Source organism: Mesorhizobium norvegicum, assembly GCF_004919685.1.
Lineage (GTDB): Bacteria > Pseudomonadota > Alphaproteobacteria > Rhizobiales > Rhizobiaceae > Mesorhizobium > Mesorhizobium norvegicum.
This window is the reverse complement of record NZ_SMYZ01000047.1, coordinates 1-217,262: the sequence shown is the minus strand read 5'-3', so window position 1 is coordinate 217,262 and position 217,262 is coordinate 1. Positions and strand designations below refer to the sequence as shown.

Here is a 217,262-nt window from a genome sequence, read left to right as displayed (position 1 = left end):
CTACTGCCCTACTGCCCTACCCTCTTTCTCAGCAGTCTGCCGCAAATCCCCAATCACCGCCCGCCGATCCTGCCGCCGCCAGGCAAGATAGATGGAAACCGTGCGCTCGAACCATGGCAGGTCGCGAAACACGATGCGCGACGGTGCGGCGGCGCGCAGACTGGCCTGTACCGTCGCCAGGCCGAGTCCGGCGCTGACCAAGCCGAGCGAGGTCAGCGGATCCGCCGTCTCATAGGCGATGTCGGGCAGAAAGCCGGCCTTGGCGCAAGCGGCGAGGAACTGGCCACGGTTGGTGTCGTCAGGCTGGCGCACGACGGTGATCCAGGTGCGGCCGTCGAGGTGATGCGGCCCGATCTCTGATATTTGGACGAGCGGATCATCTTCGGGGATCGCCAACACCAGCGGTTCGTGCCGCAGCGCCATGGCGGCGACATCCGGGTCATCGTCGGCTGGCGGCGAGTAGACAAAGCCCAGATCGAGCGACCGCTGCCGCAGTCCCTCCAGTTGCGCCGCCGAACGCAGGCTTCTCAATTGCAGGTGGAAATCCGGCCGGTCGCGGCGGAACTGGCGCAGCATTCCGGCGACAAGCCCGGCATGCACGGCGCCTTCGACATAGCCGATGGCGAGACGACCGACGGCGCCGCTGGCCAGGTTGCGGCCAAACTCCTCCAAACGTCGCGCATTGGACAGCAGCGCGCGGGCCTCGGCGAGGAAGGCGCGACCCTCGGCGTTGAGATGGACCCGTTGCTTCGCCCGTTCGAACAGACTGACGCCAAGCTGCTCCTCGAGCTGCATGATCTGCCGGCTGAGCGGCGACTGCGAAATATGCAGCATTTCGGCGGCGCGCCCGACATTGCCGGTTTCGGCGACGGTGACGAAATAACGGAGCTGGCGCAGGTCGAACATTTTTCTCCAAGGCTCCAGTCCTGTCAGGTCTCAACTTTAGCCTAATCAGTCTTGGACTATCTGACCAGTCGAAGCGACAATCGGCCATCCCAACCAAAGGAGACCGCCATGCAGTTCTTTGCCCTTCTCACCCGCAACACCGCTGAGTTCACCGATGCCGATTTCGCCCCGCTTCTGCCCGGCGAAGCCGAACAGCGGCGCACGCTCTATGCCGAAGGCACGGTGCGTCAGGTCTGGAACCGCGGCGACATCCCGGGCAGCGGCATGATGTTCGAGGCAGCCGATGATGCAGAGGTCCGTGGCCATCTCGCCACCTTGCCGCTGGTCAAGGCCGGCATGATGGACATTGCCGCAATCGTGCCGCTCAAGCCCTACCCGGGCTTCGGCCCGAAGCGCTGAGAGGCGCAATCCGGGGGTGGCGAAGGCGTCACCACCGGATTGACGTGGGTGATCGACAGACTGTGATCGGCTGTCAAGAAACCGTCACACGAAACCGGGTTCGCTCATGCTAGAAATCAAGGTCAGGCGGCCGCCATGCGGCGCCATGTTCGAAACCTGCATCTGGCACCACGCCCATGGACATCGCTCTCGCCCCGGAAGGCACCGATCTGTCGCCTTACCTGCCCGACGAGCACGGGTTGTTTTTCATCTACCACTTTACCACCGAAGGCGTGCTAACCAGGGACGCCGCCGCCGCACACTGGACGTGGCGCAGCTATCAGCTTTCCGACATGCGCGCCCGCCATGAGATTGGCGCCGATCAGGCTTTGCCGGCATCGGTGCGCGAAGCCTTCCTGTCCGCCAGCCATGGCTGCCATATCGACCTCGAGGACGACTGGCTCTATGGCGACCTGCCGGATCTGCGCCACGACTATTCGGCGGAAGCGGGCGGACTTGGCCATTTCCGCTTCGCCCTCAACGACACCATGCTGGTTGGTGCCCGCAAGCAACCGCTGCAGTCGGTCGATAACATCCGCAAGGCGATCGAGAACGGATCGCGCAAGTTCCGCTCGCCGGCCGAACTGATCGAGGCTGTCGTGGGCCAGTCTTTCGACGGCATGGTGGCCGAACTCGCGGCACTCGGCGACAGTCTCGACGGCATCGAGGATCGCATCGTCTGCGACGCATGGCACAATGAGCGGCAATCCCTCGTCGACGCTCGCCGGCACCTGGTGGTGATCCACCGGCAGATGGCGACGCTGACCAATCTGTTTCGCCATCTCGATCATTCGCACCGCAACGACCTGCCTGACACAATCAACGACATGGCGGCGCGGCTGTCGCACCGTGCGCAGACGCTGCACTATGACGGCGAACAGTTGCAGGCCCGCGCCCGGCTGCTGCAGGACGAGCTGATGGCCAAGCTAACGACGCAGTCGAACCAGTTGCTCTATGTGCTGTCGGTGATGACGGCGGTGCTGTTGCCGATGACCATCATCTCCGGCCTGTTCGGCATGAATGTCGGCGGGCTGCCCCTGGTCAACACGCCGATGGGGTTCTGGGTGGTGTCGGCCGTGTCGATGGTTATCGCGGCGGGTACCTATCTGTTCGTCCGGCGCCTAGGGCGGATGTAAGCGCTCAAACCGCGCGAAGATCCTCGATGATGGTGCCGGCGGCGGCGACTTCCGCTTCGTGGTCGGGCTCGCGCCAGATCTCGGCAAGGCCAGCCGCATACCATTCGCGCATTGCCGGCAGGGCAAGCAACTGCGCCGGATAGGCTGCAGCCGCACCCTCGAAAGAAAGCCCATAGGACTGTGCGCGAAACGCCACCGGGGCAAAGAAAGCGTCGACGGCGGTGAAATGAGCGCCGGCCAGAAACGGCCCGCCGAAACGGGCAAGGCCATCGTTCCAGAGGTCGCCGAGGCGAAAGAGGTCCTGCTTTAGCGCATCGGACATCGGAAACGGCTTTACGCGCAGGCCGCAACTCATCGGACAGGCGCCGCGCAGTGCGGTGAAGCTCGAATGCATCTCGGCGGCGGCCGAGCGCGCCCAGGCGCGCGCCTTGGCCTCGACAGGCCACACGCCATGATGGCGCTCGGCGAGATATTCGGCGATGGCCAGCGAATCCCAGACCGCCCAGCCATCGTCGATCAGGCACGGCACCCGGCCGCTCGGCGAGAACGGCCGGTAGAGTTCCCAACTCGACCCGGTCGGAAACGGGGTCAGCCGCTCCTCGAACGGAATGTCCAATGTCCGCATAAGCACCCAGGGCCGCAACGACCATGAGGAATAGTTCTTGTTGGCGATATGCAGCAGGTACATCGACACCCCTTACCGTGCGGGCTGCGCCGCGGCCCGGCGCGCTGTCGTCAACATCGACCAGGAATAGACCGCCAGTGCCGCCCAGATCAGCGCAAAGGCGATGGCCTGGGTCGTGCCGAAAGGCTCGTCGAAGATCAGAACGGCGATCAGGAACACCATGGTCGGCGCGATATACTGCATGATGCCGATGGTGGAGAGGCGCAGCAGCTTGGCGCCGAAGGCGAACAGCAAGAGCGGTATCGACGTGACCGGACCGCAGCCGATCAGCAGCGCCGTATCGGCACCGCTGCTGGATACGATGTGGTCCTGTCCGGTCGCGATCAAGTAAGCGATGTAGCCAAGGGCCGGCACCGACAGCAAAAGCACTTCGAGCAGAAACCCCTGGCTCGGGCCGATCGGCAGCGTCTTGCGGAAGAAGCCGTAGGCGGCGAAGGAAAACGCCAGCGCCAGTGACACCCAGGGCAGCTTGCCGCCCTCTATGGTCAGCACGGCGACGGCGACGGCCGCCAGCGCCACTGCCGCGATCTGCAGCCGGTCGAGCCGCTCGCCAAGCAGCAGCGCGCCGACGACGACGCTGACCAGCGGATTGATGTAGTAGCCGAGCGCGGTCTCGACGGTGCGGTCGACGGCAATCGCCCAGACATAGATGCCCCAGTTGACCGAGATCAGCGCCGCCGTCAGCGCGGCCATCGCGATGGTGCGCGGCGAACGCAGTGCCGCCTTGAAATCCGCCGTTCGGCCGGCCCAGACCAGAACGGCGGCGGCGATCGGCACCGACCAGACGATGCGATGGGCAATGACTTCGGCGAGCGGCAGATGAGCGACCGCCTTCATGTAGAAAGGCAGCAGACCCCATAGCAGATAGGCGCCCAGTGCCAGCAGGAAGCCGCGATGGGCCTTGGAATCTGCGTCCAGGATAATTACTTCAGTGGCCATGGGCCAACGCTATGGCCCAGTCACCTTGGCAAGACCATCGCAAAGTTCTGATGGATCAATGGACTTTCGCTGATGGTTCAACCCTATTCGGCCGCCACCAGCCCGGCCATCTCGCGGTTCTTCATCAGCTTGTAGACGATGGAATCCATCAGCGCCTGGAACGAAGCGTCGATGATGTTCTCCGAAACGCCGACCGTCCACCAGCGCGCGCCGGTGCCGTCATGCGATTCGATCAGAACGCGGGTGATCGCCTCGGTGCCGCCATTGAGGATACGCACCTTGAAGTCGGCCAGCTCCATGTCGGCGATCTCGCCCTGGAACTTGCCGAGGTCCTTGCGCAGCGCGATGTCGAGTGCGTTGACCGGGCCATGCCCCTCGGCCACCGACATCTTCTCCTCGCCATCGACCACCACCTTGACGATCGCTTCGGAGACCGTCTTCAGCTGGCCGTTGGCGTCGAAGCGGCGCTCGACCATGCAGCGGAACGAGGTGACGTTGAAGAATTCCGGCAGGCCATGCAGCATCTTGCGCGCCAGGAGTTCGAAGCTGGCATCGGCGCCTTCATAGGCGTAGCCCTCGGCCTCGCGCTCCTTGACCACTGATATCAGCGCGTCGAGCCGGTGATCGTCCTTCGGCACCTCGATGCCGCGCCGCTTCAGCTCGGCGAGGAAATTGGCCTTGCCGCCCTGGTCCGAAACCATGACGCGGCGGCGGTTACCGACCGTTTCCGGAGGCACATGCTCATAGGTCGCCGGCTCCTTGGCAAGTGCGGAGGCATGGATGCCGGCCTTGGTGGCGAAGGCGGAAGCGCCGACATAGGGCGCCTGCGCTTCCGGGGCTCGGTTCAAGAGTTCGTCGAAGGCGCGCGACAGGCGCGAAATGCCGGTCAGTGCCTCAGTTGAAATCCCCGTCTCGAAACGATCGGCGAAGGCCGGCTTCAGCGCCAGAGTCGGCACGATCGAGATCAGGTTGGCGTTGCCGCAGCGCTCGCCGATGCCGTTGAGCGTGCCCTGGATCTGGCGCACGCCGGCCTCGACAGCGGCGAGGGAGTTCGCCACGGCCTGGCCGGTGTCGTCATGGGCATGGATGCCGAGATGATCGCCTGAAATACCGGACGAAATAACCTTCTCGACGATGGCGCGGACTTCCGACGGCTGCGTGCCGCCATTGGTGTCGCACAGCACCACCCAGCGCGCGCCGGCATCGTAAGCGGTCCTGGCGCAGGCCAGCGCATAGTCGGGATTGGCCTTGAAGCCGTCGAAGAAATGCTCGACGTCGACCAATGCCTCCTTGCCGGCGGCGATCGCTGCCTCGACGGAGGCCTTGATGGCGTCGAGGTTCTCCTCATTGGTGCAGCCGAGCGCGACACGGACATGGTAGTCCCAGCTCTTGGCGACGAAGCAGATGGCATCCGACTTCGATTGCACAAGTGACGCAAGGCCGGGATCGTTGGACGCCGACACCCCTGCCCGCTTGGTCATGCCGAAGGCGACGAATTGGGCGTGCTCCGTGCGCTTCTCCTGGAAGAAGGCTGTGTCGGTCGGATTGGCGCCGGGGTAGCCGCCCTCGACATAGTCGAGACCAAAAGCGTCGAGCAGTCTGGCGATGGCGATCTTGTCCTCGACGGAAAAGTCGATGCCCGGCGTCTGCTGGCCATCGCGCAATGTGGTGTCGAAGAGATAGAGGCGCTCGCGGGTCATGGTCATTTGCCTGCAAACTTGTCCGTCGCTCGGATCAGCCGGTCAAGGATACCCGGCTCCGAATAAGCATGACCGGCGCCCTCGATCAGGTGGAAATCCGCCTTTGGCCAGGCCTTGTGCAGCGCCCAGGCATAGCGCGCCGGGCACGGCATGTCGTAGCGGCCGTGGACGATGGTGCCGGGAATGTCACTCAGCTTGTGCGCGTCGCGCAGCAGCTGCCCTTCCTCAAGCCAGCCGGCATGGACGAAATAATGGTTCTCGATGCGGGCGAAGGCGACGGCATAGTCGTCCTGCCCAAACGGTCCACTGGTCTCCGGCTCCGGCAACAGCGTGATTGTTTCGCCTTCCCACAGACTCCAGGCGCGAGCGGCCTCGATCTGCGCCTTGAGATCTGTGCCGACCAGCCGCTTGCGGTAGGCGGCCATCATGTCACCGCGCTCGGCCTCCGGGATCGGCGCCAGGAACCGCTCCCATTTGTCCGGAAACATCTCCGAGACGCCGAACTGATAGTACCATTCGAGTTCCGCACGCGTCAGCGTGTAGATGCCGCGTACCACCAGCTCACTGACGCGTTCGGGGTGCGTTTCGGCATAGGCCAGCGCAAGCGTGGAGCCCCAGGAGCCGCCAAACACCAGCCATTGGTCGAAGCCGGCCATTTCGCGCAGCCGTTCGATATCGGCGACCAGGTGCCATGTCGTATTGGCTTCGAGCGAGGCGTTGGGCGTCGACTTTCCGCAGCCGCGCTGGTCGAACAGGGTGACATCGTAGAGCTTCGGGTCGAACAGCCGCCGGTGTTTTGGCGAAATGGTGCCGCCCGGCCCGCCATGCAGGAACACCGCCGGCTTGGCGCCCTTGGTGCCGGAACGCTCCCAGTAGACCTGATGGCCGTCGCCGACATCGAGCATGCCGGAATCGAACGCTTCGATCTCGGGATAAAGCGTACGCAATTGACTGCTCATAGTTGCAAACCTTTGGTCGGCCAGTCCGCTGTTTCATGGTCGGGGTGCTGGAAGGAGATGATCGCTTCCTGCCGGGCATAGTAGTCGGGATCCTGGTGGACGGGCTGATCGAAGATCGTCTCCACCCAGGGCAGCCGCGCGGCGTAGTTGACCTGGATCTGCGGAGCGAGATCGGAGCGGTCGTCGAAGGCACCGATAGCGATCTCAAGCCCTCCGGGCTGCCGGTAGGTCAGCGGCGTCCCGCAGCGGGCGCAGAAACCACGATCGATGTTGACCGACGACTGGAAATAACTCGGCTCTTCATGGGTCCATTCGACGCCGTCCCTGGGTACCGTGACCAGCGCACCGAAGAACGAGCCGAACTGCTTCTGGCACATGCGGCAATGGCAGATCGAGGGGCGGCCGAGCGCTCCATGAATGCGGAAGCGCACGGCGCCGCACTGGCAGCCGCCGGTTCTTACTGTCTCGGTCATGATCTTTCCTTCGGTGGCCATTGTTCGGTGTCGTGGTCCGGGTGCTGGTAGGAGACGAGATCGGCCAGATAGGAGGCCGACGACATGTCGGCCATGGTGTCCTCGCCCGGCAGTTGCGGGATCGAGTCGACATAGGGCAGCTTTGCCTCGATCCCCCACTGGATCAGCGGCACAATCTCCGCCGGATTGTCGAACGCACCAATGGCGAGGCCAACGCCGTCCGGTGCGGTGAAGGTCAGTGGCGTGCCGCAATTGGCGCAGAAGCCACGATCGACATGGTTGGAGGAACGGAAGTATTTCGGCTCGCCACGCGTCCAGTCGAGCCTGGCGCCGCGCACCGACACCAGCGGCGCGTAGAACGAGCCGAATGCCTTCTGGCACATGCGGCAATGGCAGATCGAGGCGTCACCAAGCGTGCCCTCGACGCGAAAGCGCACCGCGCCGCACTGGCAGCCGCCGGTGTAGATCGGCCGGTTGTCGAGGCTCATCACCGCTCACTCCGGGGCATGGCAGACGGCCTCGACATTGTTGCCGTCGGGATCGAAGACGAAGGCGGCATAGTAGTCCGGGTGATAGTGCGGGCGCAGGCCCGGCCCGCCATTGTCCTTGCCGCCGGCGGCGAGCGCCGCGGCGTAGAAGGCTTCGACCTCGGCGCGGCTGCGCGCGGTGAAGGCGACGTGCTGGTGGTCTTTCGGCTTGTCCTTGGCCGAACTCAGCCAGAACACCGGCCGGTCACGGCCATAACCACCGACCTTGGCGCCGCCGGTGTATTCCAGCGGCACCATGTAGAGCAGCGCGGCACCAAGCGGCGCCATCGCCTTGTCGTAGAAAGCCTTCGAAGCGTCGAAATCGGCAACGGTGATGCCGAGATGGTCGATCATGAAATTGCCTCCCTTGCTGGTTCGCCCGCCGGCATTTCGGCACCGGCCAGGCCAGCCTCGATGACGATGTGCTGGCAGACATTGTCGATATCGCGAATGACGTCGTCGTTCCAGAAGCGCAGGATGGTCCAGCCGCAACTCTTCAAATATGCGCTGCGTGTCTCGTCATGTTGTAGATTTTCGCTATCCGCATGCTGGCTGCCGTCTACCTCGACGATGAGACGATAGGCCGAGCAAGCAAAGTCGACGATGTAAGGTCCGATCGGCACCTGCCGTCGAAAGCTCATCCCCATAAGCCGGTGAGCGCGCAACTCATTCCAAAGTTTCAACTCCGCATCGGTCATGACGCGACGCATGGATTTTGCATTCCGGCGGTGTCGTTGCGGAACGAGATCGTGTCCCATCAAACGCGCCTTGGCCGATGATTAGCGAAATCGGCGACGGGGGCCGATCTCCCCCCTTGCGGGGGAGATTGGCTGTCACCAGCGCGCCCGCCAAACTTGCAAAGGTGTTTCGCGCCACCCTCACCGCTTGACCTCCCAGGTCGTCACACGCTCCCCTGTGACCGGATCCTTGCCGTCCTTCAACTGTACACCTTGTGCCAGCAGTTCGTCGCGGATGCGGTCGGCCTCGATCCAGTTCTTCGCGGCGATGAATGCGAGACGCTTGGCGATAGCCTCGGCGACACCACCTTCATCAACCTTCGCCGACGCGACATCGAAGCCGAGGAACAGCAGCGACGCTTTCAGCGCAGCCGCCGCATCGTTGCCGTCCGCTGCCTCGCCGGCCAACTGCGTCAGGACCTGGAAGGCGGCATAGGTGGCGAGATCGTCCGACAAGGCATCGATGATCTCCACGGGCACCTGCCCTGCCGCCGCCGGCGCGAGGTCGGCCGCCCGCTTCCATTTGCGCAGCATGTTCTCGGCCTCTTCCAGCTTGCGCACGGAAAAGTCGATCGGCTCGCGATAATGCGTCATCAGCATCGCCGGCCGCAGCACCTCGCCCGGCCATTTGCGGCCGCCAAAGGTCTCGGTCTCCAGGAGCTCGTTGATCGAATAGAAATTGCCGAGGCTCTTCGACATTTTCTGGCCTTCGACCTGCAGGAAGCCGTTGTGCATCCAGATGTTGGCCATCACGTCGGTGCCGTGGGCGCAGCGTGACTGGGCGATCTCGTTTTCGTGGTGCGGGAAGATCAGGTCGAGGCCGCCGCCATGGATGTCGAAGACCTTGCCGAGATAGGCGGCCGACATTGCCGAGCATTCGATGTGCCAGCCCGGCCGCCCCCTACCCCAGGGGCTGTTCCAGCCGGGCTCTTCCGGTGAAGACAGCTTCCAGAGGACAAAGTCGCCAGGATTTTTCTTGTGCGCGTCGACGGCAACGCGAGCACCGGCCTGCTGCTCGTCGAGATTGCGTTTCGACAACTGGCCGTAGTCAGGCATCGACGCCGTATCGAACAGGACTTCGCCCGCGGCAACATAGGCATGGCCACGTTCAATCAGGCTTTGAATCAAGGTGATCATGTCGACCTTGCCGTCGGCGCGGGGCTCGACGAATTCGGTGGCGCGGGGTTCGACCGTCGGCTCCAGGCAGCCGAGAACCGCCACGTCCCTGTGGAACTGACCGGCGGTCTTTTCGGTGACCCGCCGGATCGCCTCGTTGAGCGAGAGCGTGCCTGAAGCGATCTCGCCGCCGAAATCGCGCAGGGCGCGCGCGTTGATCTTGTCGTCGACGTCGGTGATGTTGCGCACATAGGTGACGTGCGTCTGCCCATACAGATGGCGCAGCAAGCGGAACAGCACGTCGAAGACGATCACCGGCCTGGCGTTGCCGATATGGGCGAAGTCGTAAACCGTCGGGCCGCAGACATACATGCGCACATTGTCCCGATCGATCGGGACGAAATCCTCTTTCGTCCGCGTTAGCGTGTTGTAGAGGCGCAAGCCCTGCGATGCGTCAGACATTCGTGCCTTCCCGGTTCGTTATGTTTGACTGGAGTCGAGCGCGCCGGGGCGCAAACCGGATTCCAGCCTGCTGGCCGGGGCGTTTGTCCAATCTGGGGAAAGATGAGGCGAAAACGTCCGGACCAGCGCGAGGCTAGCCAATAATGCAAATGCCACAAATGGCGAAAGACGTTTTCATGGGCGGCTTTATCGCCTTGGCTTGTGTTGCCGTCAAGTCGCTAGTTTCGGCAAAAACGTCGCTGGATCACAGGGAATGATCCACTGAAACATTTTATTAAACATGTCGGCACAGTCATGAAACATTCGCCGGCTAGATCAGCAGGCGTCACGATTTGGTCAGAATCGGCCAGCAAACGCAGACACGAAAATGTTACCTGGGAAGAGAGACATGCCTCGCAGCAAGCAGGAATCCAACCGCGCCAAGCAACCGGCGCTGGCCAACCACTACCGTGCAATCGGCCCGGCCGCGATCGTCGCCGCCCTTCTCCACACCGCTAAGAAGAAGAAGCCGGCACAGAAGATCGTATCGCCCCGCGCCGCCTGAAGCGGTGTGCGGCCGGCGCCAAAGGCGCCTGGCATGAGGGCGCTGACATGCGCCTTGAAGAACAGCTGAGCTAGAACAGCGTCATCTGACTGTCGTCCGCGCCGGGCTTCTGGCGCCTGACCTTCTCGGGCTCCGGTCCGATCTCGCCCCGCTCCTGAATCTCCGGTCCCGTGTTGGCGACCTTGTTAACGAGGTTGGAGACGGGAATTGCCTCGAAGAAATCGAGCTGTGCCGGCCGCAACAGGTCGGCGACATCGCGCGGCTCGAGCGTGCGGCAATCCAGCCAACGAGCAAAATCCCTGGGATCGATCACCACCGGCATGCGGTCGTGGATATGCGCGATGTCGGCATTGGCATTGATGGTCAGGATGGCGCCGGTGTCCATTTCCGAACCGCCCGGCTCGGCATAGGTCTCGATCAGGCCGGCGAAAGCGACCAACCCGCCATGCCTTGGGCGTATCCAGTAGGGCTGCCCCTTCTTGCCACCGGTTTGCCGCCATTCATAAAAGCCGGAGGCCGGCACCAAAGCGCGGCGATGACGCATGGCGGCCTTGAACGATGCCTTTTCGGCGGCGCCCTCAGAGCGCGCGTTGAACAGCAGCGGAAACTCGCGCGTGTCCTTCACCCAGGTCGGGATCAGCCCCCAGCGCACCAGCATCGGCTGCCGGTCGGGCAGATTCGAGCCCGGCGCCCGCGGGGCGCCGGCGACCGCCATCAGGATCGGCTGCGTCGGCGCGATGTTGTAGCGCGCCGGGAAATCCTCCAGTTCAGCCAAGCTTAGCAAGGCGGCGGTCTGGTCCGGCGTCGCGGTTAAGGCAAAACGTCCGCACATGGTCGATTGGCGCCCTTCGAATGGTTCAGCTTGAAAGTGGCGATGCAACCGGCGTTGCGCAACCGCTAAAGCTTGCCCATGCTGGGCGGTCCACAACAGACCTGCCTACAGCCTGATCGGGAATCCATGAACGAAGCGCGCAAGACACTGCCGGCAGTCTCGGTCGCCGTCGTGCGCGCAGACACCGTGCTTCTGGTCAAGCGAGCCCGGCAACCTTCGCAAGGGCTCTATGCCTTCCCGGGTGGCAAGGTCGAACCCGGCGAGACGCTGGAGGCGGCGGCAGAGCGCGAACTTCTGGAAGAAACCGGTTTACGCGCCACAAATTATCGCCCGCTTCGGGAAATCCACATCGACGGCAGGGACGACAGCCACCCGGTCGATTATCTCCTCACGGTCTTCGGCGCCGCCTATGCCGGCGGCGAGGCAGTGGCCAGCGACGACGCCGAGACGGCCGCGTTCTATACGCTCAGTGAGATGGCGGCACTGCCGCTCGCAGGTTCGGTGTTCGCGGTGGCCGAAGACTTGTTGAATCCCGGCGGAGACGCCGGGCCGCAGTCCTGAAAATCGCCTTGCAGGCGACAAATTGTTTCGCCACAAAGACTTATGCTATTTCGCCAAGAGCGCTTATGAACCGTCCGTCCCTGCTCCTCGTCCTATGTCTTGCCGTCAGCACGGCCGTTTCGATACGGCCTGCGCTCAGCGCCGAGTCGCCGTTCGAGCCGGGGCTGATGCGATTGGCGGAGGTTCTGGGGTCGCTGCATTTCCTGCGCAATCTCTGCGGCGAGAAGGGGGACCAGTGGCGTGCCGAGATGACAAAACTGCTCGATTCGGAAAATCCGGACGCCGAGCGGCGCGCCCGCTTCATCGCCAGCTTCAATCGCGGCTACCGCTCGTTCGGCGGCACCTATACGCGGTGCACGCCCTCGGCGACCGAAGCCATCAGCCGCTACATGAAGGAAGGCGAGACGCTGTCGCGCGACATCGCCTCGCGTTACGGCAACTAGGCACTCGCTCATCAACAACTATCTGGGCCATTGCTGGCGACGACTGATGCATTCGGCTTGTGCCAGGCGATATCTTGGTGCAATCCTCATGTTGCACTTCTGCAACAGTATTAACGAAACCTTACCGCGCGAAAGCGGAATTAACTCAAACTGAAGGTTTTCGCCCCGCAGGCCGCCCCAATCGGCTAAGTTTGACTCGAGCTGAACGCAGCTTCGCACAAGGCAATTGGGCTTTGTAAAAGACGATCAAAAAAATGTCGTATTTACAAATACTTAATTGACCACGCGTGTGAAATGAACAGATCAGGCCTGATCCACATCGACGGATCGCTGCTTGAAAGGGTGGACATTCGCTTATGGAACATGGTGTCAACGACATCGACGCGCTGGTCAGGGAAGAAAAACGCCTGACCGCCGTGGAAAGCCACAGCGAGGCCTGGGCGGAAGGTCTCTCCGCCGGCATAGAGCCCGAGATCATTGCCGAAGCAGCGCTCGAAACCGCCTTCGGCGAGATGTTGCGTGCCAATGGCGAGACCTCGGCCCTTGCCCTGCTCGACCGTATGCGTGAAAAGGTGATTGCTGGCGCCTTCGAGCCTGAACGGCTGCGGCACTGAACCGACGTCCGGTTCTTTGACGGCAAAATGCCGCTCGGGCGTCATGCCCGGAAGCAGGGAGAGACGGGCAGTGAGTTTTTCGATGTCAGGCAAGCCGCGTGGCTTGGTCCTCTGCATCTCCTTCGCCGCTTGCTGTGCCGCGATTCCCCTGGTTGTGTGTCTCGCGAGCAGTCCCGCCTATGCGCTGAGCGAGATCAAGCGCGAAGAGCTCCCGCCAACAGTCACGCCGCCGGCGGACGACGACATGTCGCCCCCGGGGAGCACCGTGCCAATGCCCAACCCGGTCGGAACGCCGCCTCCGGCCAGCCAGCCGGCTACTCCTAAAGCCGAGCCGGACAGTCCGGCGGATGGCGGCGTGACCAGACCGCGCGTCGATCCGGACACGCCGGTACCCGAGGTTGTCTACGATCTCGGCAAGCTGCCGGAACCGGTACGGCGCATGCACGATCTGATCGTCGAGGCCTGCAAGGGCGGCGACATCGAAAAGCTGCGTCCCTTGATCGGCAAGGGCGACAGCGCCACGCAGATATCGCTGACCGACATAGACGGCGACGCCATCGCCTTCCTCAAGGGGCTCTCTGGCGACCCGGACGGCCAGGAGATCCTGGCCATCCTGGAGGAGGTGCTCGATGCCGGCTACGTCCACCTCGATGCCGGTACGCCACAAGAGCTCTATGTGTGGCCGTATTTCTTCGCCCTGCCGCTGGACAAGCTGGACGCCAAGCAGCGGGTCGAACTGTTCAAGATCGTCACCGCCGGCGATTTCGACGACATGAAGCAGTTCGGCGCCTATATTTTCTATCGTGTCGGCATCACGCCTGCCGGACAGTGGACATTCTTCGTCGCCGGGGATTGAACTCCGCCAGCTATCGACGCGGTCCCTCGTCGATTCCGGCATCCGGCCATATGCGAGCGCCCTCCTCTCGAAGAAGCGAAATGGCATCGGCTGCCACGCCGGCGTCCATCTGCAGGACGTCGGCTGCGTTGCGTAGTTCGTCCTTGTCCTGAAGCTTGTTCACCACCCATGCGACCTTGCGCTGAATGTCTGGCCCGTAAGCGGTTTGCCCCTTGCCGAGCGCCTCGATCGGGATTTCGCCATAGGCGCCAATCAACATTCCAAGATCGATAGCATCACGATATGCGGTTGCGCGGTCCAGGCATCGATCGGCATTGGCCAGCAACTTCTCGGCGAACATATCTGCGGAAACAAGGGTAGATACATTCAGATCGTTATCGAAATGGCCCTGCAGTTTGATGCGGCCCTCGCGGATAATCTCGAATCTGATCGTTTGCCCCTTCAATCGGACAACCGTCCTCAATCCATATTGGTCAATCTGGAAATCCCGAACGGCCTCAACAGGGTAGGGAAAGAACGCCTTGACGCCATGTTCAGCCGCACAGGTCCGCAGCTCGCGATAGCCGTCGGCGTCAGCACACAGGAAGTCTACATCCAGCGACCGCCGGTATTCGCCGAATTTCATGACAATCGCCGTTCCGCCACCGAACCAACACTGGTTTGCGGTCAGGAAACGGTGATCCATTAACCCGAGGGCTTCGGCAATGATCCGATGTTCAGGCTTCTTGAATTTCGTCATGATATCCGCTCGCCGTGTGTCCTGTTGATGTTCCAGCTGCGAGGTAAGGATCAGGAGAGCAAAAGGAACTTCAGACAGTGGTCAAAAGGATGCCATGACCGAACTTGTCTGCCAGAGTCTGGATAAGCAGCTTTTCACGCGTCGTAAGGCGCTTTTGATCAACAAAACGCCAATTCCGCTCGTATAGCGCAAATGCCTCCTCGGCGGGGATCGGGCGTGCAGCATCGCGGTTCCAAGCAAGCACCTGGAGTTCCGGAAACTCAGCGGGGACAACCATGGGCGCGATATCTGCGTTCATAATCCCCCTAACTTAGTGGATCGTGCTTAAAAAATCCAACGCTGGCGAAAACAGCTAACCCACCAATGCCTCGGAAAACTCCACCGCTTTGCCCTGGCTTGGCGTGACGATCTCGCCTTCCCACATGACGCGGCGGCCGCGAATGACGGTGCCGACCGGCCAGCCGGTCACTTCTCTCCCGTCATAAGGTGTCCAGCCGGCCTTCGAGCCGGCCTGCGCATTGGTGATGGTCTGGCGCCGCTTCATATCGACGATGGTGAAGTCGGCGTCGTAACCGGCGGCGATGCGGCCCTTTCTCGCCATGCCGAAGATGCGTTGCGGGCCGTGGCTGGACAGGTCGACAAAGCGCTGCAAGGTCAGCCGGCCGGCATTGACGTGGTCGAGCATGATCGGCACCAGCGTCTGCACGCCGGTCATCCCCGACGGCGAGGCCGGATAGGGCTTGGCCTTCTCGGCCAGCGTGTGCGGCGCGTGGTCGGAGCCGAGCACATCGACGATGCCTTGCGCAATGCCGTGCCAGACGCCGTCGCGATGGCGCGCTGCGCGCACCGGCGGGTTCATCTGGATCAGCGTGCCAAGCCGCGCATAGTCGTCGGCGCTCAGCGTCAAATGATGCGGCGTCGCCTCGCAGGTCGCGACATCCTTGTGCTGTTCGAGGAACAAAATCTCCTCGGCCGTCGAGATGTGAAGGACATGGATGCGGGCGCGAACGTTGCGCGCGATGCGCACCAGCCGTTCGGTGCAGCGCAAGGCGGCGATCTCGTCGCGCCATACCGGGTGCGATGAAGGATCGCCCTCGATGCGTTCACCAAGACGCTCGCGCAGCCGGAATTCGTCTTCCGAATGAAAGGCGGCGCGGCGGCGCGTGTTCCGGAGGATCGATGCCACGCCCTCGTCATCCTCGACCAGCAGATCGCCGGTGGACGAGCCCATGAAAACCTTGATCCCGGCCGCGCCCGGCAACCGCTCAAGCTCGCCGACATCCCCGGCGTTTTCGCGGGTGCCCCCGACCCAGAAGGCAAAATCGCAATGCATGCGATCAGTGCCGCGCCGAACCTTGTCGGCAAGCGCTGCCTCGCCGGTGGTCAAAGGATTGGTGTTGGGCATCTCGAACACGGCGGTGACGCCGCCAAGCACGGCCGCGCGCGAACCCGTTTCCAGGTCTTCCTTGTGCTCCAGTCCCGGCTCGCGAAAGTGCACCTGGCTATCGATGACACCCGGCAGGATATGCAGGCCGCGGCAGTCGATCGTCTCGCCGGCCGAGGCCTGGCGGAGATCGCCGATGGCAGCGATGCGCCCGTCCTTCACACCGATGTCGCGAGCCCCTTCGCCGTCATGGTTGACCACTGTGCCGCCTGTCAGGATGAGGTCGTAGATCATGGCCATGCTCTCTTGCGGGGGGAGTGCCAGCGGCTTACGTAAAGGCCGACCGTTTTGCAAGATCAGGTTGCTTTTCCGCCCATGCCCTTTGCCCAGCTCAAAGACCGCGCCCTCATTTCCGTGTCAGGCCCGGATGCCGAGCATTTTCTGCAGAACATCCTGACCACCGATCTCGACATCTTAGCTCCCGGCGAAGCCAAACCCGGTGCGCTGCTGACGCCGCAAGGCAAGATCCTGTTCGATTTCCTGATCTCGCGCGACGGTGAGAATGCATTCCGGCTCGAATGCCGGGCCGAGATATCGGACGATTTCGTACGCCGGCTGACGCTCTACAAACTGCGCGCCAAGGTCGAGATTGCCAAGGCAGATCAGGCGTTTGTCACCGTCGCGTGGGGACATGAATCAACACCCTCACAATCTGATTCAACCGCGGCCGCCGACACGCGCTTTCCGAAGGGCGCCGTCACGCGTTGCTATGGCGAAACAGATGAGCGCAGCGATGTTGCCGCGTGGCAAGCCTTCCGCATTGCCGGCGGCATTGCCGAAAGCGGCAGCGACTACCAACTCGGAGACGCCTTCCCCCATGACGTGCTGCTGGACGAAACCGGCGGCGTCGGCTTCAAGAAGGGCTGCTATGTCGGCCAGGAGGTCGTCTCGCGCATGCAGCATCGCGGCACGGCCAGGCGGCGCGTGCTGATTGCATCGGCCGACTGGCCCCTGCCCGCGCCGGGCACCGAGCTAACCGTTGCAGGTCGGCCGATTGGCACGCTCGGCTCGACCGTCGGCACGACCGGTCTGGCCATTGCCCGCATCGACCGGGTCAAGGCGGCGCTCGACGCCGGCCAGCCGATCATGGCCGGGGACGCCACCGTTTCACTCGCCATCCCGGTCTGGGCAAAATTCGCCTTCCCGCAGGAAGCCGTCAGCGCGGAGGAAGCCTGATGGCTGCCGACCGCGTCGGCGCGCCGGCACGCGCCTGGCAGCGCATGCTGTCGGGCCGCCGGCTCGACCTGCTCGACCCTTCGCCGCTCGATATCGAGATTTCAGACATTGCGCATGGGCTCGCCCGTGTTGCCCGCTGGAACGGCCAGACCAGCGGCGAACATGCCTTTTCGGTCGCCCAGCACTCGCTGCTGGTCGAGGCGCTGTTCTGCGACCTTGTGCCTGAGGCTTCGGCCGACGCCAGGCTGGCAGCCCTGCTGCACGACGCCCCCGAATATGTCATCGGCGACATGATCTCGCCGTTCAAATCGGTGATGGGCGGCAGCTACAAGGACTGTGAGTTGCGACTGCAGCGCGCCATCCATTCGCGCTTCTCGCTGCCGCCGGAACCAACTGCTGCGCTGCGCAAGGAGATCAAACGCGCCGACCAGATCGCCGCTTACTTCGAGGCAACGCTGCTCGCCGGCTTTTCGACCGCCGAGGCGACCGAGTTCTTCGGCCGTCCGCGCGGCTTCAATGCCGACCGCTTCGATTTCACGCCACGCTCGGTGACCTGGGCACAGAATGCGTTCCTGAAGCGGTTTTCCGCGATCGAGAAGTCACGGCATCAGGTTCCGGCACCCGCGGTCAGCTAGAAAACGCTAAATTAACCGGAACGGGCAACAGTGCGGTGTTCGATCACGATCCGCAGGCGCCTCATGCCCGTCGCTGATGCCAAGGATGGTTCGGCCGTCCCGGAACGGGAGGCCGAAGGCATGGATCGCTCGCGCCATATGGAAGACGAACTGCGCGAACAGAATGAACGTTTTTCGGCCGCTGTCGAGAACATGTCGCATGGCCTGTGCATGTTCGACGCCGACGAGCGGATGATCATCTGCAACGGCAACTACATCAACATCTTCTGTCTCGACGCCAAGGTGGTACGGCCGGGCATCCATTTCATCGACATCCTGCGGCACAGCGTCGATATCGGCATCGCTTCGCAAACTGCCGACGAACTCTACGCCATCCGCAAGCCCTATATCGACCAGGCGAAACCCTCGACCTACGAGGAGACGCTGTCGGACGGCCGCATCATCAACATCTCGCATCGCCCGCTGGCTCTGGGTGGCTGGGTTTCGATCTACGAAGACATCACTGTACAGCGACGCGCCGAACAGGATCTCAAGGAGCAGCACCGACGCTTCGACGCGGCGCTCGCCAACATGTCGCAAGGCCTGCTGATGTACGACGCCGACGGCAAGATGATCGTGCGCAACCGGCGTTTTCTGGAGCTCTACAATGTCACCGCGACGGACTTCCCGCTTGGAACCACGCACCGTGACGCGCTCGAACGATTGCTGGAACTCGGCATCTATACGAAGATCGACGTCGACAGCGAAGTCGCCAAAACCGAAGCCTGCCTGGCGGCAGCAAAAACGCATTCGGCCTATCGGCATCTTACCGACGGCAGGACGGTTCTGGTCACACGCCGGCCGATGAGCGGCGGCGGCTGGGTGGTGACCTTCGACGACGTCACCGAACGCCGCCGCACTGAAGAGCGCATGACGCATCTTGCCCATCACGACACGCTGACCGGATTGCCCAACCGCCAGATGTTTCGCGAACGCCTCGACCATGCGCTGGAGGACGCGTCGGCACCGCTGGCAATTTTCTCGCTCGATCTCGACCGCTTCAAGGCCATCAACGACACCTGGGGGCATCCGGCCGGCGACTGGCTGCTGAAGAGCGTGGCCGACAGGCTGCAGCGTTGCCTGCGCAGTGAAACAGACATCGTCGCCCGTTTCGGTGGCGACGAATTCGTCATCATCGAGTTCAATCTCAAAAGCATCGCCGATGCCGAGAAACTGGCAAAGCGGGTCGTCGAGGCAATCGCAAAACCGTTCCGCGACAAGAGCCGCGACATGCATGTCGGCATCAGCCTGGGCATCGCCGTCTTCCCCGACGATGGCAGCGACGCCGATACACTGCTGAAAAACGCCGATACGGCGCTCTACCGGGCGAAGAGCGAAGGGCACAACCTGTATCGCTTCTTCGAGCCCGGGATGGACGCCATGGTGCTGGCACGACGCGCACTTGAGACCGACCTCGAGGCAGCGCTGCCGCGCCAGGAATTCGATCTCGACTTCCAACCTATCATGAACATCGCCTCCAGCGAGATCGTCGGTGCGGAAGCCTTGATGCGCTGGCATTCGCCGGAGCGCGGCACGATGGCGCCGGACAAGTTCATTCCGGTCGCCGAAGAAACCGGACTGATCGTGCCGCTTGGCGAGTGGGCGCTGAGGAAGGCTTGCACCGCGGCGGCGAGCTGGCCTGCCGGCTTGCGGATCGCGGTCAATGTCTCGGCCGTGCAGCTCAAAAGTGGCGGCTTTGCCCGCAGCGTCATCTCGGCGCTGGCCTTTTCCGGTGTGCCGGCCGGCCGGCTGGAACTGGAAATCACCGAAACCGTGCTGATGGACGAGAGCGAGACCGTGCTGAAGACGCTGCGTCAGTTGCGCGAACTCGGCATCCGCATCGCGCTGGATGATTTCGGCACCGGCTATTCCTCGCTCGGTTATCTCAGGCGTTTTCCCGTCGACAAGATCAAGATCGACCGTTCGTTCATCCACGACCTGGGCAATCGCGACACCGCGGCGATCGTTCGCACCGTCATCGGGCTGGGTGCCGAGCTTGGCATCACTGTCACCGCCGAGGGCGTCGAGACCGAGGCACAGCTCGACATCCTGCGCGGCAACGGCTGTACCGAGGCGCAGGGCTATCTGATCGGCGTGCCGTCAAGGGCTGCAGATATTCAGCGCCTGCTGAAAACGACTGCCGCCTTCGGATCCGGTTAAGCCAGCGAATACCCCGGCTATTTCGGGCACAGCCAGCTTGGCAGTGACAGACGCGCGGCCATGAAACCGGCGAGGGCCTCGACCTTCGCCGGGCGCGAGCGGGCCGACGGCGTGACGAAATACAGCGCGCCCCTAGGCAAAGTCCAGTCGGTCAGGATCGCTTCCATGCGCCCATCGGCAAGATATTCGCTGGCAATGAATTCCGGCAGCTCGGCAATCGCCAATCCCGCCAACACGGTCGGAACCAGGGCGTCTGAGTTGGTCACTCGCAATGGCCCTGACGGCGTGACAACTTCTTCATCACCCGCGACATTGCTGAAATGCCAGACGTCCTGCCGCGGACGATAGGCGTAGCCAAGGCAGTGACGCGCGTCGAGGTCGCGCGGCGTGCCTGGACGGCCATGCCTGGCGAGATAGGACGGTGCAGCAACGATGAACGGGGCGATGCTGCACAGGCGCCGGGCAACCAGCGAGGAATCCGGCAACACAGCAATCCGCAGTGCTGCGTCGAACCCCTCACCGATCAGATCGACAACCGCATCACTCAGATGCATATCGATCGACACGTCGGGATAGAGCTTGAAGAAATCAGGGAGCAACGGCGCCACCCATCGCAGCCCGAACGACATTGGCACGGCGAGACGGACAAGGCCGCGCGGGCTGGCCGACAATTCGCGGGCGGCGTTCTCGGCATCTTCCGCGTCACGGTAGAGACGAGACGCACGTTCGGCGAGCCGATGACCGAATTCGGTAAGAGCCAGTCGCCGCGACGTGCGGTTGAATAGCCGCGCACCAAGCCGCTCCTCCAGTCGGCTGACGCCACGCGAGACTGTCGCCACTGACAGGCCGAGCACGCGTGCGGCGGCGGCAAAGGACCGCTCCTCCGCGACTTTGGCGAACATGGCCAACCCTTCGAAATCCGGAACTTTCGACATCACCAATTCTGCAATGATTGTTTGCAAGCATTGCTATTTCGAAATGAACCGCCTGTCCATATGTCTTTGTCACCCACAACAGGAGTGACGAAAATGACACGGAAACTCGAAGGAAAGATCGCCCTGGTTACGGGCGGCAGCAGCGGCATCGGCCTTGGCATCGCCAAGCGCTTCGCTGCCGAAGACGCGCATGTCTACATCACCGGACGGCGTCAGGCCGAGATCGACAAGGCCGTCGCGGCGATCGGAAAGGACGCCACCGGAATCCAGGCGGATTCGACCAGTTCTGCCGATCTCGACCGGCTCTATGCCCAAGTGAAAGCGCAACGCGGCCGTATCGATGTGCTCTCGGTCAATGCCGGCGGCGGCTCGATGCTGCCACTCGGGCAGATCAGCGAACAGCATTATGATGAAACATTCGACCGCAACGTCAAAGCCGTGCTGTTCACGGTGCAGAAGGCGCTCGCGCTGCTGACCGATGGGGCTTCGGTGATCCTGACCGGTTCGACAGCCGGCTCGACCGGCGCGGCGGCGTTCAGCGTTTACGGCGCGTCCAAAGCGGCGCTGCGCAACTTTGCCCGCAGCTGGATTCTCGACCTGAAGGAGCGCCAAATCCGCGTCAACATCCTCAGTCCCGGTCCGACCCGTACAACGGGCCTCGCCGAGCTTGCCGGACCTGAAGCCCAAAACCAGAAAGGCTTGCTTGACTTCCTTGCTACTCAGGTGCCGATGGGCCGGCTCGGAGATCCCGATGAGATCGGCAAGGCGGCGGTATTCCTGGCCTCGGACGATTCCAGCTTTGTTACCGGTGCCGAACTGTTCGTCGACGGCGGGATTGCCCAAGTCTAGCCGCTCATGCTGGTCGCGTCCTCAAGTGGGCGCGACCGGTTTGCCGACTGCGCAGCATCAACGCAGCGTCTCGATATATTTGCCGTGGAAGCTGACATAGCCCGGCTCGACCACCTTCAAATGCCGCTCGATCAGCGCGTGAAACTGCGGCAGTTGATGAAACGGCACGCCGGGATAGGCGTGATGCTCGGCATGGAACGGCATGTTCCACGCCAGCTTGCGGACCAGCCAGTTGGTCAGCGTGGTCCTGGTGTTCTCCAGCATGTTGGCGACGAACGGACAACGGCCGTGCTCGGCTAAGAGATAGAGGCGCAGAAACGGCTGTCCCAACAGCGCGGGCAGGATCCAGACATAGAGAAGCACGGTGAGCCGAAAATAAACGGCCAGCAGAATGACCACGGCATAAAAGGCAATCATGGCGCGCGCCTCGATGCGCACCTTGTCATAGCCTTTTGGCGGAACGTAGCTTTCCCGGCCTCGGTCCATCGCATTGCTGAAGAGTGTCTTGAGGTGCCCCCACCACAACGGGATACCAGAGACATGGACGAGATATTGCTGCCATGTCTCCGGTTTGGGGAAGGCCAGCTCCGGGTCGTTCTGCGGGTCCTGCGTATATCGATGGTGGGCGAAGTGGAAGTAGCGAAACCAGTCCGCCGGCAGTGCGATCGCCAGGCTGCACACCCGTGCCACGGCATCGTTCAGCCATTGCGTCTCAAAAGCCGTGCGGTGGACCGTTTCGTGCAGCAGCGTGAACAGGAACACGATGAGGATACCTTGCGGCAGCATCAGCAGCGGCCAGAACGGCACCTTGGCGGCGATCAGCGATCCGATGATCACGATCGCACCCCAATGAGCGGCAAGCTGAACGAGGCCCGCGACGTCCGACTTGGCGGTCAGGCGGTTGCGCTCTTCCTGCGTCAACGATGAAATTACGTCGCGATGATCCACGGGCTTCGATCCAGGTTGGGATTTGATGAACCCACTGTAGCCAATGAAAAACCTTTCCAAAAACGACGATTTCTGCAATTTTGATAAGCTAAGCTTATCTATTTGATGATCATGGTCACACTTCCATCTCTCAAAGGACTGCAGGCCTTCGAAGCCGCGGCGCGTGCAGGCAGCTTTGCCGCGGCGGCGGAAGAGCTTTCGGTGTCGGCCGCTGCCGTCAGCCAGCTCATCCGCGCCGTCGAGGAGCAGATGGGCCGCAAGCTGTTCCACCGCGTCAACCGACGCGTCGTCCTCACCGAGGCCGGCGTCGAGATGCTGCCGAGGCTGACCATGGCCTTCCAGGAAATCGGCAGCGTCTCGCGCGACCTTGGCGGCGATGCCTTCCGCCCGCGCCTGGTGGTATCGGTACCGCCATCCATGGCCATGGGTTGGCTTTCGCAGCGTCTCGCCGGTTTTGTCGCAAGCCATGGCGCCGTCGACATATCGCTCAGAGGCGACGACGACCCGGTACCGTTCGACCGTGAGTTGATCGACATCAGGCTCACTTATGGCCCGCATTATCGCGAGCACCCGACGCAGGATATCGTCCAGGACGCAGTCTATCCCGTGTGTGCGCCCGGGCTGGCGGACACGATCAAACCCGAAGGCCTCGCCAGCCTGCCGCTCATCCATACCGGCTGGGGGCCGACTGGTGCGTCCTTTCCGTCCTGGCACAACTGGTTCGAGGCGGCCGGCATCGAGCCCGGCCGGGCAGCGCAGCGCGGCCTCTCGGCCAACTCATCGCGCGCAGCACTCGACCTTGCCATTTCGGGATTGGGCGTGGCGCTGGCGCAAGGGATCTACTGTGCCGCGGCGCTGGAAGACGGCCGGCTTGTCAGGCCCCTCCCCCGGGCGCTGGAGCTGCGCCAGCCCTATTGCCTGACGATCCCGGAGCGCAGCGCGAGGCGCGATGTCGTGGCGGCGTTCCGCCAGTGGCTCATCGACGAGTGCCGGCGCGCAGTAAACTCGCCGGCACTGCGTTGACCTGACAGGTGGCGGTGGTCAGAGGTGACCGCTCAATGCCTCCGCCATGTCCTTGTTTGTCGCCACGGGAACGATCTCGAATTCCACCAGATCCGCCCATTCGATGACCCAGCGCTGCAGCAGCGTGACGTCATCGGCCTCCACCAGCAGGAAGCAGCGGCTCATGTCCGCCGCGATCCAGCTGTGGTGCACGAGAAGCTCGTCCGGCTTCAGGCGGCCCCGGTCGCGAAAGCGGCGGTAGATCTCCTTGCGATCGCAGCCGGTAAAATCCTCGATCACGATGAACAGCATCTTTCCTCCCGATCAAATTACCGCCCCGGCCGGTCCAGCCGCTCCAGGAACCACTGCGTCAGCCGCACCCAGACCTCGTCCTTCTCGCCGGAATCCTCCCAGCCATGGTCGAGATTGGGATTGTCATTCACCTCGATGACGAAGACGCCATCCTTGGTCTCCTTGAGGTCGACGCCATAGAGCCCGTCACCGATGCAGCGCGCCGCCTTCACTGCCGTCTCGACGACATGCGCCGGCGTTTCCTTCAGTGTGAAGGTTTTGATGCCGCCCTGGTCGGGCTTGCCGTTGGCCTTGTGGTTGACGATCTGCCAGTGCTTCTTGGCCATCAGATAGTGCACGGCAAACAAAGGCTGGCCGCCGAGCACGCCGACGCGCCAGTCATACTCGGTCGGAATGAATTTCTGCGCGATCAGAAGGTCGGAATCCTCCAGCCATTCGGTGGCGAGCGTCTTCAGTTCCTCGAAATTGGCGCATTTCTTGACGCCGCGCGAGAACGACGAATCCGGGATCTTCAGCACCAGCGGAAAGCCCAGTGTCTGCGCCGCCAGTTCGAGATCCGAGGTGCCGGCGATCATCACCGTCGGCGGCACCGGGACCTTGTTGTAGGCCATCAGCTCGTTGAGATAGACCTTGTTGGTGCAGCGGATCATCGACAGCGGATCGTCGATGACCGGCATGCCTTCCTGCTGGGCACGGCGGGCGAAACGATAGGTGTGGTTGGAGATCGAGGTCGTCTCGCGGATGAACAGCGCGTCGTAATTGGCGAGCTTGGCCAGGTCCCGCTTGGTGATCGGCTCGATTTCGACGCCCATCTTCTCGGCGATCTTGGCCCAATAGCGCAGCGACGAGATCTCCGAGGGCGGCAATTCCTCATGCGGGTCGACCAGCGTGGCGAAGGTGTAGCGCGCCGGCGTGCGGCCCTTGGTGTCGCGCCACTCGCGGTTGGTGTAGGTCTCCAGGCACTGGATGAAGCTTTTTTCCTCGTCCTCGGTCATGCGCGCCAACGGATGGAAACCGATCTTGCGGATCGAGGCCCATTCGGCGCTGTCCTTGATGTGGACTTCGAGCGCCGGTGCGCGGAACCAGTCGAACAACAGCTTGGCGAAACGGTCCCAGATTTTCGACGGCCCGATGCCGAAGAAGATGCAGACCTTTTGCGGAAAGGCGCCGCCAAGATCCTTGCGGCATTTGTTGAGCGCCAGTTCCAGCTCCGGCAGCGCGTGCTCATAGAGCTTGCGCTCCGACAGGTCGATCATCGTCTCGACGGTCGGGATCACCTTGTGGCCGCGCGAGCTTGCCAGCAGCGAGGCATAGTAGCCGCGGCTCTGGTAGGCGTAATTGTTCGACAGGTTGATGACCTTCGGCCGCTGGCCGCGAAACAGCGACGGATGCGCGAGATAGTCGCGATTGGTGATGATCTTGTGTGGTGTCGCCACCTGGTCGAGATCGCTCTGCCTGCCTGTAAGAATAACCCAGGTCATTGTTATCAGCGCTTTCCCAGAGTGATGGCGGCACGCAGTCCGTCGCGGCCAAACTGCGCCATGTTCATGAAGAAGCCGTAAGGCACGGGAATGTTGGCGGCATCAAGGATGGTCTCCTGCCTTTCGTCCTCGACCCAGGGGTCATGGATCAGGATATGATCGCCGTCATCGCCGATCGCCAGCACCCAGTGCGGCACCTTCTTGCCGAACATCAGGAAGCCGCTGATCAGCACCAGCACCAGTTTTCCCTCAGCGATCGCAGCCCTGATATCATCGATGGTGAACGGACGGTAATTCACCGGGATGCCGTAAAGTTCCGCGCGCCGGCGAAAGTCGACCTGGGCGAGTTCCATCACCCGGCGCTTGTCCTCGCTGCGCACCGATTGGAGGAACAGCGCGCCGTAGAAGGAAACGTATATCTCCGCCGCAAGCCCGCTCTCGTGCCCCGAGACAGCGAGGCCGAACGGCTCGCAACCACCGGGACCCGACATCATGAAAACGGTCGTCGCTTCACGCCACAGGCGGATTTCCATGACCGGATCCGGCACGAAGCCGCGATCGAAATTGGCCATCGCCATCATCAGGCAGCACGGGCCGCAGGTGAATTCGCAGGTCTGCTGGTAGAACGGCACCTTGGTGGCGATCGGAATGTCGCCGCGCAAGGTCTTTTCGTAGCGAAGTGCTGTCCCGCCATCCTCATAGTAGCCGGGTTCACGGCCGATCTTGCGATAGCCGGCCTGTTCGTAGATGCGGATCGCGCGGCTGTTGTCCTCTCGCACCTCAAGACGCAGCATCATGCGGTCGTGCTCGAAGGCGGCGTCTTCGGCGGATCCGAGCAGCGTGCGGCCAACACCCAGTCCACCGAAAAACGGACCGGTCGCAATCGAGTAGAGGCGCGCCACGCCGCTGCCCTTGCGAAACAGCACGATCGCATAGCCGGCCACGCGGCCATCGACTTCGGCGACCAGCGTCTCCGCGGTTTCACGCTCGATGAACAGGCGGAAGGAGCGGCGGGAAATACGGTCGCTCGAGAATACAGCTTTCTCGATGGCGGCGAGATCATCGACGTCAGACGCGCGGGCCGTTCGGATCTCGGCAGGCATGCGGCTTGAGAAAACCTCGATTGGTGGTGGGAAATGCCCTACTGAAAAACGTTCAGGACATCAGTTGAAATACTAATGGCCACAAAGCGCTATCGCACCTTGAATAGGGCCGAATTGTGACAGATTCGGCAGCAGCCCGGCGATGCAAACGCTTTGAACAGGATCGCTATTACAGACTGGCGTCACCACCAAAAACAGCACCTTTCAACTGGCCAGGCCTGCCAGAAGCTGGCCATAGGCGCTCTTTGCCACGACAGCCAGTTGCTCGCGCGGCAGCGAGCCTACGACGGCACAGCCATAGCCCTTGTCCAGCCAGTAGACGGCCCGGGGACCGTCCTGCGCCGATGCATAGGTTCCCTTGGCATTCTCCGCCGATTCCACTGTGACGAACAGCGATATGCGCTCGCCCTTGTCGTCCTCGTACAGCAGCATCGCGGCCTTGCTCTCGCCGGCCGGAAGCAACCGGCCGCCGACCAGCTGGAAACCGTTCGCGGTCAGGTCCGGCGCCACCAGCTTCAGCCCTACCCGGTTGGACAGCCAGGTCTGCAGATGATCCTTGTCGCTGGCCAGCACTTCGACCGCATGCCGCTTTTCGGCGGCATAGATGACATGGGCCGCGATTGCCTGCTCGGCCAGCCGATCTTCCGCAGGGTCCTCCTGCCCGATGCCGTCGACGCCGGCAAGGTAGCCACCAAGCCCGCCGGCGACCAGAAGCACGGCAGCAGCAGCGGCAAGCCACCAGCGTGAGCGTGGCACGGCTGCCTTGACCGGCGCCTCGCCGAGCACAACCTTGCGCAGCCGCGCCGGGACGGCTTCATCCAGCACGCCGGCGAAGGCCGCCCGCAAGGCCGTCCGGTCGGCGGTGAAGCGGGCGCTCTTGGCTTTCATCTCGGGATTGGCGTCGAGCCAGGCATCGTAAGCGGCGCGCTCGTCGCTGGGCAGCTCGCCATCGAGCGCCATGTGGATGTCACGTTCGGAAAAGTCTCGGCGGATCATTTCTCGACGATCCTTATCGCGCGGCGACGCGCCGTGTCGTCCAGCAACCCGCGCAATTCCTCACGCCCGCGCGCGATGCGCGACATCAGCGTGCCGGCAGGCACGCCCAGAATGTTGGCTGCTTCGGCATAGGAAAAACCTTCGATGGCAACCATGACAAGGGCTGCGCGACGGTCGGGGCTGATCGCCTGCAATGCGTCGATGATCTCGCGCGAGGCAATGCTCTCCACCTGCTCGGCCGGCTGGGCAACGGCCTCGCCCGCCTCCAGCGGCAGCATCGCCGCCTCGCCTCGACGGTTCACCTTGCGCATCTGATCGATGAACAAATGATGCATGATCGTAAACAGCCACCTCCGGGGGCTTTCTCCTGTCTGCCAATTGTCGAGCCGCACAAGCGCCCGCTCGAGGCAATCCTGGACGAGATCGTCGGCAGCGTCGCGATCGCGCAAAAGCGAGCGTGCGTAGCGGCGCAGGCGCGGTATTTCGCCAAGGATTGCTGCCTTCTTTTCGTCCATGACCGCTGGTTTCGAGGTCGCCCTTGTTGATCCTGATTGAACGCGCCTTCCGGGCGCGGCGCAAGCGGCCAGCGCGAAGCGGTCTCCCGCCCCGGTCACCCAAGCAATGAGATAACGATGGAGGGTGCCGATTTATTCCCGGCTATCGATCGTCGAAACTCCGGCTTACGTCATACCCGGCTCTTTGCCGAAAACCGCAACGATCACCGGTGCATCAACGAACATCAGTCTTCCCACGCCTCGTCCATGAACGCCTTCATGTTGAAATTGGGATCGGACGGCCCCAGCGCAGCTGCCTGGGCCTGGAAAACGGCAATCCTCTCGCGTAGTGGTTTGCGGGCGCGGTTGCGCTCAAGCTCGTGCAGGAGCGCGATCCGCACCGCTTCCGTTTTGCTCGAGGCATTGGTCTCGCGCTGCAGTTGCGTCGCGAGCGCGTCCACCTTGTCATCACGGATATAAAGCGGCATTTTGAATATCTCCTGTGGAACATTCAAATATTCCATTTTGAGTATTCTGACACTCCAAACCCTCATGTCCCCTTCGCCGCCCGCGTCAAAAGCCGCTGGTAGAACAGACCGATACCGATCAGCACGGCGCCGAGGCCGATGAAGGACAGCGCCCGTAGCACGCCTTCAAGCTCCGACATGTCGAAGATGAAGACTTTCAGTACGGCGATCGCGATCAGCGCGGCGGAGGCAATGCGCAGCACCTGAGATTTCAGCCAGACGCCGGCGGTGAGCAACGCCACGCCGATGACCAGCCAGAGCGCCGAGTAAGTGTAGGTTTCCAACTGGCCAAGCCCGCTCCACAGGCCGATGAATTCGCCCTTGAACAGGCGCCTCACCGACAGCGTGGCATAGGCGAAGGCAAGCACGGCGGCCACCACGGCCAGCATCTGCGCATACCATTTCGGCCGCTTGTCCCTGACATAGAGCGCTAGCCCGCCAACGGCGACCGCCGGCAGGAGATAGGCGAGGAACAACAGGTTGAACACCGGGATCCGGCCGGTCGATTCGTCTGACAAAAGCGGGTTCAGCACCACGAAATGCCGGACAACGATGAAGGCAACCGAGGCCACGCCGGCGGCCATCGAACCATAGCGCAGCACCGAGCTTGGCGAGCGCATGTCGATGGCGACCAGGATGGCGCCAGCGCCGATGGCGATGAGCGTGTAGATCGCCTGTTCAGCGAGCGTCATGGCACCCGTGTCGATGACGCCGCCATGCATGGCATGGCGCACCAGCATGGCGAGCGTGAGCAGCGCAAACAGCGCCGCAGCCGCTTCCATGGCGAGGCGCGGCCGGCCATTGCCAGCTATTGGTAGCGCGGGGGTGGTGCGGGCGAGCTGCCAGGCGGCAAAGCCGAAGGCCAGCGCCGGCACCCCGTAGCCCGGCAACAGCCAGTTGAACACCGGTGTCGTGGAGAGGAACTCCGCACCGACGATGGTCGGGTCGAAGGCAACGCGACCAAGCACCGCGATCACCGCGCCAACCGAAATCCAGCCGAGCACCGGATAGGAGCGCCAGCGCGTGACCAGCGCCGGCACGATGGCCGCCGCACCGAGCAGGATGGTGGTCCAGCCGGAATCGAAAGCCATATGCAGCATCAAGAGCCCGGCAATCGCCGCGCCACCCAGGGCAAACGACACCGCGATACCGCCCTTGAGCGGCGGCTCTTCGGCCCGCGCGATCCACTCGCCGCCGGCGGCGAAAACGACGACCAGCAGTGCCGCGACGGCGGCATAGACAAGGTCACGGTCAAGATTGCCGAAGGTGAACCAGAGTGCCAGCAGGATGACCAGCGGGACGATGACACCCCACGCTGCCCATGAGGCCGCGCGGATTTGCGTCCCGGCGGCGAACCTGCGGGCGGCCCAGAAGCCGGCGCCGATGAAGACCAAGCCAAGTGCGATGCCGATGCGCAATGTCAGCGCATTGGACGTGGCCACGGGCAGTCCATCGACGCCCAGGGCACCGCCCGAAAAATCGGAAGCGATCGAGGTTGGCGGGATGATGCCGAGATAGATCAGCACCGCGACCAGTCCGGCCGCATAGAGAAGCGCCAGCGCCAGCGGACGATAGAGCGCGACGGCCACCATTGCGGCGATCACCACCGCGCCCGGCAAGGCATAGCCGGCGGCGGCAAAGACCGGGTCGACCGACAGGCCCAGCGCCGAAAATGCGACGAACAGGCCAGGCACGATGGACGGCCAGTCGAAAGCCCTGGCTGGCCCGTTTTCATCGCCACGGCGAGCGAGCCAGACAAGGGCGAGTACGGCCAGCGTGACGGCATCGATGAACAGGATGGCGGAGAGGTTCGCCCCCGGTGCATCGGTCATGTAAAGGATGGTCCAGACACCGGTGCCGAAAAAGGCCGCCGCCATCAGCGACTTCCAGTCGCGCATGCGAGCGATGACGCCGGTGGCGGCGAGCACGATCGCGAGATAGCCGAACAGCGCCCAGGGATTGGGCGCCTGCGAGGCGATCAGCACCGGCGTCACCATGGCGCCGACGAGGCCGATGCCAGCCAGCGCCTGACCATGGACAAGGGCTGCCGCGATCGTCGCCACGCCGATGGCGCCGAGCAGCGTAAAGGCGAGTGCCGGGCCAATGAAGCCGTAAATGCCATGCGCGGCAAAGACGGTGCCGAACAGGATGAAGGCACCGGCGGCAGTCAGGATCGCTGGAATATAGGCACCGGCAACGCCTTGTACCGGCACTTTGAAGCCGGTGCGGCGGATGAACTCGCCGCCGGCGACCAGCACAAGGCCGAGCACCGCGGCCATGGTCAGCCGCACGCCGGGACCGAAAATTCCGGCCTCGATGGTGTAGCGGATCAGGAACAGGCCGCCCAGCGCCAGTGCGATGCCGCCGACCCAGACCGCCCAGCGGGTGCCGAGCGCGGTTTCGACATCGGACTGGCGGGCGGCTTTCGCCGCGGCAGTCGCCTCCGCAGGTTCCGCTGCCTTCGGTGCCGCCTCGCTTGGCGCCCATGGCCCGGACACAACCTCACCGATTGGGGCTTCCGCTTCCATAGCTGGCGCCGGTGCGGCGACCGGCTCGCTTATCGCTGGCGAGGGAATGTCGGCCGCTGCCGCAACGGCTGGAATCAGATCGGCGGGTGCACCGTCTGGCGCGGCCTGCTCGGACGGCTTGGCCGCAGGCGGCACGGCGCCGGAAAGGATCAGGCTGCGCAGCGCGCCAAGCTCGCGCTCGACAAGGCCGATGCGGCTCTGCTGGCGCGAAATGATGACGAACAAGGCGATGATGGCGACTAGGCCGATCAGGCTCTCAAACATGGCGGTTCCCCCAAACCAGGCCGGTTTTCACTGACGTTCAGTCTCACTGACATTCAAATGCGGCGGTCAAACGACCAGAAAACTTACGGTCAGAAAACTCAACGCGCCGCCAGATTGGCGGCCGGAAAGATCGAGCATGTTTCGGTGCCGAAAGCCAGCAGCTTGCCGCCGGCATCCTTCAACGTCGCCTCCGACACGGCCAATGTGCGGCCTTTGTGGACGACCTTGCCCTCGCAGACCACCTCGCCGGTTTTCGACGTGATGGGCCGCGTCAAATTCACCTTGAATTCCGCCGTCGTATAGGCTTCACCCCTAACGAGCAGCGTCTGCACGGCGCAGGCCAGTGCCGAATCGAGCAGCGTCGCCGCCCAGCCGCCATGCACGCTACCCAGCGGGTTGAGGTGGCGCTCGTTGGGCACGCCACGGAACACCGCACGGCCTTCCGACACTTCGGTCAGTGCGAAGCTGAGCTGGAAGGAGATCGGCGGCGCCGGATACTTGCCGTCGACGATGCGCTGCAGCAGTTCCAGGCCGGTGTATTTCAGGATGTCGGCGTGCGGAATGGTGCCGAGGCCGAGCGGCGAGACCCGGCCGGGATAAAGTTCGACCTCGCTCATGTGATGATTTCTCTGGCCGCGTCCTCGCCGGCAATGGCCTTGCCGCGCGCGTGGTGCTTGCGCAAGGCGGCGAGGAAGCCGGCGCGGGCGTCCGGCGGCTCGATGCCGCGCGGCTCATAGACATGGCGGGTGAAGAAGAAACCGGTCAGCCGGAAGGCGTCGTCGACCGCCGCCGGATCGGCGCGCAGGCCGGAGCCGCGCTGCAGAAAGGCCGGCAGAGCCAGCATCTTGTCGCGCCATGGCGCACCCGCTTCGCGGGATACCGCGCGACCCGACTTCGGCGAGACATAGGCCAGGTCCTGCCGCGTGCCGGTTGCGGCGCATTGACTGAGATCGAGGCCGAAGCCGAGTTCCTCCAGCACCAGAAGCTCGAAGCGCGCCACCAGTTCGCCGGCGGCGTCGGCATCGTCGAGATGGACGATCATCACGGCAAGCGTTTCGTAAAGACCTTCATGGGCGTCGCGCTCGGGCAACAGGCGCAGATGCGCGGCCATGGTCTGCAACCCATAGACGGCGACGGCGCTGTCCATCAGCCGGGCCGCGTTCATCTCGATCGCCTCGGCCTGGAACGTGCCGAGATGTTCGTCAAGGCGCGCCCGCCACAACAGGTCGACACGATTGCCCGGCTGGAGCACAGGCTGCTGCTTGCGCGAACGGCCGCCACGAACAAGGCCGAGATGACGGCCATGCGCGCGCGTCATCACCTCGAGAATGGCGCTGGTTTCGCCATGCTTGCGGGTGCCGAGAATGATTCCCTCGTCGCGCCATTCCATACAAGGAGCTTTCACCGGTTGGATGGCGAAATCAAGGTATGGGTTTGGTGACCGGCAGGCCGACACCTCACAAGCATACAAAAAGCCGCCCGCAGCGATGTGCTGCGGGCGGTCTGGTAAGGTCAGTCGATCCGTTAGAACGAGCGCTGGAAGCGGAGAATGCCGCCGATGTTGCTCTTCTTGCTGGCCTTGGTCCAGTTGTTGAAGTCGGCGTCGCCGAACTTTCCAGCATTGAGGTAATCGACTTCAGCCGTGACCGTAAAGCCGGGCACAACAGTATAGGCAACGTTAGCGGCGATGCCGAGGTTCTTCCAGTCGTCATAGGAAACCTGGGCGTTGAACGCAGTCTTATCGTTGAACTTGTAGGTGCCACCGCCCCAGACTGCCCAGTTGCCGCCCCACTGCTTGTAGAAGCCGCGACCGCTGGCATCGATGGCGTTGCCCGCATTGTCGTTGAGGTTGTCGTCCGTGCCGTAGCCGCCCATGATGAACAACGTCAGTTCCTTGCTGACATTGACGTCCAAACGGACCTTGCCGGCCACTTCCTCGTAATTGCTGTCATAGGCGACGACGCCGGTGACCGCACCCCAGTCGCCCTTGTACTTCAAGCCGCCGACGACATGCGGAACATAGCTGTCGATGGTGCCGACCTTGCCGGCGCCTTCTTCGAGAGAGACCAACCCCGTGAGGCCGTTGCCTGCGTCGAAGTAGTACTGAACGACGTTGCTCTCCTGCCCGCCATACGGAACCAGCGTATCCTGGATGACGTTGCCGGCATAGCCGATGAACGTATCGAATCCCGTATCGTCCTTGCCGACCCGCAGGCCGCCGAGCTGAATCCAAGCGAAACGCAGCGAGAGAGACTTGTTACGGCCTTGCCAGTCGTCCGCATTGGAGGCGGCTTGATTAAGATAGTCGCCGCTGCTGTTGCCGTAGTTGAAGCGGGTCTCGGTGTAGGTCTTGAGGGTACCGAGCTCGGTCTCCTGACCGGTCCAGGTCTTCAGCGTGAAGCGGGTGTTCTTGTAGTAGGTCGAGTGCGTGTCGCCGGCGCTCTGGTGGTCCGGAACGTGGTTGACGCCGTCGAGCGAGCCGGCATCGCCGACGCCGATGTCATAACGGACATAGCCGCCGATGCGCAGGCAGGTCTCGGTGCCCGGGATGTAGAAGTAGCCGGCGCCGTAGACGTCGCAGATCTTGACGTATTCGGCCGGTTCCGGTTCGGCGACGACGACAGCGTCGGCGGCGCGTGCGCCGCTGACCGCGATCAGTGCCGCGGCTGAGCCGAGAAGGAGGCTCTTGATGTTCATTTTCTGACCTCTCCAGTCAAAGTTTTAAATGGCTTCGGATTTGTGGCTGGCGGCAATGTTTTCCCGCCTCACCCCCACAACGAAAAAGGCTCGCACCGCGTCCCTTTTTCGAGGGCGAACATACCCATCGATCTTCCGCCTTCAATGACGATTTCCGAAATAACGCCGATTCCGTGAACAGATTAATGCTGTGTTGCACAAATAACACTTATCTGGATAGCGAGTGGCACAATCGGCACAACGTCATATATTCAATATATATCGAGATTATTTCCTGGCTAATTATGTTTCGGCGCGTCATTCTTCTATTATACCGCCAAGAATACGAAATATGTGCCCCATTTTCCGTGAAAACTGCCTGATTGTTTTCCGTCCGCCGATCATCAGATGACTCCAATCCGGCAAATCGTGCTCTGGCGTTATGACGAAACGCCGGGCGACACCGGCCAGGCCGCTTGGCTTCTTGCCGAAGCGATCGAAACGCACCGAGGCGCGCTGTCGCGTTCCGATTGTGACAACCGCCAACCGTTGAAGACGAATCCTCAGCAGCGCGCCGCTGGTGGCGAAGAACCGGCTTGGGTCGCTCAAGCCCGCTGCGCGTGATCGGCAAGCACTTCATCGATCACATGTCGGGATTTTTCAGCCTCGACAGGGTTGACGTCGATCTGTCCGGCGACAGTGATCAGCGCCTTCCACAGCGTCCAGCCACGACCGCGCGCCCACATCGCCTCATTGGCCGGAAGGCCGGCACGAAACGCCTCCCGGCTTTTGCCTTCAAACAATGTCCACGCAATCGCCAGATCGCAGGCGGGATCGCCGACGCCCGAGGTTCCGAAGTCGATCACCGCGCTCAACCGGCCTTGCCTGACCAGCAAATTTCCCCAACTGACGTCACCGTGGAACCAGACCGGCGCACCGTGCCATGGCGCGGCAAGTGCTGCCTCCCACACCGCGCTGGCTGCGTCCGTATCGATCTTGCCGTCGAGGGCAGCAATCGCTTGCCGGGCTTCACCGTCATAGACGCTGAGTGATCCGCCGCGAAAGAAGTTGTGTTGTCCCGGCGCAGGTCCGCCGGTGGCATCGATCCGTTGCAACGCGATCAGGAACATGGCTAGGTCGGCCGCGAATTGCGACAGGCCGGCAATACGCTCCCGCTTTGCCGTTTCGCCTTCGATCCAGCGGTAGACGGACCAATGCAAGGGATAATTTTCGGCGGGCACCCCCATCGCCAATGGCGTGGGGATCGGCAGCGGCAACAAGGGTGCCAGCCTCGGCAGCCAGCGATGTTCCTTTTCCACTTGCAGGGAATAGGCCGCGGCGCTCGGCAGCCGCACGGTCATCTCGTCGCCCAGATGAAAGGTCCTGTTGTCCCAGCCGCCTGATGCAACCGGCCTGATCGCAAGATCCTTCCAGTGGGGAAATTGCGTGGCGATCAATCGGCCGACAAGTGCCGTGTCGATGTTCGGCTTGCTGTCCATGGACCCGGATCTGTTTGAGCATGATCTTCCGAAAACCGGTCCGCAGCTTTCACTGCGCGGACCTCGGTTCGTGATCATGCCCTAGCGCGGAAACTCGAGCCCCATCTCGCGGTAGCGCTCGGGGTCGTCGCCCCAGTTCTCACGCACCTTGACGAACAGGAACAGGTGCACCTTCTGTTCGAGGATGCCTGCTATCTCCATGCGCGCCGCTTGGCCGATGGCGCGGATGGTCTCGCCCTTGTGGCCGAGCACGATCTTCTTCTGGCTGTCGCGTTCGACATAGATGGTCTGGTCGATGCGCACCGAGCCATCCGGCTTCTCTTCCCATTTCTCGGTCTCGATATGCGAGGAATAGGGCAGTTCCTGATGCAGCCTGAGATAAAGTTTTTCGCGGGTGATCTCAGCGGCGAGCTGGCGCATCGGCAGGTCGGATATCTGGTCTTCCGGATAGTACCAGGGGCCGACCGGCAGAGCCTCGGCCAGATAATCGAGCACGTCCTTGCAGCCGGAACCGGTCAGCGCCGAAACCATGAAGGTGCGCTTGAACGGCACCCTTTCATTCGCTGCCGCCGACAAAGCCAGCAGCGCTTCGTGCTTGACCCGGTCGACCTTGTTGAGGATCAGCACCATCGGCTGGCGCACATCCTTCAGCCGTTCGAGGATGGCGTCGGCATCGCCCCTGATGCCGCGCTCGGCGTCGATCAAAAGCAGCACGATATCGGCGTCCTTGGCGCCGCCCCAGGCGGTGGTCACCATCGCCGTGTCGAGCCGCCGCTTGGGCTTGAAGATGCCGGGCGTGTCGACGAAAACGATCTGCGCATTGTCATGCGTGGCGATGCCGCGCACGATGGCGCGCGTCGTCTGCACCTTGTGCGTGACGATCGACACCTTGGCGCCGACCAGCTGGTTGACCAGCGTCGACTTGCCGGCATTGGGCGCGCCGATCAGCGCGACGAAGCCGGAATGCGTGGGGCCGGCTTCCTTTGCCGGCTCTTCGGTGGCGGTCATGCCGCGCTCCCTTCATCAGAGCGCCGCGCGTCCTCCTGGACGCGCAAAGGACGCTCTAGAATGTTGAATCTACGCATCGTGCTTTCCAAGAATCGGTTCCGATTCTTGGGCCGATGCGGTGGCCCAGACGCCTTCGCGCAAAAGAAATGCCGAAGCCGCCGCTTCTTCCGCGGCCCTGCGGGAACCGCCAGTGCCGCTTATCGGCGCAAAGCCGCGGACCTGCAAGGACACCGTGAAGACAGGCTGGTGGTCCGGACCTTCGCGCTTCTCGATCACATATTCGGGGCGCGCATCGCTGGTCTTGGCAATCCATTCCTGCAAATCGGATTTCGGATTGAGCGGTTTTGCCACGACACTGCGCGAGCGCGGCTCCCAGTAACGCAGGACAAACCGCCGCGCGGCGTCGATGCCACCGTCAACATAAACCGCCGCGATCAGAGCTTCGACCGCATCCGCCAGATAGTTTCCTCCGGAGCCACGCGACCGCATCTTCAAGGCAGCGTCGGCCCGGACCAGATCCTCCAGCTGCATTTCAATGCCGATCTCGGAGCATGTCCGCGCATCGACCAATGCATTGAAGCGTGGCGCGATTTCACCCTCCGGCGCGTCGGGAAATTTCTCGAAAAGCATATCAGCGACGACAAGCCCAAGCACGCGATCGCCAAGGAATTCGAGACGCTGATTGTTGCTTGCCGCCTTGACCGCACTGGAATGCGTCAAGGCGGTCTCAAGCAAGCGAAGATCTCTGAAGACATGGCCGGTCTTGGCCTTGACCAAACCGGCCAGTGTTTCGCCAGTCGGGCGCTTCAAAGCCATCAATTGACGAAGTGGAACAGGCGCGAAGCGCGCATCAGCGACGGCCATTTCCAGATTTCGAGCGGGCTCGCCTTGCCGGCGATCGAGAAGAAAACGAGATTGGCGCGGCCAACCAGATTTTCCTCGGGAACGTAGCCGACGGTGAAACGGCTGTCGGCGGAATTGTCCCTGTTGTCGCCCATCATGAAATAGTGGCCGGGCGGCACGTCGAATTCGCGCGTGTTGTCGCCGATCGAGTTCGAATTCAGGTCGAGCGTGTCGTAGCTGACGCCGTTGGGCAAGGTCTCGCGATAGACATCGATAGGCCGCGATTCCTCGGTGATGTCGGGATTGTCGATCTGGCCGGTTTTCACGCGCGGCACGCCGACGCCATTGATGAACAGCTGACCGTCCTTGACCTGGATCTTGTCGCCCGGCAGGCCGACAACGCGCTTGATGTAGTCGACAGACGGATCAGGCGGGAACTTGAACACCGCCACGTCGCCGCGCTTGGGCTCGGAGCCCCAGATGCGGCCCGAAAAGATGTCCGGGCCGAAAGGCAGCGAGTAGCGCGAATAGCCGTAGGACCATTTGGTCACGAACAGATAGTCGCCTTCCAGAAGCGTCGGCCGCATTGATCCCGACGGGATCGAAAAAGGCTGGAACAGCAGCGTACGGATGACCAGGGCGAGCAAAAGCGCCTGGACGATGACGCTGACGGTCTCGCCAAGCCCGCCGGATTTCTTCTCGGATTTTTCAGCCACGCTCATGTCGTCCTCGATTGTGCGTTGGATGGTATAGAGTCTCGGCGCGCGCTGGGCAACGTCATGCTGGTCGTCAGATGCAATCAATGTGGCGCTTCTTCGACGGGCAACGCCTCGATGATCACAAAGGCTTGAGCGAGCGGGAAATCATCCGTGATGGTGAGGTGGATTACCCCCCGATGGCCCTTTGGCAGGATTTTGTCCAGACGAGCCTGCGCCCCTCCAGTCAGCGCCATGGTCGGCGCGCCGCTGGGCAGGTTGACGACACCCATGTCGCGCCAGAACACGCCCTGCGCCAGACCGGTGCCCAGCGCCTTGGCGCAGGCCTCCTTGGCGGCGAAACGCTTGGCATAGGACGCCGCACGCGCCCGGCGCCCTTCGGAGCGGGCCTGCTCGAGGTCGGTGTAGATTCTCTGGATGAAACGCTGGCCGTGACGCTCCAGCGACTTTTCGATGCGTCTGATATCGATCAGGTCGCTGCCGATGCCGATGATCATCGAGCGGTGGAACCGATGCTTGCGCTGGGATGGGACGCTTGCGCATGCCGGTTTGCGCGCTCGGCCAGGCGCTTGCGCCGCTGCTCGCGGAAAGCGTTCATGCCCCAGCGCGTGATGCCATAGAACAAGAGCCCGAACACCAGCCCGAGCGGCACCGCGCCGATCAGCATCGGCTCAAGCACGGGCTTCCACAATTGCGCGAAGGAAAGCTTGTGCAGCATCTCGCCCAGATGCGCCGGCGGGCCGTGTGCCGGCAACCGGTCATGCAAGATGAGCTTGCCTGTTTCCCAGGAAGCGCCCCACAGCAACGGGAAGGTCAGCGGATTGCCGAAAAAAACCGCGCCCAGGGCCGCCGCCACCAGATTGCCGGCAATCACCCAGCACAGGACGGCGGCAATGATGAAATGGAAACCGACGGGAAAGAAAGAGGCGAAGACGCCGGCCGCAACGCCGGCCGCCACCGCATGCGGTGTGGCCTTCAGCCGCAGGATGCGCTTGGAAAAATACTGAAGCGAGCGCGAAAACGAGCGGCGCGGCCAAAGGTAGGTACGCACACGCTCGAAAAGGCCATCAGGCTTGCGGCGTCGAAAAAGCACTCTGTTCCCGTTCCACAGCTCCCGCGCCGGCAGCTTCAGCCGGGCGTGACAGCCACATCTTGCGCTTGACGATCACCCTATGGCAATCGCAACCTTATATAACGACGCGCTGGCAGAAGAACAACCAAACACCGAATGTGCGGCGCGCGCTTGTTGCCGCCCTTCGGGGTGGCAGGTCTTGCTTCGAACATTGGACAATCGCGGCGAATTTAAGGAACAGGCAGTCGCATCGCCGAAAGTGCTGCGTTGCCGGCGGCTACGGCAGGTATTCGCTGACCTCGACCAGATTGCCGTCCGGGTCGCGGAAATAGACCGACATCATCGGACCTCGGGCCCCGACACGCTCGACCGGTCCGAGTTCCACCGCCACACCATTGGCCGTGAGACGGGCACAGACTTGATCCAGCGGCCGGTCGGTGATCAGGCAGAAGTCGCCTGAGCCTGATGTCGGCGCCTTCGCCTTCGGTTCGAAGGTGCGGCCGACCTCATGCACATTGATCTTCTGGGTGCCGAAAGCCAGCGCCGTCGGACGGCCCGGCGTATCCATGCGCTCAAAGCCCAGCACGCGCTGATAAAAGGCACAGGTCACTTCCAGCGAAGCGACCGTCAGCACGAAATGATCGATGCCGGCGATCATTTCCAATTTGTCTTCATGCATGTCGTTGCCCCAAAACCGCTGCACACTTTTGGGCGACATGCCCCGTCAGATGTTGCGGCTGCCGGGCTTGATCGCCGGGATGGCGGCCAGCTCCGGCGGCAGCCGATCGGCCGGATAGGCCGGAACCTCGTATTCGGCGAGCGCGATCAGCGGCACGCCGACATCAGTCTTGCCCGCCGAACGGTCGATGATGCAGGCCGCGGCAACCACTTCGGCGCCAAGCTCGCGCAGGCACTCGATGGTCTCGCGGATCGACAGACCGGTGGTGACGATGTCCTCGACGATGACGACACGCGCCCCCCTGGCGATCTCGAAGCGGCGCAGGCGGAACTCGCCCCCTTCCCGCTCGACCCAGATCGCCGGCACGCCGAGATGGCGCGAGGTCTCGTAAGCCGGGATCAGCCCGCCGATCGCCGGGCCGACGACATAGTCGATTTTGCCAGGCACTGCCGCGCTGATCTTCTCGGCCAGCGCCTTGCACAGCCGCTCGGTCTTGTCGGCATGCATGAACACGCGTGCTTTCTGCAGGAAGACCGGACTGCGCAGGCCCGAGGTCAAAATGAAATGCCCTTCCAGAACAGCACCCGCCTCGCGGAAAATGCCAAGCACTTCATCGGTGTTCATGTCTGCCTCTTTTTGATTGATCATGATCTTGTCCGAAAACCGGTTCCCACTTTTCGGGATCATGGTCTAGCCGTTCACGCGCCTTGCATCGCTGACGCTCGAATTGTCCTTGAGCTGCGACAGCAGCCGGTTGAGGTGCTTCAGATCCCAGACTTCGAGATCGATCAGCATTTCGGTGAAGTCGGGCGCGGTACGCACCATTGACAGCGTATGGATGTTGGCGTCGTTCGACGCGACCACCTGGGCGATATCGGCGAGCGAACCCGGTGCGTTGATGGCGGTGACCGAGACGCGCGCCGGAAAGCGCTCCTTGGTGCGCTCATCAATGTCCCAGCGCACGTCGATCCAGCGCTCGGGCTGGTCGTCGAAAGCCTGCAGCGCCGGCGACTGGATCGGATAGATGGTGATGCCGGTGCCCGGCTGGACGATGCCGACGATGCGGTCGCCGGGCACCGCTCCTTCCGGCGCGAAACGCACCGGCAGGTCGCCGCGCACGCCGCGGATCGGCACGGCGCCGTCGCGCGGCTGGTCCTTGTCCTTGCGCGCGGCACGGCCCGGAATCTGGAACAGCATGCCGGCGGCATTGCGGATCTTCGACCAGCCCTCCTCGCGCGGCTTGGGTGCGGCCGTGGTGACGCGCTCGTCCTTGTAGTCGGGGAATACCGCTTTCATGACGTCGGCGGAGGCAAGCTCGCCACGCCCGACCGAGGCCAGCACGTCCTCGATGTCCTTGCGCGCCAGCCGATGCAGCACCTGCTTGAGGCTCTCCTTGGTGAAGGTCTTGCCGGCGCGCTCGAAGGCGCGTTCCAGGATGCGGATGCCAAGACCCGAATACTGCTTGCGGATGGCGTTCTTGGTGGCGCGGCGGATGGCCGAGCGTGCCTTGCCGGTGACGACGACCGATTCCCACGCCGCCGGCGGCACCTGCGCCTTGGAGCGGATGATCTCGACCTCGTCGCCGTTCTTCAGTTCCGTCATCAGCGGCATGATGCGGCCGTTGACCTTGGCACCGACGCAGGTGTCGCCGACATCGGTGTGCACCGCATAGGCAAAGTCGATCGGTGTCGCGCCGCGCGGCAGCGCAATCAGCATGCCTTTCGGGGTGAAGCAGAACACCTGGTCCTGGAACAGCTCCAGCTTGGTGTTCTCGAGGAAATCCTCGGGATTGTCGCCCTCGGCAAGCTGCTCGATGGTGCGCCGCAGCCAGGCATAGGCGTTGGTCTCCTTCGAGATGGCGTGGGCGGCACCGTTCGTCTTGCCGCCGGTGTCCTTGTAGATCGAATGCGCGGCAACGCCGTATTCGGCGATCTTGTTCATCTGGTGGGTGCGGATCTGCAGCTCGACGCGCTGGCGCGACGGCCCGACGATGGTGGTGTGGATCGACCGGTAGTCGTTCTGCTTCGGCGTCGAGATGTAATCCTTGAAACGGCCAGGCACCATCGACCATGTGGTGTGGATGGCGCCAAGCGCCCGGTAGCAATCCTCGACCGTGTCGACGACGACGCGGAAGCCGAAAATGTCGGACAGCTGCTCGAACGATAGCGCCTTGGCCTCCATCTTGCGGAACACCGACCACGGCTTCTTCTGGCGGCTCTTCACACCTGCCTTGATCGCATGCTTTTCGAACAGCGTGGACAGCGCCTTCTCGATATCGGACAGCACATCCTTGTTGCGCTCGAAGATTTCGGCGAGCCGGGCGGTGACGGCGCGATAGGCTTCCGGATTGATGTAGCGGAAGGCGAGCTCCTCCAGCTCCTCGCGCATGCCTTGCATGCCCATGCGCCCGGCCAGCGGCGCATAGATGTCCATCGTCTCCTCGGCGATGCGCAGGCGCTTGGCCTCCGGCATATGGTCGAGGGTGCGCATGTTGTGCAGACGGTCGGCGAGCTTGACCAGAAGGACGCGGACGTCTTCCGAAATCGCCAGCAGAAGCTTGCGCAGGTTTTCCGCCTGCTCGGCCTTCTTCGACACCAGGTCGAGCTTCTTCAGCTTGGTCAGTCCCTCGACCAGCTTGCCCATTTCGGGTCCGAACAGCTCATCGATCTCGGCCCGCGTCGCGGTGGTATCCTCGATGGTGTCGTGCAGCAGGGCGACCGCGATGGTCGCCTCGTCCATGTGCATTTCGGTGAGGATGGCGGCGACTTCGAGCGGGTGCGAGAAATAGGGGTCGCCGGAAGCGCGTTTCTGGTGGCCATGCTTCTGCATGGCATAGACATAGGCCTTGTTGAGCAGCGCCTCGTTGACGTCAGGCTTGTAGCGCTGGACGCGCTCGACAAGCTCATACTGACGCATCATGGGCGGAATCTCGCGGTGCTGAAATGATTGATGCGCCGCACTAGCGTACGGCGCACCTCATAGATAGCCACGAAACTGGCTGGACGTAAGTGCCGGAAACGTATTCCAGGCAGGTCCAGAGCGCTCGCTTAGTAGTCGTCGCTCTTTTCCGGCGGCACCAAGCCCTCGATGCCGGCCAGGAGGTCTTCCTCGGTCATCCGGTCGAAGGTGATGTTCTCTTCGGTGTCATCGGCGTCGGTGGCTGCAACGGCGGCGCCGGTCTGATCGGCAATCGCCTCGCCATCGGCCTCGGGCTCGTCGACCTCGACATGCTTCTGCAGCGAATGGATCAGATCTTCCTTGAGGTCGTCGGGCGAAAGCGTCTCGTCGGCGATCTCGCGCAGCGCCACGACCGGGTTCTTGTCGTTGTCACGCGGCACAGTGATCGGCGCGCCCTGGCTGATCTGCCGGGCGCGGTGGCCGGCCAAGAGCACCAGCTCGAAGCGGTTGTCGACCTTGTCGATGCAATCTTCAACGGTTACGCGGGCCATGGATGCCCCTTTCATGCGATGGATTTGATGGAAAACAGGCGCGGTCCATAACCCGAACGCCGCCAAAATACAAGCATCATGGCAATGGCCGGGCTGCAGGGCGCCCAATCCTTCGTTCGAACACCCGATTCGGCAAAACCTGTCTGTACTTATGCGTTCGGTGTCCCGATCACAATTGCTTGCAGTGCGCCAACACGCCCTTGGATTGCCGCGAAACTGGCGCTATCTCCGATGGCGTAGAGGTCAGCCGGTTTATTATGAGCCTGACCGAACGTCGCTACCGCATTTCGTTTAGACGGCCGTTTATTTCGAGAAGGAATATTTTCCATGTTCGACCCTCGTGAAAAAATCGCCCTATTCATCGACGGCGCCAATCTTTATGCGACGTCGCGCGCGCTCGGCTTCGACATCGACTACCGCAAGCTTCTGTCGAGCTTCCAGAAGCGCGGCTATCTGCTGCGCGCCTACTATTACACGGCACTGGTCGAGGATCAGGAATACTCCTCGATCCGTCCGTTGATCGACTGGCTCGACTATAACGGCTTCAAGGTGGTCACCAAGCCGGCCAAGGAATTCACGGACTCGACCGGCCGCCGCAAGATCAAGGGCAATATGGACATCGAGCTCACGGTCGATGCGCTCGAACTCGCCGATGTCGTCGACCACTACGTCATCTTTTCCGGCGACGGCGATTTCCGCACGCTGGTCGAGGCGCTGCAGCGGCGTGGCCGCAAGGTGTCGATCGTCTCGACCATGGCTTCGCAGCCGCCGATGATCTCCGACGATCTGCGCCGCCAGGCCGACCATTTCATCGACCTGACAACGCTGAAGAACGAGGTCGGCCGCGATCCGTCCGAGCGGCCGGTGCGGCGGCCCGAGCCGGCCGAAGTCGACGAGGATGATTACTGAGGCCGGTCGCCTTGACCGCCCTTTCCGCCTCCGAACCCGGCCGCGATTGCCCGCTCTGCCCGCGGCTGCACGATTTCATCGCCGACTGGCGGCAGCGCGAGCCATCCTGGTTCAATGCGCCGGTGCCGACTTTCCTGCCGCCGGAAGGTGAAGCCGCGGTTCAGTTGCTGATCGTCGGGCTGGCGCCCGGGCTGCGCGGCGCCAACCGCACCGGACGCCCCTTCACCGGCGACTATGCCGGCGACCTGCTCTACTCGACGCTGATTTCGCACGGCTTTGCACGCGGCGAGTTCAAGGCGCGGCCAGATGACGGGCTGGAGCTGATCGGCACGGCGATCACCAATGCGGTGCGCTGCGTGCCGCCGGAGAACAAACCGGTGGGCGCCGAGATTTCGACGTGCCGGACATTCCTGGTGCCGACGATCGCCCGGTTCCCCAATTTGCGCGCCGTGCTGGCGCTGGGATCGATCGCGCACCAGTCGACGGTGCGGGCTCTTGGCGAGCGCGTCGCCGCTTATCCGTTCAAGCATGGCGGGCAGCTGCCGGCCGGCGGCCTCACGCTGTTTTCGAGCTATCATTGCTCGCGCTACAACACCAACACCGGCGTGCTGACCGAAGCGATGTTCGTCAGCGTTTTCAGCCAGATAGCGGCGTTCCTGCGGACATAGCGCCGCCCTTCAGAACCCTTCAAGCACGATCTTGCCCTTGGCCTTGCCGGTCTCGATCAGCGCATGGGCGCGCTTCAGATTGGCGGCATTGATAGGACCGAAGGTCTCGCCCAACGTCGTGCGGATGGTGCCTGCGTCGACAAGCCGGGACAGTTCGTTCAGATGCTCACCCTGCGCGGCCATGTCCTGCGTCTCAAACAGTGAGCGGGTGAACATCAGTTCCCAATGGACCGAAACGCTCTTGCGCTTGAACGGATTGATGTCGAGCGTCTGGGGATCGTCGATCAACCCAAAACGGCCCTGCGGCGCGATCAATTCGGCAATCTCGGCCAGGTGGCTGTCGGTGTTGGTTGTCGAGAACACAAAGGCCGGTGCGCCAATGCCGAGTGCCGCGACTTCACTGCTGAGCGGCTTTGAATGATCGACGACATGATGGGCGCCAAGCCCAAGCACCCAGTCGCGCGTTTCGGGTCTCGATGCGGTGGCGATCACCGTCAGATCGGTCAGTTGGCGCGCAAGCTGCACCGCGATCGAGCCGACGCCGCCGGCGCCGCCGATGATCAGGATGGCGTTTGCGGCGCCCGCAACAGGCTTCTTGACATCGAGGCGGTCGAACAGCGCCTCAAAGGCGGTGATCGCCGTCAGCGGCAGCGCCGCCGCCTGCGCATAGTCGAGCGAGCCGGGCTTGTGGCCGACAAGGCGCTCATCGACAAGGTGGAACTCGGCATTGGTGCCTTGCGGCGCCAGCGCACCGGAATAGAAAACGTCGTCTCCGGGCTTGAACAGGCTGGCGTCTGGACCCACGGCCGCCACCCGTCCGGCGGCATCCCAGCCGAGCACCCGCCAGGTTCCGGCTTCGGGTTTGGCGCTACGCCTGATCTTGGTGTCGACCGGATTGACCGAGATCGCCTTCACCTCGACCAGCAGTTGACGGCCTTTCGGCTCTGGCTTGGGCAGGTCGATATCGACAAGGGAGGCCTCATCGGTGATGGGGGCTGGGATTTGATAGCCGACGGCGCGCATTTTGGTCTCCGCGATTGCTGTTGAGCGTTGTCTGGGGCAGAGATGCGGATTATGTGCGCCAAGCGCAAGAATGCACATATAAAGCACATAGTGTCGAAAAGGATACCGTCATGCCGCGCATTCGCCATGAGCGATTCGATTGCAGCCCCGGCTGCACCGTGGAGGGAGCGCTCCGCTATATCGACGGGAAGTGGAAAGGCGTCGTGCTCTACCACCTGTTCGAGGGTACGATGCGCTTCAACGAAATACGCCGGCGCATTCCCAACTGCACGCAGCGCATGCTGACCAACCAGCTGCGCGAACTGGAGACGGATGGGCTGATTGCCCGCAAGGTCTATGCGCAGGTGCCGCCGAAGGTGGAATACAGCCTGACACCGCGCGGCAGAAGCCTGGAGCCGGTGATCACCGCCCTGAAAATCTGGGGCGATGCCAATGTGACACTCGTGCCGGAGGTTTCCCAGGCTGCGGCATGAAACGACGGCGAACGATATCTCTCAGTGGTTCAGGGAATCACTGAGTTCACGGAGCGACCGGCGATGCAGCGGACAGCGCAGCCAAAACCGCCGGTCCACCCTGCAGCACATTCAGGTCGACATCGCCGTTGATGCCGTCGACGCGCCCCCTGTTGTGGTACTGCCAGTAGACCCAGTCGCCGCGGTCCGGCTCCAGAAGCAATGAGCGAAGCCAGAGCGGACGGGCAGCAATGCGCCCGGCATAGGCTTCCGCTGCCTCATCGGTCAGATAGACAATCGCAGGCTTGCCGAACGCTGCCTCGACAGGGGCAAGGAACGCGGCCAGTTCGGCGCTCAATTGTTCGGGCGTTGGCCGCTGCGGGCAGTTGCCGCCGAATTCGATGTCGACGACCGGCGGCAGCAGCGGCTGATCGTGCGGCACCACCGAGATGAAATTCTTCGCCTGGTCGGCGCCAGGCCGGCAAAAGGTGAAAAAATGATAGGCGCCGACGGCGAGACCGGCGGCGCGGGCCTCTTCCAGATTCCTCGCGAAGGCATCGTCGACATGATCGCCGCCTTCAGTCGCCTTGATGACGGCGAAGGCGACATCGTCGGCGGCAACCCGCCGCCAGTCGATCTGGCCTTGGTGATGGGAGACGTCGATGCCCCTGACCGGATATTTATCGCGGTCCGGCGAGAATGCCTTGAAATAGAGATAGCCGCCTGCCGCGACGAAACATACCAAGACCAGGCTGGCCAAACCAAAGAGGACAATCCGGTTCTTCAAACGAATGGCCCCAGCCTACCCACGCTCTTTTAACAGCCGGCCCTTCTCGCGCGACCAGTCGCGCTGCTTCTCGGATTCGCGCTTGTCGTGCAGTTTCTTGCCGCGGCCGACGGCGAGCAGCAGCTTGGCGCGGCCCTGGTCGTTGAAATAAATCTTCAGTGGCACCAGCGTCATGCCCTCGCGGTCGACGCTTTGCGACAGTTTCGCCATCTCGCGCTTGTTGAGCAGCAGTTTGCGGCGACGCCGCGGCTCGTGGTTGAAGCGGTTGGCCTGCAAATATTCCGGCAGATAGGAATTGATCAGCCAGATCTCGCCGCCTTCGACCGAGGCATAGCTGTCCTGTATGTTGGCCTGGCCCTGGCGCAGCGACTTGACCTCGGTGCCGGTCAGCACCAGACCGGTCTCGATCGTATCGAGAATCTCGTAGGAAAACCGCGCCTTGCGGTTTTCCGAAACGGTCTTGTTGTTGGGATCGGCTTTTCTAACTTGATTCATGACGTCCAGAGTCCGTTTCGAAACTCGCTCCTGCGAGTCAGATGACGGTGTCACCGAGAACCGGAGCGGAGCGTACATATAGTACGTGAGCACCGGAAGCGCAGGTGGCGCCTTCAGATGGCCGCAGGAGTAGAGTTTCCAAACGGGCTCGCTAATTAATCAAGCCGGCGTGCTTCATGGCCGCATCAATCTTTGCCGCGGTCACATCCTCGACCGTGACAAGCGGCGAGCGCAGCACATTCTCGACCTTGCCCAGCTTCGACAATGCGTATTTGGCGCCGGAAACGCCAGGTTCCAAGAAGATCGCCTTGTGCAGCGGCAGCAGGCGATCCTGCAGATCCAGCGCCTTGGCGCTGTCACCGGACAGTGTTGCTTCCTGGAATTCGGCGCACAGCCGCGGCGCGACGTTCGAGGTCACCGAGATGCAGCCGACGCCGCCATGCGCGTTGAAGCCAAGCGCCGAAGCATCCTCGCCCGAAAGCTGGATGAAATCCTTGCCGCACGTGGCGCGCTGCTCGGAAACCCGTTCGACCTTGCCGGTGGCATCCTTGACGCCGACGATGTTCTTGAAGTCGTGCGCGAGCCGGCCCATCGTCTCCGGCATCATGTCGATCACCGAGCGCGGCGGGATGTTGTAGATGATGATCGGCAGCTTGGTCGCCCTGGCAACGGCAGCGAAGTGCTCGTACAGGCCGCGTTGTGTCGGCCTGTTGTAGTAGGGCGTGACGACCAGGGCAGCATCGGCGCCGGCCTTCTCGGCATATTGCACGAGCCCGACGGCTTCCTCGGTGTTGTTGGAACCGGCGCCGGCAACGACCGGAACGCGTCCCTTGGCAACCTCGATGCACACCTTGACGACCTGGCGGTGCTCGTCATGCGACAGCGTCGGCGACTCGCCGGTGGTGCCCACGGGAACCAGTCCTGTCGTGCCCTCCGCGAGTTGCCATTCGACGAACGCGCGAAAGGCTTTCTCGTCGAAACGCCCGCTCTTTTCGAACGGTGTCACGAGCGCAGTAAGCGAGCCTCTCAGCATATCGTCCAACTCCTTGGGACTTCCTTGTTCATGCATGTCGTTGTCCCAAAACCGGTACCCACTTTTAGGGCGACATGCATCTTTGTTCATGCATGTCGTTGCCCCAAAACCGGTATCCACTTTTGGGCGACATGCATCGGTGTTTTGTCGTGCGCGCCTTCTAACCGAAAGCGAAGCGGCGCACCATAGTCTCGACATGGTTGCGCGGCAAGCATTGCCATGGTGCCAGCAAGCGCAATTCGAACGGCCTCGCTAACTCTTTGTTTACGGGCTCTTCACGACCTAAGTTTAGGCTTCGAGGCATCTTCGCCTGCTGATAGAATGCCGGGACAAGGAAAGACTTAAAGATCATGCCGGGCGGTCGGCCTCACCTCTTCGCGCTGCTTGGCGCCACGCTCGCGCTGATGCCGGGCATGGCGACGGGCGGCAGCGTCGACGTGCAGGTTACTTCGGCCATCCCGATGCCGGGCTCGGCGATGCCTAACCTGCAGGACAAGGCGCAACAGGACGCCTCGCCCGGCGTCGCTCTCTTGAAGAGCGGGCTGGATGCGCTGGCGGCTGGCGATAGTCCCGGCGCTCGTGGCGTGCGCGATGCCCTTCCCGCTCACTCCCTCGACCAGCACATCCTCGCCTGGGCGATCGCGCTTTATGGCGGCGACAAGGTTCCGAGCGGCGATATCGCCGCCGCGGCTAAGATGCTGCCCAACTGGCCGGGCACCGTCGCCCTGCGCAAGAACAGCGAGCGCGCGCTCTATCGCGAGAACCCTGCCCCCGACATCGTCATTGCGGCGTTCGACGGCAGCCAGCCGCAGACATTCGAAGGCGTGATGGTTCTCGCTCGCGCCTATGTGGTGTCAGGCAATACCAAGGCGGCGCGCTCGGTGCTGTCGCCATTCTGGCGCACCGCTATCCTGGAGGCCAAGGACGAGACGGCGCTGATCAAGGAATTCGGCAGCCTGATCCCGGCTGTCGACCATCGTTTTCGCATGGAGCGCATGTTCTATGCCGACCGCGCCAATTCCGCGCTGCGCGTCGCCGGCCTCGCCGGCGCCCAGCAGCTCGCCGATGCCTGGGCGGCGGCCGACAAAGGCGACAAGAATGCCGCCAAACTGCTGAAGGCGGTGCCGGCGGCACAATTTTCGGCCGGCTATTTCTTCGCGCAGGCCGAATATCTGCGCAAGCAAGAGGACTTTGCCGGTGCCGCAGCCATTGTGATGCAGGCACCCGCCGATCGCGAAGCTCTCGTCGATCCGGATGCCTGGTGGGTCGAGCGCCGGGTGTTGTCGCGCGAACTGGTCGACCAGGGCGACATGAAGACGGCCTACCGGATCGTCGCCACAAACGCCGCCGAAAGTGCCACCAATGCGGCGGACGCTGAATTCCATGCCGGTTGGTATGCGCTGCGCGGCCTGAACGACCCCAAGCTTGCCGCAACGCATTTCGCGCGAATCGCCGACCTTGCCCAAGGGCCGATGACGCTGTCACGTGGCTATTACTGGCTCGGCCGTGCGGCGGAAGTCGGCGGTCCGGGCAATGCCAAGGACTATTTTGCGCGCGCCGCAGCCTACGGCACGACATTCTACGGCCAGCTCGCCGCCGAGCGCGTCGGCCGGCAGGCGCTCAACATCGTCTATCCCTCGCCAAGTGCAGCCGACCGGCAGAATTTTGCCGGCCGCGAAGCCGTCAGCGCCATCAAGCGGCTGCAGGAAGCGGGCTACGACCGCTATGCCGAGACGCTCTATCGCGACCTTGCCGGGCAATTGACCAGCCCGGGGGAACTCGCGCTGCTCGCTGTCCTTGCGGAAAAGCAGGGCAACCATTTCATGGCGCTGAAAGTCGGCAAGATCGCCGGCGCGCGCGGCATCGATGTCGGCGCACTGTCGCATCCGCTCGGTGTCATTCCTGATTCGGCTGACATTTCCGGCTCAGGCAAGGCGCTGGCCTATGCGATCGCCCGCCAGGAGAGCGAATTCAACATCGGCGCCGTGTCCAGCGCCGGCGCGCGCGGGCTGCTGCAGCTGATGCCGGGAACCGCCAAGCAGCTGGCGAAGAAGGCTGGATTGCAGTTTTCGCAGACACGGCTGACCACCGACGCCGGTTACAACGCGACGCTCGGTTCAGCCTTCCTCGGCGAGCAGCTCGATCGCTTCAACGGCTCCTATGTGCTGACCTTCGCCGGCTACAATGCCGGCCCCAACCGGGCCAGTCAGTGGGTGGCCAGATATGGCGATCCGCGTGGCAAGGACATCGATGCCGTCGTCGACTGGATCGAGCGGATTCCCTACACGGAAACAAGAAGTTACGTGCAGCGCGTGATGGAGAATTACGAGGTCTACAAGATGCGTATTTCCGGCAAATACGACATTGTTGGAGATCTGGTGAACGGGCGGAGTTGAGGCTTTCTTCCCTTCTCCCCCTGTGGGAGAAGGTGGCCTCGCGTAGCGAGGTCGGATGAGGGGTGTTCCAGGGAACACCAACGCCTCACTCCGCTGGAACACCCCTCATCCGTCTCGGCGCTGCGCGCCGATCCACCTTCCCCCACAAGGGGGGAAGGAAGAGCGCCTTCCATTTGACCATCCCTACCCTCGCCTGTAGCAGTCTTAGACGATCCGGCAACGGCAAGGAATCGCGCCCAGATGTCGAGTGACCAACTTTTCTCCGACTTCTTCTACAGCGCACCGGATGGGCTGAAACTTCATGCGCGCATCTACGGCGAAGCCAATACCGGCCCCTGGCCGGTCGTCTGCCTGCCAGGCTTGACCCGCAATGCCCGGGACTTTCATGAGCTCGCACTCCATCTTTCGGCGCGATCTGCAACTCCGCGAAAAGTCATTGCCTTCGACTATCGCGGGCGCGGGCAATCCGCCTACGATCCCGATATCAGTCACTACAATGTCGGCGTGGAAGCTGGCGACGTCCTTGCCGGGCTGGCGGCGCTGAACATCGAGGAAGCAGCCTTCATCGGCACGTCGCGCGGCGGGCTGATCATCCATGTGCTCGGCATGATGCGACCGGCTGTCCTGAAAGCCATTGTTTTCAACGACATCGGCCCGGTGATCGAGGTGGCTGGGCTTGCCCATATCCAGTCTTATCTCGAGCGCAACCCGACACCGAAAACCCCGGCACAGGCGACTGCCGCCCAGCGCAGCGTGCATGTCAAGGACTTCTCCGCGCTTGCCGGACCGGATTGGGACCGGATGGTATGGGCTCTCTACCGTGAAACGGACGCTGGCTTGGTGCCCGACTTCGACCCGAAATTGATCGGCACAGTTGCCAGTCTCGACCTGACGCAGCCGCTGCCTGATCTATGGCCGCAATTCGAGGCGTTGGCGGCCATTCCCTTGCTCGCCATTCGCGGCGCCAATTCGAGGCTCTTGTCGGAGGAAACGCTGGAGCAGATGCGAAAGCGCCATCCTGGCATCGAAACGATCACCGTCGCGGATCAGGGCCACGCGCCATTCCTCGAGACCGGCCGCCTGCCCAGCGACATTGCCGCTTTTCTTGATCGGGCCGAACGGCAGGATAGCTCACAGTAAACCCCAAGACCAAACAAGGTCCTGGGATAATTACAATAGTATAGGCTGGGCTCGCCAGCCTACTTGGCTTTTGAATTTTTCCGAGGCGCTTTCGGCGATTCCTTTGCCGCAGCCGTTTCGTCCCTCTGTTTCCGCTCTGCCTTCGGCGACGAAGGCGTCGTCACGGGTGAAGAAAACATGGAGTTTTCCGCGCATTTGCCGGTCGGCTGAGTCGATCGAGGCGTTTCTAGCACGATGACACAGCCGTCGAGATCATTCGTGGCCAGATGCGCGTAACGCATGGTCATCGACAGTGTCTGGTGGCCGAGCCACATCTGCACGCGCCTGATGTCGATGCCGCCCTGGACAAGACGTGAGGCGCAGGTGTGGCGCAGTATGTGCGGCACCACCTGGTCGTCGGCGCCAAGGCCGACTTCGGCCTTTGCGTCGTTCCAGATGGCACGGAACTGTGCCTGGCTGAGCTTGGTGAACGGGCCCTTTGGCCGGCGGCCTTCGGCGGGTGGCAGCTTGATGACTTCCTTGACCCGCTCGGTCATCGGAATGGTGCGGCTGCGGCCGGATTTGGTGATCCAGAAACTGACGCGATGCTCCTGGATGTCATTCCAGATCAGCCCAAGCGCCTCGCCGAGACGGCATCCGCTGTCGACCAGGAAGACGGAAAGCCTGTAGGCTTCCTCGCTGCGGCTCTTGATGGCAGCGAACAGCCTGGCCTCTTCGTCCCTCTCGAGGAAACGAATCCGTCCCGCCCGCTCCTTCTGGCGGCGGAACTCAGGCAGGCTGTGGATATCCCCCATCTTGTGAGCCTTGCGTAGCAGTTTGCTAAGGGCAGCCATCTTTCGATTGATGGTTGCGTTGCTGTTGCCGCGCTGGCGCAAGGTGCCGATAAGGTTGTCCAGGGTACTCTGGTCAAAGGCGCTGAATCGCTCCCCAAGGAGAAGCTCATCTATCTCGCCGATGAAAGAGCTGACATTGTATTTATGCCGCCCATCATCCCACAATATGTCCCGGTATGCTAAAAAAAGCTCTCCGACCCTGTACGACTTTACTTCTCTGATCTTGTTGTAACTGTATCGTATCGTCGAATTTTGAGAAGAAAACATCGAAAAATGATCAGAGGGCTCACCCTCTTGAATCGCTTCGTTCGTCATCATTTGCCACACCCCCGAGTGGGATAGATCAGCCCTATCCGCTTGGGAGCGTCCTTTCAAGAGATTTGAATCACGCGATTGTGATTTCATCCGCCCATCAGCGGATCCCACGAAATCACCTGCGGATCCTATTCAGCTACCGTTACCCCCATCCTTCTGTTTGCGTTGACCCAGTCACGAAACAAAAACAGCCCGGGCGTTTGCGCGCCCGGGCTGGATTTCACCTGTAAGGAACCAGCCCTTAGAACGTGCGCTGGAAGCGGAGGATACCACCGACGCCGTCATCGCTGGCGTGCCAGTCGCTGTCGCCCTTGTTGAAGTAATCAACTTCGCCCGTGATCGTGAGGCCGGGAACGATGTCGTAGGCAACGTTCGCGGCCAGGCCGAAGGTCTTGCCTTCGTCATACGAAGCCTGGACGTTGAACGAGGTCTTCTCGTTGAACTTGTAGGTGCCACCGCCCCAGATCGCCCAGTTGCCGTCCCACAGCTTGTAGAAGTCGTGGTCCGCCTGAACACCAAGGATAGTGTTGTCGTTCGAGCCGTAACCGCCGATGATGAACAGCGACAGTTCGTTGGTGGCGTTCACGTCCAAACGGACCTTGCCGGACCACTCTTCGTAGTTGCTGTCATAAGCAACGACGCCGGTGATCGCGCCCCAGCCCTGCGTGTACTTCACGCCGCCGGTGACATGCGGAACATAGCTGTCGATCGTGTTGTCGCCGTAGCCTTCTTCGAGCGAGACGACGGCCGAGAAGCCGTTGCCAGCATCGAAGTAGTACTGGACGACGTTGGTGTCGAACGAGCCGTAGGGAACGAGCGTATCGTCGATGACGTTGCCGGCGTAGCCGATGAACGTATCGAAGGCCGATTCGTCTTTACCGACGCGGAGACCACCGAGCTGGATCCAGGCGAAGTTCAGCGAAACCGCCTTGTTGCCAGCCTGCCAGCCATCCGGGTTGTAGCCGGCCGGGTAGACGCCATCCTGATCAGCGTAGTCGCCGCTGCTGTTGGCGAAGTTGAAGCGGGTCTCGGTGTAGGTCTTCAAGGTGCCAAGTTCGGTTTCCTGGCCGGTCCAGGTCCTCAGCGTGAAGCGCGCCTGCTTGTAGTAGGTGTCATTGGTGTCACCGGCATCCAAATGATCCGGAACGTTCTGCACGCCTTCGCGGTCACCCACGCCGATCGTATAGCGGACATAGCCGCCGATGCGCAGGCAGGTTTCGGTGCCGGGGATGTAGAAGTAGCCAGCGCCGTAGACGTCGCAAATCTTGACGTATTCAGCGGGCTCCGGCTCGGCGACGACGACGGCGTCGGCGGCGCGCGCACCGGAAACTGCGATCAGGGCCGCAGCGGAGCCGAGGAGAAGGCTCTTAATGTTCATTTTCTGACCTCCAGTCAAAAGTTAAAAAACGGGTCTGGGTATTCTTTGCTGAAGGACAGCGTTCCCTGCCCCATCCCCACTACCGAAAAAGATGCGCACCGCGCCGCTCCTTCGAAATCGACATTACCCATGAGGCGGCGGCGTTCAACCACGATCGTACCGGCGAAAGGGCTGTTCGGCTGCTATCCCCTGGCGTTGTTGCACAAATGACACGATTTGGCCTCACTCAGAAAGCTCTCGTTAACTATCCGCCCCCCTGCAACCCCTTGTTTGCGGGCGAATCCGGCGGTTGCCCGACGGAATCATGGCAAGGCCCCGACTCGCCAGCCAGGAAACCGCCGCAGAACCGCCGCATCCATGGAGAGCTGCGGTTCGATGCGTTCTTATTTTTCCATATAATGGCTTCTTTTTCCGAGATAATGACTGGGGCTTGTTGATTGTGCCGGCGCTTTTCTTTATCCAGCGGCGCAACGGAGAGGTGGCCGAGTGGTCGAAGGCGCTCCCCTGCTAAGGGAGTAGAGGTCAAAAGCTTCTCGTGGGTTCGAATCCCATCCTCTCCGCCACTTTGCCTGCACCGTTGGTGGCATCTCAGAAATTACCCCATTAGAACAGACAGATAGCTGGGTACTTCGCTGCCGGCGCGGCGCGATTTGGCGTTAAAACGGGTTGAGAAAACCGCTGTTTCGTTCGATTCTGACTGGAGGTCAGAAAATGAACATTAAGAGCCTTCTCCTCGGCTCCGCTGCGGCCCTGATCGCAGTTTCCGGTGCGCGCGCCGCCGACGCCGTCGTCGTCGCCGAGCCGGAACCCGCTGAATACGTCAAGATTTGCGACGTCTACGGCGCTGGCTACTTCTACATCCCCGGCACCGAAACCTGCCTGCGCGTCGGCGGCTATGTCCGTTATGACATCGGCCTCGGCGACGTCGGCTCGTTCGATGGCGCAAAGAGCTTCGATCACGAGGATGGTGATGACAAGAGCACCTGGTACAAGAACGCCCGCTTCACGCTGAAGACCTGGACCGGCCAGGAAACCGAGCTCGGCACCTTGAAGACCTACACCGAGACCCGCTTCAACTTCGGCAACCGTAACGGCTACCCCTCGGTAGACGATCCGGCTACGGAAGCGGATGAATTTAACAATAACTCTGCCGGCAATAAGAACGTCTCGCTGAACTTCGCCTGGATCCAGCTCGGTGGTCTGCGCGTCGGTAAAGACGAATCGGCCTTCGATACGTTCATCGGCTACGCCGGCAACGTCATCCAGGATACGCTGGTTCCCTACGGCGATTTCGACACCAACGTCGTCCAGTACTACTTCGACGCCGGCAACGGCTTCTCGGCCGTTCTCTCTCTCGAAGAAGGCTCGGGCCTCGTTGGCACCATCGACAGCTACGTTCCGCACGTCGTCGGCGGCGTGAAGTACACGCAGGGTTGGGGCGCGATCACCGGCGTCGTTGCTTATGACAGCAACTACGAAGAAGTCGCCGGAAAGGTCCGCTTGGACGTGAATGTGTCTGACGCTGTGCAGCTGTGGGTCATGGGCGGTTACGGCACCGACGATAACCTCAGCGACGGCACTTGGGCCATTCCGGCTGGCGGTCGCGGCTTCTACAAGCAGTGGGGCGGCAACTGGGCAGTGTGGGGCGGTGGCACCTACAAGTTCAACGAGAAGACCTCGTTCAACGCCCAGATTTCGTATGACGACTGGAAGAACCTCGGCGTCGCAGCGAACATCGCCTACGATGTCGTTCCAGGCTTCACGGTCACGGCTGAAGTCGACTATCTCAATGCGGGCAAGTTCGACGACGCCGACTTCTCCAACTGGACCAATGCAGACAAGAAGAGCAGCGTCGGCGGCCTCCTCCGCTTCCAGCGCACGTTCTAATAATTTCGACTTGTCGAAATCGAAAAAATCGAAACCCCGGCGGGCAACCGCCGGGGTTTCGACTGATTACAAACCCCTCGATTTTTTGACGGCAGCCAGAATCGAGAGTTTTTGATTCCGGTTTGTTCATGCTCTGAATCTGTGACGTTCCGCGAATCTGAGGCGCTTTCAGGCGCTCCAGAGGCTTGTCAGCCGTCTGAAACCCGGAGGGCAACCGCCGGGTTTTTTGTGCGACCATTGCATGCGGGCCTACAGTTCGCTGTCATAACTTTGGTTCGGCCTCAACAGCAAAGGGCGCGCTTCAGCACCCGCAAAGCTCATTAGCAAGTTTCCGAACTGGATTATTTGTCGGCCAGGTCGCCCAACGCATCGATCAGGGGCTGAATTTCATTTTCGTAATTCTTCCAGCGCTTGACGGATGATTTGTAAATCGGCTGGCGAACCTGCCAGCGGCTTGGCGTGTTGACTGAACCATCCCTGTCGAAAAAGCGCAGACAGGCATCGTCCCAGGGCAGCCCAAGATAATCTATGAGGCGACGGGACTGTGCTTCCTGATCCTCGACCAACGTTTCGTACTGATTTTCAAAGATCAGGCCAGGGAAAACCTCGTTCCAATGCCGCATGAGGCGGTCATATTCGCGATAGTACAGGCCGAGTGTCTTCAGGTCGGTGTTGTAACCGTGTCCCTCGCTGAAGTTCTGGACAAAGCAGGAAACGCAATTGTCGATGGCGTCACGGCGGCAATGAATGAACCGCGCGTTGGGAAACAGAAGGGCGATAAGACCGATCAGTTCAAAATTATGAGGCATCTTATCCACGATCCGAAGCGCGGCAGGTGCCCGCTCCCTCAGATAGGTCAGGTGCTCTTCGGCCAACGTCTCGGACAGGCCTTTTGTGATCGACGCCATCGCCTGATCTAAACTCCCGGCCGATGACTTTGTGAGTTCGATCGCATTCGCGACCCGCCTTAATTTCTTAAGCTCGCCCGCTCCATGAACATCGGGATGGCTGGCGCAGATCTGTTCCGTAAGCGTCGTGCCCGAGCGCGGCATGCCAACCACGAACACAGGCACTTCGGAAGGATCTCCATAGCCGACCTTGGCCGCCATAAAGTCCGGCGTGAAGGTTTCAATCAGGGAGTCGATCCAGCGACGATACAGATCGATATCGAAGGTATAGCCGGAGGCCCGTTTCGCCCTGTTGAAATGGTCGAATGCCTCGCCATAGCGCTTGAGGTCGTTCAGCACCTTGCCGGCAGCGTGATGGAGCTTGTGAGTACCGTCCGGACCAAGCCTGGGATTGCCGAGTTCACGCAGGATGGATCGGAGTTCCTCCGGCTCTTCGGTGAACTTTTTCGTCTGTACAAGGTCGTTGTAGGCAGCTGGCACGTCGACGTGACGTTCGATAGCTTCCTTCAGGTAGGTGGCAGCTTCATCCATGCGCCCCAGGCCGCTGAGAGCCATGGCCAGTCCGGCCCGCACCTTGGGGTGATCACGGTTGATTTTCAGCGCCTTCTGGTAGAGCGGCAAAGCCATGCCGGGTTTGTCGAACTCGGTGTAGGCGCGCCCCAATGCGCAAAGTGCTTCGACAAGGCCGGGCTGCAGTTCCAAGGCGTGTTGCATATGCTTGATTGCCGGCGAATATTCGCTGACCTTCACATAGGCCTCGCCCAGGCTGAGGTGGTAGTATGGATTTTTGGGGTCCGCGCCGACGGCCCGCGTGAGATATCGCAAGGCCATCTCATCATCGTAACGCAGGTACAAGGTCCCCAGTATATACAAGGCAAGCGGATGGTTTGGCGTGCGCGCCAGAACCCGAAGGCATAGGTCCTGAGCCTCGTTGAGCCGCTTGGCCTGCTGAAATTGATACGCCTGCTGCAGCAATGCATCGTCTGCCTGTGTGCGCGAAAGCGAACTTGCTTTCTGCAGGTTTGGCTGCGGGAATTTGGATTTCGGCCCGGTTTGGACTTTCAGGTGCTTGGACCAGGCTGGCGGCAGACGATTGTTCATTGTGCCTCGCTAGCAAAAAGAGACGAGAGAATCCAGCGTCACGGATCTACCGTCGGCAACTTGCACCAGCCCACCCGGCGCGCTAGCAAGTAGGCCCTTTTCAAGCGAGCCAACACCATGCGCCAGCGCCCTCCCCTCACGCCGCTCGTCGACGCGCTTCCGTCGACCGTGCCCTTTGTCGGACCCGAAGCGCAGGAGCGCGAGCGTGGCCGCGCTTTTCGCGCCCGCATCGGTGCCAATGAGAGCAGCTTTGGGCCTTCGCCGCGCGTCATCGCCCGCATGGCCGAGATCGCCCGCGACATGTGGAAGTATTGCGATCCCGACAATTATGATCTGAAGGTGGCGGTCGCCGCGCATCACGGCGTGAAGGCCGAGAACGTCGTTGTCGGCGAAGGCATAGATGGCCTGCTCAGCCTGGTGGCACGCATGTATGTGGCGCCTGGCGATGCCGTGGTCACCTCGCTCGGCGCTTATCCAACCTTCAACTTCCATATTGCCGGTGTCGGCGGGCGGCTGGTGACGGTCCCTTACGAGAACGACAGGGAAAGCCTTGACGGCCTGCTGGCGGCGGTGCGCACGGACAAGGCGCCGCTGGTCTATCTGTCCAACCCCGACAATCCGATGGGCAGCTGGTGGGAGGCGGGTGAGCTCATCCGCTTCATCGAGGCGTTGCCGGAAACCACCATGCTGGTGCTCGACGAGGCCTATGGCGAACTCGGACCGGCCTCGGCGCTGCCGCCGATCGATATCTCGCGGCCAAACGTCATCCGCATGCGCACCTTTTCGAAGGCTTATGGGCTGGCCGGCATACGTTGTGGCTATGCGGTGGCCGAAGCTCAGGTGATCCGCGACTTCGAGAAGATCCGCAACCATTACGGCGTCAGCCGCATGGCGCAGATCGCCGGCGTCGAGGCGCTCGCCGATCAGGACTATCTCAGGAGCGTGGTGGCGCGGGTCGCCGCCGGCCGCCGACGCATCGCCGGGATAGCAGAGGTGAACGGGCTGAAGCCACTGGCGTCAGCAACCAACTTCGTCACCATCGACTGTGGCCGCGACGGCGCCTTCGCGCTGAAGGTGCTGCAAGGCCTGCTGTCACGCGACGTGTTCATCCGCAAGCCGATGGTGCCGGTGCTCGACCGCTGCATCCGCGTCAGCGTTGGCCTCGATCACGAACTCGATATTTTTGCCGAGGAGTTGCCTGGCGCGCTGGCAGCGGCGCGGGGAAACTAGGATTCCGTTTGTAAACCAGCAGCAAAAGCTGCTTACAAATCCATCTCCCAGGTCTGGCCGATCAAATCCTTGCCGAAACTGTGGTGATGCTCCTCCGAGACCAGCCTGAAGCCGGCGCGCTCGTAGATCGCGCGCGCCGCGACGAGAATGTCGTTGGTCCACAGCACCAGCCTGATGTAGCCGCAAGCGCGAGCCTGGTTCACGCATTCCGCGACCAGGCGTTTGCCGATGCCAAGGCCGCGCGCCGACGCCTCGACATGCAGCATCCTCAGCTTGGCCACTTCGTCGTCCTGATGAACCAGGAACACCGCGCCGACCGGCTGATCCCCGCGTTCGGCGATCCAGCAGAAATCACGGCCGGGCACGAAATTGCGGATGAAATCGGCGCCGATCTCGGCGAGCATGGCCTCGAACTCGATGGTCCAGCCATACTCCTCGGCATAGAGCTGAGCCTGCCGCTGCACGACCCAGCCGACGTCGCCGACGCGATGTGGCCGCAGCGTCACCTGGCTGTTCTCACGGGCGGGATCGCCCAGCAATTCCCCCGCCTTGCGCAGGGCGCTGCCCAGTTCCTGCAATCTGTGGTCAGGCAAATTCTCAATGAGCCGTGCCGTATCGCGATCCGCCGCCGCCTGGAGCCCTGAAAGGGTTGCCTCGCCTCTTGCCGTGAGCGACAGAATCCGCCGGCGCTTGTCGGCCGGATCGGTCCGGGTCTCGGTCAGGCCCTCGCCGGCGAACTTGCGCAGAATTCGTGTCAGATAAGCGGCATCGACGCGCAATTGCCTGGCGATGTCGGAGGCAGTCGGGCCCATCTCCAGATGAAAAGCCCTGGCAAGAAAACCCCGCTCGCCTGCAGTTTCAGAAGCCGCCGGACGATCAAGGTGGCCGAGTTCGAAAAGCACGCGCGCCTCGGTCAAAGTGAATGCGCTTTGTGTCAGCGTCTCGTCGAGAAGGCCAACGGTGCGCGTGTAGAAGCGATTGAAGCGCCTGATATCGGCCACCAATGCTCTTCGTTCATCCAACATCTGGTCCAGCCCCCGATACGACAGCTCCATTTTCCAATATTAGTGGACTTAGTCAAGTAAATTTCGGAAAGCCAGGGAGGCCAGCTGTCGCATCGTGCGCGCAATTCTCAGGTTGCATTCCCTGAGCCGTGCACCAGATTCAACGAGACAGGCTTGGAGAGATTCATGGCTGGTCATCGCAGGAAAGTGCAGGCGCGCGTCTACGGCAATGTGCAAGGCGTCGGCTTCAGAATCTGGGTTCGGGGCGAGGCCACAGGCCTTGGTCTTGCGGGCTGGGTTTGCAATGAAGCGGATGGATCCGTAACGGCCCAAATTGCAGGCCTCGATGAAGCGGTCTCGACAATGATCGAGCGCCTGTGGAAAGGGCCGGCCGGGGCTTCGGTTTCGAGGGTCGACGTCGAGGAGTTGGCAGCCGGAAACGCTTTCGTTGGGTTCAGGATCGTTGCATGAAAGCGGATTTGGTTCGGACGCCCTTGAATTAATTGAACGTTCGTTTTATTATTGCTCCGCAGAGGAGCTGACATGGCGCGCACCACTGGATCCGATGGCGAAAAGACAGAAGCGACCATCCGTGAGGCGGCGATCAACCTCATCGCGCGCCTTGGTTACGAAGCGATGTCGATGCGCCAGCTTGCCGCCGAGGTCGGCGTGCAGGCAGCCGCGCTCTACCGCTACTTTCCAACCAAGGAAGAGCTTCTGTTCACGCTGATGCGCGAGCACATGGAAGGTTTGACCGAAGCGTGGGAAGCAGCCCGCCCCGTCAGTGCGGATCCCGCGCAGCGGCTCTCGGCCTATGTCGAAAACCATATCGCTTTTCATATCGAGCGCCGGCACGCCACACATGTGTCGAACATGGAATTGCGCAGCCTTTCCCCCGAACGGCTGACGCAGATCCTGCGCATGCGCACGGCTTACGAAAAGGAGCTGCGCGCCATCCTGCGCGACGGCGCCGAGACGGGAGCCTTCAGCATCGACGACACCGGGCTGACGGCCATGGCGCTGATCCAGATGATGACCGGCGTCATCGTCTGGTTCCGGCCGGGCGAGCGGCTGTCGATCGCTGAAGTGACGGCGACATATCTTTCGATGACAATGCGGCTCGTCGGCGCGAAGATCGACGCCTACAGCGCCGCGCGTCCCTTCGGACGCGCAAAGGACGCTGTAGCATTTTGATTTCGCGCATGATCCTTTCCGAAAATCGAAGTCGATTTTCGGGGTCATGCGGCAGGAGGAAAAGCATGTACACGAACACGCTCAGCTTCGGGCATGACGAGGAGATCGAGGCCCTGCGCGACATGGTGCGGCGCTTCGCCCAGGATCGCATCGCGCCGATCGCCGCCGACATCGATCGCTCGAACGAATTCCCGGCGCATCTGTGGGGCGAACTCGGCGCACTCGGCTTGCTTGGCATCACCGCCGACCCCGATTTCGGCGGCAGCGGCATGGGTTATCTTGCGCATGTGATCGCCGTCGAAGAGATTTCGCGCGCTTCTGCCTCGGTCGGCCTCTCCTACGGCGCCCATTCCAACCTCTGCGTCAACCAGATCAACCGCTGGGCAACGACGGCGCAGAAGGAAAAATTCCTGCCGCCACTGTGCTCGGGCGAGCGTGTCGGCGCGCTGGCGATGTCGGAATCCGGCGCCGGCTCGGACGTCGTCTCGCTCAAGCTGCGCGCCGAAAAGCGCAACGACCGCTATGTGCTCAACGGCACCAAGATGTGGATCACCAACGGGCCGGATGCCGAGACGCTGGTCGTCTATGCCAAGACCGACCCGGAGCGGAAATCGCGCGGCATCACCGCTTTCATCGTCGAGAAGGCGATGGCCGGATTTTCCGTGGCGCAAAAGCTGGACAAGCTCGGCATGCGCGGCTCCAGCACCGGCGAACTGGTGTTTAGGGATGTCGAGGTGCCGTTCGACAACGTGCTGCATGAGGAAGGGCGCGGCGTCGAAGTGCTCATGTCTGGCCTCGACTATGAGCGCACGGTGCTTGCCGGCGGCCCGATCGGCCTGATGGCGGCGTGCCTAGACGTGGCGATCCCCTATGTGCACGAGCGTAAGCAGTTCGGCCAGGCGATCGGCGAGTTCCAGCTGGTGCAGGGCAAACTGGCCGACATGTACACGACGATGAACGCCGCGCGCGCTTACGTCTATGCTGTCGCCGCCGCTTGCGACCGCGGCCAGACGACGCGCAAGGATGCCGCCGGCTGTGTGCTGTTTGCCGCCGAGAAAGCGACGCTGATGGCGCTGGATGCCATCCAGCTGCTTGGCGGCAATGGCTATATCAACGACTATCCGACCGGCCGCCTGTTGCGCGACGCCAAACTTTACGAGATCGGCGCCGGCACCAGCGAAATCCGCCGCTGGCTGATCGGCCGCGAGATCATGGCGGAGGGGGTATGATGGCCCCCTCCGCCGCGTCATCCGAACGCCTTCGGCAAGTCCTCGGTTGGCTTGGCAACGATCTGGTGTGCATCGCGCCACAGAACCTCGCGCTCGTGCGCCGACGTGATCGACCGCACGGGCAAGCCGCCCTCCTCGATCAACCAGGCGCAATAGCGCGCGCGGCTGATCGCTTCCTTGGCGTCCGGATGGAACCAGCAGATGCCCCAGATCGGATTCCGACGCTTGAAATGCCGGCCAACCCGGCCAGGAATGGGCAAATACTGGTTGAACCAGTCGAACTGGTCTCCCAGTTCGCTTCGAATCCAATCCGGGCAGCCGTACTGGTGCAAATACCAGGACGCCCGGAAGAAGCCGGTCTCCACCCGGCTGTTCGGATGGACCAGCGGCGTAACGAACCGCACATACATGACGACACCCACGGCGCGCGCAGGCGCCGTGTTCCTCTTGCTCAAATTCGGGGTGTGAAAAGCCGCCCTTCGGCGGCGTTAGCCGAGAGCCGAAGGGAGACATCTTGTGAAATGCATATCCATGCCTTTCATCTTCGCCTCCTGAGGGTGTCATCCAAACAAGAACGCAGAATGCCGGGTTTGACACGCAACGTTCGGGGGCGGGCTGATACACTGGTTCCCTCGCGGCATCAAGAGGTGTGAGGAAACGACAACAAGATGGCAACGCTGCAAACCCAAATCTCGCCCTCCTCCGAAAGCTTTCGTGCCAATGCCGAGCGCATGCGGGCGCTGGTCGCCGACATTGCGGAGAAAGCCGCCACCGTCGAGCGCGGCGGTTCGGAGGAAGCGCGTGAGCGCCACGTTTCCCGTGGCAAGCTGTTGCCGCGCGAGCGCCTTGCGCAATTGCTGGATGTCGGTTCACCCTTCCTCGAGATCGGCCAGTTCGCGGCATGGTCGATGTATGGCGAGGAGATTTCGTCGGCCGGCATGATCGCCGGCATCGGCCGCGTCGAAGGCACCGAGGTGATGGTCGTCGTCAACGACGCCACGGTGAAGGGCGGCACCTACTATCCGCTGACCGTGAAGAAGCATTTGCGGGCGCAGGAGATCGCGCTGCAGAACAATCTGCCCTGCATCTATCTGGTCGACAGCGGCGGCGCCAATCTGCCCAACCAGGACGAGGTGTTTCCCGATCGCGAGCATTTCGGCCGCATTTTTTACAACCAAGCCAACATGTCGGCGGCCGGCATCCCGCAGATCGCCTGCGTCATGGGTTCGTGCACGGCGGGCGGCGCCTATGTGCCGGCGATGTCGGACGAAACGATCATGGTGCGCAACCAGGCGACCATCTTCCTCGGTGGCCCGCCGCTGGTGAAAGCGGCCACGGGCGAGGATGTCAGCGCCGAGGATCTCGGAGGCGCCGATGTGCACACACGGCTTTCCGGTGTTGCCGACCACTACGCGCTGGACGACGATCATGCGCTCGCCATCTGCCGCCGCATTGTCAAAAACCTGAATCGGAACAAGACTGTAAGCCTGAACTTACAGAGATCGATTCCGCCGCTTCATCCGGCGGATGAACTCTACGGCATCGTGCCGACCGATCTGCGGCAGCCCTATGACGTGCGCGAGGTGATCGCGCGCATCGTCGACGGTTCCGAATTCGATGAGTTCAAGCAGAACTACGGCACCACGCTGATCACTGGCTTTGCCCATCTGCATGGCATGCCGGTCGGCATCATCGCCAACAATGGCGTGCTGTTTTCCGAAAGCGCGCTGAAGGGCGCGCACTTCATCGAGCTATGCTGCCAGCGCAAGATCCCGCTGGTCTTCCTGCAGAACATCACCGGCTTCATGGTCGGCAGAAAATACGAAGCGGGCGGCATCGCCAAGGACGGCGCCAAGCTGGTGATGGCCGTTGCCACTGCCAGGGTGCCGAAGGTGACGATCATCATCGGCGGCTCGTTCGGCGCCGGCAATTACGGTATGTGCGGCCGCGCCTACTCGCCGCGCTTCCTGTGGATGTGGCCGAATGCCCGCATCTCGGTGATGGGTGGCGAACAAGCGGCAACCGTGCTCGCCATGGTCAAGCGCGAAGGCATCGAGCGCAAGGGCGGGGAATGGAGCGCCGAGGAAGAGGCAAAATTCAAGAAGCCGATCCTGATGAAATACGAGCATGAGGGGCACCCGCTCTACTCATCCGCACGCCTTTGGGATGACGGCATCATCGACCCGGCGAAGACGCGCGACGTGCTGGCGCTCAGCCTGTCCGCGTCGCTCAACGCCGAAATCGAGGACACGCGCTTCGGCGTGTTCAGGATGTGAGATGAGCGAACGCCCGCGAATTCAGGTTCATACCGGCGACATCACCAAGCTAACGGTCGATGCCATCGTCAACGCCGCCAACACCTCGCTTCTCGGTGGTGGCGGCGTCGATGGCGCCATTCACCGCGCGGCCGGCCGCGAGCTCGAGTTCGAATGCCGCATGCTGAACGGATGCAAGGTTGGCGACGCCAAGATCACCAAGGGTTATAAACTGCCGGCTCGGCACATCATCCACACGGTCGGCCCGGTCTGGCAGGGCGGCGGCAAGGGCGAAGCCGAACTGCTGGCGTCCTGCTATATCAGATCGCTTGAACTCGCAGCCGCCAACGACTGCCGCACGGTGGCATTCCCGGCGATTTCGACCGGTGTTTACCGCTACCCGAAAGATGAGGCGACCGAGATCGCTGTCGGCACCGTCAGCACATTCATCGAAGACAAAACGCTGCCGGAAGTCGCCATCTTCTGCTGCTTCGACGAGCATATGGCAGAACTATACCAGCGGGCCGTTGCTGCGCTCCGGAAAGATTGAACTGTATGGACCAACCGATTCATCAGCACAGGCAAAATCGAATCCCCGACAACGAACTGGCGGCGAGGAATATTCGCTACTGCTTGTCCCGCGCAATGCAATGGGGACAGGGTGGAAATGGAACTGAAATATTGCCGGGGGACGTCTGTCTCGATACTTGCAAGCTTACTAATATTCGCAACGACTGGTGCCAGTCAGGCGGAATCGCTCGCAGGAAGCAAGGGAGACGTGCGTTTTCCGCCGACCCTGGGCTCGGGCGAATGCAACGTTGCCTACAAGGCCTACGTCGCGGCGAGCGGTCATTCGGCCTACGCCACGACCTTTTATTCTCGCGTTGTCGACCTCTACATCATCTGCGGGACGAAGCTCAACGCGCCGTCCCAGAAGGCAGCGGAAGAAATGGCGCTGCGCAACTGCCAGGCCGGCTTGACGCGATGGAAACTCAAGACCGCGAGCGGCGGCTGCGCGATCTCGGCATCGAAGTAGGCAAATGCACTCCGCGCGTAGAGCACTCCCTTGGTAAGGGAGTGCTCTACATCAAGTGCCGAACTGCAAGGCAGTATCCGGCGAAGGGAAAGCCTACTCATATAGGTTTGCGGGAGAGCGCGAAGGAACGCCTGCGTCGCTTTCAGCAAGCCCTGGCTATGGAGGCTCCATGTTCGCCAAGATCCTGATCGCCAATCGCGGCGAGATCGCCTGTCGTGTCATCCGCACGGCGCGGAAGCTGGGCGTGCGCACTGTCGCCGTCTATTCGGATGCGGACGCGAAATCCCTGCATGTGGAGATGGCCGACGAGGCGGTGCATATCGGCGCCTCGCCCGTCGGCGAAAGCTATCTGCGCGGCGACAAGATCATCGCCGCGGCCCTGGCAACGGGTGCGCAAGCCATTCATCCCGGTTACGGCTTCCTGTCGGAAAACCCCGATTTCGTCGACCAGGTAGTGGCGGCGGGGCTCATCTTCATCGGCCCGTCGGCGGCCTCGATCCGTGCCATGGGGCTGAAGGATGCCGCCAAAAGGCTGATGGAAAAGGCCGGCGTGCCGGTCGTGCCGGGCTACCATGGCGAGGCACAGGAGATCGTGCTGCTTGCGTCCAAGGCACGCGAGATCGGCTACCCGGTGCTGATCAAGGCGCGCGCCGGCGGCGGCGGTAAGGGCATGCGCCGGGTCGAACACCCCGATGAGTTTTCCGAGGCGCTGTCCAGCGCACGGCGCGAGGCGAAAGCCGCTTTCGGCGACGATCGTGTGCTGGTCGAGAAATATGTCGACAAGCCACGGCACATCGAGGTGCAGGTGTTCGGCGACAATTTCGGCAATGCGGTGCATCTCTACGAGCGCGACTGCTCGGCGCAACGCCGCCACCAGAAGGTTATCGAGGAAGCGCCCGCCCCCGGCATGACGCCGGCTCTGCGCAAGGCGATGACGGATGCGGCGGTAAAAGCCGCCAAGGCGATCAATTATTCGGGCGCCGGCACCATCGAGTTCATCGTCGATGCCTCGCAAGGCCTGAAGGCCGACCGCTTCTGGTTCATGGAAATGAACACCCGCCTGCAGGTCGAGCACCCGGTCACCGAGATGGTCACCGGCACCGATCTGGTCGAGTGGCAGTTGCGGGTCGCATCGGGTGAAAAGCTGCCGAAAACGCAAAGCGAGATTGCGCTCGCCGGCCATGCCTTCGAGGCGCGCATCTATGCCGAGGATGCGGCGAAAGGGTTCCTGCCGGCGACGGGCACGCTGCATCATCTGAATTTTCCGGAAAGAGCCCCCGAAGGCGCCACGATGCGCATCGAGACCGGTGTGCGGGCGGGTGACGCCATCTCGCCCTATTACGACCCGATGATTGCCAAGCTGGTCGTCCACGCAAAGGACAGGCAGGCGGCACTCGAAGCGCTCAGCGCGGCGCTGTCGCGAACCGAGATCGCCGGCTCGACCGTCAACACAGCCTTTCTTGCGGCTCTGGCCGCCGATCCGGACTTTGCCGCCGGCGATGTCGACACCAGCCTGATCGCCAGGCACCAGCCGGCGCTGATCGAGGTTGCGCCGCCAAGCGGGGAAACCATTGCTGCCGCCGCCGTTGCGACCTCCGGCGCCGGAGCAGCGCCGCCATCCGACGATCCGTGGTCGTCACTTGCCGGCTATGCGCATTTCCACAGCGTGGCGCGGCGCACACGGCTGAAGTTCGGCGAAGACGATATCGTGGCGAAGGTTTCGGTGCGGCCGGACGGGCGGCTCCAGGTGACGCTGGACAAGCCCTATGACGACACCAATTCGCATGATTTTCGCGCCACGCCACGCCTCGCCTGCTGGCCAGGCCACATCACCGTGTTCGAAGGCGCCGTTGGCTATACTTTCGCCGTGCCGGACCCGTTGGCACGAACCGATGATGCGGCGGCAGGCGCCGGCAGCCTGCGTGCGCCGATGCCGGGACTGGTCAAGCTGGTGCGCGTGGCAAAAGGCGATGCGGTGATCAAGGGCCAACCGCTGCTGATCCTCGAGGCGATGAAGATGGAGCACACCATCGCCGCGCCGCATGACGGCGTGATCGCCGAGATCGCCACCGAGGGCGCGCAGGTCACCGACGGGACGGTGCTGGTGCGGTTCGTCGAGGGGCATGACGCCTCGACCGCAGCAGTGAGCTGACGGTTTGGAAGGCAAACCACAGGGCAAACAAGAAAATGGCCGGGACGAACCCGGCCATTTCTCTATGCTATCCAGTCGCCAGGGCGACGATTACTGCGCGATCGGCGCGTATTTGCCGTCATGCCACTGGTTGATGTCGTAGCTGGCATTCTTGAGGTCGCCCTTTTCGTCGAAGGTGACGTCACCGACAACAGTGCTGATCGGCGTACCGTTCTTCAACGCTTCGGCAACCTTGGCCGGATCGTCGCTGCCGGCGCGCTTGACGCCTTCGGCGAAGGCCTGGATCACCGCATAAGAGAACAGCGTGAAGCCTTCCGGCACGAAACCGCCGGCCTTGATCTTCTCGACGGCTGCCTTGGCTTCCGGCTTTGCCTGGGGATCCGACGGGAAGACGAACATGGTGCCCTCGCCGGCCGGGCCGGCAACCTGCCAGAATTCAGGCGAGGCGATGGAGTCCGGCATGATCAGCTGGAACTTCAGGTTCTGTTCCGCCGACTGACGCAGGATCAGGCCAGCTTCAGGATGGTAGCCGCCGAAATAGACGACGTCGGCCTTCAAGTCCTTGAGCTTGGTGACGAGAGCCGAATAGTCCTTCTCGCCAGCGTTGATGCCGTCATAATAGACCTCCTTGAGGCCGCCGGCATTCATCGTTGCCCTGACGGCGTCAGCCACGCCCTGTCCGTAGGCGCTCTTGTCATGCAGGACGACTACATTCTTGCCCGCAAACTTCTTAGCGATCCATGGGCCGATGAAGGCGCCCTGCGCATCGTCACGCGTATAAAGGCGCATGATCGTCGGCCAACCGGCCTTGGCCGCCGCGTCGGTCAGCACCGGGTTGGAAGAAGCCGGGCTCATCATCAGAGCGCCAGCTTCGGCATAGACGGCTGAGGCCGGAATGCTCGAACCCGAGCAGGCATGGCCGTCGATGAACTTGACGCCATCGGCGACGATGCGGTTGGCGACCGACACGGCCTGCTTGGGATCGCACTGGTCGTCTTGGATACTCAGCTTGATCGTCGACCCGTTGACGCCGCCCGCGGCGTTGATCGCGTCGGCAGCGGCCTGTGCGCCCTGCTTGAACTGATCACCGATGGTGGCGAGCTGTCCGGTCATCGGGCCGACCACCGCAAAGGTGATGTCGTCGGCGAATGCGACCGGCGTGCTCATCATCAGGCCGAATATGGCCGCATTCAAAATACTCAATTTTTTCATGATGGTAGAACTCCTCCACTCACGCGCGGCCGCCCCGGCCGCGCTTCTTCCAGAGAGGCCGGACAATTTCATCCTTCACTGGGCCTGTCTAGGCGCATTGGCGCCGCTCGATTGGGCCTGCAAGACGTCATCCACGCAAAAAGCCACGCCAGCCTTGTTCCGGCTGGTCGTGGCTTTTTTGTCCGTCGAGCAATCTCCAGGCGCCCCCGCGCCTAAAAATCCCGCTCACCTTCCCTGTGTCGCGCACGACTGGGCCCTGCGGCCTGCCGCGTTCTCTTTCTTAACATCGTGACCGTCTTGCGCGGCCTTCAATTCCGCCGGGTCTGGCTGTCTATGCAGTCTTGATCCCGGAGCTTCCCTGTCTTCGATAGGCCTGTCTGCGATTGGCAGATCTCAGTGCATGGTCATCCATTCGCGGGCTTCGCGAAGCGCCTTGGCAATCTCGACCTTCGACATGGCCGCAGACAGTTCCGAGCGCAGTTCCGCGGCGCGGGCCGAGCCCTTGATCGCGGCGATGTTGAACCATTTGTGGGCGGCAACGACATCGGTCTCGCAATCGCGGCCGGTCGCATACATCATGCCCAGTTCGAAAAGAATGTCGGCCTGGGCAGTTGCCCCCATGGCGCCGAAACCTGCTTCAAGCATTTCAAAACGTGCCATTTCAATCCCCTGTTTCCGGCCCCTGTCAGGCTCCCGAGAGCTGCGTTCTTTCGTGCTTGCTGGCTGCTCTTCCGATGCTTTCGAGAATGCCGTGCAGGCTTGAATCCGTCGTTAAATGGCGTGCTTAATTTGAGGAAAACAAAGCTAAAACAAGAGGTAAACGCTGAAATTCGTTAAGGATACAAAGCCAGCAATTCAGCCTGCTTGCGTCAAATTTGACGAAAATTTTCCGATGCCAAGTCAAGACTTCGCTAACCACGGGAGACAAAGGCGATGCGCCGATCGTTTCATCTCCTCGTCGAGGAGGCGCATTCGAGCCCCTTCAAAATCGCAAAGTCTTCCGTTGCGGCACCGCTTTTGTTTTGCGGGGAGCTGGATTAGCTTACGTTTGCGTAAGCGGCAGACCGGCGAGGCGGAGCATCCGGCCGGACATCCAAAGGGAGGAAGACATGTTTCGAAAAGTGAGCCTGGCCCTTGCGGCCACGTTGATCATGGCGGGTGCGGCATGGGCCGATCCGATCGAAGGCAATTGGAAGACGCAGGCCGGCGACACCGCAGCCATCGCTGGCGGCGGCACGTTTTCCATCACGCTCAAGTCCGGCAAATATGCCGGCAAGACCATCGGCTCGCTCAAGGCGGCAGGCGACAACAAATATGCCGGCAACATCACCGATCCTGCAAACGACAAGACCTATTCGGGCAAGGCGACCCTTTCGGGCAGTTCGCTAAAGATGAGCGGCTGCATGCTCGGCGGGCTGATCTGCAAGAGCCAGACCTGGCACAGGCTCTGATAGACCGCATCCTTACGACATGACAACGGGGTCCTCGACGGGCCCCGTTTTCGTTTCATCGACCGGTGATGCTCGATGCCCGCCAGCGGCCATCCGAACCGACGCCGGCGCCGTCGAAACCCCGTCAATCATTTTGAACCGCAGATGAACGCCGGCATCAGAGCCGGTTCAGTTGCATCAGGGCATTCTCCTGCGTGTTGAAGGAGACCCGACCCAATGCTTGCTCGCCGCTTCACCATCGTCTGCCTGCTGATGAGCCTGTTTGGAATGTTCTTCGCCATCCTCGTCGCTGAAGCGGGCCGCCCGGCCCGCGCCTGGGACGAAGCCAGTTCCAGAACCTGCCGCCTCGCCTGCCCCACCCACCTTCGCAACTGAACAAAGAAACCAAGACCTCGAAAAGAAAAGCTGAAACACCATGAACCGCATCGCCGCCAACGCTCTCAAGACCCTTCGGCTTCTGCCGCGGGCGGCGCTTATCCTGATGGTTCTGGCCGCTCCGGTTCTGGCCGTGCCGATGATGCGCGCCGATGCCGGCTCGACGATCGACGCACCGGCTCTGAGGAAGTCCGGCGTCGGCTTCGTGCTCCTGGTCAGCCTGCAGCGCGGATAAGTGCAGTCGTTATCACGCGAAATGCATCGGAAAGAAAAACGACGCTTTGGCGGCCTTCGGCAGCGACACCCCTCCCAAGTGCCGATCCAAGTCTCTATATTGAGCCATGGAAAAGCGAATCTACCCACAAGCCATCGAATCTGTCGTCATGCCGGAGCCTTTTGGCCGGCAAAGCTTTGATAGCGCCGAAAAGGCCGTCGCGGCACTGCAGGTGCTTTACGACCGCAACACCAAGTTCTTGCGCGACTCCTTTGCAGAACTGGCGGCAGCGGGTGGCGACAACGGCAAGCGCTACCGGGCCTTTTATCCGGAGATCGGCGTCACCACCAACTCGTTCACCCAGATCGACTCGCGCCAAGCCTATGGCCATATGCCGACGCCGGGGCATTTTGCCACCACCATCACCCAGCCGGGTCTGTTCGAAAGGTACCTCATCGAACAGCTGCGCCTGATCATGCGCAATCATGGGGTTGCGGTCACGGTATCGGAATCGACCACGCCGATCCCGCTGCATTTCGCCTTTCTCGAGGGCACCCATGTCGACGGCGCGGCGGCCGAACGCATCAAGCGGCCGATCCGCGACCTGTTCGACGTGCCGGATCTCGACGGCACCGACGACCAGATCGCCAACGGCACTTTCGAAGTGGCCTTCGGCGAGCCGAGGCCGTTGGCGCCCTTCACGGCGCAGCGCATCGACTATTCGCTGCATCGCCTGTCGCACTATACGGCGACCACGCCGCAGCATTTCCAGAACTTCGTGCTGTTCACCAATTACCAGTTCTACATCGACGAGTTCGTCGCCCGCGCCCGCGATCTGATGGCCAATGGCGGCGGCGGATACACCGAGTTCGTCGAGCCCGGCAATGTCACCACCAGGGTCGGGCAAAGCGCGCCCAGCGAAGGGGGTGCACCACCGCGCCTGCCGCAGATGCCGGCCTATCATCTGAAGAAGCCGAACCATGGCGGCATCACCATGGTCAATATCGGCGTCGGGCCCTCCAACGCCAAGACGATCACCGACCACATCGCGGTGCTGAGGCCGCATGCCTGGGTGATGCTTGGTCACTGCGCCGGCCTGCGCAACACCCAGGCGCTGGGCGACTATGTGCTGGCGCATGCCTATGTGCGCGAGGACCACGTGCTGGACGACGATCTTCCGGTCTGGGTGCCGATCCCGCCGCTGGCCGAGATTCAGGTGGCGTTGCAGGAAGCGGTCGCCGAAGTCACCGGCCTGTCCGGCTATGACTTGAAGCGCATCATGCGCACCGGCACCGTCGCCACCATCGACAACCGCAACTGGGAACTGCGCGACCAGCGCGGCCCGGTGCAGCGTCTGTCGCAGTCGCGGGCAATCGCGCTTGACATGGAATCGGCGACGATCGCCGCCAACGGCTTCCGCTTCCGCGTGCCCTACGGCACGCTGCTGTGCGTTTCGGACAAACCACTGCATGGCGAGTTGAAGCTGCCCGGCATGGCGACCGAATTCTACAAGCGCCAGGTGGCGCAGCACCTGACCATCGGCATCAGGGCTATGGAGAAGCTTGCGGAAATGCCGATGGAGCGGCTGCATTCGCGCAAGCTCAGGAGTTTTTCGGAGACGGCGTTCCAGTAGGCCGGTTCCACGCATCGCATGGGCATTTCGTCATCTTGATTGGGCCGTATTTCTGCCGATAAGCAGGCGGCATGGAGAGAGCGAGCTTCGGGACATTGTTGATGTCGGTTGCATTCCTGGCAATGCTCGCCTGTTCGGTCGCGCTGGTGGCCGGGTTTTTCGGGACGCTGCATCCGGCCTTCGATTCCTTCTCGCATTTCCGCGTCCACCTTGCCGTGCTGATGGCGCTTTGCGCGCTGCCGCTGCTGGCCACGACATTTCGCCTGCAAGCGGCCGTGGCGCTGCTTTTTGCCGTGGCGGCCTTTGCCACGACCTTGAACACTTTACCCAGTCCATGGCCGGTTCAGGCTGCCTATGAAGCCAAGAACGAAGATCGTGCGACCTACAAGCTGCTGCAGATGAATCTGCGCTACGACAATCCGACGCCGAAGAAGGTGCTGTCGCTGATCGGCCGGACCAATCCCGACGTGATCACCCTCGACGAGGTATCGGCGATGTGGGCGACCGAGCTTGGCTATATCAGCAGCGCATACCCATACCGGATCCTCTGCCCTTATCCCAACGGCATATTCGGCGTCGCGCTGCTCTCGCGGCGGCCGTTTGCCGCCGGCACCGAACCGCGTTGCGAGCGGCGCGGAGCCATGGCGACAGCGACCGTCGACTTCGGCGGTATTGAAGTCGATGTCGCCGCGATCCATCTCAGCTGGCCGTGGCCACGCGAGCAGTACTGGCAGATCGGTGAGCTGACGGAGTCGCTCTCCGCGCTCGGCGAGACGGCCATCATGGCGGGAGACTGCAACGCCGTGCCGTGGAGTGCCGCCGAGCGGCGCGTGGCCTCGCTCGGCGGGCTGACCGTCATGCCGTCCGCCGGCCCGACCTGGATCCACATCAAGCTGCCGGATTTCCTGCGGCGCTTCGCCGGCCTGCCGATCGACCAGGTTTTCAGCAAGGGCGGCGTGACCATCCATTCCGCGACACGGCTGGAGGACACCGGCTCGGACCACCTGCCGGTCATGGTGGAATTCTCGCTCAGGCTGAACCGGCAAAAGCCGGCGGACGAGCATGAGACCGCGACCGTGTCGCTGACACCGGCCGGAAAAACGCCAGGCTGAAGATCAAGGTTTGATCAGCGCGGCGACGAGATGCTCGACATGGCCACCGTCGCGATGCTCGCGGGCGTCGAAAGCGATCTGCTTCGCCTCATATGCGGCATAGGTGGCCCTGATACGCCGCTGCGCCTCGCGGCGTGTCTTGTAGCAGGACCGGTCGTCGGCAACCCTGAGGCCGGAGATCGATCTTTCGGTGGCGCGCATCATTTCCCTGGCGATGCGGCCATGGGTTTCTTCGTGGGCGCGGACCCCGGCGAAGAACCGCGTCCAGCGCTGCCGAAGCGCCGGCGTGGTGGTCGAGGCGACATGCGGAAACGTATAGAAGAGATTGAGCGTGCCGTTAGCGCGCCGCAGGCGGCAGACGCCATTGTCCTGACCGGCGTCAAGGTCCCAATCCACGGTGTAGCCGGTTTGCGCGATGGCGTGCGTCATGAAGCCGTGCTTCGGTCCCTTGCGGTTCATCGCCTCCATCAGCGCGAGACCCGTGGTCCCGGTGATGTCATAGGTCCGCGTCTTGACCACCACTCTGGTGCCGGCCGAGGCCGCCGGAGCGGAACAGAACAGCGCGCCGATCGCCAAAAGACATGCCAGAACCGCCAAACGCATTGGCCATCTCCGTATCGTCAGGGGATGGAACCATAAGCGCGCGGCAGTTTCAACAGTCCTAATATTCCTCGGTCCCCGGTAGACCGGGCCTTCGCCGGCATTTTGCTTGCGGCGGCCGAGACGGCCCGGTCGGCGCGTGGCTCACATGCCCTGGTAGACCGGGCCTTCGCCGCCTTGTGGCGGCACCCAGTTGATGTTCTGGTTCGGGTCCTTGATGTCGCATGTCTTGCAGTGGACGCAGTTCTGCGCGTTGATGACGAAGCGCACGTCCTTGGCCGCGGGATCGGCGGCGGCATTGCCGTCCTTGTCGACCCACTCGTAGACACCGGCGGGACAATAGCGCGTCGAGGGTCCGGCAAAGACATCGTGCTCGGAACGCTTCTGCAGCTCCATGTCGCCGACAAGCAGATGGACCGGCTCGTTTTCCTCGTGGTTGGTGTTGGACAGGAACACCGAGGACAGCCGGTCGAAGGTCAGCACACCATCAGGCTTCGGATAGGCGATCTTCTTGTGCTGGGCGGCAGGCTCGAGCGTGGCATAGTCGGCCTTGCCATGCTTCAGCGTGCCGAAGGGCGAGATCCCGAACAGCGTGTTCAGCCACATATCGAGGCCGCCGAGGCCGATGCCGACAATGGTGCCGAAGCGCGACCACAGCGGCTTGACGTTGCGCACCCTCTTCAAATCCTTGCCGATGTCGGTCGCGCGCCAGGCCGCCTCATAGGAGGAAAGCTCGTCATTGGCGCGACCGGCACCGATCGCCTCGGCGACATGCTCGGCCGCCAGCATGCCGGACAGCACGGCGTTGTGCGAACCCTTGATGCGCGGCACGTTGACGAAGCCCGCCGCGCAACCCATCAGCGCGCCACCGGGGAACGACAGTTTCGGCACCGACTGCCAGCCGCCCTCGGTGATGGCGCGCGCGCCGTAGCCCAGACGCTTGGCGCCCTCGAAGGTGCCGCGGATTGCCGGATGGGTCTTGAAGCGCTGGAATTCCTCGAACGGCGACAGATACGGGTTCTTGTAGTTGAGGTGGAGGACGAAGCCGACCGCCACCTGATTGTCCTCGAGATGGTAGAGGAAGGAGCCGCCGCCGGTCTTCATGTCGAGCGGCCAGCCGAAAGAGTGCTGGACCAGGCCGGGCCGATGGTTCTCCGGCTTGACCTGCCAGAGCTCCTTGAGGCCGATGCCGTATTTGCCGGGCTCACGGCCATCGGAAAGCTTGTATTTGGCGATCAATTGCTTAGCGAGCGAGCCGCGCGCGCCCTCGCCGATCAGCACATATTTGCCCATCAGCGCCATGCCGGGTGCGAAACCCGGGCCGTGCGTGCCGTCCTTCTCGACGCCCATGTCGCCGGTGACGACGCCGGTGACGGCGCCTTCCTCATTGTACAGCAAGCCGGCGGCGGCAAAGCCCGGATAGATCTCGACGCCGAGCGCCTCGGCCTTGCTAGCCAGCCAGCGGCAGACATTGCCGAGCGAAACGATGTAATTGCCGTGATTGTTCATCAGCGGCGGCATCAGAATGTTGGGCAGACGGAACGAGCCGGCAGGGCCAAGGACGAGGAAATGGTCTGCCGTGACCGGCGTCTTGAACGGATGGCCCTCTTCGTCGCGCCAGCCAGGCAGCAGCCGGTCTATGCCGATCGGATCGACGACGGCGCCGGAGAGGATATGGGCGCCGACCTCGCCGCCCTTTTCCAGGACGACGACCGAGAGCTCGGGATTGACCTGCTTGAGGCGGATGGCGGCGGCGAGGCCTGCCGGACCGGCGCCGACGATAACCACGTCGAATTCCATGCTTTCGCGTTCGATGTCGCTCATCAACCCCTCCGCACTGGCTTATCCCATTCGGGTATCTTGCTGGCTCCTGCGCTGCATAGCGCATCAATTGGCGACAGGAAACCGGCGCATACGTGACAATGCCGTTTTGGCCAAAAAGTCGCGCATTGCGAGGCCAGGCGCGTGCTTTCGTCCGGCATTGCCCCGGGCGCTTGCGTTTTTAATTGTTCGACGGCTTGCTTATCGGCCATACTTCACGCCATGCGCATTCCTGGGCCAGCCGGCTTTTCATCGACGCGCTTTCTTTTCCCGCCCGGCCGAGCCTGCCGGGCGCTCCTTTTGGCCCTTCTGATGGCACCGGGTCACGCTGCCGCGGACGAGGTGAAAGTCTGGGCGACGGGCGCCTACTCCTTCTCCGACGAGCTTGGCGGCTTCCACATCACCGGCGCCTCGGGCATCGGAACGAAGGATGATCCGCTGGTCATCACCGAAGAGCTGAATTCGTCAACGCCGGTGACGCTGACCATCCGCACGACAAAGCCGATCCAGGCTTTCGGTCCGGCCGGCGAATTCGCCAACGGCATCATGTATATGCGCATCAACGTGCTCAACAACAGCGGCCAAGCCTGGATCGAATTCCAGTTCGAGCTGCAGGAGATCCTGAACCAGCCGAGCGTGTTCGGCGACGGGCTTTCGTTCGACCAGCGCAACAAGACGCCTGACAACATCTGGTCGAGCAATTTCGCCGATTTCGATCGCGATTTCGAACCCTATGACCGGCTGCTGTTCAGGAATGGCAAGGTCGACCCGCTGAAAACCGCCAGTTTCGAATTCCTGATGACCGACTATACGCCCAGATGGACCTTCTATCTGGTGCAGGATCCGCGCATACCGACGGGGTAGAGCAAGCAGCCAGCCTTGCAAATTGCCGTCATGCGAACGAATGTGCCGACATGACTGCCGCTTCCCCAAACAACAGACCTGATATCGCCGACCTGCTCGCCTTTTATGCCAGCGTGGGCGTCGACGAGGCGCTTGAAGACCAGCCGGTGAACCGGTTCGCCGAGGTTGCGCCAAAGCCTTTGGAGCGCGCGCCTGCTGCGGCGCCTTCTGGCGATACCGCGGCACCGCAGCGTTCGGCCAATATGTCTCGCCCCGAAGCAGGTGACAGACCAAATGCGCCGCCGATTGCGCGCGCAACGTCGGCCACCGTTCCCGACGAGGCGCAAGCGGCGCTGGCTCGCCAATTGGCGACGACAGCAACGACCCTCGACGAGCTTCGCCAGTACATGGCGGCGTTCGACGGCTGCAATCTCAAGACCACCGCCAAGAGCCTGGTGTTCGCCGACGGCAACCCGGAAGCCGCCGTCATGCTGGTCGGCGAGGCACCCGGCCGCGACGAGGACATCGAGGGCCTGCCCTTCGTCGGCCGCTCGGGCCGGCTGCTCGACCGCATGCTGGCCGCGATCGGGCTCGACCGCACATCTGTCTATATCGCCAACGTCATTCCGTGGAGGCCGCCGGGCAATCGCACGCCGACGCCGCACGAGACCGAGATCTGCCGGCCGTTCATCGAGCGGCAGATCGAGCTGGTCAATCCGAAGGTGCTGATCAATCTCGGCGGCCCGTCGGCCAAGACCTTGCTCAATACGAGCGAAGGCATCCTGCGGCTGCGCGGCAACTGGCGCGTCCACACGACGGCGTCCGGCATCGCCATTCCGGCCATGCCGACGCTGCACCCGGCCTACTTGCTTCGGACGCCTGCGCACAAGAGGCTGGCGTGGCGGGATTTTCTCGAGGTGAAGGCGAAGCTGCGGGCGCTTGGGTGATTGGCCAATCTCCCCCCTCGTGNNCGGCAGGACAGAGGGGGCGCGAAGGATCGCCAGCCTTTGGAACCTTCGCCGCCGGCATTGCTCTGACTGGACGGTTGCCAGATGAGAAGTCAGCGGGACAGCGCCCCCCTCTGCCTTGCCAGGCATCTCCCCCACAACAAGGGGGGAGATTGGCTGTCATTTCCGCTTTCGCCAATCTCCGACGTGGATGCCGTACCGATAACCTCGCAGGTAATTGAAATACGTCTCCTGTCGGCCTAACCATTCCCGCATGACCACGTCCCAAACCTCCGCCGGCAGCCTCATTCGCGAATGGCGCACGCGCCGCCGCATGTCACAGCTCGACCTCGCGATGGAGGCCGAGATATCGCAGCGACATCTGAGCTTCGTCGAAAGCGGCCGCGCCGCACCCTCGCGGGACATGGTGCTGCATCTGGCCGAGCAGCTTTCGATCCCGCTCAGGCAGCGCAACCAGTTGCTGCTCGCCGCAGGCTTTGCCCCCAGCTTCGGCGAGAGGCCGCTCACTGACGCGAAACTGGCGCCGGCGATGGCCGCGGTCGAAATCGTGCTCAAGGGGCACGAGCCTTTCCCGGCACTCGCTGTCGACCGCCACTGGAACCTGGTTTCGGCCAACGCCGCCATCGCTCCCTTCCTTGCCGATGTCAGTGAGGCTTCGCTACTGACGCCGCCGGTCAACGTGCTTCGCCTCAGCCTGCATCCCGGCGGCATCGCACCGCGCATCGTCAATCTCCAGGAATGGCGGACGCATCTGCTTGAGCGCCTGAAACACCAGAATGACGCCAGCGGCGACCCGGTGCTGGTCGAGCTGGAGCGTGAGCTGAGGACTTATCCGTCCGGTTTGAAAGGCAGCCGGCCGACACCGGTCGAGCCGAATGCCATCGTACACCCGCTCAGGCTGGCGCATGGCGATCAGGTGCTGTCGTTCATCAGCACCATCACCGTCTTCGGCACGCCGCTCGACGTGACGCTGTCGGAACTGGCGATCGAATCGTTTTTCCCGGCCGACGAGCAGACGAGGACGGTGCTGGTGCGACTGGCGAAAGAGCGGGCCGAACTGTCGTAATCACCCTTCAGGCAAAGATGCCTTGCGGGTGCGTGTGCGCTCCAGGCCAAGCTGACGCTCGCGCCAGATGATGAAAATCCCGGCGGCAACGACGATCAGGCCACCGACAAGCATGTTGAGCGTGGCGACATCGCCGAAGACGAGATAGCCGACGACGACGCCGAGGATCATCGAGGTGTATTCGAAGGGCGCCACGACCGAGGCCTCGGCATGGCGATAGGCCGCTGTCATCAGGATCTGGCCGAGGCCGCCGCAGAAGCCGGCGGCAACCAGAAGAGCCGCCTGGAGCGGCGTCAGCACCTGCCAGCCGAACGGCAGCGACAGCAGCGACATGACGCTCGCCGTCACCGAAAACCACAGCACGATGGTCGCGGTGCGCTCGCTTTGCACGAGATTGCGCACCAAAAGCATGGCGACGGCCGAGATCGCCGCCGCGACAAGAGCGGCAACAACGCCGAGCACCTCCTGGTCGTCGAGCGCCTCGTCGGAACTCAGCAGCGTCAACTCCGGCCAGGAGATGATCAGCACGCCGACCAGGCCGACCGCGACCGCGCTCCAGCGATAGACGCGGATAGCCTCGCCAAGGAAGATCGAGCTGAACACCACCACCAGCAGCGGTTGCGCGTAGTTCAGCGTGATCGCTTCCGGCAGCGGCAGTCGGGTCAGCGCGAAAAAGCCAAGCCCCATGGCGCAGACACCGACAAGGCCGCGCGCGATGTGATTGAACGGACGCTTGGTGGTGAACGCAGTGCCTAGCTTTCCCCTGAAAGCCAGAAACGCGATGATCGGGAAGATGGCGAAGAAGGAGCGGAAGAAGACGATCTCGCCCGCCGGAACGGTGCCTGCCGCCTTGATGCAGGTCTGCATGCCGACGAAGACCGCCACCGACACGATCTTGAGCATGATGCCGGTGAGCGTGTTGTGCCCGCCGGCATGGCCACCGGCGGTAACAGCGTTGGGGGCCGGCCTGGCCGTCACGCCGGCGACGCTTCCCGGATCGTTGCCCAAATGCGCGCCGGCGTCGCCGGCATGTCGATGTGTTTGACACCATAGGCACGCCAGAGTGCGTCGGTCACCGCATTGAGCGCCGCAGGTGTCGAGCCGATGGTGCCGGCCTCGCCTGCCCCCTTGATGCCGAGCGCATTGGTGGTCGACGGCACGTTGCGGGTCTCGAAATGGAAGAACGGGAAATTGTCGGCGCGCGGCATGGCGTAGTCCATGAAGCTCGCCGTCAGCAGCTGTCCGTCCTCGCCATAGATCGTCTCCTCGGTCAGCGCCTGGCCGATGCCTTGCACGACGCCGCCATGTACCTGGCCGGCGAGCAGGATCGGATTCACGGTGACGCCGAAATCGTCGACGATGGTGTAGCGGACGATCTCGGTCGCGCCGGTGTCGGGATCGATCTCGACCTCGCAGATATGGGTGCCGTTGGGATAGGTGCACTCGTCCTGCACGAACTCGCCGAAGCCCTTGAGATCATCTGATGTCTTGGCGGCCTTGGCGATGGTGGAAAAATCGATCGTGCGATCGGTGCCGACGATGCGGGCAACACCATCAGACAGCTCGATGTCGCCGACTGAGGCCTCCAGCTCGTCGGCGGCGATGCGCCTGATCTTGTTGGCCAGATCCTCGCCCGCGCGGGAAGCTGATACACCCCCCAGCGGAATGGAGCGCGAGCCGCCGGTGCCACCACCGGCCTTCAGCTCGTCGGTGTCGCCCTGGCGGACATGGATCTTGTCGATGTCGAGATTGAGCTTTTCCGACAGGAACTGCGCATAGGCGGTGGCATGCCCCTGCCCGTTGGTCTGGGTGCCGATCTTCAGCGTCACCGTGCCGTCGCCGTTGAGTTCGACAAAGGCCGGTTCGGAACCCGGAAAGGCGCAGGCCTCGATATAGGTCGCCATGCCGAGGCCGCGGATCTTTCCGCCGGCTTTCGACTGCGCCAGCCGCGCCGGGAACGCTTTCCATTCGGACCGTTCAATGGCGCGCTCCATATGGCCTTCGAATTCACCATTGTCGTAGAGGCGGCCGGTCTGCGTTCGGTAGGGAAACTGCTCCGGCCGGATGAAATTGCGGCGGCGAATCTCCTCGACAGGCAGGCCGAGATCATGGGCGCAGGCGTCGACAAGCTTTTCCAGCAGGAACGCTGCTTCCGGCCGGCCGGCACCGCGATAGGCATCGACCGGGCAGGTGTTGGTGTAGAGGCCGGTGACTGAGACGTCGAGCGCCTGGATATCATAGACGCCGGTCGACATGGTGACGCCGATATAGGGAATGAACGGACCATATTGCGAGATATAGGCGCCGATGTTGGCCAGCAGGTCCACCTTCATGCCGAGGAAGCGGCCATCCTTGTCCAACGCCATCTCGGCCGTCACGGCATTGTCGCGCCCCTGCGCGTCGGTCAGGAAGTGCTCGGTGCGGTCGCCGGCCCACTTGACCGGACGGCCAAGCCGCTTTGCCGCCTCCAGCACCAGCGGGTATTCGCGGTAGACGAAGCTCTTGGGCCCGAAACCGCCGCCGACATCGGGCGTGATGACGCGCAGCTGAGCCTTCTTGATCTTGAACAGGGCGGCCAAGATGTACTGCATGGAATGCACGCCCTGCGACCCCGTGGTCAGCACGTAGCGGTTCTCCTCACCGTTCCACTCGCCGATCGCCGAGCGCGGCTCCATGTAGTTGCAGACCAGCCGGTTGTTGACGAATTCGATGCGGGTGACATGGGCGGCCTTGGCGAAAGCCGCCTTGGTCTTCGCCTTGTCACCCATGTGGTAGGCGAAGGCGCGGTTGGAACCAAGCTCCGGCCAGACCAGCGGGGTGCCTTCGGCAAGTGCCGTTGCCGTCCCGGAGGCCGCATCTTCGCTGTCATAGTCGACGTCGATCAGTTCAGCGGCATCCTGCGCCAAGGCACGGCTGTCGGCGACAACGAAGGCAACGGCATCGCCGACATAATTGACCCGGTCGCGGCACAGGATCGGGATGTCGCGCGTCGGAGCCTTGGTGCCATCCGGCTGTTCCTGCATGACACCGGACTTGAGATCGCCGAGATGAGCAAGGTCCTTGCCGGTCAGCACCAGATGCACACCAGGTGCCGCCTTCGCCGCCTCGATCGAACCGATGGTGAAGCTGGCCTTGGCGACCGGCGAGCGCAGGACATAGCCATGCAGGACGCCAACCGGCTGGATGTCGTCGGTATAGCGGCCCTGCCCCTGGATGAAGGCGGCATCCTCGCACCGCAGCACCGAGGCGCCCATGCCGAATTTCGGTGTGACGACGGTCATGGATGCCTCGTGATGATGACGGGAGAAGGAACGCCTGAAATAGGCATTGCCTCAGTTTTGTCGAGGGGCCGTTTCGTGTAAAGAGCGCGGACTTCAAATTTCTTGGACCAGCGGACACAATCCGCCGCCAAGGCTATGGACAGGAAAACCCACGGAATGCGCACGGACACCGGCCAGGTCTTCAAGCTCGAAGACTATCGCCCCAACGACTACCTCATTCCGCAAAACAACCTCACCTTCCGCCTTTCGCCAGACGCAACGCACGTCACCGCCTTGCTCACGGTCGAGCGCTGTGACGGCGTATCCGCGTCGGCTCCGTTGGTGCTCGACGGCGACGGGCTGACGCTCAAGCGCATCGAGATCGACGGCAAGAAAGTAAAACCGGCGGATATGCTGGCGAGCCCGGACCAGTTGACCATCCTCAAGCCGCCGGCCGCGCGCCGCTTCCAACTGCTCATAGAGACCGAGCTGGCGCCGGCAGGCAACGAAGCGCTGATGGGCCTCTACCGCTCGAGCCATGTCTACTGCACGCAATGCGAGGCCGAGGGCTTTCGCCGCATCACCTATTTCCTCGATCGACCCGACATCCTGTCTGTCTACACGGTGCGCATGGAGGCAATGCGCGACGAGGCGCCGCTGCTCCTGTCCAACGGCAACCCGGTCGACAGAGGCGACCTCGGCGACGGCTGGCACTATGCGGTGTGGCACGATCCTTTCCCCAAGCCGTCCTATCTGTTCGCATTGGTGGCCGGCAATCTCGGCCAGCTCGCCGACAGTTTCGTCACCCTGTCCGGCCGCACGGTCGAGCTCGGCATCTATGTCGAGCCCGGCAAGGAGAAGCTTGCCGGCTACGCGATGGACGCCCTGAAGCGGTCGATGAAATGGGACGAGGAAGCGTTCGGACGGGAATACGATCTCGACGTCTTCAACATCGTCGCCGTGTCCGACTTCAACATGGGCGCGATGGAGAACAAGGGCCTCAACATCTTCAACGACAAATATGTTCTGGCCGATCAGGAGACCGCGACGGATGCCGATTTCGCCAATATCGAGGCGATCATCGCGCACGAGTATTTCCACAATTGGACAGGCAACAGAATCACTTGCCGCGACTGGTTCCAGCTCTGCCTGAAGGAAGGCCTGACCGTTTTCCGCGACCACGAATTCTCCGCCGACCAGCGCTCGCGAGCGGTCAAGCGCATCGCCGAAGTGCGCACCTTGCGCGCCCACCAGTTTCCCGAGGACCAGGGCCCGCTGGCGCATCCGGTGCGGCCGCGCCGCTACCGCGAGATCAACAATTTCTATACGGCGACGGTCTACGAGAAGGGCTCCGAAGTGGTGCGGATGATCCGCACAATTCTCGGGGTCGACGTCTTTCGCGCCGGCATGGACCTCTATTTCGAGCGGCACGACGGTGACGCGGCAACGATCGAGGATTTCATCAAGGTGTTCGAGGATGCGTCCGGCTGCGACCTGTCGCAATTCGCGCTCTGGTATCATCAGGCGGGAACGCCCAACCTGACGATCAGTTCGACGCACAATCCGGCTGCGCGCGAGTTCACGCTCGAAATCGAGCAGTCGGTGCCGCCGACACCCTCCGAAAGCCGAAAGCGGCTGATGCACATCCCGCTCGCGTTCGGCCTGATCGGCGCCGGCGGCAAGCCCGTGGAGTATAGCGGCGTCGAGGGCGCCAGCGTCGAGGACGGCGTCATCCATGTCCGCAAGCGCCGCCACATGGTGCGGTTTTCAGGCGTGACTGAGCGCCCGGCCGTGTCGCTCAACCGCGGCTTTTCGGCCCCAGTGACACTGTCCGTCGAGCAGAAAGCCGACGACCAGTTCTTCCTCGCCCGCCATGACAGCGACGCCTTCTCGCGCTGGCAGGCCTTCAACACATTGCTGACTGACGCACTGATCGCGGCCTTCCGCGAGACCCTCGGCGGCAAGCAGCCGGTCTTCGCGCCGCGGCTGACCGAACTCGCCGGCAGCATTGCCGACGATGAGGCGCTGGAGCCGGCCTATCGGGCGCTGGCGCTGGCACTGCCAGGCGAAGCCGACATTGCCCGCGACATCGGCAGGAATATCGACCCCGATGCCATCTATGCGGCTCGCGAGGCGCTGGCGCTGGCGATCGGCACCGCGAACCGTGATGTTTTTTCGAGCCTCTACCTCAGCCTTGCCGACAAGGCAGCGTTTAGCCCTGACGCGGCGAGCGCCGGACAACGCGCCTTGCGCAACACCCTGCTGGATTATCTATCGCTGCAGCCGGGCGGAGCAGCACTCGCCGCCGGGCATTTCCAGTCGGCGACCAACATGACCGACCGCGCGGCAGCACTTGCCGTGCTCGCGCATCGTCACCACGGTTCGCCCGAGGCGACCAAGGCGCTGGCGGCTTTCGAGACAACTTACGGGTCCGATCCGCTGGTCATGGACAAATGGTTCCAGATCCAGGCCAGCGTTCCGGGGCCGCAAACCGTCGACACAGTGAAGGCCCTGACCAGCCACCCGGCCTTCTCGATGGGCAACCCGAACCGGGTGCGCTCGCTGATCGGCACGTTCTCCAGTGCCAACCAGACCGGCTTCCATCGTGCTGACGGCGAAGGCTACTGGTTCTTTGCTGAGACTGTGCTCGAGGTCGAAAAACGCAACCCGCAGGTGGCTGCAAGGCTGGCGACGGCGCTCAGATCCTGGCGTTCGCTCGAACCTTTGCGGCAGGCCAAGGCCAGGGAAGCGCTGCTTTCGATCGCCGGCGCCGAAAGCCTGTCAGCGGATCTGCGGGATATTGTCGAGCGCACGCTGGCGTAAGCGCGCGCTCCACAAGGGGCATTAGGCCGTTTCGGCGTTATTTTAGTCGATTTTTAATCTTTTTTCGCCGGACCACTGGACAAGGCGAATCACCTTTGATTCTTTACTGACGATTCGGATGTGCGGCGTTTGCCGGATCACCAAGCAGCATAGGCAAATTCGGGGAGTGCCATTTATGGCGAAGGCGGACGCGTGGGGCGCGCCCGGAGGGACGGCTTTTGCGCATCGCGAGGCGCGAAGCGACGGCCTTGCAGGGAATACGCGGCTCATCGCCGAACCGGCCTACCGGCGGCTTTTGGCCGCCGAGCCGCTGCTGCGCCGATCGATACCCGTCCTCATCATCACCTTCCTGATCGTCATCGCGGCGCTGCGCGTGCTGTCGCTGATGAACGAGCGCGACGATGTCGAGCGCAATGCAAAGGCGATCCTGACGCTGGCGGCTGGCCATCTGGCCAGTTCGCTCGCCACCAGCTCGGATACGGTACCTGGCGCCATCCAGGATCTGCTGGAGACCACCAGCCGTCAGGGCGCGATGGGCCGCAGCCATGTGCTTGTCATCACCGACAGTGCTTTCAAGATCGTCGCGGTGACACCGCGCTCGGTGCCATGGCAGGGCCATTCGCTCGACGGCCTCGTCGAGGGCGGCCAGCCGTTGTTCATGTTCGGCGATCGCGCCGGCGTCATGGACGTCAACATCGACGGACGGGACTGGTATGCGGCGGTCAGCCTGGCGAATGGCCGAAAGGGTGCTTCGGCGGCCCTGGTGCCGCAGGACGCGGTTTTCGATACCTGGCGCAAGACTGTTTCGCTGAACGTCACCCTGTTCGTGCTGACGGCCGGCGTGCTGATCGTCATCCTCTACGCCTATTTCGGCCAGGCGGCGCGTGCGCAGGCTGCTGACCGCATCTACCTTGAGGCGCATCAGCGCATCGACATGGCACTGGTTCGCGGCCGCTGCGGCCTGTGGGACTGGGACATGGTGCGCGGCAAGATGTACTGGTCACGCTCGATGTACGACATGCTCGGCTACAAGCCCTGCGACACGATGCTGTCCTTCGGCGAGGTCGATCAGATCATCCACCCCGAGGACGGCGACCTGTTCGAGCTCGCCAACAGGATTGTCGCACGCGAGATCGACCATATCGACCAGGTGTTCCGGATGCGGCATTCCGACGGCCAATGGGTATGGATGCGCGCTCGGGCACAAGTCATCGATCCGGAAGCCCCGGAGATCCAGCTGATCGGCATCGCCGTCGACGTCACCGAACAGCGTCATCTGGCGCTGCGTTCCGAGGCGGCCGACCTTCGCCTCAGAACGGCGATCGAGAACATCAACGAATCCTTCGTGCTGTGGGATTCGGCGCAGCGCCTGATCATGTGCAATTCCAAATACCAGCAGGACAACGGGCTTTCGGACCGCGACGTGATGCCGGGCACCGCGCGTGCGGCACTGGAAGAACGCATGCTGGCCTTTGCTTCCGAACGGCGGCTTGCCAACACCAGCGGACTGCAAGGCGGCGCCACTTTCGAGCGCCAGCTGGCGGATGGCCGCTGGCTGCAGGTCAACGAACTGAAGACCCGGGACGGCGGCATCGTCTCGGTCGGTTCCGACATCACCCAGATCAAGCTGCATCAGGAGAAGCTGGTCGACAGCGAGCGCCGGCTGATGGCGACGATCCATGATCTCAGCCTCGCCCGGCGGGCGGAAGAGGAGCGTTCACGCGAACTGGTCGACCTCAACCGCAAATACATGAAGGAGACCGAACGGGCCGAGGCGGCGAACCGGGCCAAATCCGAATTCCTGGCCAACATGTCGCATGAGTTGCGCACGCCGCTGAACGCCATCATCGGCTTCTCCGAACTGATGGAACAGGGGTTGTTCGGCCCGCTTGGATCGGAGCGCTACGAGGAATATGCCACCGACATCAACAGCAGCGGCAAATATCTGCTGGGCGTCATCAACGACATTCTCGACATGTCCAAGATCGAGGCCGGCCAGTTCTCGCTGGACCGGGAAGAGATCGACCTCGGTCCGCTGATCAGCGAAACCGTTCGCGTCGTCTCGCTGCAGGCGGCGCAAAAGGCCATCACCGTGGAAACACGCATCGCCGACGCGCTGACGCTGGTCGCCGATCGCCGTGCGATCAAGCAGATCGTCATCAACCTTTTGTCCAATGCGGTGAAATTCACCGGCCAGGGCGGCCACATATCGGTCAGGGCCCGCAACACATCCGGCGCACTGGTGCTGACCATCGAGGACAATGGCTGCGGCATCCCCAAGGATGCGCTCGGCAAGCTCGGGCGGCCCTTCGAACAGGTGCAGAACCAGTTCTCCAAGAGCCACGCCGGGTCCGGCCTTGGCCTCGCCATCTCGCGCTCGCTGGCTGAACTCCAGGGCGGCGCGCTAAAGATCCGTTCGACCGAAGGTGTCGGCACGATCGTGTCGGTGCGCATTCCGGTGAAGAAGGCCGCGCCGGTCGTCAGGGTCGCGGCCTGAGCAGCAGGCTCCGACTGAGACTGCCGGAGCCTGCTCCAAACTGCCTCACTGCATATCGCTGTTGTCGCCGTCGTCACTCCATTGACGGTGGCGGCCGAAGCGGCCGCCCTTCGGCAGTTCGCTCTTTTCGATCTTGCCGTCATTGTTCCTGTCGAGCATTGCGAAGACCTTCTTCTCACGACTGGTGAGATCGTCTGTGGTCAGCGTGCTGTCGCCCTTGGTGTCGTAGCGGGCGATAATGCGTTTGGCCATCTGCTCGAAACGCGCCTTCTCAAGCGCGTCGGCAAGCTGGGCGACGGTCAGCTTGCCGCCATTGTCGGCGACGAGCTTCTTCAGCCGCGCGTTCATGGCGTCGGAAAACTGGTCGAAGGTGATGGTGCCGCCGGAATCGCTCATCGCCTTGTTGAGACGCATCAGCGTGCCCTCGCGCATTTTTGCGCTGGCATTGTTTTCGGCATAGGCAGTGGTGCCGACGGCGCCGGCCAAGGCTACGAAGGCAAGGGCAAGTTTCGTTGACTTTCTCATGGTCTTCTCCTGTTGCATCGTCACCCCCGATGCGGTCCGAGATAGCCGCTCGTCGCGGTCATCCCGTACGAAGCAAAAGGTCGAAGTCTTTCCTGACCTTTTGCGACGTCTCTTTGAGGTGTGCTTCCAGCACACCGAAATCCGGCAGGTCGGTCACCGCCAGAAGCAGATCCGAAAGCCCCGGCGGAACATCGTCACGCTCAAAGGCTCCGGTGAGGCACAGCCGCGTCATCTGGGTCAGCGCCAGATAGAGCGCGTAGGCGTCGCCAAGGTCCTGCCTGATCCCCGCATCGGCAAAACCCGGTGCGAGGCGCGACAGGATCTCGGCCGTGCCAGTGGCACGTGCAATTGGCACGGCCGGGGCACGTGCAATTGGCACGGCCGGGGCATGCGATTCAGTCTCGACCTGCCCGGTGATGACAGCCACCTGGGCGATGAATTCGAGATCGATGAGGCCGCCGGGGATCAGCTTGATGTCCCACAGTTCGCGCGGCGGCTTTTCATTTTCGATCATGGCGCGCATGTTCGAGGCTTCGGACATCACCTTGGCGGCGTCGCGTGGCTGTCCAAGCACCGCCGCCACTTCCGCTTCAACCTCGCCGCACAGGCTGGCGTCGCCGGCAATGGCGCGTGCGCGCGCCAGCGCCATGTGCTCCCAAGTCCAGGCCTCCTGGCGCTGGTATTTCTTGAAGGCATCGATATGGGTGGCCACCGGACCCTTGTTGCCGGATGGCCGCAGGCGCAGGTCGAGTTCGTAGAGCACCCCCTCCGCCGTAGGCGCGGACACGGCCGCGATCAGACGCTGCGTCATGCGGGTGTAGTAATGCGAAGGCGCCAGCGGCTTGTCGCCGTCGGACTCTTCGGCATCCGGCGCGTGGTCGTAGAGCAGGATCAGGTCGACATCCGATCCGGCGGTCAGTTCGCGGCTGCCGAGCTTGCCCATGCCAAGCAGCGAAACCACGCCGCCGGCAATCGTGCCGTGGCGCGCCGCGAATTCTGCCGTCACCGCCTGCAACGCCGCCTCGATGGTGAGATCCGCCAGATCGGAAAAGGCACGGCCGGCCCGCGCCGGATCGATCGAGCCGGCGAGCAACCGGACGCCGATCAGGAATTTTTGCTCGGAGGCAAAAATGCGCAGCCGGTCGAGCACGTCCTCATATAGCCGGTCGCCCTCGACAAAGGCGGAAAGCCGCGCTGACAGATAAGCGCGGTCCGGCAGTTCAGTCAGCAAGGCCGGGTCGAGCAGACCATCGAAGACATGCGGCCGGCGCGTGATGATCGCCGCCAGCCGGGGCGCGGCGCCCATGATCGTCGCCAGAAGCTTCAGCAGGGCCGGATTGGACTGCAGCAGGGAAAACAGCTGGATGCCGGCCGGCAGGCCGCCAAGAAACTCGTCGAAGCGCAGCAGGGCTTCGTCGGCCCGGCGCGTCTGGCCGAAGGAGCGCAGCAGCGCCGGCGTCAGCTCCGTCAGCCGCTCGCGCGCCTCCGCCGACTGGGTGACCCGATAGCGGCCGAAATGCCAGCCTCGGATGACCCGGCAGATGTCGCTTGGCCGCTGAAAGCCGAGGCCGTGCAAGGTCTGCAACGTGTCGGGGTCGTCGACATCGCCGGTGAAGACCAGATTGCCGATACCGGTCGACAGTTCCGGTGCGGTTTCGAAAAGTGCCGCGTAGTGGCGTTCGACCTGCTGCAGCGAGGCGCGGAACGCCAGGGCAAAGGCAGAAGCATCGGCGAAGCCCAGCATGCGGGCGATGCGCTCCAGCCCCTCATCGTCTTCCGGCAGCGTGTGCGTCTGCTCGTCGGCAACCATCTGCACGGCATGTTCGACGCGGCGCAGGAACCAGTACTGTCGAGCCAGCGCGTCACGCGCATCAGCGGTGATCCAGCTGCGTGCGGCGAGCTGGCCGAGCATCGGCACGGTCTCGCGGCCGCGCAGTTCCGGGAAGCGGCCGCCGGCGATGAGCTGCTGGGTCTGGACGAAGAACTCGATCTCGCGAATGCCGCCGCGCCCGAGTTTGACGTTGTGACCCTTGACCGCGATCTCGCCATGGCCCTTGTGAGCGTGGATCTGGCGCTTGATCGAATGGACGTCGGCAATCGCCGCGTAGTCCATGTATTTGCGCCAGATATAGGGCTGCAACTCCTTGAGGAAGGCCGCACCCGCGGCCAGATCGCCGGCCACCGGACGTGCCTTGATCATGGCGGCGCGCTCCCAGTTCTGGCCGCGCGCCTCGTAGTAGCGCAGTGCGGCCTCAACCGGGATGGCCAGCGGGGTCGAGCCGGGATCGGGGCGCAACCTCAGATCGGTGCGGAAGACATAACCATGCTCGGTGCGGTCCTGCAGGATGCGCACCAGGCGGCGCGTCAGCCGCGAAAACAGTTCGGTGGCGTCGAGCGGGTCGACGACTGCAGGCGCTTCCGGATCGAAGAAAACCACAAGATCGATGTCGGACGAGAAATTCAGCTCATGCGCGCCGAGCTTGCCCATGCCGAGCAGGATCCAGCCCGATTGCTTCGACGGATTGTCGAGATCCGGCAGTTTGAGCTTGCCCTGGCCATGCGCGTCGCGCAGCAGGAAGTCGACGGCGGCGCGGGTGCAGGCATCGGCAAGGTCGCTCAGCCGCCGCACCGTCAGCGCTGTTTCGGCTTCTCCGGCAAGATCGGCCAGCGCGATCAGGAAATGCGCCTCGGCTTTCCACTGGCGCAGGTCCATCATCAGGCCGGATTCCGAGACCGCCTCGGCCAGATACGCCTGGTCGATGGCGGCGCCGATCGCTTGCAGCCGAGCCTCGACGGGCTGGTCGAAGAGGCCGTCGAGGATCCGCGGCCGGCGGCGTGCCGTATCGCGCAGGAACGGCGACAGATCGAAGACGGCGGCGAGGAAATCCTGGCCCTCCCCTTTGCCGGCCAGGAACTTGGCCAGCCGCGTCAGCCCTTCTTCCCGTGCCGCTGAAGCGATCTCGGCCAGTTCTTGCCGCGCACGGTCCTCGTCCAACGGAGCAAGGCTGGCTGCCGGCTTCAGCAGCCAATCCGTCGCCGCCCGCTTTGCAGCCGTGCTCATCAGTGATCCTCCCGTGCCTGGAAACTCATGACCACGGATAGTCCGGGATTGCCAGGCAAGAGATCAAGCCGGCCATTGTGGAACGTCATGACTGCCTTGGCGAGGCTGAGGCCAAGGCCGGACCCCGGCTGCGAACGGCTTTTCTCCAGCCGCACGAAACGTTCCGTGGCGCGGGCGCGGTCGCCATCATCTGGAATGCCGTGGCCATTGTCGGTAACCGACAGCCGAACGTCCGCACCGGTCCGCTCAAGGGCCACGCGCACGGCCGGCTGGGCGGTGGCGTCGGTCGAATATTTGATGGCGTTGTCGACGATGTTCGACAGCGCCTGGCCGATCAGTTCGCGGTTGCCGTTGACGAAGGTCGCCTCCCGGACATCCGCCTCCAGCGAGACGCCCGCCTCCTCCGCCACCGGCTCATAGAGCTCGACGACATCGCGCACGGCTTCCGCAAGATCGACGCGGTTGGTGTTCTCCGACGAGTAGCCAGCCTCCAGCCGGGAGATCATCAATATGGCGTTGAAGGTTCTTATCAGTTGGTCGGACTCGGCGATGGTGCCTTCCAGCGCCTGCCGGTAGTCTGATGTCTTGTGCTTGCCCGAAAGCGTCGCTTCGGCCCGGTTGCGCAACCGGGTCAGCGGCGTCTTCAGATCATGCGCGATGTTGTCGGAAACCTGCTTCAGGCCTTCGTTGAGCGTCGCAATCCTGGCCAGCATGGAATTGAGGTTTTCGGAGAGCCGGTCGAACTCGTCACCGGCGCCGGTGACCGGTAGCCGGCCCGACAGGTCGCCGCCCATGATGCGGCGGCTGGCTTCCGACACGCTGTCGATGCGCTTTAGCGCGGCGCGGCCGACAAAGAACCAGATCAGCAATCCGCCAAGCCCCATCATGCCGAGCGCCAGCATCAGCGCGCGGCGGATGACGGCGCGGAACCGCTCCGGCTCGCCGAGGTCGCGGCCGACCAGCATGATCATCTGGTTCGGCAGCCGCAGCACCAGCGCAATGGCGTTGTGACCCTTTTCGCCCTGCGCCTGCGCGTCGCTCTGCTCGGGTTGGGTGGTGGTACCCTGCTCGGCGGGCAGATTGCGCAGACGCTCGAGCTCTCCCTCGCCAAAGCGCTGATAGGAGAACGGGCTGTTGGTCCAGCCTTCGTTTTCGAGAACGCCCGGCTCCAGGCTCTGCACGTTGCCGGTCAGGATCTGGCCGTTGGCGTCGGCGATCAGATAGAGGTTGGCGCCGGGCTGGCGGGAACGCTGTTCCACCACGCGCACCAGGATCGGCAGGCCACCGCGCTGATAGGCGCGGGCAAGGCCGAGCACCTCGTCGTTGATGGTCTCCTGCGTCTGCGCCGTCAGCATGCGCGCCGACAGCGAGGTCATGTAGAAGACGAGCGCCACCGCGCAGAGCGCGAAGAGCAGGAGGTATAGCGCCGAAAGCCGCGCTGCCGTCGTCTTCATGATGGCTGGCACGGAAAGAGCCATGCTGCTGCCTAGATCAGCATGGCGTTTGGTCGAATCGTCATGCCGATCTAGCTCTTTGTTGGAGCATGATCTTTTCCGAAAACCGGTTCCCACTTTTCGGGATCATGCTCTAGCCGCCCTTCAGCATATAGCCGGCACCGCGAACCGTATGCAGGATGGGCTTGTCGAAGCCCTTCTCGATCTTGCCGCGCAGCCGCGAGACATGGACGTCGATGACATTGGTCTGCGGATCGAAATGATAGTCCCAGACATTTTCGAGCAGCATGGTGCGCGTCACCACCTGGCCGGCATGCCGCATCAGATACTCCAGCAGGCGGAATTCACGCGGCTGCAGCGTGATCTCACGCGCCGCGCGACGGACCGAATGCGACAGCCTGTCGAGTTCGAGATCGCCGACGCGGTAGACGGTTTCCGCTTCCTTGGCGCTGGCGCGGCGGTTTAGCACCTCGACGCGAGCCAGAAGCTCGGAAAAGGCATAAGGCTTGGTCAGATAGTCGTCGCCGCCGGCGCGCAGGCCGGTGACCCGGTCATCGACCTCGCCGAGCGCCGACAGGATCAGCACCGGCGTCGTGTTGCCCCTGGATCTCAGACCGGCAATGACCGACAGGCCGTCGCGGCGCGGCATCATCCGGTCGATGACCATCACGTCGTAGTCGCCGGCATCGGCGAGCGCGAAGCCGGTTTCGCCGTCACCGGCGACATGCGCGGTGTGACCGACCTCGGTAAAGGCTTTCTGCAAGTAATCCGCAGCCTCGCGATCGTCTTCTATGACGAGAATCTTCATAGGACTGTTATACGCGATTTCGCCGGAAGGTTGAGTGGCAGACATCTGCATTGTGGCCTTTGCCAAAGCGCATCGCGATCAAGATGATCCCAAGCCGTGCGCGATAAAAGTCCTCGCTCCCGATGTTGTTGCATCAGCGCTTTTGAATTGTGCGGCAGCGGGCGATGGGAAGCCCGCTGCCGCCGGGGGAAGGCGCGATGACTGACTAACGCGCGCTCCTCCATGCTTTCCCGTGCGGCGGCTCGGGGGTGTTTGAAACTGCCGCACTGGAAAAGTCGAACAGCTTCCGAAACCAAACTCCGGTTCCGGAGCCAGCGTCAGCCCTTGGCGACGGGCAGCGCGACGAAACGATTGGCGTCGTCGCGGGTGATCTGCATCAGCACTGCCTTGCGGCCGGATTTGACTGCTTCGGTCATCGCCTTGGTGACGTCATCGGTGCCGTTCACTTCGGTCGAATTGACAGCGGTGATGACATCGCCCGGCTGGATGCCGCGATCGGCGGCATCGCTGTCGGGATCGACATCGGTCACCACCAGTCCCTTGCCGTTTTCGGACTTGGTGACGGTGAGGCCGAGATCGGCCAGCGTGTCCGGCTTGGCCGGAGCGGCGGGCTGCTGGTCGACAGACGCCTGCTTGTTGCTCGAGGGCAGCGTGCCGAGATCGACCTTGACCGTCTGGCTCTTGCCGTCGCGCCACACCGTGACATCGACCGACTTGCCAGGCGAATAGGCGCCGATCAGCCGGGCCAGTTCCTTCGGCGAAGCAACGTCCTTGCCGTCGACCTGGGTGATCACGTCACCGGCGGCAATGCCGGCCTTCTTGCCGGGACCATCGTCCTGGGCGCTGGAAACCAGCGCGCCGTTGTTGGACTTCAGACCGAGCGATTCGGCGATGTCGGAAGTGACCGGCTGGATTTCGACACCGAGCCAGCCACGCTGCACGGAACCGCTCTTCATCAGGTCCTGAACGACCTGCTTGGCGGTCGAAGCGGGAATGTCGAAGGCGATGCCGACGCTGCCGCCGGACGGCGAGAAGATCGCGGTGTTGATGCCGACGACCTGGCCGTTGAGGTTGAAGGTCGGGCCACCCGAATTGCCGCGGTTGACCGAAGCATCGATCTGGATGAAGTCGTCATAAGGGCCGGCGCCGATGTCGCGGCCACGGGCCGAGACGATGCCGGCGGTGACGGTGCCACCGAGGCCGAACGGATTGCCGACGGCCACCACCCAGTCGCCGACGCGAACCTTGGAATCGTCGGCGAAGTCGACATAGGTGAACTTGCCTACGCCATCAACCTTGAGCACGGCGAGATCGGTGCGCGGGTCGGTGCCGATCAGCTTGGCGTCGAGTTCCTTGCCGTCATTCATCACCACGGTGAAGGCCGAGCCTTCCGAAACGACGTGGTTGTTGGTGACGAGATAGCCGTCATCGGAAATGAAGAAGCCGGACCCCTGCGCAACCGGCCGCGGCTGGTCGTTGTTGTGGTCGCGATGGCTGAAGCGGCGATTGCCGCCACCCTGGCCGTTCTGGTCGCCGAAGCCACGGAATTCCTTGAAGAAGCGGCGCAGCTGCGGATTGTCGGGCATGTTGTTCATGCCGTCCGGATCGTCGGACTGGTCCGAGCCGTCATCGGCCGCGGGCTCGATCTTGGCCTTGACCTTGACGCTGACGACGGCGGGAGAAACGCGCTCGACGACATCGGCGAATCCCGGCACCTGCGGCGCCTCGATGCGCACGGCGTCAGCCAGAACAGGGCTGGTTCCACTGGTCAGCGCGCCGACGCCGATCGCACCGGCAACGGCGATGGACGCCACTGCAGCCATGAGACGCTTGCGGGTGACGGAATATGAATGGGGGGCAATATTCATGGATTTCTTATCCTCTTTCAAACGGACGCTGCTTGATCGGCATCCTCGGGAACGAGAATTAGAGAGGCGCACATTACAGCGCCATTTCCGACACATGAAACTTTGGTAATGTTTGGCAGCGCCCGCGACGTCAGTCGCGGCGCAATATGGTGTCCAGTGCCGCCTGTTCTTCGGCGGACAACGATTTTGTTGCCAGCGTGCGGCGCGATCGCGCGGTCAGCACGATGAAAACGCCTCCCACCAGCAATAGCAGGACAGGCGTGCCCCACAGCAACGCATTGCGCAGGTCGAAACGCGGCTTCAGCAGTACGAACTCGCCGTAACGCGAAACCACGTAATCCATCACCTGCTGGTCGGTATCGCCGGCGACGAGGCGCTGGCGCACAAGGATGCGCAGGTCACGGGCAAGGTCGGCGTCGGATTCGTCGATCGACTGGTTCTGGCAGACCATGCAGCGCAAGCCTTCCGACAGCGCCCGCGCCCTCGTCTCGAGCGTCGGATCGGCCAGCACCTCGTCAGGCTTCACCGCCAGGGCCGTGCCGGCAAAAAACAGCGCCAGCAGCAGGACAATTGAGGTCAGCGAAAGCCGTGCATTCATGGCAGGCCCGCGGACGTCACCGCGCTCGCCTGCTTGCGCCGCCGCGACGGCGCGCCGACGCGCAGCCGCCGGTCCATCAGCGACATCGCCGCGCCCGCCATCATCATCAGGCCGCCGCCCCAGATCAACGTCACCAGCGGCTTCCACCACAGACGCACGACGACGGAACCGTCCTTGCCCTCATCGCCGAGCGAGATGTAGAGCTGCGAGAAGCCGATCGTCCTGATGCCGGATTCCGTCGTCGTCATCTGCCGCACCGGATAAAACCGCTTGGCGGAGCTGATCTCGCCGACAGGACTGCCGCTGACGCCGATCAATTCGAAGCGGCCGCGGTCCTCGGCGTAGTTCGGTCCCTGGGCCGGATAGAGCCCGACGAAGCGCAGCGTATGGCCGGACAGTTCGACGGTCTCGCCGGCATGCATCGACAGGATCTTTTCGGTGCCGAAGCAAAGCGTCCCGACGATGCCGAGCGTGGTCAAGCCAAGGCCAAGGTGGGCGAAGGCGGTGCCGAAGACCGAGCGCGGCAGGCCGAGCAGGCGCCTGACCATGATCCCGGCTGCGACATTGCCAAAGCCGGATTTGACGGCGAGGTCAGTGAGCGCGCCAAGGATCAGCCAGACGGCGAGGCCGACGCCCAGGGCCGCAAACACCGAGGCGCCGTCGATGAACAAAGCGGTGACCAGCGTTGCCAGCAGGGCGGCGGCAAACGCCACCATCAGGCGCTGCGCGACGGCGAAGACATCGCCGCGCTTCCAGGCCAGCAACGGCCCGAATGGAACCACCAGCAGCAGGGGCACCATCAGCGGCCCGAAGGTGAGGTTGAAGAATGGCGCTCCGACCGAGATCTTGTCGGCTGAAAAGGCTTCGACGGCCAGCGGATAGAGCGTGCCGACGAGCACGGTCGCGGTCGCCGTGGTCAGGAACAGATTGTTGAGCACGAGCGCGCCTTCGCGCGAAATCGGATGGAACAGGCCGCCGGCCGTCAGCCTGGAGGCGCGCAGCGCAAACAGCGCCAGCGAGCCGCCGATGAACAGCGTCAGGATGCACAGGATGAAGACGCCGCGCGTCGGATCGGTGGCGAAGGCATGCACCGAGGTCAACACGCCTGAGCGCACCAGGAAGGTGCCGAGCAGCGACAGCGAAAAGGTCAGGATGGCGAGCAGCAGCGTCCAGATCTTCAGCGCCGAGCGCTTTTCCATGACGATGGCCGAATGGAGCAGCGCGGTGCCCGCCAGCCACGGCATGAAGGAGGCGTTCTCGACCGGATCCCAGAACCAGAAGCCGCCCCAGCCGAGCTCGTAGTAAGCCCAGTACGATCCCATGGCGATGCCGCCGGTCAGGAACATCCAGGCGACCAGCGTCCATGGCCGCACCCAGCGGGCCCAGGACGCGTCGATGCGGCCTTCGATGAGGGCCGCGACCGAGAACGAAAAGCAGATCGAGAAGCCGACATAGCCGAGATAGAGGAACGGCGGGTGGATGGCGAGGCCAAGATCCTGCAGGATCGGATTGAGATCGCGGCCTTCGATGGGCGCCGGGTTGAGCCGGATGAACGGATTGGACGTCGCCAGGATGAACAGGAAGAAGGCGGCGCCGATCGCACCTTGCACGGCAAGCACATTGGCGCGCAGCGTCGCCGGCAGGTTGGAGCCGAAAGCGGCGACAAGCGCGCCGAAGAACGTCAGGATCAGCACCCAGAGCAGCATCGAGCCTTCGTGATTGCCCCAGGTTCCGGTGATCTTGTAGATCAGCGGCTGCAGCGAATGCGAGTTTTCCCACACGCTCGCCACCGAGAAGTCGGAGCTTGCATAGGCGCTCGCAAGTGCTGCGAAGGACAGCGCCGTCAAGGCAAAGCCAGTCACCGCGACCGGACCGCCGACGGCCATCAGGCGCTGGTTGTTCAGGCGTGCGCCAAACAGCGGCACGAGCGTCTGCACCAGCGACAGCGCAAACGCCAGAACCAGGGCGAAATGTCCGGTTTCAACCATAGACTGTTGCTCTCCTGCCAGAGCTATTCACTCTTGCTCTCCTGCCAGACGCCCTTGGCCTTCAAGCCGTCGGCCACTTCCTTGGGCATGTAGCGCTCATCATGCTTGGCCAACACGCTGTCGGCAACAAAGACGCCGTCCGGGCCGAAGGTGCCTTCGGTGATGACGCCCTGCTCTTCGCGGAAAAGGTCGGGCAGGATGCCGGTGTAGGTGACCTTGACCGATTTGTGCGTGTCGGTGACCGAAAAGCCAACCGTCGCCCCTTGCCCGCGCTGGATCGTGCCCTTTTCAACCAGCCCGCCCAGCCTGATGCGCTGGCCGGGCTGGACGCTTGCCGTGGTCAGGTCGGCCGGCATGTAGAAATAGGACGCCTTCTGGCCAAGCGCATAGAAGGTCAGCCCGGTGGCCGCGCCCAGGAAAGCCAGCCCGCCGGCGATCACCGACAATCGTTTCTGTTTGCGCGTCATGTCTGCCTCTACTCCGTCGCCGTCAGGCCAAGCGAGGCGGCAAAGGCGGTGAATTTTTTCGCCTCGTCACTGTCGGCTCCAAAGACGGCAATGGCGCGACCGAGCGCCTCACGCGCCTGAGCGGCCTTGCCCAGCACGACGTAAGAACGAACAAGCCGCATCCATCCTTCCACGTCACGCGGATTTTGTCGCAGTTTGTCGTCGAGGCCGGCGACCATGGTGTTGATCATGGCTTCCCGATCCTGCGGCGACATTGAGGATGCGGCGTCGATATCGCCGGCATCGGGTCCGTTGGTGGCGCTGCCGGAAGCGATTTCGGGGCTGCCGGACTTGGCCAGCGCCTGCTCGACCGCACCGCGCCATGGCGACTCCGGCGGCAGCTTGCCCAGCATCGTCTGCCAGGCCGTGACCGCTTCCTTGGTTCGGCCCTCCTGCGCCAGCGCCATGGCCAGGTAGAAACTGGCCTTCGCATTGGCCGGATCGAGCTTCAAGGCCGCCTCGAAGGCATCCTGTGCATCGGCCGAGACAATGCCGCCTGCGGCGCTGGCGATCGCCTCGCCGAGACCGGCCTGGCGAACAGCGCTGTCGCCATCAAGGCGAATGGCGTTGCGATAGGCTGCCGCCGCGTCGGAAAAGCGCTGCATGCGCAGATAGACCGGTGCGAGCACATCCCAGCCCCTGCCATCGGCAGGATTGGCGGCCAGATGGGCTTCGGCCCGCGCCACCAGTTCGTCGACCGAACTGTCGGCCGGATTCTTGGCCAACCGCTCGCTGAGCGGTTGCGACGGCAGGTCAGGAGAGCCGAGCTGGCTATAGAGACCCCAGCTGACCAGCGGGACCGCCAGCACGGCTACGGTTGCCACTAGCCTTGCCGCGACCGAGGCTCGGCTGACAGATGTACCGCCCGCCGTTCCCGCATTGTCGAGGCGAAGGATGCGGCGAGCAATCTCGGCGCGGGCCTCGGCGGCTTCCGCCGGCTGGATCAAGCCACGCGCGGCGTCGCGGTCAAGCTCGGACAACTGGTCGCGATAGACTTCGAGATCGTGATCGCCGCTTGACGACGCGCCCTTCGAGCTGGCGGCCAGCGGCAGCAGCACCGCCAGGCTTGCACCCAGCGTGAGAATTGCGGCTATGACCCAGAACAGCATGGTTCTTCCAATAACGGCAGAGCTCTGCCGTGCCAACACAGGTTTCCTGCGACGCTTTGACGGCAGGCGCGCCGGATGTCCTTGATCAACATCAACCGGCCGGATACCAACCAGCTCTGGTTGACTGTCAGGTCAGCGGCGTCCAACTGCCGTCGGCGTTGCGGCAAGCGGTTCCACGCGCCGTGACCCCGGCGCCGCCGGTGAACACCGTCTGCGTGTACTGGCGGCAGTCCTGCGAACCGACGCGATAGGGCTGTGCCGGAACCACCTCGCCGTAGCGCGAAGCCTGGGCGCCCTTCCACGTCACCTTCTGGCCGCTGGTCGTGTATTCGAGCGCCTTGTATTCAGCCTCGAGCGCACTGCGCTTCTCGGTCTCGCTGAGGCCGGCGCCGATCGACCCACTGATGAGGCCGCCGCCCATCGCCGAAATGATCGTCGTGGTCACCTTGCCGCTGGAAGGAGGCGTCGAGGCCGGTGTCACTGCTACGGTGGGGCCCTTGCCGCTCAAGGTGGTGCAGCCGGAAACGGCCAGCAATGCGGAAACAAGCGCGACGCGAATCTTCATGCCAACAACCGGTTTTCTTGAGTTGGAGCCTGTTATGGATGCGCCGGGGGCCGCGTCATCGGAGAAGCCAGCGTGGCCATAGTATTGATATTTGTCGGAAATTTGGCCGCTACCGGCCGCTTCGGGACCAATCGACATGCCGCCAATAACATCTCCCGTCCCTCGATGTCGATTGGCCCTGGCTAACATCACTGAAGGCTCCGCAATCGCACCACCGCCTTCAATCCGCCCATGCCAGACCGTTCGAGCGCCAGGACGCCTCCATACTCGTTGACGAGGTCGGCGACAATGGCCAGCCCCAGACCTGTTCCGGGCTTTGTCTCGTCCAGACGCCGTCCGCGTTTCAGCGCCTCGCGCGCCTTGTCCTCGGGAATGCCTGGGCCGTCATCCTCGATGCTGATCTCGAACAGGCCGGCCGGATCGTCCTTGCCGGTCAAAGGCACGACCGAGACCAACACCGAACTCCTTGCCCATTTCATCGCGTTTTCGAGGAGATTGCCCAGCAATTCCTCAAGGTCCTCGCGCTCGCCGGCGAAGACGATCTCGGTCGCCGGCAGCGACAGCGACAGGTTTGTCTGCGGGTTGAGCTTCTGCAGAACCCGCACCATGCGCTGCACCAGCGGCGTCACCGGCGTGCGGTAGACGACGCTGTCGCGTTGCGCGGCGACGCGAGCGCGCTGGAGATAGTGCTCGACCTGCTTCTGCATGGAAGCGGCCTGTTCGGCGATCAGCTGTCCCTTGGCGCCGCCAAGCGCCCGGCCCTCGTTGAGCAGCACCGCCAGCGGCGTCTTCAACGAATGGGCGAGATTGCCGACCTGGGTTCGTGAGCGCTCGACGATGCGCCTGTTGTTTTCGATCAACGCATTGGTTTCGTTGGCAAGCGGTTCGATCTCGGCAGGGAACCGGCCGTCGAGCCTTTGCGCGGTGCCCTCGCGCACCATGGCAAGTGCGTTCCTGACCCGGCGTAGCGGCTGCAGGCCGAGCAGGATGGCGATCGCGTTGATGGCGATCATGCCGACGCCGAACAGGCTGAGATAGGTCAGCAGGCGGCGCTGGAAGGTGGCAATTTCCTGTTCAAGTTCGCTCTGATTGCCCATGACGCGGAAACGCGCGGCGCGGTTCTTGGCGTCGAGAACGAATTCGCTCTCGAACACTTCGAGTTGTTCGCCATCGATGCCTTCGGCTGCATAGCTGCGCTGGAAGCTGGCGTTGAACGGCACATCGGCGACACCAGGCGATGGGATCGTCGTGGTCATCGACGACGAGTGAAGATCGCCATGCACGCCTTCCGAGGCGGGCTCAACCGACCAGTACCAGCCCGAATTCGGCTCCGAGAACCGGAGGTCGCCGAGGTCGGGCGCGCCGGTGAGCGCACCGCTGTCGGAAATACCGATGGAGCCGATCAGATTGAACAGATGCGCCGAAAGCAGGCTGTCGAAGCCGCGCTCGCTGGCCTGACGGTAGAGCGTGGTGATGAGAGTGAAAATGATAACGAGCGTCACGATCGCCCAGACCGTGGAAAAGGCGATGACGCGGAACGTCAGCGAACGCGGCCACAAACGCAGCGAAAGCGGCGTCCTTGCGGTTGGTTTGAGCGGTTCCGAGTTACGCCTCCGGCTCACGCATGCGGTAGCCCATGCCGCGCACGGTTTCGATCATGTCGATGCCCATCTTCTTGCGCAGCCGCCCGACAAAGACCTCGATGGTGTTGGAATCACGGTCGAAATCCTGGTCATAGAGATGCTCGACCAGTTCGGTCCGCGAGACGACCTCGCCCATATGGTGCATCAGATAGGCAAGCAGGCGGAATTCGTGCGACGTCAGTTTCAGCGGCACGCCGTCGACATCGGCCTTGGAGGCCTTGGTGTCGAGGCGCAGCGGCCCGCAGGTCAGTTCGGACGACGCATGGCCGGCAGCGCGCCGGATCAGGGCCCGTAGCCTCGCCAGCACCTCCTCGATGTGGAACGGCTTGGTGACATAGTCGTCGGCGCCGGCATCGATGCCGGAAACCTTGTCGCTCCAGCGGTCGCGCGCCGTCAGGATCAGCACCGGCATCTTGCGGCCGCCGCGCCGCCAGCGCTCGACCACGCTGATGCCGTCCATCTGCGGCAGGCCGATGTCGAGCACCACGGCATCGTAGGGCTCGGTGTCGCCGAGGAAATGGCCTTCCTCGCCGTCGAAGGCGCGGTCGACGACATAGCCGGCATCGACCAGCGCATCCGATATCTGCCGATTGAGATCCTTGTCATCTTCGACGACGAGTACGCGCATGCGGAGTTCGATACCTGTTGAAGGACTAGGGTCAGATATAGGCCGATTCCGGCGGCCTGGGAAACCGAGGTCTGTAAGACGGAAGATTGGGTCAGTTCAGCGGAACGACGATTTCGGAACGGCGCGGACGTTGTCCGTCCTTGCCCGGAACGAGCACGACGATGACGCAGACAGGCTGGCCGCCGCGTGTCGATTGCGAGGCCTTGGCCAGCGTTCCGCCATTCTGTTCGGCCACCTGCTGGCCGATCGCGTAGCAGTCGGACGCCGCCAGCAGGATCGGGCTGGCCTGGTCGGGCGCGATGACCGGCACCGCCATCGCCTGCGACACAAACAGCCCGGCAGCACAGAGCGCCAGTGTCGCGGTTCGGAAGTGGGAGCGGAGCGTTTTCATGGTCGGCGTTGTAACGCATCGGTGCTGAACGTGAAATGAACGGTGAACGCCGCTGAAAACATCCTCGCCACACCCCTGCAATGCGAGACCACCGATCGGGGATTTCGCCGCCCAACCAGGCAAAATCCAGGAAACGACAGTCTAGCCCCCGTTTCGACCATATTGAAACCACATCAGGCATTTTCCTGCGTTATCGCGCGAAAGCGCAGCAGCCCATGATGGACGAGCAGATCCTCGTCATGGCGGGCCTCGGCGAATTCCAGCACGAGGCGTGTCTGTCGGCGCGAACCGATGACCAGCACCGCGTCGGCGAGGCGCGCCTTTATGCTGTCCATGATGGCATGCGTTTCGGCGTTGCCATGGGCCTTCGACCAGACATGCAGCGTGACCAGCTGATCGGCGTCGTTCTGGACGCCGGTGTCCCAGTCGAAGGCACTGGTCTGGCCACAGGTCACGTGGGGAAAGGCGGCATTGTCGGCTGGCTGTTCGAGCAATCCGGCGCCGCCAAGCAGCGCCGACAGCGATGCGTCGCTTCTCAGTCTCTGGAACAATGCCTGCTGCAAATCGCCGGACGCGGTCATTTGTCGTTTCCCCTCGTCTGTCAGGCCTCGAGCAGGCCTTTTGCGCTACCGGCAATTCGCGCGCAACCTAGCCGCACCGTCAATCCTGCGCCAGATCACACGGGTCATCTCGTCCGGATCATGAACGCCAGTGATGTCGAAAATACCACCCTGCTATGAACAGATTGCCAAGCCCGCCACCCTTGTAGCCGATCTGATCACCCCGGATCCGGATATTGCTGGAGCGCTCGCCGGCAAAGAGCCAGCAGGGCCATGTCGGAATTCCTCGGACCAAGGATCGAAATTCCGAACGGCAGTCCCTCCACCTCCGCGATCGGCATCGAAATCTGCGGCAGACCACTCAGCCCAGCCGAACAAAGCATCGAAATCGACCGGCTGCGATAGGCCTCCAGAGCCTCTCCCGCCATGCCCAGCGGTAAGGCAACTGAAGGGGCGGTCGGGAAAACCAGTGCGGTTCCTGAGCCAACCAGTGACGACAAGTGTTCCCGTACGACCGCTTTCTCGGCAAGAGCGGTTTCGTAGTCGGAGATCGGCACCCCCTCGGCCCAGTCGAAGCGCTGCCGCACCCCCTCGCCGAGGACCGGGCGATGCTCGGTGATCCAGGCGCCGTGGTCGGCCCAGGCTTCGTAGGCCTGGATAGCGCGAAAGATTGGCCGCCAGGCATCGAAGCCATCCGGCGCGACCCGGACCTCACCGGCAATGTCGATGATCCGGAACAGCCGCTCGAGCACGTCTTCGAAGACGCGGCGCTCCGCGTAGCCCAGCACGTAACTGGCGATGTCCGTTGCCACGACGAGGCGGGTGATAGGCGGCGGAATGGTGTCCTCCGGCAGCAGCAGCCGGGCCACGGCCTCGTAGACATCGACGTCGCGCGCGAACCAGCCGACAGTATCGAAGCTGCGCGCCAGGGGCTGCAGCCCAACTGTGTCGATGCGGCCATGCGTCGGCCGCAGGCCGATCAGCCCGCAATAGGAGGCGGGCAGCCTGATCGACCCTCCGGTATCGGTGCCGAGCGCTATATCGGCGAGGCCGGCCGCCACCGCGGCGACCGAACCCGACGACGACCCGCCCGGAATGCGGCCCGGTGCGCGCGGGTTCACCGGCGTGCCGTAATGCGGGTTCTCGCCATTCATCGAATAGGCGAACTCGTCGGTGTGGGTCTTGCCGATAAATCGGGCGCCGGCATCCAGCAATGTCTGGACCACTGGCGCCGTGTCGGGCTTGCCGCCGCTCCAGTCGCGCCGCAGCGGATGGCCGCCGCCGGTGGGATAGCCCGCGACGTCGTAGAGATCCTTCACCGCCAGGGTCAGGCCGGCGAGCGGTCCACTTTCCGCCGAAACAATCGGGATTGGCGGGTAATCCACGAAGGCCCCGACAGGATCATTCCGCAACAGCATCGATACATCCTACTAAAATTTTTGCTTCAGGCCCGCGGACGACGGCACATCAACGAAACTCCAGAATTGTGGGATTCTTGATCAACCATCACCGCCGATATCCATATTTGGAAACCGATAGGCTCGCAAACTGAAATTTTAGTGTTTGTATATGAAAAAATAATACACAATAAAAACAGCACATTAAATGTATCTCAGCGTATCAAACTCTGAAAATTGGCAAAAATCGGCTTGATCGCATCGGGAGTTGGTGCTTAGCCTAGGGTCGTCGATCCCACGGCAAAGGGCACGGAAATGGCTGCAAACGAAGATGACGATGACGTTGTGATCGATGCTTCGGCACGCCGGAGTCGCGCCGAATTCGTGTTCGAAGCGCTGCTGAAGACGATCGTGCGGGTCGACCGCCGGCCGGGCGATCTGCTGCTCAAGGACGACATCGCCAGGGAGCTCGGTGTGTCGCGACAGCCGGTGACCGATGCGATCAACCGCCTGGCTGGGCTGGGGCTCGTCACGGTGATCCCGCAGGTCAATTCCTACGTTTCGCGCATCTCACCGGCCGACGTGATCGAAAGTTCGTTCCTGCGTAGCGCCGTCGAGGCGCAAGTCGTGCATGAACTCGCATCCCATCCGAAAACCGCGATGGTGGCAGCGCTGCGCAACCAATTGCTGGAACAGATCCAGCTTGTGGCCGCCGGCGACGTCGACGGTTTCCACGACGCGGATGACGCCTTCCACCGCATGCTGGCGGAACTCGCCGGCTTGCCGGGCCTCTGGGACCAGATCGCGGCGGCACGGCTGCACCTGGTACGCGTGCGCCGGCTCGGCCTGCCCCGCCCCGGTCGTCTCGCCATCTCCTATGCCGAGCACTCGATGGTGGTCGACGAGATCGAGGCCGGACGGCCGCGCAAGGCAGCAAACACCATCGCCCATCACATTCGCTACAACGAAGGCGAACTGCGACGGCTTCAGAAGGACCTGCCGCAATATTTTCTTTGAAAAACTGCAGCGGAATCAACCGCTCAGGGGAACTATACGGAGAACACTCGTGACCAGACCGTCTCGCCTTCGTCCACTCGCACTTGCTTTGTTGCTGTCGGCCGCGCCCATGGCGGTCGTCGCCGCCGACATGCCACCGGAAGCCGCCGAATTGATGGTGCCGCTGCCCTTGTCGCCGACCGGCCAGCCCGTGGTCGGCTTCCCGGATGGCGCACCGGCCAGCCCCGCTGCCTCATTGACCTTTACCACGGACGAGTTGGCGAAGCTCAAGGCCGGCAATTTCACCGCCGGCATCGCCATGCAAGCGATGGACTCGCCCTGGAACACTTTGCAGGTCGAGGCGCTGAAGAAGACGCTCGATGAATACGGCATCAAGGTCGTCGCGGTCACCGACGCCAAGCAGGCGCCGACCGCCCAGGCCGACCAGCTCGAAGGCATGATCGCCCAGAAGGTCAATCTGATCTTCTCGGTGCCGATCGACCCCAAGGGCCAGGCCGATACCTACAAGCGGGTCTCCGAAAGCGGCGTAAAGATCGTGTTCATGGACAATGTCGCCTACGGCATGGCCCCGGGCAAGGACTACGTCACCGTGGTCGCATCCGACAACGAGCAGAACGCGGTGTTTGCCACCGACGAGATGATCAAGGCGATCGGCGGCAAGGGCGAAGTCGGCCTTATGACCTACATCCAGGAATCCTACTATTCGATCGCGGCACGCGTTGCCGGTTTCGAGAAGTCGGTCGCCGCCCATCCCGGCGTCACCGTGGCGGCACGCGAGAAATTCACCCAGCCGCGCGAGGCCTATGACAAGGCGGTCGCCATGCTGACCGCGCATCCAGATATCAAGGGCATCTTCGCGGTGTGGGGCGACCCGGCCATGCAGACGCTGGCCGGCGCCGAGTCGCTCGGCCGCACCGATCTCGTCGTCACCACAAACGATCTCGGCCCGGACAGCGCGCTCTACATCGCCCGCGACCAGATCATCGCCATCGGTGCGCAACTGCCTTACGATCTCGGCATAGCCGAAGCCCAGGCAGGTGCTGCCGCCCTGCTCGGCAAGCAGGTGCCGCCTTACATCTCGCTGCCCTCGCTGCGGGTGAAGAAGGCCAATCTTCTGTCGGCCCTCAAGCAGGTGACCAAACAGGATGTGCCGGAAGATGTCGTCAAGGCCTGTGCCGGCGCCTGCTACTGATCTCGATCCCGGGCGGCGGGCCGACCTGCCGCCCATATCGCCTCTTTCAGGAACCGCCATGTCCGCTGCCGACAATCCCCTGCCCACGCTGGTTTCCATGCGTGGCATCGTCAAGCGGTTCGGCGCCAACATCGTGCTGCGCAACGTCGATTTCGAGGTCCGGGCCGGCGAAGTCCACGCGTTGCTCGGCGAGAACGGCGCCGGCAAGTCCACATTGATGAAAGTGCTGCTTGGCATTCACGCGCCCGACGAAGGCACGATCCTGGTGCGCGGCGAACCGTTGGCCTCCATTTCGACGCGCGCGCGCCTCGAAGCCGGCGTGGCGATGATCTTCCAGGAATTGAGCCTGGTGCCGGCGATGAGCGTCGCCGACAATCTGTTTCTTGGCCGCGAGCCGCTGCTGTTTGGCGGCCGCATCGACCGCCGTCGCATCCGGCGCGAGGCAGTGGAACTGATCGCCGGGCAAGGCTTTGCGCTCGATCCGGACGCGCTTATCGAAGACCTGCCGTTCGCGGCGCGCCAGCAGGTCGAAATCCTCAAGGCGTTGTCGCGCGGTGCTTCGGTGATCGTCATGGACGAACCGACATCCTCGCTCACCGTACGCGAGGAAGAGGTGTTGCATACCACCATCGCCCAGTTGCGCGGGGCCGGCATCGGTATCGTTTATATCAGCCATCGCATGTCGGAGATCTTTCGCGTCGCCGACCGGCTGAGCATCATCAAGGACGGTCAGATCCAGGGACCGTTTGCCACCGAGCAGATCACCATACCCGAAGTGTCGCGGCTGATGGCGCGGTCGGCCGCCGTCGTGGTGATGAAGCCGAAGGCACGGCGCGAACCGGGCGAAATCGTTCTCGAGGTCGTTGACCTCGGTACGGCGCGAAAACTGCGCGATGTCGGCCTAGCCTTGCGCGCCGGCGAGATTGTCGGCATCGCCGGCCTTGTCGGCAGCGGCCGCTCGACGCTCGCCAAGGCGCTGTTCGGGCTGATCCCGGATGCGCGCGGCGACGTACGGCTCAGCGGCCGCGAGATCGGCGCGTTGGCGACGCCGCCGCGCATCCGCGCCGGCATGGCGCTGGTGCCGGAGGACCGAAGGGCCGAAGGGCTGGTTGCCCAACACAGCCTGACCGCCAATGTGGCTCTGCCCAATCTGGCCGACCTGACATCGCGCTGGCCGGGCGTCCTGTCGTGGCGGCGCGAGACCGAGATGTTCCTCAAATTTCGCGATGCGCTGCACATCGCCTGCCGCGAGCCCGGTCAACCGGCTTCGGAGCTATCGGGCGGCAACCAGCAGAAGGTGGTGTTCGCAAAGTGGTTTGCCAGTAATCCAAAACTGCTGATCCTCGACGAGCCGACGGCAGGCGTCGACGTCAACGCCAAGGCGGAAATGCGGGCGCTGGTGCTGCGGGCCGCCGAAAAGGGCATGGCGGTGCTGCTGATCACCTCTGAACTCGATGAACTGGCCGGTCTCGCCGACCGGCTGATCTATATGGTCGACGGCCGGCTGGTGCCGGGCGAGGCCACACCGCGCGGCGAGGAAGAAATCCGCACCGTGCTGCAACAGCTCGCCATTACACACGAGGCCGCATGACCAACTCCACCCTCACCCGGGGCCTCACCCCGAGCCCGATCCCGGCCATGGCGGCCGCCAGACGGGCATTCGGCTGGCAGAAGGCGAAACGCCTGGCTCGCGACCACATTACCTTCATCGTCTTCGGACTGATCACGCTGTTTTTCATCCTGCACGCGCCCAACTTCGCCTCACTGGCGACAGCGAACGCCATCGGCCGCATCACCGCAGTGGTGTCGATCATGGCGGTGGGCATGACCATGGTGATCATGTGTCGCGAGATCGACCTGTCGGTCGGCGCGCTGGCCAGCCTTTCGGCCATGGTCGGCGCCATGCTGATGCAGACCGGCATCACGCCGTGGCTGTCGATCCCGGTCATGACGGCCTTCGGGGCGCTGGTCGGACTGATCAACGGCCTGATCGTCACCCGATTGCGCATCCCCTCCTTCCTGGTGACGCTGGGCATGCTCAGCATCCTGTCCGGTACGGCACTCACGCTTACCGATTCGCTGCCGGTGCCGATCGGCGACCGAACGCTTGGCAAGATCATGGCCAACGGCACGCTGATCGGCCTGCCGGCAGCGGTGTGGTGGACGGTGGTGTTCGCGCTGGCCGGCATCTATGTGCTGCATCTGTCGGTGATCGGCCGGCAGATGGCGGCGACCGGCGGCAACGAAGCAGCGGCACGGTTTTCCGGCATCGACGTCGACCGCGCCAAGGTGGTGGCCTTTGCCATCTGTGGCGCCTGCGCCTCCTTCGCCGGCTACATGCTGGCGGCACGCGCTTCGGCCGGCAACCCTAGTGTCGGCGTCGGACTCGAGCTCAACGTCATTGCCGCGGTGATCATCGGCGGCACCAGCCTGTTCGGCGGCCGCGGCTCGGTGGTCGGCTCGGTGATCGGCGCCATCTTCATCGGCATCCTTGCCTTCGGCCTGGTGGTGATCGGCCTTTCGACGACCATCCAGGAGATCGTCAAGGGCGTCATCATCATCCTTGCCGTCTCGCTGAACCGGAGATGACAGCCATGACCGCGCAAACCGGGCTGCCGATCGACGGCAAAATGTATATTGGCGGCCGCTGGACATCAGGTCGGGCGACGCGCACCACTGCCGTCTACAGCCCGGCGACGGAGGAGCTGGTCGGCACCGTGCCGGAAGGTGTCGCCGGCGACGCCGAAGATGCGCTGAGAGCGGCCCGTCTTGCCCAGCCAGCCTGGGCGGCACTGCCGCCGATCGAACGCGCCCGAATGCTGCGCCGTCTCTGCGCCTTGCTGGAGCGCGATCGCGAAAACATTGCCCGGCTGATCACGCTGGAACAGGGCAAGCCGATCGCCCAGGCGCGTGGCGAAGTCGGCGGCGCCATCGGCTTCATCGAATTTGCCGCCGACAATGCCAGGCGTATCGAAGGCGACATCATCCCGTCCGATGCGGCCGGCGAGGAGATCTGGATCCGGCGCGTGCCCTACGGCGTTGTGGTGGGTCTGACCGCCTGGAACTATCCGGTGGCGCTGGCCGGCAGGAAGCTCGGCCCGGCGCTGGCGACCGGCAACACCATCGTGCTCAAGTCGCACGAACTAACGCCGCTTTCCCTGCTTGAGATCGGCCGACTCTGCGAGGAGGCCGGCATTCCCGCCGGTGTCGTCAACATCGTCAGCGGCAACGGGCGTGAAATTGGCAAGGCGCTGGTGCGCAGTCCGCACTCGGACCTCGTCACCATGACCGGCAGCGTGCGCGCCGGGCGCGAGATCTATGCCGCTGCCGCCGAAAGCCTCAAGGTCATTCGCCTGGAACTGGGTGGCAAGGCGCCATTCATTGTCATGGACGATGCCGACATCGATGCGGCCGTGGATGCCGCGATCATCGCGCGCTTCACCAATTGCGGCCAGATCTGCACCTGCAACGAGCGCATGTATCTGCACGAGACCATCGCCGACCGGTTCCTCGACAGTTTCGTCGCGCAGGCAGCGGCACTGCGGATCGGCAACCCGCTGGACGCGGTCGATCTGGGCCCCAAGATCAGCCGGCCCGAACTCGAAAAGGTCGAAGCCATGGTGGCCGAGGCCGTGCGAGGCGGCGCGGAGCTGCTGACCGGCGGCCGTCGCCCGAAGGGAGATGGCTTTGCCAGAGGGCATTGGTTCGAGCCCACGGTGCTGATGGCGCCCTCGAATGCGGCGGCCATCATGCAGCAGGAGATTTTTGGGCCGGTCGTGCCGGTCATGCGCGTCGCCGATTTCGACGAAGCGCTGCGGCTGGCCAACGAGTCCGAATTCGGCCTCTCCGCCTATCTGTTCACCGGTAGCCTCAGCCGTGTCATGCGCTTCAATCGCGAAAGCGCCTTAGGCGAACTCTACATCAACCGCACCTGCGGCGAGATGGTCCAGGGCTTTCATTCCGGCTGGAAAAACTCAGGCCTCGGCGGCGAGGACGGCAAATATGGTTTCGATGCCTATTTGCGCAAGAAGACCGCCTATGTCGCGGCTTGAGGCCGTTGAATATCCGCGTTGTGCTGGCCTTGCCAGTCAGCGGCTATGATGCGGGCAAGCGGAGCGTGAACGTGGGCAGCCAGCTCGCTATCTTGTGGCTTCCGTAACGAGCATTTCGCACGGCCCCGGCCATCCTGAAATGGATCCGGAAACACAGGCGAAGCAGGATTCGCAAAGGCAGCCGTCCGGCTCAGCCAGCCCACAAGAAACTATCGCAATCTCTGCAACTAGTATCGGGCTCGGCCGCCCGACATATCGAAAACAGCGCCGGTGTTGAACGCACTGGCATCTGAGCAAAGCCACACCACGAGCGCCGCTACCTCGTTCGGATCGCCGAGCCGCTTCAACGGACTTGCCGATATCATCGAGTCGACGGTCTCATTGCCGAGATCCCGGATAAGGCGAGTATCGATCGGACCCGGAGCGATGCAGTTGACGCGAATATCGGTATCGCTGACCTCACGCGACAGCGCTTTGGTAAAAGCGATGACACCGGCGCTGGCTGCGGAATAGGCCGCAAGGCTCGGCAGTCCCTCTTTCCCAGCAAGGGATCCCATGTTGACAATACGACCCTTGCCGGCTCGTCGCATAAGCGGGAGCACCCGATGAGTTACTTCGAACGTGCCAAGGAGGTTGACCTGCAAGATTCGCTGCCATTCTGCCGGTTCGAATTCCTCGAACGGCTTATAGCTACCCAGCCACCCCGCGTTGTTCACGAGAATGTCGATCCCGCCGTCGCCCATGATGGTTAGCGCTTGCATGACGCTATCACGTTTCGTCACGTCCACTGAAAGAGAGCGTGTGCCTTCAAGCTCGACAGGCTCAATATCCCAGATCCAAACGTCCGCTCCGCTCAACGCGAGCTTACCAGCTATCGCGCGACCGATACCACGGGCGCCACCTGTGACGATGGCTGTTCGGCCCACAAAGTCATACGTCACCGACATCATCACCTCCATGAAACGCCAGTGCTTTGTATATTTAGCGCCGCATCATGAATGAAGTCGAGGAGAACAGATGGAGCCTAGCGTCAGAAGACGGCACTCCGAGTCGCGCGATCGTCAGGCGGTCAAGAAAGGCTAATGAGCCAAATTCACAGTTACCGATTTCGTCTGGATGAAGCTGTCCCATCATTTACTCCAGGGAAACTCCCAGCCTTGGCCGCTATGCCTGTAGCCACCATGTGACTGACCGAATGGCAGGCCGGGTCCTTGATTGACTTGAACCAGTCTGCCTGGCGATCTGGACAGTTTCGGGCGCGTCCCGGGTGCGTTTTTAATGCCCGCCGCGCTGCCTGACCACCAGGCTGCGCACCGCAAGCACCAGCACCGTGATGATGATCAGGATCACCGACAGGGCCGCGATCGCCGGATCGATGTTGTCGCGCAGGCCCATCCACATCAGCCTGGGCAGCGTGATGGCGTTGACCGAGGTGATGAACAGCGTGACGCCGATTTCTTCCCAGGACAGCACGAAGGAGAGCAGTGCTGCGGTAACGATGCCAAACTTGATGTTGGGCATGATGATGCGGGTGGCGCGCTCCCATACAGTTGCGCCAAGACCGCGCGCGGCAAGATCGATGCGCCGGTCGAGCTGGCTGAGCGAGACCAGCATCAGCACGGTGGCGAACGGCACCGTCATCACCGAATGCGCCATGGCGACGCCAAGCCAGGTGTCATAGCCGAAGAATGAGCTGAAGCCGGAGATCGAGGTGAGCAGGAAGTAGAGCGTGATCGCAGAGACCACGGGCGGCACCACCATGGGCAGCAGCACGAAACCGACCAGGGCCGCGGTGAAACGCGGCTGGAACATCCACACGCCGAGGCTGAAGCACAGCGCCAGCACGGTGGAAAAGGCGCTGCTGACGATGCCGATGCGGATCGAGAGCAGGATCGAGCCGATCCAGCGCGGATCCTCGATCAGCGCCCGGTAATGGCGCAGCGACAGTTCTCCCGATGGCATGGCCAGCATGCGGCTCGGCGTCAGCGACACCGGGATGACGGCGAGCAACGGCATCAGCAGGAACAGCGCCACGAAAGCGGCGATCACCAGCGAGACGGGACCGGGGCGGTAGGTCGGCATCAGATCAACTGCTTCGGTCTGACATAACGGAACAAAAGCGCCATCAGCGCGCCGACGAACAGCACCAGGACGACGCTGATCGCTGCCCCCAGGCCCCAGTCCGGGCTCTGGAAGATCCTGAGATAGATCAGCTCGGCAATCATGACGCTGCGGCCGCCGCCGAGGATCGCCGGCGTGACGAAGAAGCCGAGCGAGAAGACGAAGACGATCATCGCCGCGCCGATGATGCCGGAGCGCGTCATCGGCACGAACACCGTCCAGAAGGTGCGCATGCGGCTGGAGCCGAGCCCGCGCGCCGCCAAGAGCACGCGGTCGTCGAGGCTGCGCATGGCCGATGCCAGCGGAAAAACAGCGAAAGGAATGAGGAAATGCGTCATGCCGACAATGACGCCGAATTCGTTGCGCACCAGCGCCAGCGGTTCGGAAATGAAGCCGATCGCCTGCAGCCAGGTGTTGATCAGGCCGCGGTTGGACAACAGCGCCACCCAGCCGAAGGCACGGGTCAGCACGGAAATCCAGAAGGGAACGAGAATGCAGAACTCGGCGATCAGGCGCTGTGCCGGGGTGCCGCGCACCCAGACGACGGTGATGGCGTAGGCAGCGGCCACCGAAACCACGGTGACGATTGCCGCGATGCGCAGCGTGCGGATGAACACCGATTGCACCAGATCGTCGGTGAGCAGCGCCTCATACTGGCCGAGCCCGGGCGTCGGCAGCGTGAAGCTCCATTTGACGACGCCGAGGAACGGCCAGGCATAGGCCAGGACGAGAAACAGGAGCAGCGGCGCCATCAACAGCGCCGCGCCCATCCTGTCGGAGAGATAGGATCTCATGTCGACCCGATTATCCCGGCCCTGGTCAGGCCGAGATGATCTTGGTGTATTCGTCGAGCGCCGGCCCGTAGTTCTTGGCGTACCAATCCATATCGAGCGCGATCTGCTTCTTCATGTTCTCGGGATCGACCGGGTTGATGCGCTTCTTGTCGGCGGGGATCAGCGCGTCGGCGGCCGGATTGGCCGGCCCCTGGCCGAGCTTGTCGAACATGACCAGCTCCTTCTGCGGATCCTGCGTGCTGGCGATGAACTTCATCGCCGCTTCCTTGCCGCCGGGATTGTTCTTGAGCACGGCGAGCGCGCCGGGCGAGATCAGGCCCTGGTCCCAGATGAACTTGATCTTGCCGCCCGAGTCCTGCTCGATCAGCGAGGCACGCGTCGACCAGACGATCGCCATCGAGGCCTCGCCGTTGAGCAGCACGCTCTGGCTTTCGGCGCCGCCGCCCCAATAGGCAACGACGTTTTCCTTGAAGGCTGCGATCTTGTCATGCGCGCGCTTGAGATCGAGCGGATAGAGCGACGCCGGCGCGATGCCGTCGGCGAGCAGTGCTGCTTCCCAGCTCGATACGCCCCATTTGTAGAGCGAGCGCTTGCCGGGGAATTTCTTCACGTCGAAGAAATCGGCCATGCCGGTCGGTGCGTCCTTGCCGTACTTCTCGGAATCATAGGCGATGACATAGGAGAAGAAATAGGTCGAGGCGGCGTATTCCCAGCCAAAGCCCTCGCGCATCTTCTTCTTGTCGACGATCGCATAGTCGATCGGCTCGAGAGCCCCTTGAGCGCCGAGCGTGATGGCCGAGAACGGGTCGACGTCGACGAGGTCCCAGGTCGGCGCGCCGCTCTTGAACTGCGCGGCGATGGCGCCTTCGGTCGGGCCTGAGCCGTCCATCTTGACGGTGATGCCGGTGTCCTTGGTGAAGGCCTGGCCGTAGGCGGCGTCATAGGCGGTGATGGCGTCACCGCCCCAGTTGACCAGCACCAGTTCCTTGGCCTGCGCAAAGGCACCGGTCGAGCGCAGCAGCATCGGCGTGCCGGCCAGCACGAGTGCCGCCAGCTGCGTGAACTGCCGGCGCGAGATCTCGCCGCGGCCTGCCCTGGCGGACAGGCTCTCGATGGCTTGTTTCTTGGTGTCGTTTGTCATGTCAGTTCCCCTTTTTTGTCGTTGATAATACCGGAAAACGGTGGTGCTGATATCTCGCCACACCGCTCGTCATTGTCCTCCATGCGGAAGGAGGAAACCCTTTTCCGCCGGCCAGGTGAGCCAGACGGAGTTGCCCTTGCTGAGCGCGGCGGCCGCCACCTCGTTGGGCACCGAGACCGTGACCTTGGCGCCTTGCCGCGTCGTCAGGTCGAGCCGCGTCGCAGCACCTAGATAGGTGGAGTTGGTGGCTGTCGCGGCAATGCCGTTCTCGCCGTCTGCCGCCTCACCCGATATCGACATGTATTCGGGCCGGATCGCCAGGATTGCATCGCCGCGCACCAGTTCGGCCTTGCACCCCATGCTGATCGTGCGGTCTTCGCAGAGGCCGGTCGAGCCATTGCCGGACGGGCGCACACCCTTCAGCGGCAGCATGTTGATCTCGCCGAGGAACTCGGCGACGAAGCGGTTGTCCGGCCGGTCGTAGACTTCGTCGGGCGCTCCAACCTGCAGCAGTTTGCCGTGGTTGAAGATGGCGACGCGCGACGACAGCGCCAGCGCCTCGCTCTGGTCGTGGGTGACGAAGACGAAGGTGGTGCCGGTCTCCTGGTGCAGCCGCTTCATCTCGGCCTGCATCTGGCCGCGCAGGCCCTTGTCGAGCGCGGAAAACGGCTCATCGAGCAACAGCACGCCTGGCTCGAACACCAGCGCCCGCGCCAGCGCCACGCGCTGCTGCTGACCGCCTGACAGCTGCGCCGGCAGTTTTTTCTCGTGGCCCTTGAGGCCGACGCGTTCGATCATCTCGCCGACCCGGCGCTTGATGTCGGCCGCCGATTTCTTGCGCACCTTGAGCGGAAAGGCGATGTTGGCTTCGACGCTCATATGCGGGAACAGCGCGTAGCCCTGGAACACCATGCCGGCGGCGCGTTGCTCGGCCGGCCGGTCGGTGATGTCGACGCCGTCGCTGAACAGCTTGCCCTCGGTCGGTTGCACGAAGCCGGCAAGGATCATCAGAAAGGTGGTCTTACCCGAGCCAGACGGCCCGAGCAGGGTCAGGAACTCGCCACGGCCGATATCGAGCGACAGATTGTCCAGCGCTCGGAACGAGCCGAAGCTCTTGCCGATCCCGATTGCCTTGATCTCTGCGGCACGGCCGGGTTGCTGCATACTGCCCTTTCCCTAACGCTTGTCGAAATCGTAGGCAGGGTGCCGGCTCACCGCAACCGAATAGTTTTCGCGTGATCGGCAAATTTCATTCATCTATGCCGAGATGGCGCCACCCTGCCCTCAATACGGCAGAATGCGGTTCTCCGAGAGCTTCGACCTCAGCCATCCCGCGAACGCTTCCAGCACCGGATGCGAAGCCTTGGCGTGTTCGGAGACCAGGAAATAGGAGCGCGGCGACTTGATCGCGATGTCGAACGGCCTGACCAGCCTGCCTTCGCTCAGCGCCCGGCGGCTGGTCAATTCGTCGCCCATAGCGATGCCCTGGCCAGCAATCGCCGCCGAAAAGACCAGATTCATGTCGGAAAAGAAGATGCCGCCCTCTGTGTCGGGGTTTTCCACCTTGGACAGGGCCAGCCAGCGCGCCCAATCCTCGGTGTCGTCGAGATGCAGCAGATTGGCGCGCAGCACGTCCGACGGTCTCGAAAAGCCACCGACCTTGTTCAGCAGGGTCGGGCTGCAGAGCGGCGTGAACGAGATTTCGCAGAGCGGTTCGACCGCCCGGTTCGGCCAATTGCCGACACCAAAGGCAATGAAGGCATCGGCCTCGGCATTGCTGACATCGTCCAGCCGCCGCGGCGTCAGGATGCGCAGCGCCACGTCCGGATACATCTGCCGGAACTCGCCGATATGGGTGCACAGGAACAACGAGGCGAAACCGGGCGTGCAACTGACCGCGAACGAGCCGCCGACGCCGGTGCCGGCATCGCGCGTCACCGCGTCGCCCAGCACGGTCAGCGCCTTGCGCACGTCGCTGGCATAGCGCTGGCCACGCGGGGTCAGCGCCACGCCCTTGCCGATGCGTTCGAGCAGATCGAAGCCGAGGTCGCGCTCCAGCAGGCGAAGCTGGTGGCTGACCGCGCTGCGGGTCAGGTGCAACTCGTCGGCGGCGCGCCAGACGCTGCCGTGGCGGGCGAAGCTGTCGAGCGCGCGCAGCGCTTGTGTCGATGGTATGCGCAAGGGGCCTCAGGTGAACCGAATTTGCATGAGCCGGGAAAACATATCACTTTTTGGCGAGCTGCTTCACTGCTTTCTTCTCCGGCCATGGAGAAAGCGGTCACCACTTCGGCGCAAGCAACCGCGCTTGCGCATCTCGACGGCATCCAGCCGTCGCTGTCGGCGTGGACGCGCACCATTTTCGACTTCGGCGAGACCGCGTGGCGCGAGTACCAATCCGCTGCCTGGTATGTGGAGCTGCTGAAACGCGAAGGCTTTTCCGTCGAGGAAGGGTCCGGCGGCATGCCGACAGCCTTCTGTGCCCACTGGACGAACGGCGCCGGGCCGACCATCGGCCTGTATGCCGAATATGATGCCGTGCCCGGCAATTGCCAGGACGCGGCGACCGTCAAGCGCCCTCGCCCGGGCCTTGGCGACCAGGCCGGCGGCCATACCGATCCGCATTCCGGGCTCGGCATCTCAAGTCTTGGCGGGCTCCTGGCGACCAAGGCGGCGATGCAGCGCCACGGCATCTCAGGCACGCTGCGCTTCACCGGCGAGCCGGCCGAGAAAGTGCGCGGATCGAAGCCGATCCATGCCGCCAAGGGCTATTATGACGGCCTTGCCGGCATGATCTCCTTCCATCCCTTCTACATGCTGCCGCTCTGCAACACGGCGCGCTGGGACACGCATTGCGGCGCGGCCTATGCGATGATCTACCGCTTTGTGTGCGACGAACCCGAAAATTGGGTTCGCGCAAGCGATGGCGCACCGATCCCGCAGGCGCATTCGGCGGTCAGGGCGCCCGGCGCCAATGACGCGCTTGTCATGATGTACATGGCCTCCAAGGCGCTGCGCGATTCCATGCTGCCGCATCAGGGCGGCTGGTCGATCAGCGAAGCGATCCTCACAGCCGGCCAGGCGACCGCCGACAACCTGCCGGCGGGGCTGGCGGAAATCCAATACATGATCCGCGTTCCGACGCTTGCGATGGCCGAGCAGGTCGCCGCCATGCTCGACCGCAATGCGCAGGCAGCGGCGGCGATGAGCGGTTGCCGGTATGAGCGGCATTGGGTGTCGAAGTCGCGGCCCGGTCTTGCCAACCACGCCATGGCCGAGATCGCCTATGGAGCGTTGTCGAGCGTCGGGCCACCGCGCTGGGACGAGGCGGCGAAGGCAATCGCCCGCGAAATCCAGGTCAATGCAGGCGGGGTAGCGACCGACGAGCCGTTCATTGCCGAGATGGAGCAACTGATCGCGCCGCGGGACGCCGAAACGCTGCTGCGCCGCGACCTGCCGCCGTCGCAGCTCAATTCGACCTCGGACGACTACACCGACATGTCGTGGCATACGCCGACGGCGCGTTTCTACGTCGCCCGTCCGGCGCTACGCTCGGCAAATGGCCACGTCTATCCGGCCTGGGTGATGAATGCGCTGGGCGGCATTTCGGCGACGATCGACCCGATGGTTATCTGTGCGGCGAAGACGGTCGCACTGGCGGCCCTTCGCCTGCTGGAGGACAAAGGCGCCCGCGATACGGCGATGGACGAGTTCGTCACCCGCACCGGCGGCGGCGTCGGCGGCTCGACCTGGATCGCGCCGCTCTGCGACTACGAGCCGCCGATTGGTTTTCGCTGGCCGGAATATGTCACCACCCCGCGCGGACGCGACTGGTGGATCCCGAGCAATCAAACACCCCAAGCCACCTCACGAGGAGCACCCCATGACCGTTCATGACCGCATTGTCGCCGAGCCGTTTTCGCTGCAGCGCCGCAACCCGGCCGGCGGCACCAAGCCGCTGACGGTCTGGGGCTTCGCCAACGAGACCGACGTCCTGACCGATGTCTTGCTCGGCTCGCCCAATTTCCTGCGTCATCTGTCGACCAGTTCGCTGTCGCGAAAGCATCTGCGCGAGGCGCCCTGCAACGTCCAGATCGCGCAGGCGCAGCACAAGGACCTGGTCGCCGCCTACGAGCATTTCGGCGTCAACATCCATTGGCACGAGCCGACGCCGGAGCTGCCGATGCAGGTCTATTCCCGCGATTCCAGCGTCATGACGCCCTACGGCGCCGTCATCACCGCGATGGCCAACTGGTGGCGGCGCGGCGAGAACTACGCCGCCATCCGCACCTACGAAAAACTCGGCATCCCGATCTACGACATGGTCACGGCAGGTACGTTCGAGGGCGGCGACTTCAACGTCATCGAGGACGGCGTCGTGCTGATCGGCTGCGGCGGCGCCCGCACCCAGGAGGAAGGTGCGCGCCAGGTGCAGGCCTGGTTCGACAAGGAAGGCTGGGAAACCCGCATCGCCTTCATCGACGAGTACTATGTCCATATCGACCTGATGGTGGTGCCGATCGCCGAAAAACTCACCGCAGTCTGCCTCGCCTGCACCGAACCCGGCATTGTCGACTGGCTGAAGGGCAAGGGCCACGAGATCATCGACGTGCCGTTCCAGGACACGATGTCGCTCGGCTGCAACTTCATGTCGCTGGGCAAGGACCGGGTGATCGCGCCGACCTCCAGCCAGACGCTGATCGGCGAGCTCAAGGCCCGCGGTTTCGAGGTCGCTGCCGTCGACATGAGCGAGATTTCGAAGACCGGCGGCGGCATCCACTGCATGGCGCAGGCATTGAAGCGCGAACCGGCCTGAGGAGTGGGGTAGCGCTACGCTGCTTCGTTCACATTCGCATCAGCATGATCGGCATCCTGACCGCCAAGGGCGCAAGGTCGGGCGTGAAAACCGGCTGAAATCGCAGGCTGGCGGAAACATGTGCCCAAACCAATGCAATCACAATATCGGCTGCAGACGCTCGCTTGGGCGCCGCAACGCTGGCCAATGCGAAACTTGCACGATAGCTAATATAAGCGCACAGTAAGAATGTTTTTGGGAGGGGGACGGCTCATCAGCAAATCGGGAGGAAACCATGAACACCATGAGCCTCACCACGCTTGAACGCGGCAAAACGACAATCGACGCCGCAGCCCTGGAAGCATTTTCGGCACAATTGCGCGGCACAGTCCTGAGCGAAGGCGATGCCGCTTACGACGAAGCACGGACTGTCTGGAATGCCACGGTCGACCGACGGCCCGGGCTGATCGTGTGCTGCGTCGGCGCTTCCGACGTCATCAGTGCCGTGAATTTCGCCAGGGAGAACAGGCTTCTCGTCTCCGTGCGCGGCGGCGGCCACAACATTGCCGGAAGCGCGGTCTGCGATGGTGGCCTGGTGATTGATCTGTCGTTGATGAAGTCGGTGCGGGTCGACGTCGCTGCGCGGCGAGCATGGGTCGGGCCAGGCGCGACGCTTGCCGATGTCGACAAGGAAACGCAGGCCTTCGGGCTGGTGGTGCCGACCGGCATCAACTCGACCACTGGCATATCCGGCCTGACACTGGGTGGCGGCTTCGGCTGGATCACCCGCAAATTCGGCCTGACCATCGACAATCTTGCCTCCGCCGATGTGGTCACCGCCGACGGCAAACTGCTCCGGGCCAGCCGGACCGAAAATCCTGACTTGTTCTGGGCGCTGCGCGGCGGCGGCGGTAATTTCGGCGTCGTCACGGCATTCGAATTCCAGCTCCATGAGCTTGGATCGCAAGTGCTGGCGGGGCTTGTGGTCCATCCCTTCGCCGATGCCGAAAAGGTGCTGCAGGAGTATCGCAAGGCGCTCGAAACCGCTCCTGACGAGTTGACCTGCTGGGTGGTCATGCGGCAGGCGCCGCCGCTGCCCTTCCTGCCGGCCGAGTGGCATGGCAAGGAGGTGCTGGTTCTGGCCATGTGCTATTGCGGCGACATCGACGCAGGCGAAAAGGCGACCCATAAGCTTCGAGCCATCGGCACGCCGATTGCCGATGTCGTCGGCCCGACCCCGTTCACCGGCTGGCAGCAGGCATTCGACCCGCTGCTTACGCCCGGCGCCCGCAACTACTGGAAGAGCCATGACTTCACCGAGTTTTCCGACAAGGCGGCTGCGGTCGTCACGGGGGCAATAGCCAAGCTGCCGGGACCCGAATGCGAGATATTTGTCGGCCATGTCGGCGGCGCGGCAGGTCGCGTCAAGGCGGACGCAACGGCGTTTCCACAGCGCAGTTCGCACTTCGTCATGAACGTTCACGCCCGCTGGCGCGAACCGGCGATGGACAAGGCCTGCACCGACTGGGCTCGTGCTGTCTACGAGGCGGCCAAGCCTTATGCCGCCGGCACCGTCTATGTGAACTTCATGCCGGAGGACGAGGTCGACCGGGTCGAAGCGGCCTATGGTGGCAACCATCGGCGGCTTCTGGAAATCAAGCAGCGCTACGACCCGCTGAACCTGTTCCGCATGAACCAGAATTTGCGCCCGAAAGAAGGCCTGCGCGCCGCTTGAGGCGCCCGTGCTGCAGTGACAAAAAGCTCACGTCTCCGCTGGAGGCGCGGGCTTTTGCGTTCACGTGCTGTTGGTCATCGGGCATGATTGGCAGGTCGGCAGTGTGTTGTCACTCGCGCGGTTCCGACAGGCTTCGCCGACGCCATCGCGTCAGGACCTAAATTCACGCCCCGCGCCATCAGCAACAAACCCGCCGCTGTGTCTTCGCCGCCCTTGTGAGCGCTGAAAAAATGGAGGAATAGTCTCCCGGAACGCATCGCCCTGAAATTGCCGGTTTGCGGTTCTCAGGTCGCGCAATTGCCTAGCCGGATTTCCGAATGGCCAGTCCTGAACCGCGCAAGAGAAGAGGTCCGATCGCCGCCCGGCTGCTGGCGCTCGACGCATGGATCGATTCATCGCTCTACGAGATCGGTTTCAAAGCGCGCCAGTTCTGGGAAGGCGCGACGATCTTCTCGCGGCGCTTCCGCGTCAACGGCTGGCGCCGTGGCATCATCGAACTGTTGAGCGAAGGCTTTACGCTCGGCGCCGGCGGCATTGTGGTTATGCTGGCGCTGGCCGTTCCGGCTTTCCAGGACACGGCCGGCGACTGGCGCGCCCAGGGCGATTTCGCCGTCACCTTCCTCGACCGCTACGGCAACGAGATCGGCCAGCGCGGCATCATCCAGCGCGATTCGGTGCCGGTCGACGAGATGCCCGATCACGTCATCAAGGCGGTGCTCGCCACCGAGGATCGCCGCTTCTTCGATCACTACGGCATCGATGTGCTCGGCCTTTCGCGCGCCATCTTCGAGAATGTGCGGGCCAATTCCGTCGTCCAGGGCGGCTCGAGCATCACCCAGCAGCTGGCCAAGAACCTGTTCCTCACCAATGAGCGCACGCTGGAGCGCAAGATCAAGGAAGCCTTCCTGTCGCTGTGGCTCGAGGCCAATCTGTCGAAGAAGGAAATCCTGCAGCTCTATCTCGACCGCGCCTATATGGGCGGCGGCACGTTCGGCATCGAGGCGGCCGCCGACTTCTATTTCGGCAAGAGCGTCAAGGACCTGAATCTCGCCGAGGCGGCGATGCTGGCCGGGCTGTTCAAAGCGCCGACCAAATATGCGCCCCACATCAACCTGCCGGCGGCGCGCGCGCGCGCCAATGTGGTGCTGTCGAACCTTGTCGACGCCGGTTTCATGACCGAGGGGCAGGTCCTGCAGGCAAGGCTGCATCCGGCCGATGTCGTTGATCGCGGCGAACAGAAAAGTCCGGATTATTACCTCGACTGGGCGTTCGACGAGGTCAAGAAGATCGCCAAACCGGGCCAGCACTCGCTCGTTGCCCACACCACGTTCGACGCCAACATCCAGAAGGCGGCGGAAGAATCGGTGGAGTTCCACCTGCGCCAGTTCGGCAAGGAGTATAACGTCACCGAGGGCGCGGTCGTCGTCATCGAGACCAACGGCGCCGTGCGCGCCATCGTGGGGGGCCGCGACTATGGCGCCAGCCAGTTCAACCGCGCCACCAAGGCGCTGCGCCAGACCGGCTCGTCATTCAAACCCTATGTCTATGCAACTGCGATGGAACACGGCTTCACCCCTAACTCCATCATCTCCGGCGGCCCGATCAGCTGGGGCAGCTGGTCGCCGCACAACTACAGCGGCGGATCGGCGGGCAACGTCACGCTGATCATGGCCATGGCCAAATCGATCAACACCGTGCCGGTGCGGCTGGCCAAGGACTATCTCGGTATTCCGCCGATCAAGGCGATGGCCGAGGCGATGGGCGTGGAATCGCCGCTCGAAGCGCACAAGACCATGGTGCTCGGCACCTCGGGAATGACGGTGATGGACCAGGCGACGGGCTACAGCGTGTTTGCCGACAACGGCTTCGTCGGCTCCCGGCACGGCATCAGCCAGCTGGTGACCCGCACCGGCGAGGTGGTTTATGATTTCGCCAAGGATGCGCCGCCGCCACACCGGGTGCTGTCGGAGCAGGCGCTCAAATCGATGAACACCATGCTGGCCGCGGTGCCGGTGATGGGCACGGCGCGGCGGGCCCAACTTCCCAACATCGTCGTCGCCGGCAAGACCGGCACGACCCAATCCTACCGTGACGCCTGGTTTGTCGGCTTCACCGGGAACTACACGGCGGCGGTGTGGATGGGCAATGACGACTTCACGCCGACCAAGAACATGACCGGCGGCTCGCTGCCGGCGATGGTATGGCAGCGACTGATGGTCTACGCGCACCAGAACATCGACCTCAAGCCGATCCCGGGCATCGACAAACCCTTCGTCGACGAGGAGATCGCGGCCAAGGCCGAGGAAGCGCAGAAGAAGACCGACGCGCAGGCGGCCGCCGATGCAGCCGCCGAACGGCCGCCCGTGCTGTCCAGCCGGACCACCCAGACGCTGCGGGACATGACCAGGCTGTTTCAGTCGGCCCCCGCCCTCAGTACGCCTCAACCGCCGGAGACGCTGTCGGCGCTTTGATTTTCTAACTGGGTGGGTCTTTCCGACTGGTCTGGGCGGGCAAATCCATCGGCCCGCTTGCCACAAGGCCCCACGCCGCGATATCCCCGAGCGGCAACTCTTCGTATCCTCGGCACCTCATGCTTAAAAATGCCTTCCTGACGCTGCTTTCGCTTGCCATAGCCATCGTCGGCGGTGGCGGCAGCGTCTGGTATGCGCTGAAAGTCCAGGATGGTGTCGGTGCCATCCGGATCGGCCAATGGACGGCCTTTCCCGATATCGGCACGCCCTCCGCCGATCCCTATTCCAAGGCCCGCGTGGCGCGCGAGGGCGTGCTTGCGCTCGGCCGCGCCGAAGGGCTGTCCTTTGTCGCCGAGCGCGATACGGGCGGCGCCGAGCTCAAGCGCGAATGCACCTACACCATCGAGGGTGGATTTCCGACGGCGCGATTCTGGACGCTCTATGCCGCCGACCAGTCGCTCGGCGTGGTCGAAACCGGCAAACCCCGGCTGGCGGGGCTGCAATCCTATGGAGTGGTGCGCCAGCCCGACAATTCGGTCATCATTTCCGCCGGCCATCACCCGATGCCGGGCAACTGGCTGCTGACAGACGGCTTCGGCAGGATGTATTTCGTGCTGACCTTCTACGACACGCCGATCGCCAGCAGCACCGGCCTTTCGGACGTTTCGCTGCCGCATATCGTCAAGGTCGGCTGCGATGCGTAATTTTTACGCGGCGATGCGCAGACTTCTGCATGCCATCCTGCTCGGCTTGCTCGGCGCCGGCATCGTGCACATCGCCGTGCTGCTTCTGGTGCCTGAGTTTTCCGAACGCGATGCCTGGTCGCGGCTGTCCATGGCGTCGGATCTCTACAGGATGACGCGGCTCGATGCCGAAGCCGGTGGCGCGCCCGTGGTGAAATCCGTGGATCCGCTGTTCTACGCAACGGCATGCCGGTTCGACCTGGGCGAAGGCATGGTCCGCATCAAGGCGCCTGGACACGTGCCGTTTTGGTCGGTGTCGGTCTATGACCGCAGCGGCCACAACGTCTATTCCTTCAACGACCACACCGCGACCGGCGGCGTGCTGGATGCCGTCGTGCTGACGCCGGCGCAGATGATCGACGTGCGCAAGGACCTTCCCGAGGACCTTCAGGGAGCGATCTTTGTCGAAGCGCCGATCGAGGAAGGCATCTTCGTCATCCGCGCCTTCGTGCCCGATGACAGCTGGAAGCCGATCGTATCGCGCTTCTTCGAGCAGAGTTCCTGCGAGCTGCAGGACTTCTAGTGGTGCGGGACCGGCTTCGTCCCTGGCGATCCCGGCTTGTCGGGATCGACCGGCCGCACTTCGCCGACATGAGGCCGCTCGTAGCGGATGCCGGGAAAGATGATCACCGCCGCCGGAATTTCGGCGGTTTGCTTTGTCCGATTGCTTGGTGCCGTACGCGGCACGAAAGACAGTACCATGCCCATGGTTCGCGCATTCCTCTCGGTTTCCCCGGAGCACAACGCAACGCCTCCAAATATCATTAAGGCCGGCAGAGGGTTAACGGAGCGCTAACGGATCGTCGCTAACTTGATCTTTGTTCTTGGCACTCGCGAAACCGACACGGTCCCGGTCGAGCGTGGCCAAGCTTGTGTCGAGTACGGGCGTATCCTTCGTGTCATCTTCGGACTTCAGGCAAATCGCGGTACGAAAAGACTCGGGAAAGGCCGAAAGGCTGTTCCGCGCCGCGGTGTCGGCGTTCTGCTCGCTCACCCGCCCTTCACGCCGTGAGATCGGCCAACTCGAAGACCTGACGCTGCCGCTGTTCGACAATGTGTCCGTCGAATCTCGCCGTTACGTGGCGGCCGCCCTTTCCGAATGCGAATATGCCCCCGCCGCGTTGGTGCGCCGTCTCTGCGAGGAACCGGTCGACATTGCCGCGCCGCTGCTCATCCGCTCACGCGCCGTCAGCGACATCGATCTCATCGCGCTGATCGGGCGACATGGCCTGCCACATGCCCGCGCCATTGCGCGCCGCAAGGGCCTGAACCCGACCATCGCCGATCTGATCAGGGCGCTGGAAAGGCCAACTCTGGTGCGCATGCGGGAGCCGGACGCGAAAGCCATCGCAGCAGAAGAGATCGTGCCGGTGAGCACGGAAACTGCCTCCGACGAGTCCGCCCGAGAACAGGCGCTCGGCATCGCAGCCGAGAATGCACGGCGCAGGCTGCGCTCGATGATGCGCACGGGCGACGAGGCGGGAGCGACGAACGCCGATCCTTTCACGGGCGCCGACACCTATGTGAAATTGCGCGAGACAGCGCTGACGGGAAACGCCGCGTTCTTCCAGACCGCGCTCGCCGATGCGCTCGATATCGATTTCTCGACCGCGCGCTCGCTCACCGCCAACCAGAACTACGCGTCGCTGCTTGCGGCACTGCGCTCGCTAGACCTCGGCGAAGACAAGGCCTTCCTGATCACCGTTGCCGTCTACCCAGCGCAATTCCCACATCCGCAGGCTATCCGCACCTTCCTCGACCGCTACCGCCTGCTGCATCGCGAGGCGGCCCAGGACAAGGTGCGGCACTGGAAAGCCGAAACCCTCTCGAGGGTGGTTCGCGACGCCGCACCGGCAAACAGCGATACCCGCATGGCATCGAACAGCGACCACGCGGCTGAGACCTCCGGCCTCAGGGCGTCTTCACGGAAATAAGTTCCTCGACGGGCACAGTGCCGGCCTCGATCTCGACCACCCAGATGTCGGGATCGAATTTTTTCTCCCTTTCCAGCCTGGCATCGAGTACGGCGGCATCGTCACCGGCGCCGAGCAGACTGAAAAACCGGTCGTCGGGCTTGGCCGAATCGTAGCTTGTCTGCGGCGCCGGGCCGAACAGGGCAACCTCGCCCAGCCTGCCCCGCGCCAGCACGAAAACAGCGCCGGCTTCGGTTGCGCCGCGCTTGACCACCGCGGCAAATCCGCCGGCGCCGAAAACCCGGCGCAACAGGGCCGAGACCCACAGATCCGATGTGACGCGCATGAGAGAACTCCGCTAATGCGTGTCGCCCCGGTTTTTGGGACAACGACATGCACGCAAACAAGGTAGGCGGGTTCTCTAGAGTAGTTTGCCGTTTCAAGGAAACGGCAAACTACTCTAGCTCTTTGTTTGACGCGATTCCGGGCGGAAAACCGTTTCACACTTTTCCTGGAATTGCTTTGTCGATATTTCCGCCGCTCGGCGAGCCGTCGTTTCAGCCGTCAGTTGGTCAGGCCGATCTCGCGCATCTTGACGTAGACGATCTCATCGGGCTCGCCCGTCTGCGGCAGCCCGAACAGCGACTGGAATTCCTTGATCGCCGCCTTGGTGCGCGCGCCGACGACGCCGTCCAGCTGCATGTCGTCATTGCCGAACGCCTTGAGCCCGGCCTGGATCTTGACGATGCGGGCATCGGGCGCTTGCGTCGCGGCATTCGGATCGGCGGCATTCGTCTGCCCTGAATTCGTTTGCAACGACACCGGAACGGCGGCCGGCATATCCGGGCGCGGCTGCGGTCTGGGTACGACGGAAGCGGTTTTCGGCGTCGCGCCCAGTTGATCCAACAGAAGCGCGTCGATCTCGCCGGACGCGTTGAGCCCGACCTTCTGCTGATAGGCCTGGATGGCCTTGCGCGTGTTGGGCCCGGAAATGCCGTCGACCGTTCCCGAGTAGAAATCGAGATCCTTCAGTATGCCTTGCACCTGCTCAACCACCGGATCGCCTTTGATCGGCGCCGGCGCGCCGGATGGCCGCACGATGTTGAATGTCGTCTCCGGTTCGTCGGACGCCGCGTGCGGAAAGCCCTCGATGCTGCGGGTCGCGAAAAACGCGCCGGCATGCGGGAAAGGCTGATACCACAAGGCATTGGCGGAAACGTAGAACAACGTCACCAGGAATGCCGTCGAGCCACCCACCAGGACAGGATTGCGCGAGATCATGCCGCCGACGGCGACGGCGCCGTCCTGAAAGGCATTGCTGCGGCGCTTGACCGCCTTACGCTGTTTTGCGGAGCGAGCCATTTCTGTCCCCTTTCGCCATGGCCACAGGCATGGCCAGCACGCCGGCCTTCTCCGCCTGATGCCCCTTCGGTCCGTTCACCGGCAGGCTGATGGTCACCGTGGTACCCTCGCCCGGCATGCTTTCGATGGACATCGTGCCTTCGTGCAGCGCCACCAGGCCCTTGACCAGCGACAGGCCGAGACCGGTCCCCTCGAAACGGCGGGTATAGTCGTTCTGGATCTGCATGAAGGGCTTGCCGAGATTGGCAAAATCCTCCTCGGCGATGCCGATGCCGGTGTCCCTGACCCAGAAATGCAGGCGCGAACCGATCCGCTTGGCGCCGACGACGACATCGCCGCCATCGGGGGTGAATTTGATCGCATTGGAGACGAGGTTGATGAGCATCTGCTGCACGGCACGCTGATCGGCATTGATGTCGCCAGCGTCCGGCGCGATCTGCGCCTGCAGATCGATGTTCTTGGCCTGCGCCTGCAGCTGCATCATCGACTGGCACATATCGACCGCTTCCGCGAACCGGAACGGCTCCGGTTCGGTCGCATAGACGCCCGATTCAATCCTGGACACGTCGAGTATCGAGGTCACGACGGCAAGCAGATGCTGGCCCGAATCCCTCACCAGGCCGACATATTCCTTCTGGCGCGGATCCTTGAAGGCGCCGAACATTTCATGCAGCAGCATGTCGGAGAAGCCGATAATGGCATTCAGCGGCGTGCGCAGTTCGTGGCTGACCACCGCCAGGAAGCGCCCCTTCGCCACCTCGGCGGACGCGGCCGCCTCATTGGCCGCCGCCAGATCCTCGCGCAGCCGGGCAATCTCGTCATTCTCGCGCAGGACAAGCGTGAACACGTCGCCCTGTTCCTCAGCTCGCACCAGATCGAGCGAGAACGGCCGATAATTGTCGGCGACAAGGCCATTGCCGTTCTGGGGCAGCCTGATGCGCAATTCGAGCCGGCGCGACAGCGCGCCGTCGCGCATGTCGGCCAGGGCGCTGAGATAGGAGACGCGATCCGACAGATGGACGCGGTCGAAGAGGCCGTTTCCAGACAGCAGTTCGGGCGGCAATTTCAAAAGCGTGCGCGCCTTTGGCGAGGCGTCCAGAACCTCGCCATGACGGGCGACGCGCAAGACCACCGCATCGATGATGTCTTCGAGCCGGTCGGCAGTGTCGACCACATCAGCCGCATCGGCCGTGTTTCGAAACGCCGATGCGCGCGGGATCAAGGTAAGCGCCCAGGCCAACGGCACCAGCCAGTGCCACGCCGCGATCTGCGCTCCTGCGAACGGGAACACGGTTCCAGCCAGAGGCTGAGCCAGGATGGCGACAGCGGCCGACACGGCTCCCCAAAGTGCCGCACGCCGTGAGGCGCCGATCCACCAGGCTTCGAATGGCAGCGCCACGACAAGCATGGCGACAGGCGAACTCAGCCCGCCCGCGGCGGCAATGAGACTGCCGAGAGAAATACCCGCCACTGCCAGAGCGACCTGACTTGCTATCGCCATCTTGCCGGTCGCCGCCACCAGCAAGGCGACGAACCAGCACAAACCAAAGGCCGCGAAGATGGCGGCCATGGTGACGGCGGCGCCCATGCCCGAAGTGACCAGCGTGACCGCGGCACCCGCGGCAAAGAAAGGAGCCGCGAGCATGACGCCGATGAAGCGGCGCTGGCGCTCGCGGTCGTTCCGCCCAAGGATGGACGGATGGACCATACGTTCGCAACCGGCGGCAATCGCGCCAGGCAATTCAACGTATCTGGCCTTGATTGAACTCAACTCAACGCACCCGTAATCGTCGTGGACAGCTCTGCTTTGCAGATCGTTCTGGTTGGCTCTGAAACTCGCATCCAGCGTTTAAGGAATGGATAAGGCAGGGCCAACCAAGGCCCCGGCCTGCGGCAAATATCGGGATGCCGGCAGCCGAAAGCCCGGGCAAATGCGGCCATAGTAAACGGAGGGTTATTCGGCGACCGTGCCCATCGGGTGGGTGCACGCGGCACCCGGACTCCGGGATTTCAGAAAAAATACAGGAAAAGCATGGAGATAGATGGTTATCTCGCGTTAAGAAAACTCATTCGGATTTGAGACAAATCGATTGCACAACGGTTCGTTTCGAATTTGCCTAAAATTTGAGGAAAATTCTCTCTTTGCCCGCAAGCCGTCCTTTGCGCCTGTGTGCCAACATCCTGCCTACAAAAGAGGTCATGCCATATGGATGCATGATCCGGTCACGACGAGAGGGCAAGGGCATGGTCTTCCTGATAAGAATGGCTTTCTGGTTTTCGCTGGTATTGCTGGCGCTGCCGCTGGCTGTCGGCCCCGATGAATCGGGCCGCGAAAGCGTCGGGCCGATCCAGGCCTTGTTTGCGGCACGCGAAGCAGTTGGCGACATCGCCGGCATTTGCGAACGCAAGCCCGATGTCTGTGAGACCGGCAAGTCGGCGATGCACACCATCACCGCCCGCGCCAAGGAGACCGCCAAGATCGCGGCAGCGATGCTGGACGACAAGTCCGCCGCCGGCCCCGATACATCGACGATGACCGGCAGCGTGCCGGAAGAAATCGTCTTGCCCGAGACAGTCACCCTGCCGGCGCAGAATTAAGCCGTTTCGACGGTGCACCGCGGGCTGTCTGCCCTCTCGACGCCCGCGGTGTCTTTGTTTTTTCCGTGACGCGGAGCCGCCGCGTGACTATATCCGGCATTATGACCACCACGATCCAGACGATCCGCGACGACTTCTCGTTCCTTGAGGAATGGGAAGACCGCTATCGTTACGTCATCGAACTCGGCGAGGCGTTGCCGCCGTTTCCGGACGAGCAGCGCAGCGCCGCCAACAAGGTGCCGGGTTGCGTCAGCCAGGTCTGGCTGACCACTGAACACGGAGCTGGGGCCGACCCGGTCATCACCTTCACCGGCGATTCGGACGCTCATATCGTGCGTGGGCTGGTCGCGATCATGCTGGCGCTGTTTTCCGGCAGGACCGCCAGCGAAATCCAGAAGACCGATGCGGACGCGACATTGAAAGAGCTCGGCCTCGACGAACATCTGTCGCCGCAGCGCGCCAACGGCCTTCGCTCCATGGTCAAGCGCATCAAGCGCGATGCCGAGGCGGCGCTCAAGCAGATCGCCTGAAAGCGTTTCACACTCTTCCTGGAATTGCTCTGCTCGATCAGCGCGTTGCCGCCCCGCAAAACCAAACGGCGCCCGAAGGCGCCGTTTTTTCGATTCGATCTGGCTGGCAGCGATTACCGCGCCTTGCGCTTGCGGCCGAGACCCATCTTCTTGGCGAGCTGGGACCGGGCAGCGGCATAGTTGGGTGCAACCATCGGATAGGTCGGGTCGAGGTTCCACTTTTCGCGATACTGATCCGGCGTCAGATCATAATGGGTCATCAGATGGCGCTTCAGCGACTTGAACTTCTTGCCGTCTTCGAGGCAGACGATGTAGTCGTCATGAACCGAGCGCTTCGGGTTGACCGCCGGCTTTTGCTTGTCGGCAGGCGGTTGTTCGGCGGTTCCGCCCACACGCCCGAGTGCGGCATGGACATCGGATATCAGGTTCGGCAATTCGCCGACCGGCACGGGATTGTTGCTGACATAGGCGGCCACCACATCGGCGGTCAATTCGATCAGCGCATCGCTGTTTCTGGAAGGTGTTTCGACAATATCCATGGTCTTCAGGCCCCAACAAGAGTTACTTCGATCTGCGCCCTTTTTTTTACAGGCAGGGCATTGCACGAACTTGTGCAGGTAGAGCTTCTGCGATTCGTGTCGCGGGCACATCAATGAGCCTGCGCACCAAGTAAGTCAATTCACCCTTTGCGCTATATTGGACGATGTTGGTCAATTATTCCCGGATCAGCTTCAATCTTTCGTGCATTGTGTAATTTATCGATATTTCGCGCGCCAACCAGCAACGGCTGACGCAACGTCAGCTCTCCGTTACATTCGAGGCAACTCACAAAGCAGGTTTCAATGCTTGATTTTGCTTGGCCATTGCACGCGCAAACTTGGTTGTTTACACCTGTCCACAAAACCACAGGTTGCCGCCGTTACGCAAGCAATCAGGCGACATGCCTGTCATCCAACCAAGTCGGTTAATCGCTGCCGCGTCAATCAACGCGGGGTGATGTATTTGCCGTAGGCCCACCCGGTGACAAAGGTGCCGTTCTGGGCCGGGTCATGCCAGACTTCGCACCAGCGATAGCGAACCGTCTGTTCCTGCTTCCACGCCGGCTGGTCGGCGATGTCGAGCAGGTTTATCCCGCCGGTGCATCGTCCGGTCATCTGCAGAACGGTCCCGTTCGGGTATGCCGCCTGCTTCTGGGACGTGCCCGAAGGGTATTTGCGTACATTGAGCGTGTCGCCGAACGGCACATTGGCCACTTGCCAAGCCGCGAATACGGTCGCATGAGACTGGCCGGCAAAGGCCAGAGTGAGCGAAGCAACGGCGAAAGCCGCAGCAGTCCGAGAATAAACAGTCATCATCTCTCCTCCCGGCCCATCTCCTGGAGCCGACACAACCCATAGACTGCGGCTCTTGAACCCGCCCTGATCGGCGTGTTCATTCGTCATTCAAGATACTTCAAAAGCGAGACGCAATGACCAAGACATCAGCATTTCCGATCGTCAGCCCGCCAACGCCCGAGAAGCGGCCGGTTTCCGACACGCATCACGGCATCACGCGAACCGACGACTATGCCTGGCTGCGAGCCGACAACTGGCAGGAGATGTTCCGGGACCCATCATTGCTCGATGCGGGGATCCGCGCTGAGCTCGAGGCAGAGAATGCCTACCAGTCAAAGCTGATGGCCGACACGGTCGAGCTGCAAAAGCAGCTTTTCAAGGAGATGAAGGGCCGTATCAAGGAAGACGATTCTTCCGTGCCGATGAAGGATGGGCCCTATGCCTATGGTTCGTCCTTCAAGCTTGGCGGCGAGCAGCCGCGCTATTTCCGCATGCCGCGCGACGGTGGCGGCGAGCATATCCTCCTCGACGGCGATGCGGAGGCCGCGGGCAAGGCCTATTTCCGTCTTGGCGGCGTCGACCATTCGGCCGACCACGCCAAGCTGCTGTGGGCATTCGACGACAAGGGCTCCGAGTTCTACACGCTTCGCGTGCGCGACCTTGCCGATGGCAAGGAGCTTGCCGACCAGATACCCGACACGGGCGGCTCAGGTGTCTGGAACGCCGGCAATGACGGCTTCTTCTATACGCGGCTCGACCCCAACCACCGCCCGTCCAAGGTGCTGTTCCATGCGCTGGGCGACAGCCCGCAAAGCGATCGGCTGATCTATGAGGAAACCGATCCTGGCTTCTTCATGAATGTCGACGGCACCCGCAACAACGAATGGATCATGATCGGCATCAACGATCACGAGACTTCGGAATATCGTCTCTTGAGCGCCAGCGATCCGTTTGCCGAACCGAAACTGGTCTCGCCGCGCGAGATCGGCCTTCAGTACGACCTTGAGGAAGGCGGCGACATCTTCTTCATCCTGACCAATGCCGACGGCGCCAAGGATTTCAAGATCATGACGGCACCGGTGAGCGATCCGGTCCGCGCCAACTGGCAGGAACTGGTGCCGCACGAGCCAGGCCGGCTGATCCTGTCGGTGATCGGCTTCAGGGACCACATGGTCCGGCTCGAACGCAAGGAAGGCTTGCCGCGCATCGTCGTGCGCGACCGCAGCAGCGGCGAGGAGCATCTTCTGTCCCTTGACGAGGAGGCTTTCTCGCTCGGCCTATCGGGTTCCTATGAGTACGACACCGAGATCATGCGCTTTTCCTACTCGTCGATGACGACGCCAGCCCAGGTGTTCGACTACAATATGCGCACCCGCGAGCGGGTGCTGCTGAAGACCCAGGAAGTGCCGTCCGGCCATGATACGGACCACTATGTGACGCGGCGGCTGATGGCGCCGGCCAGCGATGGCGAACTGGTGCCGATCTCGCTTTTGCACCACCGCGACACGCCGCTGGATGGATCCGCACCTTGCCTGCTTTACGGCTACGGCTCCTATGGCATCACCGTACCGGCCGCATTCAACACCAACTGGTTCTCGCTGGTCGATCGCGGCTTTGTCTTCGCCATCGCTCACGTCCGCGGCGGCAAGGACAAGGGCTATGGCTGGTACGACGACGGCAAGCGGGAGAACAAGATGAATACGTTCACCGATTTCATCGCCGTCGCGCGCCATCTGGTCACCGAGCGCTACACGGCGCATGACCGCATCGTCGCGCAAGGCGGTTCGGCCGGCGGCATGCTGATGGGCGCCATCGCCAATATGGCGCCGGATTGCTTCGGCGGCATCGTCGCCGAGGTTCCTTTCGTCGACGTGCTCACCACAATGCTCGACGCAACCCTGCCGCTGACGCCGCCGGAATGGCCTGAATGGGGCAATCCGATCGCATCCGCCGACGATTACCGAACCATCGCTGCCTACTCGCCCTATGACAATGTCGCAGCACTCGACTATCCGCCGATCCTGGCGCTCGCCGGGCTCACCGATCCGCGCGTCACCTATTGGGAGCCGGCCAAATGGGTGGCGCGGCTGCGCGACCGCAAGAGCGGCGACAATCCGGTGCTGTTCAAGATCAACATGGATTCCGGCCACGCCGGCGCCTCCGGCCGGTTTTCGCGGCTGGAGGAGATCGCCTATACCTATTCGTTTGCACTAAAGGTGATGGGCAAGGCGGAGCTTGCAGGGAGAGCAGATCAATGATCGATGCGTCCACGTTGATAGCTTACATTGCGGTTGTGCTCGGCTTTGTCTTCATTCCAGGCCCCGCAACCCTGCTGACGATCGCCCGGGCAACCAGTTCGGGAACGAAGGTGGGCATCGCGACCGGTGCCGGGATCGCGGCCGGCGACGTTGTTCACACCGTCATGGCGATGGTCGGCATCTCGGCGATCATCGCCACGTCGGCGACGCTGTTCAGCATCGTAAAGTACGTCGGTGCGGCCTACCTCGTTTATCTCGGCATTCGTGCGATCATCGAGAAAACACCGACCAACCCGGCTGCCGGCGCGCTTGCGATCGCCGCCGGCAAGGCGTTTCGACAAGCGATCCTGACCGAAGTGCTCAACCCCAAGACCGCGCTTTTCTTCCTTGCATTCCTGCCTCAGTTCGTGCGGCCTGAAAACGGATCGGTGACGCTTCAGATGACCGCGTTGGGGGTCATCTTCGTCGTACTGGGCCTTTTCAGCACGGTCGTCTTTGCCGTGAGTGCTGGCCGGCTCGGCACGTTCCTGCGTCGAAATCCGGCGGTGTTGCGATGGCAAGGCAAAGTTGTCGGCGGCATCTACTGCGCTTTGGGCGTCCGTCTGGCGCTGCAGCAACGCTGACCTTTTCATCCCTATTCAAAGCAACATCGCCGTCTGTCAGCGGAACGGGTCGCGAACCGACCGCCGCTGTTCCTCGACGGATTTCCAAGGTCATGAATTTTTGATTTGCGTATGATCTTTTCCGAGGCTTCATTTCGCGGTCATGCGCCGCGATTTTCTGCTCGCAATTGGTACCATCGCGCGCTACCCAATGCCCGGCTTTTTCAAGCCGTGACTGCCAGTTACTATCTCGCAAGGGTCCGCCATGCTGCTCGTTGACGTCTATCTCGACAAATCGTCCATCCAGGGCATCGGTGTGTTTGCCAGGGCTCACATTCCGCGCGGCACGCTGATCTGGAAGCTGGACCCGAGATTCGATCGGATCATCGACGTGGAAACTTATGAGAGCGAAAGCGGATCGGTGAAGAGCTACCTCGACCGCTATTCCTACCCCGACCGGCGCGACCCGAACTACATCGTCTTCGAAGCCGACGACGCGCGCTTCATGAACCATGCGGATGAGCCGAATTGCGACGTCTCCTCACCTGAGGAAACATACGCCTCGCGCGATATAGCGCCTGGCGAGGAACTGACCTGTGACTACAATCATTTCTTTGAAACCGGCTTCGATTTCCTCGGCGACCGCCACCTGTCGCCGGAAAACTAGCTCGCCGGCTTTTTGCGCGGCGGATAGCCGTTTGGATGCGGCGGTATTGCCTTGAGATAGGCGGCGATGACCGCACGATCCTCCGGCGTCAGTTCGGCCATGTTCCGCTGCACGTCGACCATGGCGCCGCCGACGGAATCGAAGTCAGGCGTGAGGCCGGTTTCGAGATAGTTGGCAATGTCGGCTTCCGACCAGTTGCCGATACCGCCCTTGCCCGATGTGATGTTCGACACGACGCCGCTGCCTTCTGCAGCCACCGCACCGGCCAGCCACGCGTTCTTTTTCGTGCCGCCTGCAAGGTCGCGCGGCGTGTGGCATTCGCCGCAATGGCCCGGCCCTTCGACCAGATAGCGGCCGGCCATCACCGGATCAGGCGTGCCATCGGAGAATGCAACGACCGGCTGGTCACTGAGGTAGAGCAATTTCCACAGACCGATGCCGCGACGAATGTTGAAGGGAAAACCGAGAGAATTGGCCGGGGCCTTGCCGGCGACCGCCGGCAACGTCTTCAGGAAGGCGTAGAGATCGGCAATGTCGGCCGGCTTCATGCGCGCGTAGGACGCATAGGGAAACGCCGGATAAAAATGCTCGCCCGAGGGCGATACGCCCTTCAGCATGGCGTTGGCGAGATCCTCGGCCGACCAGGCGCCGATGCCGTCCTTGGGATCTTGCGAGATGTTGGGCGGGACGAAGGTTCCGAACGGCGTCTTGAGCTCGAGCCCACCCACGAGTTGAAGCCGCGCATCGCCCTGCGAGCCCGGCTTTGCATGGCAGGAGGTGCAGCCGCCGGCATAGAAGATGCGCTTGCCCTTGGCCGCATCGCCAGGGCCGAGCTTGGCCAGGGTCTCCCTGTCGAGCCTCACAGGCGCCGACAGCACCCACCCGGCAACCGCGCCGACGCCGCCCAGAATGACGAGAGCGCCGACGAGTTTTTTCAGCCAGGGCATCGCCCGCTATCAGCCCTTTTTCACTCGATAGGTCTGGTGGCAGGTGCCGCAATTGGAAGTCATCGCGCCAAACTGCGTCTTCAACGTATCGACATCGGCGGGAGCGGCGGCGGTGGCCGCCTTGACGTCGGCGAGATATTTGTCCTCGGTGGCCTTGAAGCCGGCCATGTCTTCCCAAATCTTGGGCGCCGCTGTCGTGTCGCCTGTATCGCTGCCTGCCGGGAACAGCGCAGCGGCATCGAATTTCTCGGCATTCGCCTGCAATGCCTGCAGCTGCGTCAGCACGGCAGCGGCATCAAAAGGCTCCTCACCCTTGACCACTTTCGAAATGCCGCCGACGATCTTTCCACGTTCCTTCATCAGTGCCTGCCGATCGAGAATCGGGTCGGCAAAGGCCGCCGAGGCGGCGAGTGCAAGCATAGAGATGGCGATAACAAGCTTTCTCATTCAATTGGCTCCGTGATGAAGGCATTTCGGGACAGGAGGTTAACGGAAGCTACAGGGGGAAAATTCCCTTCCCGGATGATTTTTTGCTGCGACACAGCAAAAGAAAAGCCCCGGGATGCCGGGGCTTTCTGGAGATCGATCAGGACATCAAAAGCGTCGTGGCCAAACGGATCAGAAGGACACGTTTGAAGTCTTTGCTTTCATGCATGTCGTTGTCCCAAAACCGCTGCGCACTTTTGGGCGACACGCATCAGGCCTTTTCGTACAATTCCAGCACGTGATCCCAATTGATCAGGCTGTCGACGAACGCCTCGAGATATTTCGGCCGGGCGTTGCGATAGTCGATGTAATAGGAGTGCTCCCAGACATCGACGCCGAGGATCGGCGACGCGCCATGGACGAGCGGGTTCTCGCCATTCGGCGTTTTCGAGATCGCCAGCTTGCCGTCCTTGACTGAAACCCAGGCCCAGCCGGAGCCGAACTGTGTCGTGCCGGCGGCAATGAAGTCGGCCTTGAACTTGTCGTAGCCACCGAGATCGCTATCGACCGCCTTCTGCAGGGCGCCCGGCAGCTTGTTGCCGCCGCCGCCCTTCTTCATCCAGTTCCAGAAATGGATATGGTTGTAGTCCTGGGCGGCATTGTTGAAGAGCCCGGCATTCTTGCCGAACGACTGCTTCACGATCTCCTCGAGCGACAAGTTCTCCATCCCGGCTTCGGCGGCGAGCTTGTTGGTGTTGTCGACATACGCCTTGTGGTGCTTGTCGTGATGATATTCCAGCGTCTCTTTCGACATGTAAGGCTGCAAGGCCTCATAGTCGTAAGGCAGAGCGGGCAATTCAAAAGCCATGGATGGTACTCCCTCGTGGAAAAATCCGGTATCGATACCGGACTAAGATAGGTCTGGAATGGGTTGGGACAACTCCGGAATGAAGCGTCGATCGCCTTTTTATCCGCTCAAGCGGCGGAAGTCGAATGCGCCCAGTCCCAATAGAGTTCGCGCGCCTTCTTGGCCACCGGCCCGGGTTGCAGGTTGCGATCCTCGATGCGGGTGATCGGCACCACCTTGGAATGGTTGCCGGTCGAAAAGATTTCGTCCGCTTCGAGGAAATCGCGCACCGACAGCGTCTTTTCGGTGGTCTTGAAGCCATACTCGCCAAGCAGCGTTATCGTGCGCGAGCGGGTGATGCCGGACAGGAAGGTGCCGTTCGGCGCCGGTGTAAAGACATGGCCGTCCTTGACCAGGAAGATGTTCGAGGTTCCGGTCTCGGCGACGTTGCCCAGCATGTCGAGCACCATTGCGTTGTCGAAGCCGCGCATCTTGGCTTCGAGAATGGCACGGCCGTTGTTGGGGTAGAGGCAGCCGGCCTTCGCGTTGGTCGGCATGGTTTCGATGGTCGGGCGCCGGAACGGCGATACGGTCACCGAAAAGCCGGTCGGCGGGATCATCGGCGATTCGTAGAGGCAAAGGCAGAAGCGGGTCGATGCGGGATCGGCCGGCACGCCCATATAGCCGCCGTGCTCAGCCCAGTACATCGGCCTGATGTAGACCGCCGTCTTGCCGTCGAACTTCTTCAACCCATCCCATGTCAGCCCGACGATCTTGTCGGCGGTCATGTTCGGCTTGAGGCCGAGTGCAATCGCCGAAGAATTCACCCTGGCGGCATGAAGCTCGAGGTCCGGCGCCACGCCTTCGAACCAGCGGCCGCCGTCGAACACGCTGGTGCCGAGCCACATGGCATGGCTGCGCGGCCCCAGAATGGCGACATTGCCCTCGTGCCAATCACCATCGACGAAAGTCCATGTCGCGGATTGCGCCGCAGCCGCCAGTGTCATCGTGTTGTCCCGTCTCAATCGGTCTCGTGTGACAGCCATTGGAAGATGCTTTGGCGGGCGCCGTCAACCGGCATCAAGGAGTTTTGTTGAGGCCAGCGCCGGGGCGCGATGCAATCAAAGCTTGCACCTTGTCGCGCCTGCCCTCAAAACTGTTGTCATGCAATACACCGCCTATGTTTTCGACGCCTATGGCACGCTGTTCGACGTGCATGCCGCCGTGCGCCGCCATGCCGATCAGATCGGACCGGACGGCCAATTGTTGTCCGAGATCTGGCGCGCCAAGCAGCTCGAATATTCCTGGGTGCGCACGCTGATGGGCGCCTATGCCGATTTCTGGCAGCTGACTGAACAGGCGCTCGATTTCGCCTTGCGCAAGGTTCCTTCGGCCGACCCCGGCCTCAGGGCGACATTGCTGGATGCCTATTGGCGGCTGGATTGCTATCCGGAAGTGCCGGCCGTGCTCAAGGCTCTGAAGGCCTCGGGAGCGAGACTGGCGATCCTGTCCAACGGCTCGCCCGAAATGCTGCAGGCAGCGGTCAAGTCCGCCGCGCTCGACCAGGTTCTGGACGACATCTATTCCGTCGATACCGTGCGGCGCTTCAAGACCGATCCTGCGGTCTACGACATGGTCGCCACCGGCTGGCGCCTCTACCCCAACGCGGTTTCCTTCCAATCCTCCAATCGCTGGGACATCGCAGGCGCCACCAAATTCGGCTTCCGCACGGTGTGGATCAACCGTTCCAACCAGCCCGAAGAATACCGGGACTTCCCGCCGGCCCTGATCCTGCCATCGCTCGAAGCTCTGGTGCCGGGTAGCTGAGACCTGTGTCTCCGGCGCCACAGTGGCGGCGCAGTCACAGCTTCGCCTTTGTTTGTCCACCTTCAGGCCAGAATCGGAACCGCCTATCGCCCCAGGTGTTGTCAGGCACCCGCGCAACGGTCGGCGAATTCATGCTTTGTTGCGATTTGAGACTTAAAGAAGGCAACCATGTCCAAAACCGAAATCGAATCTTTTCACCTGAGCCGTCGCGGCTTTCTCAACGCCGCAGCCTTGGGCGCCGCTTCGATCGCGGTTTCGGCATGCGCCACCACCGGGCCGGGGCCGGTCGAGCCGCCGCCGCCAACCTATGTCGAGCCGCCTCTGCCCGATTATGCGACGATGTACGCGGCCGTCAGCGATGGCGGTTTCGACCTTCCGGCCATACCGTTCGAAAAAATCGATCCGCAATTCCTGCGTCAGATCGTTCCCGATCCGACGGGGCAGAAGCCCGGCACCATCATCGTCGACACGACGGGACACCATCTCTATCTGGTGCGCCCGGGCGGCCAGGCGATCCGTTACGGCGTCGGTCTCGGCCGCGCCGGCTTCGAATGGTCCGGCGACGCTGTGGTCCAGTGGAAGCAGAAGTGGCCGAAGTGGACGCCGCCGGATGAAATGATCGCCCGGCAGCCGGAATTAAAGCCATACAGCGCCGACAATGGCGGCATGCCAGGCGGCTTGAAGAACCCGCTCGGTGCGCGTGCGCTCTATCTTTTCCAGGGCAACGTGGACACGCTCTACCGCCTGCACGGCTCGCCGGAATGGAAATCGATCGGCAAGTCGGTCTCGTCAGGCTGCGTGCGCCTGATGAATCAGGACATCATCGACCTTTACGACCGCGTACCCTCGAAGACGCCGGTCGTCGTGACCAGCGACGCCAGCCAGCCGATGGTGGCGACTGCCAACCGCCAGGCGATCCCGATCGACGCCGGCGTGCCGGACGGTTCGGTGCTGCTCGGCCCGGTCAAAGCGATCACCAACTCGATCTTCTGAGCCGACGAGGCAGCGGCAACACCGCTGCCTCAAGTCCTACCGTCCCCTGGAAAGACTGCCCAGGATCCCGCGCACGATTGCCCGGCCGACCGACGAACCGACTGAGCGCACCACCGACTTGATCGCCGCCTCGGCCACGGTCTGCCGATTGGATGGGCGCGGTGACGGCGCGCGCCTGCCACCGGGTTGCGGCGCGGGATCGTCATTGCCGAAACCCGGGATGGTCCAGCGCGAGCCGCCACTGCCGGCCTGCTGGGCCTGCTCTTCGGCATCCTGCGCGTCCTTGGCCTTTTTCTGCAGCATCTCGAAGGCCGATTCGCGATCGATGACCTGATCGTACTGGCCGGCGACAGGGCTTTCCTGGATCAGCTTTTGTCGCTCGGCGGCCGTTATGGGTCCAAGCCGCGAGGATGGCGGGCGGATCAGTGTCCGCTGCACCATGGACGGAACACCCTTGGCCTCCAGCGTCGAGACCAGCGCCTCGCCGGTGGCGAGCTGGGTAATGGCGGTCATGCAATCGAAATCGGGATTTGGCCGGAACGTCTCGGCCGCTGTCCGCACCGCCTGCTGCTCACGCGGCGTATAGGCGCGCAGCGCGTGCTGGACGCGATTGCCGAGCTGGGCCAGAACTTTTTCGGGGATATCCAAAGGGTTCTGCGTGACGAAATAGACGCCGACGCCTTTCGAACGGATCAAGCGGACCACTTGTTCAACGCGATCGATCAGCACTTTGGGTGCTTCGTCGAACAGAAGATGCGCCTCGTCGAAGAAGAACACCAGTTTCGGCTTGTCGGGGTCGCCGACTTCCGGCAGCACTTCGAACAGCTCCGACATCAGCCACAACAGGAAGGTCGCGTAGAGACGCGGATTCATCATCAGCTTGTCGGCGGCAAGCACGCTGATGGCGCCGCGCCCGTCGCGTGTGGTGCGCATGATGTCGGCGATGCGCAGTGCCGGCTCGCCGAAGAAGTTTGCCGCGCCCTGCTGCTCCAGAACCAGCAGCGTGCGCTGGATCGCCCCGACCGAGGGCTTCGTCACATTGCCGTAGCGCGAGCCGATCTCGTCGGCGCGCTCGGCGATGTTGGCCAGCAGCGCCTGCAGGTCCTTCATGTCGAGCAGCAGCAGGCCTTCCTCGTCCGCCAGGCGGAAAGCGATGTTCATGATGCCTTCCTGCGCCTCGGTCAGGTTCATCAGGCGCGACAGCAACAACGGCCCCATTTCCGAGACTGTGGCGCGGATCGGATGGCCCTGTTCGCCGAACAGGTCCCAGAAGATGACCGGAAATTCCTGGAAATCATAAGGGTCGAGCTTGACCTGTTCGGCCCGCTTGACGAGGAAATCCTGCGCCGTGCCCATCATGGCGATGCCGGACAGATCACCCTTGATGTCGGCGCAGAACACCGGCACGCCGGCATTGGAAAAACCTTCGGCCAGGATCTGCAAGGTGACGGTCTTGCCGGTACCGGTGGCGCCGGTCACAAGGCCATGGCGATTCCCGTATTGCAGCAACAGTTGCTCGGCACGCTGATAGCTGTCGTCAGGCTTGCGGCTGGCGCCGATGAAAATACTGGTGTCGTCAGCCATATGTCCGGTCTCCGCAAACTGATATGTTTAAAGCCAGTGGCCTTGCCGCAGGTATAGTGAGGCCATCGCTGAGCGACAATGCCAATCCTCAAAATCGGTTTTTTTGGAGCTTGCGGATTTTACCGGTGTTTGGCAATCGTTCATGGTTCGTCCACGCAGGCTGCCCTATATCTGGTGGATCGAATTCGGTCTCTGAAAGCGCATTGCATTGCGATATCGGACCGGGGACCGTAGACTGAACCGCTCCCGGCTGGTGCGGCCGCATAAAACGAGGAAGACGGATGGGCGCCGGAGCCTTGATCCAGGACGTTGAACCCGAGAACGCCGAGCGCCAGCGATGGCTGGCCCTGGCGGAAAAGGCGCTGGCCGGCGCATCCTTCGAGGAGAAGCTGGTCTCGCATAGCGATGACAACATCCGCATCGAACCGCTCTATGACCGCAGCACCGCCGCGGAACCGATCGTGCGCGCAAACCCGAAATTGCCCTGGATCGTCAGCCAGCGCATCGACGATCCGAACATCGACCGTGCCAGAACCCAGGCGCTGGAGGACGTAGCACAAGGCGCTACGGGATTGTCGCTTGTGTTCGAAGGCGCACCGAACGCGTTCGGCTACGGCCTGCCGAGAACGGCGAAGGCGCTGGAGACGGTGCTGGACGGCGTACCACTCAACCGCGTCCAGGTTCGCATCGACGCCCATCCCTGGAGCCGCGCCGTGGCCGACTGGCTGGTGGCGTTCCTGAGCAAGCGCCGTTCGGACCCGGCAAAGCTCAACCTCTCCTTCGGCATCGATCCGGCGGCCATCTTCGCCGGAACCGGCCGGCTGCGCATGTCGATCGAGGCTTTGCAGGCCTCGATGCCGCAGTCGCTGGCGCATTTCTTCTCGATGGGCGTTCCGGGCGTGCTGCTGGAGGCGGACGGGCGTGTGTTCCACAACGCCGGCGCCACCGAAGCGCAGGAGCTTGGTATCATGCTGGCTTCGGCGGTCTCCTATCTCAGAATGTTCGAGACGGCGCGGCAGCCGCTTGTCTATGCCGCGCCCCATATCGGCTTTGCGCTCAGCGTCGACCAGGACCAGTTGCTGTCGATGGCCAAGGCGCGGGCGTTGCGCAGACTCTGGGCGCGGGTGCAGGAGGCCTGTTCGATCCCGACATCCACCGCCAATATCCATGCAGAGACGTCGTTTCGCATGATGACGGCGATGGACCCGGAGACCAACATCCTGCGCACCACCATCGCCTGCTTTGCCGCGGCGTCCGGCGGCGCCGATTCGATCTCCATCCTGCCGCACACGATCGCGCATGGCCTGCCGGCGGGTTTTGCCCGTCGCGTTGCCCGCAACGCGCAGCTGATCATGGCCAATGAAAGCCATGTCGATCACGTCGCCGATCCCGCCTATGGTTCCGGCGCGGTCGAAGCGCTGACCGCGGAACTCTGTGAGAAGGCCTGGGCGGAATTGCAGACAATCGAGGCCGAGGGCGGCGTCCTGTCCAGCCTTCAGGACGGACATATCCAGAAGCGCGTTCACGCGGCGGCAGCGCAGCGCAATGCAGCCTACCGGGCAGGCGAGCGGGCCATCATCGGCACCACGCTCTATCCCCTGGAAAGCGAACGTCCGGTCGAGACGCTGGCGGCGGAACGGCGGCCGGCCTTCACCGAAGGCGTTGCCGTCTGCGAGCCCCTGTTTCCGGTCCGCATCGACCAATCGATCGGAGCCGCCTCTTGATCCCGGATTTCGACCAGATCGGCTGGGTCCCGCCACGCCGCGCACCCGTCGAGGTCAAAGGCCAGCGGACGACACCGGAAGGGCTTGTCGCCAAGCATCTGTACAATCAAAGCGACCTCAAGGGGTTGCCGTATCTCGACACCTATCCGGGCCTGCCGCCCTTCGTGCGCGGCCCCTACCCGACCATGTATGTCCAGCAGCCTTGGACGATCCGGCAATATGCCGGCTTCTCGACGGCCGAAGAATCCAACGCTTTCTACCGGCGCAACCTCGCCGCCGGCCAGAAGGGGCTGTCGGTCGCCTTCGATCTTGCCACGCATCGCGGCTATGACAGCGACCATCCGCGCGTCGCCGGCGACGTCGGCATGGCGGGCGTCGCCATCGATTCCATCCTCGACATGCGGCAGCTCTTCGACGGCATTCCGCTCGGCGACATGACGGTGTCGATGACGATGAACGGCGCGGTGCTGCCGATCATGGCGCTCTACATCGTGGCGGCGGAAGAACAGGGCGTTGCGCAGAAGGATCTTGCCGGCACCATTCAGAACGACATTCTGAAGGAATTCATGGTCCGCAACACCTACATCTATCCGCCAAAGCCCTCGATGCGGATCGTGTCGGACATCTTCTCCTACACGTCGAAGAACATGCCGAAGTTCAATTCGATATCGATCTCCGGCTATCACATGCAGGAGGCCGGTGCGACGGCAGACCTCGAGCTCGCCTACACGATCGCCGACGGCATCGAATATGCCCGCGCCGGCGTTGCGGCGGGCCTCGACATAGACCGCTTTGCGCCGCGCCTGTCGTTCTTCTGGGCGATCGGCATGAACTTCTTCATGGAAGTCGCCAAGCTGCGGGCCGCGCGCCTGCTGTGGGCGACGTTGATGCAGAAGAATTTTTCGCCGAAGGACGAGCGTTCGCTGTCGCTGCGCACCCATTGCCAGACCTCGGGCTGGTCGCTGACGGCGCAGGACCCCTACAACAACATCGTCCGCACCATGATAGAGGCGATGGCGGCAACGCAGGGGCACACGCAGTCGCTGCACACCAATTCCTTCGACGAGGCGATGGCGCTGCCGACCGACCATTCGGCGCGCATCGCCCGCAACACCCAGCTCATCCTGCAAATGGAATCCGGCACCACGCGCGTCATCGACCCGTGGGGCGGTTCGGCCTATCTCGAACGGCTGACGCATGACCTGGCGGCGCGAGCGCTTGCCCATATCGAGGAGGTCGAGGCGCTCGGCGGCATGGCTGCCGCGACCGAGCAAGGCATTCCCAAGCTGCGCATCGAGGAAGCCGCCGCGCGCACGCAGGCGCGCATCGATTCCGGCGAGCAGATGCTGGTCGGCGTCAACGCGCATCGGCCCGAGACCGACATCGAGGTCGATGTGCTGAAGATCGACAATGCCGAGGTCAGGGCGCGGCAATTGTCGAAGCTGCAACGGCTGAAGGGCACACGCGACGTCGGCGCGGTCGAGAGCGCACTCGATGCGCTTACCCGTGCCGCGCAAGGCAACGAAAACCTGCTGGAGTTCGCCATCCGCGCCGCGCGCGCCAATGCCACGGTCGGTGAAATCTCGTTTGCGCTGGAGAAAGTCTTTGGCCGCCACGTCGCCACGGTGCAGACCATTGCCGGCGTCTATCGCAAGGCCCTCGGCGATAATGCCGTGGTCGACGGCCTGCAGGACAAGCTTGAAGCCTTCGAGAAGAAATCCGGCGGCAAGCCGCGCATACTCGTTGCCAAGATGGGACAGGACGGCCACGACCGTGGCCAGAAGGTGATCGCCACGGCCTTCGCCGATCTCGGCTTCGACGTCACCGTCGGCGCGATGTTCCAGACACCGGATGAGATCGCCAGGCTCGCCGTCGCACAGGATGTTCATATCGTCGGCGCTTCGTCGCTGGCGGCGGGACATCTGACGCTGATCCCCGAACTGCGCGACGCGCTGAAAAAGCTCGGCCGGGGCGACATGCTGATCGTCGCCGGTGGCGTCATCCCGCCACAGGACTATGACGCGGTGCTGCAAGCCGGTGCCGCTGAGATCTTTCCGCCGGGCACTGTTATCCCGGAAGCGGCGGATCGCTTGCTGGACCGGCTGCTGTCTGTGTGATCGGCAATAGAGCGACCAATCTCCGCGATTGGCCTAAGCACGCCTCCCCCTCGTCATCCACGGGCGGAGCAGGAGCGAAGCGACGTCGCGGAGACCCGAGGATCCATTCCGTGACGTCTGCCGAGGTACGCGACGCATCAAGATGATCGCTTAGTCTTCTGCCCGTTATCGAGCGTTGTCGCTGGACCGCACGATAACGCCTAGTTCTGCACCGCTTTGGCTCGCCATAAGTGTCACGGAATGGATCCTCGGGTCTGCGCAGTCGCTTCGCTCCTGCTCCGCCCGTGGATGACGAAGGAAGGGTGTCGCGGCTAATCGCGGACGTTGATCGCTTCATAGCCCAGTCGAGTTATAATCTCTGTTGCAACAACGCCCCAATCCAGTTATAATCGGCGTTGTAACAGGATGATCCATCATGAACACGACCATTCGTAAGATCGGCAATTCCGAGGGCGTGATTCTGCCGAAGGAGTTGCTCGACCGTTTGAACATGAAGGCGGGCGACAGCATCGTCATCGTTCAGGAAGGCGAAGAGCTTCGTTTGCGTCGCACAGAAGACAGCGCCGAGGAGTTCGAGCGCAAGATGAAGATCGCGCGTGAGCGGATGAAAAAATACGAGGTTGCCTACCGCGCGCTCGCGAAATGACCGAGCATCATTCGCGGGAGTTCGTGGAGTCGCTTCACGCCGAGCAGTTGCGCCTACACGGCGGGGCGGCAGGTATACGTGATGAGGGCATGCTGGAGTCGGCGCTCTCCCGTCCACAGCAGCGGGAGATTTATGGCGATCCGGATCTGTGCGAACTGGCAGCGGCATACCTGTTCGGCATCGCCAAAAACCACCCATTCGTTGACGGCAACAAACGTACTGCCTTTGCCGCAGCCGATCTGTTTCTTTATTTCAACGGATTAAGCGTCGAGGCCGACCAGCAGGACGTCATTCAACTGGTCTTGATGGTCGCCGCTGGCGAGATCGATGAAACTGGAGCTGCAGCTTTCTTCCGCGACCATGTCGTCAAGCTCGAGGATTAGCTCTCCGACAGCTTGACGATTTCCCATTCCTTGCCGTTGACACTTGCCACGTCGCCGACCTTCTTGCCGAACAGGGCCACGGCCATCGGCGAAACATGCGAAATGGTGCCCTTGGCCGGATCGGCCTCATCCTCACCGACGATTTTCCAGTGCACCTTCCTGTCGTCATCGCCCTCGAGCGTGACGCCCATGCCGAAGCGCACTAGGTCGCTGCCCGGCTCCGGTACGGAGAGCTCGGCGCTTTCACGCCGGGCGGTCCAATAGCGCAGATCACGCGACACAACCGCGATGCGCTCGCGGTCTGCTTTCCGTTCGGCCTTCGCCAATATATCGCGCAAGTCGGCCAGATTCTCCTCGATCTGTGCCAGGCCATGCTCCGTCACCAGATTGCGGTGCTGGCTGATCGGCCGCTCACCGACACCGGCAATGGCGTTTTCGCTGTCTTCCTCGCGAGTGAAAGCTCTGCTCATTCCCTGAACTTAGGCGCGGAAAGGCTGCTCGACAAGCCATTGTCGTTGCCCTCGACGGGAGAGGCAGATCGGCTGGCACGATTCCTGCGACGTCTGGGTTGAACGCTGGGATTCTGTGCCGATGTTGAACAGACGAACGCTGCTGACCGGAACCGCCGGCTTTGCCGTCATGGGCCTTGCGCTCGGCAAGGCTGCGGCCGCAAGCCTGACCGGCATCGAGAAAGCCTCGATGCGCGGCTCGATCAATGCCACCGAACTCGGCGTGCAGCCCGGCACCTTCGACGATCAGAGCAAGGCCTTCGCCAAACTGCTGCGCGACGCCAACGACCGCGACATGCCGGTGTTCCTGCCTCCGGGCACCTATGTGGTGTCCAACCTCTCGCTACCCGGCCGCTTGCGTCTTTCCGGCGTTCCGGGCGCAACGCGGATCGTCTATGGCGGCGACGGTCATCTGTTCATGGCCGAACAGGCCGACCATATCGAATTCAGCGGGCTGGTCTTCGACGGCACAAACCGCTCGATGGGCGATTATGCGCAAGGGCTGCTCGATCTGCGCCGGGTCGCGCATCTGGTCGTCGACAATTGCCAGATCACCGGCAGCGGCAAGAACGGACTGGCGCTGGAACACGCGACGGGCCGGGTCGAGCGCTCGGAGATATCAGGGGCTGCCGATGCCGGCATCTATTCGGTCGAGGCCAGCGGGCTGGCGATCACGGGCAACACCGTCTCCGATTGCGCCAATGGCGGCATTCTCGTGCACCGCTGGCAGGCAGCGGAAGACGGCACCATTGTCACCGGCAACCGCGTCGAACGGATCCAGGCGCGCAGCGGCGGGACCGGGCAGAACGGCAATGGCATCAATGCCTTTCGCGCCGGTAATGTCGTCATCTCGGGCAACATCGTCTCGGACTGCGCCTTCTCGGCGATCCGCGCCAACAGCGCCAGCAACCTGCAGATATCGGGCAACACCTGCTCGCGCTCGGGCGAGACATCAATCTATTCCGAATTCTCGTTCGAAGGCGCCATCATCAGCAACAACATCGTCGATGGCGCCGCCAACGGCATCTCGATCGTCAACTTCAACGAAGGCGGCCGCATGGGCGTCTGCTCGGGCAACATCGTGCGCAATCTGTCGACCAGCGGCCCCTACCCCGCCGACTCCCCGGGCTTCGGCGTCGGCATTGGCGTCGAAGCCGACACCACCGTTTCCAACAACGTCATCGAGAACGCGCCGCTCTATGGCATGCAGATCGGCTGGGGCCCGTATCTGCGCAATGTCGTGGCCACCGGTAACATCATACGCAAGGCTGGAACCGGCGTTGTCGTGTCCGTCGTCGAGGGCGCCGGCACGGCGGTCATCTCCGACAATGTCATCGACGGCGCGCTGAACGGTGCGGTTGTCGGCCAGCGCTGGGCCGAGCCGGCGACAGGCGATCTCGCCTCGTCAAACGGTAGCGGCTATCCGCATCTGACCGTCGAGCGCAATCACGTCAGCTGAGGGCCGGTTTCAATTCAAGGCCGCGGTGGGCCTTAGCGCCCCGACCTTGGCACCGTTCCGGCTTTCGATGGGCGCGTTTGCCAGTTCGCTCAGCTTCGACGCCAAGGCCTCGTCGGCGCGAAACAGTTTGGCAAGGACGGCGGCAACCATGGCTTCGCCAGCGCGGCCGGCACCATCATCGCATTTGAGCGCGATGCCGAGGCCAAGTTCCGGAATTGCGGCACAGTGGACGCCTTCGGCGCCGCCTTTCGTGAAAATCCGCCCTGGTGCGGCCTCCATCAGCGCGACATCTTCGCGGCCGGTGCCGGCAACGAAGAAGGGCTCGGCCATGCAGGCGGCCAGCAGCCGCCTCGCGGCCTTGGCTCGCTCGGGGCCAAAACCATTTGTGGTGGCCATGCGGGCAAAGCCGAGCGCGAAGCTCCTGAGCGGCACCGCATAGGTCGGGATCGAGCAGCCGTCGATGGCCCGCTCATCCGCGCCATGGACGGCTCCCGTCACCGCCTGCATGGCGTCGCGCACCATCTCCTGCAGGCCGTGCCCCGGCTTGACATAGCCGCGGTGCGCAATGCCGGCGTGGACGCAGGTGCAGAGGAAGCCGGAATGCTTGCCGGAGCAATTGTTGTGCAATGCGTTCGGCGAGCCGCCGGCGCGGGCGAGCGCAATCTCAGCGTCATGATTGGACGGCCAATGCGTGCCGCATTCGAGCGCTGATCCGTCCAGCCCGGCCTTGGCCAGCATGGACCGCGCCAGTTCGACATGTGCCGGCTCGCCCGAATGGGACGCACAGGCAAGCGCCAGTTCGCGGTTGCCGAAACCATAGGCGTCCGCCGCTCCGCTCTCGACGAGCGGCAAGGCCTGGATCGCCTTGACCGCCGAGCGCGGGAACACCGGCTTGGCGGTATCGCCGATTTCCCAGACCGGTTTGCCGTCGGCATCGAAGACCGCAACCGCGCCACGATGCGCGCTCTCGACGATCGTGCCGCGCAAGACTTCGATCAGAACCGGATTTGTCATGGCTACCCCGTAAAAATACGGGCTGCTTCTACCTGATCCGGTCCAATATTGAAACGTAGTTGGCGACCGCCGCACCGCCCATATTGAAGATGCCGCCGAGTTTCGCACCGGGCACCTGGATGCCGCCGGCTTCGCCGACAAGCTGCATGGCGGTCAAGACATGCATCGACACGCCCGTGGCGCCGATCGGATGGCCCTTGGCCTTCAGCCCGCCTGAGGGATTGACCGGCAGGCGGCCATCCTTGGCCGTCGTGCCGTCGAGCGCCAGTCTGGCGCCCTCTCCCGGCTTGGCCAGGCCCATCGCCTCATATTCGATCAGTTCGGCAATGGTGAAGCAGTCATGCGTTTCGACGAAGGAGAGATCGTCGAGCGTCACGCCGGCCGATTTCAGCGCCCGGGTCCAGGCCTGTTCGCAGCCTTCGAAGGTCAGGATGTCGCGCTTCGACATCGGCAGGAAATCCTGCACATGCTCGTTGGCGCGGAAGGCAACGGCACGACGCATCTTCAGTGCCGTCGCGGTGTCGGCGAGGATAAGGGCAGCGGCGCCGTCGGAGACCAGCGAGCAGTCGGTGCGCTTGAGCGGACCGGCAACGAACGGGTTCTTCTCGCTCTCCTGGCGGCAGAATTCGTAGCCGAAATCCTTACGCATCTGCGCATAGGGGTTGTCGACGCCGTTCTTGTGGTTCTTGGCGGCAATCATCGCCAGCGCGTCCGACTGGTCGCCATAACGCTGGAAATAGGCCTGCGCGATCTTGCCGAAGACGCCGGCGAAACCCGCCGGCGTGTCGCCGTCCTCGGGCAAATAGGACGCCTTGAGCAGGTTCTTGCCGATCTCTGGCCCGGGCGTCGTCGTCATCTGCTCGGCGCCGACCACCAGCACGATGCGGGCGGCATTGGCGTCGATGGCGCGGATGCCTTGGCGGACCGCCGCCGATCCGGTGGCACAAGCGTTCTCGACGCGCGTCGCCGGCTTGAAACGCAGCCGGTCGTCGGCCTGAAGCACCAGGCTGGCAGTGAAATCCTGTGCCGAAAAGCCGGCGTTGAAGTGGCCGAGCACGATCTCGTCGACCTCGTCGGGACCGATGCCGGCATGGTCGAGCGCGTCCGTTGCCACCTTGACGATCAGGTTTTCGAGCGTTTCGCCCTCAAGCTTGCCGAAGCGCGAATGCGCCCAGCCAACGATGCATGCGGTCATGGCGGTCTCCATCCTTGACGCGAGCCCAGCACGTGGGCCCACAGTGCACTTTGCGTTTATTGTTCAAATATAAACAATCATCACTGCATCGGAAAGGGCCGGGACCAGACAATCGCTTGGTACAGGCAAAGCTAGCGTCGATTTTTTTGTTGATTGACCCGTCAATAAAAAATAATCCTGTTTCAAAGGATCATAGCGAGATGCCGAAAGTCGGAATGGAGCCATTGCGCCGCAAGGCGCTCATCGACGCGACGATCTCGGCGATCGGCGAGCGCGGTTCGCTCGACGTGACCATGTCCGAGATCGCCGGACGCGCCGGCGTGTCGTCAGCCCTTGCCCATCACTATTTCGGCGCCAAGGACGAGCTGTTGCTGGCGACAATGCGGCACATCCTTGCCGAACTGACCATCGACATGCGCCGCGCCCTTCAATCGGCTGCTACCGCGCGCGAACGCGTTTCGGCCGTGGTTGCCGTGAACTTCTCCGACATCCAGTTCCAGCCGGAAACCATCGCCGCCTGGCTCGCCTTCTATGTCGAGGCACAGAAGTCCCCGGCCTTGCGCCGGCTGCTCAGGGTCTATGCGCGGCGGCTGCACTCCAACCTGATGAGCGGCCTGACCGGCATCCTGCCCAGAGCTGAAGCCGACCGCGCCGCCGAAGCGACCGCGGCAATGATCGACGGGCTCTACATCAGGCGGGCGTTGAAGGACGGCGTGCCTGATGCCGCGACCGCGATCGCGCTGGTCGAGGACTATCTCGAAACCAAACTTGGCGAGCGGCGCAAACAGTGACAACGAAGCGACCCAATTTCCTGATCGTCATGGTCGATCAGCTCAACGGGACCCTGTTTCCGGACGGGCCGGCAGAGTTTCTGCACGTACCGCACCTGAAGGCGCTGGCCGCCCGATCGGCGCGCTTTGCCAACAACTACACGGCGTCGCCGCTCTGCGCGCCGGGCCGTGCCTCGTTCATGAGCGGGCAATTGCCGTCGCGCACCGGCGTCTATGACAATGCAGCCGAATTCGCCTCATCGATCCCGACCTTCGCCCATCATCTGCGCGCCGCCGGCTACTATACCTGCCTGTCGGGCAAGATGCATTTCGTCGGGCCGGATCAGCTGCACGGTTTCGAGGAGCGGCTGACCACTGACATCTACCCGGCCGATTTTGGCTGGACGCCGGACTACCGCAAACCCGGCGAGCGCATCGACTGGTGGTATCACAATCTGGGCTCGGTGACCGGCGCCGGCGTCGCCGAGATCACCAACCAGATGGAGTATGATGACGAGGTCGTGTTCCTAGCCACGCAGAAGCTCTATCAGCTTTCGCGCGAACAGGATGATGAGAGCCATCGGCCCTGGTGCCTCACCGTCTCGCTGTCACACCCGCACGATCCCTACGTCGCGCGCAAGCAGTATTGGGATCTCTACGAGCATTGCCAGGCGCTGGACCCGGAAACCGGGTTCATCGCGCATGACGAGCAGGATGCGCATTCCCGGCGGCTTTACCACGCCAGTGACTATCCCGCTTTCGAGATCACGCCAGAGCAGGTGCGTCGTTCGCGGCGCGGCTATTTCGCCAACATCTCCTATGTCGACGACAAGCTCGGCGAGCTTCTGGACGTTCTCGAGCGCACCCGCATGCTCGACGACACCGTCATCCTGTTCTGCTCGGACCACGGAGACATGCTCGGCGAGCGCGGCCTGTGGTTCAAGATGAGCTTCTTCGAGGGTTCCGCGCGGGTGCCGCTGATGATTGCCGGCAAGGGCGTTCGCGCCGGGCTGATCGAGACGCCGGTCTCCAATCTCGACGTGGCACCGACGCTTTGCGACCTCGCCGGCATCGACATCGCTGCGATCGCGCCGTGGACCGACGGCCAGTCGCTGCTGCCGCTCACCGAGGGCATCGAGCGCACGGCGCCGGTGCTGATCGAATACGCCGCCGAAGGCTCCAACGCGCCTTTGGTGGCGATCCGCGACGGCAGATACAAATTCGTCCATTGCGAGCTCGATCCGCCGCAACTGTTCGATCTCGAAGCCGATCCGCTCGAGCGAGACAATCTGGCCGACGATCCCGCCAATGCGGGCTTGGTGGCGGCCTTCATGGACAAGGTCCAGGCGCGCTGGGACATGGCCGGCTTCGACGCCGCAGTGCGCGAAAGCCAGGCGCGCCGCTGGGTCGTTTATCCGGCGCTGCGCAACGGCGCCTATTACCCCTGGGATTTCCAGCCCCTGCAAAAGGCGTCCGAGCGCTACATGCGCAATCACATGAATCTCGACAATCTCGAAGAGAGCAAGCGGTATCCGCGAGGCGAATGATGTCAGACCTTCTCGTCCCCTCCCTCGACCATCTCAAGCAGGCCTATGCCGTCACATCCAGGGCGACGCAGGTTACGCCGCTGCTGGAATCGACGGCGCTGGCCGGGGAGACGGGGGCGGCCCGCGTCTTCATCAAGCCGGAATCGCTGCAATGGGCCGGCTCGTTCAAGGTGCGCGGCGCCTATTGGCGGCTGAAGCAGCTTTCACCCGACGAGGCGAAGAAAGGCGTCGTCGCCTACTCCTCCGGCAATTTCGCGCAAGGGCTGGCGGCCGCCGGCCAGGCGCTCGGCATTCCCGTCACCATCGTCATGCCGATCGATGCACCGGCCGCCAAGCGCGACGCCACGGCGGGCTATGGCGCGCGCGTCGTGCTAACCGATCATGGCGAGCGCGCGCGGGAGGAAGTCGCGGCCGCCAAGGCCCGCGAGATCGCCGAGACAGAGGGGCTGGCGCTGCTGCATCCATTCGACGATCCGGAGATCGTGGCCGGCCAGGCGGGCGCCGGCCTCGAAGCGCTCGACCAGCTCGAGGCCAAGAACGCCAGTGCCGACCTCTTGTTCTGTTCGGTCGGTGGCGGCGGGCTGATCGGCGGCGTTTCGCTCGCCTTCCACTATCTGTCGCCCGCCACTGATATCATCGGCGTCGAGCCGGAAGGTTTCAATGGCATGGGCTCGTCGCTGGCGCATGGCAGCATCGAGACGATGCCGATCGGCCCGAAATCGATCTGTGACGGGCTGATGTCGCGCCGGCCTGGCGACGCGCCGTTTGCCGCGGTGAAGACGGCAGGTGTCCGCGGCATCACCGTCGACGACCAATCGGTGCGGCGTGCCATGCGGATCGCCTTCGAGCGCATGAAGCTGGTGCTCGAACCGTCCGGCGCCGCCTCGCTCGCGGCACTGCTCGGCGGCAAGGTGAATGTGGCGGGCAAAACCGTCCTGGTTGTGGCTACCGGCGGCAATGTCTCGCTCGCCGATTTTATGGCGCATATGAACCATGCTTGAAGCAGATTTCGTCATCATCGGCTCCGGCTCGGCCGGCTCGGCCATGGCCTATCGCCTGTCGGAAGACGGCAAGCATTCGGTCATCGTCATCGAATTCGGCGGCACCGATATCGGGCCGCTGATCCAGATGCCGTCGGCGTTGTCGATCCCGCTCAACATGAGCCTCTATGACTGGGGCTTTGCCAGCGAGCCGGAACCGCATCTCGGCGGCCGCGTACTGGCGACGCCGCGCGGCAAGGTCATCGGCGGCTCGTCCTCGATTAATGGCATGGTCTATGTGCGCGGCCACGCCCGCGACTTCGACCATTGGGCCGAAGACGGTGCGGCCGGTTGGGGCTTCACTGACGTGCTCCCCTATTTCAAGCGCATGGAAGACTCGGACGGCGGCGAGGATGGCTGGCGGGGCAAAAGTGGACCTTTGCATGTACAGCGCGGCTCGCGCCGCAATCCGCTCTACGGCGCCTTCGTCGAGGCCGGCCGCCAGGCCGGGTTCGAACTGACCGACGACTACAACGGTTCCAAGCAGGAAGGGTTTGGGCCGATGGAGCAGACCATCAGCGGCGGCCGCCGTTGGTCGGCGGCATCAGCCTATCTGAAGCCGGCGCTGAAGCGCAAAAACGTGAGTCTGGTCAAGGGCTTTGCGCGGCGGGTGATTATCGAGAATCAACGCGCCATCGGCGTCGAGATCGAAGCTCACAAACAGATTCAGGTCGTTAAGGCGCGACGTGAGGTGATCGTCGCCGCATCGTCGATCAACTCGCCCAAGATCCTGATGCTGTCCGGCATCGGCCCAGCCGAGCATTTGCGCGAAAACGGCATTGCCGTGGTGGCCGACCGGCCCGGCGTCGGCCGCAACCTGCAGGACCATATGGAACTCTACATCCAGCAGGAATCATTGCTGCCGATCACGCTTAATTCGGTGCTGAACCCGTTCTCGAAAGCGCTCATCGGCGCGCAGTGGCTGTTCTTCAAGACCGGCCTCGGCGCCACCAACCATTTCGAAGCGGCGGCCTTTGTGCGCTCACGTGCCGGCGTCGACTACCCCGATATCCAGTACCATTTCATCCCCGCGGCTGTCCGCTATGACGGCAAGGCGGCGGCCAAGTCGCACGGCTTCCAGGCGCATGTCGGGCCGATGCGATCGAAGTCGCGCGGCTCGGTGACGCTGCGCTCGCCGGACCCGAAATCGCAGCCGGTGATCCGCTTCAACTACATGTCGCATCCAGACGATTGGACCGAGTTCCGCCACTGCATCCGGCTGACGCGCGAAATCTTCGGCCAGTCGGCGTTCGACCCCTATCGGGGCAAGGAAATCTCGCCGGGCAGCCATGTGCAGTCGGACGACGATCTCGACGTCTTCATCAGGGACCACGCCGAAAGCGCTTACCATCCCTGCGGCACCTGCAAGATGGGCCGCGCCGACGACATGATGAGCGTCGTCGATCCGGAGTGCCGGGTCATCGGCGTCGAAGGCCTGCGGGTCGCCGATTCCTCGATCTTCCCGCGCGTCACCAATGGCAACCTCAACGCGCCATCGATCATGACCGGCGAGAAGGCATCCGACCACATCCTTGGCCGCACGCCGCTGGCGCCGTCCAACCAGGAACCATGGATCAATCCGCGCTGGCAGGTATCAGACAGATAGAGCATGATCCGGCGAACGTTCCGCTGGCGCATGATCCCGAAATCGGATTCGATTTTCGGAAAGATCATGCGCAAAATTAAGATGCTGCAGCGTCCTTTGCGCGTCCAAGAGGACGCGCGGCGCTACAGCGAAGACGATTTGGAGACCTCCCATGCGCGCCCAGCCCACGGCATCGCACTATGTCAACGGACGCTACATCGAGGACGAAGGTGGCGCGCCGCTGCCGGTCATCTATCCGGCAACCGGTGAGACCATCGCCATGCTGCGCTCGGCGACGCCGAATGTACTGGAACTCGCCGTCGAGGCCGCGCGGGCAGCGCAGCCCGCCTGGGCGCGGCTGAAGCCGGTCGAGCGCGGGCGCATCTTGCGCCGCGCCGCCGACATCTTGCGCGCCCGCAATGCCGACCTCGCCCGCATCGAAACGCTGGATACCGGCAAGGCGATCCAGGAAACGCTGGTGGCGGACGCCCCTTCGGCGGCGGACTGCCTTGAATATTTCGGCGGTGCGGTTGCCGCCTACAATGGCGAGTCGGTCGATCTCGGCGGGCCCTTCGCCTATACAAGACGCGAAGCGCTCGGCGTCTGTGTCGGCATCGGCGCCTGGAACTATCCGATCCAGATCGCCGGCTGGAAATCAGCACCGGCGCTCGCCATGGGCAACGCCATGGTGTTCAAGCCGTCGGAAAACACGCCGCTTTCGGCGCTGGCACTGGCCGAGATCTACAGCGAGGCCGGCCTGCCCGACGGGCTGTTCAACGTGGTGCAGGGCTATGGCGATGTCGGCGCCGGTCTCGTCGGCCACGATGTCGTCGCCAAGGTCTCGGTGACGGGCTCGGTGCCGACCGGCCGCAAGGTGCTGTCGCTGGCCGGCTCAAAGATGAAGCACGCAACGATGGAGCTCGGCGGTAAGTCGCCGCTGATCGTGTTCAACGATGCCGACATCGAGAACGCCATCGGCGGCGCCATGCTCGGCAATTTCTATTCGACCGGCCAGATCTGCTCCAACGGCACGCGCGTCTTCGTGCAAAGCGGCATCCACGACCGTTTCGTCGACCGCCTGATAGAGCGGACCAAGAAAATCCGCATCGGCGATCCGCTCGATCCCGAAACCCAGATGGGCCCGCTGGTTTCCAAGGCGCAGCATGAGAAGGTGGTCGGCTATATCGAAATCGGCAAGCAGGATGGCGCCGTTCTCGCCTGCGGCGGCAACGTGCCTTCACTGCAGGGTTTTCAGGGCGGCTTCTTCGTCGAGCCGACGGTGTTCACCGGCGTCACCGATGGCATGCGCATCGCCCGTGAAGAAATTTTCGGGCCCGTGATGAGCGTGTTGAAATTCGACGGCGAGGACGAGGTGATCGAGCGCGCCAACGACACCGAATTCGGTCTCGCCGCCGGCGTCTTCACACGCGACCTGCCGCGCGCCCATCGCGTCATCGCCGAGCTGCAGGCCGGCACGTGCTGGATCAACGCCTACAATCTGACGCCGGTGGAGATCCCGTTCGGGGGCTTCAAGCAGTCAGGCATCGGCCGCGAGAATTCTCTGGCGGCGCTGGCGCTGTATTCGCAGCTGAAGTCGGTTTATGTCGAGACCGGGGATGTGGCGAGCCCGTATTGATTGGCGAAAGCCGTAGAGACATCCGATCTCCCCCTTGCGGGGGAGATGGCCGGCAGGCCAGAGGGGGGTGTGAAGGATCGCCAACCTTTGGTCTAATCCATTCATCCGAATACACGTGGTGATCGTCAATAGCTGAGGGTCGGCGGGACAGCCCCCCCTCTGCCTTGCCAGGCATCTCCCCCGCAAGGGGTCCGCAAGGGGGGGAGATTGGCAGCTTCAGCCGCTCAGCTTCCCTTCTCCGCCGTGCTGTCCAGATACTGGGTCAGCGCACAGACCAGGTGATAAAAGATGCTGGCCGGAACATCCGTTGCCAGCGAGCGGCCGCGCTCGTCGATGCGGTCGATCCACAGGCCGAGCGGCGCCGGGTCGATGTGCCAGCGGAACAGCCGGCCGACGCGCGCTTCGATCTCAGGCTTGAGATCGGGGCCACCCGAACCGTCCAGCGCGATCGCCGCCTTCACCGCTTCGGCCTGCGGCCAGCTGCGTGATATCAGGTCGAGCGGCAGGCCCTGCCGCGAGACAGCGCCATAGGCAAGGCCAGTGGCGCGATTGAGGCCATTGGCGACGGCCGAGGCGTAGAGTTTCCTGGCAAAGCCGCTCAACTCGGCCTGGCCGCTGCGCCCGGCGAAATCGACCAGCAAAGAGGCCCATTCGAAATGGTGGCCGGGCTCGGTCCATGAGCCTTTCTCGCCGGCGGAGGGTTTCCATTCGGCATCGAAATACTCGCCAAGCGTCCAGCTTTCCGGATCGAAGAAATGACTGCGGAAGAGGTCGATGATGCGCGCCGCGCGGCGCAGATGGGCGCGTTCGCCAGTGGCCTGATACCAGGCCAGGAAGGCCTCGAGCAGGTGCATATGCGGGTTGGAGCGACGCTCTCCGTCGCCGTCCGATGTTTCGAGGAAGCCGGTCATGCGGCTGTCTTCGAGATGTGCATCGAGAAAGGCGAAGGTTTCCTCGCCGAGCCGCAACGCGTCGGCATTGCCCGACATATGCGCATGCGCCAGTGCCAGGAGCACGCAGGAATGATCGTAGGCATCCTCGGTGGCGTCGGCGACCGAACCGTCGACATTCAGCGTGCGAACCCAGCCGCCTTTGTCGGTACGGCCCTTGCCAGCCATGAACGCGATGCCGTGGCTGATCAACCGGTCGGCCGGACCGTCCCAGCCGCGCGCCCGTGCGACGGCGAAAGCATAGACCTGCCTTGCCATGGTGCGCATGCGCTTGGGCTTCATCAGCGGCGAGGCGTCCAGGCCGAGCGCTTCATGAAAACCGCCATGGCGTTCGTCGACGCCTGATGTCGACCACAGCGGCAAGGTCTCCTGAAACAGCCAGTGGTGCACGCGCCGGCGCCAGGCGCCGCTTTCGATGACGCGGTCTTGCGCCGGCGTGAACCTGGTTTCCAGCCGGCCCGATTTTTCGAGCTGCTCGACGATCTTCTTGACGTGCTGGCTGTGGCTGACCGGAGCGACGAAGGTGGCGTCCGATGTCGAGACGATGGCGACGTCCTTCATGCCGATCGCCGACAGCAGGCGGCCGTCACTGCGGATGTAGGAGTTCTCGCAATCGATGGCGACGACATCGCCGATGATGACATTGCCCTGGTCGTCGGCGGGGCCGACATCGAGCAGCGACTGCCACGAGCCGAGATCGTTCCAGCGAAAGCCGGCCGGCACCATGGCAATGTCTTTTGCCCGCTCCATGATGGCGTAGTCGATCGAGTTCGACGGGATGGCGGCGTAGAGCTCGAGCGGCATGTAGAGGCCGGACAGATCCGATGTCGCTGCCTTGTAGGCTGCTTCGGTGGCCTGCCAGATGTCCGGCTGGAACGCCATGAAGGTGTCCCGCATGGCGCCCGCGCGAAACAGGAAGATGCCGGTGTTCCAATAGAAAGTTCCGGCCTTGAGATAACTTTGCGCAGTCGCAAGGTCCGGCTTCTCGACGAAGCGCGACACGTCGAAGGTGCTGCCGCTTTCGGCTGCGACCTCGATATAGCCGTAGCCGGTCTCGGGCTGTGTCGGCTTGATGCCGAACACCACCAGCCTGCCCTCGCGTGCTGCCTCGGTGCCGGCTTCGACGCTCTGCCAGAATTGGCGCGGGGTCGATATCTCATGGTCCGACGGCACCACCAGCACCAGGCTGTCGCCGAACTCGGACAGCGTGCGCAGCGTCGCCAGTGCGACGGCGGCGGCGGTGTTGCGCCCGGTCGGCTCGAACAGAGGACCGCCGCCGGCGAGGTCGAGGCCGGCAAGATCGGCGTGGACACGATCGGCATGGCGCTCCGCGGCGATCAGGAAGATCGGCGTTTCGCCTTGCGGCCGCGCCGTCAGCCGGCGCAAGGTCTTGGCCAGCATCGAGCCGTCGCCCGACAGATCGTGGAACTGCTTGGGATTGTCCTCGCGCGACAGCGGCCACAACCGCGAGCCGACGCCGCCGCTCATGACAAAACTGACAATCCGCTCGGTCATTCAGGTCTCACGCTCAGAAGGCAATTGGTGCCGGTTGCTATCACACCTAGCCTTTAAGCGGTGTTTATCCCATTGGGAATGCGCTCGGATGCAAGCTCGATGAACGCCTTGACCAAAGGAGAAAGATGCCGGCTGCTCGGATAGAGAACGTGCAGGCCGCCGGCCGGTGTCGTGTAGGTCCTGAGAACGCGCTGCAGTCGTCCGTCATTGATCAACCCTTCGGCGATCGCCTGAGGCAATTGGGCGATGCCGAAGCCGGCGAGCGCGGCCGCGACGACCGCCTGCATTTCATTGGCGGCGAAGCGCCCGGCCACGATGACCGTTTCCTGGCCGCTTGGCCCCTCCAGCACCCAATGTGCGCCTGAGGCCGAAGGGCCGGCGATGACGCATTGATGGTGCGCAAGCTCCGCCGGGCTCTCGGGCATGCCGTGCCGCGCGAGATAGTCCGGGCTGGCGCAGAGCAGCCTGTGCGTGGAGCCGAGCTTGCGGGCGATCAGCGTCGAATCCTGAAGGATGCCGGTGCGGAAAGCGAGGTCTATACCGTCCTCGACCAGGTTGAGCCTGTCATCGGTGAGGCGCAGCTCGACGTTGGTTTTCGGATATATTGCGAGAAAGTCGACCACGGCGCGGATCAGGAAATGACCACCAAAGCCGACCGGGGCCGAAATGCGAATCGTGCCCGACGGCTCCGCCCTCGCTTCCGCGAGGCGCAGATTTGCCTCCTCGATCGTCCGCAGCCCCTGGCTGCTCTGCTCATAGTAGAGACGCCCGGCATCCGTCAGCTTGAGGCTGCGTGTGGTGCGCTGCAGCAGGCGGACGCCAACCTCGCGCTCGAGCGCGGCAACGCGGCGGCTGACCGTCGTCTTGGGCATGGCGAGCAGGCGCGCGGCGGCAGTGAAGCTGCCGGCTTCGACGACGCGAGCAAACACGACGATATCGTTGAGGTCGATCATTGTATCCAAAATTGGGACTAAGTTTTTCAATTATAGCCAATTATGCATCAATGAGACAGACCCTAGTTTTGCTCCAGGAGAAACAAGAAGGAGCAGAGATCATGACCAGCAAGCGAAACATCCTGGTAACCGGCGCCACCGGCCAACAAGGCGGGGCGGTTGCCCGTGCCCTGTTGTCGAGGGGCCATCACGTCAAGGCGCTGACGCGCAAACCGGACAGTGAGGCCGCGCGGCAACTGGCGTCGGCCGGCGCCGATATCGTGGCCGGCGATCTCGCCGACGCAGCCACCGTTGTGAGGGCAGCAAAAGGCGTCGACACGATGTTTCTGATGGGCAACAGCTATGAAGCCGGCCTCCAGGAAGAAACCCGCCAGGGGATCCTTGCCGCCGATGCCGCGAAGGCTGCCGGCATTGGACATCTGATCTATTCGTCCGTCGCCGATGCCGACAAGAAAACCGGCATCCCGCATTTCGAAAGCAAATATCTCGTCGAGAAACATATCGTCGGGCTCGGCATCCCCTACACGATCAGCGCGCCGGCCGCGTTCATGGAAAATGCCGTCGCGCCATGGTCGATCGGCGCGCTCAGCCAGGGCACACATGCCTTCGCCCTGCCTGCCAAACGCGTTCTCCAGCTTGTCAGCCTGACGGACATCGGCGCCTTCGTTGCCGCCCTGGTCGAGCGGCGAGCACAGGTGTTCGGCAAGCGCTTCGATTTCGCCGGGGACGAACTGTCCGGCGAAGAGCAGGCGAAAATCCTGTCCGAGGCCATCGGCCGTCCGATCCGCTATCAGGAAATCCCGATCGCGGCGGCCCGCCAGCAGAGCGAGGATGCGGCACTGATGTTCGAGTGGTTCGACCGCGTCGGTTACGACGTTGATATCGCCGCGTTGCGCAAGGAATTCCCGGAAGTCCGCTGGCACGGTTTTGCCGACTGGGCGCGGACGTTCGACTGGAGCGCCCTGGAGCGGGCAGCTTCCACGACCGATCATTGATCCTAGAACGTCTGATTGTAGGCCCCGACTTCGGGGCTGCGGCGCAGCACGGCGTCGACGGCGTCGAACATCTGTCGGCGACGCTGCGACGATATCGGGCTTTCGACGACCACCACGAGCTCCGGCTTGTTCGACGAGGCGCGCACCAGCCCCCAGGTGCCGTCCTCGGCGACGACGCGCACGCCGTTGACGGTGATGAGATCTGCGATCTTCTGGCCGGCGAAAACCATTCCATCCCGCTTCATGGCCTGAAAGTCGGCAACCACCCGCTCGACCACGCCATACTTCACATCGTCCGCGCAGTGCGGCGACATGGTCGGTGTGCCGAAGGTCAGCGGCAGCGCGCGGTAGAGATCGGCCGTCGAACTGCCGGGGCTGCGATCCAGCATCTTGCAGATGGCGATGGCGGTGACCAGCCCATCGTCATAACCCCGCCCGATCGGCGGGTTGAAGAAGAAATGGCCTGACTTTTCGAAACCGGCGGCGGCGCCAAGCTCGGCGACGCGGCGCTTGATGTAGGAGTGGCCGGTCTTCCAGTAGTCGGTGACGGCGCCGTTGGCGCGCAGCACTGCGTCGGTGTTGAACAGGCCGGTCGACTTGACGTCGACAACGAAAGTCGAGCCCGGATGCTGGCTGGAAATGTCCCGCGCCAGCATTACCCCGACCTTGTCGGCAAAGATCTCGTTGCCTTCATTGTCGACGACGCCGCAGCGATCGCCGTCGCCGTCGAAGCCGAGACCGACATCGGCGCCGGTCTCCAGCACCTTGTCCCTGATGGCATGCAGCATCTGCATGTCTTCAGGATTGGGATTGTAGCGCGGGAAGGTATGATCGAGTTCGACATCGAGCGGGATGACTTCGCAGCCGATGCGTTCCAGCGCTTGCGGGGCAAAAGCACCAGCTGTGCCGTTGCCGCAAGCGGCGACCACTTTCAGCTTTCGCGCGATGCGCTTGTCGCGGGTCAGATCGTCGAGATAGGTCGCGCGAAAATCGCGGACGAAATCATAGGAGCCGCCGCCGACAAGGTCGAAATCGCCGCCCAGCACGATCGCCTTCAGCGCGCTCATCTCTTCGGGACCAAAAGTCAGCGGCCGCGCCGCGCCCATCTTGACGCCAGTCCAGCCATTCTCGTTGTGCGAAGCGGTGACCATGGCGACCGAGGGCGTATCCAAGGCGAACTGAGCGAAATAGGCCATCGGCGACAACGCCAGGCCTATGTCCCTCACGCGGGCGCCCGCCGCCATCAGACCGGACACCAGCGCCAGCTTGATCGACAGCGAATAGGAGCGGAAATCATGCCCGGTGACGATATCCGGACCGGCGCCGAGACGGCGAATCAACGTGCCAAGCCCCATGCCCAGCGCCTGGACGCCGATCAGATTGAGCTCCGGCAGTTGCGCGGAGCCGGGATGGCCGAACCACCAGCGCGCGTCATATTCGCGAAAGCCGGACGCCTTGATCAGCGCTTCGGTTTCGAATTCGAAACTGTTGGGCCGGGCGTCGCCAACGATTTTTGGGGGCAAGACAGCAGAACTCCAGGCGGCGGAAAATACGATCTATCGAGGGCTGCGGCTTAGCACACAAGGCTTTAGGCCACGTTTATCCCGGACCGAAATCCGGGCTTTGCGGAAATGCCCGACGAAAGCGGACGAAATGCGACAGAAGCGCTGCCATTGCCGCTTGCAGGAACGAAGTGTGGCGGCTATAAGCCCGCGGTCTGGTCACGGAGTGTAGCGCAGCCTGGTAGCGCACCTCGTTCGGGACGAGGGGGTCGCAGGTTCAAATCCTGCCACTCCGACCAGAAAAAACAAAGTGTTAGCGCATCCCGACTTTGGCGCTCAAACTGATCCCGCCTGAAAATAGACCGAGATGGCTCGCTCCTTAGGAAGACAGGCTGGGAGTCTTGTCTTTCGTAGTCAGCACGTCGCGCCAGTGAGCTTCTCGAAGTCACCGACGACTACAGGTTTGCCGGTCATTGCGAGTGAATTTTCATGAGCCGCGCGGCATTCAACAATGCCGCGCCATCTGCCTCGATCCTGTCGACAAGTTCGCTAGCCTGATCCGCGGTGATGCCTGTTTCATTGGACAGGAACCAGACGCGAAAGCTCTTTTCCTCGAATGGCACAGAGACAATGGCCTCCCTGCCATCGTGCCGATCTTCGGCCGGCCGCCTGCGGCGCTTTCGCAGTGTCCGTTTCGGCTGATCACATTCCGATAGAGGGTCGATGGACATGGCTCACGTCGCGCTTAACGAAGGCCGAAAAAGCTCAATATCGCTAGGACGATGACCACCGCTCCGACGAGCCAAATGATGTTGTTCATAATCTCTCTCCTGTTGCCTGGGGGAAGCCCGCGCCTCTGGCGGAGACGCGGGCCGACCAGCCTTTGCTGGCTGATCCGCAGCAGACACCAAAGCCGCAGTGCCGGCTGCGAGAGATAGAACTATTAGGTAGGTCTAATGTTCCGCTGTTTGGCGAGATCGAGCGATGGCCTGGTGAATTGCCTTCATATTAGCCTCGGAGCTTATTTATCCCGACGGCAACAACAGATCGCCGGCCGAGTCCGGAGCCATCATGCGCTGAGCGAGACTGATGCGGTCAGACACATCGCTCTCTGCAGGTGCGATCGCCCTTCTTCGACTTGCCGCAAGTGTTCGTGGCAAGGCCGGAACCAAAGTGATCAGAGGCAGTTATCCGACGAAGGGCTAATTGAGGAAACGGAGAAACTGCAATGAAAACAATGATCATGTGCGCGTTGGCGCTTTCCATGGGATTACCCGTTATGGCTTCGGCAGCCGAGGCCGATGTGGTCATCAGAACCCATCATCGACACCACAACAGCGTCAAGATCATCAACGAAGACGGCCAGCGCTTGCACCATCGCCGCCACGGTGCGGTTGCGTTCTATGACCATGGGCGCCGGCATCATCGTCCAGACACCGTTGTCGTGACAGGCTCCGTCTCCACTCACCGCCACCATCGCTACCACCCGGTGGTGATCGAAAACGACGGCTACTGATCACTCGACCCACGGCCCGGCTCTTGGGAGTCGGGTCGTTTTTCATCGACGCGCCCAGCCGACAAATTTTCGACCTCTGGATCAAAACTGAATGCTGGCGTGACCGACAAACCGTTTGCCGACGCGGTCCAAGCCGTCCGAAAGCTCACAGAATCTGACTTGCTCGCCTGAATGCTACGGGCTGTCGCTCCTGAAAGTTGAGGGTTCGCTCGCCACACAAATGCAGCGAGCGAACCCTATCAGCGCAGGAAGGGACATAACTGCGCCGATGTGCAAAACTTTCGTGAGCGAACCCTTGGGATAGTCAGCCAAGGGCTAATCCCATCACCATGAAGGTGATGGCCACCGCGAAGATCAGTGCGAGCAACCAGCGCGCTTGGCCAACACTCTCCTCCATGGTCTTGCTCCGTTAAACTTGCAGCGGACAACGGCCGCTGAGAGTGGCCGTTCCAAGCGGCGTAGCCGACAAGACCATTGCGGTTTGCGATCAGACTTAGGTCCGGTGCCATACCAGACTGAAGTCCTGCCATGGAACGTTTGCGCTTGCCCCCAGTTCGGTTGGTTGGGGCGCACAGACAATCAAATGAAATGGATAAGCCACAATGTCGAACCGTGACACTGCACAATCCCAAGCGCTGGGGATGCGCGTGGCTGACCTCAAGGCCAAGATGCAGGACGCCCAGGTCACCGAGGGCGAAATGAAGAGCTTCCAGAAGGTCGCGGCCATCATGGAGGACCGCGAAGGCCGGATTCAGGGCGACGACCTGATCGCCGCATCTTTCGTCACCGATATGCTGCCGAGCAGCCAAAAGCCCTGAGTGACCATGCCAACAATCAGCAGACTTTTTGATTCCCATGCCCAAGCGGCCCGGGTCGCCGGCGACCTTGTGGCGGCCGGAATTCCTCGGGTACAGATTGCCGTCATCGGACCTTACAATGACGAAGTGGGATCTCTGTGGGCTTCCGCTTTGGGGGCCATCCTTGGCGCTGCCGCCGGCGGGTTGGCGTGCCTGAGCGCTGTTGCAGCCCACGGCATCAGCAGTCCTCTTGCTGCGAGCGTATGGGCAACAGCGGCGGCCGGCGCGGTCTGCGGCGGCGTTGCTGGCGGCCTGCTCGGAACATTCACCACGACTGCCGTGAAGACGGATGATCGCAGTGGTGCCGGGGGGATCGTTTTGGTGACGGCGCATGTCGATGAAAATGAGACCGACATCGCTCAGGCAGTGCTGGCCGGTTGTACCCCGACGGCATTCGTCGCCGAAGCAGCGTGAGAATTTCCACAGACATTGAGTGGATGAACCGGGAGCCGTTGTGGCCGGAGATCACCGAATGCGCGAAAAGCCCGTCCCGGCGTCAGCCGAGACGGGCTCTCTCCGTTTACCAGTGATTGATTGAAACACTCGACGGATACCAACTTCGAGTGACCGAGAATGTTCCTGCCTTGGCTGGAAAGGCTCAGCGCAGCGACAGGGTCCTTCGCGATCGCGAACTTTGACGAAATGGCCCTCGGCCCTAGGTAGTTCGATGGATATGATGGGTCGATGAAACGGCGAGCCGGATGCGACATGAATTTGAATTCGACGACAGCCTTGCCACCGGCCCTGATGATTGCGCTGTTTCTTGTCACCGGCTGTTCATCGATCGGCAGGACCGTCGATCCGGCGAGATACGCTTCGATGACGTGCACCGAGCTCAACAGCGCGCTGGGAGACGTCGCCCGTGACATCTCGCAAACCGCAATCACCCGCGGCAAGGTCGCGAACACCAGCGTCCCCCGCTGGCTGTTGGGCGGCTCGCGCGTGAAGACCGCGGTCGCCGGCCGTGAAACGGCCAGGATCGACCGGCTGAAGCAGCAACAAGACGCCATGGTCACGGTACGGGCAAACAAGTGCCCGCGGTCAACCGGCTGAGCCTACAGCGGCGACTGCCTCCCGTCAGGCTTCCAGTCAGGCGCTCAGGCGAAACCGCGTGACGTCGATCGCCGCGGCCATCAATGTCTGTGTGTAAGCGTGCTGCGGATTGCTGAAGATCGCCTCGGTCGGCCCTTCTTCGACGATCTTGCCCTGTTTCATGACGATGATGTAGTCGGCCATGGCGCGCACCACCGATAGATCATGGCTGATGAAGAGGTAGGACAATTCGTGGTCTGCCTGCAGCTTGCGCAGCAGTTCGACGATCTGTTTCTGCACCGAGCGGTCGAGCGCCGAGGTCGGCTCATCCAGCACCACCAGCTTGGGCTTCAGGATCATGGCGCGGGCAATGGCGATGCGCTGCCGCTGGCCGCCGGAGAATTCGTGCGGGTAGCGGTTGCGTGCGTTGGGATCGAGGCCGACCTCGCGCAAGGCCTCGACCGCGCGCAGGTCGCGTTGCTTGCCCGAAAGGTTAGGCTCGTGCACCAGAAGCCCTTCGGTGATGACCTGGCCGACGGTCATGCGCGGCGATAGTGAGCCGAACGGATCCTGGAAGACGAGCTGCATCTGGCGCCGCAGCGGCCGCATCGCCTGCCGGTCGGCCTGGGAAATGTCACGGTCGCCGAAACGGATGAGCCCGTCGCTGGGCAACAGCCGCAGCAAGGCGCGGCCGAGCGTCGATTTGCCGGAGCCGGATTCACCGACGATGCCGATGGTCTGGTTACGCTGCAGCCGGATCGAGATGTGATCGACGGCACGCAGCATCAGCGGCTCGCCGGCGAGAAACCCGCCGCCGATCCTGAACGTCACTTCGACATTCCTGCCTTCGAGCAGCACCGGGGCATTGGCGGGCGGCGGCGCCTTGTGGCCGGTCGGCTCGGCCGCCAGCAGCATTTTCGTATAGGCATGCTGCGGGTTGACGAAGATGGCTTCGGCCTCGCCCTCCTCGACAACCTCGCCCTGGCGCATGACGTAGACCCGGTCGGCAAAGCGACGGACGATGCCGAGATCGTGGGTGATGAAGACGATCGCCATGCCGAGCTTGCGCTGCAATTCAGCCAAAAGCATCAGGATCTGCGCCTGGATCGTCACGTCGAGCGCCGTCGTCGGCTCGTCGGCGATGAGAATGTCGGGATCGTTGGCGAGCGCCATGGCGATCATGACGCGCTGGCGCTGGCCGCCGGACATTTCGTGCGGATAGGACTTCATCCGTCGCTCGGGATCTGGAATATGCACCAGCCGCAAAAGCTTGAGCGCCTCTTCGTACGCCTCGGCAGCGTTTAGGCCCCGATGCCGTCGGATCGGTTCGATCAGCTGGTTGCCGATCGAATAGAGCGGATCGAGCGAGGTCATCGGCTCCTGGAAGATCATGCTGATCTTGGCGCCGCGGACCTTGTTCAGTTCGGATTTGCTCAGCGTCAGAAGGTTGCGGCCGCGATAGTCGACACTGCCTGTCGCTTCGCCATTCGATGCCAGCAGGCTCATCGCCGCCATCATCGTCTGACTCTTGCCGGAGCCCGATTCGCCAACCACGGCAACGGTTTCGCCTGCGTTGACGTGGATGTTGATGCCCTTGACCGCCTCGACCGCGCCATCGAGCGTGCGGAAGCGGACACGCAAATCCTTGACGCTGAGGATCGTTTCGGAAGCAGCCATTTCAGCGATCCCCATCTTTATCGATCTCTCGGGTCGAGTGCGTCGCGCAGGCCGTCGCCAACGAAGTTCAGGGCGAACAGCGTCGAGACGAGGAAGAAGGCGGGAAACAGGAGCAGCCAGTTGGCGGTGCCGATGTTCTTGGCGCCGACCGAGATCAGGACGCCCCAGCTGGTCATCGGCTCCTGCACGCCGAGCCCGAGGAATGACAGGAAACTCTCCAGGATGATGACCTGCGGCACCAGCAGCGTCATGTAGATCACCACCGGGCCGAGCAGGTTGGGGATGACGTGACGCAGCAGGATACCGCGCTGGCCAACGCCCATGGCTTCCGCCGCCTGGACATATTCCTGCCGGCGGATCGACAGCGCCTGGCCGCGCACGATGCGCGCCATGTCGAGCCACAGCACGGCGCCGACCGCCAGAAACATCAGCACGAAGTTGCGGCCGAAGAACACCACCAGCATGATGACGAAGAAGATGAAGGGCAAGGAATAGAGCACGTCGACGATGCGCATCATCACCTCGTCGACCTTGCCGCCGGCAAAGCCTGCAGCGGCCCCATAGACCACGCCAATGACCACCGCCACGACGCCGGCAAGCAAGCCGATGGCCAGCGATATGCGCCCGGCCATCAGCGTGCGCGAGAGGAGATCGCGGCCGGTGTTGTCGGTGCCGAATAGAAAATATTGCTGCTTGATCGACGCACTCATCGTCACTTCGAGGCCGTCAGGCGACTTGCTCTCGATCTTGGTGTCGTCAAAGGCATCGGAGCGGTCGAGATAGCGGATGTTGCGGTCGTCGATCGGCTTGGTCGACTTGACGGTGACGAAGACCTGGTTGCCTTCCTGCCGCCACTCCTTGATGTCGACCCGCATGCGCTTGATCGCTTCGGTGAGCGCGGTCTCGATCATGTCGGCCTTCGGATAGGCCGACAGGCTCGGCGGCATGCGCACATAGTCGGCATAGATGGTGGTGTATTGATGCGGCACGAACCAGGGCCCGAACACGCTGACGACACCGATCAGGGCGAGGTAATACAGGCTGAACATGGCGGCGCGGTTGGCCTTGAGGCGCGCCCAGGCATCACCCCAGAGCGAACGGCCGATGACGGCGGGAGCTGTGGCTGCAATGTCAGTCATAGCGCACCCTCGGGTCGACGACCGCGTACATGACGTCGACGATCAGGTTGAAGACGATGGTGAAGATGGCAATCACCACCACCGTTCCCATCACCAGCGTGTAGTCGCGGTTGAGCGCGGCATCGACGAAATAGCGGCCGACGCCCGGAATGGAGAAGATGGTCTCGACGATGACCGAGCCGGTCAGCAGTGCCGCCGCTGCCGGGCCGGTGAAGGAGACGATCGGCAGGATGGCGCCGCGCAGCGCGTGCTTGACCACCACCGACCAGTCGGAGAGGCCAAGCGCGCGTGCCGTGCGGATATGGTGGGACCGCAAGGATTCGATCATCGAGCCACGCATCAGCCGGGCGACGATGGCGATCTGCGGCAGAGCGAGCGTCAGCACCGGGCCGACCTTGTTGATGAAAGCGCCATCGCCCCATCCACCGATCGGCAACAGCTTCCAGGTCAGCCCGAACAGGAGCTGGATCACCGGCGCGATGACGAAGGTGGGAATGGTGCTGCCGGCGGTCGCCAGGGCAATCACCATATAGTCGCCAAGCTTGTTCTGGTTAAGCGCTGCAATGGTGCCGAGCACGGAACCGAGCAGAAGTGCCAGGACGAGCGCCGAGGCACCGAGCTGGATTGAAATGGGCAAGCCCTTGGCGAACAGTTCGGTGACGGTGAAGTCCGGCATGTTGTAGCTCGGGCCGAAATTGCCGCGCAACAGATTGCCGAGATAGTGGACGAATTGCAGCCAGAGCGGATCGTTGAGGCCGAACTGGGCTTCAAGGTTGGCCCTGATCTCGGGACTAAGCCCCCGCTCCTGGTTGAATGGACCGCCTGGCGCGACGCGCATCAGGAAAAACGCCATGGTCACGATGACGAACAGCGTCGGGATGGCGGTCAGAAGCCGCCGTAATACGTATCGCAGCATCGGTGCCCCGCTTGATCCAGAGCAACGCGCGTCCGGCTGGACGGTTGCGCTCTAGCCTTCAAATCTTCGCACCGACATGCCGAAAATCGATTCCGGTTCCCGGGCCGATGCGATGGCAAACCACCGCCACCGCGCCCTGAAGGGCGCGGCGGCTTGGCCAGGGAGTTTAGTCCTTGCTGACGAAACGGGACGGATGCACGTCCATCACGTTGTCGACGAAGCCATGCAGCTTCGAGGAAACGATATCATGGTAGCTGTAATAGAGAAGCGGGATCTGGCCAACGTCGTCGACGAGGATGCGTTCGGCGTCGGCAAGTTCCTTCATGCGCTCTTCGGGCTTGCCGCCGGCGGCGGCCGCCTTGTCCATGGCCGCTTCATAGGCCGGGCTGTTGTAGTCCGAATAGTTGTTGCCGCTGGCCTTGCGCGAGATGCCGAGGAAGGTTTCCGGATCCTTGTAGTCGGCGATCCAGGCGGCACGCGCCAGATCATAGTCGCCCTTCTGCTCAAGGAAGGAGTAGTGGGTCTTGGTGTCGGTGTTGAGCAGCGTGACGTCGACGCCAAGCGGCTTCAACTGCTCCTGGATGGCGACCGCGGTGTTCTTGTGGTTTTCCGAAGTGTTGTAGCGGATCTCCATCTTCAGCGGCTTTTCGGGCGTATAGCCGAGTTTCTCGAGGATCTTCTTGGCTGCATCCTCGCGGTCGATCTGCGGCATGTCGGCGTATTTGGCCATTGCCGGCGTGTAGCCCTCGATGCCGGGAGGCACCATCGAATAGCCGGGCAACATCGAGTTCTGCCAGACTTTCTCGGCGAGGAAGTCGCGGTCGATCGCCATCGAGATGGCGTTGCGCAGCTCGACATTGTCCCACGGCGCCTTGTCGGTCTTGATCGCATAATAATAGGTGCCGAGATACGGTCCGACGTGGATCTGGTCGCCAAACTTGGTCTTGAGGTCAGCGAGCTGTTCAGTCGGGAGATCGTCGTAGCTGTCGAGTTCGCCGGCCTCGAAGCGCTTCATCGCCGATGAACGGTCCTCGGTCGGGATGTAGTTGACGACGTCGAACTTGACGGTCGCAGCGTCCCAGAATTTCGGATTCTTGACCAGCTTCATGTGATCGTTGGGAACCCACTCGGCCAGCGTATAGGCGCCGTTCGAAACGAGATTGCCGGGCTTGATCCAGTCGGCGCCAAGCTTTTCGATCGAGGCCTTGCTGACCGGATAGGTCGCCTGGTGGGTCAGCATCTCCAGGAAGTAAGGCGTCGGCGCCTTGAGCGTGACTTCCAGGGTATTTGCGTCAATCGCCTTGACGCCCATATCCTCGGGCTTGCCCTTCTTGGTGTTGACTTCCTCGGCGTTCTTCACGGGATAGAGCATGGAGGCGTATTCGGCGCCGGTCGCCGGATCTTCCAGCCGGTGGAAAGCGTAGACGAAGTCATCCGCCGTCACCGGGCTGCCATCCGACCAGAGACCGTCCTTGCGCAGCTTGAACGTATAGACGGTGCCGTCGTCCGATACTGTCCAGCTCTCGGCGGCGCCTGGAATGATGTTGGCCTTCTCGTCCTGCATGATCAGGCCCTGGAACAGGTCGCGCAAGACATTGGCTTCGTAAACCGTCGAGGTCTTGTGCGGATCGACCGACTCCGATTCAGCGGCGGTGCCCCTGTTATAGACGGTCTCGGCGAAAGCCTGCGTGTAGAACGTGCCGGCGGCCAGCGTCATGGTTGTGGCGAACACCGTCGCCTTCAGCATGTTTCTCATCAGCATGAAGTTCTCCCTGTCGGCGCTGCCGTCGGCGCGCCTTTTAAGTGTTGACGCCCCGGAGCCGATATCTGACCCCTTTGAGCGCACCGCTGGTTCCCTTCCTGCGGCTGGTGGCCAAACACTAACGCGGAGAATTTTTATTTCAACAGACTCTCTGGGTCACCTTAAGTAAGGCGGCACGAAAGCTATGCCGTGGCAGCCGAAACACCAGCCGAAACCAGAAGCTTGACTTGGTTTCCTCATCTCGACGCCATTTCCCACCGGAAATCCGAGGCCATGCCAGTTTGCCGGAATGTGTTAATGCGTTCTTAAGCAACCAGAGGTTACATTACGACTAACTTTTATATGGTTCGAGGTCAGACACGCGGCGACCATGAGTAACAGAGCAAGTAAATTGGTCAAAATCCGTCAAATAGCGCGGAAACTTCAAGAAGAATCCGGAACTTCGGCGGTTGAATTCGCCTTTCTCTCACCGATCTTCATCCTTCTTCTACTCGGTATGGTTGCATACGGTATATATTTCGGCGCCGCCAACTCGGTCCAGCAGATCGCGGCGGATGCGGCTCGCACGGCGATCTCCGGATTGAACCAGACGGAGCGCCAGACGCTCGTCGCCAGCTTCGTCACCAACAATGCCAGTGGATATCCTTTCGTGGATGCCAGCAAGCTGACCTACCAGGCCAATGACAGCGTGGCCGATGGAAGTCAGTTCGTGGTGTCCATCCAGTACGACGCGCGCAACCTGCCGATCTGGAATCTTTTCCCGGGCATAGCAATGCCAGGCACCACGATCACGCGCCAGTCAACGATCAGGGTTGGGGGCATCTGAATGTTACTGTGTGAGCGCAAGGGGATCTTCCGGCTTGCACAGTTGATGCTGGGCGACAGAAAGGCCAATTTCACCGTCATGACGGCGCTCATGGCACCGGTGGCGCTGGCGCTGGCCGCAGTGGCTATCGACGAAGCCTCAATCTACACCGAGCGCCGCGAAGCGCAGGCAATGGTGGATCTGGCAGCGATTACCGCTGCCTCGAACATCACCAACATTCAAACCGCGGTCGTCACCACGCTGACCGATAACGGCATGCCAAATGTTGTCGTTGAAGGCACGGGACAGACGATCGCTCCGGCCGTCGGCAAAACCGTCGTGTCGATCACGCCCGGACGCTACGCAGCATCAACCGCCAATGTCAGCCAACGCTTCCAGGCCGGCGTAACGCCCTACAACGCCGTCCGTGTCGGCCTGAAGAAGATCCCTGCCCGCTATTTTGCGAGTTCGCTGATACCTTCTCCGGTCATCGGCACGCAGGCCACCGCCAGCATGACGCCGCAGGCAACCTTCTCGGTCGGGTCGAGGCTGCTTAGCGTCAATGGGGGCATCCTCAACGCGCTCCTCAGCGGGCTTCTCGGCGGCAATATCTCGCTCAGCGTCATGGACTACAATTCTCTGGTCTCCGCGGATGTGAGCGTGCTCTCCTTCGTGGATGGCCTTGCCACACAGCTGAACCTGACCGGCGTATCCTATTCGGATGTGCTGGCATCGAAGGCGACCGTCGGCCAGATCGCCACCGCCATGGCCAACGTGCCCGGAGTTGGCAATACAGCCAAGGTCGCCCTGCAAACGATCGCGTCCAAGGCGACCAGCACGGTCAAGATCCCGCTCAACAAACTTGTCGACCTCGGCTCCGTCGGCAGCCTGGGGCTGGGGCAAAAACCGGCCGGACTTGGCGTTGATGCAAGCGCCATGGGAATGCTGACCGCCGCCGCGGTGCTGGCGAATGGTACCAACCAGGCTCAGGTCAATCTCGGCGCCACCGTACCGGGGCTTCTATCCACCGCGCTTACCATCGCGATCGGCGAGCCGATGCAATCTTCGCCGTGGCTCGCGGTCGATGGCATCGGCACCACCGTGCGTACCGCGCAGACGCGAATCAAACTGGTGGCCTCTGTCGGTGTAGGCACACCCGGCCTCGGCGGCGGTATCAGCCTGCTGGCCGTCAACCTGCCGCTCAACGTGGAAGTCGCCTATGCTGAAGCCAAACTGACCGACATCACCTGTCCGACCGGCCCCTCCAGCATCAAGGTTTCCATCGCAACGCAACCGGGTATTGCCTCACTGCATCTGGCCAACAGCAACAGCTCGGGCTTTGGCGACTTCAGCCAGCCGCAGACATTCACCGACGCAGAAATCGCGGATGTGAGCCTCAAGCTGCTGCTGATCAACCTTCCGCTGATACAGGTGATGGGCTCCGCCGCCACCGCGATCACCAACAACAGCCCGACGACACTGACCTTCGATGCGACCGATATCACCAACAAGACGATCAAGACCGTTTCGACGCGCAACATCACGCAGTCGCTCACCACGTCGCTGGTCAGCAACCTGTCGCTTTCGGTCAACGCGCTTGGTCTGGGGATCGATCTGACCGCCTTGCTCGGAGCGGTTAAACCGGCAGTGGTGGCTGTACTCAACGGCATAACGGCACCGGTCGACGACCTGCTCTACAATGTGCTTTCAGCCCTTGGCGTGGGTGTCGGCCAGGCCGATGTGCGGGTTACCGGCGCGACGTGCGGACGCTCGGTGCTCGTCCAGTAAAGACGGCTTAAAGCGCGCCGCGTTGAAACGGATTCAGTATCGGCGCGCATTAAGCTTTCTTGTGCATGTCGTTGTCCCAAAACCGCTTCGCACTTTTGGGCGACATGCATTGGGCATCAGTCGAGCCGACCAAGGAAGTATCCGAGCGCTGGCAGCGAAAGCTCGGCCTCCTCGACGACCGCTGCATCGCCGCCAAGCTTTGTGGTCGACCCGATGTCCTGCGGCAACGGCCAATTGGCCGGCTCCCCGGAGAAATTGAAGACACAGAGCAGTCTTTCACCGCCGCCGTCGCGGACGAACGCGAGCATGTCACCCTCAGCGTCAAGAAAGCGGATCGAGCCTGTTACCAGCGCCTCATGCTCCCTGCGCAACGCCAGTGCGGTCCGATAGGACGTCAGCACGGAGGCCGTGTCGGCGTTCTGGGCGTCGACCGCGCGGGCGCGATGGCTGGCCGGTATCGGCAGCCACGGCCTGGCCGTCGAGAAGCCCGCATTGTCGGCGCCGGCCTCCCAGACCATCGGTGTGCGACAGCCATCCCTGCCCTTGACGCCCGGCCAGAAGCGGATGCCAAAGGGATCGCGCAGATCCTCATAGGCCAGTTCCGCCTCCTCCAGGCCGAGTTCCTCGCCCTCGTAGAGGCAGATCGAGCCGCGCAGGCAGGACAGCAGCATGATCGAGAATCTGGCGATGGCGTCGGGATCGCTGCCCGGCCTTGTCCAGCGGCTGACATGGCGCACCACGTCATGGTTGGAAAACGCCCAGCAGACCCAGCCATCGGCTACGGCTGCCTCGAAGGCTTCGACGCAGCCGCGCACATGCGCCGCCGAGAACTGCGGGCCAAGCAGATCGAAGGTATAGCACATATGGAGTTTGTCGCCGCCGGAAGTGTAGGCGGCGAGCGTCTGCAATGAGCGGCCTTCATCGCCGATTTCGCCAACTGCGGCACGATCCTCGTACTCATCGAGCAGCGCTCTGAAGCGGCGGAGGAATGCCAGGTTTTCCGGCTGCGTCTTGTCGAACAGATGCTCCTGGTAGAGGTAGGTGTTGGTCTCGCTGTTGGTGCCGGCGACGCTCGACGCCAGGGGCGGATTGCTGCGCAGCCAGCGGTCGTGGACATAGTAGTTGACCGTATCGAGCCGGAAACCGTCGACGCCGCGCTCCAGCCAGAAGCGCACCGTTTCCAGAAGCGCGTCCTGAACCTCCGGGTTGTGGAAATTCAGATCGGGCTGCGAGGCGAGGAAATTGTGCATGTAATATTGCCGGCGAGTCGAATCCCATTCCCAGGCCGGGCCACCGAAGACGGAGAGCCAGTTGTTGGGCGCGCCGCCATCGGGCTTGGTATCGGCCCACACATACCAGTCGGACCTGGGGTTATCGCGGCTGGCTCGGCTTTCTACGAACCAGTCGTGCTTGTCGGATGAATGCGACAGCACCTGGTCGATGATGATCTTCAGGCCGAGACGATGCGCCTCGGCGACCAGCGCATCGAAATCCTCAAGCGTGCCGAACATCGGATCGACATCGCAGTAGTCCGACACGTCGTAGCCCATGTCGGCCATCGGCGACTTGAAGAAAGGCGACAGCCAGACAGCGTCGACACCAAGCGAGGCGACATGAGCGAGCCTCGATGTGATGCCGGCGAGATCTCCGCTGCCGTCGCCGGTGGTGTCCTGGAAGGAGCGCGGATAGATCTGATAGATGACGCAGCCGCGCCACCATCCGGCCTTGTCACTCGCCGCCATTGCGCTTCTCCCCTGTGCCGGCCTGCGCTCGTTCGATCATGAAGATCACCGTCCGCCCGGATATTGGCCGCGAGATGTTCACCACATCCGCCTCATCGACGGCGGCAGCCCAGAAGAATCCTTCGCGCTGCGGCAGCGTGACCATGCAGGCACGGCGATCGCCGTTGATGACCACTGCAAGGCGGTGCTCGTCATCGGCGGCCAGGACCATAACCAGACGGTGCCGCTGTGGATCCTGCCAGCTCTGTTCGTCGAGCGGCGCGCCTGTCTCGGTCAGCCATGCGACGTCCGGCATGTCGGAACTGGCCGGTGGCTTGCCAGTGAGGAAGCTTGTGCCGGAAAGCGCGGACATCGCTCGGCGCAGCGTCGAGAGCAGCGCCGTGTAGTGCTCCAGCACCTGATCGCGGCCGGCCCAGTCGAGCCTGGTGATCTCGTTGTCCTGCGCATAGGCGTTGTTGTTGCCTTGCTGGGTGCGGCCGAATTCGTCGCCCGCGGTCAGCATGATGGTGCCGCGTGAGGCAAACAGCGTGGCGAGCAGCGCGCGCTGATCGTTCAGGCGAGCCGCTGCCACGGCCAGGTCGTCCGCATCACCTTCCACGCCGTTGTTCCAGGACAGGTTTTCATTGTGGCCGTCGCGGTTCTGCTCGCCATTGGCTTCGTTGTGCTTGCGCTCGTAGCGCACGATGTCGGCGAGCGTCATGCCGTCATGGGCGGCGATGAAATTGACCGTGCGGCTGGCGCCTTTCCCGTTCGCGGCAAACACATCGGACGAACCGGCGAGCCGGGTCGCCAGGGCGCCGACCATGCCGGCGTCGCCGCGCCAGAAGCGTCTGACATCGTCGCGGTACTTGTCGTTCCATTCGAGGAAGGGCGGCGGGAAATTGCCGAGCTGATAGCCGTCCGGACCGATATCCCAGGGTTCTGCGATCAACACGCGATCAGCCAGCAGCGCGTCCTCGCGCATTGCCCTCAGCAACGGCGCCTCGGCATCGAATGTGCCCTCGACCCGCCCCAGAATGGGCGCCAGGTCGAAGCGGAAGCCGTCGACACCGGCATCCCTGACGAAATGGCGAAGCGTGTCGAGGACCATTTCCTCGACGACAGGATGGTCGCAAGCGACCGTGTTGCCGGTCCCGGTGTCATTGGCCAGCCTGCCGTCAGGCGTGTGCCGGTAATAGGCCTGGTTGTCGAGGCCGCGCAGCGACAGCGTCGGGCCAAGCCTGTCGCTCTCGCCGGTGTGGTTGAAGACGAGGTCGAGGATGACGCCGATGCCGGCCTGGCGCAGCACGGCGACCGTGTTTCGCAATTCCATGATGCCGCCCGGCGCCAGACGCGGATCGAGGGCCATGAAGGTGACGGGATTGTAGCCCCAGGCGTTGCGCAGCCCAAGCGGCGGCAAATGCCGCTCGTCGATCGACGCGGTCACTGGCATCAGTTCGACCGCGCCAACGCCGAGTTTTTTCAGGTGCTCGATAACCACCGGGTGGGCCAGCGCCGCGACCGTACCGCGCAGCTTTTCCGGAACATCCGGATGCAGCATGGTGAAGGCGCGCACCGGAATTTCGTAGATCAGGCCGCCGGGCTGGAATAGCGGCGGCGCAGCCTGCACGCGTTTCAGCAGGGCGGTGGCGATCGCCTTCGGCATCAGCGGCGCGGTATCGGCCCCCTCACCCCGGCGCTGGGCCAGCCGCCAGTCATAGGCGTACGACCTGTCGATCTCGACGGCGTAAGGATCGGTCAGGAGCTTGGCGGGGTCGAACCACAGCCCACGCTCCGGCGCATAGTCGCCATCGGCGCGAAAGCCGTAGCGGGTACCGGGGCCAATGCCCGCAACGAACAGCGCATGCACGCCCTCGCCTTCCGGCTGCAGCTCGAGCCGTTCGATTTCCCGCCTGCCCTGCTCGTCGAAGATCGAGACCCAGAGCCGTCTGGCGGCTTGCGACCACGCGGCAAAGCGGATGCCTTCGCGGGTGACGGTAGCGCCGAGTGGGGTCATGCGGGCTCCCCCTTCTCCCCTTGTGGGAGAAGGTGTCGCCGAAGGCGACGGATGAGGGGTGTTCCAGCTTGGCAAGGACGGCGATCCTTCGCGCACCCCTCAACCGTCTCGGCGCTGCGCGCCGATCCACCGCCCGGGGGCGAGCCACGGGTCTCGCCCCGTCCTTCGGACCCCACAAGGGGAGAAGGAAAGGCGCCCGCAGCCACACTCAAGTAATCACGCTTGGCTTGAGGCGGCCGGTGTGACTCTTGATGCCGGCTATATCATCGGCGGCGGCGATCAGATCGGCGAGCGCCTCTTGCGTGTCGAGATCGTGCCTCGACTTGTCCGGCTCGTAGCGCTCGATGTAGACGCGCAACGTCGCGCCGGACGTGCCGGTGCCGGAAAGCCGGAAGACAACGCGCGAACCGCCTGCGAACAGCACCCTGATGCCCTGGTGCTCGCTGGTCGAGCCATCGACCGGATCGTGATAGGCAAAATCGTCGGCGCTCGCGATTGTCATGCCGCGTACGCTGGTGCCCGGCAATGAGCCGAGTTTGGCGCGCAGTTCGTCAACCAGCGCGTTCGCCCGGTCGCTCTCGACCTCCTCATAGTCATGCCGCGAATAGTAATTGCGGCCATAGGTCGCCCAATGCTCGGTGACGATCTGTTTGCAGCTTTCGCCGCGCGCGGCAAGGATGTTGAGCCACAAGAGCACCGCCCACAGGCCGTCCTTTTCACGGACATGGTTGGAGCCGGTGCCGGCACTTTCCTCGCCGCAAATCGTCGCCATGTCGGCGTCGAGCAGATTGCCGAAGAACTTCCAGCCGGTCGGCGTCTCATAGATGCCGATGCCGAGTTTTTCAGCAACACGATCGGCCGCTCCGCTGGTCGGCATCGAACGGGCTATGCCCTTCAGCCCGGCCTTGTAGCCGGGCGCCAGGCGCGCATTGGCGGCAAGCATGGCAACGGAATCCGACGGGGTGACGAAAATGCCCTTGCCGATGATCAAATTGCGGTCGCCATCGCCGTCCGAGGCGGCGCCGAAATCCGGCGCGTCCGGCCCCATCATCTCGTCATAGAGATGTTTGGCATGGACAAGATTCGGGTCCGGGTGGTGGCCGCCGAAATCCGGCAACGGCTTGAAGTTGCGGCAGGTGCCGTTGGGCGCGCCAAGCCGGTTTTCCAGGATCTCCTTGGCGTAGGGGCCGGTGACCGCATGCATGGCGTCGAAGCGCATGCGGAAGCCGGACTTGAACAGTTTGCGCAAGGCATCGAAATCGAACAGGCTTTCCATCAGCTCGGCATAGTCGGCGACCGGGTCGATGATCTCGACCGTCATGCCGGCGGCCTTGACCGTGCCTGTTGTGTCGATGTCGATCGGATCGATGTCGGCGATCTTGAAGCTCGAAATCGCCTTGGTCTTTTCGAAGATCGCATCGGTCAGCTTTTCCGGCGCCGGGCCGCCATTGCCGGCGTTGTACTTGATACCGAAATCCTCATGCGGGCCGCCCGGATTGTGACTGGCCGACAGGATGATGCCGCCAAAGGTCTTGTATTTGCGGATGACATGCGAGGCGGCCGGCGTCGACAGGATGCCCCCCTGCCCGACCATCACCTTGCCGAAGCCGTTGGCGGCTGCCATGGCGATGGCCTTCTGGATGACTTCGCGGTTGTAGAAGCGGCCATCGCCGCCAATCACCAGCGTCTTGCCCTTGAAACCGTCGAGCGCGTCGAAGATCGACTGGATGAAGTTCTCGGCATAGTGCTCCTGCTGAAAGACAGGCACCTTCTTGCGCAGGCCCGAAGTGCCGGGTTTCTGATCGGAATAGGGTTTGGTGGGGACGGTCCGTATCATGCTTCAGGCAACCCTTTTCGAAAGCAGCGAGCGATAGAGTTCAACATATTTTTCCGCGCTCTTGTCCCACGACACATCGGCCTTCATGCCCTGGCGCTGCAGCGATTCCCAGACCACTGGGCTTGCATGTGCATCGACGAGGCGGCGGATGGTGTGCAGCAAGGCGCCGCCATTGTTGGGCGCGAACTGGAAGCCGGTGGCGACGCCGGCCGAAACGGCAGCTTCATTGGCATCGATGACCGTATCGGCCAGGCCGCCGGTGCGGGCAACCACCGGCACGCAGCCATAGCGCAGGCCGTAAAGCTGGGTCAGCCCGCACGGCTCGAAGCGCGAGGGAATGACGATGGCGTCGCAGCCGCCTTGCATGATGTGCGACAGCCCCTCGTCGTAGCCGACGACGACCCCGATGCGGCCGCGATGTCTGGCGGCTGCGGCAAGCAGCGCGCCTTCGAGGCCGGCATCGCCCGAACCCAGGATGGCCAAGCGCGCGCCCGTGGCAACGATGCCGTCGATAACCAGCGCCAGTATGTCCATGCCCTTTTGCCAGGTCAGGCGGCTGACGACACAGACGATCGGGCTGTCGTCGCGATCGAGGCTGAAACGTTCCTCGACGGCGGCCCTGTTGGGCGCACGCGCCTTCAGCGTCCCGGCCGTGTAGGTGGAAACCAGATGCTTGTCGGTTTCGGGATCCCAGATGCCGGTGTCGATGCCGTTGACGATGCCATAGAGATCGCTGGAGCGCATGTTGATGAGGCCGTCGAGACCCATGCCGAATTCCGCCGAGCGGATTTCCTGCGCGTAGGTCGGGCTGACCGTGGTGATCGCCCAGGCGGCCTGCAGGCCCGCCTTGAGGAAGCCGACGCCGCCATAATATTCGACGCCGTCGAGCGCCATCGCCGCCGCCGGCAAGCCGAGTTCACCGAAGATGCCGGCCCCAAACTGACCCTGGAAGGCGAGGTTGTGGACAGTCATCATCGATGGCACGCCGACCGCCTTGCCGTAGCGCATATAGGCCAGCGTCATCGCCGACTGCCAGTCATGGGCGTGCACGATGTCAGGCTGGTAGCCCGAGATGGCACCGCCGGCGATATCACCGCCGACCTGGCTTAGTGCTGCGAAGCGCCGCCAGTTGTCGGGCCAATCGACGCCGGTCGCATTGCCATAGGGACCGCCTGGACGGTCGAACAGATGCGGCGCATCGAGCACGAACAGCTCGAGCCCGGCAAGCTGGACGGAGTGGATAGAGGCCTTGCCGCCCTGCAGCACGGGATATTGCAGAACCGCCCTCTTTTTCTTGAAGGCGGCCATAACGGTCGGAAAACCGGGAATGAGCGTGCGCATGGTCACGCCCTTGGCCGCCAGTGCGATGGGCAGCGCGCCGGTCACGTCGGCAAGCCCACCGGTCTTGATGAGCGGGAAAATTTCCGGCGTGACCGACAGAACCTGCATGCGTTAGAGCCCCAGCTTGTCGATCATGTCCTGCGTAACCAGGCAGATGCCTTTTTCGGAAACGCGGAAGCGCTTGGCGTCGAGAACGGGGTCTTCGCCGACCACCAGCCCTTCCGGTATCCTAACACCATGGTCGATGACCACGCGCTTCAACATTGCGTTCCGGCCGACATGAACGTCGGGCAGCATCACCACTTCTTCCAGCGTCGAATAGGAGTTGATGCGCGCTCCGGTGAAGATCAGGCTTCTTTTCAGCGAAGCGCCAGAGACGATGCAGTCGCCCGAGACGAGCGAAGACACGGCCGAACCGCGGCGGCCATCCTCGTCATGCACGAACTTTGCCGGCGGCTTCAATTCGGCATAAGTCCAGATCGGCCAGTCGCGGTCGTAGAGGTCGAGCTCGGGCGTGATATCGGTCAGGTCGATATTGGCTTCCCAATAGGCGTCGACCGTTCCGACGTCGCGCCAATAGGCCTCGTTCTCGGCGGTCGAGCGGACACAGGACTTGGCGAAGCGGTGCGCGATCGCCTTACCGTGCTGGACGATATAGGGGATGATGTCCTTGCCGAAGTCGCGGCTCGAGCCCGGCTCAGCCGCATCGCGGCGCAACTGCTCCATCAGGAACTTGGTCTTGAACACGTAGATGCCCATCGAGGCGAGCGCAAACTCCGGCTTGTCGGGAATGCCGGGCGGGTCGGCGGGCTTTTCGACGAAGGCGATGATGTTGTCCTTGCCATCGACGTGCATGACGCCGAAGCCGGTGGCTTCCATGCGCGGCACTTCGAGGCAGCCGACGGTGACATCGGCATTGGCGTCAACGTGCTGGCGAAGCATCATCTCGTAGTCCATCTTGTAGATGTGGTCGCCGGCCAGGATGACCATGTATTCGGGGCCGTAGGCCTCGATGATGTCGATGTTCTGATAGACGGCATCAGCCGTGCCTTCATACCATTGCGTTTCCGAGACGCGCTGGCTGGCCGGCAGGATGTCAAAACTCTCGTTTCGTTCAGGGCGCAGGAAGTTCCAGCCGCGCTGCAGATGGCGGATCAGCGAATGCGCCTTGTACTGGGTGGCGACACCGAGGCGGCGAATGCCGGAATTCAGAGCATTGGAGAGCGCGAAGTCGATGATGCGCGTCTTGCCACCGAAATAAACGGCCGGCTTGGCGCGCCGGTCGGTCAGTTCCTTGAGGCGGCTGCCGCGGCCGCCGGCCAATACATAGGCCATGGCATCGCGCGCCAGCGGCTGGGTCCGTTTCAAGTCTGCCATTTCTACCCTCCCAAGTTACTCGATCTCGCCGTTTTACTCAGTCTCGACGGGCTCAGTCGGCAACGAGCTCGAGCATGATCGTCGACAGCGGCGGCAAAAGCATCGTCGCAGAGATGCTGCCTCCCTCCGCCCGCGCCTCGACCATGCCGCCATTGCCCTTGCCGGAACCGCCATATTCAGAAGCATCAGTGTTGATGATTTCGCGCCATTTGCCGGCCGTCGGCAACGGCACGCGATAATTGTCGCGCGGCACCGGCGTGAAATTGCAAATGACGGCCACCGGGCTGCCGCCCGGTGCGCTGCGCAGCCAGGCAAAAACCGAATTCTGGCTGTCGTCGACGATCAGCCAGGAAAACCCTTCCGGTTCGCAATCGCGGCCATGCAGCGCCGGGCGCGAACGGTAGAGATAGTTGAGATCGCGCACCGTCTGCCAGACGCCGCGATGCGGGCGGAACTCCAGCAGGTTCCAGTCGAGCGCGCGCGCTTCGCTCCATTCGCGGCGCTGTGCGAACTCCTGCCCCATGAACAGCAGCTTCTTGCCGGGATAACCCCACATGAAGGCGTAGTAGGCGCGCAATGTCGCGAATTTCTGCCAGTCGTCGCCGGCCATCTTGCCAAGCAGCGTGCCTTTGCCGTGCACGACCTCGTCATGCGAGAGCGGCAGCACGAAATTCTCCGAGAAGGCGTAGGTCAGGCCGAAGGTGAGGTCGTTGTGGTGATGTTTGCGGAAAATGGGCTCCTTGGAGAAATACTCCAGCGTGTCGTGCATGAAGCCCATGTTCCACTTGAAGCCGAAGCCCAGCCCGCCTTCATGCACCGGTGCCGAGACCTTCGGCCATGAGGTCGATTCCTCGGCGATGGTCATGACGCCCGGATGGTGGCCGTAGACCTCCTTGTTCATCTTCTGCAGGAAGCTGACTGCCTCAAGGTTCTCGCGGCCGCCCTTCTCGTTGGGGATCCATTCGCCGGCCTTGCGCGAATAATCGAGGTAGAGCATCGAGGCGACCGCATCGACGCGCAAACCGTCGACATGGTATTTCTCGGCCCAGAACAACGCATTGTTGACGAGGAACGACACCACCTCGCGGCGGCCGAAATTGTAGATCGCGGTGTTCCAGTCGGGATGAAAACCCTTGCGCGGATCGGCATGTTCATAGAGCGCGGTGCCATCGAAATTGGCCAGGCCATGCGCGTCGACCGGAAAATGCGCCGGTACCCAGTCGAGGATGACACCGACGCCGGCGCGGTGGGCGCCATCGACGAAACGAGCAAAGCCATCCGGGTCGCCGAAGCGGGCCGACGGCGCGTAGAGGCCGGTCGTCTGGTAGCCCCAGGACGGGTCATAGGGGTGTTCAGAGATCGGCATGAATTCGATATGGGTGAAACCGGTCTCTACCACATAGGGGATCAGCCGGTCGGCCAACTCGTCCCATGACAGGAACGTACCGTCGTCGTGAAGCTGCCAGGAGCCGGCATGGACCTCGTAGATCGAGATGGCTTCGCGCCGGTGATCGGCATTGCGCCAGAAATTGCGGTGCGCCTCGTCGCCCCACTCATGCGCCGGTGGCACGGCCACGACCGAAGCGGTGGCCGGACGCAGTTCGGACTTGAAGGCGAACGGATCGGCCTTCAGCGGCAGCCTGACGCCATCGGGGCCGATAATCTCGTATTTGTAGGGTCGTCCGGCACCGATGTCGGGTACGAACAGTTCCCAGATGCCGGTGTCGCGGCGGTCACGCATCGTGTGCCGGCGACCGTCCCATTCGTTGAAGTCGCCGACCACCGAGACGCGCCGCGCATTGGGAGCCCAGACGGCGAAATGCACTCCGGAAGCGCCTTCGTGGTCAATGACATGGGCGCCGAGCTTGTCGAACAGCCTGAGATGCGAGCCTTGGGCGATGTAGTAGTCGTCCATCGGGCCAAGCACCGGACCGAACGAATAGGGATCGGTCAGCCACCAGTCGCCGCCAGCGTTGCGCGCGTGATAGCGCAGGGGCTGCCGCTTCTTGATCGAGAGCTTGCCTTCGAAAAAGCCGCCATCGTCGCGCCTGGACAGTTCACCCGCGATGGTGCCGGTCAGCGTATAGGCGGTGACGAATTCGGCATTCGGAACAAAGCAACGGGCAAACAGGCTTTTGCCGACCTCATGGACACCAAGAACCGCGAACGGGTCGCCGTGCGTGCCGGCAACAATCGCCGCAACATCGCTGGCTGGCGCCAGTCCGTCCGGCCCGCTTGTCGCAGCGGTCGCGCGCGGCTTCTTCATCAGGCAGTGTCCCTCCCCGGGCACCAGATTTTTGTTCTTGTGCCTGTCATTGCCCCAAAACCGCTACGCACTTTTGGGCGACATGCACCAGGACCACATTGTTCGCGGTCTCATGCAATCACATCAGACAGGCACGTTCCAGATTTCTTTCGCATATTGGCGGATCGTGCGATCGGAGGAGAACCAGCCGACGCGCGCAACATTGCGGATCGCCCTGGCGTACCAGTCGGGACTGTTGCGCCAGACCGCATCGACCTCGCGCTGGGCGGCGGCATAGGCATCGAAATCGGCGGCAACCATGAACCAGTCGCTGTTGTAGAGACCGTTGATGAGGTCGCGGTAACGCTCCGGATCATCCGGCGAGAAGACGCCTGACGAAACGGCGGCAACGGCTTGCGCCAGCTCGGGCGACCCTTCGATGACGGCGCGCGGGTTGTAGCCATTGTTGCGCCGCTCGGCGACCTCGGCGGTGGTCAGGCCGAAGATGAAGATGTTGTCGTCGCCGACGCATTCCTTGATCTCGACATTGGCGCCGTCAAGCGTGCCGATGGTCAACGCGCCGTTCAGCGCGAACTTCATGTTGCCAGTGCCCGACGCTTCCATGCCGGCGGTCGAGATCTGCTCGGACAGGTCGGCAGCCGGCATCATGATCTCGGCCAGGCTGACATTGTAGTTCGGCACGAACACCACCTTCAGCAAACCGCGCACGGCCGGATCGCGGTTGATGACCTTGGCGACGTCGTTGGCGAGTTTGATGATCAGCTTGGCATTGTGGTAGCTGGGCGCCGCTTTGCCGCCGAAGAATTTCACGCGCGGCATCCAGTCGCGCTCGGGATGCGAGCGGATCTGGTCGTAGAGAGCGATCGCCTCGAGGATGTTCAGAAGCTGGCGCTTGTATTCGTGGATGCGCTTGATCTGGATATCGAACAGCGCCGAGGGATCGACCTTGATGCCGAGCCGGTCGGCGACGAGGTTGGCCAGCCGCGCCTTGTTGGCGCGCTTGACGGCGGCGAACTTGTCGCGAAAGGCAGCATCGCCGGCGAAGACATCGAGATCCTTGATGGCATCGATGTCGTCGAGAAAACGGTCGCCGATCGCCTCACGGGCGAGCGACGTCAGCCCGGGATTGCACTGGATCAGCCAGCGCCGCGGCGTGATGCCGTTGGTCTTGTTGTTGATGCGATCGGGATACAGCTTGTGCAGGTCGGCGAACACCGTCTCCTTCATCAGGTCGGTGTGAAGCGCCGAAACGCCGTTGATCGAGTGCGAGCCGACAAAGGCCAGATTGCCCATGCGCACCCGGCGATCGCCATTTTCCTGGATCAGCGAGATGCGGCCGATCTGCTCGTCCGAGAACTGGTTGGACGCACGCGCCTCCAGGAGCACCTCCGCATTGATGGCGTAGACGATCTGCATGTGGCGCGGCAACAGCCGCTCGAACAGCGGCACCGGCCAGCTCTCCAGCGCCTCGGGCAGCAGCGTGTGGTTGGTGTAGCCGAAGGTGCGCTTGGTGATATCCCAGGCCTGATCGAAATCCATGCCGTGGACATCCATCAACAGGCGCATCAGCTCAGGGACCGCGATGGCCGGATGGGTGTCATTGAGATGGATCGCAGCCTTGTCGGGCAGCGACTTCAGGTCGCCATACTGGCTGAGATGGCGCTGGACGATGTCCTGCAGCGAGGCGGTGGAGAAGAAGTATTCCTGCCTGAGCCGCAGTTCCTGCCCGGCCTTGTGGGAATCGGCGGGATAGAGCACGCGCGACAAGGCATCGGCCTTGTTGCTTTCGGCAAGCGCGCCGATGTGGTCGCCGGCATTGAACTTGTCGAGCAGGATCGGATCGACCGGCATGCCCGACCAAAGCCGCAGCGTGTTGACGCGATTGGCCCGCCAGCCGACAACGGGCGTGTCATAGGCGACGGCCAGCACATGCTCGGTCGGCTTCCAGACATGGCGCTCGAGCCGGCCGTCTTTCGAGGTGATCGATTCCACCGAGCCGCCGAACCCGACCTCGAAGGAGCGTTCGCGCCGTTCGAATTCCCAGGAATTGCCGTGATCAAGCCAGGTCTCGGGCAGTTCGACTTGCCAGCCGTCGTGAATTTCCTGGCGGAACATGCCGTTGGCGTAGCGGATGCCATAGCCATGCGCCGGAATGTCGACAGTTGCCATGCTTTCCATGAAGCAGGCCGCGAGCCGGCCGAGACCACCATTGCCGAGCGCTGCATCGGGCTCGAGCGCGGCGATAAGGTCAAGGTCGACCCCAAGCGACGACAGCGCCTCGCGCATATTGTCCATCAAGCCGAGATTGGAGAAGGCATCGCGCATCAGTCGGCCGATGAGAAACTCCAGCGACAGATAGTAGACGCGCTTTTCCTGCTGGGCGTAAGCCTCCTGTGTCGCCTGCATCCAGTGGTCGACGATGCGGTCGCGCACGACCTTGATCGAGGCGGTCAGCCAGTCGTGCTGCGTGGCAACGGAAGTGCCCTTGCCGACCCGGTATTTGAGGGCCATCAATACTTCCCTTGCGAGTGTCTCTGGATCAGGATTTTCGAGCAGTGGCGGGAGGGGTTCGGATGTCATCGCGCTCGTCATGCTGCCTCTCGTGCGGTTGCCATGATCATACCGGCTTTCATGGTTCCTCCCAGTCCATGCTAGCCGATACCGCCACATATTCAATCGATTTAGATTAGCTCATGCTAGCTTACCCTGCGGCAATTTGGCAATTTGAAGCGCGGCGCGCTCAGACATTCCGCGCGACGCGCTTCAAATTTTTGTCCCGTGCATGCCGTTGTCCCATAACCGCTACGCACTTTTGGGCGACATGCATCAGGCAGCCATCGTCGCCTCAGGCGGGGCCTTTGCTCCGGTCATGAAGGCGACCGCGTCGGACATTGTATATTGCTTGGGATCGATGACGGCGAGGCGACGACCGAGGCGATGGATGTGAATGCGGTCGGCCACTTCGAAGACATGCGGCATGTTGTGCGAGATCAGCACGATCGGCAGGCCGCGCTTCTTCACGTCAAGGATCAGTTCGAGTACGCGGCGCGATTCCTTGACGCCAAGTGCTGCGGTCGGCTCATCCATGATCACCATTTTCGAGCCGAAGGCGGCGGCGCGCGCCACAGCCACGCCCTGGCGCTGACCGCCCGAGAGCGTCTCCACCGCCTGGCTGATGTTCTGGATGGTCATCAGGCCGAGTTCGGTGAGCTTGTCGCGGGCGCGCTTTTCCATTGCCGGACGGTCGAGCATGCGCAGCCATTGTCCCAGGAAGCCCGGTTTGCGGATCTCGCGGCCGAGGAACATGTTGTCGGCGATCGACAGCGCCGGCGACAGCGCCAGATTCTGATAGACGGTCTCGATGCCTGCTTCACGAGCTTCCATCGGCGACTTGAAGGCAATGGGTTTGCCATCGAGGCGGATCTCGCCCTCATCGGGCGTGACCGCGCCGGAAATCGCCTTGATCAGCGACGACTTGCCGGCGCCGTTGTCGCCGATGACGGCAAGGATTTCGCCCGGATAGAGGTCGAAGTCGGCGTTGTCCAAGGCGGTGACGCGGCCATAGCGTTTGACGAGCCCGCGCGCGGTGAGAATGGGGTCCTGAGCCTGGGTCATGCCGAGATCTTCCTGATCCACTGGTCGATGCCAACCGCCACGATGATAAGGGCGCCGACGGACAATTGCGTCCATTGCGGATCCGTGCCCCAGAGCCTCAGACCGAGCGCAAACACGCCGACGATGAGGGCGCCGAAGATGGTCCCGAGAATGGAACCGCGCCCACCGAACAGCGAGGTGCCGCCGATCACCACGGCGGTGATCGAGTTGATGTTCTCGAACTGACCTGCTTGTGGCGAAACCGATCCGATGCGCCCAATCAAGGCCCAGCCGGCAATGGCGCAGATGATGCCCGTGAGCGTATAGACCGCGAGCAGCATCCGGTCGACGCGAACACCCGACAACTCGGCCGCCTCCGGGTCGTCACCTACTGCATAGACATGCCGTCCCCAGGCGGTGTGGTTGAGCACGTACCAGGCGATCGCCGCCAGGATCAGCATCAAAAGCACGCCATAGGTGAAGACGGCGCCGCCGACCTTGAAGGAGCCGCCGAAGAACTGCAGTAGCGGCGCAGTCGTTTCGAGATCCTGGCTGCGGATGGTCTCGTTTCCGGAGTAGATGAAATTGATGGCCGCATAGATCGACCATGTGCCGAGCGTGACGATGAAGGGCGGCAACTTCACCCTCGCGATGAGGACGCCGTTGATGAAGCCGCAGAGCGCTCCGACGAGAAGCCCGACGGCGACGGCGACTGGGGCCGGGACGCCGTAATGCATGGCGAACTGGCCCATGACGACCGAACTCAGCACCATGATGGCGCCGACGGACAGGTCGATGCCGGCTGTGAGCACCACGAGCGTCTGGGCGATGCCCACCATGCCGGTGATCGCCACCTGCTGCAGGATCAGCGTCAGCGTGAACGGAGAAAAGAAACGCCCACCGACGACGATGGCGAACAGGATCACCGAGAGGAGCAGGATGATCAACGGCACCATGGCCGGACTTTTATGCAGCCGGTGCTGGATGCTCTCCAGCGCGGTGCGAGAATGGGTGTCGAAAGAGGCGACGCTGGTGTCGCTAGCGGCTAAAGTCTTCTCAAATTCCTGCGGTCCGCTGACTTTGGTCGTTTCAACGCTCAACACGGCCTCCCTGCCTGATGCGCGAGGCGGTTGAAACCGCCCCGCGCAATTTTTCTTATCGTTGTTTTGAGATTGAGCCGATTAGGAGCTCAAATCAACCCCAGCACTTGGCGAGGCCTGCCTTGGTGTCGATGGATTCTATGCCAGTGGCGGGCTTGTCGGTGATCAGCGTCACGCCGGTGTTGTAGAAGTTCAGGCCCGGCGACGGCTCGGGCTTCTTGCCGCTGTCGGCGAAGGCCTTGATCGCCTCGATGCCAAGCGAGGCCATCAGCAGCGGATATTGCTGCGAAGTGGCGCCGATCACTCCCTCGGCAACGTTCTTGACGCCGGGGCAGCCGCCGTCGACCGAGACGATCAGCACGTCCTTCTCCTTGCCGACTGCCTTCAGCGCCTGATAGGCGCCGGCAGCCGCCGGTTCATTGATGGTGTAGACCACGTTGATGTCCGGATCCTTCTGCAGGCAGTTCTCCATGGCGGTGTGGCCGCCATCCTCGTTGCCGCTCGACAGATCGTGGCAGACATTGCGTGCATCCGTTTCGTCGCCGATCTTCTTGGGATCGCCGAGGTCGATGCCGAAGCCCTTCATGAAGCCCTGGTCGCGTTGCACGTCGACCGAAGGCTGGCTGGCAATCAGATCCATATAAGCGATGTGGGCATCCTTGGCCTTGTCGCCGAGGGTGGTCTTGGCCCACGAGCCGATCAGTTCGCCGGCCTTGAAGTTGTCTGTGGCAAAGGTGGCATCGGCTGCATCGGCCGGCTCGAGCTGGGTATCCAGCGCAATCACCAGCAGACCGGCGTCACGGGCCTTCTTGACCGCCGGCACGATTGCCGCCGTGTCGGTTGCGGTGATCAGAATGCCCTTGGCGCCATCGGCGATACAGGATTCGATTGCCGCGACCTGGCCTTCATTGTCGCCTTCGGCCTTACCGGCATAAGCTTTCAGATCGACGCCAATCTCCTTGGCTTTCGCGGTGGCGCCTTCCTTCATCTTGACGAAGAAGGGATTTGTGTCCGTCTTTGTAATCAGGCAGGCGCCGACGCCGGCCGCGGATGCGGACGAGGCAAACGCCATCAGGCCCAGAGCCGCGGCGGCAAACACGGTCGATTTCAACAGTTTTGTATTGCTCACGATTTTCCTCCCAGTGGAACCATTCCGGATGCCGGCCAACCGGCATCCTGCAGCGCGTCCAACGAAATTCTCCCAGCGTGGACGCTGCCTCAACAGACACCAGGCCGAAGCCTCTGTCAATAATTAAATCACTCTTATTTATTATTGACAGCCTTGCTTCGTTCACCCATTCTGGCCCAAAAGCATTGAGGGGAAACGACGGGAGGAACAGGGTGGAAACCGCCATTGCGAGGCACGGTTCGCCCGAGGTGAATGACAGCCTCATTCACCGCGGCACCAACCAGAGCGGCATGCGCGACCACAACGAGCGGTTGGTGCTTTCGCTGGTGCGCCAGCACGGCAGCCTGGCGAAATCCGACATCGCCCGCATGACCGGGCTTTCGGCGCAGACGGTTTCGGTCATCATGCGCGAGCTGGAGGAAGAAAGCCTTCTGCTGCGCCAGGCGCCGTTGCGCGGCAAGATCGGCCAGCCCTCCATCCCGATGGCGCTCAATCCCGAAGGCGCTTTCTTCATCGGCCTCAAGATCGGTCGCCGCAGCGCCGAACTCGTGCTGATCGATTTCCTTGGCAATGTGCGCTCGATGCTGCAGCATTCATACCGCTACCCGGCGCCGCGCGAGACGGTGGACTTCGTCAGCAACGGCATGCGGCAGATGCGTGGCGCGCTGACGCCGGCGCAGGACAAGCGAATCGCTGGCCTGGGCATCGCCATGCCGTTCGAATTGTGGAACTGGGCCGATACCGCCGGCGCCCCGCTCGACGTCATGGATGAATGGCGCCACCGCGACATCCGGGCCGACATCCAGGCGCAATGCGATTTTCCCGTCTATTTGCAGAACGATGCGACTTCGGCCTGCGGCGCCGAACTCGTCTTCGGCCAGGCGGGTGCGGCGCGTGACTTCGTCTATTTCTATATCGGCGCCTTTGCCGGTGGCGGCATCGTGCTGAATGGCCGGCTTTTCGGCGGCCCCACCGGCAATGCCGGAGCACTCGGTTCCATGCCCGTACCCGGGCCGGACGGCAAGCCGACCCAGCTGATCGACGTGGCGTCCATCGCCATGCTCGAAAAGGCGCTCAATGCGCGTGGCGTCGAGGCTTCGCATCTGTGGACATCGCCGGAAGACTGGGGCGAGATCGGACCCGAGCTCGACGACTGGATCGCCAGTGCCTCGCGGGCGCTCGCCTACGCCATCGTCGCCGCATCCTCGGTCATCGATTTCGAAGCGGCGGTGATCGACGGATGGATGCCGAAGGCGGTGCGCCGCCGGCTGGTCGACGCCATCATCGCGGCCATCGCCACGATCGACGGCGAAGGCTTGAAGCTGCCTGCCGTTCGCGAGGGAACCGTCGGCATTCATGCCCGGGCGCTCGGCGGCGCCAGCCTGCCACTTTCCGAACGCTTCCTGATTGGCTCGACGACGATTTCCAGGAGCGCCTGATGTTGATCGGAATCCCGGCGCTGCTCGGTCCGGAGCTTCTGGCGATCCTGCGCGGCATGGGCCATGGCGACGAAATCGCCCTTGTCGACGGAAATTATCCAGCCGAGCAACAGGCAACCCGGCTGGTGCGAGCCGATGGTCACCACCTCATCCCGGTGCTCGACGCGATCTTGAGCGTGCTGCCGGTGGATGACGCCGTGCCGGAGGCGCTGTTTCGCGCCTCGGTCAAGGGTGACCCCTCGCTTGCCGATCCCGTCCACCATGAGATCGAGGCGATCTGCGCCAAACGCGCGCCAGGCCGCAAGGTGGTTGCGCTGGCCGGCGCCGACTTCTATGCACGGGTCAAATCGGCGCATGCCATCGTCGCGACAAGCGAGCCGCGGCTCTACGCCAACATCATCATCCGCAAGGGCGTGATCTATCCGCCGGAGACCAGGAAGCCATGATCCTCTGCTGCGGCGAAGCCCTGATCGACATGCTGCCGCGCACGACGACAGCAGGCGAGCCGGCCTTTGCGCCTTATGTCGGCGGCGCCGTGTTCAACACGGCGATCGCGCTTGGCCGGCTCGGCGCGCCGGCCGGCTTCTTTTCCGGCCTGTCGTCGGATCTGTTCGGCGGCCAGTTCCGGGATGCGCTTGGGGCGAGCAAGGTCAGTTCCACCTATGCACACACTTCGCCTCGGCCAACGACGCTGGCCTTCGTCAAGCTCACCAACGGCCAGGCGACCTACACCTTCTATGACGAGAACACCGCCGGCCGCATGCTGACCATCGACGACCTGCCGCAGCTCGGCAACGAGATCGAGGCCATGCTGTTCGGCGCCATCAGCCTGATCTCGGAGCCCGCCGGCAGTGCCTATGAGGAGTTCATGCGGCGCGAGCAGGCAAGCCGCGTAATGATGCTCGATCCCAACATCCGGCCGAACTTCATCCCGGACAAGGCCAAGCACCTCAGGCGCATCCGCGCCATGATGGCGATGGCCGACATCGTGAAACTGTCGGATGAAGACCTGAACTGGTTCGGCGAAGCCGGCTCGCACGAAGATGTCATCCGCAACTGGCTGGACCGCGGCCCCAAGCTGATCGTCGTTACCCATGGCAGCGAAGGTGCCGTCGGCTACAGCAAGGACCACGCCGTCACGGTGATGCCGGAAAAGGTCGAGGTGGTCGACACGGTCGGCGCCGGCGACACGTTCAACGCCGGCATCCTCGCCTCCTTGCATGAGCAGGGCCTGCTGACGAAGGCGGCGATTTCCGACCTGTCGAAAGACGCCATCCACAAGGCGCTGGCGCTCGGCGCAAAGGCAGCAGCGGTCACGGTGTCCCGGGCCGGCGCCAATCCACCCTGGCGGCACGAGATCGCCTGAGCGGGCCGCAACGTGCCTAGGATTGGTTGAGCTGGTCGATCACTTTATGTTTCGCAGGGTCGATCCTAGGGATTATGAGGGCAGGATCACGCCTGACGAAGCCCGGATTTCCGGCATCTCGCGAAGACACGCCGGAAAATACAGGTAACAGACTGCGACACCTAGGCAATTCGCGGCTCTGCCTGCCCGGCTTTCTCGGCAGGCGCAACTCTGGTACCAGCGGCCGGTTATCTGGCTAACCCGTTTTGAGGCCGACATGCAGTTCATCGATCTTGGCGCGCAGCGCGAACGAATCCGCGACCGGCTGAAGGCCGCGATCGACCGTGTCGTCGACGAGGGCCGCTATATCCTCGGCCCGCAAGTCACCGAATTCGAAAACAAGCTTGCCGCCTATATCGGCACCAAGCATGTCGTGGCCTGCGCCAACGGCACCGATGCGCTGCTGTTGCCGCTGTTTGCGGCCGGCGTCGGCCCGGGTGACGCGGTGTTCGTGCCGAGCTTCACGTTCGCCGCCACCGCCGAAGTGGTGGCACTGGCCAAGGCCGAGCCGGTGTTCGTCGATGTCGACCCGCATACCTACAACATCGACATTGCCAGCCTCGAAGCGGCCATCGCCATGATCAAGAAGGAAGGCCGGCTGAAGCCGAAGGCAATCATTCCCGTCGATCTGTTTGGCCTTGCCGCCGACTACGAGGCGATCATGGCGATCGCCAACCGCGAAGGGCTGATGGTGATCGAGGATGCCGCCCAGTCGATGGGCGGTTCGCTCGACGGCAAGATGTGCGGTTCCTTCGGCGCGGTCGGCTCGACCAGCTTCTACCCGGCAAAGCCGCTTGGCTGCTACGGCGACGGCGGCGCGATGTTCACCAATGACGATGCGCTGGCCGAGCAGCTCAGATCCTTCGCTTTCCACGGCAAGGGCGAAACGCAATACGACAATGTCCGCGTCGGCATCAATTCGCGGCTCGACACGCTGCAGGCGGCGATCCTGATCGAGAAACTGGCCATTCTCGAAGACGAGATGGTCGCCCGCCAGGTGGTGGCAAAGCGCTATGCCGAAGGGCTTGGGGACATCGTCACCGAGGCCCGCAATCTGGACGGCAGCCGTTCGGCCTGGGCGCAGTACGCCATCGAGACACCCAAGCGCGACGGGCTGAAGGCGCATCTCGGCGAAAAGGGCATTCCGTCGGTCATCTATTATGTGAAGCCGCTGCATGCCCAGGTTGCTTATCGCGACTACCCGCGCACGCCGACCGGCCTTGCCGTGTCGGAAGACCTGCCGAAGCGGATCCTCTGTCTGCCGATGCACCCTTATCTCAGCGAGGCCGACCAGGACCACATCATCGAAACGATCCGCAACTATATCGGCTCGAATTCAGCGCATGTGGCGGCGGCTTAGGCCTGAAAGGTCGGCGCCAAGCACCCCCCTCTGTCCCGCCAGCATCAGTAATTAGCAACGCTGGGAACTACCCGCCCTTCCCGCTGGCAATGAAATGCGGATTGGCGAAGTCCTCGTCGTCGCTTTGCCTGCGCTTGCCATAAACCAGAGGCTGGCCATCGAGCGTGCGCGTCATGCCGCCGGCCGCGCGCAGCACGGCGTCGCCTGCCGCCGTGTCCCATTCCATGGTGCGGCCGAAGCGCGGATAGACATCCGCCTCGGCGCTGGCGAGAAGGCAGAATTTCAGGGACGAACCGACCGAAACGATTTCGGCGGCACCGAGGTCGCGAATATAGGCCTCGGTTTCCGGCGTATTGTGGGAACGACTGGCAACGACGGCCAGCGGCACCACGGCCGTTCTCACCGAGATCGGCCGGCGGCCGACGATCTGGTAGTCGCCATCGATTTCGAGAGATTCCGCCCTGCCCGGCAGGCCGGAAAAGAAACGGCCCGTGCAGGGCGCGAAGACGACGCCGACTTCCGGCACGCCATCGCGAACCAGCGCGATGTTGACGGTGAAATCGGTGCGGCGGTTGACGAATTCCTTGGTGCCGTCGAGCGGATCGATCAGAAAGAAAGCCCCGTTCAGGTCGGGCGGCACGACGCCGGCGGATGCTTCCTCCTCGGCCACGCAGGGAATGTCGGGAAATGCGGCACGCAGTCCGGCGAGAATGATCTTTTCGCTCTCGCGGTCCGCCTCGGTCACCGGCGAAGCATCGGACTTGCGATCGACCGCACAGCCGGCGTGGAACACACGCATCACCTCGCGTCCGGCCGCCAGGGCCAGCCGCTCGAAGATTTCGAGCATCAGCCTGTCGTCAGATGCCGCCGCCGCTGTCGTATTGGTCTTCGGCAATGTCGCGCTCGTTCAGCCAGTGTTCCAGGGCGTCTACCATCTCTTCGGCCGATTTGCCGAGTGTCCTGAGATGGATTTCCGGGTTTTCCGGCGCTTCGTAAGGGGAATCGACGCCAGTGAAATTCTTGATCTCGCCATTCAGTGCGCGCGCATAGAGGCCTTTCGGATCGCGCCTGGCACATTCCTCGAAGGGCGTGTCGACGAACACCTCGATGAACTCTCCGTCGGCCATCAATTCGCGCGCCATGCGCCGCTCAGCGCTGAACGGCGAAATGAACGAAACAATGACGATCAACCCGGCATCGGCCATCAAACGCGCCACTTCGGCAACGCGGCGGATGTTCTCGACGCGATCGGCGTCGGTGAAACCAAGATCGCGGTTGAGACCGTGACGGACGTTGTCGCCGTCCAGGATATAGGTATGTCGGCCGGTGGCGAACAGCTTCTTTTCGAACAGGTTGGCGATGGTCGACTTGCCGGAGCCCGACAGCCCGGTGAACCAGAATACGGCGGGACGCTGGTTCTTCATGTCGGCGCGGACGTGCTTGCCGACATCGAGCGACTGCCAATGGATGTTTTCAGCCCGGCGCAGCGAGTGCAGGATCATGCCGGCGCCGACCGTGGCGTTGGAGATGCGGTCGATCAGGATGAAGGCGCCGGTGGTGCGGTTTTCGGCGAAGGGATCGAAGGCAATCGGCGTCCGCGTCGAGATGTTGCAGATGCCGACTTCGTTCATTTCGAGCGACTTGGCCGCTTCATGGGCAAAGTCGTTGACGTTGATCCGGTATTTCAGGTCGGTGACCGTGGCGCTGGTCTGATCGGTCTCGGTGCGCAGGATGTAGGAGCGGCCGGGCAGCAGCGCATGTTCGTCGAACCAGACGATGTTGGCGGCGAACTGGTCTGCGACCTGCGGCCGTGCGGCCGGCGAAACCAGCATGTTTCCGCGTGAGATCTCGACCTCGTCGTCAAGGACGAGTGTGACAGCCTGGCCGGCAGCCGCCTGGGCGAGATCGCCGCCATACGAGACGATCCGCTTGACGCGCGAGGATTTGCCGGACTTGGCGACAACGACCTCGTCGCCGGGTGCAACCGAGCCGGACGCGATCGTGCCGGCAAAACCGCGAAAATCGAGATTGGGGCGATTGACATACTGAACCGGAAAACGGAACGGCAGTTCAACCACCGCTTCGTCGACCGACACGGTTTCGAGATGCTCGATCAGCGTCGGGCCGGAATACCATTCCGTCTTGTCCGAACGGCCGGTAACGTTGTCACCGTAGCGGGCCGACATCGGGATCGGCACGATGGTCTGGAAACCGAGATCGCGCGAGAATTGCCGGTAGTCTTCAACGATCCGGTCGAAGACCGCCTGGTCGAACCCGACGAGATCGATCTTGTTGACGGCCAGCACGATGTGGCGGATGCCGAGCAGCGAGGCGATGATCGAATGGCGTCTGGTCTGGCGCAACACCCCTTGCCGGGCATCGATCAGCACGATCGCCAGGTCAGCGGTCGAGGCACCGGTCGCCATGTTGCGGGTGTATTGCTCGTGGCCGGGCGTATCGGCAACGATGAATTTGCGCTTCGGGGTGGCGAAGAAGCGATAGGCGACATCGATGGTGATGCCTTGCTCACGCTCAGCCTCGAGACCGTCGACCAGCAGCGCGAAATCGATGTCGTCGCCCGTCGTGCCGTGCTTGCGCGAATCGCGCTCGAGCGCGGCGAGCTGGTCCTCGAAAATCTGCTTGGTGTCGGAAAGCAGGCGCCCGATCAGCGTCGACTTGCCGTCATCGACGGAACCGCAGGTCAGGAAGCGCAGCAGCGACTTCTTCTCCTGCGCCGCCAGATACTCGCGGACGCCGTCGGTGGGTGCGAGGCTCTTTGCCATGATGTGGCGCATGGTCAAAAGTACCCCTCGCGCTTCTTCTTTTCCATCGAGCCGGCTTCATCGCGGTCGATCAGGCGACCCTGCCGTTCGGACGTACGCGCAGTCAGCATTTCGCCGACGATGGCTTCCAGTGTGTCGGCATTCGACTCGATGGCGCCGGTCAGTGGATAGCAGCCCAGCGTGCGGAACCGCACCAGCCGGTTCTCCACTGTCTCGCCGGGGCGCAGTTTCATGCGCTCGTCATCCCGCAGGATCAGCATGCCGTCGCGTTCCACCACAGGCCTTTCCTTAGCGAAATAGAGCGGCACGATCGGGATACTTTCCTGCAGGATGTACTGCCAGATATCGAGTTCGGTCCAGTTCGACAGCGGAAAGACGCGGATCGATTCACCCGATGCGATGCGGGTGTTGAATATCTTCCACATCTCGGGGCGTTGGTTCTTAGGATCCCACACATGCTGGGCGTTGCGGAAGGAAAAGATGCGCTCCTTGGCGCGCGATTTCTCCTCATCGCGACGAGCGCCGCCAAAGGCCGCGTCGAAACCGTATTTGTCGAGCGCCTGGCGCAACGCCACGGTCTTCATCACATGGGTGTGCGTGTTCGAACCGTGGTCGAATGGATTGATGTTGTCGCGCACGCCGTCTTCGTTGACATGAACCAGGAGATCGAAGCCGAGTTTCTGCGCCATCTGATCGCGAAAGGCGATCATCTCGCGGAACTTCCATGTCGTGTCGACGTGAAGAAAGGGGAACGGCGGCTTGGCGGGATAAAAGGCCTTCATCGCCAGGTGCATCAGCACGGATGAATCCTTGCCGACCGAATAGAGCATGACCGGCTTGGTGAAAGCGGCCGCAACCTCACGGAACACATGAATGGATTCGGCTTCAAGCCGCTGAAGATGCGTAAGCGCTGTTGTCATGGACTGTGAGCGTTCTCTCGTGCCTTTTAACAGAAGGCCTTGCCTCGAGCTTTTTGCGCCCGGTTCAAGCCTTGCTTCTGGACAATCTCTGTCGTGCCGGCGTTCTAGCAGATCGCTGTTGTCAAGAACAATGCTGGACTGGCCCCGCGGCGCGCGGTTCGGGAATGAATTTTCCACAGACACCTAGAAACCCGGAAATTCCTGCTCGCAAGCTCAACAGTTGAGAAAACGCGGGAAAAATATTGCTTGAACAGACCGGCCGCGACCCGCCGGGATTTTCCCTGATCGATCGGCGCCGGCTGCCGATTTTCAGGGGCAATCGGCTCCGACACACTATCGAAAAGGGAGCCCAGCCGCTATACCAGCCTCGGGAAGCTGGGCAAGTGCATCATGAGGCATGGGCAATTTCGAGGCGAGCGCATTTTACGTCGCTAAACAAGATCCCCCGCATCAAACGTCCCGAAAATAGCGAGCCCGAAAATTGAGCCGGCTTTCATCCCTGAGACAGCAATTCACGCCTTCGCGGGTGAATATCTACTTCTCCATCCTTTGCTTCTTTTTTCCACCGGTTCTGGGATCGGTGGTCAGCTTTGTGTTCAACGGCGGGGGCCTTTCGTCCGTCCTGCTGATTGCTTTAAGGAAAAGGCGCTTCAACGCCGACCGGCCCATGATCTGGCTGACGGTCGCGATCTATGCCTACTGCGCCGCCAATCTGTTGGCTTCCATCGTCAACAACTCGTTCGTCCGGGATGCACCACATCTTATCCCGCTCGTGACCTTCCTGTTTTTCCCCCTCTCCTATTCGACATGGAGCATCACGCAGAAAACCACGCTTGCCCGCATTATCGTGCTCTCCAGCATGGCCGCCTGTTTTGTCGCGCTGCTCATGGCCGTCATCCAGCAATATTGGGTTGGAGTCAGGGCCGAGGGCGGGGCCGGCAATCCGATCGTCTTCGCAACTGTCGTCTGCCTTGCCGTGGTGGTCTGCGTGGCCGGTGCCTTGTCAGGCATTGAGCGAGCCCGAAACCCCCTCTTCTACGCCACACTGGCCGGGACGATCGCCATCATCTATTCCGGTTCGCGTATTGCCTGGCTGGCGCTGCTGATTGCCGGCATCGCTGTCCTGCTGATCAACCATCAGAGGCTCGGAGGCAGGAATGCCATTCGCGTGCTGCTGCTGCTGACGGCGTTCGGCATCGTCATCGCCGCTTTCGGCTTCCAGGCGATATCCGGGCGCGTCGACTTTCTGCGCTCCGATTGGGATGCGCTTGGGGCGCAGGGAAACTATGACAGCTCGCTGGGAATACGTGTTGCCCTTTGGGAGATCGGCCTCAAAGCATTCCTTGACATGCCGTTGTTTGGACATGGGGTGGGTGCGACCCAGCTTTTGATCAAGCAAGGCTTTCATGACCAGTTCGCGATGGACGCCGGCTTCAACCATTTCCACAACGGCTTCCTGACCGCCTTGGTGCAAGCAGGAATTCTGGGCGCCGTAACGCTGGCCGCGATCTTTGCCGTTGCGGCTGGAAATGCCGCCCGGGTCTTGCGAAACAGCAGCGATCCGATCGAGCGCTTCGGCGCCATGATGATTGTCGTCGTGGTGATCACCTATCTGACGGCCGGAATGACGGGCATCCTGGTCGGCCATGACATTCTGGACTCGGTGCTGATGGTCTTCCTGGTGAGCGGAACATATCTTGCCTCCGGACGTCAGGCTCCGTTGATGGAAGAGCAGGTACTTCCACCAGTTGTGGAAGCGCAGGCACTTCCATCAGCCGCCCGACGGCTGTTCCGGGCAAGGCAATGAAGGTCCTGGTCACGGGCGCGACGGGTTTCATCGGGCGTCTTGTCGTGCACCATCTTCGCGAAGCCGGTGCGGAGCTTCGCCTTGCCTCCCGCCATCCGGAGAGGCTCGGGTCGGCGGATGGCGCGGTGCTGATGCCCAATTTCGATGCGCCGGCCGCGGCCTTCCTGGCGCTCACCAGGGATGTGACCCATGTCGTCCATTGTGCCGGCCTCAACAACGATCAGGGAAATGCCACCGAAGCCGACCATCGAGCGGCCAATGTGGAATTGAGCGCGCGGCTGGCGCATGCAGCGGCCGCCCAGGCAAGCGGACGCTTCATCCATCTCTCCTCGATCAGGGCCGTGATCGGTGCTCGCGTCAGCGCAACGATCGACGAGAACACGCCCCCTGCCCCGCAATGCGCCTATGGACGCTCGAAGCGCGAGGGCGAGATCAAGGTTTTGGACGCCTATGCATCGCATGGCCGCTCCGACGCCGCCGTGTTGCGCCTGCCTCCTGTGTATGGGAGCGGCATGAAGGGCAACCTCGCGACGCTGATGCGCCTGGCCGATACGGCACTGCCGCTGCCGACGGGCGCCTTGACGGGAAGCCGCTCGCTGATGTCATCCGAGGCCACAGTGCGAGCTGTGTCGCACCTGCTGGGCCATTCGGGGCCACTTCGCCCAATCTATGTTGGCGCCGATGTGCCACCGGTCGCCGTCGAGGCCATCATCGCCGCCTTTCGCAGAGGTTTCGGACGGCCGATGCGCCTGATGACTGTGCCGGCCGGCCTGATGCGGCCGGCAGCAGGCGTGTTGGGCAGGCAGGCGTTTTGGGACAGCCTGACCGCGACACAGATATGCGACCCTGCCCTGCTGGTATCGGAGGGCTGGGCGCCTGAAACCGGCACGCTGGAGCGGCTGGCCGAGCTGGCGCGGCTCAGTAAATCCTGACGTCTTGTCTGACCATGATCTTCCCAAAAACCGGCTACCACTTTTCGGGATCATGGTCTTTTTGTCTGGCCATGATCTTTCCCAAAACCGGCTTCCACTTTTTGGGATCATGGCCTGTCAGCTTCGATGGAGCGTTCCAAGCAGGATCCGAAGGTCGAGCCAGAACGACGCTGTGCGGAGATAGGCGGCATCCGTTTCGGCCAAAAGCTCCGGGTTCGACATGTCGATGCCCCTGATCTGGGCCAGGCCGGTTATGCCCGGAAGCGCGGCCAAAACCCCCAGCCGCCTGCGGCACTCGATCAGTTCCGTTTGGGTCGGCAGGCAGGGGCGCGGCCCGACCAGGCTCATTTCACCCTTCAGGACGTTCCAGAACTGCGGCAGCTCATCGAGCTTGAACTTCCGCAAGACCTTTCCAACCGATGTCACGGAATTCGCCGGCGCCTCATGCGAGGGCAATGACGGCGTGCCGACATACATCGTGCGCAACTTGTGGCAGCGAAAAAGCCGACCGTCACGGCCGACCCGAATCTGCGAAAAAATAGCCGGACCGGGCGACGATGCCCGAACGGCAAGGACGGCCAGCACCAAAACAGGAGATGTGGCCACCAGCAGCAGAGCCGCACCGGCAAGATCGAAGATGTGCTTGGCTGCCTTCATGAACGGCCGATAATGCTCCCTGCCAAAGTCCCGAGGCAGCGCCGCAGGCCAAACCCGTCAATCCGGTCGACGTAGCATGAGCTCATCCGTTGACCAAGCGCGCCACGCAGCTGTTCGATGCTCAGATGCGCCCCAGGATGAAAGCGAGATAGAGCCCCAGGGTCCCGGAAAGAGTCTGCCGATAGACACCGCTTTTGCGCAAGGCCGCCAAGCGGCGGAAAAGACCGCCCTGCCGCCCGCTGGTGAACAGGTCGAGGCATGCCGCCGCGTCCTCGGTCAGGAGGCCGCGATTGACGGCAAGACCATCGAGGTTGAGATCCGTCCAGCCGGCGAACTCACCCTTGAACAGGCGGCCAAGCCGGGAAATCCTTGCTCTCCATGACACGTTGGCGCCAACCAGGTTTGCCGCGTGCTGCCGGTAGCGCACCAGCGGCCGTGGATCGTAGCGGACGATGCCGCCGGCGGCGGTCACGATGAGATAGGCCCACCAGTCGTGGCTGACGAACCCGGTCCGCGCGGAGGCCCTGGCCAGCAGATCGCGTGCCGCAGCGTTGAGCAGGATGGTGTTGCCGCCGGCGATGCTTTGCACAAGCGCGTTGCGAAAGGATGGCGGCCGGGCAAACAGCGGCGAATGGCCGACAAGACTTCCCGTTTCCGTCATGGTCGCGGTTCGCGAGCAAAACATCAGCGGGGTTTTTGCGTCATGGGCCTGTATCCAGTTGATGGCGCTCTGCAACCTGTCGGGCTCCCAGATATCGTCCTGGTCGCAGAAGGCATAGCAGTCCGCATCGATGCGTCGATCGAGGATCATCGATCGGAAATTGGCGGCGAACCCTTGCCGTGGCCCCTCCACAAGGGTCATTCGACCCTTGAGCCAGCGGGATTTCCACGTCTCGATGATGGCGGTCGTGCCGTCGATGGAGCCATCGTCGGATATCCACAGGTCGATCAGAGGGTGCGACTGCGCGAGCAGGGATTGCAGCTGCTCATCGATGAAGGCGGCGCCGTCTTTCGTGCCCATCAGGACCGCGATGCGCAGATCTTCTTTGCTCACCAGCAAGATCGCTTTCTGAATTCTTATTTGGATCTATCTCTTTGATTTGACGCAATTCCGGACGGAAAACCGTTTCACACTTTTCCTGGAATTGCTCTAGCTCGCCTGGCCGGCCGTTTTCGGGATCGCGTCTTGACGTGCACTCCCCCTGGCCTTCTTGGCGCGGTCAAGGCTTGCCAACACGGCGAGCGCGGCAGCCTTGTCCTGGTTCTTCGCCGATTGCTGCAGCTCCGTGAGCGCGACCTGGACATCCGACCATTCCACGACGTCCGTGCTGAGGCCAAAAATCTTCGAAATGCCGAGTTCGACGAGTTCCTCATCTTCGCCATGCAGCGTTTCGTGGAGTTTTTCGCCCGGCCTTATGCCGGTGAACCGGATCGCAATGTCCTTGTATGGGCTCTTTCCGGACATGCGGATCATCGTTTCGGCCACTTCAAGAATCGGCACCGGCTTGCCCATGTCGAGCATATAGACGGCATAATCGTCTCCGCTGTGCCTCGATGCGGCATCGGCCGCCGACATGATGACAAGATCGACGGCTTCGGCCACGGTCATGAAATAGCGTGTCATGCGCCGGTCGGTGATGGTGACGGGTCCCCCAGCCTTGATCTGCGCCTGGAATATGGTCGCCACCGAACCATTGCTGCCAAAGACATTGCCGAACCGCACAGCGATGAATTTGGTGGCGGAGCGACGCCCGCCCGGCTCGCCTGATGGCGTCCCATGCAAGGCGCTGACGATCTGTTCGGCAGCCCGCTTCGTCATGCCAAGCACCGATGAGGGATCCACCGCCTTGTCGCTCGATATCAGGACAAATTGCGCAACCCCGCATTTGGCGGCGACCTCGGCACAGACGAGTGTTCCGAAAATATTGGTCTGGATGGCCGAATCCCAGTTTTCCTCGAGCAGCGGAACGTGCTTGAGCGCCGCGGCATGAAAGATGATGTCCGGCCGGAATTCCGTGACGACACGCGTTATCTGGCGCCGGTCCGCGACATCGACGATACGGACCTTGAGACGGTCGTGGTCTTTCTCGTCGATATACTGGCTCAGCTGGAAAATGCCGAACTCGGAGTTGTCGGCGACCAGCACCGCCGCCGCTCCCAGCTCCAGCGACCGTTTGACCAGGGTTTGGCCGATCGAGCCGGCGCCCCCCGTGACCAAAACACGTTTGCCGCCCACAAAGGCGCTGATGCGCTCGATATCGGACGCGACTGTCGGACGGCGCAGGATCGTTTCCATCTCGACGGTGTCGAGAACCAGCTTTCCGTGCTGTTCCAGCTCCGAAAGGCCGGAGAACTGCACCACATTTATGTCGCCGTGCCGGGCGACGCGGACGAGTTCCGAATACTCCTCGATCTCGTGCTCGGCGCCGCTGCCGAAAATCAGCAGATCCAGGCTTTTGGTGCCGGTCGCGTAGTCTTCCAGGACATCGATCAGACGCGGCCGGGTCGCCACCACCGGAACACCTTGAATCCGCGTGCCCAACGGCGCGCCGCGCTCGGTCGCCATAATGCCGGCGATGGAATAGTCCGCCGGCTGCGCCGTGCGCGTGAAGCGAATGATCAGGTCGGCCTCGCCGAGGCGGCCAATGAACAACGCTCGCTTGGGCTGCGTCTTGTCGGTCTTGCGGCTCAGAATGCCCCAGCTCTCGCCGTCACGCAGGAAGCGGTAGAACAGCCGCGGCGCCGATATGATGGTGAAGGAGACGAGGAAGAAGACTATGAACTGACGTTCGTTGAGCCCCTGCACGGGCTGGAAGGAACGAACCAGCAGCGAAGCCACGTAAAGCGTGAGCGTCAAAATCGCGCAGCTCTTCAGGATATTGAAAAAGTCCGGCGTCGAGGCAAAGCGCCAGACGGTCGTGTAGAGGCCACAATATCGGAATAGAAAATGGCTGATGAGAACAATGCCCGCCCAAGTCGCCAGACCCTCATTGGAGAGCGGTTCGAACGAAAGATTCGACCGCGAAAGCACGAGGCTGAGCGCCACGGCGACCAGGACCATGACCACGTCCTGCACCATGATGAAGGCGCGCCGCATCTGTGGCCTGAGCCCGAATACTGATTCGAGGTAAGAATTCATTGGACGGCACGAGACTCCAGGCTCAAGGGCATGACTATAAGCAAAGTGCGAGCACGAAGATACTTCGCGGCCGACCACCTTTTCAAAGTGCCATCCCCGGCCCCCGCCGTCCTGTATCGCATACTGCGGGGCGCGAGGCATAGCCAGATGTTTTTTCGAAATACGCCTGACTGAGGGCGTTGCTCGGTCACTTCGAGGGCGTGTGCCCCAGGATGAAACTACGCTGCGGCGGCACCGAAGCCGAAGTCGGTAGAATTATAGGCTATCTGAACTGTTGTCGCCTGCCCATCGCCAGCGAGTGGGCTATCAGATTGTTAAAAAGTCGCTTGTTCGCCGAACGCCTTAGACGAGGCCAATGCTCGCAAATTTCGCAACCTCCGGGCGAAGGGGCCCAAGATAAATTGGGTCAAAAGACGGCTGAACGTATCCGCGCTATGAGCAGAATATCTGTCGGCAAGTGTGCAGCCACGGCAAAGGCAACGCATAACATGCCACTTGAACAAGTCTTGGCTGGCTGGTCGATGAAATCGCCGATGCCGGCAAATTCCAGGATAGAATCCATTCTGACTTCCGTCACCTCAAATCCAATGCGGATCCCAATATCTTCGGAGAAAAGGCTCTCCAACCTCGGATAATCCGGCCTGAACCAGTTCCGAGCCTCGTCGTCGAAGAAATGCGTCTCCTTGACGGATGGCGTTGCCATCTGCGGAGTTTCGCTGAGATAGCCGAACAGGCTGGTGGTGCCAGCCTTCTGCACGCCACCAACGATTAGGCCCAACCGAGGCTGGTCCGACGCATCTGTTCGCATGCCAAAGCTACTTCTTTGTCGACTGCCTCTTCCGCCAGCGGGCGAAAGCGCCCGGCAGTGACGCTAGATACCTGGCCGGGTACGTCACCCTCCACCAAGAGCTGCTTCTGATTTGGTGAATCTCTACCTTCAAGCGCTCAGACTCTTCAATCAGATCTTGAATTCGCTTTTCCGCGCCATTGGCGCGTCGTGCTTCATGGTCGACCTGAGCCATCAGATCAGCTTCGCGAGCTGTCGTCTCGACGTCCCGAAGCTGAAAATCTCTCAGTTGTTGTGTCAGTTGAGTTTCTCGCGTGGCAGCTCCGATGCGGGTCTCCTCCAACTCCATCATTCGCTGGTCCGCCGCGTGCCGCTGCAGCTCGAATCGCTCGGCCGCAGCCCTTTCCCGTGCCGACATTTCGGAAAAGAACGCATCTCCGAAAACTGGGCCGAGGCTGTCGAAAGAACCGCGCACCATATCAAGTTGCAGCATGGCTGCGCCGTCAGCCCGATCTTTTTCCAGCGCCCTCACGGCGCGATAGGCCTGCTTGATCCAGTCATTGACGTTCGGATCAGCTTCCAGCTGATATGCGCTGGCTACATGGTGCTGGTGATTTTCCGAAAAATGATTGGAAAGTGTCGCCTGCCATTCCATTTCGGAGCGCGGCCAATTGATGCTGAGAGCATTGGTGATTGCCTCGATCCCATTGCGCCAGTCATCGAGCATGTCCTCATAGGACAGGAAGACGCGTGGCCGCCCCCGTGTCGCATGCTCCGCCTCCAGTCCATGGCGCAACCAAAGGAGCGCGCTGAAGCACGTGGTGAACCTGTCCCGCTTGGCGAGCGAAGCGATCACAGCCAAGGGGTTGCGCTCGATCAGCACATAGCGGACATCGATGCGCATTCGTTCCAGGATGTCCGCGTACAGCGGCACGAACCGCGAGATGCGCGGATCTTTGAGAACGAAAAGTGGGGCGCTGCCATACTCCTCGTCGATCAACCGGCCGATCTCGGCCTCGTAGAAGCGCAGGCGCGACGCACCGAGATCTGCCGGCTCGAAAGGTCGCCAGTCATCCCATCGGCTGCCCGCCTCGGCGAGCATCCGGTCATGAAGTTCCATCAGCCGCAGGGGCTCCCAGTGGCCTGTTTCGTTGGTCGGATTGGCGCCGAGCATGTTCTTCGGTAGTCCAGCACCGAGCAGGCTGATCGCCCTGGCCAGGGCGCTGGTGCCCGAGCGGTGCATGCCGAGCACTATGATGCAGGTGCGCCGGACCGCGGCCGGCTTCACTTCGCCAGCTGCCGGTGGCACCGCGTCGCACAAACTTTCTGATGATGGATGCCTGATCATGCGGTCAAAGCTCGTCCAAGCCTACCGCCACCGCCATGACGATCCCCAATCATGACAATTCCGCGCCGCATCTTCGGGCGAAGGCCGGACCGGCTGCTGGATATGATGTCATCAAATCGTACTGAGCTCCAGGCGCAAGGACATAGGCACTGACCGGGCTCGAGAGCGATCATCCGTCACCGATCACATTTTTGATATGTCAATCCTCAGCCCCCGCTGTCTGTATCGAATATCCCGGAGTTGAGGTCATCGCCAGAGATTTTTTGGAAACACCTGTGGTTAAGCGGCTGCGCGCTTGTTATGAGCGATCGTTCCAGAATGGCACGATGAATTCCCCACAAGGACAACTTTTTCAGTGTAACGCCTAGATCTCCACTCGATCGCGCCCAGCCTCCTGCTTTGCGAATCGCTGGAGACTTCACTACGACGCAGCGTCGTGTCATATGACCGCCCCAATGACTATGAAGAGGTATCTGGCGGTTCATCATAGCAGCCAGAACCCATGAAGCCCCAGAAACAGCAGATGCGATACAATCAACAATGATTGCGGCACTAAACGGCGCTGTCGACGATATCAGCAAAGCCATGAAGCTGCATCGGGTCTGGATTGCGCTTGCGCACGAGGACATCGGCGACCAGCATAGACGCACGACGCTCGGCCCGCTTTGGCTGCTGGTCAACTACGTCGCCTTCGTGGGCACGTTCGTTTTCGTGTTCCAACCTGCCGGCAAGGATGCCGCCGGATATGCCGCCTATGTCGCGATCGGCCTTCTGGTATGGTTCTACCTGATGGAAGTCATGTCCATGAGCGTGTCGCTCTTTCAGCGCGAAGAGAGCTTCATCGAAGGTACGACGCTGCCTTTGTTTGTGTATGTGATGCGACTGGCATTGCAATCCGCCATCAGGGCGGGCTATGCGATCGCAGGTTGCGTTGTCATTCTGCTGCTGAGTGGACCTGCGGTGACATCCTCGTGGCTGTGGTCAGGCGCGGGGTTGCTTCTTATACTGCTGGTTACGCCGGCAATGATTACCGTATTTGCGTTTCTCGGGGCTTTCTTTCCCGACAGCCAGTTCATTGTCGGCAACTTGCTGCGAGTCGGCATGTTCTTCACGCCCGTTTTCTGGGTGTACAACGGGCAAGGCGGCGTCCAAGAATACGCCTATCACTGGAATCCGTTCACTTATTTTCTGGAAATCGTCCGCTTGCCCATCATGGATGGAGAACTACCAGTTCATGCTTTCACTGTGACCATCATCATATCTTTGGCCACATGGGCGATGGCGTTGCTGCTGCTCGGTCGGTATCGCAAGCAAGTCATCTTCATCATCTGAGTTTTCAATGGTTTCCATCAAGCTGGACAATGTTAGCCTTGTTTACAAGCTGCACGAAAAGCTGACGCTTTCCGCGCCGGACCGGCGTGTGGCTGGGCCAGGCGGCAGAATCGAAGGCTCGGGCAGAAAGCAGTTTGTGCAGGCGCTCGACGGCGTCAGCTTCGAATTGAAGGCCGGCGACCGCCTGGGCCTGGTCGGCCCGAACGGCGCCGGCAAGACCACCCTTCTCAAGGTGCTCTACGGGATCTACGAGCCGTCGGCGGGAACCGTCGCGATCGAAGGCAAAGTCGACGCCCTGTTCAACATCAACATAGGCTTCCGTCGTGAGGCCACCGGACGCAGGAACATCGTGCTGCGTGGATTGATCAGCGGATGGACGGAAGCCGAGATCGAAGAGAAAATGGAGGATATCATAGCCTTCAGCGAGCTTGGGGATTTCATCGATTTGCCGTTCAAGGCCTACAGCCAGGGCATGGCCGCGCGACTGGCCTTTTCGGCGGCAACAGCGCTCGATCCCGAAATCCTGTTGATGGATGAGTGGATCGGCGCCGGAGACGCCTCTTTCCAGGACAAGGCCAAGAGGCGCATGGACGAACTGGCGGAAAAGGCAGGTATCATCGTTCTCGCCAGCCACAGCGAGGCCCTTATCCAAAGCGTATGCACGAAAAAAATGACGCTCAGGAGCGGGCGTATCGAATCGTTCACGACAGAGCCAAGAACGCGCGCTGGAAAGCCAGCCAGCTCTAATCCTTTTTCGGGTATCGGGTAGCGAGACTGACGCATGACGAAACAAGACTCCGTTCCGATGAACGATCTGAGGCGCCTGTATCAGCGCTATCAAGGAGAAATAGAGCGTGAGGTAGCGAACACGTTGCGTTCGGGATGGTGGCTCAACGGCGCGGTCGGCAAAAGATTTGCGGCAAATTTTTCCAGGTTCATAGGTGTTTCGGAATGCCTCCTCGTAGCCAACGGGACGGATGCGCTCGAACTTGCATTGGCCGCAGTGACCAAGCGCAACGGTATGCGCGGGCGCGAGGTCATCGTCGCCGCCAATGCGGGCGGCTATGCCAGCTGCGCCTGCTGGCACAATGATCTCGTTCCGCACTATGTCGATATCCAACCGGCCAGTCAGCTCGTAGATCTTCAATCGGTGATGAAAGCAGCCAGCGCAGACACTGCTGCGATCGTCGTCACCCACCTCTATGGCGGCGTCGTCGATGTCCGCGCCATCAGGGCCGGACTTGCCGAGGCTGGCCTCTCGCACATTCCAATTGTGGAGGATTGCGCGCAGGCGCATGGGGCAAGGATCGGGAGCGATGTTGCGGGTTCGCTGGGCGATATCTCCACTTTCAGCTTCTATCCAACCAAGAATTTGGGGGCCATGGGGGACGGCGGCGCCGTTCTTACCTCCGACGTGGCCGCCGCCACGCATGTGCGGCAGCTGCAGCAATATGGCTGGAGTTCAAAATATCATGTCGGCGTGCCCAACGGCCGCAACTCTCGCATGGATGAAGTTCAAGCCGCGATACTGGACGTTCTGCTGGGCGATGTGGATAGCCGCAACGGACAGCGACGTGCTATCCTAAGCCAGTATAAGTTGGTCACCGGACGTCGATTGCAATTCCTGGAGGGAGGAGCTGGCGCTGTCGCGCATCTCGCGGTCGCGCTTTGCGACGACCGGGATGCGTTCAGAGCGTTCATGAAAGAGCGCGGCGTCGACACCGACATTCACTATCCTGTGCTGGATTGCGACCAAGTCGGCTGGGCGGATCTGCCGATGAAGGGAAGCGAAAATCTCGCCGTTTCAAGGGCCAGCGTCAGCCGTCTTTGTTCCGTCCCCTGCTATCCGGACATGACGAGCGACGAAATAGAGCAGGTGTGCCTCGCCCTCCGCGAATGGGAGGCAATGTGACAACCCGCTCGATCGTTTTCCCGATCTATCGAAATCAAGCTAACATCCCTTCTCTTCTGCAGGCGGTCGCCGATTTCCATTCCAGATATCAAGGCGACATCGAGTTCGTCTTCGTTGTCGATGGATCGCCCGATGAATCCGGTCCTCTGCTGGTCAAGGAATTGAAAAGCTCGGGCTACGATTACAAGATCATTTTCCATAGCCGGAACTTTGGCTCGTTCACCGCAATTCGAACCGGGCTCGAACATGCGTCGGGTGATCAGGTCGCGGCCATGGCCGCCGACCTGCAGGAGCCACCAGAACTGATCGTCGAGTTCTTTTCGAAGCTGGAAAAGGATGAGGCTGACGTGGTGTTTGGGCAGCGAACCGGGCGTAGCGATCCACCTTTGACCAAATTTCTGTCAAGGACTTTCTGGGCGGCCTACCGCAGGCTCGTCCTGCCCAGCATGCCAAGTGGCGGGGTCGATATCTTCGCCTGCAATCGCCAGGCTCTGGAGGCGATCCTGTCTATCGAGGAACCGAACAGCTCGCTTGTCGTGCAACTATTCTGGGTCGGCTTCAGGCGAGAATTCGTGCCATATCGGCGGCGCGAACGAGAGCACGGAACAAGCGCCTGGGGCATGGCGCGGCGATTCCGATACATGATGGACAGCATTTTCTCGTTCTCCGACTTTCCGATCATGCTCACACTCTGGGTGGGTTTTGCAGGCTGTGTGCTAAGCCTCCTATTTGCAGTCGTTACCGTGATTGCGCGGCTGCTTGGCAATATCGACCCCGCTGGCTATACGACACTGGTGCTGCTGATAACGGGCTTCGGTTCGGCCAGTCTTCTGGTTCAGGGGATTCTTGGTTGCTATCTCTGGCGGGCTGTTGAAAATACTAAGTCGCGCCCACTCAGAATCATCAGCCGCGTCATTGACGGAACCGCCAAATGACCGACAAGCCCTTTTTCGTCCATGAGCGTGGTATTTGCGAAAGCACCGATGTCGGTATCGGAACACGCATCTGGGCCTTCGCACACGTCCTTCCTGGCGCTGTGATCGGCTCGAACTGCAACATCTGTGATCACGTCTTCATCGAGAACGACGTGATCGTCGGCGATGACGTGACCATCAAGAGCGGCGTCCAGCTGTGGGACGGGGTGCGCCTGGGCAATCGTGTGTTTGTGGGTCCAAACGCGACCTTCACCAACGATCGCTTCCCGCGCTCCAAGGAATATCCCGAGACGTTTCTGCTGACGACGATCGAAGACGGCGCGTCCATCGGCGCCAACGCGACAATCCTGCCGGGCATTGTCGTCGGCCGCCAGGCGATGGTCGGCGCCGGCGCCGTGGTGACCAAGAATGTCCCTGCCAACGCCGTTGTGGTCGGAAATCCCGCCGTCATTATCGGCTACCAGACAGGTCCGCAGATCGTGCCCGCGGTTACCCAGACCTTCCCAGGCACGGTAGGCGAGAAAATGTCGCTTGGGGTCGGCGGCAGCGAACTCTGGCGGCTGCCGCATTTTGGCGACCTGCGGGGCGAACTCGCACCGCTGGAATTCGGTTCAAACCTGCCTTTCAAGCCGGCCCGGTCCTTCCTGGTTTACGGCGTTCCCTCCGACAAGGTCAGGGGTGAGCATGCGCATCGCGAGTGCCATCAATTCCTTATCGCAGCTCATGGTCGCCTTTCAGTCGTCGTCGATGACGGCCATGACAGGAAAGAGGTTTCGTTGACCGAGCCGTCGATCGGCCTCTACATGCCGCCCGGCATTTGGGGAATTCAATATAAATTCCAGCCCGATACCGCATTGCTGGTCATGGCTTCGCACAACTATGATGCCGGCGATTACATCAGGGACTATGCGGATTTCCTGGATATGGTCAGGCAGGATGGCCGCTGATCGCATTGGTGGGGACGCTGTCCGGTTCCTTGTCGCCGGCGGCCTGAATACCGCCCTGACCAGCCTTGTCTATTTTGCCGGTCTCTTCGTGCTGCCTTCGGGCTTGTCTTACGCACTCGCCTGGCTGGCTGGCCTCGTGTTCGTGATGGTGTTCTATCCCGATCGAGTCTTTCCCGGAGGTCGCACAGGCATCGCCGATCGACTGGCGATCGGCGTCTCGATTGCCATCGTGTTCGTGCTCGGACTGGCAACCCTTAAAACCCTCGAAAGCGTGCTGCAAAACACTGCAGCGGCCTTCTTCGTCACCCTTGCCATCACGACCGTCCTCAACTTCGTGATTTCTCGATGGATACTCCGCAGATCATGCTGACGCGCCAAAGCACAATACGACCCGCCATCAATCTCTTTGCGATTTTCGTCGCGATGTATTTTTCCGAGCTGGCATCCTTTCCGCTGTCAATCGATGAAGAGGTGACAGCCTTCAGAACGGACGCGACGATCTGGGTCATTCAAGGACGCTGGGGCACGTATCTGATCGAGAGATTCCTTATTCCTCATCCTGTCATGCCTTTCTTGGCTCCGGCCGTCTTTGGTGCCGGTTGCGTAGCCGCCTACCTCCTCGTCATGGATGTCATCAACAAACAAGAGTTCTCCATCGCCGAGTATGCGTGTTTTGCGATTTTCTGCAGCTTCCCGACCTGGTTCTTTATCGTCGAATTCTATTCGAACATCGCCGCGATCGGGATCGGCCTGCTTGCGACCGCCCTTGCGCTTTGGCTGATAGCCAACGAGGACGTTTCGCCCCTTAGCCCACGTTTTCTCGGCGCTGTAGCAGTCGGAGCCTTCGCAATCTCGATCTATCAGAGTTTCGCGCCGGCAATTCTGGTCTTGGGCATTGCGATCTCGATTCTGCAAGCACGGGCCGGCAGCAGCAAATCGTTGCCGAAAGACCTGGTTCGGATCGGTATTCTGCTCGCCGGTGCCCTATTGTTGTATGCCATTGGCAACGTCATTTTCAGATCCTTCGTCCCCGGCAGGAACGAATATTTCGACTCGCTTTCCCAGCCGGACTTTCTGTTTCAACATCCGGTTACTGTTATCGGGCGCGTGCTTGAGGCGATAAGTGGAATCTATGGCCTGAACCAACATACATATGGCGTTGCATTGTGGGCAATCCCGCTCTTGCTGCTCTTGGGCGGCTGGGCACTCCTGAAGGAATTGCCCCGCACAAAATTACTGTTGACGGCAGTTGCCTTCGTTTCGTTGCTTGTTCCCTTCGCCTTTCATTTCCTTGCTGCAGGCAGCATGCCTGTCAGAAGCCTCGTCGGGGCGCCGATTGCGGTATGGCTGTTTGCCTATGTCGCAGTGACGAGCAGAAACCCTAGAATCCGCGGAGCCTCGGCCATCTTGCTGGCGGTGGCACTTTTCCAGATCCAGGTCATTCAAAACTATCGTCAGGCGTCCAGTTATCTTGTTGACAAGCACGACACCCTGCTGGCGGGAGCTATTTTCGACAGGCTGTCGGCCGCGCCCGGTTTTGACGCAAAGCGCAGCTATGCTCTAAGCGTGTTTGGCGCACAGCCATTTGCGACCAACTACCCGAAGCCTCCCGGTTCGACAGTCGGTTACTCCTTCTTCGAATGGGACGGGGGCAACGCATGGCGAATCGCCTACTACATGAAATTGCTCGGCTATTCCAATTTGAGCGGCCCGACCCCGGATCAAGTCGACCAAACAATTGTCCGTCTTTCGGCGATGCCGGTTTGGCCGGCTCCCGGCAGTGTTGAAATCAAGGACGACATTGCGCTGATAAGGCTCGGAGAGACGCCCAGCTACGCAAATCAGCTAGCCCTTGCAAGGATGGCCAATCATTGAAGGCACCGCAACTAATCCCTCACGGAAGTCCTGCAGCGAGGCGCGACAAAGCTTCTCCTCGCCGCGGGGTTTCTTGACACGCCCGTTGCGGGCCACGGATGGGTGATGAAGGTCGCAGCGGTATTCTGGCGGAGTATCTGTCGATCGCCGCAGTACTCCAGGCCGCCGAGGAGTAGAGTCATTCTGGAGCGGTGGAAAACGGCCTAAAACAGTGCGGGATAGGCTTTCCTCATATTGATCGCCAAGAAGCTTGCCCCGGCCTTGGTCAAATGGGCGGCGTCCAGAAAGATCAGCTTGCCGTGGGCGTCGAACAAACGGCATTGGTCGAAGCACATCGCCCTTTCGAGATCGACGGTTTCCGCTTTCGCAGCAAAGTTCTGCAACAGGGGCCTCATCTGATCGTCTAGAGCGGGATGAATCT

At 62.4% G+C, this 217,262-nt stretch carries 199 protein-coding genes and 2 tRNA genes; 87 read left to right on the top strand and 114 right to left on the bottom strand.

Annotated elements, in window-relative coordinates; translation table 11 throughout:
* Positions 1 to 906 (bottom strand): LysR substrate-binding domain-containing protein, encoded by a 906-nt coding sequence (locus FCU66_RS20585; RefSeq protein WP_136622798.1) that lies wholly within the window; start codon positions 904 to 906, stop codon positions 1 to 3.
* Between the two features lie 108 nt (positions 907 to 1,014).
* Here FCU66_RS20585 and FCU66_RS20580 point away from each other — a divergent pair, with 108 nt between their 5' ends.
* Both FCU66_RS20580 and FCU66_RS20575 read left to right on the top strand, forming a co-directional pair.
* Positions 1,015 to 1,305: a muconolactone Delta-isomerase family protein gene (locus FCU66_RS20580; protein WP_136622799.1), complete on the top strand. Its 291-nt coding sequence runs from the start codon at positions 1,015 to 1,017 to the stop codon at positions 1,303 to 1,305.
* Between the two features lie 176 nt (positions 1,306 to 1,481).
* Positions 1,482 to 2,480 carry a transporter gene (locus tag FCU66_RS20575; RefSeq protein ID WP_136622800.1) on the top strand — a complete coding sequence of 333 codons (999 nt, stop codon included), beginning with the start codon at positions 1,482 to 1,484 and terminating at the stop codon, positions 2,478 to 2,480.
* A gap of 4 nt (positions 2,481 to 2,484) precedes the next feature.
* Here the strand turns inward: FCU66_RS20575 and FCU66_RS20570 are convergent, their stop codons facing one another.
* The 9 genes from FCU66_RS20570 to cysS all read right to left on the bottom strand — a co-directional run bounded on the left by FCU66_RS20570 (position 2,485) and on the right by cysS (position 10,078).
* Positions 2,485 to 3,168, bottom strand: a complete 684-nt coding sequence (locus FCU66_RS20570) for a glutathione S-transferase family protein (RefSeq protein WP_136622801.1) — start codon at positions 3,166 to 3,168, stop codon at positions 2,485 to 2,487.
* A 9-nt stretch (positions 3,169 to 3,177) separates the two neighbouring features.
* Positions 3,178 to 4,104, bottom strand: coding sequence for an EamA family transporter RarD (rarD, locus tag FCU66_RS20565; RefSeq protein WP_136622802.1), 927 nt, complete (start codon positions 4,102 to 4,104; stop codon positions 3,178 to 3,180).
* Between the two features lie 83 nt (positions 4,105 to 4,187).
* A complete protein-coding gene (gene cimA / locus FCU66_RS20560) occupies positions 4,188 to 5,810 on the bottom strand; it encodes a citramalate synthase (protein WP_181956564.1) in 1,623 nt (540 codons plus the stop codon).
* Positions 5,807 to 6,763, bottom strand: coding sequence for a prolyl aminopeptidase (gene pip, locus FCU66_RS20555; RefSeq protein ID WP_136622804.1), 957 nt, complete (start codon positions 6,761 to 6,763; stop codon positions 5,807 to 5,809). The genes cimA and pip overlap by 4 nt, the downstream gene beginning before the upstream one ends.
* Positions 6,760 to 7,236: a GFA family protein gene (locus tag FCU66_RS20550; protein WP_136622805.1), complete on the bottom strand. Its 477-nt coding sequence runs from the start codon at positions 7,234 to 7,236 to the stop codon at positions 6,760 to 6,762. The genes pip and FCU66_RS20550 overlap by 4 nt, the downstream gene beginning before the upstream one ends.
* The gene (locus FCU66_RS20545; RefSeq protein ID WP_136622806.1) at positions 7,233 to 7,724 is read right to left on the bottom strand and encodes a GFA family protein; all 492 of its coding nucleotides are present in this window, start codon (positions 7,722 to 7,724) and stop codon (positions 7,233 to 7,235) included. The genes FCU66_RS20550 and FCU66_RS20545 overlap by 4 nt, the downstream gene beginning before the upstream one ends.
* A 6-nt stretch (positions 7,725 to 7,730) precedes the next feature.
* Entirely contained in the window at positions 7,731 to 8,117 is a 387-nt protein-coding gene (locus FCU66_RS20540) for a VOC family protein (protein ID WP_136622807.1), read from the bottom strand.
* Entirely contained in the window at positions 8,114 to 8,521 is a 408-nt protein-coding gene (locus tag FCU66_RS20535) for an endonuclease domain-containing protein (RefSeq protein WP_136622808.1), read from the bottom strand. Before FCU66_RS20535 ends, FCU66_RS20540 begins: the two co-directional genes overlap by 4 nt.
* A 120-nt stretch (positions 8,522 to 8,641) precedes the next feature.
* Positions 8,642 to 10,078, bottom strand: a complete 1,437-nt coding sequence (gene cysS, locus FCU66_RS20530) for a cysteine--tRNA ligase (protein ID WP_136621207.1) — start codon at positions 10,076 to 10,078, stop codon at positions 8,642 to 8,644.
* 388 nt (positions 10,079 to 10,466) lie between these two features.
* Between cysS and FCU66_RS20525 the strand changes: the two genes are divergently transcribed.
* Positions 10,467 to 10,622, top strand: a complete 156-nt coding sequence (locus tag FCU66_RS20525) for a hypothetical protein (RefSeq protein WP_109662740.1) — start codon at positions 10,467 to 10,469, stop codon at positions 10,620 to 10,622.
* Positions 10,623 to 10,692: 70 nt separating this feature from the next.
* Here the strand turns inward: FCU66_RS20525 and FCU66_RS20520 are convergent, their stop codons facing one another.
* Positions 10,693 to 11,454: an SOS response-associated peptidase gene (locus FCU66_RS20520; RefSeq protein WP_136621208.1), complete on the bottom strand. Its 762-nt coding sequence runs from the start codon at positions 11,452 to 11,454 to the stop codon at positions 10,693 to 10,695.
* A 126-nt stretch (positions 11,455 to 11,580) separates the two neighbouring features.
* Here FCU66_RS20520 and FCU66_RS20515 point away from each other — a divergent pair, with 126 nt between their 5' ends.
* From FCU66_RS20515 to FCU66_RS20500, 4 genes are all read left to right on the top strand, one after another.
* On the top strand, positions 11,581 to 12,015 hold the full coding sequence (locus FCU66_RS20515; protein WP_136621209.1) for an NUDIX hydrolase: 435 nt from the start codon (positions 11,581 to 11,583) through the stop codon (positions 12,013 to 12,015).
* Positions 12,016 to 12,080: 65 nt separating this feature from the next.
* Entirely contained in the window at positions 12,081 to 12,458 is a 378-nt protein-coding gene (locus FCU66_RS20510; RefSeq protein WP_136621210.1) for a TIGR02301 family protein, read from the top strand.
* A gap of 356 nt (positions 12,459 to 12,814) precedes the next feature.
* Positions 12,815 to 13,072 (top strand): hypothetical protein, encoded by a 258-nt coding sequence (locus tag FCU66_RS20505; protein WP_008874920.1) that lies wholly within the window; start codon positions 12,815 to 12,817, stop codon positions 13,070 to 13,072.
* A gap of 70 nt (positions 13,073 to 13,142) precedes the next feature.
* Positions 13,143 to 13,928 carry a hypothetical protein gene (locus FCU66_RS20500; RefSeq protein WP_168992110.1) on the top strand — a complete coding sequence of 262 codons (786 nt, stop codon included), beginning with the start codon at positions 13,143 to 13,145 and terminating at the stop codon, positions 13,926 to 13,928.
* Between the two features lie 10 nt (positions 13,929 to 13,938).
* Here the strand turns inward: FCU66_RS20500 and FCU66_RS20495 are convergent, their stop codons facing one another.
* The 3 genes from FCU66_RS20495 to FCU66_RS20485 all read right to left on the bottom strand — a co-directional run bounded on the left by FCU66_RS20495 (position 13,939) and on the right by FCU66_RS20485 (position 16,351).
* The gene (locus FCU66_RS20495; RefSeq protein ID WP_136621211.1) at positions 13,939 to 14,667 is read right to left on the bottom strand and encodes a nucleotidyl transferase AbiEii/AbiGii toxin family protein; all 729 of its coding nucleotides are present in this window, start codon (positions 14,665 to 14,667) and stop codon (positions 13,939 to 13,941) included.
* A gap of 70 nt (positions 14,668 to 14,737) precedes the next feature.
* On the bottom strand, positions 14,738 to 14,965 hold the full coding sequence (locus FCU66_RS20490; protein WP_136621212.1) for a hypothetical protein: 228 nt from the start codon (positions 14,963 to 14,965) through the stop codon (positions 14,738 to 14,740).
* A 54-nt stretch (positions 14,966 to 15,019) separates the two neighbouring features.
* On the bottom strand, positions 15,020 to 16,351 hold the full coding sequence (locus tag FCU66_RS20485) for a dihydroorotase (RefSeq protein ID WP_246093969.1): 1,332 nt from the start codon (positions 16,349 to 16,351) through the stop codon (positions 15,020 to 15,022).
* A gap of 75 nt (positions 16,352 to 16,426) precedes the next feature.
* Here FCU66_RS20485 and ygfZ point away from each other — a divergent pair, with 75 nt between their 5' ends.
* The 3 genes from ygfZ to FCU66_RS20470 all read left to right on the top strand — a co-directional run bounded on the left by ygfZ (position 16,427) and on the right by FCU66_RS20470 (position 20,121).
* Positions 16,427 to 17,287 carry a CAF17-like 4Fe-4S cluster assembly/insertion protein YgfZ gene (gene ygfZ / locus FCU66_RS20480; RefSeq protein ID WP_136621214.1) on the top strand — a complete coding sequence of 287 codons (861 nt, stop codon included), beginning with the start codon at positions 16,427 to 16,429 and terminating at the stop codon, positions 17,285 to 17,287.
* Positions 17,287 to 17,922 (top strand): HD domain-containing protein, encoded by a 636-nt coding sequence (locus FCU66_RS20475; protein WP_136621215.1) that lies wholly within the window; start codon positions 17,287 to 17,289, stop codon positions 17,920 to 17,922. The genes ygfZ and FCU66_RS20475 overlap by 1 nt, the downstream gene beginning before the upstream one ends.
* 63 nt (positions 17,923 to 17,985) lie before the next feature.
* Positions 17,986 to 20,121 carry a putative bifunctional diguanylate cyclase/phosphodiesterase gene (locus FCU66_RS20470; RefSeq protein WP_136621216.1) on the top strand — a complete coding sequence of 712 codons (2,136 nt, stop codon included), beginning with the start codon at positions 17,986 to 17,988 and terminating at the stop codon, positions 20,119 to 20,121.
* 17 nt (positions 20,122 to 20,138) lie between these two features.
* Here FCU66_RS20470 and FCU66_RS20465 read toward each other — a convergent pair whose 3' ends face one another.
* On the bottom strand, positions 20,139 to 21,056 hold the full coding sequence (locus tag FCU66_RS20465; RefSeq protein WP_136621217.1) for a LysR family transcriptional regulator: 918 nt from the start codon (positions 21,054 to 21,056) through the stop codon (positions 20,139 to 20,141).
* A 93-nt stretch (positions 21,057 to 21,149) separates the two neighbouring features.
* On the opposite strand from FCU66_RS20465, the gene FCU66_RS20460 reads away from it, so the two are divergent.
* A complete protein-coding gene (locus tag FCU66_RS20460) occupies positions 21,150 to 21,905 on the top strand; it encodes an SDR family oxidoreductase (RefSeq protein WP_136621218.1) in 756 nt (251 codons plus the stop codon).
* A 57-nt stretch (positions 21,906 to 21,962) separates the two neighbouring features.
* On the opposite strand, the gene FCU66_RS20455 is transcribed toward FCU66_RS20460, so the two are convergent.
* A complete protein-coding gene (locus FCU66_RS20455; RefSeq protein WP_136621219.1) occupies positions 21,963 to 22,853 on the bottom strand; it encodes a fatty acid desaturase family protein in 891 nt (296 codons plus the stop codon).
* 111 nt (positions 22,854 to 22,964) lie between these two features.
* On the opposite strand from FCU66_RS20455, the gene FCU66_RS20450 reads away from it, so the two are divergent.
* On the top strand, positions 22,965 to 23,876 hold the full coding sequence (locus FCU66_RS20450) for a LysR substrate-binding domain-containing protein (RefSeq protein WP_136621220.1): 912 nt from the start codon (positions 22,965 to 22,967) through the stop codon (positions 23,874 to 23,876).
* 18 nt (positions 23,877 to 23,894) lie between these two features.
* Here the strand turns inward: FCU66_RS20450 and FCU66_RS20445 are convergent, their stop codons facing one another.
* From FCU66_RS20445 to rpoZ, 21 genes are all read right to left on the bottom strand, one after another.
* Entirely contained in the window at positions 23,895 to 24,167 is a 273-nt protein-coding gene (locus FCU66_RS20445) for a DUF3303 domain-containing protein (protein WP_057143425.1), read from the bottom strand.
* A 17-nt stretch (positions 24,168 to 24,184) separates the two neighbouring features.
* Positions 24,185 to 25,648 carry a RimK family alpha-L-glutamate ligase gene (locus FCU66_RS20440; RefSeq protein ID WP_013532574.1) on the bottom strand — a complete coding sequence of 488 codons (1,464 nt, stop codon included), beginning with the start codon at positions 25,646 to 25,648 and terminating at the stop codon, positions 24,185 to 24,187.
* A 5-nt stretch (positions 25,649 to 25,653) separates the two neighbouring features.
* A complete protein-coding gene (locus tag FCU66_RS20435) occupies positions 25,654 to 26,751 on the bottom strand; it encodes a peptidase C39 family protein (protein WP_136621221.1) in 1,098 nt (365 codons plus the stop codon).
* A gap of 204 nt (positions 26,752 to 26,955) precedes the next feature.
* The gene (locus FCU66_RS20430; protein WP_136621222.1) at positions 26,956 to 27,747 is read right to left on the bottom strand and encodes an anti-sigma factor family protein; all 792 of its coding nucleotides are present in this window, start codon (positions 27,745 to 27,747) and stop codon (positions 26,956 to 26,958) included.
* Entirely contained in the window at positions 27,744 to 28,262 is a 519-nt protein-coding gene (locus FCU66_RS20425) for an RNA polymerase sigma factor (protein WP_013532577.1), read from the bottom strand. Before FCU66_RS20425 ends, FCU66_RS20430 begins: the two co-directional genes overlap by 4 nt.
* A gap of 224 nt (positions 28,263 to 28,486) precedes the next feature.
* Positions 28,487 to 28,729 (bottom strand): type II toxin-antitoxin system VapB family antitoxin, encoded by a 243-nt coding sequence (locus FCU66_RS20420; protein WP_136621223.1) that lies wholly within the window; start codon positions 28,727 to 28,729, stop codon positions 28,487 to 28,489.
* Between the two features lie 62 nt (positions 28,730 to 28,791).
* A complete protein-coding gene (locus FCU66_RS20415) occupies positions 28,792 to 31,560 on the bottom strand; it encodes a DUF2339 domain-containing protein (protein ID WP_136621224.1) in 2,769 nt (922 codons plus the stop codon).
* Positions 31,561 to 31,658: 98 nt separating this feature from the next.
* Positions 31,659 to 32,177 carry a PaaI family thioesterase gene (locus tag FCU66_RS20410; RefSeq protein WP_136621225.1) on the bottom strand — a complete coding sequence of 173 codons (519 nt, stop codon included), beginning with the start codon at positions 32,175 to 32,177 and terminating at the stop codon, positions 31,659 to 31,661.
* On the bottom strand, positions 32,174 to 32,950 hold the full coding sequence (gene recO, locus FCU66_RS20405) for a DNA repair protein RecO (RefSeq protein WP_136621226.1): 777 nt from the start codon (positions 32,948 to 32,950) through the stop codon (positions 32,174 to 32,176). The genes FCU66_RS20410 and recO overlap by 4 nt, the downstream gene beginning before the upstream one ends.
* A gap of 134 nt (positions 32,951 to 33,084) precedes the next feature.
* Positions 33,085 to 34,257 (bottom strand): porin, encoded by a 1,173-nt coding sequence (locus FCU66_RS20400; protein ID WP_136621227.1) that lies wholly within the window; start codon positions 34,255 to 34,257, stop codon positions 33,085 to 33,087.
* Positions 34,258 to 34,554: 297 nt separating this feature from the next.
* The gene (locus tag FCU66_RS20395; RefSeq protein WP_136621228.1) at positions 34,555 to 34,845 is read right to left on the bottom strand and encodes a hypothetical protein; all 291 of its coding nucleotides are present in this window, start codon (positions 34,843 to 34,845) and stop codon (positions 34,555 to 34,557) included.
* The gene (locus tag FCU66_RS20390) at positions 34,842 to 35,735 is read right to left on the bottom strand and encodes an aminoglycoside phosphotransferase family protein (protein WP_136621229.1); all 894 of its coding nucleotides are present in this window, start codon (positions 35,733 to 35,735) and stop codon (positions 34,842 to 34,844) included. The genes FCU66_RS20395 and FCU66_RS20390 overlap by 4 nt, the downstream gene beginning before the upstream one ends.
* 81 nt (positions 35,736 to 35,816) lie before the next feature.
* The gene (gene era / locus FCU66_RS20385) at positions 35,817 to 36,743 is read right to left on the bottom strand and encodes a GTPase Era (protein ID WP_136621230.1); all 927 of its coding nucleotides are present in this window, start codon (positions 36,741 to 36,743) and stop codon (positions 35,817 to 35,819) included.
* A 69-nt stretch (positions 36,744 to 36,812) separates the two neighbouring features.
* Positions 36,813 to 37,559, bottom strand: coding sequence for a ribonuclease III (gene rnc / locus FCU66_RS20380; protein ID WP_136621245.1), 747 nt, complete (start codon positions 37,557 to 37,559; stop codon positions 36,813 to 36,815).
* Positions 37,559 to 38,308 (bottom strand): signal peptidase I, encoded by a 750-nt coding sequence (gene lepB / locus FCU66_RS20375; RefSeq protein WP_109663347.1) that lies wholly within the window; start codon positions 38,306 to 38,308, stop codon positions 37,559 to 37,561. The genes rnc and lepB overlap by 1 nt, the downstream gene beginning before the upstream one ends.
* A 77-nt stretch (positions 38,309 to 38,385) precedes the next feature.
* A complete protein-coding gene (gene acpS, locus FCU66_RS20370) occupies positions 38,386 to 38,799 on the bottom strand; it encodes a holo-ACP synthase (RefSeq protein ID WP_136621231.1) in 414 nt (137 codons plus the stop codon).
* The gene (locus FCU66_RS20365; RefSeq protein ID WP_136621232.1) at positions 38,796 to 39,395 is read right to left on the bottom strand and encodes a DUF2062 domain-containing protein; all 600 of its coding nucleotides are present in this window, start codon (positions 39,393 to 39,395) and stop codon (positions 38,796 to 38,798) included. Before FCU66_RS20365 ends, acpS begins: the two co-directional genes overlap by 4 nt.
* Before the next feature lie 256 nt (positions 39,396 to 39,651).
* Entirely contained in the window at positions 39,652 to 40,053 is a 402-nt protein-coding gene (locus FCU66_RS20360) for a VOC family protein (protein WP_136621233.1), read from the bottom strand.
* Between the two features lie 45 nt (positions 40,054 to 40,098).
* Complete coding sequence (gene pyrE / locus FCU66_RS20355; protein ID WP_136621246.1) at positions 40,099 to 40,677, bottom strand: orotate phosphoribosyltransferase; 579 nt, start codon at positions 40,675 to 40,677, stop codon at positions 40,099 to 40,101.
* Positions 40,678 to 40,743: 66 nt separating this feature from the next.
* On the bottom strand, positions 40,744 to 42,972 hold the full coding sequence (locus FCU66_RS20350; RefSeq protein WP_136621234.1) for a RelA/SpoT family protein: 2,229 nt from the start codon (positions 42,970 to 42,972) through the stop codon (positions 40,744 to 40,746).
* A 128-nt stretch (positions 42,973 to 43,100) separates the two neighbouring features.
* Positions 43,101 to 43,502 (bottom strand): DNA-directed RNA polymerase subunit omega, encoded by a 402-nt coding sequence (gene rpoZ, locus FCU66_RS20345; RefSeq protein ID WP_023762094.1) that lies wholly within the window; start codon positions 43,500 to 43,502, stop codon positions 43,101 to 43,103.
* 327 nt (positions 43,503 to 43,829) lie between these two features.
* On the opposite strand from rpoZ, the gene FCU66_RS20340 reads away from it, so the two are divergent.
* Both FCU66_RS20340 and FCU66_RS20335 read left to right on the top strand, forming a co-directional pair.
* Positions 43,830 to 44,411 (top strand): LabA-like NYN domain-containing protein, encoded by a 582-nt coding sequence (locus tag FCU66_RS20340; RefSeq protein WP_010915096.1) that lies wholly within the window; start codon positions 43,830 to 43,832, stop codon positions 44,409 to 44,411.
* An 11-nt stretch (positions 44,412 to 44,422) separates the two neighbouring features.
* The gene (locus FCU66_RS20335; protein WP_136621235.1) at positions 44,423 to 45,079 is read left to right on the top strand and encodes a uracil-DNA glycosylase; all 657 of its coding nucleotides are present in this window, start codon (positions 44,423 to 44,425) and stop codon (positions 45,077 to 45,079) included.
* Between the two features lie 9 nt (positions 45,080 to 45,088).
* Here FCU66_RS20335 and FCU66_RS20330 read toward each other — a convergent pair whose 3' ends face one another.
* On the bottom strand, positions 45,089 to 46,102 hold the full coding sequence (locus FCU66_RS20330; protein ID WP_136621236.1) for a zinc-binding alcohol dehydrogenase family protein: 1,014 nt from the start codon (positions 46,100 to 46,102) through the stop codon (positions 45,089 to 45,091).
* A gap of 110 nt (positions 46,103 to 46,212) precedes the next feature.
* On the opposite strand from FCU66_RS20330, the gene FCU66_RS20325 reads away from it, so the two are divergent.
* Positions 46,213 to 46,575 carry a winged helix-turn-helix transcriptional regulator gene (locus tag FCU66_RS20325; protein ID WP_168992111.1) on the top strand — a complete coding sequence of 121 codons (363 nt, stop codon included), beginning with the start codon at positions 46,213 to 46,215 and terminating at the stop codon, positions 46,573 to 46,575.
* A gap of 46 nt (positions 46,576 to 46,621) precedes the next feature.
* Here FCU66_RS20325 and FCU66_RS20320 read toward each other — a convergent pair whose 3' ends face one another.
* The 3 genes from FCU66_RS20320 to dapA form a co-directional block, all read right to left on the bottom strand.
* Positions 46,622 to 47,341 carry a glycoside hydrolase family 25 protein gene (locus tag FCU66_RS20320; RefSeq protein WP_136621237.1) on the bottom strand — a complete coding sequence of 240 codons (720 nt, stop codon included), beginning with the start codon at positions 47,339 to 47,341 and terminating at the stop codon, positions 46,622 to 46,624.
* A 15-nt stretch (positions 47,342 to 47,356) separates the two neighbouring features.
* Complete coding sequence (gene smpB, locus FCU66_RS20315) at positions 47,357 to 47,836, bottom strand: SsrA-binding protein SmpB (protein ID WP_136621238.1); 480 nt, start codon at positions 47,834 to 47,836, stop codon at positions 47,357 to 47,359.
* Between the two features lie 151 nt (positions 47,837 to 47,987).
* Positions 47,988 to 48,869, bottom strand: coding sequence for a 4-hydroxy-tetrahydrodipicolinate synthase (gene dapA, locus FCU66_RS20310; protein WP_136621239.1), 882 nt, complete (start codon positions 48,867 to 48,869; stop codon positions 47,988 to 47,990).
* A 350-nt stretch (positions 48,870 to 49,219) separates the two neighbouring features.
* Between dapA and FCU66_RS20305 the strand changes: the two genes are divergently transcribed.
* Together FCU66_RS20305 and FCU66_RS20300 are read left to right on the top strand one after the other, a co-directional pair.
* On the top strand, positions 49,220 to 51,265 hold the full coding sequence (locus FCU66_RS20305) for a lytic transglycosylase domain-containing protein (protein ID WP_136621240.1): 2,046 nt from the start codon (positions 49,220 to 49,222) through the stop codon (positions 51,263 to 51,265).
* 240 nt (positions 51,266 to 51,505) lie between these two features.
* The gene (locus tag FCU66_RS20300) at positions 51,506 to 52,405 is read left to right on the top strand and encodes an alpha/beta fold hydrolase (protein ID WP_136621241.1); all 900 of its coding nucleotides are present in this window, start codon (positions 51,506 to 51,508) and stop codon (positions 52,403 to 52,405) included.
* Between the two features lie 59 nt (positions 52,406 to 52,464).
* On the opposite strand, the gene FCU66_RS20295 is transcribed toward FCU66_RS20300, so the two are convergent.
* Together FCU66_RS20295 and FCU66_RS20290 are read right to left on the bottom strand one after the other, a co-directional pair.
* Positions 52,465 to 53,556, bottom strand: a complete 1,092-nt coding sequence (locus FCU66_RS20295; protein WP_136621242.1) for a tyrosine-type recombinase/integrase — start codon at positions 53,554 to 53,556, stop codon at positions 52,465 to 52,467.
* Between the two features lie 238 nt (positions 53,557 to 53,794).
* Complete coding sequence (locus tag FCU66_RS20290) at positions 53,795 to 54,931, bottom strand: porin (protein WP_136625436.1); 1,137 nt, start codon at positions 54,929 to 54,931, stop codon at positions 53,795 to 53,797.
* A 472-nt stretch (positions 54,932 to 55,403) separates the two neighbouring features.
* Here FCU66_RS20290 and FCU66_RS20285 point away from each other — a divergent pair.
* Positions 55,404 to 55,494: transfer RNA gene (locus FCU66_RS20285), tRNA-Ser, on the top strand.
* Positions 55,495 to 55,642: 148 nt separating this feature from the next.
* The gene (locus FCU66_RS20280) at positions 55,643 to 56,818 is read left to right on the top strand and encodes a porin (RefSeq protein WP_136625437.1); all 1,176 of its coding nucleotides are present in this window, start codon (positions 55,643 to 55,645) and stop codon (positions 56,816 to 56,818) included.
* Between the two features lie 341 nt (positions 56,819 to 57,159).
* Here FCU66_RS20280 and FCU66_RS20270 read toward each other — a convergent pair whose 3' ends face one another.
* Positions 57,160 to 58,827: a tetratricopeptide repeat-containing sulfotransferase family protein gene (locus FCU66_RS20270; RefSeq protein WP_136622332.1), complete on the bottom strand. Its 1,668-nt coding sequence runs from the start codon at positions 58,825 to 58,827 to the stop codon at positions 57,160 to 57,162.
* Between the two features lie 117 nt (positions 58,828 to 58,944).
* On the opposite strand from FCU66_RS20270, the gene FCU66_RS20265 reads away from it, so the two are divergent.
* The gene (locus FCU66_RS20265) at positions 58,945 to 60,057 is read left to right on the top strand and encodes a pyridoxal phosphate-dependent aminotransferase (RefSeq protein WP_136622331.1); all 1,113 of its coding nucleotides are present in this window, start codon (positions 58,945 to 58,947) and stop codon (positions 60,055 to 60,057) included.
* 32 nt (positions 60,058 to 60,089) lie between these two features.
* On the opposite strand, the gene FCU66_RS20260 is transcribed toward FCU66_RS20265, so the two are convergent.
* Entirely contained in the window at positions 60,090 to 61,082 is a 993-nt protein-coding gene (locus tag FCU66_RS20260) for a bifunctional helix-turn-helix transcriptional regulator/GNAT family N-acetyltransferase (protein WP_136622330.1), read from the bottom strand.
* 165 nt (positions 61,083 to 61,247) lie between these two features.
* Between FCU66_RS20260 and FCU66_RS20255 the strand changes: the two genes are divergently transcribed.
* The 3 genes from FCU66_RS20255 (at position 61,248) to FCU66_RS20245 (ending at position 63,484) form a co-directional block, all read left to right on the top strand.
* A complete protein-coding gene (locus FCU66_RS20255) occupies positions 61,248 to 61,532 on the top strand; it encodes an acylphosphatase (protein WP_136622329.1) in 285 nt (94 codons plus the stop codon).
* 72 nt (positions 61,533 to 61,604) lie between these two features.
* The gene (locus tag FCU66_RS20250) at positions 61,605 to 62,255 is read left to right on the top strand and encodes a TetR/AcrR family transcriptional regulator (RefSeq protein ID WP_136622328.1); all 651 of its coding nucleotides are present in this window, start codon (positions 61,605 to 61,607) and stop codon (positions 62,253 to 62,255) included.
* A 65-nt stretch (positions 62,256 to 62,320) separates the two neighbouring features.
* Positions 62,321 to 63,484, top strand: a complete 1,164-nt coding sequence (locus FCU66_RS20245) for an isovaleryl-CoA dehydrogenase (protein WP_136622327.1) — start codon at positions 62,321 to 62,323, stop codon at positions 63,482 to 63,484.
* A 17-nt stretch (positions 63,485 to 63,501) separates the two neighbouring features.
* Here the strand turns inward: FCU66_RS20245 and FCU66_RS20240 are convergent, their stop codons facing one another.
* Positions 63,502 to 63,894 carry a hypothetical protein gene (locus FCU66_RS20240; protein ID WP_136622326.1) on the bottom strand — a complete coding sequence of 131 codons (393 nt, stop codon included), beginning with the start codon at positions 63,892 to 63,894 and terminating at the stop codon, positions 63,502 to 63,504.
* Positions 63,895 to 64,152: 258 nt separating this feature from the next.
* Here FCU66_RS20240 and FCU66_RS20235 point away from each other — a divergent pair, with 258 nt between their 5' ends.
* From FCU66_RS20235 to FCU66_RS20220, 4 genes are all read left to right on the top strand, one after another.
* Complete coding sequence (locus FCU66_RS20235) at positions 64,153 to 65,760, top strand: carboxyl transferase domain-containing protein (RefSeq protein WP_136622325.1); 1,608 nt, start codon at positions 64,153 to 64,155, stop codon at positions 65,758 to 65,760.
* Position 65,761: 1 nt separating this feature from the next.
* Positions 65,762 to 66,289 (top strand): O-acetyl-ADP-ribose deacetylase, encoded by a 528-nt coding sequence (locus FCU66_RS20230; RefSeq protein WP_136622324.1) that lies wholly within the window; start codon positions 65,762 to 65,764, stop codon positions 66,287 to 66,289.
* Between the two features lie 117 nt (positions 66,290 to 66,406).
* Positions 66,407 to 66,775 (top strand): hypothetical protein, encoded by a 369-nt coding sequence (locus tag FCU66_RS20225; RefSeq protein ID WP_136622323.1) that lies wholly within the window; start codon positions 66,407 to 66,409, stop codon positions 66,773 to 66,775.
* A 169-nt stretch (positions 66,776 to 66,944) separates the two neighbouring features.
* Complete coding sequence (locus FCU66_RS20220) at positions 66,945 to 68,927, top strand: acetyl/propionyl/methylcrotonyl-CoA carboxylase subunit alpha (protein ID WP_136622322.1); 1,983 nt, start codon at positions 66,945 to 66,947, stop codon at positions 68,925 to 68,927.
* Between the two features lie 90 nt (positions 68,928 to 69,017).
* Here FCU66_RS20220 and FCU66_RS20215 read toward each other — a convergent pair whose 3' ends face one another.
* Positions 69,018 to 70,139 (bottom strand): ABC transporter substrate-binding protein, encoded by a 1,122-nt coding sequence (locus FCU66_RS20215; protein WP_136622321.1) that lies wholly within the window; start codon positions 70,137 to 70,139, stop codon positions 69,018 to 69,020.
* 393 nt (positions 70,140 to 70,532) lie between these two features.
* Complete coding sequence (locus FCU66_RS20210) at positions 70,533 to 70,799, bottom strand: SEL1-like repeat protein (protein WP_010915070.1); 267 nt, start codon at positions 70,797 to 70,799, stop codon at positions 70,533 to 70,535.
* Between the two features lie 449 nt (positions 70,800 to 71,248).
* Here FCU66_RS20210 and FCU66_RS20205 point away from each other — a divergent pair, with 449 nt between their 5' ends.
* The 5 genes from FCU66_RS20205 to FCU66_RS20190 all read left to right on the top strand — a co-directional run bounded on the left by FCU66_RS20205 (position 71,249) and on the right by FCU66_RS20190 (position 74,924).
* The gene (locus FCU66_RS20205; RefSeq protein WP_136622320.1) at positions 71,249 to 71,590 is read left to right on the top strand and encodes a DUF2147 domain-containing protein; all 342 of its coding nucleotides are present in this window, start codon (positions 71,249 to 71,251) and stop codon (positions 71,588 to 71,590) included.
* 216 nt (positions 71,591 to 71,806) lie between these two features.
* On the top strand, positions 71,807 to 71,965 hold the full coding sequence (locus FCU66_RS41205; RefSeq protein WP_168992200.1) for a hypothetical protein: 159 nt from the start codon (positions 71,807 to 71,809) through the stop codon (positions 71,963 to 71,965).
* 40 nt (positions 71,966 to 72,005) lie between these two features.
* A complete protein-coding gene (locus tag FCU66_RS20200) occupies positions 72,006 to 72,200 on the top strand; it encodes a hypothetical protein (RefSeq protein ID WP_136622319.1) in 195 nt (64 codons plus the stop codon).
* 148 nt (positions 72,201 to 72,348) lie between these two features.
* Positions 72,349 to 73,812 (top strand): AMP nucleosidase, encoded by a 1,464-nt coding sequence (locus FCU66_RS20195; protein WP_246093968.1) that lies wholly within the window; start codon positions 72,349 to 72,351, stop codon positions 73,810 to 73,812.
* Between the two features lie 101 nt (positions 73,813 to 73,913).
* Positions 73,914 to 74,924 carry an endonuclease/exonuclease/phosphatase family protein gene (locus FCU66_RS20190; protein WP_246093967.1) on the top strand — a complete coding sequence of 337 codons (1,011 nt, stop codon included), beginning with the start codon at positions 73,914 to 73,916 and terminating at the stop codon, positions 74,922 to 74,924.
* Between the two features lie 3 nt (positions 74,925 to 74,927).
* Here FCU66_RS20190 and FCU66_RS20185 read toward each other — a convergent pair whose 3' ends face one another.
* A complete protein-coding gene (locus tag FCU66_RS20185; RefSeq protein WP_136622316.1) occupies positions 74,928 to 75,527 on the bottom strand; it encodes a DUF922 domain-containing Zn-dependent protease in 600 nt (199 codons plus the stop codon).
* 141 nt (positions 75,528 to 75,668) lie between these two features.
* The gene (locus FCU66_RS20180) at positions 75,669 to 77,348 is read right to left on the bottom strand and encodes an electron transfer flavoprotein-ubiquinone oxidoreductase (RefSeq protein ID WP_136622315.1); all 1,680 of its coding nucleotides are present in this window, start codon (positions 77,346 to 77,348) and stop codon (positions 75,669 to 75,671) included.
* A 219-nt stretch (positions 77,349 to 77,567) separates the two neighbouring features.
* Between FCU66_RS20180 and FCU66_RS20175 the strand changes: the two genes are divergently transcribed.
* The 3 genes from FCU66_RS20175 (at position 77,568) to FCU66_RS20160 (ending at position 80,222) form a co-directional block, all read left to right on the top strand.
* A complete protein-coding gene (locus FCU66_RS20175) occupies positions 77,568 to 78,209 on the top strand; it encodes a hypothetical protein (protein WP_136622314.1) in 642 nt (213 codons plus the stop codon).
* Positions 78,210 to 78,259: 50 nt separating this feature from the next.
* The gene (locus tag FCU66_RS20170) at positions 78,260 to 79,135 is read left to right on the top strand and encodes a uracil-DNA glycosylase (protein ID WP_136622313.1); all 876 of its coding nucleotides are present in this window, start codon (positions 78,260 to 78,262) and stop codon (positions 79,133 to 79,135) included.
* A 274-nt stretch (positions 79,136 to 79,409) separates the two neighbouring features.
* Complete coding sequence (locus tag FCU66_RS20160) at positions 79,410 to 80,222, top strand: helix-turn-helix domain-containing protein (RefSeq protein ID WP_136622311.1); 813 nt, start codon at positions 79,410 to 79,412, stop codon at positions 80,220 to 80,222.
* On the opposite strand, the gene FCU66_RS20155 is transcribed toward FCU66_RS20160, so the two are convergent.
* Positions 80,223 to 81,125 (bottom strand): DMT family transporter, encoded by a 903-nt coding sequence (locus FCU66_RS20155; protein ID WP_246093971.1) that lies wholly within the window; start codon positions 81,123 to 81,125, stop codon positions 80,223 to 80,225. It lies immediately after the preceding gene.
* 71 nt (positions 81,126 to 81,196) lie between these two features.
* On the bottom strand, positions 81,197 to 83,503 hold the full coding sequence (locus FCU66_RS20150) for a xanthine dehydrogenase family protein molybdopterin-binding subunit (protein WP_136622309.1): 2,307 nt from the start codon (positions 83,501 to 83,503) through the stop codon (positions 81,197 to 81,199).
* Positions 83,504 to 83,659: 156 nt separating this feature from the next.
* On the opposite strand from FCU66_RS20150, the gene pepN reads away from it, so the two are divergent.
* The gene (pepN, locus tag FCU66_RS20145) at positions 83,660 to 86,305 is read left to right on the top strand and encodes an aminopeptidase N (RefSeq protein ID WP_136622308.1); all 2,646 of its coding nucleotides are present in this window, start codon (positions 83,660 to 83,662) and stop codon (positions 86,303 to 86,305) included.
* Positions 86,306 to 86,480: 175 nt separating this feature from the next.
* Positions 86,481 to 88,802, top strand: coding sequence for a PAS domain-containing sensor histidine kinase (locus tag FCU66_RS20140; RefSeq protein ID WP_136622307.1), 2,322 nt, complete (start codon positions 86,481 to 86,483; stop codon positions 88,800 to 88,802).
* Positions 88,803 to 88,847: 45 nt separating this feature from the next.
* On the opposite strand, the gene FCU66_RS20135 is transcribed toward FCU66_RS20140, so the two are convergent.
* The 15 genes from FCU66_RS20135 to FCU66_RS20065 all read right to left on the bottom strand — a co-directional run bounded on the left by FCU66_RS20135 (position 88,848) and on the right by FCU66_RS20065 (position 105,924).
* Positions 88,848 to 89,327, bottom strand: coding sequence for an EF-hand domain-containing protein (locus FCU66_RS20135; protein ID WP_136622306.1), 480 nt, complete (start codon positions 89,325 to 89,327; stop codon positions 88,848 to 88,850).
* Positions 89,328 to 89,385: 58 nt separating this feature from the next.
* On the bottom strand, positions 89,386 to 92,388 hold the full coding sequence (locus tag FCU66_RS20130) for a bifunctional [glutamine synthetase] adenylyltransferase/[glutamine synthetase]-adenylyl-L-tyrosine phosphorylase (protein ID WP_136622305.1): 3,003 nt from the start codon (positions 92,386 to 92,388) through the stop codon (positions 89,386 to 89,388).
* Complete coding sequence (locus FCU66_RS20125) at positions 92,388 to 93,866, bottom strand: sensor histidine kinase (RefSeq protein ID WP_136622304.1); 1,479 nt, start codon at positions 93,864 to 93,866, stop codon at positions 92,388 to 92,390. The genes FCU66_RS20130 and FCU66_RS20125 overlap by 1 nt, the downstream gene beginning before the upstream one ends.
* Before the next feature lie 109 nt (positions 93,867 to 93,975).
* Positions 93,976 to 94,650, bottom strand: a complete 675-nt coding sequence (locus FCU66_RS20120; protein ID WP_168992198.1) for a response regulator transcription factor — start codon at positions 94,648 to 94,650, stop codon at positions 93,976 to 93,978.
* Between the two features lie 317 nt (positions 94,651 to 94,967).
* Positions 94,968 to 96,518 (bottom strand): Do family serine endopeptidase, encoded by a 1,551-nt coding sequence (locus FCU66_RS20115; RefSeq protein WP_136622302.1) that lies wholly within the window; start codon positions 96,516 to 96,518, stop codon positions 94,968 to 94,970.
* A 130-nt stretch (positions 96,519 to 96,648) separates the two neighbouring features.
* Positions 96,649 to 97,116 (bottom strand): cytochrome c-type biogenesis protein, encoded by a 468-nt coding sequence (locus FCU66_RS20110; protein ID WP_136622301.1) that lies wholly within the window; start codon positions 97,114 to 97,116, stop codon positions 96,649 to 96,651.
* Positions 97,113 to 99,104, bottom strand: coding sequence for a heme lyase CcmF/NrfE family subunit (locus tag FCU66_RS20105; RefSeq protein WP_136622300.1), 1,992 nt, complete (start codon positions 99,102 to 99,104; stop codon positions 97,113 to 97,115). The genes FCU66_RS20110 and FCU66_RS20105 overlap by 4 nt, the downstream gene beginning before the upstream one ends.
* 23 nt (positions 99,105 to 99,127) lie before the next feature.
* Complete coding sequence (ccmE, locus tag FCU66_RS20100; protein WP_136622299.1) at positions 99,128 to 99,571, bottom strand: cytochrome c maturation protein CcmE; 444 nt, start codon at positions 99,569 to 99,571, stop codon at positions 99,128 to 99,130.
* Between the two features lie 8 nt (positions 99,572 to 99,579).
* On the bottom strand, positions 99,580 to 100,719 hold the full coding sequence (ccmI, locus tag FCU66_RS20095; RefSeq protein WP_136622298.1) for a c-type cytochrome biogenesis protein CcmI: 1,140 nt from the start codon (positions 100,717 to 100,719) through the stop codon (positions 99,580 to 99,582).
* Positions 100,720 to 100,846: 127 nt separating this feature from the next.
* On the bottom strand, positions 100,847 to 101,284 hold the full coding sequence (locus FCU66_RS20090) for a hypothetical protein (RefSeq protein WP_136622297.1): 438 nt from the start codon (positions 101,282 to 101,284) through the stop codon (positions 100,847 to 100,849).
* Positions 101,285 to 101,472: 188 nt separating this feature from the next.
* Positions 101,473 to 102,906: an ATP-binding protein gene (locus FCU66_RS20085; protein ID WP_136622296.1), complete on the bottom strand. Its 1,434-nt coding sequence runs from the start codon at positions 102,904 to 102,906 to the stop codon at positions 101,473 to 101,475.
* Positions 102,890 to 103,555 carry a response regulator transcription factor gene (locus FCU66_RS20080; RefSeq protein ID WP_023812809.1) on the bottom strand — a complete coding sequence of 222 codons (666 nt, stop codon included), beginning with the start codon at positions 103,553 to 103,555 and terminating at the stop codon, positions 102,890 to 102,892. The genes FCU66_RS20085 and FCU66_RS20080 overlap by 17 nt, the downstream gene beginning before the upstream one ends.
* 91 nt (positions 103,556 to 103,646) lie before the next feature.
* Positions 103,647 to 103,946 carry a hypothetical protein gene (locus tag FCU66_RS20075; protein WP_136622295.1) on the bottom strand — a complete coding sequence of 100 codons (300 nt, stop codon included), beginning with the start codon at positions 103,944 to 103,946 and terminating at the stop codon, positions 103,647 to 103,649.
* Between the two features lie 173 nt (positions 103,947 to 104,119).
* The gene (locus tag FCU66_RS20070; RefSeq protein ID WP_136622294.1) at positions 104,120 to 104,527 is read right to left on the bottom strand and encodes a DUF3168 domain-containing protein; all 408 of its coding nucleotides are present in this window, start codon (positions 104,525 to 104,527) and stop codon (positions 104,120 to 104,122) included.
* A gap of 197 nt (positions 104,528 to 104,724) precedes the next feature.
* The gene (locus FCU66_RS20065; RefSeq protein WP_136622293.1) at positions 104,725 to 105,924 is read right to left on the bottom strand and encodes an amidase; all 1,200 of its coding nucleotides are present in this window, start codon (positions 105,922 to 105,924) and stop codon (positions 104,725 to 104,727) included.
* A 294-nt stretch (positions 105,925 to 106,218) separates the two neighbouring features.
* Here FCU66_RS20065 and FCU66_RS20060 point away from each other — a divergent pair, with 294 nt between their 5' ends.
* From FCU66_RS20060 to FCU66_RS20040, 5 genes are read left to right on the top strand one after another with little or no spacing between them, the layout of a single operon-like run.
* The gene (locus FCU66_RS20060) at positions 106,219 to 106,920 is read left to right on the top strand and encodes a GntR family transcriptional regulator (protein WP_136622292.1); all 702 of its coding nucleotides are present in this window, start codon (positions 106,219 to 106,221) and stop codon (positions 106,918 to 106,920) included.
* A gap of 49 nt (positions 106,921 to 106,969) precedes the next feature.
* A complete protein-coding gene (locus tag FCU66_RS20055) occupies positions 106,970 to 108,112 on the top strand; it encodes a substrate-binding domain-containing protein (RefSeq protein ID WP_168992197.1) in 1,143 nt (380 codons plus the stop codon).
* Between the two features lie 58 nt (positions 108,113 to 108,170).
* Positions 108,171 to 109,703, top strand: coding sequence for a sugar ABC transporter ATP-binding protein (locus FCU66_RS20050; protein WP_168992260.1), 1,533 nt, complete (start codon positions 108,171 to 108,173; stop codon positions 109,701 to 109,703).
* Positions 109,700 to 110,701: an ABC transporter permease gene (locus FCU66_RS20045; RefSeq protein ID WP_136617562.1), complete on the top strand. Its 1,002-nt coding sequence runs from the start codon at positions 109,700 to 109,702 to the stop codon at positions 110,699 to 110,701. The genes FCU66_RS20050 and FCU66_RS20045 overlap by 4 nt, the downstream gene beginning before the upstream one ends.
* 5 nt (positions 110,702 to 110,706) lie before the next feature.
* Complete coding sequence (locus FCU66_RS20040) at positions 110,707 to 112,164, top strand: aldehyde dehydrogenase family protein (protein WP_246093966.1); 1,458 nt, start codon at positions 110,707 to 110,709, stop codon at positions 112,162 to 112,164.
* Between the two features lie 227 nt (positions 112,165 to 112,391).
* Here FCU66_RS20040 and FCU66_RS20035 read toward each other — a convergent pair whose 3' ends face one another.
* The 6 genes from FCU66_RS20035 to FCU66_RS20010 all read right to left on the bottom strand — a co-directional run bounded on the left by FCU66_RS20035 (position 112,392) and on the right by FCU66_RS20010 (position 118,401).
* Complete coding sequence (locus FCU66_RS20035) at positions 112,392 to 113,111, bottom strand: SDR family NAD(P)-dependent oxidoreductase (protein ID WP_246093965.1); 720 nt, start codon at positions 113,109 to 113,111, stop codon at positions 112,392 to 112,394.
* Between the two features lie 328 nt (positions 113,112 to 113,439).
* Positions 113,440 to 114,246, bottom strand: coding sequence for an ABC transporter permease (locus FCU66_RS20030; protein ID WP_136617563.1), 807 nt, complete (start codon positions 114,244 to 114,246; stop codon positions 113,440 to 113,442).
* A complete protein-coding gene (locus FCU66_RS20025) occupies positions 114,246 to 115,079 on the bottom strand; it encodes an ABC transporter permease (protein ID WP_027035796.1) in 834 nt (277 codons plus the stop codon). The genes FCU66_RS20030 and FCU66_RS20025 overlap by 1 nt, the downstream gene beginning before the upstream one ends.
* A 25-nt stretch (positions 115,080 to 115,104) precedes the next feature.
* On the bottom strand, positions 115,105 to 116,220 hold the full coding sequence (locus tag FCU66_RS20020; protein WP_136617564.1) for an ABC transporter substrate-binding protein: 1,116 nt from the start codon (positions 116,218 to 116,220) through the stop codon (positions 115,105 to 115,107).
* A gap of 69 nt (positions 116,221 to 116,289) precedes the next feature.
* On the bottom strand, positions 116,290 to 117,384 hold the full coding sequence (locus FCU66_RS20015; protein WP_136617565.1) for an ABC transporter ATP-binding protein: 1,095 nt from the start codon (positions 117,382 to 117,384) through the stop codon (positions 116,290 to 116,292).
* Between the two features lie 120 nt (positions 117,385 to 117,504).
* Positions 117,505 to 118,401, bottom strand: coding sequence for a LysR substrate-binding domain-containing protein (locus FCU66_RS20010; RefSeq protein ID WP_109662545.1), 897 nt, complete (start codon positions 118,399 to 118,401; stop codon positions 117,505 to 117,507).
* A gap of 84 nt (positions 118,402 to 118,485) precedes the next feature.
* On the opposite strand from FCU66_RS20010, the gene FCU66_RS20005 reads away from it, so the two are divergent.
* The 6 genes from FCU66_RS20005 (at position 118,486) to FCU66_RS19980 (ending at position 126,484) form a co-directional block, all read left to right on the top strand.
* On the top strand, positions 118,486 to 120,114 hold the full coding sequence (locus FCU66_RS20005; protein WP_136617566.1) for a zinc-binding metallopeptidase family protein: 1,629 nt from the start codon (positions 118,486 to 118,488) through the stop codon (positions 120,112 to 120,114).
* Positions 120,101 to 121,033: a dimethylarginine dimethylaminohydrolase family protein gene (locus tag FCU66_RS20000; protein ID WP_136617567.1), complete on the top strand. Its 933-nt coding sequence runs from the start codon at positions 120,101 to 120,103 to the stop codon at positions 121,031 to 121,033. Before FCU66_RS20005 ends, FCU66_RS20000 begins: the two co-directional genes overlap by 14 nt.
* Before the next feature lie 274 nt (positions 121,034 to 121,307).
* Positions 121,308 to 122,747, top strand: coding sequence for an FAD-binding oxidoreductase (locus tag FCU66_RS19995; RefSeq protein WP_136617568.1), 1,440 nt, complete (start codon positions 121,308 to 121,310; stop codon positions 122,745 to 122,747).
* 317 nt (positions 122,748 to 123,064) lie between these two features.
* Entirely contained in the window at positions 123,065 to 125,218 is a 2,154-nt protein-coding gene (locus FCU66_RS19990; protein WP_136617569.1) for a transglycosylase domain-containing protein, read from the top strand.
* A gap of 119 nt (positions 125,219 to 125,337) precedes the next feature.
* On the top strand, positions 125,338 to 125,922 hold the full coding sequence (locus FCU66_RS19985; protein WP_136617570.1) for a DUF1214 domain-containing protein: 585 nt from the start codon (positions 125,338 to 125,340) through the stop codon (positions 125,920 to 125,922).
* The gene (locus FCU66_RS19980) at positions 125,915 to 126,484 is read left to right on the top strand and encodes a DUF1254 domain-containing protein (RefSeq protein ID WP_136617571.1); all 570 of its coding nucleotides are present in this window, start codon (positions 125,915 to 125,917) and stop codon (positions 126,482 to 126,484) included. The genes FCU66_RS19985 and FCU66_RS19980 overlap by 8 nt, the downstream gene beginning before the upstream one ends.
* Here the strand turns inward: FCU66_RS19980 and FCU66_RS19975 are convergent.
* Positions 126,481 to 126,669, bottom strand: a complete 189-nt coding sequence (locus FCU66_RS19975; protein WP_136617572.1) for a hypothetical protein — start codon at positions 126,667 to 126,669, stop codon at positions 126,481 to 126,483. The two genes, FCU66_RS19980 and FCU66_RS19975, sit on opposite strands and share 4 nt — an antisense overlap.
* Positions 126,670 to 126,857: 188 nt before the next feature.
* Between FCU66_RS19975 and FCU66_RS19970 the strand changes: the two genes are divergently transcribed.
* A complete protein-coding gene (locus FCU66_RS19970; RefSeq protein WP_136617573.1) occupies positions 126,858 to 127,895 on the top strand; it encodes a hypothetical protein in 1,038 nt (345 codons plus the stop codon).
* On the opposite strand, the gene FCU66_RS19965 is transcribed toward FCU66_RS19970, so the two are convergent.
* From FCU66_RS19965 to FCU66_RS19955, 3 genes are all read right to left on the bottom strand, one after another.
* Positions 127,873 to 128,220 (bottom strand): DUF1491 family protein, encoded by a 348-nt coding sequence (locus FCU66_RS19965; protein ID WP_056580674.1) that lies wholly within the window; start codon positions 128,218 to 128,220, stop codon positions 127,873 to 127,875. The two genes, FCU66_RS19970 and FCU66_RS19965, sit on opposite strands and share 23 nt — an antisense overlap.
* 218 nt (positions 128,221 to 128,438) lie before the next feature.
* Complete coding sequence (locus FCU66_RS19960; protein ID WP_136617574.1) at positions 128,439 to 129,236, bottom strand: peptidoglycan-binding domain-containing protein; 798 nt, start codon at positions 129,234 to 129,236, stop codon at positions 128,439 to 128,441.
* On the bottom strand, positions 129,211 to 130,944 hold the full coding sequence (locus FCU66_RS19955) for a PAS domain-containing sensor histidine kinase (protein WP_136617575.1): 1,734 nt from the start codon (positions 130,942 to 130,944) through the stop codon (positions 129,211 to 129,213). Before FCU66_RS19955 ends, FCU66_RS19960 begins: the two co-directional genes overlap by 26 nt.
* Positions 130,945 to 131,480: 536 nt before the next feature.
* On the opposite strand from FCU66_RS19955, the gene FCU66_RS19950 reads away from it, so the two are divergent.
* Complete coding sequence (locus FCU66_RS19950; RefSeq protein WP_136617576.1) at positions 131,481 to 131,834, top strand: DUF5330 domain-containing protein; 354 nt, start codon at positions 131,481 to 131,483, stop codon at positions 131,832 to 131,834.
* A 101-nt stretch (positions 131,835 to 131,935) separates the two neighbouring features.
* Positions 131,936 to 132,364 carry a SufE family protein gene (locus FCU66_RS19945; RefSeq protein ID WP_136617645.1) on the top strand — a complete coding sequence of 143 codons (429 nt, stop codon included), beginning with the start codon at positions 131,936 to 131,938 and terminating at the stop codon, positions 132,362 to 132,364.
* Positions 132,365 to 132,477: 113 nt separating this feature from the next.
* On the opposite strand, the gene FCU66_RS19940 is transcribed toward FCU66_RS19945, so the two are convergent.
* Together FCU66_RS19940 and FCU66_RS19935 are read right to left on the bottom strand one after the other, a co-directional pair.
* Positions 132,478 to 132,903: a Ros/MucR family transcriptional regulator gene (locus tag FCU66_RS19940; protein ID WP_013532660.1), complete on the bottom strand. Its 426-nt coding sequence runs from the start codon at positions 132,901 to 132,903 to the stop codon at positions 132,478 to 132,480.
* 444 nt (positions 132,904 to 133,347) lie between these two features.
* Positions 133,348 to 133,716, bottom strand: a complete 369-nt coding sequence (locus tag FCU66_RS19935) for an SH3 domain-containing protein (RefSeq protein WP_136617577.1) — start codon at positions 133,714 to 133,716, stop codon at positions 133,348 to 133,350.
* A gap of 116 nt (positions 133,717 to 133,832) precedes the next feature.
* Here FCU66_RS19935 and FCU66_RS19930 point away from each other — a divergent pair, with 116 nt between their 5' ends.
* The 3 genes from FCU66_RS19930 (at position 133,833) to FCU66_RS19920 (ending at position 137,225) form a co-directional block, all read left to right on the top strand.
* Positions 133,833 to 135,956 (top strand): S9 family peptidase, encoded by a 2,124-nt coding sequence (locus FCU66_RS19930; protein WP_136617578.1) that lies wholly within the window; start codon positions 133,833 to 133,835, stop codon positions 135,954 to 135,956.
* Positions 135,953 to 136,579, top strand: a complete 627-nt coding sequence (locus FCU66_RS19925) for a LysE family translocator (RefSeq protein WP_136617579.1) — start codon at positions 135,953 to 135,955, stop codon at positions 136,577 to 136,579. Before FCU66_RS19930 ends, FCU66_RS19925 begins: the two co-directional genes overlap by 4 nt.
* A 244-nt stretch (positions 136,580 to 136,823) precedes the next feature.
* Positions 136,824 to 137,225, top strand: a complete 402-nt coding sequence (locus FCU66_RS19920; protein ID WP_136617580.1) for an SET domain-containing protein — start codon at positions 136,824 to 136,826, stop codon at positions 137,223 to 137,225.
* Here FCU66_RS19920 and FCU66_RS19915 read toward each other — a convergent pair.
* From FCU66_RS19915 to FCU66_RS19900, 4 genes are all read right to left on the bottom strand, one after another.
* Positions 137,222 to 138,172: a cytochrome c gene (locus FCU66_RS19915; protein WP_136617581.1), complete on the bottom strand. Its 951-nt coding sequence runs from the start codon at positions 138,170 to 138,172 to the stop codon at positions 137,222 to 137,224. The two genes, FCU66_RS19920 and FCU66_RS19915, sit on opposite strands and share 4 nt — an antisense overlap.
* Positions 138,173 to 138,181: 9 nt before the next feature.
* A complete protein-coding gene (locus FCU66_RS19910) occupies positions 138,182 to 138,619 on the bottom strand; it encodes a c-type cytochrome (protein ID WP_136617582.1) in 438 nt (145 codons plus the stop codon).
* Between the two features lie 250 nt (positions 138,620 to 138,869).
* Entirely contained in the window at positions 138,870 to 139,466 is a 597-nt protein-coding gene (locus FCU66_RS19905) for a superoxide dismutase (protein ID WP_136617583.1), read from the bottom strand.
* A gap of 107 nt (positions 139,467 to 139,573) precedes the next feature.
* Positions 139,574 to 140,452 (bottom strand): branched-chain amino acid aminotransferase, encoded by an 879-nt coding sequence (locus FCU66_RS19900; protein ID WP_136617584.1) that lies wholly within the window; start codon positions 140,450 to 140,452, stop codon positions 139,574 to 139,576.
* Positions 140,453 to 140,609: 157 nt separating this feature from the next.
* Here FCU66_RS19900 and FCU66_RS19895 point away from each other — a divergent pair, with 157 nt between their 5' ends.
* On the top strand, positions 140,610 to 141,272 hold the full coding sequence (locus tag FCU66_RS19895; protein ID WP_136617585.1) for a haloacid dehalogenase type II: 663 nt from the start codon (positions 140,610 to 140,612) through the stop codon (positions 141,270 to 141,272).
* A gap of 168 nt (positions 141,273 to 141,440) precedes the next feature.
* Complete coding sequence (locus FCU66_RS19890) at positions 141,441 to 142,265, top strand: L,D-transpeptidase (protein WP_136617586.1); 825 nt, start codon at positions 141,441 to 141,443, stop codon at positions 142,263 to 142,265.
* A 36-nt stretch (positions 142,266 to 142,301) separates the two neighbouring features.
* Here FCU66_RS19890 and FCU66_RS19885 read toward each other — a convergent pair whose 3' ends face one another.
* Complete coding sequence (locus FCU66_RS19885; RefSeq protein WP_136617587.1) at positions 142,302 to 143,849, bottom strand: helicase HerA-like C-terminal domain-containing protein; 1,548 nt, start codon at positions 143,847 to 143,849, stop codon at positions 142,302 to 142,304.
* Between the two features lie 281 nt (positions 143,850 to 144,130).
* Here FCU66_RS19885 and FCU66_RS19880 point away from each other — a divergent pair, with 281 nt between their 5' ends.
* From FCU66_RS19880 to FCU66_RS19865, 4 genes are all read left to right on the top strand, one after another.
* Positions 144,131 to 145,573: a methylmalonyl-CoA mutase subunit beta gene (locus FCU66_RS19880; RefSeq protein ID WP_136617588.1), complete on the top strand. Its 1,443-nt coding sequence runs from the start codon at positions 144,131 to 144,133 to the stop codon at positions 145,571 to 145,573.
* Complete coding sequence (gene scpA / locus FCU66_RS19875) at positions 145,570 to 147,690, top strand: methylmalonyl-CoA mutase (RefSeq protein ID WP_136617589.1); 2,121 nt, start codon at positions 145,570 to 145,572, stop codon at positions 147,688 to 147,690. Before FCU66_RS19880 ends, scpA begins: the two co-directional genes overlap by 4 nt.
* Before the next feature lie 415 nt (positions 147,691 to 148,105).
* A complete protein-coding gene (locus FCU66_RS19870) occupies positions 148,106 to 148,336 on the top strand; it encodes an AbrB/MazE/SpoVT family DNA-binding domain-containing protein (protein WP_023760503.1) in 231 nt (76 codons plus the stop codon).
* A complete protein-coding gene (locus tag FCU66_RS19865) occupies positions 148,333 to 148,719 on the top strand; it encodes a type II toxin-antitoxin system death-on-curing family toxin (RefSeq protein WP_136617590.1) in 387 nt (128 codons plus the stop codon). Before FCU66_RS19870 ends, FCU66_RS19865 begins: the two co-directional genes overlap by 4 nt.
* Here the strand turns inward: FCU66_RS19865 and greA are convergent.
* Entirely contained in the window at positions 148,716 to 149,189 is a 474-nt protein-coding gene (greA, locus tag FCU66_RS19860; RefSeq protein WP_136617591.1) for a transcription elongation factor GreA, read from the bottom strand. The genes FCU66_RS19865 and greA overlap by 4 nt on opposite strands.
* 121 nt (positions 149,190 to 149,310) lie before the next feature.
* On the opposite strand from greA, the gene FCU66_RS19855 reads away from it, so the two are divergent.
* Positions 149,311 to 150,687, top strand: coding sequence for a TIGR03808 family TAT-translocated repetitive protein (locus tag FCU66_RS19855; RefSeq protein ID WP_136617592.1), 1,377 nt, complete (start codon positions 149,311 to 149,313; stop codon positions 150,685 to 150,687).
* A gap of 9 nt (positions 150,688 to 150,696) precedes the next feature.
* Here the strand turns inward: FCU66_RS19855 and FCU66_RS19850 are convergent, their stop codons facing one another.
* Both FCU66_RS19850 and FCU66_RS19845 read right to left on the bottom strand, forming a co-directional pair.
* Positions 150,697 to 151,701, bottom strand: a complete 1,005-nt coding sequence (locus FCU66_RS19850; RefSeq protein ID WP_136617593.1) for an asparaginase — start codon at positions 151,699 to 151,701, stop codon at positions 150,697 to 150,699.
* Between the two features lie 28 nt (positions 151,702 to 151,729).
* The gene (locus FCU66_RS19845; RefSeq protein ID WP_136617594.1) at positions 151,730 to 152,896 is read right to left on the bottom strand and encodes an acetyl-CoA acetyltransferase; all 1,167 of its coding nucleotides are present in this window, start codon (positions 152,894 to 152,896) and stop codon (positions 151,730 to 151,732) included.
* 200 nt (positions 152,897 to 153,096) lie between these two features.
* Between FCU66_RS19845 and betI the strand changes: the two genes are divergently transcribed.
* The 5 genes from betI (at position 153,097) to betB (ending at position 159,474) form a co-directional block, all read left to right on the top strand.
* Positions 153,097 to 153,687 (top strand): choline-binding transcriptional repressor BetI, encoded by a 591-nt coding sequence (betI, locus tag FCU66_RS19840; protein WP_136617595.1) that lies wholly within the window; start codon positions 153,097 to 153,099, stop codon positions 153,685 to 153,687.
* Positions 153,684 to 155,213 carry a choline-sulfatase gene (gene betC, locus FCU66_RS19835; protein WP_136617596.1) on the top strand — a complete coding sequence of 510 codons (1,530 nt, stop codon included), beginning with the start codon at positions 153,684 to 153,686 and terminating at the stop codon, positions 155,211 to 155,213. The genes betI and betC overlap by 4 nt, the downstream gene beginning before the upstream one ends.
* Positions 155,213 to 156,214, top strand: a complete 1,002-nt coding sequence (locus FCU66_RS19830) for a threonine/serine dehydratase family protein (RefSeq protein ID WP_136617597.1) — start codon at positions 155,213 to 155,215, stop codon at positions 156,212 to 156,214. The genes betC and FCU66_RS19830 overlap by 1 nt, the downstream gene beginning before the upstream one ends.
* On the top strand, positions 156,207 to 157,859 hold the full coding sequence (gene betA / locus FCU66_RS19825; protein ID WP_136617598.1) for a choline dehydrogenase: 1,653 nt from the start codon (positions 156,207 to 156,209) through the stop codon (positions 157,857 to 157,859). Before FCU66_RS19830 ends, betA begins: the two co-directional genes overlap by 8 nt.
* 151 nt (positions 157,860 to 158,010) lie before the next feature.
* A complete protein-coding gene (gene betB / locus FCU66_RS19820) occupies positions 158,011 to 159,474 on the top strand; it encodes a betaine-aldehyde dehydrogenase (RefSeq protein WP_136617599.1) in 1,464 nt (487 codons plus the stop codon).
* A gap of 224 nt (positions 159,475 to 159,698) precedes the next feature.
* On the opposite strand, the gene FCU66_RS19815 is transcribed toward betB, so the two are convergent.
* The gene (locus FCU66_RS19815; protein ID WP_136617600.1) at positions 159,699 to 161,939 is read right to left on the bottom strand and encodes a mannose-1-phosphate guanylyltransferase/mannose-6-phosphate isomerase; all 2,241 of its coding nucleotides are present in this window, start codon (positions 161,937 to 161,939) and stop codon (positions 159,699 to 159,701) included.
* A 53-nt stretch (positions 161,940 to 161,992) separates the two neighbouring features.
* Entirely contained in the window at positions 161,993 to 162,892 is a 900-nt protein-coding gene (locus tag FCU66_RS19810) for a LysR family transcriptional regulator (RefSeq protein ID WP_136617601.1), read from the bottom strand.
* Between the two features lie 101 nt (positions 162,893 to 162,993).
* Between FCU66_RS19810 and FCU66_RS19805 the strand changes: the two genes are divergently transcribed.
* Positions 162,994 to 163,887 carry an NmrA/HSCARG family protein gene (locus FCU66_RS19805; RefSeq protein ID WP_136617602.1) on the top strand — a complete coding sequence of 298 codons (894 nt, stop codon included), beginning with the start codon at positions 162,994 to 162,996 and terminating at the stop codon, positions 163,885 to 163,887.
* Positions 163,888 to 163,889: 2 nt separating this feature from the next.
* Here the strand turns inward: FCU66_RS19805 and FCU66_RS19800 are convergent, their stop codons facing one another.
* Positions 163,890 to 165,410: a phosphomannomutase/phosphoglucomutase gene (locus FCU66_RS19800; protein ID WP_136617603.1), complete on the bottom strand. Its 1,521-nt coding sequence runs from the start codon at positions 165,408 to 165,410 to the stop codon at positions 163,890 to 163,892.
* Between the two features lie 201 nt (positions 165,411 to 165,611).
* On the opposite strand from FCU66_RS19800, the gene FCU66_RS19795 reads away from it, so the two are divergent.
* A tRNA-Pro gene (locus FCU66_RS19795) sits at positions 165,612 to 165,688 on the top strand.
* Between the two features lie 171 nt (positions 165,689 to 165,859).
* Here FCU66_RS19795 and FCU66_RS41200 read toward each other — a convergent pair.
* Positions 165,860 to 166,120, bottom strand: a complete 261-nt coding sequence (locus FCU66_RS41200) for a hypothetical protein (protein WP_136617604.1) — start codon at positions 166,118 to 166,120, stop codon at positions 165,860 to 165,862.
* Positions 166,121 to 166,617: 497 nt separating this feature from the next.
* On the opposite strand from FCU66_RS41200, the gene FCU66_RS19790 reads away from it, so the two are divergent.
* From FCU66_RS19790 to FCU66_RS19775, 4 genes are all read left to right on the top strand, one after another.
* Positions 166,618 to 166,905, top strand: coding sequence for a hypothetical protein (locus FCU66_RS19790; RefSeq protein WP_136617605.1), 288 nt, complete (start codon positions 166,618 to 166,620; stop codon positions 166,903 to 166,905).
* 602 nt (positions 166,906 to 167,507) lie between these two features.
* Positions 167,508 to 167,723, top strand: coding sequence for a hypothetical protein (locus FCU66_RS19785; protein ID WP_136617606.1), 216 nt, complete (start codon positions 167,508 to 167,510; stop codon positions 167,721 to 167,723).
* A 6-nt stretch (positions 167,724 to 167,729) separates the two neighbouring features.
* On the top strand, positions 167,730 to 168,176 hold the full coding sequence (locus FCU66_RS19780; RefSeq protein ID WP_136617607.1) for a hypothetical protein: 447 nt from the start codon (positions 167,730 to 167,732) through the stop codon (positions 168,174 to 168,176).
* Positions 168,177 to 168,470: 294 nt separating this feature from the next.
* The gene (locus tag FCU66_RS19775) at positions 168,471 to 168,815 is read left to right on the top strand and encodes a hypothetical protein (protein ID WP_136617608.1); all 345 of its coding nucleotides are present in this window, start codon (positions 168,471 to 168,473) and stop codon (positions 168,813 to 168,815) included.
* 36 nt (positions 168,816 to 168,851) lie between these two features.
* Here FCU66_RS19775 and FCU66_RS19770 read toward each other — a convergent pair whose 3' ends face one another.
* From FCU66_RS19770 to FCU66_RS19755, 4 genes are all read right to left on the bottom strand, one after another.
* Entirely contained in the window at positions 168,852 to 170,471 is a 1,620-nt protein-coding gene (locus FCU66_RS19770; protein WP_136617609.1) for an ABC transporter ATP-binding protein, read from the bottom strand.
* Positions 170,472 to 170,488: 17 nt separating this feature from the next.
* Positions 170,489 to 171,610: an ABC transporter permease gene (locus tag FCU66_RS19765; RefSeq protein WP_136617610.1), complete on the bottom strand. Its 1,122-nt coding sequence runs from the start codon at positions 171,608 to 171,610 to the stop codon at positions 170,489 to 170,491.
* On the bottom strand, positions 171,603 to 172,526 hold the full coding sequence (locus FCU66_RS19760) for an ABC transporter permease subunit (RefSeq protein ID WP_136617611.1): 924 nt from the start codon (positions 172,524 to 172,526) through the stop codon (positions 171,603 to 171,605). Before FCU66_RS19760 ends, FCU66_RS19765 begins: the two co-directional genes overlap by 8 nt.
* A 166-nt stretch (positions 172,527 to 172,692) precedes the next feature.
* On the bottom strand, positions 172,693 to 174,285 hold the full coding sequence (locus FCU66_RS19755; protein ID WP_136617646.1) for a peptide ABC transporter substrate-binding protein: 1,593 nt from the start codon (positions 174,283 to 174,285) through the stop codon (positions 172,693 to 172,695).
* Positions 174,286 to 174,658: 373 nt separating this feature from the next.
* On the opposite strand from FCU66_RS19755, the gene FCU66_RS19750 reads away from it, so the two are divergent.
* Positions 174,659 to 175,114, top strand: coding sequence for a TadE/TadG family type IV pilus assembly protein (locus tag FCU66_RS19750; protein ID WP_246093964.1), 456 nt, complete (start codon positions 174,659 to 174,661; stop codon positions 175,112 to 175,114).
* Positions 175,115 to 176,881 carry a pilus assembly protein TadG-related protein gene (locus FCU66_RS19745; protein ID WP_136617612.1) on the top strand — a complete coding sequence of 589 codons (1,767 nt, stop codon included), beginning with the start codon at positions 175,115 to 175,117 and terminating at the stop codon, positions 176,879 to 176,881.
* Between the two features lie 116 nt (positions 176,882 to 176,997).
* Here the strand turns inward: FCU66_RS19745 and bglA are convergent, their stop codons facing one another.
* From bglA to FCU66_RS19695, 10 genes are all read right to left on the bottom strand, one after another.
* Positions 176,998 to 178,623, bottom strand: a complete 1,626-nt coding sequence (bglA, locus tag FCU66_RS19740) for a beta-galactosidase BglA (protein WP_136617613.1) — start codon at positions 178,621 to 178,623, stop codon at positions 176,998 to 177,000.
* Complete coding sequence (gene glgX / locus FCU66_RS19735) at positions 178,610 to 180,619, bottom strand: glycogen debranching protein GlgX (RefSeq protein WP_136617614.1); 2,010 nt, start codon at positions 180,617 to 180,619, stop codon at positions 178,610 to 178,612. Before glgX ends, bglA begins: the two co-directional genes overlap by 14 nt.
* Before the next feature lie 208 nt (positions 180,620 to 180,827).
* On the bottom strand, positions 180,828 to 182,456 hold the full coding sequence (locus tag FCU66_RS19730) for an alpha-D-glucose phosphate-specific phosphoglucomutase (RefSeq protein ID WP_136617615.1): 1,629 nt from the start codon (positions 182,454 to 182,456) through the stop codon (positions 180,828 to 180,830).
* Positions 182,457 to 182,459: 3 nt separating this feature from the next.
* The gene (gene glgA, locus FCU66_RS19725; protein ID WP_136617616.1) at positions 182,460 to 183,905 is read right to left on the bottom strand and encodes a glycogen synthase GlgA; all 1,446 of its coding nucleotides are present in this window, start codon (positions 183,903 to 183,905) and stop codon (positions 182,460 to 182,462) included.
* Positions 183,906 to 183,908: 3 nt separating this feature from the next.
* Positions 183,909 to 185,174 carry a glucose-1-phosphate adenylyltransferase gene (gene glgC / locus FCU66_RS19720; protein ID WP_136617617.1) on the bottom strand — a complete coding sequence of 422 codons (1,266 nt, stop codon included), beginning with the start codon at positions 185,172 to 185,174 and terminating at the stop codon, positions 183,909 to 183,911.
* 52 nt (positions 185,175 to 185,226) lie between these two features.
* Entirely contained in the window at positions 185,227 to 187,440 is a 2,214-nt protein-coding gene (glgB, locus tag FCU66_RS19715) for a 1,4-alpha-glucan branching protein GlgB (RefSeq protein ID WP_136617618.1), read from the bottom strand.
* A gap of 123 nt (positions 187,441 to 187,563) precedes the next feature.
* A complete protein-coding gene (locus tag FCU66_RS19710) occupies positions 187,564 to 190,032 on the bottom strand; it encodes a glycogen/starch/alpha-glucan phosphorylase (RefSeq protein WP_136617619.1) in 2,469 nt (822 codons plus the stop codon).
* Positions 190,033 to 190,266: 234 nt separating this feature from the next.
* A complete protein-coding gene (locus FCU66_RS19705; protein WP_136617620.1) occupies positions 190,267 to 191,055 on the bottom strand; it encodes an ATP-binding cassette domain-containing protein in 789 nt (262 codons plus the stop codon).
* The gene (locus tag FCU66_RS19700) at positions 191,052 to 192,134 is read right to left on the bottom strand and encodes an ABC transporter permease (protein ID WP_136617621.1); all 1,083 of its coding nucleotides are present in this window, start codon (positions 192,132 to 192,134) and stop codon (positions 191,052 to 191,054) included. The genes FCU66_RS19705 and FCU66_RS19700 overlap by 4 nt, the downstream gene beginning before the upstream one ends.
* Positions 192,135 to 192,228: 94 nt before the next feature.
* Entirely contained in the window at positions 192,229 to 193,206 is a 978-nt protein-coding gene (locus FCU66_RS19695) for a sugar ABC transporter substrate-binding protein (RefSeq protein WP_168991841.1), read from the bottom strand.
* 269 nt (positions 193,207 to 193,475) lie between these two features.
* Between FCU66_RS19695 and FCU66_RS19690 the strand changes: the two genes are divergently transcribed.
* From FCU66_RS19690 to FCU66_RS19675, 4 genes are all read left to right on the top strand, one after another.
* Positions 193,476 to 194,702, top strand: a complete 1,227-nt coding sequence (locus tag FCU66_RS19690) for an ROK family transcriptional regulator (protein WP_136617623.1) — start codon at positions 193,476 to 193,478, stop codon at positions 194,700 to 194,702.
* Positions 194,702 to 195,148, top strand: coding sequence for an RbsD/FucU family protein (locus tag FCU66_RS19685; RefSeq protein WP_109662412.1), 447 nt, complete (start codon positions 194,702 to 194,704; stop codon positions 195,146 to 195,148). Before FCU66_RS19690 ends, FCU66_RS19685 begins: the two co-directional genes overlap by 1 nt.
* On the top strand, positions 195,145 to 196,068 hold the full coding sequence (locus tag FCU66_RS19680) for a carbohydrate kinase family protein (RefSeq protein WP_136617624.1): 924 nt from the start codon (positions 195,145 to 195,147) through the stop codon (positions 196,066 to 196,068). The genes FCU66_RS19685 and FCU66_RS19680 overlap by 4 nt, the downstream gene beginning before the upstream one ends.
* Positions 196,069 to 196,324: 256 nt before the next feature.
* The gene (locus FCU66_RS19675) at positions 196,325 to 197,467 is read left to right on the top strand and encodes a DegT/DnrJ/EryC1/StrS family aminotransferase (protein WP_136617625.1); all 1,143 of its coding nucleotides are present in this window, start codon (positions 196,325 to 196,327) and stop codon (positions 197,465 to 197,467) included.
* A 67-nt stretch (positions 197,468 to 197,534) separates the two neighbouring features.
* On the opposite strand, the gene cysQ is transcribed toward FCU66_RS19675, so the two are convergent.
* The 3 genes from cysQ to cysD are packed head-to-tail and all read right to left on the bottom strand — an operon-like array spanning position 197,535 to position 201,170.
* Positions 197,535 to 198,314 (bottom strand): 3'(2'),5'-bisphosphate nucleotidase CysQ, encoded by a 780-nt coding sequence (gene cysQ, locus FCU66_RS19670; protein WP_168991842.1) that lies wholly within the window; start codon positions 198,312 to 198,314, stop codon positions 197,535 to 197,537.
* Between the two features lie 10 nt (positions 198,315 to 198,324).
* Positions 198,325 to 200,262, bottom strand: coding sequence for a sulfate adenylyltransferase subunit CysN (gene cysN, locus FCU66_RS19665; protein WP_168991838.1), 1,938 nt, complete (start codon positions 200,260 to 200,262; stop codon positions 198,325 to 198,327).
* A 2-nt stretch (positions 200,263 to 200,264) separates the two neighbouring features.
* Entirely contained in the window at positions 200,265 to 201,170 is a 906-nt protein-coding gene (gene cysD, locus FCU66_RS19660; RefSeq protein ID WP_136617628.1) for a sulfate adenylyltransferase subunit CysD, read from the bottom strand.
* Between the two features lie 481 nt (positions 201,171 to 201,651).
* Between cysD and FCU66_RS19655 the strand changes: the two genes are divergently transcribed.
* Both FCU66_RS19655 and FCU66_RS19650 read left to right on the top strand, forming a co-directional pair.
* A complete protein-coding gene (locus FCU66_RS19655) occupies positions 201,652 to 202,977 on the top strand; it encodes an O-antigen ligase family protein (RefSeq protein ID WP_136617629.1) in 1,326 nt (441 codons plus the stop codon).
* Complete coding sequence (locus tag FCU66_RS19650) at positions 202,974 to 203,909, top strand: NAD-dependent epimerase/dehydratase family protein (protein WP_136617630.1); 936 nt, start codon at positions 202,974 to 202,976, stop codon at positions 203,907 to 203,909. Before FCU66_RS19655 ends, FCU66_RS19650 begins: the two co-directional genes overlap by 4 nt.
* A 117-nt stretch (positions 203,910 to 204,026) precedes the next feature.
* Here the strand turns inward: FCU66_RS19650 and FCU66_RS19645 are convergent, their stop codons facing one another.
* The 5 genes from FCU66_RS19645 to FCU66_RS19625 form a co-directional block, all read right to left on the bottom strand.
* Positions 204,027 to 204,566, bottom strand: a complete 540-nt coding sequence (locus FCU66_RS19645; protein WP_136617631.1) for a sugar transferase — start codon at positions 204,564 to 204,566, stop codon at positions 204,027 to 204,029.
* Positions 204,567 to 204,687: 121 nt separating this feature from the next.
* Positions 204,688 to 205,620, bottom strand: a complete 933-nt coding sequence (locus FCU66_RS19640; RefSeq protein ID WP_136617632.1) for a glycosyltransferase family 2 protein — start codon at positions 205,618 to 205,620, stop codon at positions 204,688 to 204,690.
* A 96-nt stretch (positions 205,621 to 205,716) separates the two neighbouring features.
* Positions 205,717 to 207,705: a nucleoside-diphosphate sugar epimerase/dehydratase gene (locus tag FCU66_RS19635; RefSeq protein WP_168991839.1), complete on the bottom strand. Its 1,989-nt coding sequence runs from the start codon at positions 207,703 to 207,705 to the stop codon at positions 205,717 to 205,719.
* Between the two features lie 406 nt (positions 207,706 to 208,111).
* A complete protein-coding gene (locus FCU66_RS19630; protein WP_136617633.1) occupies positions 208,112 to 208,513 on the bottom strand; it encodes a restriction endonuclease subunit S domain-containing protein in 402 nt (133 codons plus the stop codon).
* A 7-nt stretch (positions 208,514 to 208,520) separates the two neighbouring features.
* Positions 208,521 to 209,840 (bottom strand): sulfotransferase family protein, encoded by a 1,320-nt coding sequence (locus FCU66_RS19625; RefSeq protein ID WP_136617634.1) that lies wholly within the window; start codon positions 209,838 to 209,840, stop codon positions 208,521 to 208,523.
* A 540-nt stretch (positions 209,841 to 210,380) separates the two neighbouring features.
* On the opposite strand from FCU66_RS19625, the gene FCU66_RS19620 reads away from it, so the two are divergent.
* Genes FCU66_RS19620 through FCU66_RS19590 form a run of 7 tightly spaced genes read left to right on the top strand, consistent with a single transcriptional unit; the run spans position 210,381 to position 216,841 of the window.
* Positions 210,381 to 211,172 carry an ABC transporter permease gene (locus tag FCU66_RS19620; RefSeq protein WP_136617635.1) on the top strand — a complete coding sequence of 264 codons (792 nt, stop codon included), beginning with the start codon at positions 210,381 to 210,383 and terminating at the stop codon, positions 211,170 to 211,172.
* A gap of 7 nt (positions 211,173 to 211,179) precedes the next feature.
* Positions 211,180 to 211,941, top strand: a complete 762-nt coding sequence (locus tag FCU66_RS19615) for an ABC transporter ATP-binding protein (protein ID WP_136617636.1) — start codon at positions 211,180 to 211,182, stop codon at positions 211,939 to 211,941.
* 12 nt (positions 211,942 to 211,953) lie between these two features.
* Positions 211,954 to 213,084 carry a DegT/DnrJ/EryC1/StrS family aminotransferase gene (locus FCU66_RS19610; protein ID WP_136617637.1) on the top strand — a complete coding sequence of 377 codons (1,131 nt, stop codon included), beginning with the start codon at positions 211,954 to 211,956 and terminating at the stop codon, positions 213,082 to 213,084.
* Positions 213,081 to 214,019: a glycosyltransferase family 2 protein gene (locus FCU66_RS19605; protein WP_206077114.1), complete on the top strand. Its 939-nt coding sequence runs from the start codon at positions 213,081 to 213,083 to the stop codon at positions 214,017 to 214,019. Before FCU66_RS19610 ends, FCU66_RS19605 begins: the two co-directional genes overlap by 4 nt.
* Entirely contained in the window at positions 214,016 to 214,966 is a 951-nt protein-coding gene (locus FCU66_RS19600) for a WxcM-like domain-containing protein (protein ID WP_136617639.1), read from the top strand. Before FCU66_RS19605 ends, FCU66_RS19600 begins: the two co-directional genes overlap by 4 nt.
* Positions 214,956 to 215,336: a GtrA family protein gene (locus FCU66_RS19595; protein ID WP_168991840.1), complete on the top strand. Its 381-nt coding sequence runs from the start codon at positions 214,956 to 214,958 to the stop codon at positions 215,334 to 215,336. Before FCU66_RS19600 ends, FCU66_RS19595 begins: the two co-directional genes overlap by 11 nt.
* Complete coding sequence (locus tag FCU66_RS19590) at positions 215,312 to 216,841, top strand: glucosyltransferase domain-containing protein (RefSeq protein WP_136617641.1); 1,530 nt, start codon at positions 215,312 to 215,314, stop codon at positions 216,839 to 216,841. Before FCU66_RS19595 ends, FCU66_RS19590 begins: the two co-directional genes overlap by 25 nt.
* Before the next feature lie 203 nt (positions 216,842 to 217,044).
* On the opposite strand, the gene FCU66_RS41195 is transcribed toward FCU66_RS19590, so the two are convergent.
* Positions 217,045 to 217,262: SGNH hydrolase domain-containing protein (locus FCU66_RS41195; protein ID WP_168992259.1), on the bottom strand; the 218-nt coding region annotated here is incomplete at its 5' end.

Coding starts and splice junctions, on each gene's coding strand:
- FCU66_RS20585 (WP_136622798.1), bottom strand. CDS start 906: ATGTTCGACCTGCGCCAGCTCCGTTATTTCGTCACCGTCGCCGAAACC.
- FCU66_RS20580 (WP_136622799.1), top strand. CDS start 1,015: ATGCAGTTCTTTGCCCTTCTCACCCGCAACACCGCTGAGTTCACCGAT.
- FCU66_RS20575 (WP_136622800.1), top strand. CDS start 1,482: ATGGACATCGCTCTCGCCCCGGAAGGCACCGATCTGTCGCCTTACCTG.
- FCU66_RS20570 (WP_136622801.1), bottom strand. CDS start 3,168: ATGTACCTGCTGCATATCGCCAACAAGAACTATTCCTCATGGTCGTTG.
- rarD (WP_136622802.1), bottom strand. CDS start 4,104: ATGGCCACTGAAGTAATTATCCTGGACGCAGATTCCAAGGCCCATCGC.
- cimA (WP_181956564.1), bottom strand. CDS start 5,810: ATGACCATGACCCGCGAGCGCCTCTATCTCTTCGACACCACATTGCGC.
- pip (WP_136622804.1), bottom strand. CDS start 6,763: ATGAGCAGTCAATTGCGTACGCTTTATCCCGAGATCGAAGCGTTCGAT.
- FCU66_RS20550 (WP_136622805.1), bottom strand. CDS start 7,236: ATGACCGAGACAGTAAGAACCGGCGGCTGCCAGTGCGGCGCCGTGCGC.
- FCU66_RS20545 (WP_136622806.1), bottom strand. CDS start 7,724: ATGAGCCTCGACAACCGGCCGATCTACACCGGCGGCTGCCAGTGCGGC.
- FCU66_RS20540 (WP_136622807.1), bottom strand. CDS start 8,117: ATGATCGACCATCTCGGCATCACCGTTGCCGATTTCGACGCTTCGAAG.
- FCU66_RS20535 (WP_136622808.1), bottom strand. CDS start 8,521: ATGGGACACGATCTCGTTCCGCAACGACACCGCCGGAATGCAAAATCC.
- cysS (WP_136621207.1), bottom strand. CDS start 10,078: ATGTCTGACGCATCGCAGGGCTTGCGCCTCTACAACACGCTAACGCGG.
- FCU66_RS20525 (WP_109662740.1), top strand. CDS start 10,467: ATGCCTCGCAGCAAGCAGGAATCCAACCGCGCCAAGCAACCGGCGCTG.
- FCU66_RS20520 (WP_136621208.1), bottom strand. CDS start 11,454: ATGTGCGGACGTTTTGCCTTAACCGCGACGCCGGACCAGACCGCCGCC.
- FCU66_RS20515 (WP_136621209.1), top strand. CDS start 11,581: ATGAACGAAGCGCGCAAGACACTGCCGGCAGTCTCGGTCGCCGTCGTG.
- FCU66_RS20510 (WP_136621210.1), top strand. CDS start 12,081: ATGAACCGTCCGTCCCTGCTCCTCGTCCTATGTCTTGCCGTCAGCACG.
- FCU66_RS20505 (WP_008874920.1), top strand. CDS start 12,815: ATGGAACATGGTGTCAACGACATCGACGCGCTGGTCAGGGAAGAAAAA.
- FCU66_RS20495 (WP_136621211.1), bottom strand. CDS start 14,667: ATGACGAAATTCAAGAAGCCTGAACATCGGATCATTGCCGAAGCCCTC.
- FCU66_RS20490 (WP_136621212.1), bottom strand. CDS start 14,965: ATGAACGCAGATATCGCGCCCATGGTTGTCCCCGCTGAGTTTCCGGAA.
- FCU66_RS20485 (WP_246093969.1), bottom strand. CDS start 16,351: ATGGCCATGATCTACGACCTCATCCTGACAGGCGGCACAGTGGTCAAC.
- ygfZ (WP_136621214.1), top strand. CDS start 16,427: ATGCCCTTTGCCCAGCTCAAAGACCGCGCCCTCATTTCCGTGTCAGGC.
- FCU66_RS20475 (WP_136621215.1), top strand. CDS start 17,287: ATGGCTGCCGACCGCGTCGGCGCGCCGGCACGCGCCTGGCAGCGCATG.
- FCU66_RS20470 (WP_136621216.1), top strand. CDS start 17,986: ATGCCCGTCGCTGATGCCAAGGATGGTTCGGCCGTCCCGGAACGGGAG.
- FCU66_RS20465 (WP_136621217.1), bottom strand. CDS start 21,056: ATGTCGAAAGTTCCGGATTTCGAAGGGTTGGCCATGTTCGCCAAAGTC.
- FCU66_RS20460 (WP_136621218.1), top strand. CDS start 21,150: ATGACACGGAAACTCGAAGGAAAGATCGCCCTGGTTACGGGCGGCAGC.
- FCU66_RS20450 (WP_136621220.1), top strand. CDS start 22,965: ATGGTCACACTTCCATCTCTCAAAGGACTGCAGGCCTTCGAAGCCGCG.
- FCU66_RS20445 (WP_057143425.1), bottom strand. CDS start 24,167: ATGCTGTTCATCGTGATCGAGGATTTTACCGGCTGCGATCGCAAGGAG.
- FCU66_RS20440 (WP_013532574.1), bottom strand. CDS start 25,648: ATGACCTGGGTTATTCTTACAGGCAGGCAGAGCGATCTCGACCAGGTG.
- FCU66_RS20435 (WP_136621221.1), bottom strand. CDS start 26,751: ATGCCTGCCGAGATCCGAACGGCCCGCGCGTCTGACGTCGATGATCTC.
- FCU66_RS20430 (WP_136621222.1), bottom strand. CDS start 27,747: ATGATCCGCCGAGACTTTTCCGAACGTGACATCCACATGGCGCTCGAT.
- FCU66_RS20425 (WP_013532577.1), bottom strand. CDS start 28,262: ATGGACGAAAAGAAGGCAGCAATCCTTGGCGAAATACCGCGCCTGCGC.
- FCU66_RS20420 (WP_136621223.1), bottom strand. CDS start 28,729: ATGCCGCTTTATATCCGTGATGACAAGGTGGACGCGCTCGCGACGCAA.
- FCU66_RS20415 (WP_136621224.1), bottom strand. CDS start 31,560: ATGTTTGAGAGCCTGATCGGCCTAGTCGCCATCATCGCCTTGTTCGTC.
- FCU66_RS20410 (WP_136621225.1), bottom strand. CDS start 32,177: ATGAGCGAGGTCGAACTTTATCCCGGCCGGGTCTCGCCGCTCGGCCTC.
- recO (WP_136621226.1), bottom strand. CDS start 32,950: ATGGAATGGCGCGACGAGGGAATCATTCTCGGCACCCGCAAGCATGGC.
- FCU66_RS20400 (WP_136621227.1), bottom strand. CDS start 34,257: ATGAACATCAAGAGCCTCCTTCTCGGCTCAGCCGCGGCACTGATCGCG.
- FCU66_RS20390 (WP_136621229.1), bottom strand. CDS start 35,735: ATGGACAGCAAGCCGAACATCGACACGGCACTTGTCGGCCGATTGATC.
- era (WP_136621230.1), bottom strand. CDS start 36,743: ATGACCGCCACCGAAGAGCCGGCAAAGGAAGCCGGCCCCACGCATTCC.
- rnc (WP_136621245.1), bottom strand. CDS start 37,559: ATGGCTTTGAAGCGCCCGACTGGCGAAACACTGGCCGGTTTGGTCAAG.
- lepB (WP_109663347.1), bottom strand. CDS start 38,308: ATGAGCGTGGCTGAAAAATCCGAGAAGAAATCCGGCGGGCTTGGCGAG.
- acpS (WP_136621231.1), bottom strand. CDS start 38,799: ATGATCATCGGCATCGGCAGCGACCTGATCGATATCAGACGCATCGAA.
- FCU66_RS20360 (WP_136621233.1), bottom strand. CDS start 40,053: ATGCATGAAGACAAATTGGAAATGATCGCCGGCATCGATCATTTCGTG.
- pyrE (WP_136621246.1), bottom strand. CDS start 40,677: ATGAACACCGATGAAGTGCTTGGCATTTTCCGCGAGGCGGGTGCTGTT.
- FCU66_RS20350 (WP_136621234.1), bottom strand. CDS start 42,972: ATGATGCGTCAGTATGAGCTTGTCGAGCGCGTCCAGCGCTACAAGCCT.
- rpoZ (WP_023762094.1), bottom strand. CDS start 43,502: ATGGCCCGCGTAACCGTTGAAGATTGCATCGACAAGGTCGACAACCGC.
- FCU66_RS20340 (WP_010915096.1), top strand. CDS start 43,830: ATGTTCGACCCTCGTGAAAAAATCGCCCTATTCATCGACGGCGCCAAT.
- FCU66_RS20330 (WP_136621236.1), bottom strand. CDS start 46,102: ATGCGCGCCGTCGGCTATCAAATCCCAGCCCCCATCACCGATGAGGCC.
- FCU66_RS20325 (WP_168992111.1), top strand. CDS start 46,213: ATGCCGCGCATTCGCCATGAGCGATTCGATTGCAGCCCCGGCTGCACC.
- smpB (WP_136621238.1), bottom strand. CDS start 47,836: ATGAATCAAGTTAGAAAAGCCGATCCCAACAACAAGACCGTTTCGGAA.
- dapA (WP_136621239.1), bottom strand. CDS start 48,869: ATGCTGAGAGGCTCGCTTACTGCGCTCGTGACACCGTTCGAAAAGAGC.
- FCU66_RS20305 (WP_136621240.1), top strand. CDS start 49,220: ATGCCGGGCGGTCGGCCTCACCTCTTCGCGCTGCTTGGCGCCACGCTC.
- FCU66_RS20300 (WP_136621241.1), top strand. CDS start 51,506: ATGTCGAGTGACCAACTTTTCTCCGACTTCTTCTACAGCGCACCGGAT.
- FCU66_RS20295 (WP_136621242.1), bottom strand. CDS start 53,556: ATGATGACGAACGAAGCGATTCAAGAGGGTGAGCCCTCTGATCATTTT.
- FCU66_RS20290 (WP_136625436.1), bottom strand. CDS start 54,931: ATGAACATTAAGAGCCTTCTCCTCGGCTCCGCTGCGGCCCTGATCGCA.
- FCU66_RS20280 (WP_136625437.1), top strand. CDS start 55,643: ATGAACATTAAGAGCCTTCTCCTCGGCTCCGCTGCGGCCCTGATCGCA.
- FCU66_RS20270 (WP_136622332.1), bottom strand. CDS start 58,827: ATGAACAATCGTCTGCCGCCAGCCTGGTCCAAGCACCTGAAAGTCCAA.
- FCU66_RS20265 (WP_136622331.1), top strand. CDS start 58,945: ATGCGCCAGCGCCCTCCCCTCACGCCGCTCGTCGACGCGCTTCCGTCG.
- FCU66_RS20260 (WP_136622330.1), bottom strand. CDS start 61,082: ATGTTGGATGAACGAAGAGCATTGGTGGCCGATATCAGGCGCTTCAAT.
- FCU66_RS20255 (WP_136622329.1), top strand. CDS start 61,248: ATGGCTGGTCATCGCAGGAAAGTGCAGGCGCGCGTCTACGGCAATGTG.
- FCU66_RS20250 (WP_136622328.1), top strand. CDS start 61,605: ATGGCGCGCACCACTGGATCCGATGGCGAAAAGACAGAAGCGACCATC.
- FCU66_RS20245 (WP_136622327.1), top strand. CDS start 62,321: ATGTACACGAACACGCTCAGCTTCGGGCATGACGAGGAGATCGAGGCC.
- FCU66_RS20240 (WP_136622326.1), bottom strand. CDS start 63,894: ATGTATGTGCGGTTCGTTACGCCGCTGGTCCATCCGAACAGCCGGGTG.
- FCU66_RS20235 (WP_136622325.1), top strand. CDS start 64,153: ATGGCAACGCTGCAAACCCAAATCTCGCCCTCCTCCGAAAGCTTTCGT.
- FCU66_RS20230 (WP_136622324.1), top strand. CDS start 65,762: ATGAGCGAACGCCCGCGAATTCAGGTTCATACCGGCGACATCACCAAG.
- FCU66_RS20225 (WP_136622323.1), top strand. CDS start 66,407: ATGGAACTGAAATATTGCCGGGGGACGTCTGTCTCGATACTTGCAAGC.
- FCU66_RS20220 (WP_136622322.1), top strand. CDS start 66,945: ATGTTCGCCAAGATCCTGATCGCCAATCGCGGCGAGATCGCCTGTCGT.
- FCU66_RS20215 (WP_136622321.1), bottom strand. CDS start 70,139: ATGAAAAAATTGAGTATTTTGAATGCGGCCATATTCGGCCTGATGATG.
- FCU66_RS20210 (WP_010915070.1), bottom strand. CDS start 70,799: ATGGCACGTTTTGAAATGCTTGAAGCAGGTTTCGGCGCCATGGGGGCA.
- FCU66_RS20205 (WP_136622320.1), top strand. CDS start 71,249: ATGTTTCGAAAAGTGAGCCTGGCCCTTGCGGCCACGTTGATCATGGCG.
- FCU66_RS41205 (WP_168992200.1), top strand. CDS start 71,807: ATGCTTGCTCGCCGCTTCACCATCGTCTGCCTGCTGATGAGCCTGTTT.
- FCU66_RS20200 (WP_136622319.1), top strand. CDS start 72,006: ATGAACCGCATCGCCGCCAACGCTCTCAAGACCCTTCGGCTTCTGCCG.
- FCU66_RS20195 (WP_246093968.1), top strand. CDS start 72,349: ATGCCGGAGCCTTTTGGCCGGCAAAGCTTTGATAGCGCCGAAAAGGCC.
- FCU66_RS20190 (WP_246093967.1), top strand. CDS start 73,914: ATGTCGGTTGCATTCCTGGCAATGCTCGCCTGTTCGGTCGCGCTGGTG.
- FCU66_RS20185 (WP_136622316.1), bottom strand. CDS start 75,527: ATGCGTTTGGCGGTTCTGGCATGTCTTTTGGCGATCGGCGCGCTGTTC.
- FCU66_RS20180 (WP_136622315.1), bottom strand. CDS start 77,348: ATGAGCGACATCGAACGCGAAAGCATGGAATTCGACGTGGTTATCGTC.
- FCU66_RS20175 (WP_136622314.1), top strand. CDS start 77,568: ATGCGCATTCCTGGGCCAGCCGGCTTTTCATCGACGCGCTTTCTTTTC.
- FCU66_RS20170 (WP_136622313.1), top strand. CDS start 78,260: ATGACTGCCGCTTCCCCAAACAACAGACCTGATATCGCCGACCTGCTC.
- FCU66_RS20160 (WP_136622311.1), top strand. CDS start 79,410: ATGACCACGTCCCAAACCTCCGCCGGCAGCCTCATTCGCGAATGGCGC.
- FCU66_RS20155 (WP_246093971.1), bottom strand. CDS start 81,125: ATGCTCAAGATCGTGTCGGTGGCGGTCTTCGTCGGCATGCAGACCTGC.
- FCU66_RS20150 (WP_136622309.1), bottom strand. CDS start 83,503: ATGACCGTCGTCACACCGAAATTCGGCATGGGCGCCTCGGTGCTGCGG.
- pepN (WP_136622308.1), top strand. CDS start 83,660: ATGCGCACGGACACCGGCCAGGTCTTCAAGCTCGAAGACTATCGCCCC.
- FCU66_RS20140 (WP_136622307.1), top strand. CDS start 86,481: ATGGCGAAGGCGGACGCGTGGGGCGCGCCCGGAGGGACGGCTTTTGCG.
- FCU66_RS20135 (WP_136622306.1), bottom strand. CDS start 89,327: ATGAGAAAGTCAACGAAACTTGCCCTTGCCTTCGTAGCCTTGGCCGGC.
- FCU66_RS20130 (WP_136622305.1), bottom strand. CDS start 92,388: ATGAGCACGGCTGCAAAGCGGGCGGCGACGGATTGGCTGCTGAAGCCG.
- FCU66_RS20125 (WP_136622304.1), bottom strand. CDS start 93,866: ATGGCTCTTTCCGTGCCAGCCATCATGAAGACGACGGCAGCGCGGCTT.
- FCU66_RS20120 (WP_168992198.1), bottom strand. CDS start 94,650: ATGAAGATTCTCGTCATAGAAGACGATCGCGAGGCTGCGGATTACTTG.
- FCU66_RS20115 (WP_136622302.1), bottom strand. CDS start 96,518: ATGAATATTGCCCCCCATTCATATTCCGTCACCCGCAAGCGTCTCATG.
- FCU66_RS20110 (WP_136622301.1), bottom strand. CDS start 97,116: ATGAATGCACGGCTTTCGCTGACCTCAATTGTCCTGCTGCTGGCGCTG.
- FCU66_RS20105 (WP_136622300.1), bottom strand. CDS start 99,104: ATGGTTGAAACCGGACATTTCGCCCTGGTTCTGGCGTTTGCGCTGTCG.
- ccmE (WP_136622299.1), bottom strand. CDS start 99,571: ATGACGCGCAAACAGAAACGATTGTCGGTGATCGCCGGCGGGCTGGCT.
- ccmI (WP_136622298.1), bottom strand. CDS start 100,719: ATGCTGTTCTGGGTCATAGCCGCAATTCTCACGCTGGGTGCAAGCCTG.
- FCU66_RS20090 (WP_136622297.1), bottom strand. CDS start 101,284: ATGAAGATTCGCGTCGCGCTTGTTTCCGCATTGCTGGCCGTTTCCGGC.
- FCU66_RS20080 (WP_023812809.1), bottom strand. CDS start 103,555: ATGCGCGTACTCGTCGTCGAAGATGACAAGGATCTCAATCGGCAGATA.
- FCU66_RS20075 (WP_136622295.1), bottom strand. CDS start 103,946: ATGAAAACGCTCCGCTCCCACTTCCGAACCGCGACACTGGCGCTCTGT.
- FCU66_RS20070 (WP_136622294.1), bottom strand. CDS start 104,527: ATGACCGCGTCCGGCGATTTGCAGCAGGCATTGTTCCAGAGACTGAGA.
- FCU66_RS20065 (WP_136622293.1), bottom strand. CDS start 105,924: ATGCTGTTGCGGAATGATCCTGTCGGGGCCTTCGTGGATTACCCGCCA.
- FCU66_RS20060 (WP_136622292.1), top strand. CDS start 106,219: ATGGCTGCAAACGAAGATGACGATGACGTTGTGATCGATGCTTCGGCA.
- FCU66_RS20050 (WP_168992260.1), top strand. CDS start 108,171: ATGTCCGCTGCCGACAATCCCCTGCCCACGCTGGTTTCCATGCGTGGC.
- FCU66_RS20045 (WP_136617562.1), top strand. CDS start 109,700: ATGACCAACTCCACCCTCACCCGGGGCCTCACCCCGAGCCCGATCCCG.
- FCU66_RS20040 (WP_246093966.1), top strand. CDS start 110,707: ATGACCGCGCAAACCGGGCTGCCGATCGACGGCAAAATGTATATTGGC.
- FCU66_RS20035 (WP_246093965.1), bottom strand. CDS start 113,111: ATGTCGGTGACGTATGACTTTGTGGGCCGAACAGCCATCGTCACAGGT.
- FCU66_RS20030 (WP_136617563.1), bottom strand. CDS start 114,246: ATGCCGACCTACCGCCCCGGTCCCGTCTCGCTGGTGATCGCCGCTTTC.
- FCU66_RS20025 (WP_027035796.1), bottom strand. CDS start 115,079: ATGAGATCCTATCTCTCCGACAGGATGGGCGCGGCGCTGTTGATGGCG.
- FCU66_RS20020 (WP_136617564.1), bottom strand. CDS start 116,220: ATGACAAACGACACCAAGAAACAAGCCATCGAGAGCCTGTCCGCCAGG.
- FCU66_RS20015 (WP_136617565.1), bottom strand. CDS start 117,384: ATGCAGCAACCCGGCCGTGCCGCAGAGATCAAGGCAATCGGGATCGGC.
- FCU66_RS20005 (WP_136617566.1), top strand. CDS start 118,486: ATGGAGAAAGCGGTCACCACTTCGGCGCAAGCAACCGCGCTTGCGCAT.
- FCU66_RS20000 (WP_136617567.1), top strand. CDS start 120,101: ATGACCGTTCATGACCGCATTGTCGCCGAGCCGTTTTCGCTGCAGCGC.
- FCU66_RS19995 (WP_136617568.1), top strand. CDS start 121,308: ATGAACACCATGAGCCTCACCACGCTTGAACGCGGCAAAACGACAATC.
- FCU66_RS19990 (WP_136617569.1), top strand. CDS start 123,065: ATGGCCAGTCCTGAACCGCGCAAGAGAAGAGGTCCGATCGCCGCCCGG.
- FCU66_RS19985 (WP_136617570.1), top strand. CDS start 125,338: ATGCTTAAAAATGCCTTCCTGACGCTGCTTTCGCTTGCCATAGCCATC.
- FCU66_RS19980 (WP_136617571.1), top strand. CDS start 125,915: ATGCGTAATTTTTACGCGGCGATGCGCAGACTTCTGCATGCCATCCTG.
- FCU66_RS19975 (WP_136617572.1), bottom strand. CDS start 126,669: ATGGGCATGGTACTGTCTTTCGTGCCGCGTACGGCACCAAGCAATCGG.
- FCU66_RS19965 (WP_056580674.1), bottom strand. CDS start 128,220: ATGCGCGTCACATCGGATCTGTGGGTCTCGGCCCTGTTGCGCCGGGTT.
- FCU66_RS19960 (WP_136617574.1), bottom strand. CDS start 129,236: ATGGCTCGCTCCGCAAAACAGCGTAAGGCGGTCAAGCGCCGCAGCAAT.
- FCU66_RS19955 (WP_136617575.1), bottom strand. CDS start 130,944: ATGGTCCATCCGTCCATCCTTGGGCGGAACGACCGCGAGCGCCAGCGC.
- FCU66_RS19950 (WP_136617576.1), top strand. CDS start 131,481: ATGGTCTTCCTGATAAGAATGGCTTTCTGGTTTTCGCTGGTATTGCTG.
- FCU66_RS19945 (WP_136617645.1), top strand. CDS start 131,936: ATGACCACCACGATCCAGACGATCCGCGACGACTTCTCGTTCCTTGAG.
- FCU66_RS19940 (WP_013532660.1), bottom strand. CDS start 132,903: ATGGATATTGTCGAAACACCTTCCAGAAACAGCGATGCGCTGATCGAA.
- FCU66_RS19935 (WP_136617577.1), bottom strand. CDS start 133,716: ATGACTGTTTATTCTCGGACTGCTGCGGCTTTCGCCGTTGCTTCGCTC.
- FCU66_RS19930 (WP_136617578.1), top strand. CDS start 133,833: ATGACCAAGACATCAGCATTTCCGATCGTCAGCCCGCCAACGCCCGAG.
- FCU66_RS19925 (WP_136617579.1), top strand. CDS start 135,953: ATGATCGATGCGTCCACGTTGATAGCTTACATTGCGGTTGTGCTCGGC.
- FCU66_RS19920 (WP_136617580.1), top strand. CDS start 136,824: ATGCTGCTCGTTGACGTCTATCTCGACAAATCGTCCATCCAGGGCATC.
- FCU66_RS19915 (WP_136617581.1), bottom strand. CDS start 138,172: ATGCCCTGGCTGAAAAAACTCGTCGGCGCTCTCGTCATTCTGGGCGGC.
- FCU66_RS19910 (WP_136617582.1), bottom strand. CDS start 138,619: ATGAGAAAGCTTGTTATCGCCATCTCTATGCTTGCACTCGCCGCCTCG.
- FCU66_RS19905 (WP_136617583.1), bottom strand. CDS start 139,466: ATGGCTTTTGAATTGCCCGCTCTGCCTTACGACTATGAGGCCTTGCAG.
- FCU66_RS19900 (WP_136617584.1), bottom strand. CDS start 140,452: ATGACACTGGCGGCTGCGGCGCAATCCGCGACATGGACTTTCGTCGAT.
- FCU66_RS19895 (WP_136617585.1), top strand. CDS start 140,610: ATGCAATACACCGCCTATGTTTTCGACGCCTATGGCACGCTGTTCGAC.
- FCU66_RS19890 (WP_136617586.1), top strand. CDS start 141,441: ATGTCCAAAACCGAAATCGAATCTTTTCACCTGAGCCGTCGCGGCTTT.
- FCU66_RS19885 (WP_136617587.1), bottom strand. CDS start 143,849: ATGGCTGACGACACCAGTATTTTCATCGGCGCCAGCCGCAAGCCTGAC.
- FCU66_RS19880 (WP_136617588.1), top strand. CDS start 144,131: ATGGGCGCCGGAGCCTTGATCCAGGACGTTGAACCCGAGAACGCCGAG.
- FCU66_RS19870 (WP_023760503.1), top strand. CDS start 148,106: ATGAACACGACCATTCGTAAGATCGGCAATTCCGAGGGCGTGATTCTG.
- FCU66_RS19865 (WP_136617590.1), top strand. CDS start 148,333: ATGACCGAGCATCATTCGCGGGAGTTCGTGGAGTCGCTTCACGCCGAG.
- greA (WP_136617591.1), bottom strand. CDS start 149,189: ATGAGCAGAGCTTTCACTCGCGAGGAAGACAGCGAAAACGCCATTGCC.
- FCU66_RS19855 (WP_136617592.1), top strand. CDS start 149,311: ATGTTGAACAGACGAACGCTGCTGACCGGAACCGCCGGCTTTGCCGTC.
- FCU66_RS19850 (WP_136617593.1), bottom strand. CDS start 151,701: ATGACAAATCCGGTTCTGATCGAAGTCTTGCGCGGCACGATCGTCGAG.
- FCU66_RS19845 (WP_136617594.1), bottom strand. CDS start 152,896: ATGACCGCATGCATCGTTGGCTGGGCGCATTCGCGCTTCGGCAAGCTT.
- betI (WP_136617595.1), top strand. CDS start 153,097: ATGCCGAAAGTCGGAATGGAGCCATTGCGCCGCAAGGCGCTCATCGAC.
- FCU66_RS19830 (WP_136617597.1), top strand. CDS start 155,213: ATGTCAGACCTTCTCGTCCCCTCCCTCGACCATCTCAAGCAGGCCTAT.
- betA (WP_136617598.1), top strand. CDS start 156,207: ATGCTTGAAGCAGATTTCGTCATCATCGGCTCCGGCTCGGCCGGCTCG.
- betB (WP_136617599.1), top strand. CDS start 158,011: ATGCGCGCCCAGCCCACGGCATCGCACTATGTCAACGGACGCTACATC.
- FCU66_RS19815 (WP_136617600.1), bottom strand. CDS start 161,939: ATGACCGAGCGGATTGTCAGTTTTGTCATGAGCGGCGGCGTCGGCTCG.
- FCU66_RS19810 (WP_136617601.1), bottom strand. CDS start 162,892: ATGATCGACCTCAACGATATCGTCGTGTTTGCTCGCGTCGTCGAAGCC.
- FCU66_RS19805 (WP_136617602.1), top strand. CDS start 162,994: ATGACCAGCAAGCGAAACATCCTGGTAACCGGCGCCACCGGCCAACAA.
- FCU66_RS41200 (WP_136617604.1), bottom strand. CDS start 166,120: ATGTCCATCGACCCTCTATCGGAATGTGATCAGCCGAAACGGACACTG.
- FCU66_RS19790 (WP_136617605.1), top strand. CDS start 166,618: ATGAAAACAATGATCATGTGCGCGTTGGCGCTTTCCATGGGATTACCC.
- FCU66_RS19785 (WP_136617606.1), top strand. CDS start 167,508: ATGTCGAACCGTGACACTGCACAATCCCAAGCGCTGGGGATGCGCGTG.
- FCU66_RS19780 (WP_136617607.1), top strand. CDS start 167,730: ATGCCAACAATCAGCAGACTTTTTGATTCCCATGCCCAAGCGGCCCGG.
- FCU66_RS19775 (WP_136617608.1), top strand. CDS start 168,471: ATGAATTTGAATTCGACGACAGCCTTGCCACCGGCCCTGATGATTGCG.
- FCU66_RS19770 (WP_136617609.1), bottom strand. CDS start 170,471: ATGGCTGCTTCCGAAACGATCCTCAGCGTCAAGGATTTGCGTGTCCGC.
- FCU66_RS19765 (WP_136617610.1), bottom strand. CDS start 171,610: ATGACTGACATTGCAGCCACAGCTCCCGCCGTCATCGGCCGTTCGCTC.
- FCU66_RS19760 (WP_136617611.1), bottom strand. CDS start 172,526: ATGCTGCGATACGTATTACGGCGGCTTCTGACCGCCATCCCGACGCTG.
- FCU66_RS19750 (WP_246093964.1), top strand. CDS start 174,659: ATGAGTAACAGAGCAAGTAAATTGGTCAAAATCCGTCAAATAGCGCGG.
- FCU66_RS19745 (WP_136617612.1), top strand. CDS start 175,115: ATGTTACTGTGTGAGCGCAAGGGGATCTTCCGGCTTGCACAGTTGATG.
- bglA (WP_136617613.1), bottom strand. CDS start 178,623: ATGGCGGCGAGTGACAAGGCCGGATGGTGGCGCGGCTGCGTCATCTAT.
- glgX (WP_136617614.1), bottom strand. CDS start 180,619: ATGACCCCACTCGGCGCTACCGTCACCCGCGAAGGCATCCGCTTTGCC.
- FCU66_RS19730 (WP_136617615.1), bottom strand. CDS start 182,456: ATGATACGGACCGTCCCCACCAAACCCTATTCCGATCAGAAACCCGGC.
- glgA (WP_136617616.1), bottom strand. CDS start 183,905: ATGCAGGTTCTGTCGGTCACGCCGGAAATTTTCCCGCTCATCAAGACC.
- glgC (WP_136617617.1), bottom strand. CDS start 185,174: ATGGCAGACTTGAAACGGACCCAGCCGCTGGCGCGCGATGCCATGGCC.
- glgB (WP_136617618.1), bottom strand. CDS start 187,440: ATGAAGAAGCCGCGCGCGACCGCTGCGACAAGCGGGCCGGACGGACTG.
- FCU66_RS19710 (WP_136617619.1), bottom strand. CDS start 190,032: ATGACGAGCGCGATGACATCCGAACCCCTCCCGCCACTGCTCGAAAAT.
- FCU66_RS19705 (WP_136617620.1), bottom strand. CDS start 191,055: ATGACCCAGGCTCAGGACCCCATTCTCACCGCGCGCGGGCTCGTCAAA.
- FCU66_RS19695 (WP_168991841.1), bottom strand. CDS start 193,206: ATGGCGTTTGCCTCGTCCGCATCCGCGGCCGGCGTCGGCGCCTGCCTG.
- FCU66_RS19685 (WP_109662412.1), top strand. CDS start 194,702: ATGTTGATCGGAATCCCGGCGCTGCTCGGTCCGGAGCTTCTGGCGATC.
- FCU66_RS19680 (WP_136617624.1), top strand. CDS start 195,145: ATGATCCTCTGCTGCGGCGAAGCCCTGATCGACATGCTGCCGCGCACG.
- FCU66_RS19675 (WP_136617625.1), top strand. CDS start 196,325: ATGCAGTTCATCGATCTTGGCGCGCAGCGCGAACGAATCCGCGACCGG.
- cysQ (WP_168991842.1), bottom strand. CDS start 198,314: ATGCTCGAAATCTTCGAGCGGCTGGCCCTGGCGGCCGGACGCGAGGTG.
- cysN (WP_168991838.1), bottom strand. CDS start 200,262: ATGCGCCACATCATGGCAAAGAGCCTCGCACCCACCGACGGCGTCCGC.
- cysD (WP_136617628.1), bottom strand. CDS start 201,170: ATGACAACAGCGCTTACGCATCTTCAGCGGCTTGAAGCCGAATCCATT.
- FCU66_RS19650 (WP_136617630.1), top strand. CDS start 202,974: ATGAAGGTCCTGGTCACGGGCGCGACGGGTTTCATCGGGCGTCTTGTC.
- FCU66_RS19645 (WP_136617631.1), bottom strand. CDS start 204,566: ATGAAGGCAGCCAAGCACATCTTCGATCTTGCCGGTGCGGCTCTGCTG.
- FCU66_RS19635 (WP_168991839.1), bottom strand. CDS start 207,705: ATGAATTCTTACCTCGAATCAGTATTCGGGCTCAGGCCACAGATGCGG.
- FCU66_RS19630 (WP_136617633.1), bottom strand. CDS start 208,513: ATGCGAACAGATGCGTCGGACCAGCCTCGGTTGGGCCTAATCGTTGGT.
- FCU66_RS19625 (WP_136617634.1), bottom strand. CDS start 209,840: ATGATCAGGCATCCATCATCAGAAAGTTTGTGCGACGCGGTGCCACCG.
- FCU66_RS19620 (WP_136617635.1), top strand. CDS start 210,381: ATGATTGCGGCACTAAACGGCGCTGTCGACGATATCAGCAAAGCCATG.
- FCU66_RS19615 (WP_136617636.1), top strand. CDS start 211,180: ATGGTTTCCATCAAGCTGGACAATGTTAGCCTTGTTTACAAGCTGCAC.
- FCU66_RS19610 (WP_136617637.1), top strand. CDS start 211,954: ATGACGAAACAAGACTCCGTTCCGATGAACGATCTGAGGCGCCTGTAT.
- FCU66_RS19600 (WP_136617639.1), top strand. CDS start 214,016: ATGACCGACAAGCCCTTTTTCGTCCATGAGCGTGGTATTTGCGAAAGC.
- FCU66_RS19595 (WP_168991840.1), top strand. CDS start 214,956: ATGGCCGCTGATCGCATTGGTGGGGACGCTGTCCGGTTCCTTGTCGCC.
- FCU66_RS19590 (WP_136617641.1), top strand. CDS start 215,312: ATGGATACTCCGCAGATCATGCTGACGCGCCAAAGCACAATACGACCC.